At 65.3% G+C, this 230,686-nt stretch carries 199 protein-coding genes, 1 tRNA gene and 2 pseudogenes (2 of these 202 running past the window's edge); 101 read left to right on the top strand and 101 right to left on the bottom strand.

Going from position 1 to position 230,686, the window contains the following annotated elements:
• Together QW861_RS25690 and QW861_RS25685 are read left to right on the top strand one after the other, a co-directional pair.
• On the top strand, positions 1-1,173 hold the 3' portion of the coding sequence (locus tag QW861_RS25690) for an EAL domain-containing protein (protein ID WP_316193633.1). The gene continues 366 nt to the left of window position 1, outside the view; only the last 1,173 of its 1,539 coding nucleotides appear in the window; its start codon lies beyond the left edge, outside the window; its stop codon occupies positions 1,171-1,173.
• Positions 1,174-1,188: 15 nt separating this feature from the next.
• Positions 1,189-2,043, top strand: coding sequence for a TIGR01459 family HAD-type hydrolase (locus QW861_RS25685; RefSeq protein WP_315713614.1), 855 nt, complete (start codon positions 1,189-1,191; stop codon positions 2,041-2,043).
• Between the two features lie 69 nt (positions 2,044-2,112).
• On the opposite strand, the gene QW861_RS25680 is transcribed toward QW861_RS25685, so the two are convergent.
• On the bottom strand, positions 2,113-2,508 hold the full coding sequence (locus QW861_RS25680; RefSeq protein WP_006613531.1) for a response regulator: 396 nt from the start codon (positions 2,506-2,508) through the stop codon (positions 2,113-2,115).
• 267 nt (positions 2,509-2,775) lie between these two features.
• Between QW861_RS25680 and QW861_RS25675 the strand changes: the two genes are divergently transcribed.
• The 11 genes from QW861_RS25675 (at position 2,776) to QW861_RS25625 (ending at position 16,326) form a co-directional block, all read left to right on the top strand.
• Positions 2,776-3,756, top strand: a complete 981-nt coding sequence (locus tag QW861_RS25675; protein ID WP_315754469.1) for a bifunctional riboflavin kinase/FAD synthetase — start codon at positions 2,776-2,778, stop codon at positions 3,754-3,756.
• Between the two features lie 328 nt (positions 3,757-4,084).
• Complete coding sequence (ileS, locus tag QW861_RS25670; RefSeq protein ID WP_315754471.1) at positions 4,085-7,099, top strand: isoleucine--tRNA ligase; 3,015 nt, start codon at positions 4,085-4,087, stop codon at positions 7,097-7,099.
• 192 nt (positions 7,100-7,291) lie between these two features.
• A complete protein-coding gene (gene lspA, locus QW861_RS25665) occupies positions 7,292-7,789 on the top strand; it encodes a signal peptidase II (protein ID WP_315713617.1) in 498 nt (165 codons plus the stop codon).
• A 201-nt stretch (positions 7,790-7,990) separates the two neighbouring features.
• Positions 7,991-8,656, top strand: a complete 666-nt coding sequence (locus QW861_RS25660; protein WP_315713662.1) for a hypothetical protein — start codon at positions 7,991-7,993, stop codon at positions 8,654-8,656.
• A gap of 167 nt (positions 8,657-8,823) precedes the next feature.
• Positions 8,824-10,209 (top strand): pitrilysin family protein, encoded by a 1,386-nt coding sequence (locus QW861_RS25655; protein ID WP_315754473.1) that lies wholly within the window; start codon positions 8,824-8,826, stop codon positions 10,207-10,209.
• Positions 10,209-11,588, top strand: a complete 1,380-nt coding sequence (locus QW861_RS25650) for a pitrilysin family protein (RefSeq protein ID WP_315754475.1) — start codon at positions 10,209-10,211, stop codon at positions 11,586-11,588. Before QW861_RS25655 ends, QW861_RS25650 begins: the two co-directional genes overlap by 1 nt.
• 1,179 nt (positions 11,589-12,767) lie before the next feature.
• Positions 12,768-13,187: an alternative ribosome rescue aminoacyl-tRNA hydrolase ArfB gene (gene arfB, locus QW861_RS25645; RefSeq protein WP_315716703.1), complete on the top strand. Its 420-nt coding sequence runs from the start codon at positions 12,768-12,770 to the stop codon at positions 13,185-13,187.
• 221 nt (positions 13,188-13,408) lie between these two features.
• Positions 13,409-13,726: a c-type cytochrome gene (locus QW861_RS25640; RefSeq protein ID WP_315716717.1), complete on the top strand. Its 318-nt coding sequence runs from the start codon at positions 13,409-13,411 to the stop codon at positions 13,724-13,726.
• 1 nt (position 13,727) lies between these two features.
• A complete protein-coding gene (locus QW861_RS25635; protein WP_315753454.1) occupies positions 13,728-14,123 on the top strand; it encodes a VOC family protein in 396 nt (131 codons plus the stop codon).
• A gap of 49 nt (positions 14,124-14,172) precedes the next feature.
• Positions 14,173-14,721 carry a gluconate 2-dehydrogenase subunit 3 family protein gene (locus QW861_RS25630; protein ID WP_315716701.1) on the top strand — a complete coding sequence of 183 codons (549 nt, stop codon included), beginning with the start codon at positions 14,173-14,175 and terminating at the stop codon, positions 14,719-14,721.
• 36 nt (positions 14,722-14,757) lie between these two features.
• Positions 14,758-16,326 (top strand): GMC family oxidoreductase, encoded by a 1,569-nt coding sequence (locus QW861_RS25625; RefSeq protein ID WP_315753452.1) that lies wholly within the window; start codon positions 14,758-14,760, stop codon positions 16,324-16,326.
• Positions 16,327-16,517: 191 nt separating this feature from the next.
• Here QW861_RS25625 and QW861_RS25620 read toward each other — a convergent pair whose 3' ends face one another.
• Entirely contained in the window at positions 16,518-16,829 is a 312-nt protein-coding gene (locus QW861_RS25620; RefSeq protein ID WP_315716699.1) for a ribbon-helix-helix domain-containing protein, read from the bottom strand.
• A 197-nt stretch (positions 16,830-17,026) separates the two neighbouring features.
• Between QW861_RS25620 and mutL the strand changes: the two genes are divergently transcribed.
• Positions 17,027-18,880: a DNA mismatch repair endonuclease MutL gene (mutL, locus tag QW861_RS25615; RefSeq protein WP_315753450.1), complete on the top strand. Its 1,854-nt coding sequence runs from the start codon at positions 17,027-17,029 to the stop codon at positions 18,878-18,880.
• A gap of 35 nt (positions 18,881-18,915) precedes the next feature.
• Here the strand turns inward: mutL and rsmD are convergent, their stop codons facing one another.
• Positions 18,916-19,470, bottom strand: coding sequence for a 16S rRNA (guanine(966)-N(2))-methyltransferase RsmD (rsmD, locus tag QW861_RS25610; protein ID WP_315753448.1), 555 nt, complete (start codon positions 19,468-19,470; stop codon positions 18,916-18,918).
• Positions 19,471-19,479: 9 nt separating this feature from the next.
• Positions 19,480-21,600, bottom strand: coding sequence for a pseudouridine synthase (locus QW861_RS25605; RefSeq protein WP_315753446.1), 2,121 nt, complete (start codon positions 21,598-21,600; stop codon positions 19,480-19,482).
• A gap of 131 nt (positions 21,601-21,731) precedes the next feature.
• Here QW861_RS25605 and QW861_RS25600 point away from each other — a divergent pair, with 131 nt between their 5' ends.
• On the top strand, positions 21,732-22,178 hold the full coding sequence (locus QW861_RS25600; protein ID WP_315753444.1) for a nucleoside deaminase: 447 nt from the start codon (positions 21,732-21,734) through the stop codon (positions 22,176-22,178).
• A 21-nt stretch (positions 22,179-22,199) separates the two neighbouring features.
• On the opposite strand, the gene QW861_RS25595 is transcribed toward QW861_RS25600, so the two are convergent.
• From QW861_RS25595 to QW861_RS25560, 8 genes are all read right to left on the bottom strand, one after another.
• Positions 22,200-23,492 (bottom strand): cytochrome P450, encoded by a 1,293-nt coding sequence (locus tag QW861_RS25595; protein ID WP_315753442.1) that lies wholly within the window; start codon positions 23,490-23,492, stop codon positions 22,200-22,202.
• On the bottom strand, positions 23,492-24,208 hold the full coding sequence (locus tag QW861_RS25590) for a class I SAM-dependent methyltransferase (protein WP_315753440.1): 717 nt from the start codon (positions 24,206-24,208) through the stop codon (positions 23,492-23,494). Before QW861_RS25590 ends, QW861_RS25595 begins: the two co-directional genes overlap by 1 nt.
• Positions 24,205-24,699, bottom strand: a complete 495-nt coding sequence (locus QW861_RS25585; RefSeq protein ID WP_315753438.1) for a hypothetical protein — start codon at positions 24,697-24,699, stop codon at positions 24,205-24,207. Before QW861_RS25585 ends, QW861_RS25590 begins: the two co-directional genes overlap by 4 nt.
• Positions 24,700-24,749: 50 nt before the next feature.
• Complete coding sequence (locus QW861_RS25580) at positions 24,750-27,980, bottom strand: AAA family ATPase (RefSeq protein WP_316193632.1); 3,231 nt, start codon at positions 27,978-27,980, stop codon at positions 24,750-24,752.
• Positions 27,981-28,096: 116 nt separating this feature from the next.
• Entirely contained in the window at positions 28,097-29,380 is a 1,284-nt protein-coding gene (gene purD / locus QW861_RS25575; RefSeq protein ID WP_316193631.1) for a phosphoribosylamine--glycine ligase, read from the bottom strand.
• Positions 29,381-29,449: 69 nt separating this feature from the next.
• Complete coding sequence (locus QW861_RS25570; protein WP_315716689.1) at positions 29,450-29,764, bottom strand: transcriptional regulator; 315 nt, start codon at positions 29,762-29,764, stop codon at positions 29,450-29,452.
• 4 nt (positions 29,765-29,768) lie between these two features.
• Positions 29,769-30,317, bottom strand: coding sequence for a hypothetical protein (locus tag QW861_RS25565; protein ID WP_315753434.1), 549 nt, complete (start codon positions 30,315-30,317; stop codon positions 29,769-29,771).
• Positions 30,318-30,330: 13 nt separating this feature from the next.
• On the bottom strand, positions 30,331-31,257 hold the full coding sequence (locus QW861_RS25560; RefSeq protein WP_315825474.1) for an alpha/beta hydrolase: 927 nt from the start codon (positions 31,255-31,257) through the stop codon (positions 30,331-30,333).
• Positions 31,258-31,450: 193 nt separating this feature from the next.
• Here QW861_RS25560 and xseA point away from each other — a divergent pair, with 193 nt between their 5' ends.
• A complete protein-coding gene (xseA, locus tag QW861_RS25555) occupies positions 31,451-33,067 on the top strand; it encodes an exodeoxyribonuclease VII large subunit (protein ID WP_316193629.1) in 1,617 nt (538 codons plus the stop codon).
• A gap of 7 nt (positions 33,068-33,074) precedes the next feature.
• On the opposite strand, the gene QW861_RS25550 is transcribed toward xseA, so the two are convergent.
• On the bottom strand, positions 33,075-33,905 hold the full coding sequence (locus QW861_RS25550; RefSeq protein WP_315716686.1) for a dienelactone hydrolase family protein: 831 nt from the start codon (positions 33,903-33,905) through the stop codon (positions 33,075-33,077).
• Positions 33,906-34,106: 201 nt separating this feature from the next.
• On the opposite strand from QW861_RS25550, the gene QW861_RS25545 reads away from it, so the two are divergent.
• A complete protein-coding gene (locus QW861_RS25545; RefSeq protein WP_315716685.1) occupies positions 34,107-34,334 on the top strand; it encodes a DUF2093 domain-containing protein in 228 nt (75 codons plus the stop codon).
• Here QW861_RS25545 and lpxK read toward each other — a convergent pair.
• The 6 genes from lpxK to QW861_RS25515 are packed head-to-tail and all read right to left on the bottom strand — an operon-like array spanning position 34,304 to position 39,871.
• On the bottom strand, positions 34,304-35,329 hold the full coding sequence (gene lpxK / locus QW861_RS25540; RefSeq protein WP_315753430.1) for a tetraacyldisaccharide 4'-kinase: 1,026 nt from the start codon (positions 35,327-35,329) through the stop codon (positions 34,304-34,306). The genes QW861_RS25545 and lpxK overlap by 31 nt on opposite strands.
• Positions 35,322-36,629, bottom strand: coding sequence for a 3-deoxy-D-manno-octulosonic acid transferase (locus tag QW861_RS25535; RefSeq protein ID WP_315753428.1), 1,308 nt, complete (start codon positions 36,627-36,629; stop codon positions 35,322-35,324). The genes lpxK and QW861_RS25535 overlap by 8 nt, the downstream gene beginning before the upstream one ends.
• Positions 36,622-37,362: a lysophospholipid acyltransferase family protein gene (locus tag QW861_RS25530; RefSeq protein ID WP_315716682.1), complete on the bottom strand. Its 741-nt coding sequence runs from the start codon at positions 37,360-37,362 to the stop codon at positions 36,622-36,624. The genes QW861_RS25535 and QW861_RS25530 overlap by 8 nt, the downstream gene beginning before the upstream one ends.
• A 17-nt stretch (positions 37,363-37,379) precedes the next feature.
• Positions 37,380-37,619 (bottom strand): DUF4170 domain-containing protein, encoded by a 240-nt coding sequence (locus QW861_RS25525; RefSeq protein ID WP_009031572.1) that lies wholly within the window; start codon positions 37,617-37,619, stop codon positions 37,380-37,382.
• 58 nt (positions 37,620-37,677) lie between these two features.
• Positions 37,678-38,481 (bottom strand): 3'(2'),5'-bisphosphate nucleotidase CysQ, encoded by an 804-nt coding sequence (locus QW861_RS25520; protein WP_315753464.1) that lies wholly within the window; start codon positions 38,479-38,481, stop codon positions 37,678-37,680.
• Position 38,482: 1 nt separating this feature from the next.
• Complete coding sequence (locus tag QW861_RS25515) at positions 38,483-39,871, bottom strand: TldD/PmbA family protein (RefSeq protein ID WP_409998678.1); 1,389 nt, start codon at positions 39,869-39,871, stop codon at positions 38,483-38,485.
• 284 nt (positions 39,872-40,155) lie between these two features.
• Between QW861_RS25515 and QW861_RS25510 the strand changes: the two genes are divergently transcribed.
• Positions 40,156-40,680, top strand: a complete 525-nt coding sequence (locus tag QW861_RS25510; protein ID WP_315753424.1) for a DUF6101 family protein — start codon at positions 40,156-40,158, stop codon at positions 40,678-40,680.
• Here the strand turns inward: QW861_RS25510 and ubiA are convergent, their stop codons facing one another.
• From ubiA to QW861_RS25495, 3 genes are all read right to left on the bottom strand, one after another.
• A complete protein-coding gene (gene ubiA, locus QW861_RS25505) occupies positions 40,681-41,613 on the bottom strand; it encodes a 4-hydroxybenzoate octaprenyltransferase (protein WP_315753422.1) in 933 nt (310 codons plus the stop codon).
• Positions 41,610-42,287, bottom strand: coding sequence for a hypothetical protein (locus tag QW861_RS25500; RefSeq protein WP_409998679.1), 678 nt, complete (start codon positions 42,285-42,287; stop codon positions 41,610-41,612). The genes ubiA and QW861_RS25500 overlap by 4 nt, the downstream gene beginning before the upstream one ends.
• Before the next feature lie 266 nt (positions 42,288-42,553).
• Complete coding sequence (locus QW861_RS25495; RefSeq protein WP_315716677.1) at positions 42,554-42,988, bottom strand: hypothetical protein; 435 nt, start codon at positions 42,986-42,988, stop codon at positions 42,554-42,556.
• Positions 42,989-43,196: 208 nt separating this feature from the next.
• Between QW861_RS25495 and QW861_RS25490 the strand changes: the two genes are divergently transcribed.
• The 6 genes from QW861_RS25490 to QW861_RS25465 all read left to right on the top strand — a co-directional run bounded on the left by QW861_RS25490 (position 43,197) and on the right by QW861_RS25465 (position 49,171).
• On the top strand, positions 43,197-43,949 hold the full coding sequence (locus tag QW861_RS25490; protein ID WP_315753460.1) for a 16S rRNA (uracil(1498)-N(3))-methyltransferase: 753 nt from the start codon (positions 43,197-43,199) through the stop codon (positions 43,947-43,949).
• A 119-nt stretch (positions 43,950-44,068) separates the two neighbouring features.
• On the top strand, positions 44,069-45,229 hold the full coding sequence (locus QW861_RS25485) for an ATP phosphoribosyltransferase regulatory subunit (protein ID WP_316193628.1): 1,161 nt from the start codon (positions 44,069-44,071) through the stop codon (positions 45,227-45,229).
• Positions 45,226-46,203: an ATP phosphoribosyltransferase gene (gene hisG / locus QW861_RS25480; RefSeq protein ID WP_315753420.1), complete on the top strand. Its 978-nt coding sequence runs from the start codon at positions 45,226-45,228 to the stop codon at positions 46,201-46,203. Before QW861_RS25485 ends, hisG begins: the two co-directional genes overlap by 4 nt.
• Positions 46,204-46,273: 70 nt before the next feature.
• Positions 46,274-47,317 (top strand): glycosyltransferase family 2 protein, encoded by a 1,044-nt coding sequence (locus QW861_RS25475; RefSeq protein ID WP_315716673.1) that lies wholly within the window; start codon positions 46,274-46,276, stop codon positions 47,315-47,317.
• Positions 47,314-48,156 (top strand): ChbG/HpnK family deacetylase, encoded by an 843-nt coding sequence (locus QW861_RS25470; RefSeq protein ID WP_316193627.1) that lies wholly within the window; start codon positions 47,314-47,316, stop codon positions 48,154-48,156. Before QW861_RS25475 ends, QW861_RS25470 begins: the two co-directional genes overlap by 4 nt.
• 211 nt (positions 48,157-48,367) lie before the next feature.
• A complete protein-coding gene (locus QW861_RS25465) occupies positions 48,368-49,171 on the top strand; it encodes a DUF2076 domain-containing protein (RefSeq protein ID WP_315716671.1) in 804 nt (267 codons plus the stop codon).
• A gap of 89 nt (positions 49,172-49,260) precedes the next feature.
• Here QW861_RS25465 and QW861_RS25460 read toward each other — a convergent pair whose 3' ends face one another.
• Entirely contained in the window at positions 49,261-50,052 is a 792-nt protein-coding gene (locus QW861_RS25460) for a L,D-transpeptidase (RefSeq protein WP_316193626.1), read from the bottom strand.
• A gap of 307 nt (positions 50,053-50,359) precedes the next feature.
• On the opposite strand from QW861_RS25460, the gene QW861_RS25455 reads away from it, so the two are divergent.
• Positions 50,360-51,139, top strand: coding sequence for a protein phosphatase CheZ (locus QW861_RS25455; RefSeq protein WP_315716668.1), 780 nt, complete (start codon positions 50,360-50,362; stop codon positions 51,137-51,139).
• A gap of 112 nt (positions 51,140-51,251) precedes the next feature.
• Here the strand turns inward: QW861_RS25455 and QW861_RS25450 are convergent, their stop codons facing one another.
• Positions 51,252-51,761, bottom strand: a complete 510-nt coding sequence (locus tag QW861_RS25450; RefSeq protein WP_315716667.1) for a hypothetical protein — start codon at positions 51,759-51,761, stop codon at positions 51,252-51,254.
• Between the two features lie 330 nt (positions 51,762-52,091).
• On the opposite strand from QW861_RS25450, the gene groES reads away from it, so the two are divergent.
• The 3 genes from groES to QW861_RS25435 all read left to right on the top strand — a co-directional run bounded on the left by groES (position 52,092) and on the right by QW861_RS25435 (position 55,484).
• Positions 52,092-52,388 (top strand): co-chaperone GroES, encoded by a 297-nt coding sequence (gene groES, locus QW861_RS25445; RefSeq protein ID WP_008961387.1) that lies wholly within the window; start codon positions 52,092-52,094, stop codon positions 52,386-52,388.
• Positions 52,389-52,509: 121 nt separating this feature from the next.
• Positions 52,510-54,153: a chaperonin GroEL gene (gene groL / locus QW861_RS25440; protein ID WP_315716666.1), complete on the top strand. Its 1,644-nt coding sequence runs from the start codon at positions 52,510-52,512 to the stop codon at positions 54,151-54,153.
• 140 nt (positions 54,154-54,293) lie between these two features.
• Complete coding sequence (locus QW861_RS25435) at positions 54,294-55,484, top strand: hypothetical protein (RefSeq protein ID WP_315825399.1); 1,191 nt, start codon at positions 54,294-54,296, stop codon at positions 55,482-55,484.
• Between the two features lie 345 nt (positions 55,485-55,829).
• Here the strand turns inward: QW861_RS25435 and QW861_RS25430 are convergent, their stop codons facing one another.
• Entirely contained in the window at positions 55,830-56,189 is a 360-nt protein-coding gene (locus QW861_RS25430; RefSeq protein ID WP_316193625.1) for an META domain-containing protein, read from the bottom strand.
• Between the two features lie 198 nt (positions 56,190-56,387).
• On the bottom strand, positions 56,388-58,052 hold the full coding sequence (locus QW861_RS25425; protein ID WP_316193624.1) for an L-lactate permease: 1,665 nt from the start codon (positions 58,050-58,052) through the stop codon (positions 56,388-56,390).
• A 322-nt stretch (positions 58,053-58,374) separates the two neighbouring features.
• Between QW861_RS25425 and QW861_RS25420 the strand changes: the two genes are divergently transcribed.
• Positions 58,375-60,135: an ABC transporter ATP-binding protein/permease gene (locus tag QW861_RS25420; RefSeq protein WP_316193623.1), complete on the top strand. Its 1,761-nt coding sequence runs from the start codon at positions 58,375-58,377 to the stop codon at positions 60,133-60,135.
• An 85-nt stretch (positions 60,136-60,220) separates the two neighbouring features.
• On the opposite strand, the gene QW861_RS25415 is transcribed toward QW861_RS25420, so the two are convergent.
• The 4 genes from QW861_RS25415 to QW861_RS25400 all read right to left on the bottom strand — a co-directional run bounded on the left by QW861_RS25415 (position 60,221) and on the right by QW861_RS25400 (position 64,790).
• Positions 60,221-61,216, bottom strand: coding sequence for a TorF family putative porin (locus QW861_RS25415; protein WP_315810766.1), 996 nt, complete (start codon positions 61,214-61,216; stop codon positions 60,221-60,223).
• A gap of 485 nt (positions 61,217-61,701) precedes the next feature.
• The gene (locus tag QW861_RS25410) at positions 61,702-62,157 is read right to left on the bottom strand and encodes a hypothetical protein (protein ID WP_315753410.1); all 456 of its coding nucleotides are present in this window, start codon (positions 62,155-62,157) and stop codon (positions 61,702-61,704) included.
• Positions 62,158-62,232: 75 nt separating this feature from the next.
• The gene (gene glcF, locus QW861_RS25405) at positions 62,233-63,555 is read right to left on the bottom strand and encodes a glycolate oxidase subunit GlcF (RefSeq protein WP_316187089.1); all 1,323 of its coding nucleotides are present in this window, start codon (positions 63,553-63,555) and stop codon (positions 62,233-62,235) included.
• A complete protein-coding gene (locus QW861_RS25400) occupies positions 63,552-64,790 on the bottom strand; it encodes an FAD-binding protein (RefSeq protein WP_316187088.1) in 1,239 nt (412 codons plus the stop codon). Before QW861_RS25400 ends, glcF begins: the two co-directional genes overlap by 4 nt.
• Before the next feature lie 489 nt (positions 64,791-65,279).
• On the opposite strand from QW861_RS25400, the gene QW861_RS25395 reads away from it, so the two are divergent.
• Complete coding sequence (locus QW861_RS25395; protein ID WP_316187087.1) at positions 65,280-65,618, top strand: putative quinol monooxygenase; 339 nt, start codon at positions 65,280-65,282, stop codon at positions 65,616-65,618.
• 192 nt (positions 65,619-65,810) lie between these two features.
• Positions 65,811-66,377 (top strand): hypothetical protein, encoded by a 567-nt coding sequence (locus tag QW861_RS25390; protein WP_316187086.1) that lies wholly within the window; start codon positions 65,811-65,813, stop codon positions 66,375-66,377.
• Between the two features lie 242 nt (positions 66,378-66,619).
• Here the strand turns inward: QW861_RS25390 and QW861_RS25385 are convergent, their stop codons facing one another.
• Complete coding sequence (locus tag QW861_RS25385) at positions 66,620-66,934, bottom strand: hypothetical protein (protein ID WP_316187085.1); 315 nt, start codon at positions 66,932-66,934, stop codon at positions 66,620-66,622.
• A gap of 139 nt (positions 66,935-67,073) precedes the next feature.
• Here QW861_RS25385 and QW861_RS25380 point away from each other — a divergent pair, with 139 nt between their 5' ends.
• Complete coding sequence (locus QW861_RS25380; protein WP_316187084.1) at positions 67,074-67,433, top strand: hypothetical protein; 360 nt, start codon at positions 67,074-67,076, stop codon at positions 67,431-67,433.
• Positions 67,434-67,451: 18 nt separating this feature from the next.
• On the opposite strand, the gene QW861_RS25375 is transcribed toward QW861_RS25380, so the two are convergent.
• Entirely contained in the window at positions 67,452-67,589 is a 138-nt protein-coding gene (locus QW861_RS25375) for a hypothetical protein (RefSeq protein ID WP_316187083.1), read from the bottom strand.
• A 1,010-nt stretch (positions 67,590-68,599) separates the two neighbouring features.
• Positions 68,600-70,093: an FAD-linked oxidase C-terminal domain-containing protein gene (locus tag QW861_RS25370; protein ID WP_316193622.1), complete on the bottom strand. Its 1,494-nt coding sequence runs from the start codon at positions 70,091-70,093 to the stop codon at positions 68,600-68,602.
• Positions 70,094-70,301: 208 nt separating this feature from the next.
• Here QW861_RS25370 and cycA point away from each other — a divergent pair, with 208 nt between their 5' ends.
• Positions 70,302-70,697 (top strand): cytochrome c-550 CycA, encoded by a 396-nt coding sequence (gene cycA, locus QW861_RS25365; protein WP_315716648.1) that lies wholly within the window; start codon positions 70,302-70,304, stop codon positions 70,695-70,697.
• A 65-nt stretch (positions 70,698-70,762) separates the two neighbouring features.
• On the opposite strand, the gene QW861_RS25360 is transcribed toward cycA, so the two are convergent.
• Positions 70,763-71,722, bottom strand: coding sequence for an alpha/beta hydrolase (locus tag QW861_RS25360; protein ID WP_316193621.1), 960 nt, complete (start codon positions 71,720-71,722; stop codon positions 70,763-70,765).
• 251 nt (positions 71,723-71,973) lie between these two features.
• Between QW861_RS25360 and QW861_RS25355 the strand changes: the two genes are divergently transcribed.
• Positions 71,974-72,156, top strand: coding sequence for a hypothetical protein (locus QW861_RS25355; protein WP_315716646.1), 183 nt, complete (start codon positions 71,974-71,976; stop codon positions 72,154-72,156).
• A 28-nt stretch (positions 72,157-72,184) separates the two neighbouring features.
• Here the strand turns inward: QW861_RS25355 and QW861_RS25350 are convergent, their stop codons facing one another.
• The 3 genes from QW861_RS25350 to ykgO form a co-directional block, all read right to left on the bottom strand.
• The gene (locus QW861_RS25350) at positions 72,185-72,442 is read right to left on the bottom strand and encodes a hypothetical protein (RefSeq protein ID WP_315716645.1); all 258 of its coding nucleotides are present in this window, start codon (positions 72,440-72,442) and stop codon (positions 72,185-72,187) included.
• 103 nt (positions 72,443-72,545) lie between these two features.
• Positions 72,546-73,175, bottom strand: a complete 630-nt coding sequence (locus tag QW861_RS25345) for a tetratricopeptide repeat protein (protein WP_315716644.1) — start codon at positions 73,173-73,175, stop codon at positions 72,546-72,548.
• A gap of 96 nt (positions 73,176-73,271) precedes the next feature.
• Entirely contained in the window at positions 73,272-73,397 is a 126-nt protein-coding gene (ykgO, locus tag QW861_RS25340; RefSeq protein ID WP_006611362.1) for a type B 50S ribosomal protein L36, read from the bottom strand.
• Between the two features lie 254 nt (positions 73,398-73,651).
• On the opposite strand from ykgO, the gene QW861_RS25335 reads away from it, so the two are divergent.
• The 3 genes from QW861_RS25335 (at position 73,652) to QW861_RS25325 (ending at position 75,837) form a co-directional block, all read left to right on the top strand.
• On the top strand, positions 73,652-74,536 hold the full coding sequence (locus QW861_RS25335) for an amidohydrolase family protein (RefSeq protein WP_315716643.1): 885 nt from the start codon (positions 73,652-73,654) through the stop codon (positions 74,534-74,536).
• 97 nt (positions 74,537-74,633) lie between these two features.
• Positions 74,634-75,380 carry a haloacid dehalogenase type II gene (locus QW861_RS25330; protein ID WP_316193620.1) on the top strand — a complete coding sequence of 249 codons (747 nt, stop codon included), beginning with the start codon at positions 74,634-74,636 and terminating at the stop codon, positions 75,378-75,380.
• Positions 75,370-75,837: a YbaK/EbsC family protein gene (locus QW861_RS25325; protein WP_315716641.1), complete on the top strand. Its 468-nt coding sequence runs from the start codon at positions 75,370-75,372 to the stop codon at positions 75,835-75,837. The genes QW861_RS25330 and QW861_RS25325 overlap by 11 nt, the downstream gene beginning before the upstream one ends.
• A gap of 23 nt (positions 75,838-75,860) precedes the next feature.
• Here the strand turns inward: QW861_RS25325 and QW861_RS25320 are convergent, their stop codons facing one another.
• Positions 75,861-76,769, bottom strand: a complete 909-nt coding sequence (locus tag QW861_RS25320; protein WP_315716640.1) for a LysR family transcriptional regulator — start codon at positions 76,767-76,769, stop codon at positions 75,861-75,863.
• Between the two features lie 130 nt (positions 76,770-76,899).
• Here QW861_RS25320 and QW861_RS25315 point away from each other — a divergent pair, with 130 nt between their 5' ends.
• The 3 genes from QW861_RS25315 (at position 76,900) to QW861_RS25305 (ending at position 78,500) form a co-directional block, all read left to right on the top strand.
• Complete coding sequence (locus QW861_RS25315) at positions 76,900-77,598, top strand: pirin family protein (protein ID WP_316193619.1); 699 nt, start codon at positions 76,900-76,902, stop codon at positions 77,596-77,598.
• Between the two features lie 75 nt (positions 77,599-77,673).
• Positions 77,674-78,273, top strand: coding sequence for an NAD(P)H:quinone oxidoreductase (gene wrbA, locus QW861_RS25310; protein WP_316193618.1), 600 nt, complete (start codon positions 77,674-77,676; stop codon positions 78,271-78,273).
• Positions 78,274-78,350: 77 nt separating this feature from the next.
• Positions 78,351-78,500, top strand: coding sequence for a hypothetical protein (locus QW861_RS25305; protein ID WP_315753383.1), 150 nt, complete (start codon positions 78,351-78,353; stop codon positions 78,498-78,500).
• On the opposite strand, the gene QW861_RS25300 is transcribed toward QW861_RS25305, so the two are convergent.
• From QW861_RS25300 to QW861_RS25260, 9 genes are all read right to left on the bottom strand, one after another.
• Positions 78,487-79,080 (bottom strand): DUF1080 domain-containing protein, encoded by a 594-nt coding sequence (locus QW861_RS25300; RefSeq protein WP_316193617.1) that lies wholly within the window; start codon positions 79,078-79,080, stop codon positions 78,487-78,489. The genes QW861_RS25305 and QW861_RS25300 overlap by 14 nt on opposite strands.
• A 103-nt stretch (positions 79,081-79,183) precedes the next feature.
• Positions 79,184-80,044, bottom strand: coding sequence for a D-amino-acid transaminase (locus QW861_RS25295; protein ID WP_315753379.1), 861 nt, complete (start codon positions 80,042-80,044; stop codon positions 79,184-79,186).
• Between the two features lie 151 nt (positions 80,045-80,195).
• A complete protein-coding gene (locus QW861_RS25290) occupies positions 80,196-80,927 on the bottom strand; it encodes an amino acid ABC transporter ATP-binding protein (protein ID WP_315753377.1) in 732 nt (243 codons plus the stop codon).
• A 9-nt stretch (positions 80,928-80,936) separates the two neighbouring features.
• Positions 80,937-81,629 carry an amino acid ABC transporter permease gene (locus tag QW861_RS25285; protein WP_315736525.1) on the bottom strand — a complete coding sequence of 231 codons (693 nt, stop codon included), beginning with the start codon at positions 81,627-81,629 and terminating at the stop codon, positions 80,937-80,939.
• Between the two features lies 1 nt (position 81,630).
• Complete coding sequence (locus QW861_RS25280) at positions 81,631-82,362, bottom strand: amino acid ABC transporter permease (protein ID WP_315736524.1); 732 nt, start codon at positions 82,360-82,362, stop codon at positions 81,631-81,633.
• 203 nt (positions 82,363-82,565) lie between these two features.
• Positions 82,566-83,480 carry an amino acid ABC transporter substrate-binding protein gene (locus QW861_RS25275; RefSeq protein ID WP_315753374.1) on the bottom strand — a complete coding sequence of 305 codons (915 nt, stop codon included), beginning with the start codon at positions 83,478-83,480 and terminating at the stop codon, positions 82,566-82,568.
• Positions 83,481-83,888: 408 nt separating this feature from the next.
• Positions 83,889-85,271, bottom strand: a complete 1,383-nt coding sequence (locus QW861_RS25270; protein WP_316193616.1) for a M20 family metallopeptidase — start codon at positions 85,269-85,271, stop codon at positions 83,889-83,891.
• Between the two features lie 861 nt (positions 85,272-86,132).
• Positions 86,133-87,797, bottom strand: a complete 1,665-nt coding sequence (locus tag QW861_RS25265; protein ID WP_316193614.1) for a thiamine pyrophosphate-binding protein — start codon at positions 87,795-87,797, stop codon at positions 86,133-86,135.
• Between the two features lie 149 nt (positions 87,798-87,946).
• Complete coding sequence (locus QW861_RS25260) at positions 87,947-89,071, bottom strand: alkene reductase (protein ID WP_316193613.1); 1,125 nt, start codon at positions 89,069-89,071, stop codon at positions 87,947-87,949.
• A gap of 100 nt (positions 89,072-89,171) precedes the next feature.
• On the opposite strand from QW861_RS25260, the gene QW861_RS25255 reads away from it, so the two are divergent.
• The 3 genes from QW861_RS25255 to QW861_RS25245 all read left to right on the top strand — a co-directional run bounded on the left by QW861_RS25255 (position 89,172) and on the right by QW861_RS25245 (position 92,528).
• Complete coding sequence (locus tag QW861_RS25255; protein WP_316193611.1) at positions 89,172-89,561, top strand: winged helix-turn-helix domain-containing protein; 390 nt, start codon at positions 89,172-89,174, stop codon at positions 89,559-89,561.
• A gap of 110 nt (positions 89,562-89,671) precedes the next feature.
• Positions 89,672-90,523, top strand: a complete 852-nt coding sequence (locus tag QW861_RS25250) for an SDR family NAD(P)-dependent oxidoreductase (RefSeq protein WP_316193610.1) — start codon at positions 89,672-89,674, stop codon at positions 90,521-90,523.
• Between the two features lie 409 nt (positions 90,524-90,932).
• Positions 90,933-92,528, top strand: coding sequence for a hypothetical protein (locus QW861_RS25245; protein ID WP_315716625.1), 1,596 nt, complete (start codon positions 90,933-90,935; stop codon positions 92,526-92,528).
• Here QW861_RS25245 and QW861_RS25240 read toward each other — a convergent pair.
• The 4 genes from QW861_RS25240 to QW861_RS25225 all read right to left on the bottom strand — a co-directional run bounded on the left by QW861_RS25240 (position 92,455) and on the right by QW861_RS25225 (position 96,095).
• On the bottom strand, positions 92,455-93,729 hold the full coding sequence (locus QW861_RS25240) for a hypothetical protein (RefSeq protein ID WP_315753362.1): 1,275 nt from the start codon (positions 93,727-93,729) through the stop codon (positions 92,455-92,457). The two genes, QW861_RS25245 and QW861_RS25240, sit on opposite strands and share 74 nt — an antisense overlap.
• Complete coding sequence (locus QW861_RS25235) at positions 93,726-94,730, bottom strand: hypothetical protein (RefSeq protein WP_315716623.1); 1,005 nt, start codon at positions 94,728-94,730, stop codon at positions 93,726-93,728. Before QW861_RS25235 ends, QW861_RS25240 begins: the two co-directional genes overlap by 4 nt.
• Before the next feature lie 335 nt (positions 94,731-95,065).
• Positions 95,066-95,341: a YiaA/YiaB family inner membrane protein gene (locus tag QW861_RS25230; protein WP_315716622.1), complete on the bottom strand. Its 276-nt coding sequence runs from the start codon at positions 95,339-95,341 to the stop codon at positions 95,066-95,068.
• Between the two features lie 55 nt (positions 95,342-95,396).
• Positions 95,397-96,095, bottom strand: coding sequence for a PspA/IM30 family protein (locus QW861_RS25225; RefSeq protein ID WP_315716621.1), 699 nt, complete (start codon positions 96,093-96,095; stop codon positions 95,397-95,399).
• 103 nt (positions 96,096-96,198) lie between these two features.
• Between QW861_RS25225 and QW861_RS25220 the strand changes: the two genes are divergently transcribed.
• The 5 genes from QW861_RS25220 to QW861_RS25200 all read left to right on the top strand — a co-directional run bounded on the left by QW861_RS25220 (position 96,199) and on the right by QW861_RS25200 (position 101,084).
• Complete coding sequence (locus QW861_RS25220) at positions 96,199-96,816, top strand: TetR/AcrR family transcriptional regulator (RefSeq protein ID WP_315716620.1); 618 nt, start codon at positions 96,199-96,201, stop codon at positions 96,814-96,816.
• A gap of 387 nt (positions 96,817-97,203) precedes the next feature.
• The gene (locus QW861_RS25215) at positions 97,204-98,838 is read left to right on the top strand and encodes an ABC transporter substrate-binding protein (protein ID WP_315716619.1); all 1,635 of its coding nucleotides are present in this window, start codon (positions 97,204-97,206) and stop codon (positions 98,836-98,838) included.
• Positions 98,839-98,843: 5 nt separating this feature from the next.
• Positions 98,844-98,978: a hypothetical protein gene (locus QW861_RS25210; protein WP_315716618.1), complete on the top strand. Its 135-nt coding sequence runs from the start codon at positions 98,844-98,846 to the stop codon at positions 98,976-98,978.
• A gap of 124 nt (positions 98,979-99,102) precedes the next feature.
• Positions 99,103-100,143, top strand: coding sequence for a tryptophan--tRNA ligase (trpS, locus tag QW861_RS25205; RefSeq protein ID WP_315716617.1), 1,041 nt, complete (start codon positions 99,103-99,105; stop codon positions 100,141-100,143).
• 191 nt (positions 100,144-100,334) lie between these two features.
• Positions 100,335-101,084, top strand: a complete 750-nt coding sequence (locus QW861_RS25200) for a Crp/Fnr family transcriptional regulator (RefSeq protein ID WP_315716616.1) — start codon at positions 100,335-100,337, stop codon at positions 101,082-101,084.
• 78 nt (positions 101,085-101,162) lie between these two features.
• Here the strand turns inward: QW861_RS25200 and QW861_RS25195 are convergent, their stop codons facing one another.
• The gene (locus QW861_RS25195) at positions 101,163-101,717 is read right to left on the bottom strand and encodes a Crp/Fnr family transcriptional regulator (protein WP_316175098.1); all 555 of its coding nucleotides are present in this window, start codon (positions 101,715-101,717) and stop codon (positions 101,163-101,165) included.
• Between the two features lie 39 nt (positions 101,718-101,756).
• Here QW861_RS25195 and QW861_RS25190 point away from each other — a divergent pair, with 39 nt between their 5' ends.
• The 3 genes from QW861_RS25190 (at position 101,757) to QW861_RS25180 (ending at position 104,543) form a co-directional block, all read left to right on the top strand.
• Positions 101,757-101,933 carry a hypothetical protein gene (locus QW861_RS25190; protein ID WP_315716614.1) on the top strand — a complete coding sequence of 59 codons (177 nt, stop codon included), beginning with the start codon at positions 101,757-101,759 and terminating at the stop codon, positions 101,931-101,933.
• An 857-nt stretch (positions 101,934-102,790) separates the two neighbouring features.
• A complete protein-coding gene (locus tag QW861_RS25185) occupies positions 102,791-104,059 on the top strand; it encodes a sensor histidine kinase (protein WP_316193609.1) in 1,269 nt (422 codons plus the stop codon).
• A 226-nt stretch (positions 104,060-104,285) separates the two neighbouring features.
• Positions 104,286-104,543: a hypothetical protein gene (locus QW861_RS25180; protein ID WP_316193608.1), complete on the top strand. Its 258-nt coding sequence runs from the start codon at positions 104,286-104,288 to the stop codon at positions 104,541-104,543.
• A 38-nt stretch (positions 104,544-104,581) separates the two neighbouring features.
• Here QW861_RS25180 and galE read toward each other — a convergent pair whose 3' ends face one another.
• The gene (gene galE, locus QW861_RS25175) at positions 104,582-105,577 is read right to left on the bottom strand and encodes a UDP-glucose 4-epimerase GalE (RefSeq protein WP_316193607.1); all 996 of its coding nucleotides are present in this window, start codon (positions 105,575-105,577) and stop codon (positions 104,582-104,584) included.
• A 602-nt stretch (positions 105,578-106,179) separates the two neighbouring features.
• Here galE and QW861_RS25170 point away from each other — a divergent pair.
• Positions 106,180-107,304 carry an HlyD family secretion protein gene (locus tag QW861_RS25170; RefSeq protein WP_315810741.1) on the top strand — a complete coding sequence of 375 codons (1,125 nt, stop codon included), beginning with the start codon at positions 106,180-106,182 and terminating at the stop codon, positions 107,302-107,304.
• Entirely contained in the window at positions 107,291-108,916 is a 1,626-nt protein-coding gene (locus QW861_RS25165) for an MFS transporter (RefSeq protein WP_316193605.1), read from the top strand. The genes QW861_RS25170 and QW861_RS25165 overlap by 14 nt, the downstream gene beginning before the upstream one ends.
• A 259-nt stretch (positions 108,917-109,175) precedes the next feature.
• Here QW861_RS25165 and QW861_RS25160 read toward each other — a convergent pair whose 3' ends face one another.
• Both QW861_RS25160 and QW861_RS25155 read right to left on the bottom strand, forming a co-directional pair.
• On the bottom strand, positions 109,176-110,651 hold the full coding sequence (locus tag QW861_RS25160) for a M81 family metallopeptidase (protein WP_316193603.1): 1,476 nt from the start codon (positions 110,649-110,651) through the stop codon (positions 109,176-109,178).
• A 118-nt stretch (positions 110,652-110,769) separates the two neighbouring features.
• On the bottom strand, positions 110,770-111,387 hold the full coding sequence (locus QW861_RS25155; RefSeq protein ID WP_315716607.1) for a TetR/AcrR family transcriptional regulator: 618 nt from the start codon (positions 111,385-111,387) through the stop codon (positions 110,770-110,772).
• A gap of 190 nt (positions 111,388-111,577) precedes the next feature.
• Here QW861_RS25155 and QW861_RS25150 point away from each other — a divergent pair, with 190 nt between their 5' ends.
• The 7 genes from QW861_RS25150 (at position 111,578) to QW861_RS25120 (ending at position 121,241) form a co-directional block, all read left to right on the top strand.
• Positions 111,578-112,816 carry an efflux RND transporter periplasmic adaptor subunit gene (locus QW861_RS25150; RefSeq protein WP_315753346.1) on the top strand — a complete coding sequence of 413 codons (1,239 nt, stop codon included), beginning with the start codon at positions 111,578-111,580 and terminating at the stop codon, positions 112,814-112,816.
• Between the two features lie 324 nt (positions 112,817-113,140).
• Complete coding sequence (locus QW861_RS25145) at positions 113,141-116,323, top strand: multidrug efflux RND transporter permease subunit (RefSeq protein WP_315825428.1); 3,183 nt, start codon at positions 113,141-113,143, stop codon at positions 116,321-116,323.
• A gap of 252 nt (positions 116,324-116,575) precedes the next feature.
• Positions 116,576-116,797 carry a hypothetical protein gene (locus QW861_RS25140; RefSeq protein WP_315769322.1) on the top strand — a complete coding sequence of 74 codons (222 nt, stop codon included), beginning with the start codon at positions 116,576-116,578 and terminating at the stop codon, positions 116,795-116,797.
• Between the two features lie 318 nt (positions 116,798-117,115).
• On the top strand, positions 117,116-118,117 hold the full coding sequence (locus tag QW861_RS25135; protein ID WP_315716713.1) for an ABC transporter substrate-binding protein: 1,002 nt from the start codon (positions 117,116-117,118) through the stop codon (positions 118,115-118,117).
• A 105-nt stretch (positions 118,118-118,222) separates the two neighbouring features.
• Positions 118,223-119,317, top strand: coding sequence for an ABC transporter ATP-binding protein (locus QW861_RS25130; protein WP_316184247.1), 1,095 nt, complete (start codon positions 118,223-118,225; stop codon positions 119,315-119,317).
• 35 nt (positions 119,318-119,352) lie between these two features.
• Positions 119,353-120,465 carry an ABC transporter permease gene (locus tag QW861_RS25125; protein WP_315753456.1) on the top strand — a complete coding sequence of 371 codons (1,113 nt, stop codon included), beginning with the start codon at positions 119,353-119,355 and terminating at the stop codon, positions 120,463-120,465.
• Positions 120,462-121,241 carry an ABC transporter permease gene (locus QW861_RS25120; RefSeq protein WP_315753338.1) on the top strand — a complete coding sequence of 260 codons (780 nt, stop codon included), beginning with the start codon at positions 120,462-120,464 and terminating at the stop codon, positions 121,239-121,241. Before QW861_RS25125 ends, QW861_RS25120 begins: the two co-directional genes overlap by 4 nt.
• A 54-nt stretch (positions 121,242-121,295) precedes the next feature.
• Here QW861_RS25120 and QW861_RS25115 read toward each other — a convergent pair whose 3' ends face one another.
• The 3 genes from QW861_RS25115 to QW861_RS25105 all read right to left on the bottom strand — a co-directional run bounded on the left by QW861_RS25115 (position 121,296) and on the right by QW861_RS25105 (position 123,601).
• The gene (locus QW861_RS25115; protein ID WP_315753336.1) at positions 121,296-121,925 is read right to left on the bottom strand and encodes a hypothetical protein; all 630 of its coding nucleotides are present in this window, start codon (positions 121,923-121,925) and stop codon (positions 121,296-121,298) included.
• Positions 121,926-121,978: 53 nt separating this feature from the next.
• On the bottom strand, positions 121,979-122,878 hold the full coding sequence (locus QW861_RS25110) for an NAD(P)-dependent oxidoreductase (protein ID WP_315753334.1): 900 nt from the start codon (positions 122,876-122,878) through the stop codon (positions 121,979-121,981).
• 357 nt (positions 122,879-123,235) lie between these two features.
• Complete coding sequence (locus QW861_RS25105) at positions 123,236-123,601, bottom strand: hypothetical protein (RefSeq protein WP_315716599.1); 366 nt, start codon at positions 123,599-123,601, stop codon at positions 123,236-123,238.
• 31 nt (positions 123,602-123,632) lie between these two features.
• On the opposite strand from QW861_RS25105, the gene QW861_RS25100 reads away from it, so the two are divergent.
• The 4 genes from QW861_RS25100 (at position 123,633) to QW861_RS25085 (ending at position 126,803) form a co-directional block, all read left to right on the top strand.
• Complete coding sequence (locus QW861_RS25100) at positions 123,633-123,827, top strand: hypothetical protein (RefSeq protein WP_315716598.1); 195 nt, start codon at positions 123,633-123,635, stop codon at positions 123,825-123,827.
• A gap of 104 nt (positions 123,828-123,931) precedes the next feature.
• Positions 123,932-124,573 (top strand): GNAT family N-acetyltransferase, encoded by a 642-nt coding sequence (locus tag QW861_RS25095; RefSeq protein ID WP_315753332.1) that lies wholly within the window; start codon positions 123,932-123,934, stop codon positions 124,571-124,573.
• Positions 124,574-124,867: 294 nt separating this feature from the next.
• Positions 124,868-126,319 carry a hypothetical protein gene (locus QW861_RS25090; RefSeq protein ID WP_315753330.1) on the top strand — a complete coding sequence of 484 codons (1,452 nt, stop codon included), beginning with the start codon at positions 124,868-124,870 and terminating at the stop codon, positions 126,317-126,319.
• 322 nt (positions 126,320-126,641) lie between these two features.
• Positions 126,642-126,803, top strand: coding sequence for a hypothetical protein (locus QW861_RS25085; protein ID WP_315753328.1), 162 nt, complete (start codon positions 126,642-126,644; stop codon positions 126,801-126,803).
• 259 nt (positions 126,804-127,062) lie between these two features.
• On the opposite strand, the pseudogene QW861_RS25080 reads toward QW861_RS25085, so the two are convergent.
• Positions 127,063-127,344: pseudogene (locus QW861_RS25080) on the bottom strand (SRPBCC domain-containing protein); the annotation flags it as partial.
• Between the two features lie 159 nt (positions 127,345-127,503).
• On the opposite strand from QW861_RS25080, the gene QW861_RS25075 reads away from it, so the two are divergent.
• Entirely contained in the window at positions 127,504-128,697 is a 1,194-nt protein-coding gene (locus QW861_RS25075) for a LanC-like protein (RefSeq protein ID WP_315753326.1), read from the top strand.
• Positions 128,698-128,775: 78 nt separating this feature from the next.
• Positions 128,776-129,072, top strand: coding sequence for a hypothetical protein (locus tag QW861_RS25070; RefSeq protein ID WP_316173110.1), 297 nt, complete (start codon positions 128,776-128,778; stop codon positions 129,070-129,072).
• A 1,678-nt stretch (positions 129,073-130,750) separates the two neighbouring features.
• Here the strand turns inward: QW861_RS25070 and QW861_RS25065 are convergent.
• From QW861_RS25065 to QW861_RS25035, 7 genes are all read right to left on the bottom strand, one after another.
• A complete protein-coding gene (locus tag QW861_RS25065; protein ID WP_316171320.1) occupies positions 130,751-132,559 on the bottom strand; it encodes a hypothetical protein in 1,809 nt (602 codons plus the stop codon).
• A gap of 199 nt (positions 132,560-132,758) precedes the next feature.
• Positions 132,759-133,757 carry a phosphatase PAP2 family protein gene (locus QW861_RS25060; RefSeq protein WP_315753320.1) on the bottom strand — a complete coding sequence of 333 codons (999 nt, stop codon included), beginning with the start codon at positions 133,755-133,757 and terminating at the stop codon, positions 132,759-132,761.
• 572 nt (positions 133,758-134,329) lie between these two features.
• Positions 134,330-135,865 carry a hypothetical protein gene (locus tag QW861_RS25055; RefSeq protein WP_315753318.1) on the bottom strand — a complete coding sequence of 512 codons (1,536 nt, stop codon included), beginning with the start codon at positions 135,863-135,865 and terminating at the stop codon, positions 134,330-134,332.
• Between the two features lie 450 nt (positions 135,866-136,315).
• Positions 136,316-146,011 (bottom strand): calcium-binding protein, encoded by a 9,696-nt coding sequence (locus tag QW861_RS25050; protein ID WP_316193601.1) that lies wholly within the window; start codon positions 146,009-146,011, stop codon positions 136,316-136,318.
• Positions 146,012-146,034: 23 nt separating this feature from the next.
• Positions 146,035-146,520 (bottom strand): hypothetical protein, encoded by a 486-nt coding sequence (locus tag QW861_RS25045; protein ID WP_315753314.1) that lies wholly within the window; start codon positions 146,518-146,520, stop codon positions 146,035-146,037.
• Positions 146,521-146,597: 77 nt separating this feature from the next.
• Complete coding sequence (locus QW861_RS25040) at positions 146,598-148,052, bottom strand: HlyD family type I secretion periplasmic adaptor subunit (protein WP_315801838.1); 1,455 nt, start codon at positions 148,050-148,052, stop codon at positions 146,598-146,600.
• Complete coding sequence (locus tag QW861_RS25035; RefSeq protein WP_316193600.1) at positions 148,039-150,165, bottom strand: type I secretion system permease/ATPase; 2,127 nt, start codon at positions 150,163-150,165, stop codon at positions 148,039-148,041. The genes QW861_RS25040 and QW861_RS25035 overlap by 14 nt, the downstream gene beginning before the upstream one ends.
• 897 nt (positions 150,166-151,062) lie before the next feature.
• On the opposite strand from QW861_RS25035, the gene QW861_RS25030 reads away from it, so the two are divergent.
• From QW861_RS25030 to QW861_RS25020, 3 genes are all read left to right on the top strand, one after another.
• Entirely contained in the window at positions 151,063-152,043 is a 981-nt protein-coding gene (locus QW861_RS25030) for a phosphatase PAP2 family protein (protein ID WP_316171319.1), read from the top strand.
• Positions 152,044-152,268: 225 nt separating this feature from the next.
• Positions 152,269-152,433 (top strand): Flp family type IVb pilin, encoded by a 165-nt coding sequence (locus tag QW861_RS25025; protein WP_315753307.1) that lies wholly within the window; start codon positions 152,269-152,271, stop codon positions 152,431-152,433.
• Positions 152,434-153,426: 993 nt separating this feature from the next.
• Positions 153,427-154,560, top strand: a complete 1,134-nt coding sequence (locus QW861_RS25020) for an acyltransferase (RefSeq protein ID WP_315753305.1) — start codon at positions 153,427-153,429, stop codon at positions 154,558-154,560.
• A gap of 180 nt (positions 154,561-154,740) precedes the next feature.
• On the opposite strand, the gene QW861_RS25015 is transcribed toward QW861_RS25020, so the two are convergent.
• The gene (locus tag QW861_RS25015) at positions 154,741-155,013 is read right to left on the bottom strand and encodes a conjugal transfer protein TraD (RefSeq protein ID WP_315753303.1); all 273 of its coding nucleotides are present in this window, start codon (positions 155,011-155,013) and stop codon (positions 154,741-154,743) included.
• Between the two features lies 1 nt (position 155,014).
• Positions 155,015-155,341: a conjugal transfer protein TraD gene (locus QW861_RS25010; protein WP_315753301.1), complete on the bottom strand. Its 327-nt coding sequence runs from the start codon at positions 155,339-155,341 to the stop codon at positions 155,015-155,017.
• Positions 155,342-155,512: 171 nt separating this feature from the next.
• Between QW861_RS25010 and traA the strand changes: the two genes are divergently transcribed.
• The 4 genes and pseudogenes from traA to QW861_RS34060 form a co-directional block, all read left to right on the top strand.
• Positions 155,513-158,524 (top strand): Ti-type conjugative transfer relaxase TraA, encoded by a 3,012-nt coding sequence (traA, locus tag QW861_RS25005; RefSeq protein WP_316171318.1) that lies wholly within the window; start codon positions 155,513-155,515, stop codon positions 158,522-158,524.
• Positions 158,525-158,650: 126 nt separating this feature from the next.
• Positions 158,651-158,866, top strand: a complete 216-nt coding sequence (locus QW861_RS25000; protein WP_315716577.1) for an AlpA family transcriptional regulator — start codon at positions 158,651-158,653, stop codon at positions 158,864-158,866.
• Between the two features lie 187 nt (positions 158,867-159,053).
• Positions 159,054-159,239, top strand: a complete 186-nt coding sequence (locus QW861_RS24995; RefSeq protein WP_315753634.1) for a hypothetical protein — start codon at positions 159,054-159,056, stop codon at positions 159,237-159,239.
• 8 nt (positions 159,240-159,247) lie between these two features.
• A pseudogene (locus QW861_RS34060) lies at positions 159,248-160,300 on the top strand (tyrosine-type recombinase/integrase); the annotation flags it as partial.
• Between the two features lie 161 nt (positions 160,301-160,461).
• Here QW861_RS34060 and QW861_RS24990 read toward each other — a convergent pair.
• A tRNA-Val gene (locus QW861_RS24990) sits at positions 160,462-160,536 on the bottom strand.
• A gap of 117 nt (positions 160,537-160,653) precedes the next feature.
• Positions 160,654-161,013 (bottom strand): cell cycle two-component system response regulator CpdR, encoded by a 360-nt coding sequence (gene cpdR, locus QW861_RS24985; protein ID WP_006610087.1) that lies wholly within the window; start codon positions 161,011-161,013, stop codon positions 160,654-160,656.
• Positions 161,014-161,357: 344 nt separating this feature from the next.
• On the opposite strand from cpdR, the gene QW861_RS24980 reads away from it, so the two are divergent.
• On the top strand, positions 161,358-162,242 hold the full coding sequence (locus QW861_RS24980) for an N-formylglutamate amidohydrolase (protein ID WP_315716574.1): 885 nt from the start codon (positions 161,358-161,360) through the stop codon (positions 162,240-162,242).
• Between the two features lie 483 nt (positions 162,243-162,725).
• Positions 162,726-163,511, top strand: a complete 786-nt coding sequence (hisN, locus tag QW861_RS24975) for a histidinol-phosphatase (RefSeq protein ID WP_315716573.1) — start codon at positions 162,726-162,728, stop codon at positions 163,509-163,511.
• A 70-nt stretch (positions 163,512-163,581) separates the two neighbouring features.
• Here the strand turns inward: hisN and QW861_RS24970 are convergent, their stop codons facing one another.
• A complete protein-coding gene (locus tag QW861_RS24970; RefSeq protein ID WP_316171344.1) occupies positions 163,582-164,472 on the bottom strand; it encodes a LysR substrate-binding domain-containing protein in 891 nt (296 codons plus the stop codon).
• A gap of 85 nt (positions 164,473-164,557) precedes the next feature.
• On the opposite strand from QW861_RS24970, the gene QW861_RS24965 reads away from it, so the two are divergent.
• On the top strand, positions 164,558-165,310 hold the full coding sequence (locus QW861_RS24965; RefSeq protein ID WP_316193599.1) for a sulfite exporter TauE/SafE family protein: 753 nt from the start codon (positions 164,558-164,560) through the stop codon (positions 165,308-165,310).
• A gap of 1 nt (position 165,311) precedes the next feature.
• Here QW861_RS24965 and QW861_RS24960 read toward each other — a convergent pair whose 3' ends face one another.
• The gene (locus QW861_RS24960) at positions 165,312-165,953 is read right to left on the bottom strand and encodes a LysE family translocator (protein ID WP_316193598.1); all 642 of its coding nucleotides are present in this window, start codon (positions 165,951-165,953) and stop codon (positions 165,312-165,314) included.
• A 171-nt stretch (positions 165,954-166,124) separates the two neighbouring features.
• Here QW861_RS24960 and QW861_RS24955 point away from each other — a divergent pair, with 171 nt between their 5' ends.
• The 3 genes from QW861_RS24955 (at position 166,125) to QW861_RS24945 (ending at position 172,751) form a co-directional block, all read left to right on the top strand.
• Positions 166,125-167,870, top strand: a complete 1,746-nt coding sequence (locus tag QW861_RS24955; protein WP_316184283.1) for an adenylate/guanylate cyclase domain-containing protein — start codon at positions 166,125-166,127, stop codon at positions 167,868-167,870.
• A 114-nt stretch (positions 167,871-167,984) separates the two neighbouring features.
• Positions 167,985-169,778: an adenylate/guanylate cyclase domain-containing protein gene (locus QW861_RS24950; protein ID WP_316193597.1), complete on the top strand. Its 1,794-nt coding sequence runs from the start codon at positions 167,985-167,987 to the stop codon at positions 169,776-169,778.
• Positions 169,779-169,952: 174 nt separating this feature from the next.
• Positions 169,953-172,751: a di-heme-cytochrome C peroxidase gene (locus QW861_RS24945; protein WP_316193596.1), complete on the top strand. Its 2,799-nt coding sequence runs from the start codon at positions 169,953-169,955 to the stop codon at positions 172,749-172,751.
• A gap of 47 nt (positions 172,752-172,798) precedes the next feature.
• Here the strand turns inward: QW861_RS24945 and QW861_RS24940 are convergent, their stop codons facing one another.
• On the bottom strand, positions 172,799-175,324 hold the full coding sequence (locus QW861_RS24940; RefSeq protein ID WP_316193595.1) for a DUF2309 domain-containing protein: 2,526 nt from the start codon (positions 175,322-175,324) through the stop codon (positions 172,799-172,801).
• A 13-nt stretch (positions 175,325-175,337) separates the two neighbouring features.
• Positions 175,338-176,927 (bottom strand): NADH-quinone oxidoreductase subunit L, encoded by a 1,590-nt coding sequence (locus tag QW861_RS24935; protein WP_316174970.1) that lies wholly within the window; start codon positions 176,925-176,927, stop codon positions 175,338-175,340.
• Positions 176,928-177,043: 116 nt separating this feature from the next.
• Between QW861_RS24935 and QW861_RS24930 the strand changes: the two genes are divergently transcribed.
• Entirely contained in the window at positions 177,044-177,943 is a 900-nt protein-coding gene (locus QW861_RS24930; RefSeq protein ID WP_316193594.1) for a LysR family transcriptional regulator, read from the top strand.
• Between the two features lie 129 nt (positions 177,944-178,072).
• On the opposite strand, the gene QW861_RS24925 is transcribed toward QW861_RS24930, so the two are convergent.
• Entirely contained in the window at positions 178,073-178,219 is a 147-nt protein-coding gene (locus tag QW861_RS24925; RefSeq protein ID WP_315716719.1) for a hypothetical protein, read from the bottom strand.
• 471 nt (positions 178,220-178,690) lie between these two features.
• A complete protein-coding gene (locus QW861_RS24920) occupies positions 178,691-179,365 on the bottom strand; it encodes a GntR family transcriptional regulator (RefSeq protein ID WP_316193593.1) in 675 nt (224 codons plus the stop codon).
• A 150-nt stretch (positions 179,366-179,515) separates the two neighbouring features.
• Here QW861_RS24920 and QW861_RS24915 point away from each other — a divergent pair, with 150 nt between their 5' ends.
• The 3 genes from QW861_RS24915 (at position 179,516) to QW861_RS24905 (ending at position 183,448) form a co-directional block, all read left to right on the top strand.
• Positions 179,516-180,718 carry an ABC transporter substrate-binding protein gene (locus QW861_RS24915; RefSeq protein WP_316193592.1) on the top strand — a complete coding sequence of 401 codons (1,203 nt, stop codon included), beginning with the start codon at positions 179,516-179,518 and terminating at the stop codon, positions 180,716-180,718.
• A 368-nt stretch (positions 180,719-181,086) separates the two neighbouring features.
• Positions 181,087-182,649 carry a TadE/TadG family type IV pilus assembly protein gene (locus QW861_RS24910; RefSeq protein ID WP_315753763.1) on the top strand — a complete coding sequence of 521 codons (1,563 nt, stop codon included), beginning with the start codon at positions 181,087-181,089 and terminating at the stop codon, positions 182,647-182,649.
• Between the two features lie 88 nt (positions 182,650-182,737).
• Positions 182,738-183,448 carry a hypothetical protein gene (locus QW861_RS24905; RefSeq protein ID WP_315753652.1) on the top strand — a complete coding sequence of 237 codons (711 nt, stop codon included), beginning with the start codon at positions 182,738-182,740 and terminating at the stop codon, positions 183,446-183,448.
• Here QW861_RS24905 and QW861_RS24900 read toward each other — a convergent pair.
• Positions 183,438-184,286 (bottom strand): tetratricopeptide repeat protein, encoded by an 849-nt coding sequence (locus QW861_RS24900; protein WP_315753654.1) that lies wholly within the window; start codon positions 184,284-184,286, stop codon positions 183,438-183,440. The genes QW861_RS24905 and QW861_RS24900 overlap by 11 nt on opposite strands.
• A 77-nt stretch (positions 184,287-184,363) precedes the next feature.
• Positions 184,364-185,311: an alpha/beta hydrolase gene (locus tag QW861_RS24895; protein WP_315716559.1), complete on the bottom strand. Its 948-nt coding sequence runs from the start codon at positions 185,309-185,311 to the stop codon at positions 184,364-184,366.
• 193 nt (positions 185,312-185,504) lie between these two features.
• On the opposite strand from QW861_RS24895, the gene QW861_RS24890 reads away from it, so the two are divergent.
• Together QW861_RS24890 and QW861_RS24885 are read left to right on the top strand one after the other, a co-directional pair.
• Complete coding sequence (locus QW861_RS24890) at positions 185,505-185,984, top strand: Hsp20 family protein (protein WP_315716558.1); 480 nt, start codon at positions 185,505-185,507, stop codon at positions 185,982-185,984.
• Between the two features lie 163 nt (positions 185,985-186,147).
• On the top strand, positions 186,148-186,912 hold the full coding sequence (locus QW861_RS24885; RefSeq protein WP_315753656.1) for an alpha/beta hydrolase: 765 nt from the start codon (positions 186,148-186,150) through the stop codon (positions 186,910-186,912).
• A 188-nt stretch (positions 186,913-187,100) separates the two neighbouring features.
• Here the strand turns inward: QW861_RS24885 and QW861_RS24880 are convergent, their stop codons facing one another.
• Entirely contained in the window at positions 187,101-188,069 is a 969-nt protein-coding gene (locus QW861_RS24880; RefSeq protein WP_315753658.1) for a hypothetical protein, read from the bottom strand.
• A 549-nt stretch (positions 188,070-188,618) separates the two neighbouring features.
• Between QW861_RS24880 and gltB the strand changes: the two genes are divergently transcribed.
• Both gltB and QW861_RS24870 read left to right on the top strand, forming a co-directional pair.
• Positions 188,619-193,355, top strand: coding sequence for a glutamate synthase large subunit (gltB, locus tag QW861_RS24875; RefSeq protein WP_315753660.1), 4,737 nt, complete (start codon positions 188,619-188,621; stop codon positions 193,353-193,355).
• A gap of 275 nt (positions 193,356-193,630) precedes the next feature.
• Complete coding sequence (locus QW861_RS24870; protein ID WP_315716554.1) at positions 193,631-195,079, top strand: glutamate synthase subunit beta; 1,449 nt, start codon at positions 193,631-193,633, stop codon at positions 195,077-195,079.
• Between the two features lie 557 nt (positions 195,080-195,636).
• Here the strand turns inward: QW861_RS24870 and QW861_RS24865 are convergent.
• From QW861_RS24865 to QW861_RS24855, 3 genes are all read right to left on the bottom strand, one after another.
• Positions 195,637-196,452 carry an arylamine N-acetyltransferase gene (locus QW861_RS24865; RefSeq protein WP_316171313.1) on the bottom strand — a complete coding sequence of 272 codons (816 nt, stop codon included), beginning with the start codon at positions 196,450-196,452 and terminating at the stop codon, positions 195,637-195,639.
• Positions 196,453-196,467: 15 nt separating this feature from the next.
• On the bottom strand, positions 196,468-197,283 hold the full coding sequence (locus tag QW861_RS24860; RefSeq protein ID WP_315716552.1) for an arylamine N-acetyltransferase: 816 nt from the start codon (positions 197,281-197,283) through the stop codon (positions 196,468-196,470).
• An 87-nt stretch (positions 197,284-197,370) separates the two neighbouring features.
• On the bottom strand, positions 197,371-197,640 hold the full coding sequence (locus QW861_RS24855) for a winged helix-turn-helix transcriptional regulator (RefSeq protein WP_315716709.1): 270 nt from the start codon (positions 197,638-197,640) through the stop codon (positions 197,371-197,373).
• A gap of 142 nt (positions 197,641-197,782) precedes the next feature.
• Between QW861_RS24855 and QW861_RS24850 the strand changes: the two genes are divergently transcribed.
• Complete coding sequence (locus QW861_RS24850; protein ID WP_315769287.1) at positions 197,783-198,325, top strand: carboxymuconolactone decarboxylase family protein; 543 nt, start codon at positions 197,783-197,785, stop codon at positions 198,323-198,325.
• Positions 198,326-198,376: 51 nt separating this feature from the next.
• On the opposite strand, the gene QW861_RS24845 is transcribed toward QW861_RS24850, so the two are convergent.
• Entirely contained in the window at positions 198,377-199,378 is a 1,002-nt protein-coding gene (locus QW861_RS24845; protein WP_316174985.1) for a KpsF/GutQ family sugar-phosphate isomerase, read from the bottom strand.
• Positions 199,379-199,548: 170 nt separating this feature from the next.
• On the opposite strand from QW861_RS24845, the gene QW861_RS24840 reads away from it, so the two are divergent.
• A complete protein-coding gene (locus QW861_RS24840) occupies positions 199,549-201,267 on the top strand; it encodes an outer membrane beta-barrel protein (RefSeq protein WP_316193590.1) in 1,719 nt (572 codons plus the stop codon).
• A 138-nt stretch (positions 201,268-201,405) separates the two neighbouring features.
• On the opposite strand, the gene QW861_RS24835 is transcribed toward QW861_RS24840, so the two are convergent.
• From QW861_RS24835 to hemH, 3 genes are all read right to left on the bottom strand, one after another.
• Positions 201,406-201,852, bottom strand: coding sequence for an NfeD family protein (locus QW861_RS24835; RefSeq protein ID WP_315716548.1), 447 nt, complete (start codon positions 201,850-201,852; stop codon positions 201,406-201,408).
• 17 nt (positions 201,853-201,869) lie between these two features.
• Positions 201,870-202,874, bottom strand: a complete 1,005-nt coding sequence (locus QW861_RS24830; RefSeq protein WP_315716547.1) for an SPFH domain-containing protein — start codon at positions 202,872-202,874, stop codon at positions 201,870-201,872.
• A gap of 203 nt (positions 202,875-203,077) precedes the next feature.
• Positions 203,078-204,130: a ferrochelatase gene (gene hemH / locus QW861_RS24825; protein ID WP_315716546.1), complete on the bottom strand. Its 1,053-nt coding sequence runs from the start codon at positions 204,128-204,130 to the stop codon at positions 203,078-203,080.
• A gap of 95 nt (positions 204,131-204,225) precedes the next feature.
• Between hemH and QW861_RS24820 the strand changes: the two genes are divergently transcribed.
• Both QW861_RS24820 and shc read left to right on the top strand, forming a co-directional pair.
• A complete protein-coding gene (locus QW861_RS24820; RefSeq protein WP_315716545.1) occupies positions 204,226-204,633 on the top strand; it encodes an MAPEG family protein in 408 nt (135 codons plus the stop codon).
• Between the two features lie 214 nt (positions 204,634-204,847).
• Entirely contained in the window at positions 204,848-206,899 is a 2,052-nt protein-coding gene (gene shc / locus QW861_RS24815) for a squalene--hopene cyclase (RefSeq protein WP_316187071.1), read from the top strand.
• A 141-nt stretch (positions 206,900-207,040) separates the two neighbouring features.
• Here shc and QW861_RS24810 read toward each other — a convergent pair whose 3' ends face one another.
• From QW861_RS24810 to QW861_RS24800, 3 genes are read right to left on the bottom strand one after another with little or no spacing between them, the layout of a single operon-like run.
• Entirely contained in the window at positions 207,041-208,234 is a 1,194-nt protein-coding gene (locus QW861_RS24810) for a nickel/cobalt transporter (protein WP_316193589.1), read from the bottom strand.
• Positions 208,231-208,866: a DUF1007 family protein gene (locus tag QW861_RS24805; protein ID WP_315716708.1), complete on the bottom strand. Its 636-nt coding sequence runs from the start codon at positions 208,864-208,866 to the stop codon at positions 208,231-208,233. The genes QW861_RS24810 and QW861_RS24805 overlap by 4 nt, the downstream gene beginning before the upstream one ends.
• 10 nt (positions 208,867-208,876) lie before the next feature.
• Positions 208,877-210,958, bottom strand: a complete 2,082-nt coding sequence (locus tag QW861_RS24800) for a M3 family metallopeptidase (protein WP_316193588.1) — start codon at positions 210,956-210,958, stop codon at positions 208,877-208,879.
• A 132-nt stretch (positions 210,959-211,090) separates the two neighbouring features.
• Here QW861_RS24800 and QW861_RS24795 point away from each other — a divergent pair, with 132 nt between their 5' ends.
• From QW861_RS24795 to QW861_RS24770, 6 genes are all read left to right on the top strand, one after another.
• The gene (locus QW861_RS24795; RefSeq protein ID WP_315716541.1) at positions 211,091-211,351 is read left to right on the top strand and encodes a hypothetical protein; all 261 of its coding nucleotides are present in this window, start codon (positions 211,091-211,093) and stop codon (positions 211,349-211,351) included.
• Between the two features lie 674 nt (positions 211,352-212,025).
• Entirely contained in the window at positions 212,026-213,168 is a 1,143-nt protein-coding gene (locus tag QW861_RS24790; protein WP_315716540.1) for a type III PLP-dependent enzyme, read from the top strand.
• Positions 213,169-213,347: 179 nt separating this feature from the next.
• Positions 213,348-213,941, top strand: coding sequence for an N-acetyltransferase (locus tag QW861_RS24785; protein ID WP_315769277.1), 594 nt, complete (start codon positions 213,348-213,350; stop codon positions 213,939-213,941).
• Positions 213,929-214,090, top strand: coding sequence for a hypothetical protein (locus QW861_RS24780; protein ID WP_315753684.1), 162 nt, complete (start codon positions 213,929-213,931; stop codon positions 214,088-214,090). The genes QW861_RS24785 and QW861_RS24780 overlap by 13 nt, the downstream gene beginning before the upstream one ends.
• Before the next feature lie 96 nt (positions 214,091-214,186).
• Complete coding sequence (locus QW861_RS24775) at positions 214,187-214,576, top strand: RidA family protein (protein WP_315716538.1); 390 nt, start codon at positions 214,187-214,189, stop codon at positions 214,574-214,576.
• 73 nt (positions 214,577-214,649) lie between these two features.
• Positions 214,650-216,074, top strand: a complete 1,425-nt coding sequence (locus tag QW861_RS24770; RefSeq protein ID WP_315716537.1) for a homospermidine synthase — start codon at positions 214,650-214,652, stop codon at positions 216,072-216,074.
• Between the two features lie 158 nt (positions 216,075-216,232).
• Here QW861_RS24770 and QW861_RS24765 read toward each other — a convergent pair whose 3' ends face one another.
• From QW861_RS24765 to QW861_RS24725, 9 genes are all read right to left on the bottom strand, one after another.
• Entirely contained in the window at positions 216,233-216,553 is a 321-nt protein-coding gene (locus QW861_RS24765; protein WP_315716536.1) for a hypothetical protein, read from the bottom strand.
• Between the two features lie 83 nt (positions 216,554-216,636).
• Positions 216,637-217,656, bottom strand: a complete 1,020-nt coding sequence (locus QW861_RS24760) for a WD40 repeat domain-containing protein (RefSeq protein WP_315716535.1) — start codon at positions 217,654-217,656, stop codon at positions 216,637-216,639.
• Positions 217,656-218,696 carry a CobW family GTP-binding protein gene (locus QW861_RS24755; protein ID WP_409997649.1) on the bottom strand — a complete coding sequence of 347 codons (1,041 nt, stop codon included), beginning with the start codon at positions 218,694-218,696 and terminating at the stop codon, positions 217,656-217,658. Before QW861_RS24755 ends, QW861_RS24760 begins: the two co-directional genes overlap by 1 nt.
• 70 nt (positions 218,697-218,766) lie before the next feature.
• Positions 218,767-219,642, bottom strand: coding sequence for a metal ABC transporter substrate-binding protein (locus tag QW861_RS24750; protein WP_316193587.1), 876 nt, complete (start codon positions 219,640-219,642; stop codon positions 218,767-218,769).
• Between the two features lie 11 nt (positions 219,643-219,653).
• The gene (locus QW861_RS24745; RefSeq protein ID WP_409977973.1) at positions 219,654-220,526 is read right to left on the bottom strand and encodes a metal ABC transporter permease; all 873 of its coding nucleotides are present in this window, start codon (positions 220,524-220,526) and stop codon (positions 219,654-219,656) included.
• Positions 220,523-221,284 (bottom strand): ABC transporter ATP-binding protein, encoded by a 762-nt coding sequence (locus QW861_RS24740; RefSeq protein WP_315753694.1) that lies wholly within the window; start codon positions 221,282-221,284, stop codon positions 220,523-220,525. The genes QW861_RS24745 and QW861_RS24740 overlap by 4 nt, the downstream gene beginning before the upstream one ends.
• The gene (locus QW861_RS24735; RefSeq protein WP_315753695.1) at positions 221,284-221,496 is read right to left on the bottom strand and encodes a hypothetical protein; all 213 of its coding nucleotides are present in this window, start codon (positions 221,494-221,496) and stop codon (positions 221,284-221,286) included. The genes QW861_RS24740 and QW861_RS24735 overlap by 1 nt, the downstream gene beginning before the upstream one ends.
• 195 nt (positions 221,497-221,691) lie before the next feature.
• Positions 221,692-222,078 (bottom strand): fluoride efflux transporter CrcB, encoded by a 387-nt coding sequence (gene crcB, locus QW861_RS24730; RefSeq protein ID WP_315753697.1) that lies wholly within the window; start codon positions 222,076-222,078, stop codon positions 221,692-221,694.
• A gap of 176 nt (positions 222,079-222,254) precedes the next feature.
• On the bottom strand, positions 222,255-222,854 hold the full coding sequence (locus QW861_RS24725; protein WP_315753699.1) for a superoxide dismutase: 600 nt from the start codon (positions 222,852-222,854) through the stop codon (positions 222,255-222,257).
• 106 nt (positions 222,855-222,960) lie between these two features.
• On the opposite strand from QW861_RS24725, the gene QW861_RS24720 reads away from it, so the two are divergent.
• Positions 222,961-223,494, top strand: coding sequence for a GNAT family N-acetyltransferase (locus QW861_RS24720; RefSeq protein ID WP_315753701.1), 534 nt, complete (start codon positions 222,961-222,963; stop codon positions 223,492-223,494).
• 1,035 nt (positions 223,495-224,529) lie between these two features.
• Positions 224,530-224,964, top strand: a complete 435-nt coding sequence (locus QW861_RS24715) for a DUF2147 domain-containing protein (RefSeq protein WP_315716527.1) — start codon at positions 224,530-224,532, stop codon at positions 224,962-224,964.
• A 6-nt stretch (positions 224,965-224,970) separates the two neighbouring features.
• On the opposite strand, the gene QW861_RS24710 is transcribed toward QW861_RS24715, so the two are convergent.
• The gene (locus QW861_RS24710; RefSeq protein WP_315716526.1) at positions 224,971-226,119 is read right to left on the bottom strand and encodes a DUF3095 domain-containing protein; all 1,149 of its coding nucleotides are present in this window, start codon (positions 226,117-226,119) and stop codon (positions 224,971-224,973) included.
• A gap of 152 nt (positions 226,120-226,271) precedes the next feature.
• On the opposite strand from QW861_RS24710, the gene QW861_RS24705 reads away from it, so the two are divergent.
• Positions 226,272-227,072, top strand: coding sequence for an RMD1 family protein (locus QW861_RS24705; protein WP_409977997.1), 801 nt, complete (start codon positions 226,272-226,274; stop codon positions 227,070-227,072).
• A gap of 213 nt (positions 227,073-227,285) precedes the next feature.
• On the opposite strand, the gene QW861_RS24700 is transcribed toward QW861_RS24705, so the two are convergent.
• Positions 227,286-228,002: an MgtC/SapB family protein gene (locus QW861_RS24700; protein ID WP_315716525.1), complete on the bottom strand. Its 717-nt coding sequence runs from the start codon at positions 228,000-228,002 to the stop codon at positions 227,286-227,288.
• A 189-nt stretch (positions 228,003-228,191) separates the two neighbouring features.
• On the opposite strand from QW861_RS24700, the gene QW861_RS24695 reads away from it, so the two are divergent.
• Positions 228,192-228,566 carry a hypothetical protein gene (locus QW861_RS24695; protein ID WP_316193586.1) on the top strand — a complete coding sequence of 125 codons (375 nt, stop codon included), beginning with the start codon at positions 228,192-228,194 and terminating at the stop codon, positions 228,564-228,566.
• A 10-nt stretch (positions 228,567-228,576) separates the two neighbouring features.
• On the opposite strand, the gene QW861_RS24690 is transcribed toward QW861_RS24695, so the two are convergent.
• A protein-coding gene (locus QW861_RS24690; RefSeq protein ID WP_315753705.1) for a heavy metal translocating P-type ATPase crosses the window boundary here: on the bottom strand, positions 228,577-230,686 show its 3' portion. It continues 185 nt past the right edge of the window; only the last 2,110 of its 2,295 coding nucleotides appear in the window; its start codon lies beyond the right edge, outside the window; its stop codon occupies positions 228,577-228,579.

Below are 230,686 nucleotides of genomic sequence, written 5' to 3'. Positions count from 1 at the left end.
GCCGTCACCGTGGCCCAGCACGAGGACCTGATCGCGGCCATCCCGCCGGCAACACCGCCGGGAGCTGGGGCCGGCACGGTTCGCGACGCCGATCGCCCGCTCCCGGCGACCGCTTCCTCCAGCGGCGCGCTCGAGATGAACGCGCTGCCGTCGCGCGGCGTCGAGCAGAAGGTGGCCGAGACCTCCGGCACGTTCAGCGCGGCACCGGCTGCCGCCCCCCTGCCGCCCAAACCGCAGGCCCCGGCGGTCACGGCCGTGCCGCGCAGCCAGCCGCAGATCCTCGCCGCCGTCAAAGGCGCGATCGAGGACAACCGCCTCGACATCTATCTGCAGCCGCTGGTGACGCTGCCACAGCGCAAGGTGCGCTTCTACGAGGCGGTGACCAGGCTTCGCGACGAGCGCGACCAGGTGGTCGCGGCCGAGGACTTCATCGGCATCGCGGAAGCCGCCGGCCTGGTCGGGCGCATCGACCACATGGTTCTGCTTCGCTGCGTCCAGGTGCTGCGCCGCCTGATGGTTCGCAACAAGGACGTCGGCATCTTCTGCAACATCTCCTCGGCGACGCTCAGCAGCCCTGCAAACTTTTCGCAATGCCTCGATTTCCTCGAAGCGAATCGCGCCCTGGCGCCGTCCTTCGTGCTCGAATTCAAGCAGTCGACCTTGCGCAGCCTCGGTCCGACCGGGACCGAGCATCTCGCGGCCCTGGCACAGCGCGGCTACCGCTTCTCGATCGACCATGTCACCGACCTCCGGTTCGAGCCGCGCGAGCTCGCCGATCGCGGAGTCCGCTTCATCAAGGTCCCGGCCGCGCTGCTGCTCGACCCGAAGCAGAGCTCGGCCTCCGACATTCACCCGACCGATCTCTCCGATCTGCTGGGCCGCTTCGGCATCGACCTGATCGCCGAGCGGATCGAAGGTGAGAACAGCGTCGTCGACCTGCTCGACTACGACGTCCGCTTCGGCCAGGGCTTCCTGTTCGCGCCGCCCCGCCCATTGCGACCCGAGGGCGCATCTGCTACCGGCGAGGCCGCCGCCGGCCCATCGGGCGGGCAGGACATCAAGATTCAGGACCCCAATGCCGCCGGCACCACCTCTCTCGACGCGTCACACACCAATGCTCCGACGCGCAGCGGCAATGCCGCCCTCGCCCGCCGTGCCGCCGGGACCCTCTGAGATCAGCCGGCTGCCATGACCGTTCTCCGCTTCGAAGAGCGGCTGCGCGATCTGGTCGGCCGCAAGCAGGTGCTGCTGAGCGACATCTGGGGCGTGGTCCATAACGGGCTCGAGTCCTTTCCCGACGCCTGCGACGCGCTGCACCACTTTCGCCGCCAGGGCGGTACGGTGATCCTGATCACCAACGCACCCCGGCCGGCCGATTCGGTCCAGCGCCAGTTGCGCAAGCTCGGCGTCGCCGACGAGGTCTACAGCGCCATCGTCTCCTCCGGCGACCTGACCCGCCACTACGTGGCCGATCATCCCGGCGGCAAGGTGTTCTGGCTCGGCCCCGAGCGCGACAATTCCATTCATCGCGGTCTCGACCTGGCGCTGTCGCCGCTCGAAGAAGCGTCCTACATCATCTGCACCGGCCTCTACGACGACGAGACCGAGACCGCCGAGGACTACCGGCCGATGCTGCTGCGCGCCCGCGAGCGCAAGCTGCCGCTGATCTGCGCCAATCCGGACATCGTGGTCGAGCGCGGCGACCGGCTGATCTACTGCGCCGGCGCCATCGCCGAGCTCTACCGCGAACTCGGCGGCGAGGTGATCTTCTACGGTAAGCCGCACCGGCCAATCTACGAGCGGGCCATGATGCTGGCCGAGCAGCACGCCGGCCGGCCGGTCGCGCGCGAGGAGGTGCTGGCGATCGGCGATTCCGTCCGAACCGATCTCGCCGGCGCGCACGGCTTCGGCATCGACTGCCTGTTCGTGACCCGCGGCATCCATTCCGAGGAGTTCGCCGGCGTCGAGCAGCTCGACCCGGCCTCTATCAAGGAGCTGTTCGGCCATCCGCCGCGCGCCCTGATGCGCGAATTGAAGTGGTGAACGGATCCTGAAACGCAAAACGCCCGGCCGAGTGCCGGGCGTCTTTCGTTGGAGTGGATCAGGCGGGCGTCAGGCCGTCGCCATGTCCGGGAACACCGCGTCGATCTTGGTCTTCAAGGTCGCGGCATTGAACGGCTTGACGATGTAGTTGTTCACGCCGGCCTTCTTGGCCGCGATCACGTTCTCGGTCTTGGATTCCGCCGTGATCATGATGAACGGCGTGGTCGCCAGGTTCGGATCGGCGCGGACCTCGCGGAGCAGGTCGTAGCCGGTCATCGGCTCCATGTTCCAGTCGGAGATCACGAGGCCGTATTTCTTGGCGCGCATCTTGTTGAGGGCCATCGAGCCGTCGCTGGCATCGTCGATGTCCTCGAAACCGATCTGCTTGAGAAGATTCCTGATGATACGGATCATGGTGCTGTAATCGTCGACGACGAGCACCGGCATCGTCAAATCAACCGCCATCTTGACTCCCCCAGACGCGAACACAACGCGCAGACTGTTACAAAAAAGCTCATGCGGCACGGGTCGTAACCGACCCCGCCATCCGCTTTCAGCAGTAGCATCAGCCGTTAAACAGCGCGTTAACTGCGCTGCGGCTGCATGTCGCTATTGCTGCGCTGCATGAGCGGAGGAACCCCTTCGGCTTGACTTCGCGGGGCCGGCCGCCCACCGTCACGGCAACCACCGTCCGCCGGTAGCCCACCGAAATCCGCGAGATATTTCCGTCACATGCCCGATTTCAAGATCATCCGCGATTCCACCCCGCCGTCGGACATCCTCAAGGGCGCGGTGGTGGCGATGGGCAATTTCGACGGCGTCCATCTCGGTCACCGGGCCGTGATCGAGGCGGCGATCGAGATGGGCAAGGCCAAGGGGCGCCCAGCGCTGGCGCTGACCTTCGAGCCGCATCCGCGGCGCTTCTTCAGCCCCAACACCCCGCAGTTCCGCCTGACCGACGAGACCGCCAAGCTGCGACTCCTGGCCGGAACCGGCCTTGCCGGCGCCGTGGTCATGGCCTTCGACAAGGCCCGCGCCCAGACCTCGGCGCAGGATTTCATTCACCATGACCTGATCGGGCGGCTCGGGATCGCCGGAATCGCGGTCGGCTACGACTTTCATTTCGGCAAGGGCCGCGTCGGCTCGCCCAGCCTGCTCGCCAACGAGGCCCCCAAGCTCGGCATCGAGGTCGACATCCAGGCCCATGTCGACATCGACGAGCGGCCGGTGTCCTCCACCGCGATCCGCGAAGCGCTGGCGGAGGGCCAGGTCAGCGAGGCGACCGCGATGCTCGGCGGCCCCTGGTTCGTGAGCTCCGAGGTCATCCACGGCGAGAAGCGCGGCCGCGATCTCGGCTACCCCACCGCCAACATGCGGCTCGATCGCGATTGCGGGCTGCGCCACGGCATCTATGCCGTCCGGGTCGGCCGCGGCCGCGGCGCTGAGCGGGTGCTGATCGACGGCGTCGCCAATTTCGGCCGCCGGCCGACCTTCGACAACGGCGCGCCGCTGCTCGAGACCTTCCTGTTCGACTTCAAGGACAGCCTCTATGGCGAGGTCCTGGACGTCGCCTTCATCGGCTTCATCCGCGAGGAGGCCAAATTCGGCTCGATCGAGGCCCTGATCCGGCAGATGGACGACGACAGCGCCAGGGCCCGCGCTTTGCTGGCGGCCCATCCCGGCCTTTTCCCCCGGCTCGGCGAGATCGGCTGATCCTCCTGCTCCATCGGTGACGTCATTCCGGGGCAGCCCGCCAGGGCTGAACCCGGAATCTCGAGATTCCGGGTTCGATGCTGGCGCATCGCCCCGGAATGACGCTGAACGACGATCCCGCAGCGCTGCTGCCGCAGGATCGCTTTGCGATTCCGCAGTCCGGCTGCTATGAGGAGGCCCCATGTTGATACGGCGCATCATCGGCATTAGCGGCCCGGCTTCCGCCTGAGCTTTGAGCTCGGCGCAAGACCGGGATGTCTCTGCTCGTTCCGCCGCCCGCGATCGAAATCGCGTCTCAGCGCCTCATCTCTCAGCCAGCCAGATCACGATGTCCGAAAAGCCGCAAAAGCCCGACGCCCAAAAATCCGACGCCAAGGACTATTCCAAGACCCTCTATCTGCCGCAGACGGAATTCCCGATGCGCGCCGGCCTGCCGCAGCGCGAGCCGGAGATCCTGAAATATTGGAGCGACATCGACCTCTACGGCAAGCTGCGCGACACCGCCAAGAACAGGCCGAAATTCGTCCTGCACGACGGCCCGCCCTATGCCAACGGCAACATCCACATCGGGCACGCGCTGAACAAGATCCTCAAGGACGTCGTGACCAAGAGCCAGCAGATGCTCGGCCACGATTCCAACTACGTGCCCGGCTGGGATTGCCACGGCCTGCCGATCGAATGGAAGATCGAGGAGGAGAACTACCGCAAGAAGGGCAAGACCAAGCCCGACTTCCGCGACTCCGCCGCCATGGTCGCGTTCCGCAAGGAATGCCGCGCCTATGCCGACCACTGGCTCAACGTGCAGCGCGAGGAGTTCAAGCGGCTCGGCGTGATCGGCGACTGGGATCATCCTTACGCCACCATGACCTATCCGGCCGAGGCGCAGATCGCCCGCGAGCTGATGAAGTTCGCCGCCAACGGCACGCTGTATCGCGGCTCCAAGCCGGTGATGTGGAGCGTGGTCGAGAAGACCGCGCTCGCCGAGGCCGAGGTCGAGTACGAGGACTATCAGTCCGACACGGTGTGGGTGAAGTTTCCGGTGACGTCGCCGGCGCATGGCGCGCTCGCGGGCGCCTCGGTGGTGATCTGGACCACCACGCCCTGGACCCTGCCCGGCAACCGCGCCATCTCGTTCTCGCCGAAGATCGCCTACGGCCTCTATGAGGTCGCGGACGCGCCGGCAGACAATTGGGCCAAGACCGGTGACAAGCTGATCATGGCCGACGCGCTGGCCGACAGCGTGTTCAAGCAGGCGCGCGTCACGAGCTACACCAAGCTGCGCGACATCCCCGGCGACACGCTCGACGCCGTCGAATGCGCCCATCCGCTGAAAGGTCTCGCCGGCGGCTATAATTTCGTCGTCCCGCTGCTGCCCGGCGACCACGTCACCGACGACACCGGCACCGGCTTCGTGCACACCGCGCCCGGCCACGGCCGCGAGGACTTCGACGTCTGGATGGCGCATGCCCGCGAGCTCGACGGCCGGGGCATCGCAACCACCATCCCCTACACCGTCGACGAGAACGGCGCGCTGACCGACCACGCGCCGGGCTTCACAGGAAAACGCGTCATCAACGACAAGGGCGAGAAGGGCGACGCCAACGAGGCCGTCATCAAGGCGCTGACGGATGCCGGCATGCTGCTCGCGCGCGGCCGGCTCAAGCACCAGTACCCGCATTCCTGGCGCTCCAAGAAGCCGGTGATCTTTCGCAACACGCCGCAATGGTTCATCGCGATGGACAAGGACATCGCGGACCAAGGTCAGGCGAAGTCCGGGGATACGCTGCGTGCCCGCGCGCTGCGCGCGATCTCGGTCACGCAATGGGTGCCGGCCGCCGGCCAGAACCGCATCACCGGCATGATCGCCAACCGTCCGGATTGGGTGATCTCGCGCCAGCGCGCCTGGGGCGTGCCGATCGCCGTGTTCGTGCGCGAGACCGGCGACGGCTCCGCCGAGATCCTGCAGGACGAGACCGTCAACACCCGCATCACTGAGGCCTTCGCCAAGGAAGGCGCCGACGCCTGGTACGCCGACGGCGCACGCGAGCGCTTCCTCGGGTCCCGCGCCAACGAGGACTGGAACAAGGTCGACGACATCTGCGACGTCTGGTTCGATTCCGGCTCGACCCACGCCTTCGTGCTCGAAGACCCCGTGCACTTCCCCGGCCTCGCCGGCATCAGGCGCAAGGTCGATGGCGGCCAGGACACGGTGATGTATCTCGAAGGCAGTGACCAGCACCGCGGCTGGTTCCACTCGTCGCTGCTGGAGAGCTGCGGCACCCGCGGCCGCGCGCCTTACGACGTCGTGCTGACGCACGGCTTCACGCTCGACGAGAACGGCCGCAAGATGTCAAAGTCGCTCGGCAACACCGTCGAGCCGCAGAAGGTGATCAAGGAGTCCGGCGCCGACATCCTGCGCCTCTGGGTCTGCGCCACCGACTATGCCGACGACCAGCGCATCGGCCCGGAGATCCTCAAGAACACCATCGAGACCTACCGCAAGCTGCGCAACAGCATCCGCTGGATGCTCGGCACCCTGCATCACTACAAGCGCAGCGACGCCGTGGCGTTTGCCGACATGCCGGAGCTGGAGCGCTTGATGCTGCATCAGCTCTCGCAGCAGGCCGAGGTCATCAGCCGCGCCTACGCCGCGTTCGACTACAAGACCGTGATCGCGAGCCTGGCTGCGTTCATGAACACGGAGCTGTCGGCGTTCTATTTCGACATCCGCAAGGACACGCTGTATTGCGACCCGCCGTCGTCGGTGGCGCGCAAGGCGGCGCTGACCGCGATCGACCTGATCTGCGATGCCGTCCTGAAATGGCTGGCGCCGGTGCTGTCCTTCACCACCGACGAGGCCTGGCGGATGTACAGGCCCGACGCAGAGCCGTCGGTGCATCTGACGCTGTTCCCGGAGGCGATGGACCAATACCGCGACGATGCGCTTGCCGCGAAGTGGGAGACGATCCGTAACGTCAGGCGCGTCGTCACCGGCGCGTTGGAGCTCGCCCGCGCCGCCAAGACCATCGGCTCCTCGCTCGAAGCCTCGCCGGTCATCTACGTCGCCGACCGCGCGCTGCTCGGCACCTTGTTCGACACCGATCTCGCCGAGGTCTGCATCACCTCGAACTACGAGGTCCGCGAAGGTGACGCCCCGGCCGATGCGTTCCGGCTCGATGCGGTGCCGGGCGTGGCGGTCGTCGTCGAGAAGGCCGTGGGCAAGAAATGCGCCCGCTCCTGGAAGATCCTGGAGAGCGTCGGCGACGACCCTGAGTACCCGGACGTTTCCCCGCGCGACGCGCAGGCGCTGCGCGAGTGGAAGGCGCTCGGGGTCGGTATGTGACGCATGATCGCGCGACACCCACAACTGTCGTCCCGGCGAACGCCGGGACCCATCACCACCGGCGTTCATGTTGACGAAGGACGATGACCCAGACTTTCTCCGCCAACACACATCACGCGGTATGGGTCCCGGCGTTCGCCGGGACGACAGCGGTATTTGCCGCGAGTTGCTTGGCATGATCGCGCTCACCCCATGACCCCCCGCCTCCGCCTCGGCCTCATCGCCGGCTTCGCCACCCTGGTCATCGACCAGGCCTCCAAGCTGTGGCTGCTGTACGTGTTCGACCTGCCCAACCGCGGCACCGTCAAGATCACCCCGTTCTTCGACCTCTACCTCGCCTGGAACATCGGCATCAGCTTCGGCTGGCTGCAGAGTGAGAGCACGCTGGCGCAATATGGACTGATGGCGGTGAAGGCCGTCGCGGTGATCGCCCTCGCCATCTGGATGGCGCGTGCGGAAAGCAAGCTGGCGACGGCGTCGCTCGGCCTGATCATCGGCGGCGCCATCGGCAACGGCATCGACCGGCTGGCCTATGGCGCGGTGGTCGATTTCGCGTTGTTCCACATCCAGATCGGCGGCACGGTTTACAACTGGTACATCTTCAACATGGCCGACGTGGCGATCGTTGCCGGGGTGGCGGGCCTGCTATATGACTCCTTCTTCGGGGCCCCCGCCGCAAAAGCGCCCTGATCCGGGTCGATACCGGCCGGTGCCGATCCTGGGTCAAGAGCCTGATGATCTTCACGTTTTCGAGATCGGCGCGATGCCTGGACGGCCCCCGTCGAATCGAGGATCGCAATCGGTGGGTCGCGGCCGGTTCGTCGGAGCACGAGCACTGGACAAGCGAGGACAGGGAAAGCCATGCGCAAGACCGAAGTCAGCGGCCGGATCATGACCCACGCGGCCATTCGCGTCCTGCGGCTGTCCGCCGTTGCGCTCGGCATTGGCCTCGTCATGGCCGCCGGCGCCGCCCGTGCCCAGGACGACGAGGAAGACGACAAGACCTTCGAAGAGAAGATCATCGACAATCTGATGCGCGGTCTCGGCGGCACCAACATGGAGACGCCCTCCATCGAATACCGCGAGCGGTCGCCCCTGGTGGTGCCGCCCAAGCTCGATCTGCCGCCGCCCGCCGCCGCGGCGCAGGCGACCGCGCCAAACTGGCCGAAGGACCCCGACGAGCAGCAACGCCGGGCCGCGGCCGCCGCGCGCAAGAAGGAAAACAGGGATCCGGTCAATGCGGCCCGTCCGCTGACCCCGGCCGAGATGAAGATGGGGCGGACGGCCGCCGCCAAGCCGACTGAGCCGATTCAGCCCGGCGTGGCCAACAACCCGATGATGAGCCCGTCGCAGCTCGGCTTCAAAGGCGGCCTGTTCGGCATGTTCAAGGGCAGCGACAGCGAAACCAAGCCGTTCACCAGCGAGCCGCAGCGCGAGAGCCTGACCCAGCCGCCGCCGGGCTATCAGACGCCGTCGCCGAGCTATGCCTATGGCACCGGCAAGCAGGAGCCGATCGGCGGCAAGCAGCTGGACATCATGACCGGCAAGGAACGGTGACGGCGGCAGCCGTTCGCCCGGAGATGCCGGCTTCGCTGGCGTTAGCGAAATTTAATGTCTCGCGGCGGCACGATGTCGCCGTTTTGTGACGTCGGGCGCCGTCCGGCGCGATGTAGCATGCTGCGCTCAAACCCGATCGCCCCGCCCCGCGGGCCTTCAGAAGGATCATGATGTCCTCGCACCGGTTCATTCCCGTCGCCGCCGCGCTCGTCTCCCTCATCGCGTTCACGGCGGGCGCTTCGGCGCAAACGACGTTCGCCTCCGAGCCCCCCGCCAGCTTCACCCTCCCCAACGGCCTGCAGGTCGTCGTGATCCAGGATCACCGCACGCCGGTGGTGACGCAGATGATCTGGTACAAGGTCGGCTCCGCCGACGAGACGCCCGGCAAGTCGGGCCTGGCGCACTTCCTCGAACATCTGATGTTCAAGGGCACCGAGAAGCATCCCGCCGGCGAGTTCTCCAAGACGGTGCTGAAGATCGGCGGCAATGAGAACGCCTTCACCTCGGTCGACTACACCGGCTATTTCCAGCGCGTGCCGCGCGATCAATTGCCGAAGATGATGGAGTTCGAGGCCGACCGCATGACCGGCCTCGTGCTGAAGGACGAGAACGTGCTGCCCGAGCGCGACGTGGTGCTCGAAGAGTACAACATGCGCGTCGCCAACTCGCCGGAAGCCCGTCTCAACGAGCAGATCATGGCGGCGCTGTACGTCAACCACCCCTATGGCCGCCCGGTGATCGGCTGGCGGCCGGAGATCGAGAAGCTCGGCCGTGAGGATGCGCTGGCGTTCTATCGCCGCTTCTACGCGCCCAACAATGCCATCCTGGTGATCGCCGGCGACACCGACGCCAAGGAAGTGCGCCCGCTCGTGGAGCAGACCTTCGCCAAGATTCCCGCGCAACCCGACATCCCCGCGCGCCGGTTGCGGCCGCAGGAGCCCGAGCCGGTGGCGCCGCGCACGGTCACGCTGGCCGACCCGCATGTCGAGCAGCCCTCGATGCGCCGCTTCTATCTGGTGCCCTCGGCCACCACCGCGGCCCCCGGGCAGTCGGCCGCGCTGGATGTGTTGGCGCAACTGATGGGTAGCGGCAGCAACTCCTATCTCTACCGTGCGCTCGTCGTCGACAAGCCGCTCGCGGTCAACGCCAGCGCGTCCTATCAGGGCACGTCGCTCGATCCGAGCCAGTTCTCGATCGCGGTCGCGCCGCGTCCGGGCGTCGATTTCGCCCAGGTCGAGGCTGTCGTCGACAGCGTCATCGCCGAGATCGCGCAGAACCCGGTGCGCGCGGAGGATCTCGAGCGCGTCAAGACGCAGCTCATCGCCGAGGCGATCTACGCCAATGACAACCAGGCCACCATGGCACGCTGGTATGGCGGCGGCCTCACCACCGGATTGAGCATCGAGGACATCCGGAGCTGGCCCGACCGCATCCGTGCCGTCACCGCCGAGCAGGTGCGCGCCGCCGCGCAGACCTGGCTGCAGAAGAAGCGCTCGGTCACCGGCTATCTGATCAAGGACAATGCGGCCAAGCGCGAGGAGAAGCGGTCGTGATGAACACAATGACCTTCGCCCGCCGCTTCGCCTGCGTTCTCGCCGTCGGCGCCGCCGCGCTCACGATCGTTCCCGCCGCCCACGCGGCGACCAAGATCCAGCACCTGGTGTCGCCCGGCGGCATCGAAGCCTGGTTCGTACAGGACGCCACCGTGCCGCTGATCGCGATGGAATATGCGTTCCAGGGCGGCGCCTCGCAGGACCCCGCCGGCAAGCCCGGCGTCGGCAATCTCGTGGCCGACCTGCTCGACGAAGGCTCCGGCGATCTCGACTCCAAGACCTTCCACGAGCGGCTCGACCGCCGCGCCATCGAGCTGAGCTTCCAGATCTCGCGCGATCAATTCCGCGGCTCGCTGCGCATGCTGCGCGACAACAAGGACGAGGCGTTCGAGCTGCTGCGCACCGCGCTGACCTCGCCGCATTTCGACAGCGCCGACGTCGAGCGCATCCGCTCGCAGGTGATCTCCGGCCTGCGCCGCGAGACCACCAATCCGAGCTCGCTGGCGGGCCGCAAGTTCCTCGAGCTTGCCTTCCCCAACCACCCCTACGGCCGTCCGGCCAACGGCACGCTGGACAGCGTGCCGACGATCACCGTCGACGATCTCAAGGCCTATGTCGGCCGCGTGCTCGCCAAGGACACGCTGAAGGTCGCGGTTGTCGGCGACGTCGACCCGGCCACGCTCGGCAAGCTCCTCGATCAGACCTTCGGCAACCTGCCGGCCAAGGCCACCTTGACGCCGGTGCCCGACGTCGTCGCCACCATGCCGCCGCAGCGCGCGCTCGTGCCGCTCGACGTGCCGCAGACCGTGATCACCTTCGGCGGTCCCGGCATCCGCCGCCACGACCCGAACTTCATGGCGGCCTATGTGGTCAACCACATCCTCGGCGGCGGCGGCCTGTCGTCGCGGCTCTACAAGGAGGTGCGCGAGAAGCGCGGCCTCGCCTACTCCGTCTACGACGCGCTGCTGTGGATGGATCATTCGGCGCTGTTCATCGGCAACACCGCCACCCGCTTCGACCGCGCCGGCGAGACCATCGCGGCCGTCGAGCAGGAGATCCGCCGCATGGCCGAGGAAGGCCCGACCCAGCAGGAGCTCGACGAGGCCAAGTCCTACATCAACGGCTCGCAGATGCTGGCGCTCGACACCTCCTCCAAGCTGGCGCAGGCGATGCTGCAATATCAGCTCGACAAGATGCCGATCGACTACATCGAGAAGCGCAGCGAGATCGTCAACGCCGTCACCCTGGACGACGCGAAGAAGGCGGCGAAGCAGCTCTGGAGCCAGGGCCTGCTCACGGCCGTCGTCGGCCGCACCCCGCAGGCCGCCGCCGAACCGGCCCAGGCGCCGGCCACGGCCCCGGTGACCAAGACGAACTGAGCGGGGCGCGGAGCTTCTCTCCTACGAGCACGTTGTTAGTTGCTCGGCATGCCCGGGCTTGTCCCGGGCATCTACGTCGTTCCGAGGACGCTGGGCCACGTGGATAGCCGGGCCTTCGCCGCGCCCAAGCGGCTTCGGCCGCGCAGGCGGGACAAGCCCGGCCATGACGAACGATCGTGGCCAACCACCGCTGGCGCCACAAAAACAGTGTCGTCCCGGCCTTGAGCCGGGACCCATACCCCCAGGGCGATGTTTGAGGCAGCTTGGTCATTGGCATCTGCCGCCCCACCTCGGCTGCGGCGAATGGGTCCCGAGTCGGCGCCGTCAGCCAGGCTTCGCGTCGCTGACGGCTTGCCCGGGACGAGCGCGGGAGGACCGCGCGTTGATTTCCGATAAAAATAATACTCTTGCTATTTTTCGGAATTCATGATTTGATCCGCCCATCCCGCCTCACTGCGGAGGGGCGTTGCGCGCGATCGTCACGACACGCGAGGCGGGGAGCGGCGGCCGCGAGAGATCGCAGCGTCTTCTCACGAGGACGCGGACGAACGATGTCTTGCGGACGTGAAGTCGCAGCGTCCTGATACCCCGATGCTGGTATCACGCGCTGATGCGCAAGCATCATGCGCAATGGTGGCCAACACGCCCGGCGCACCAGGGAGACTGCGTATAAGCGTGAAGACCATCGCGCGGGGAATGCCGGGATGCCTCGGCTGAACCTGTGGTACCTGCCGCCTGCATTTTTTTCGCAGGCGGGCCATGGGTGCGGCCAGCGCCCGGCATTCCCCGCGCCCTCTGCATGCTCGCGAGGGACGAACTGATCGCAGACCTCGGGCATCAGATGCCGCGAGAACGCGCTGACATGTCGTCGCCTGCGGCCGCTGTTTGAACCGTGAATCCGCCTCGCACACCGCTGTCGTCCCGGACAAGCTGCGACGCGCGCCAGCGCGGCGCGGATCCGGCACCCATACGCCGCAGCCGACGTGAGGCGGGAGGTGTCAGCGGCCAGCCTGCCCCAAACTGCTCCCTGGGGTTATGGATCCCGGCGTTCGCCGCGATGACAGTGGAGATTCTGGCGGCGGTCTCGGGCCGCCAACCGCGCCTCGCCATGACGCCCCGCGCACACCTCCCCTAAACCCGCTATGGTGGGCGCGAAAACCTCGATTCCACTGGTGCCCCATGCTGCGGATCTCCCGCGACCTCGCCATCAACGAAGACGACATCGAGATCTCGTTCGTCCGCGCCTCCGGCCCCGGCGGCCAGAACGTCAACAAGCTGTCGACCTCGGCGCAGCTGCGCTTCGACACGACCCGGATCACCCTGCCCGAGGACGCCGCCGCACGGCTGGCGCGGCTCGCTGGACAGCGCATGACCAAGAACGGCGTCATCGTCATCCAGGCCGAACGCTTCCGCACCCAGGAGCGCAACAAGGCCGATGCGATCGAGCGTCTCGTCACGCTGTTGAAGGAGGCGATGATCCGGCCGAAGGTGCGGCGCCCGACCAAGCCGACCTTCGGCTCCAAGCAGCGCCGGCTCGAAGGCAAGAAGATCCGCAGCGACGTCAAGGCGGGACGCGGTGGGCGCCGCTTCGACGATTAGTCCGCAACGCTGACATATCCTGCGGCTGGACGAGTCCTGCGCACGCTTTGTTCCGGCCGAAACAGCCCGCTACTACCACGGCGCTCTCGCTGCGACCTAGTCTCATCAAAAATGATGAGAGAGGATCGATGTCGGGACGGCGTACGGCGCAAGAGCTGCTGCTTGTTTTAGGACTAGGATGGTGCGGCGCAGTCCTGAGCACCACGATCGCATCGGCGCAGATGGCCTTGCCGTCGCCCAAGCCTGCCGACGGCGCGACCTTGTTCAAGCAGCAATGCGGCGTCTGCCATACGCTGAGCAGCGCCGAGCCGATGCGCCAGGGGCCGCCGCTGTCGAAGGTCGTCGGCCGCCGCGCCGGCTCCGTCGAAGGCTTCCGCTATTCGGCCGGCTTCGCGAAAGCTGATTTCACCTGGGACGAGACCAAGCTCGATGCCTGGCTGACCAACCCGCAAGAGCTGATCCCCGGCGCCGTGATGGCGTATCGCCAGGCCAAGCCCGACGTGCGCGCCGCGATCATCAACTACCTGAAGGACAATTGAGATGGCCAAACCCGTTCATTCCATGATCCGCGTGCTCGACGAGGCCAAGGCGCTCGACTTCTACAAGCGCGCCTTCGGCTTGGAGATCGCCGACAATCTGCGCTTCGACGGCTTCGCGCTGATCTATCTGCGCCATCCGTCGTCGCCCTTCGAGGTCGAGCTCACCGTCAACTACGACCGCAAGGAGCCGTATACGCTCGGTGACGGCTACGGCCATCTCGCTGTCGTGGTCGACGATCTCGATGCCGAGCATGCCCGTTTCGAGCGCGAGAACCTGGCACCAGGCCCGTTGCGCGATTTCAAGCACAATGGTGCGACACTCGCGCGCTTCTTCTTCGTCACCGATCCCGACGGCTACAAGATCGAGGTCATCCAGCGCGGCGGCCGCTTCGGATGAGCCGCTGACCACGAAAATACACCAAACAAAAACCCAACGGAGGATACCCATGAGAGAAGTCGATCGCCGCAACAAATACGACCGCCGCGTCTTTCTCAAGGGCGCGGCCTCGACCGTGCCGGCCGCAGCCGTGGCTTCCGCGACCGGCCTCGGCATTGCCGATGCCTGGGCGGAGGATGCCAAGGCGCTGACGCCGGCGACGCTGAAGACGCTGGTGAAGGTCGCGCGCGACATCTATCCGCACGACTTCCTCGCCGACCGCTACTACATCACCGCGGTCAAGCCGTGGGACGGCAAGGCCGCGGAGGATGCCGCCGTGAAGGCAATGATCAATGACGGCGTCGCCCGGCTCGACCAGGACGCGCGTGACCGCCACAAGGTGCCTTACGCCCAGGTGCCGTGGGAGGCCGACCGCGTCGCGCTGCTCCAGGGCATCGAGCAGACGACCTTCTTCAAGACGCTCCGCGGCGACCTCGTGGTGTCGCTCTACAATCAGAAGGAGCTCTGGCCGAAGTTCGGCTACGAGGGCTCCTCCGCCGAGCATGGCGGCTACATCAACCGTGGCTTCTCCGACATCGACTGGCTGCCGAAAGCCTGACGCCGGCGAACAACAGAAAACACGGAGGAAACCACCATGGCAAAATTCGACCAGAACGATTCAAGCGTCGTCGTCATCATCGGCTCGGGAGCCGGCGGCGGCACCCTCGGCAACGAGCTCGCGCAGAAGGGCATCAAGGTCGTCATTCTCGAGGCGGGCAATCGCTACGAGATTCCCGACTTCATCAACGACGAGTGGGAGAGCTTCACCCAGCTCGCCTGGACCGACATGCGCACGACATCCGGGACCTGGCGCGTGGCGAAGGACTTCGCCAACCTGCCGGCCTGGATCGTCAAGGCGGTCGGCGGCTCGACCGTGCACTGGGCGGGCGCCTCGCTGCGCTTCGACGAGCACGAGTTCAAGGCCCGCACCACCTATGGCGGCGTGCCCGGCACGAGCCTGTTGGACTGGCCGGTGACCTTGGCCGAAATGGAGCCGTGGTACGCCAAGGCCGAGTTCAAGATGGGCGTCACCCGCACCAACGACATTCCGGGCCTACCCGGCAACAACAATTTCAAGGTGCTCGAAGCCGGCGCCCGGAAGATCGGCTACAAGACCGTGCACACCGGCAACATGGCGATCAACTCGCAGCCGCGCGACGGCCGCGGCGCCTGCCAGCAGATCGGCTTCTGCTTCCAGGGCTGCAAGTCTGGTGCGAAATGGTCGACCCTGTACACCGAGATCCCGAAGGGCGAGGCCACCGGCAATCTCGAGGTGCGGCCCAACAGCATGGCGATCAAAATCGAGCATGACGCCTCGGGCAAGGTCACCGGCGTGGTCTATGCCGACAGCCAGGGCAAGATGCAGTTGCAGAAGGCCCGTATCGTCGCCGTCGCCGGCAACTCGATCGAGAGCCCGCGGCTTCTGCTCAACAGCGCCTCGAACATGTTCCCGGATGGACTTGCCAACTCCTCCGGCCAGGTGGGGCGCAACTACATGCGGCACATGACCGGCAGCGTCTATGCGACGTTCGAGAACCCGGTGCACATGTATCGCGGGACCACCATGGCCGGCATCGTCCGCGACGAGGCGGCGTTCAATCCGAAGCGCGGCTTCGTCGGCGGCTACGAGATGGAGACGCTCTCGCTCGGCCTGCCGTTCATGGCCGCGTTCCTCAATCCCGGCGCCTGGGGCCGCAGCTTCACGGCGGCGATGGAGACCTATCCGCGCATGGCCGGCATGTGGCTGGTCGGCGAGGACATGCCGCAGGAGACCAACCGCATCACGCTCGATCCTGTCGCCAAGGACAAGTTCGGCATGCCGGTCGCCTCAGTGCATTTCGACGATCATCCCAACGACGTCGCGATGCGCGCCCACGCCTACAAGCAGGGCTCGGCGATCTACGAGGCGGTCGGCGCAACCGTGACCTACCCGACCACGCCCTACCCCTCGACGCACAATCTCGGCACCAACCGGATGAGCGAGAAGGCCAAGGACGGCGTCGTCAACAAGTTTGGCCAGACCCACGACGTCAAGAACCTGTTCGTCTCAGACGGCAGCCAGTTCACTACGGGGGCTGCGTGCAATCCGACACTCACCATCGTGGCGCTGGCGATCCGCCAGGCGGACTACATTGCTGGCGCGATGCAGAAGAAGGAGATTTGATTACGATCGGTATGGTGACGCAAAACTCTTGCGGCGATCTCGGTCAGCGCCTCCCCCGCTTGCGGGGGAGGTCGTATCGCATCGAAGATGCGATACGGGTGGGGGAACGCTCAGGAAAGACCGCCGATGTGGCGCCCCCACCCCGCCCTCCCCCGCAAGCGGGGGAGGGAGACGAGAGACCGCCCGAGTGGCTACTCGGCCGCGTCCATGATCGCCGCCGCGGTAAATTCCGGCAGCGTCGCAGTCGCCTTTGCCCGATAGATCAGACAGGAGCAGCGCAGCAGCGACGCAAAATTCTTCACCTCGCCGTGATGGTCGAGCACCTCGGCGTACAGCGTGGTCACGAACTTGGCGAGGCTCATGCCTTCCTTGGCGGCGATCTCCTCGAGCGTGTCCCAGAACGCCATTTCGAGCCGGATCGACGTGCTATGGCCGCCGATCCGCAACGAGCGGGTCTGCGACTCATAATCGCGCTGAGGCTGGTGTGCGAACAGATGGCACATGGGCTTCCTCCGGCTGATCGTTATTTTTGCGAAACGATATACTGGCCCCGCCCGCCTCACAATCCCGTTGGAGAAGGTTGCTTTTCTCTGCCGCAGCGCATGAAAAAAGCTATTCTCGCCGAGATTTGCAGCGTGACCGCCGCAGCGCCGCGCGCCTTCAATATCCAAGCCAGCCAGCTTTCAAGTTCGTTCGCACCATGCCCGTCCGCCAGCTTCCCGAACAGATCGTCAACCGCATCGCCGCCGGCGAGGTGGTCGAGCGGCCGGCGAGCGTCGTCAAGGAGCTGGTCGAGAACGCGATCGATGCCGGCGCGAGCCGCATCGACATCTTCACCGACGGTGGCGGCCGGCGAAAGATCGCGATCACCGACGACGGTGGCGGCATGACGGCGGCCGATCTTGCGCTCGCGGTCGAGCGCCACGCGACATCGAAGCTCGACGACGAGGACCTGCTGCAGATCCGCACCCTCGGGTTCCGCGGCGAGGCGCTGCCCTCGATCGGCTCGGTGGCGCGGCTGTCGATCACGACGCGGCACAAGAGCGAGCCGCATGCCTGGGCGCTCGCGGTCGATTGCGGCGACAAATCGCCGATCGTGCCGGCCGCGCTGAACCAGGGCACCCGCGTCGAGGTCGCCGATCTCTTCCACGCCACGCCGGCCCGGCTGAAGTTCCTCAAGACCGACCGCACCGAGGCCGAGGCGATCCGCGAGGTGGTGCGGCGGCTGGCGATGGCGCGGCCCGATATCGCCTTCACGCTGGCCGGCGAGGAGCGCGCGCCGGTGACCTGGGCGGCCGCGCTGCCCGGCGCGCCGGGCCAGCTGACGCGGCTCGGCGACATCCTCGGCGCCGACTTCCGCAGCCATGCGATCGCCGTGCGCAGCGAGCGCGATCATGTCTTGGTCGAAGGCTTCGCCGCGGCACCGGCGCTGACGCGCGCCAATGCGCTTGGGCAGTATCTGTTCGTCAACGGCCGCCCGGTGCGCGACAAGCTGATCCTCGGCGCCGTGCGCGCAGCCTACGCCGACTATCTGCCGCGCGACCGCCATCCTGTCGTGGCGCTGTTCGTCACACTCGATCCGCGCGAGGTCGACGCCAACGTGCATCCGGCCAAGACCGAGGTGCGCTTCCGCAATGCCGGCCTGGTGCGCGCGCTGATCATCCATGCGTTGAAAGAAGGTCTCGCCCGCGAAGGCCGCCGCACCGCGGCCAATGACGGCGGCGCGACCATCGCCGCGTTCCGCCCGGCCTTCGCGCCGCCGCGGCCCAACGTCGGTCCGATGAATTGGGACTGGCAGCGCTCGCCGTCGGCGCCGGCGATGCCGCATTTCGGCGGCTCCGTCCCTGCGGCGGCGCCCTCACCAGATCTCGGGTCGTTCGGGGTTGCGGAATCCTCTCAAGCGGCCTTCGACGTCGGCACGCCCCGCGCCGATCTTCGGCTGCACGAGCAGCCGGCCGCGCCCGATCTGCTCGACCGTCCGCTCGGCGCTGCGCGCACCCAGATCCACGACACCTACATCGTGGCGCAGACCCGCGACGGCCTCGTCATCGTCGACCAGCACGCCGCCCATGAGCGCATCGTCTATGAGCGGCTCAAGGCCTCGCTCGCGGCGCATGGTGTGCAGCGGCAGATCCTGCTGATCCCGGACATCGTCGAGCTCGATGAAGCCACCGTCGAGACGCTGCTCGCGCGGACTGATGAGCTTGCCTCATTCGGCCTCGTGATCGAATCGTTCGGTCCCGGCGCGGTCGCGGTGCGCGAGACGCCGTCGCTGCTCGGCAAGATCAATGCGGCGGGGCTGCTGCGCGATCTCGCCGAGCACATGGAGGAATGGGGCGAGGCGCTGCCGCTGGAGCGCCGCCTGATGCACGTCGCCGCTACCATGGCCTGCCACGGCTCGGTGCGCGCCGGCCGCCGCCTCAAGCCGGAAGAGATGAATGCGCTGCTGCGCGAGATGGAGGACACGCCCAACTCCGGCCAGTGCAATCACGGCCGCCCGACCTATGTCGAGCTCAAGCTCGCCGATGTCGAGAAGCTGTTCGGGAGGAGATAGCGCCGACGACTTCCGCAACGAGCCATTCGCAAGGATCAAGAGCCACGCAAGAACACGAACTCGGTGTCGTCATAGGCGCGGCGCTCGAGCTCTTCGAACCCCTCGGGCGCCTTGAACGCGGCGGCCTTGGACTCTTCCACCACGAGCAGCGCCGATGGCACCAGCCAGCCGCCGTCGCGCAACGAGGCCAACGCCTTCTCGGCCAGGCCCTTGCCATAGGGCGGATCGAGAAACACCAGCGAGAACGGCTCGACCGGGCGCGCCGGACCGAGATTGGTGGCATCGCGGCGGTAGACCTTGGTGACACCGCCGAGGCCGAGCGCCTCGACATTGTTGCGCAGCAGCGCCCTTGCCTCGGCGCCGTTGTCGACGAACAGCGTGAACGCCGCGCCGCGCGAGGTCGCCTCGATGCCGAGCGCACCGGTGCCGGCAAACAGATCGAGGACGCGTGCGCCCTCGATCGGATCCTCGTAGGCGTGCACGAGGATGTTGAACAGCGCCTCGCGCAGCCGGTCCTGCGTCGGCCGTATGTCGCGCGAGGAGGGCGAGGCGATGTTGCGGCCCTTCAGCCGTCCACCGACGACACGCATCGCACCACCCTACTCGTCCTGCGGCGTGATATCGCGCTTGCCGTGATAGCCGCGCTTCGGCCGCCGCGGCGGCCCGGGAAAGCGCGCCTCGGCCTCGTGGCGCTCGCGTGCCTCCTCGCTGCCTGTGCGCTGAACCAGCACGCGCCGGCCCTTGCGGTCGGCAACCACCTCGCGCTTCGGCTTGGGCTTCGGATCCGGCAACGGCTCGCGATTACCCTTGCCGGCCGGACCGAGATCGGCGCCCGACTGCGCGATGACCTTCTCGCCGAGCTGCTCGCGCAGCACCCGCGTCTTGACCTCCTGCACCTCGCCCTCGGGCAGCTCCAGGAGCTGGAACGGACCGTAGGAGACGCGGATCAGGCGGTTCACCTCGAGGCCGAGATGGGCGAGCACGTTGCGCACCTCGCGGTTCTTCCCTTCGCGGATCGCAACGACCAGCCAGACATTGGCGCCCTGGTCGCGCTCCAGCGTCGCTTCGATCGGGCCGTACTTCACGCCGTCGACCTCGACGCCTGCAGCGAGCTGGTCGAGCTGCGCCTGCGTAATCTCGCCATGGGCGCGGACACGATAGCGGCGTGTCCAGCCGGTGTCCGGCAGTTCGAGCACGCGCGCCAGCCCGCCGTCATTGGTGAGCAGCAGCAGCCCCTCGGTATTGAAATCGAGCCGGCCGATCGAGATCAGGCGCGGCAGCCCTTCCGGCAGATTGTCGAACACGGTCGGGCGCCCCTCGGGGTCGCTGTGCGTCGTCATCAGCCCGCGCGGCTTGTGGTACAAAAACAGCCGTGTGCGCTCACGCTCCGGCAACGGCGCGCCGTCGACCTGGATCACGTCGTTCTCGGTGACGTCGAGCGCCGGTGAGTTGATGATGCGGCCGTTCACGGTGACGCGGCCCTGCGTCACCATCTCCTCGGCATCACGGCGCGAGGCTAGGCCGGCACGCGCCAGCACCTTGGCGATGCGCTCGCCAGCCTTGCCGGGCTTCGGCGCCTCGTCGGGCACGACGCGCTTGGTACGCTTGTCGGTCTCGGGCTTGCGCTCGCGATACGGACCGCGGCCGCCGAACGCCGGGCGCTTGGCGAAGACCCGGCTCTCGTCCTCATTGTCGCGGCGCGGCCGGTCGGCGAAATCACCACCCCGACCTTCGCCACGCGGATGCTCCTGCCACTCGCTGCGGCCTTCGGGGCGTTGACGCGGGCGATCGAACTTGCGGTCGTCGCCGCGATCGCGCGGCCGGTCGAATTTCGGACGGTCGGATGTGGGCCGGTCGAACTTGGGACGGTCCCCCCGTGGCCGATCGGAGGCGGAACGGTCGAACTTCGGACGATCGAAGCTGCGCGCACCATCGCGGGGCGGGCGGGCGCTGCGCTCCGGACGATCGCCGCCCTCACGCTTCTGCCACGGCTTGGACTCGCCGCGGGCCGGACGGTCGCCGAATTCCTTGCGCGGACCGCGCGGGCCGGCGCCGAATTTGCGCTCGCCGCGATCACCGTCGGCGCCGCGGGAAAATGTCTTCTCGCCGCCAAACTTCCGCTCCGGCCGATCGCCACGCGGCGGCCGGTCACCGAAGCTGCGCTCGGTGCGCGGACGGTCGCCGCGATCGCGGGCGCCCCCGCTGCGCGGCGTATAGGGGCGCTTCTCACCGTCACGCTCGCGTGGCGCGTAGGGCTTGCGTTCGCCGAACTTGCGCTCGGAGGATCGCGTCGCCGGACGGGCCTCGTCGCGATCGGCGCGCGGCGTGTAGGGACGCTTGCTGCCGCCACCCGCGTCACGGTCGAATTTCGGCCGGTCGCCGCGCGGCTTGAAGGCGCGCTTCTCGCCGTTCTCACCCCGCGGCGGACGCGCGGCAAACGGACGGTCGCCGCGCGGACGCTCATCGCGGTTAAAGCGCGGCTTTTCGCCAAAGGATTTGCGCGGCGCATCGCCGTCGTCGCGGCGGCGCGGTGCACGGCCCTCGTCGAACGAGCGCTTGCCCTTGGCCCCCGCCGCCTTGTCGCCGAAGCCGCGTTTGGCGAACTTCTTCTCCGGGCCCCGCGCGGCGCCCGAGCGTCCCTTAGTCCCTTCGGAACGCCCCCGCGGGGCGCCGCCGCGGCGGCCGCGGGAATCGTTGTCTTTGTCGGTGTCGCGGGGCATGAAAGTCTCACTTTGAGGTGCGGGACGTCGCGTGGTACGCGCGCTCTGAGCAGCGCCTGTCACGCGGGAAATCGAGGTCCGGTTTTGCTGAAGGGCGATGCAGTACCAGACTTATCCGGGCATTACGAGCCATGAACGCTCCTTCTTTCATGGATCTGGCGTTGAAAGCGGCCGAATCGGCCGCAATTTCCGGCGAGGTGCCGATCGGCTGCGTCGTGGTGCGGGACAATGTGGTCATCGCCACCGCCGCCAACCGCACTCTGACCGACCGCGACCCCACCGCCCATGCCGAGGTCCTGGCGCTGCGCCAGGCCGCGCAGGCGATCGGCAGCGAGCGGCTGGTCGATTGCGACCTCTACGTCACGCTGGAACCGTGCACGATGTGCGCCGGCGCCATCTCCTTCGCCCGCATCCGCCGGCTGTATTATGGGGCCGCCGATCCCAAGGGCGGCGCCGTCGAATCCGGCGTCCGCTTCTTCGCCTCACCGACCTGTCACCACGCGCCGGAGGTCTATTCGGCCGTCGGCGAGCAGCAGGCGTCCCAGATGCTGAAGGAGTTCTTCAAGGCGCGGCGCTGACGAGACCTCGCCCCGGCCGCATCATTCGCGAAAGCGGATGTGGATGGGAAGGCCGCTGACCCCGCTCATGAACGGCGACTCGACCCGGCGCACCCGTCCGGCGAGCGCGATATGCGACGTACGACGGAGCAGCTCCGCGAACATCGCGCGCATCTGCATCCGCGCCAGCTGCAGCCCCATGCAGACATGCGGGCCGCGGCCGAAGGCGATATGCGGATTCGGACTGCGATCGATCCGGAACGTGCCGGCGTCGTCGAACATGGCTTCGTCGCGGTTGCCGGAATGGAAGAACAAGGCCAGCGCCTCGCCCTCGCGAATGACCTGGCCGGCGACCTCGGTGTCGCCGACTGCCGTCCGCATGAAATGGCGCACCGGCGTGGTCCAGCGCAGCATCTCCTCGATCGCCGGATCGAGCAGCTCCGGCTCGGCGCGCAACCGCTCGAGCTGGCCCGGGTCCGCGAGCAGCGCCTCGAGCCCGCCGGCCAAAGCGAGCGAGGTGGTGTCGTGGCCGGCCGTAACCAGCAGGATGAAATAGGAGATCAGCTCGTAATGCGGCATTGCGGCGCCATGCGGCGCGCTCTCCGCGATGAGGCTGGCGAGATCGTCGCGCGGGCTGGCGCGGCGGTCGGCGACCACGGCTTCGAAGTAGTCGCGCAGCGCCAGCATGGCCATGCGCATGGTGTCGCCGGGCGCCTCGGCAAAACGCCGCTGCGGATCCTCGGCGGCCACGAACGCCTGGGCGAGCCGGGCAAGCCGTGCGTCATCGGCTTCGGGCGTGCCCAGCATGCGACCGATGACGCGGAAGGTGAAAGGCAGCGCGACGTCGCGTGCGAAATCGCAAGCATCACCACGCGCAGCAACCCGGTCGAGGATCTCGGCGGCCCATTGCGTCAGCCAGCTCTCCATCGCGCGCAGAGCCGGCGGCGCGAAGGCGCCCTGGATGACCGCGCGATAGGCAGCGTGATCCGGGGCATCCATCTCGGTGAGGCTGCGGACGGCCTGCGGCTTGCCGGTGACCCGCTGCAGCACGGCCTCCGAGGCTTCGCTGGCAAGATAGGTGCGGGGTCCCGCAGCGAAATCCCTGCTCCGCGTCTCGATCGCGACGATGTCGGCGTAGCGCGTGACGGCCCAGAACGGACGCACGCCCGGGCGCTCGACCCAGTGCAGCGGCGCGTGCTGGCGCAACAGTGCGCAGGCCCGTTCAAGCCGCAAGGGGCTGGCGTGACCTTTCGAGGAGATCAGCACATCCACCGCGCGCGCGATCGCGGCAGCGTGTCGACCGGGCTTGGACGAGAGCAACGGAGCTGCGGACATCAGTGCGACGGATCGCCGTCCGAGACGGCCGGCTCGGGTCTGCGGCGCACCAGCAGGGTGAACTCCTTCATGCCGTAACCGCCGATGACCTCGACCGGCGCGGCAAACTCGCGCTCACAATGGGCCGCCCAGATCTCCGGCGTGGTCCAGTACAGCCGCGCCGTCGCGGCATCGGAGGCCTCGTCGTCGTCACCGTGGGCCCGCATGAAGTTGACGCCGAAGCCGCGGCGGCTGGTGGCGAACATCTGCCGCAACAGGCACTTGATGTAACTCTCCCAGGCCTGGCGCGGATAGCCGACATTGACGTTCATGATGCCGGACGCGACCGAGTAGTCGGCGATGCGCGGGCTCTCCGCGGCAACGACGAAACGCCGCTGCGGGCCGGCAAAGCGCCGACGGGCGCGGCTGATCATGGCGCGCGACAGATCGATGCCGAGATAGTCGATCTCGCAGGTCGGATAGCGCGCGGCCAGAAACGGCACCAGCGCGCCATAGCCGCAGCCGATGTCGTTGAGGCTGAACGGCGCCGACCCATCGCACAGCTTCATCAGCTGCACGAAGCGCAGGCCCTGCGTCGCCTCGCATGACCAGTCGACGCCCCGCGGCGTCGCGCCATGACGCGCGACGCATGCGGTGTAGTAGGCATCGACGTCGGAGCAAATGGCCTGAATAGAAGGAGCCTTTTGTCCGGCGCCGTCGCCTGCGGTCAGGCTCATTTTTTGCCGCGCTTCTGAACACGCCTGGTGCGAGCAACTTCGGCCAGGTTCTGACGCGCCTCTCGTCCGGGAGTGGTCGGTATCGAAACGATCACATGCGTTTCGAGCGAGAACACGACCGGACGGCCTTGCGTAACCGTCACCCGAGGATCGTCCGCTGCCGAATGGCAGACAATTGAAACAGGAAGCGGCTTCTCGGATTCCAGGTCGTCCTTGAACGCCCGGATGACACGGTCGTGACCATTCACGCCATCAAGATCGGAGGGATAGGTCCTGAGGTGTTCCAAGAAACGGTACCACCGGCGACGCTCAGTCCAATCCTGCGGCACGATCCCCAGCAAAGCGAACGATTGCTGCAAGCCATGCAGCAGTGAAAAAACTCCAAACTCGCGCTGCAGCTCGACCATTTCCGGCAAAGCTTCAGCCTCGAAACGCCTGTTCAACTGCACAAGAATATCGAGCGTAGTACTGTCTTTAATCATCATCCCCATGTGCCCAGCCTCCTAATAATGCTTCATGGAAAGCGGGCATACTGCACGGGTCATCTAGTACCTTCAAGAGAGGATCGGCACGCTATCAACATGGGTTTGTAGACCTCGGCACCCGAGACTTCCAGCAGGCGCTCGGCGTCGAGCAGCGATCCGACAGCTTCTGCGTCGTTCCGAAAATCGGAGTCGGACGAACTGATCAAACATCGCAGCAGCACCGCGTGGAGTTCACCGATCCTATCCGTCCTGCGTCGGGCGATGACGCTGGCTTCCTCAGCAACGTCGAGTGCACTACGGAGGTCTCCTGCGCGATAAAGGACGTCAGCCAGATCGCTCATCATGCGCGCTTCGAACTCGAGACCTGCCCTGGCGCGCCTCGAGTACTCGATCGCTTCCCTGAGATCATACGCGGCGTGAGTGAAATCGCCTGCAGCCGCCCGAGCAAGACCAGCCCCTGCCAACGCCTGCACCCGAATGTACGGCATGCCCGACGCTTCAGCGATCTGAAGCAGCTCGGCCGAGTGCAGAGCTGCGGCCTCAGCACGACCTTGCCATCGAGCAAATTCAACAGCGGCAAAGTGCGGGATAAAACGGACCACCGGAGCCAACTGTTCGGGAGGGGTATTCAACAATTCGAAAAGCTGAATTTCGAGCTCAGCGAAACAGCCGAGCTGGACCAGGATTCGCGTCCTGAGGCACTTGATCCAATATTCAACATCGAATCCCAGGATCTGATTTGGCGTCAGCCCCAGAGTCACACTACTGTCAAAACCACCTTGGTTAGCGATCGTCGCCTGCGCCGTGTTCGCCGCTGCTAGCGCGTCTCGTGCTCTCCCCGACAGCAGAAGCGCCTGCGCCAGCATGGCGTTGACGGTCGCATAGCGGCCGACATCGCCCTCCTCCGAGGTCAGCTTGACCGCATTCTGCACGAGGTTGACGTAGTCGTCGGCTGCGCCGGTCGAGGCGAGGACGCGGCCGTAAGCGCCGAGCAGGATCGGCTCGTGCATCTTGTCCGAGGAGCGCGCATAGCGCAGCGCCTCCTCGGCGAAAGGCCTCACCTCCTCGGCCGAGATGCCCTCCCGCCATCCGCAATTGAGGATCTGGCCGCTGGCAAGCGCCCTGAGGCGATCGACGTGCTCGGATGGCGGCACCGTCTGCAGCATGGAGCGGATCTTTTTCCAAAGCCGCAGTGCCTCGGCCGTATTGGTGCGGCCGATCCAGCGCGCCGCGCGCTGCAGATGCTCGACGGCCTGCATGGTCTGGCCGGCGAATTCGTAGTGCGAGGCGATCAGGGCGGCGAACTCGTCCTGCGTGCCCCAATCCAGCGCCTCGATCGCCTTGGCCACGGCCACGTGCACGCCGCTCAGGCGCGAGCGCAGCTGCATGGCATAGGCCACCTCCTGGATCAGCGGATGGCGGAAGGCGAGCACGCCCATGTCGAACGGCGGCAGATCATAGAGAAGATCGGCATGCCTCAGTTGTGCGAGCGCGTCGAACAGGTCCGCCTCGCTGAGCCCCACGACAGGCTTGAGCACGGCGAGCGCGACCGAGCGGCCGATCACAGCCGCTGTTTCCAGGACGCTCTTGGCGGTCTCGCTCAGACGGTCGATGCGGGCCGCTACCACGGCATGCACCGTCGGCGGCAGCGGAATCGGGCCGATCCCGCCCTTCAGCCGATAGGCGCCGCGCTCACCCTCGAACCCGCCGCTCTCGGAGACCGCGCTCGCCAGCTCCTCGAGGAAGAAGGGATTGCCCTGCGCGCGCTCGATGATGTCGCCGACCAGCGCCTCGAGCGATGCGTCGTCGCCGAAGACGCCGCGCAGCAGTTTGCGCGCCTCGGCGGATGCGAGCGGCACGATGTGCAGCTCGTGAAACGGAGCCCGCTGCATGAAGGACGCGGCAAAACCAGGCCTGTAGTTCACGACCAGCAGCGTCTTGGTGCCGATCGAGGCCTCCGCGAGCGCCTCGACGAACTCCTCGCTGGCCTCGTCGAGCCAATGCAGGTCCTCGATCATGATCACCACGGCGCCATCCGCCGGCGCCGAGCGGAACAACGTCTTGAACACGTTGAGGAGACGCGTCTTGAACACGCCCGGATCGAGCCGAAGCGCAGGACGAGACGGATCGGCAAGGCTCATGAAGTCCAGCAGCAGCACCAGCGCCGTATCGGGAATGCCGAGGGCCTCGAGTCTGTCGACCACGCGCTGTCGCGACACCTCGACGGGCTCCTTCGCCCGGATGCCGAAGAAGTCGCGCAACAATTCGAGCACCGGCTGGAACGGGGTGGCGCGGCCATGTGCCAGCACGCGCGCCTCGTAGACGCGAATGCCCTGGCGGCGACAGTGCTCGGCGAACTCGAAGCACAGCCGGCTCTTGCCGATGCCGGCCTCGCCGACGATGCCGACCACAGCGCCACGCGCCGCCAGGACGTCGTCGAGCTCGCGTTCGAGCACCGCAAGCTGAGCGTTGCGCCCGATCAGCGGCAACAGGCGTTGGCCGCTGCGGAAGACGTCGCTCGCCGGCGCGTTCAGGCGGCCGATCAGCTTGTAGATCGACACCGGCGAGGCAATGCCGCGCAGCGTGCGGGTGCCGAGCGGCTCGGCTTCGACGAACTGCCTGGCGCCGGTGTAGGTCTCCTTGCTGATGAGGATGGTCCCTGGCTCGGCCATGTGCTCCAGACGATTGGCCAGATGCACGTTGGCGCCGGCCGCATCGTAGGTCTGGTACATGCTGTTCTCGACGACCTGGACGATCACCTCGCCGGTGTGCAGTCCGACGCGGACCTGCAGATGCGGATCCGCCAGGCGGGCGATCGAGTCCTGCATCGCGAGCGCACCGAGGCAGCCACGCACGGCGTGATCCTCGTGCGGCACCGGCGCGCCGAACAGGGCCATGACGCCGTCGCCCTGTGTCTTGTTGACGACGCCGTCATAGCGGTGGACGGCCTCTTTCATGAGGTTGAGGACCGGATCGAGCCGTTGCATCGCGAGTTCGGGATCGCCGAGACTATCGATCAGCTGGGTCGAGTCACGAATGTCGGCAAACAGGATGGTGAGTCGCTTGCGCTCACCGCCCTTGCTGCTCAGGGTCCGTAGCACCCGCTGGGCGTTCTGATCCGGCTGAGCCAGCCGGCCCGGCAACGGCGCGCCGCATTGGCCGCAGAAGCGATTCGACGGGCTGTTGGTCTGGTTGCACGCCTCACATCTGAGGCTGAGCGGCTCGCCGCACCGGTCGCACGAGGCTCTCCCGGGCTGATTCTGCCTGCCGCACCGCGCGCATTCCATGGCCCCTCCGTTCCACGGCGGAACTGATTCATCCCATCACGGCATGAGTCTATGGAACTGCCACAATTCTCGCGGGAAAAATAGCCTTGCGGGGCCGAGTGCGGCGATCACGATGCTCAGCCCCGGCCGCTTTCCTGCGCCACCGCCTGCCAGGCAATGTCGCGCCGGCAGAAGCCGTCAGCCCATTTGATGCGGTCGACGGCCTGATAGGCCCGCGCCTGAGCCTCGGCGACGCTCTTTCCCGACGCGCAGACATTGAGGACGCGCCCACCATTGGCGAGAATGGCGCCGTCCTTCGCCACCGTGCCGGCGTGGAAGATCTCCACGCCCTCGATCCTCGCGGCATCGTCGAGTCCCTCGATGACACCACCCTTCGCGTAGTCGCCGGGATAGCCCTTCGCGGCCATGACCACGGTGACGGCGGCGTCGGGAAACCAGCGCAGGTCGAAATTCTTCAACTGCCCATCGCAGGCGGCCAGCATGGCGGGCACGAGATCCGACATCATCCGCAGCATCAGCACCTGACATTCCGGATCGCCGAAGCGCACGTTGTATTCGAACAGCTTCGGCCCCTGAGCCGTCAGCATCAGGCCGGCATAGAGAATGCCCTTGAAGGGTGTGCCCCGGGCGCTCATCCCGGCAATGGTCGGCTGAATGATCTGATTCATGATCTCGTCATGAATCTCCTGCGTCACGAACGGCGTCGGCGAATACGCTCCCATGCCGCCGGTGTTCGGTCCCTGGTCGTGATCGAACACCCGCTTGTGGTCCTGGGCAGACGCCAGCGGTATCGCGGTCTCACCGTCGCACAGCGCGAAGAACGACACCTCCCGCCCTTCGAGAAACTCCTCGATGACGACCTCGGCGCCAGCGACGCCAAAGCCGCCCTCGAACATCATCTTGATGGCGTCCTCGGCCTCGGCAACCGTCTTGGCCACGACGACACCCTTGCCGGCCGCGAGCCCGTCCGCCTTGACGACGATCGGCGCCCCGTGCTCGCGGACATAAGCGAGCGCCTCGGGGGCATTGTCGAAGCGGCAGTAGGCGCCGGTCGGGATGTCGTATTCGGCGCAGAGATCCTTGGTGTATCCCTTGGAGCCCTCGAGCTTGGCGGCGAGCCTGGATGGGCCGAACGCCTTGATGCCGGCAGCCTCGAGATCATCGATGATGCCGGCGGCGAGCGGCGTCTCGGGGCCGACCACCACCAGATCCACCTTGTTCGCCCGGCAGAAGGCGATCACCGCCGCATGATCGGCGACGTCGAGCGCGACACATTCGGCCTCCTTGGCGATCCCGGCATTGCCGGGTGCGCACCACAGCTTGGTGAGCAGCGGCGAGCCGGCAATCTTCCAGGCGAGCGCGTGCTCACGGCCGCCGGAACCAAGGAGCAGAATGTTCATCGTCGATGCCGTCGCAGGGGTGGGCCAATTTGGACGCCCCAATTGCCCGGCCCTCGCAACGGAGTCAAATCATGGCTCCGGCGGCTTCGCGGCAGCGCCGGCAATGATGCCCTGCAGGTTCGCGACATAGCGGGCGAAGGCCGCACGGCCGGCCGCGGTCGCCGTGACCGTGGTCTGCGGCTTCTTGCCGACGAAGGCCTTGTCCACGGCGACGTAGCCGGCGCGCGCCAGCGTGTCGATATGCGCGCCGAGATTGCCGTCGGTGGCGCCGGTCAGCTTCTTCAGCCGGACGAATTCCAGCCCGGCCACGGCAGGCAGGGCATTCAGCGCCGCCATGATCTTCAGCCGCAGCGGTTGGTGGATGATCTCGTCGAGCTCCGCCAAACCGTCAGCTCCGCCGCATCCACAAGCCGCCGAGAACCAGGCCACCGCCATTGACGAACGCCATCCACAACGGGAAAGCCTTGCCGATGAAGAGGTAGCCGACCAGGGTCAACGCGGTGACGCAAAGGCCGAACACCGTGAACGCCGCGCCGAACCACAAGCCGGCGAGGCCGTAGAACAGCATGAAATAGATCGGCCAGAATGCGCCCATCTCGCGCGGTCCGAAATGGCCGATCGCTTCGACGAAGAAGCCGAACGCAAAGAACATGACGAAGGCGAGCAGCGCCCGGAGATCGAAGCTGCGTACGCCGGAACGCGCCTTCTCCGTCGCGCCCAACCCCAGCGACCCGGCCAGACCGAGGACATAGACCGATAGCCAGGCCTTGTCCGCGTAATTGGGCGCGAGATAGGTCACGAGATTGCCGGCGAAGACGAGAACGCCCCAGAGGATCATCAGCAGGCTCGACAGCCGATAGATCTGCGACTGCCGCACGCGCTTCGTCACATCCTCGATGTCGCTGAGCGCCCGCGCGGCTTCCAGGCTGTCGATCATGCGGTTTGGACCTCTAGTGCGTCGCCACGTCCTCGGCGATCGCGCTCACCGCCTGCGGCGCCGACACGATCTCCATGTGATTGACGCCAGCGATCAGCTTCACGTCAACGCCCGGCACGACGGCGTGCACCGCATCTGCATATTTGTCGGCGAGCATCAGCTCGTCATCGGCGCCGGCGATGACGGTCACCGGGTGCTTCGCCGCAGTGAAATCGGCCTTGTAGCCACGGGTCGCGAAATTGCGGAACAGCCGGTAGCTGTAGGTCGGCGCCAGGAATTTCTCCGAGTTCGGCCTGACAGCAAAGGCCAGCACAGGCAGTGCCTCGCAACACGGCATGCCGATGCGCCTGAGCACGCCGAGCGCCAGGATGCGCGGAATGTCGGGACCGGCCCAGCCGCCCGAATTCTCCCGGTTGGTCGGCGCGTCGTAACCCAGATAGGGCGCGAGCAGCACGGTGCGCGTGAACAGATCCTGGATCGGGGCGCTCGCCGCGCGCAGCGCGAAGCCGCCGCCAGCCGAATGGCCGAGCAACACGATCGGTTGGGCCGGAATCGACCTCCTGACCTCGGCGACGAGGTCGGCGAGATCGTCTTCGAGCTGTCCGAGATGGCCGATGTCGCCGCGGGTGCCGGAACCGCCATGGCCGCGAATGTCGGGCGCGAAGGTATCGATGCCGCGCGCCGCCAACGCATCGGCAAGGGCATGCACGGCGACGCTGGAGCCGGAGGAGCCGTGGACCACGATGGCGACCTTGCCGACAGCCGTTCCGCGCGCCGGGTAGTGGCGATAGGCGAGCTCGGTGCCATCGCGGGCACTGAAGCGCTGCAGGCCGGGCATGGTGCTGCGGTCGACCTGGCCGGCCGTCTCCGAGATCGACTTGAGCTCGGGCGGGCGCACCAGTGGCGTCGCGATCATCGCAGCCAGGGCCAAAGCGAGCATGCCCAAGAGGCAGAGCCCCCATCCTAGGACCCGAAACAGGAACTTCGCGCCGCGTCGCACGCTGTCCTCCAGCTTTCTGCATTTTACAGAGTACTCTGTATTATAGAGTTATCGAAAGGGCAATGGCTTGATTGGCGGCGGACGCGGAAAGCCCCTACCTTGGCTGCTGCTCCCTGAACCGAATCAAACAGCGATGCCGCCTGCGGAAGCCTTGCCCAACGCGCCCGAATTCACCGTCACCGAGCTGTCCTCGGCGCTGAAGCGCACGGTCGAGGACCAGTTCGGCCATGTCCGGGTGCGCGGCGAAATCACCGGCTTTCGCGGGCCGCATTCCTCGGGGCATTGCTATTTCGCGCTCAAGGACGAGAGCGCCAAGATCGAGGCGGTGATCTGGAAGGGCGTGCATGGCCGCATGCGCTTCAAGCCCCAGGAGGGGCTCGAGGTGATCGCCACCGGCAAGCTCACCACCTATCCGAACTCGTCGAAATACCAGATCGTCATCGAGGCGCTGGAGCCGGCCGGGATCGGCGCGCTGATGGCGCTGATGGAGGAGCGCAAGCGGAAGCTCGGGGCCGAAGGACTGTTCGATCCCGCACGCAAGCAACTGCTGCCATGGCTGCCCGAGGTGATCGGCGTGGTCACCTCGCCGACCGGGGCCGTCATCCGCGACATCCTGCACCGGCTCGAGGACCGCTTTCCTCGCCGCGTGCTGGTCTGGCCCGTGAAGGTGCAGGGCGAAGGCTCGGCCGAGCAGGTTGCCGCCGCGATTCGTGGCTTCAACGATTTGCCGCAGGATGGCCCGATCCCGCGGCCCGACGTGCTGATCGTCGCGCGCGGCGGCGGCTCGCTGGAGGACCTGTGGTCGTTCAACGAGGAGATCGTGGTCCGCGCCGCGGCCGAGAGCATGATCCCGCTGATCTCGGCGGTCGGCCACGAGACCGACGTGACCTTGATCGATTTCGCCGCCGACAAACGTGCGCCAACGCCGACCGCAGCCGCGGAAATGGCGGTGCCGGTGCGCAGCGAGCTGATGCAGGAGGTCGCAAGCCTCGCGCGCCGCGTCGGCGTCTGCTGGCAGCGCAGCCAGGAGAGCCGGCGCAACGAGCTGCGCGCCGCCGCGCGCGCCCTGCCCGGCCCTAGCGATCTGCTCGCCATTCCCAGGCAGCGGCTGGATTCGGCGGCCGCCAACCTGCCACGCGCGCTGAAGACCAACACGCATGTACACTTTCGCCAATTCGCGGCGGCGAGCGCCAAGCTCACTCTGCGCGTGCTGCACGCGCAGATCGCGCAATCACGCCATCGTCTCATCGCGTCGTCCGAGCGGCTGTCGCTGTCGTCGCGCGGCCAGTTGCACCGGCGGCGCGAGCGATTCGAGGCGCTCGACGCCCGCTTCAAGGCCTCGCGCCAAGCCTACGCCCAGGCCAAGCGCCAGGCCATCGGTCGCGAGCGCGACCGAACCGAACGTCTTGCCGAGCGGGCCCGGCGCGCGTTGCTGACCCAGCTTCAGCGCCTGTCGGCCCGCGTCGGCCAGAACGAGAAGCTCCTCACCGCGCTGTCCTATCGCAGCGTGCTGGCCCGTGGATTTGCCCTGGTGCGTGACGAGGCCGGCCACCCGCTGCACCATGCCGCGAGCATCGGTCCGGGCGCCGCGCTCTCGATCGAATTTGCGGACGGCAAGGTCGCGGCCACGGCGGGCGCGGACCGCCCGCTTCCGCCGGCAGCGCCGTCATCGCCGAAACCTGCGCGCGAGGCCAAGCCTTCGGCACCGAAGCGCACGCCCGATCCCGCCGACCAAGGCAGCCTGTTCTGAGTAGCCTTCAGCGCGCCAGCCAATCGGCCACGAGCTTCTGCGCATCGGCGCGCGCCTCGGGATCCGAGCCGACATGGCCGCGCTCGGGCGCCCCGGCGTCGGATCCCGCGACCTGATGCAGCGGCAGGTTCACACGATCGAAATCGTGATAGGCGCCGGGATAGATGACGATGCGGGTCAGCGCGCTGCGGCCGCGCGCGCCATCGATCATCTGCCGGCACGCGGGCGGCGAATAGACGTCGTCCAGGCCGCCGATCAGCACCAATGTCGGAACGCGCGTGCTCCAGCCGAGGCCGGACGAGGCGCGGCAATCCGGATAGAACGCCACCGCCGAGCGAAAATCCGGCGAGACATGCTCGGGCAATTGCGGGCGCACCGCCCACAACAGCGCGCTCGCGCCGGCCGCCCAGCCGACCAGGCTGACCCGGTCGGGCATCGCCCAGGCTTGCTCGGCCAACCATTTCTGCGCGATCACGATGTCGGCGACACGCTCGCGCCGGCCGCTGATACGACGCTCCTTGACGCGGCATTGCGGGCCCAACCCGCGCGAGCCGTAGCTGTCCGGCAGCAGGACGGCCTTGCCGTCCCTGACGAGTTCCTCGGCCCAGTCGCGATAGCGCGGCAGCACCGGCTCCGAGCGGCCGGAAAGCCCGCCGCAGCCGTGGAGCGCGACGACGACCGGAAATGGGCCGGCCCCCTTCGGCCGGTAGAGCTGGGCGTGCAGCACATAGCTTCCCGAGGGGATCTCGACCGCGACGGGCGCTGGCAACGGCTCTGCCAAGGCTGGAAACGCCGTGGCGCAGAGCAGTGAGACGACGATGGCGACGAGGGAGCGCATCAAACCAGCCGGGCGGGACAAGCGGCGGATATCGCAATCTAGCTAGCACGGAGTTTCGAGCAGAAGCATCACAAATCAGTGGGTTTGCGCGGGGGGACAGCGTCCCCCATCTATGCTAGGAAATCATCGAAATTCGGCCTGTCGTGTGCGCGCGGCGCCCGCGTAGGGGGACTTCACGTCAAGGAATTGGAGATCGCGGACGTGCTCAACAAGTTTGGTCCCTCGGGCCAGGGCGAGGCGCAGGTGCAGTATCTGGATGGCGATTTCCGGGTGATCTCACCGGGAAGCTATGTGCGCTGCGCGGTCACCGATGTGCGGATTCCGCTGGACGAGCTGAAGTATTGGAGTGTCGATCTGCAGGAAGCCTACGCCCTGCCGAGCGCCGTGCTGCAGCGGCATTATCCTGGCGCATTGAAGGCCAACGGCTGATCTTTGCGCTTCGCTGACAGCCGTTGCACAACCAGCGCGCGCAACGCGGCGAGATCGTCGAACTGCAGTGTGACCGGGAATGCCATGACATCGGGCGCGGCCTCGTGGCCGCGGAACCGCACGAGATCCTTTTCCGTGGTCACCAGGGCAAATCCATCACGTCTGGCTTCATTGGCGAGGGCTACGACGTCGCCCGCCGTGAACGGGTGGTGATCCGGAAAGGTACGCTCGCGCCTGACGTCGAGACCAGCGCCGCGAAGGGTGCGGAAGAAGCGGGCGGGGTCGCCGATCCCGGCAAACGCCAGCAACGGCCTGCCCCGCAGCGCCGCAACGATCTGCGGATCTGGCTGCAACGCGGCTGAAAACACCGGCTTGCCGGCCGACAACACATGTGAGGCGACCGCCTCGCTGGCTCGGCCGCTGCCGATCACGACCAATGCGTCGGTGCGCGCCAGTTGCGGCGGCAGCGGCGCGCGCAATGGTCCGGCGGGAAACACCTCGGCATTGCCGAGGCCGCGCGCGCCGTCGATCACGATCAGCGCGAGATCCTTCGTGATCGACGGATTCTGGAAGCCATCGTCCATCAGGACGACGGTGGCGCCTTGCGCCTTGACGAGACCGATGCCGTCGGCGCGATTGCGCGCCACGACGACCGGCACCCGCGCGGCCATCATCAGCGGCTCGTCGCCGACATCGGCAGCCTCATGGACCGCAGGATCGACGACGGCGGGACCGCCCAGCCGGCCGCCATAGCCACGGCTCAGCACCACCGGCCGCTCGCCGAGGTCACGCAGAATATCCGTCAGCGCCAGCACGGTCGGCGTCTTGCCGGCTCCGCCGACGTGGAAATTACCGACGCAGATCACCGGCAGGCCGGCATCGACGCCGCCTTGCGCCATCCGACGTGCGGCAACGGCGCCGTAGAGTGTCGAGAGCGGAGACAGCAGACGCGATTGCCAGGAGGCCGGCCGATGCCAGAAGGCCGGCTCACGCATCGCCGGCGGCCCCCATCTCGAGCCTGACCTGCAACAGATACGGCTCGAGCGCCGACAGCGTCCGCTCCAGCGCGCCACCGAGCTGATCGACCACCCGCGTTCCTGCCGCAACCAGGCTGTTGCCGGCTGCGGGATCAGCGAGCAGTTGCCGGAGTTGGCGGATCAGCGCCTCCTGATCGTGGGCGAGCCTGGCTCCCCCGGCTTTGTCCAGCGACTCATAGACGTCGGTGAAGTTGAACACGTGCGGCCCGTGCACGATGGCCGCACCCAGCTTGACGGCCTCGATCGGATTCTGGCCGCCATGCTCGACCAGCGAGCCGCCCATGAACACGACCGGCGCCAGCCGGTAGAACAGGCCGAGCTCACCCATCGTGTCGGCGACGTAGATGTCGGTGCCGGCGAGCGGCTGTTCCTCCCGCGACCGCAAGGCGCCCCGCAGGCCGGCACTTGCGACGAGCTCGGCGACCGCCGGGCCACGATGCGGATGGCGCGGCACGATCACGGTGAGCAGCGACGGATAGGACACCGACAAGGCCCTGTGGGCCGCAATCAGGATCTCGTCCTCGCCGGGATGCGTGGAGGCGGCGACGACGACCGGACGGCCGCGCGTCATCGCCGTGAGCCGATCGAGCTTCGCCGGATCGGCGGGCGGCGCCGGCACGTCGAGCTTGAGATTGCCGGTGGTGATGACGTTGCGCGCGCCGAGCGCGGCGAACCGGTCGGCATCCGCCTGCGACTGCGTCAGGAAGAGATCAAAGCGTCCGAGCAAGGCGGAGATGGTGCCGGACATGCGGCGCCAGCGCGGGAACGAGCGCGGCGACATGCGGCCGTTGATCACCACCATCGGCACCCGCCGCGAGGCGCCAGCGAGGATGAGATTCGGCCAGAGGTCCGACTCGATGAACAGCCCGAGCGAGGGACGCCAATGATCGAGAAACCGCTCCACGAAGCGCGGCGTGTCATAGGGCACGTATTGGTGGATCACGTCGGGCGGGAAGCGCTTGGCCACGATGGCGGCCGACGTCACGGTGCCGGACGTGATGAGGATGCGGATGTTGAGCTCACGCAGCCGCTCGATCAGCGCCGCCGCCGCCAGCACCTCGCCGACGCTGGCACCGTGAATCCAGACCAGCGGACCCAGCGGGCGCGTGTCATGGCTCAGGCCGCGCCGCTCGTCGGTCCGCTCGGGATCCTCCTTGCCGTGCTTGAGCCGCTGTCTGATCAGTGCCGGCGCAAGCGGCACCGCCGCCGAGGACAACCCGCGGTAGACACGCAGGGCCATCGGCAGCGGGCTAGGCACTCGATGCTCCCGACGCGACCGGCGGAGGACAGGCCTCGGGACGGCCGACGATCTCATAGGCGCGGCGCATGCATTCGTTCAGCGTCGCCTCGAGGTCGAGACGCGCCTCTTCCATCATCGCGGCGTCGGCATCGCGCGGCACGTTGATTTCCTTGATTCCCACCAATGCGCCGCGGCCGAATGGCAAATTGATGGTGGTGCTGTCCCAGTTCTTCAGGCGGATGAAGCGGCTCGTGACCATTGCGAACGGCATGATCGGACGTCCTGATTCGCGCGCGAGCATGATGATGCCGAGCCCCGCAATCCGCGCCCGCTTCGGCACATCGGCGGTCGATGCAACATTATAGTTGTCTTCGAGCGCCCGCACCATCTCCTTGAACGCCCCCACCCCGCCTTTCCGGTGGAAGGAGGAGCCATGATCGCCGGAGCCGCGGATGGTTCCGATGCCGAGCCGCTCGGCGGCGATCGCGTTGAACTCGCCGTCGCGATGCCGGGAGATCAGCACCTTGGCGCGATAGCTCGGCTTGTTCTTGATGAAGGGGGTCAGCAGATGCTGGCCGTGCCAGAACGCGAAGATCGCCGGCATCTGCGGCTCGACGATGTCGTAGACCTCCGGCGGCTCATAGGTGAAGCGGTTGGTCAGCCACACCAACCGCAGGTACTCGGCCGCGAGGAACCCGACGGCACGCTGGAACCAGCCGCTACGCAGCGTATTACGGATCAGATGTTTCAAGTCGCGAGCTTTGCGTCTTACTTCGCATCCTGACCGGGATCGAGCAGCCGGTGCAGGTGAACGATGAAATAGCGCATGTGGGCGTTGTCGACCGTCATCTGCGCCTTGGCTCGCCAGGCGGCGTGGGCCGCCGCGTAGTTCGGATAGACGCCGACGATATCGACCTTGTCGAGATCCTTGAATTCGTTCTTGTCGAGATTGATGAGCTCGCCGCCGATCACGAGGTGAAGGAGCTGCTGCGAGGCGCTATCTGTCATCGGTATCGTTTCCTAGTCAACGCCTTGCAGGCGACGTGGAGGGGGCGATCCAGGGCGATCAGTCCGGCGGTAACCTGCGATACTGCGCGACGATGTCGGCATGTCGGTCGCGGCCCGCTGCCACCAGCACCCCGTGCACCACCTCCGGACGATTATAGAGGATCGCCTCGCCGGACAACGCGGTCATTTTACCCCCCGCTTCCTGCACGATCAAATGAGCCGCCGCAAGATCCCAATCGCGGCTTTGCCCGCCTGCAAAAGCGGCATCGAGCCCGCCATGCGCGACACGGCAAAGGCGCAGCGCCAATGATCCGATTCGCGGATGGAGTTCAATCCGCGCAGAATCCGGAGCCAGCCGCTCAACCAACGGTTTTGGACCGGCCACGCGCGAGAATTCGAGCTCTCGTCCGGGCGCCACCCGAACCGGCTGTTCGTTCAACGTGGTGCCGCTACCGCGGGCGGCGAAGAAGAACTCCTCGCTGACCGGGACATGCACGGCGGCGAGTATCGGCGCACCGTGCTCGACCAGCGCAACGCTCACGCACCAATCGTTGCGGCCGCCGAGATAGGACCGCGTGCCGTCGATCGGATCGACGATCCAGACCCGTGACCGGCCGAGTCTTTCCCGATCATCCGCGCTTTCCTCGGACAGCCAGCCGTAATCCGGCGTTGCGGATCGCAGCCTGCGTTCGAGCAGTGCATTGACCGCCATGTCGGCTTCGGAGACGGGCGACGACGCCCCCTTGGTCCATTTGCGCAGCTCCGTTCCGAACATCGAACGTGCGAGCTCGCCGGCTTCGCGGACCGCCTCCTTCAGGAGCCTGGCGTCTGCCGCGAGGCTGGTCTCGTTCGGTTTCTCGATCTCATCGTCCGCCAAGCGTCAATCCTTCGATGCGCACCGTCGGCGCATTGACGCCATAGCGGAATTCCAGATCGCTGGCGGGCGTCATCGACTTGAATATCTCGAACAGATGCCCGGCGATCGTCACCTCGCTCACGGCATAGCCGATCTCGCCATTCTCGATCCAGAAGCCGGACGCGCCGCGGCTGTAGTCCCCGGTGACGCCGTTGACGCCCGAGCCGATCAGGTCGGTGACGTAGAAGCCCTGCTTGATGTCCGAGATCAGCTCCTTGGCTGTCACGACGCCGGCTTCGAGATGCAGATTGAACGGACCGGGCGAAGGCGACGACGACACGCCGCGATGGGCGTGGCCGGTCGTCACCATGCCGAGCTCGCGCGCGGTGCCCGAGTCCAGCAGCCACGTCGTCAGCACGCCGTCGTCGACCAGCGCGGTCTGCTTCACCTTCACGCCCTCGGCGTCGAACGGTTGCGACCGCAGTCCGCGCTTGCGCAGCGGATCATCGATGATGCGGATGCCCTTGGCGAAGAGCTGCGCGCCGAGCTTGTCCTTGAGGAAGCTGGTCTTGCGCGCGATCGAGGCGCCGTTGATGGCGCCGACCAGATGTCCGACCAGCGAGCCGGACACGCGGGGATCGAACACCACCGGCACCTGGCACGTCGCAACCTTGCGCGGATTGGCGCGCGCCACCGCGCGTTCGCCAGCGCTGCGCCCGACGGCCGCGGGCGCCAGCAGGTCGGCGCCGTGCGGAGCCGCCGTGTAGTCGTAGTCGCGCTCCATCCCGGTGCCTTCGCCGGAAATGGCGGTCGTCGAGATGCTCTGGCTCGAACGCAGATAGGCGCCGTGAAAACCGTCGCTCGTGACCAGCACCATGCCGCCGATGCCGGTCGAGGCCGACGCACCACCGGACTTCGTCACGCCCTTCACGCCGAGCGCGGCGGCCTCCGCCTCCTGGGCACGGCGCTCCAGCTCTGCGGTCGAGGGAATCTGCGGATCGAGCAGGTCGAGCTCGGGAATATCGCGCGCCAGCAGCGCCGGATCGGCGAGGCCGACATATTGGTCGTCAGGCGCCACCCGCGCCATCGCCACGGCCCGCTCGGCCAGCCGCGCCACACCGTCGCCGCTGACGTCGTTGGTCGACACCACGGCCTGGCGCTTGCCGACGAGAACGCGCAGGCCGACATCGTCGCCTTCCGAGCGCTCGGATTCCTCGACTCGCCCGTCACGGACCTCGACGCCTTGCGAGATGCCGCGCACCGCGATGGCATCGGCGGCATCGGCGCCGGCCTTCCTCGCGGCTTCCACCAGCCGCTCGGCGAGCGTTCGCAGGGCGGACTGGTCGAGCAGATCTGATTGGGCTGATGTCGACGATGAGGCTGGGGAAGAGGTCACGAACACGATCCGATCGATGTCAGGTGGGCGGCGAAGACGGCTCAATCCAAACGAAATGTGGCCTGTTCACGCCGACTTCAAGCAGGACGGCAGACGGCACATCGGATTGTCGGCAAATCGGCAAGGTCTCGTCAATCATGCGGGGCAAGCGCTTGTCAATCATGACGGTGAGAGGATCATGCGTGAGATCTGATTAACCAGGCTTGTTAAGCCGATACGGGCGATCCGCGTGGCAAGGTCACACGCATCGACCGGGAGCATAATCCCGGCGGGGAGACCAAGCCGTGAGGCGTCAAACAGCAACAGGCGGAAGCAATTCCGCTGGGTCGGGCCGCGTCCTGCGGCTCGACCCTCTTTCCCTACCCGTCTCGTACAGCGCGCACGATACCCGTGCCGATGGCGGGATCCGGCAGATCGAATTGCACCGGGAGCGCGTGGTCCTGCGGCGTGCCGTCAGCGGCATGCGCATGGCCCTGAACCTCCGCGTCAGCGACTTCCTCGGCATCGGCGTGCGCGAAATCGACGCCACGCAGGTGATGCTGGTGCTCGTCCACCGCGACCCCTCCCTGACCATCCCGCTCTGCGTCAGCGACGACCAGAACGAGATCGTTGCTGCGTGGGCGATGTGGAGCGAGACGTTCGCGCTGCCGCAGTTGCAGGACGCGCGCCGCGAGGCGACGCCGCGCCGCCGCCGCCGCAACGCGATCCGCTCGCGCCGCCCGCGCTTCCTGATGCGCCGCCGTGTCGGCTACCAGCTCAATCCGGCCTCGGTCCATCGCGGCGAGCGCGAGATCATCGCGCGCAACTGATCAGGTTGCGCGCAGCACGGCATCGACCAGCAGCGCTGCGAACAGCAGCAGCCCAGCATCGCGGTTCGACTTGAACACCCGCAGGCACAGCGCCGGATCGGCGATATCCAGACGCCAGATCTGCCAGCCGAGATGCGCGGCAAAACCCGCGAGCCCGAGCCACGCCGCGACATGCACATGGGCGGTCGCGAAGGCGGCCCCTATCAGCATCACGGCCAAACTGTAGAAGACGACCAGCGCCAGATGGGTGCGCTCGGCAAACAGGCGCGCGGTCGACTTGATGCCGATCAGCGCGTCATCCTCGGCGTCCTGATGCGCGTAGATCGTGTCATAGGCGATCACCCACGAGATCGACCCGGCGTAGAGCAGCAGCGCGGTTGCATCGATGCGGCCGAACGCAACCGCAAATCCCATCAGCGCGCCCCACGAGAAGGCGAGACCCAGCACGACCTGCGGCCACCAGGTGACACGCTTCATGAACGGATAGATCGCGACGATCAGCAACGAGGCGATGCCGGTGGCGATCGCGAACCGGTTGAACTGTAGCAGCACCACCAAGCCGATCAGGGCCTGCGCCACCAGGAAGGCGAGCGCCTGCTTCACGCCGACCTGTCCGGCCGGAATCGGTCGCGAACGGGTGCGCTCCACCTTGGCGTCGAGATCGCGGTCGGTGATGTCGTTCCAGGTGCAGCCGGCGCCACGCATGACGAACGCGCCGACGAAATAGAGCCCGATCCACGCCGGCAGCATGGACAGGTCCCCGCCGATCCCGGCCGCCAGAGCGGCCGACCACCAGCACGGCATCAGCAGCAGCCAGGATCCGATCGGGCGATCGAAGCGGGCGAGCCGCAGGTAAGGCCGGCTCCACACCGGCGCCAGCGTGTCGACCCAGTTGCCGGTCGCGTCAGCAACGCGGACGGCGGTCGTGCTCATCGGGTGAGAACGTTGCCAGTCATGGTGTCGAAGGCGGAACCGCCCTTCTTCGTCGTGTTGGCCTCAGGCAGCGCAGCCGACGAGCCCAGCACGTCGCTCAGGCTCGGAGCCGCGGGCCTTCCGGCCCCCGACTGCATCTGCGCCGCCACGGCACAGACCTTCTTTTCCAGCGCGTCGGTGTTCTTGTGACCGGCCTTCAGCTGATCGGAGATCTGCTGGGGGATGCCGCAGCTCGCCGCATGCGCCTCGACATATTTGATCATCTTCACTTCGGCCTTGCCGAAATTGGCGATCAGCTTGCAGGCCTCGTCAGGCGAGGCCTTGCGGTCGCTCGCGGCCTTGATCAGCTTGCCGCGACGCTCGGCTTCCTCGCGCAGCGGCATGAACTCCTTCATGCAGCTCTCCGGCGGGCCACCCTGCGGCGCGGCTCCCATCGGGGCCGGCTGGAAGCCGCCACCGCCACCGCCGCCGAACGCCGAGGCGCCTGGACTGGGGAACGGACTTGCCGGGGCTGCAGCCCGGGTCGGCGCCGCACCGTTGATGGGTGGAAACGGCGAATTGCTGGTCTGGGCCTGGCCAGGCATCGGCGCGGGAAACGAGCTCTGCGCGAAGACCTGCCCTGTGGAGAGCACCAGCGCGGCAATGGCGAGCGGCATGAAAGACTGGCGGACGATCAAGGCTGGTTCTCCGGCAAGACCAAGAATCCTCAACACTTCCGGATGAAAGCACGATCCGATCCGGGGCTTTTACGATTCTCGCCCGTCCAGCACAACCGCGGATTTGATCACATCCGCGGCGCAGAGACGCAGCCGGGTTCCAACCGGCGCGGAGGCCCAAAACGAGGCCCTTCCCGAACGTCGGAGCCCAAAAATCCGTTCACTCCGCGCCCTCGCCCACCTGGTCAAGCCGGAGTCGCCAGTTCAGCGGCCGGCGGGACGGTTCACGTCGCCGTGCACACCTTGCGCATCACGGCCAGGGTGTTTTCGTGATTCGCCTTCAGCTGATCGGTGATCTTGGCGGGGATTCCACATAGCGAGGCATGCGCGACCGCGTAGTCGATCATCTTGGTCTGGGCGAGCTCGTAGTCATGCACCAGCTGACAGGCCTCGCCGGGCGCAAAGCGCCGCTCGGTCGCCGCCTTGAGCAGCTTGGCCCGGCGGGCGGTCTCGTCCCGCAGCGGGGTAAACTCCTTCAGGCAGGTCTCGGGCGGGCGGAAGCCAGCCACGCCGGCACCGCCCGGAACCGCGGGGGCCGCCCGTTGCGGCGGCGCGGCGACCGCCTTGTCATCGGCCCGGGACGGCGCGGCGACCATCACCGCGATGATCGCGACCAGCGCCCAGATCGCAAGCGCCGAAGTCGAATGTCTCAAGATCAAGGCCGTTCTCCGCATCGAGGCTTACGGAATCGTCGGATGTCCGTCCCGGGGGACGACCGGCGGGATCGAAACGGTAAAATCTGTCGACAGCACGGCCGAAAGGCGCCATCGCCGATATCCGATACAACACCACGTGACGGCCCTTCCGGCTTTGCGGCTGGCGCGTGGGTCCGGTAAGCAACGTCCATCATCGGCTCCGCTTCGCTCCATGCCCGCATACGACTTCAACGCCCCGCGCCTGTTCGTCGACGCGCCCCTGCAGGAGGGAGGCTCGGTCGCGCTCGACCGCAACCAGGGAAATTATCTCGGCAACGTCCTGCGCCTTGGCGCCGGCGATCACGTGCTGGCCTTCAACGGCCGCGACGGCGAATGGCTGGCCGTGATCGAGGGCCGCAAGCGGCCGGATGGCCTGACGATCCAGCAGCAGAGCCGGCCGCAGGATCAGCTGCCGGACATCGCCTACGTCTTCGCACCGCTCAAGCACGCGCGGCTGGACTACATGGTGCAGAAGGCGGTCGAGATGGGCGCCGCGCGGCTGGAGCCGGTGATCACCCGTCGCACCCAGGTGTCGCGCGTGAATAGCGAGCGCATGCGCGCCAACGTGGTCGAGGCCGCCGAACAATGCGGCATCCTCAGCCTCGCCGACGTCAAGGACCCGGTGCCGCTGGAGCGCTTCCTCGCGCAGCGGCAACCCGAGCGGCTGCTGGTGTTCTGCGACGAGGCGGCCGAACTGGCCGATCCGCTGCAGGCCCTGCGCGGCGGCCAGAATGCGGCCGGCATCGACCTGCTGATCGGACCGGAGGGCGGTTTCGCCGACGATGAACGGACGCTGCTGCTGCGCCAGCCGCATGTGATCAGGTTGCCCCTGGGCCCACGCATCCTGCGCGCGGATACGGCCGGCGTTGCCGCCCTCGCCGTAATTCAGGCGACGCTCGGAGACTGGGCCGGAGCCCGCGGTTAAGGCATCCGACCAATTGTGGCGCGCCGCGGCCATTCCCAGTCGAAACCGTCAAACGGCCATGCTAAGGGGCAGCCGCCGCTTCCAGCGGGCGCCCAAGCCATTTTGGAACTCGAATCGACATGACCGGACCCGCTCCGACCGGACCCGCCGCGTGGGCGGACACGCTGCTGCAATCCTTCGCCCAGGCCGGCTATGAGCGGGCCGAGCCGGCGATCCTGCAGCCGGCCGAGCCGTTCCTCGACCTCTCCGGGGAGGACATCCGCAAGAGCCTCTATCTGACCAGCGACGCCGCTGGCGAAGAGCTGTGCCTGCGCCCCGACCTGACCATTCCCGTCGCCCGTGACTACCTCGCCTCGGCCCGCGCCGGGCAGCCGGCCGGCTTCAGCTACCTTGGTCCAGTATTTCGCTACCGCGAGGGCCGCCCGAGCGAGTTCCTGCAGGCCGGGATCGAATCGTTCGGCCGCCAGGACCGGCCCGCTGCCGATGCCGAGATGCTGGCGCTGGCGATCGAGGCGACCGCCGCCGCCGGCCTTGCCGCGGTGGATATCCGTACCGGCGACGTCGCGCTGTTCACGGCCTTGATCGACGCCCTCGATCTCTATCCGGTCTGGCGGCGGCGGCTGATCAAGGACTTCAACCGCAAGCGCACCCTGGCGCAGGACCTCGAGCGGCTGGCGATCGCCTCGGTGGCGCCGCGCAACGAGTATGAGGGCGTGCTCGCCGCTCTGGCCGGCTCCGACCGCAAGGCGGCGCTCGCTTTGGTCACCGACCTGATGTCGATTGCCGGCGCAACCGCCGTCGGCGGCCGCACGGTGGCGGAGATCGCCGACCGCTTCCTCGAGCAGTCCACCCTCAAGAGCGGGGCGCTGCCGCGTGACGCGCTGGACCGCATCAAGCGCTTCCTGGCCATCAGCGGCAGCCCGACCGAAGCCGTCCAGCAGCTTCGCGCCCTCGCCGCCGATGCCAAGCTCGACATCTCGGCCGCGATCGACGCGCTGGAGGCCCGCGCCCGCTTCATGGCCCAGCGTGGCATCGACATCGCCAAGGTGCGCTTCGCCACGTCGTTCGGCCGCGGCCTCGACTACTACACCGGTTTCGAGTTCGAGCTGCATCATCCTGACAATGGCGACGAGCCGCTGGTCGCCGGCGGCCGTTATGACGGCCTGCTGAGCCAGCTCGGCGCCGCCGAGTCGATTCCGGCCGTCGGCTTCTCGATCTGGATCGAGCGCCTGGCCCAGAGCAGCGCCGTGGGCAAGTCCCCGGTCGGGAGAGCATCATGAGCGGCCCCCTCGTCCTCGCCGTTCCCTCCAAGGGACGTCTGCAGGAGAATGCCGAAGCCTTCTTCGGCCGCGCCGGGCTGAACCTGTCCAAGCCCGGCGGCGCGCGCGACTATCGCGGCACCATCGCAGGTCTCGACAATGTCGAGATCGCCTATCTCTCTGCGAGTGAGATCGCCTCGCAACTGGCGCGCGGCAGCGTGCATCTCGGCGTCACCGGCGAGGATCTCGTGCGCGAGAGCATCACCGATGCCGACAAGCGCGTGCTGCTGATCGACACGCTCGGCTTCGGCGGCGCCAACGTCGTCGTCGCGGTGCCGCAGGCCTGGATCGACGTCCGGACCATGGCCGATCTCGATGACGTCACCACCGGTTTTCGCGCTCAGCACAATCGCCGGATGCGCGTCGCCACCAAGTACATCAACCTGACGCGCAGCTTCTTCGCCGCCCACGGCATCGTCGATTACCGCATCGTCGAGAGCGCCGGCGCCACCGAGGGCGCGCCCGCGGTCGGCACGGCCGAGCTGATCGTCGACATCACCAGCACCGGCTCGACGCTCGCCGCCAACGGGCTGAAGGTGCTGGACGACGGCGTGATCCTGCGCAGCCAGGCCAACCTGGTCGCCTCGCGCGACGCCGACTGGTCGGAGGGTCCGCGCGAGAGCGCCCGGATCATTCTCGACCACATCCATGCCCGCGCCCGCGCCAGCAAATACCGCGAGGTCCGCACCCGCTTCAAAGGGTGCGACGCAGCAATGCTGACCGAGGCGCACAACCGTTTCGGCGTCGTGGCGCCGTTCGGCGGCCCGACCTCGTCCGGCATGCTCACCCTGCACTGCCCGCCGGCGCAGATCTACGCGCTCGGCAGCTTTCTGCGCACGCATGGTGCCGAGACCGTCTCGGTCGCCTCGCTCGACTACGTGCTCGACCGCGAGAATCCGCTGTTTGCCCGCCTCGAGGCCTTCCTGCGATCATAAATCGCCGTTCATCGTAGCGACAGGTGAGCGCGACTACCATATGTTGGTAGGAGAACGAGGACTCTGAGCGATGCTGGGAACTGACGTGTCCGACCTGACCACGACCGCGGCCGACGCCGCGTCGCAGGGACTGTCGATCGTTATCCCCGTCTATAACGAGGGCGCGGGACTGACGGCGCTGCACGAGCGGCTGAACAATCTCGCACGCACCCTGCGTCAGCGCTTCGGTCTCGCCTGTGAGCTCGTTTATGTCGACGATGGCAGCCGCGACAACACGCTCGCGATTGCCCGGACCCTGCAGGCCGATGCGCTCGATGTGCAGGTCGTGTCGCTGTCGCGCAATTTCGGCAAGGAGGCCGCGCTGATGGCCGGCCTCGATCATGCCCGGCGCGGCGCGGTGCTGTTCATGGACGGCGACGGCCAGCATCCGCCGGCCCTGGTCGAGCAACTCGTCACGCACTGGATCAAGGACGGCTACGACGTCGTCTATACCGCCAAGGCGCATCGCGACAACGAGCCGTTCCTGCGCCGGGTCGCCGTTCACGGCTTCTACGCGCTCATCAACTGGGGGGCGCGGCAGAAGATTCCGGAGGATGCCGGCGACTTCCGCCTGCTCTCGCCGCGCGCGGTGGCCGCGCTACGGCAGCTGCCCGAGCGCAACCGCTTCTTCAAGGGCCTGGCGAGCTGGATCGGCTTCCGTCAGATCCGCGTCGACTATGAGCCAGCGGCCCGCGCCCATGGCGTCACAACCTTCAACCTGACCGGCCTGCTAGGCCTGTCGATCGAAGGTCTCACCTCGTTCTCGGTCGCGCCCTTGCGCTTCGCCAGTCTGCTCGGAATCCTGCTGGCCTCGGCCGCGTTCCTGTTCGGCCTCTCGATCCTCTGGGAGACCTTCACAACCGGCAAATCGGTGCCTGGCTATCCCTCGCTGATGGTCGGCCTGATGACGATCGGCGGCGTGCAGCTGATCATGATCGGCATCATGGGCGAGTATATCGGCAAGATCCTGTCCGAGCTGAAAGCGCGTCCGATCTACTTCGTCGCCGAGCACAGCGAGAAGCGTGCAGCGCTCGATGCGCGGAGCGACGGCGCCGAGAGGAACGCCGCCGAATGAACGCGACGCCGCACCGGCGCATCTGGCTGTGCGCCGATGACTATGGCATCAGCCCCGGGGTCAACAGCGCCATCCGCGACCTGATCGCGCGCGGTCGGCTGAACGCCACCTCGGTGATGACCGTGGGCGCCGCGATCGGGCGCGACGAGGTGACGGAGCTGACCAAGGTCGCGTCCGACAGCCCGCGCTGCGCCATCGGCCTGCATGTCACGCTGACCGCGCCGTTCCGGCCCCTCACCATGCACTTCCGCCCGTCGGAGGGCGGCATGTTCCTGCCCTTTCCCAAGCTGCTGCGCGCCGGATTGTCCCGCCGGCTCGATCCCGAGCTGATCCGCGCCGAGGTGCTGGTGCAGCTTGCGGCGTTCGGCGAGCTGTTCGGCCGCGCCCCGGATTTCGTCGACGGCCATCAGCATGCCCAGCTCTATCCGCAGGTGCGCGAGGGCTTCCTCGCCGCGGTCAAGGAAGCCGCGCCGGCGGCCTGGGTGCGTCAGGGGGGGCGGAACGTGCCGCTGATGCAGCGGCTGACGGCACCGAAGGCGCTGCTGCTGGACGTCCTGAGCGCCCAATTCCGCCGTCATGCCAAGCGGGCCGAGATCGCCTTCAATCCTGCCTTCGCCGGCGCCTACGACTTCAGCAAGACCTCGGATTTCGCCACGTTGATGGACGGCTTCCTGGACGAGCTGCCCGAGGACGGGCTGGTGATGTGCCACCCCGGCTTCGTCGACGACGTCCTGATCGAGCTCGATCCTTTGACCGTCCAGCGCGTGCACGAGCACGCCTATCTCGCCGGCGAGCATTTTCCAGCGCTGCTCGACCGCCGGCGGATGACGCTGGCCTGAACGGATCTTGCGGGTCTGCGACGAACAAAAGGCCGCCCGGCTGCGTTCCTCCTGTAGTGCGGGCAACATCGAGGTCCAAAACGCTGCGCAAGCCCGAGAGACGCTGTGTCGCATACGGAAATTTAATCCGCGCCCCGGCTGGCCGGGCCACAAAGTCCCCCTAAATCTTGCCCGCGCTTGGCCGGAACAAGGCAAGCGGCAGGAGAACGACATGACACCGCAAGAACGCCAACTCATCGACGATCTGTTCGACCGGCTTGCCAAGTTGGAGAGTGCACCGCGTGATCCGGAGGCCGCCGCCGCCATCGCCCAGGCGCTGCAGCGGGCTCCCAATGCCGTCTACGCGCTGGTGCAGACGGTGCTGGTGCAGGACGAAGCCTTGAAGCGCGCCAATGCCCGCATCGAGGAGCTGCAGCACGCCCAGGCCCCGCAGCAGGCCCAGTCCGGCGGCTTCCTCGATTCGATGCGCGACAGCATCTTCGGCTCGGGCAGCCGCGGTTCGGTCCCCAACGTGCCGCCGCCGTCGCAGAGCCGACCGGTCTGGAACAGCGGTCAGGCGATGCCCCCGGGCTACCAGGGCCAGCCCGGCTATCCCGGTCAGCCCGGCCCTTACGATCAGGGCGGCTTCGGCCAGCCGCGTGGCGGCATGTTCGGCGGTGGAGGCGGCTCGTTCCTCGGAACGGCGGCGGCCGCTGCGGCGGGCATGGTCGGCGGCTCGCTGCTGCTCGGCGGCATCCGCTCGATGATGGGCGGCGGGTCGCATCAGGCGTTCGGTGACACCACGATCATCGAGGAGCGCGGCGGTGGTGCCGGCCCGTGGAGCGGCGACCAGTCCAGCGGCTCGCTGGCGCGCGACGCCGGTCTCGACGACATCGGCCGCTCGGGCGGCGACGGCGGGCGTGCCGGCCTGTTCGACCAGGCGAACTATGACGACAGCGGCAATGACAACGACGCAGCCGACTTCGATGCCGATGACGGCTATGGCGACGACGACGGTGGCAGCGACTACGCTTGATGCTCCCGGGTCGCAGCGAACTGAAGAATGCGAAAGGCCGCCCCCACGGGCGGCCTTTTTCAGTTGCGGATGTCGTGCAGCGGCGGTCGTCAGAGCACGATGACCCGAGCCCCGACGTTCACGCGGCCATAGAGGTCGATGACATCCTCGTTGCGCATCCGGATACAGCCTGACGAAACGTTGGTGCCGATCGTCCATGGCTCGTTCGAACCGTGGATCCGATACAGCGACGAGCCGAGATACATCGCGCGTGCGCCGAGCGGGTTCTGCGGTCCGCCCTCCATGTGCCGCGGCAGGTCGGGCCGGCGCGCGAGCATTTCCGGCGGCGGCGTCCAGTCCGGCCATTCGCGCTTGGCCGAGATCGTCTTCACGCCCGACCAGGTGAAGCCGGGGCGGCCGACGCCGATGCCATAGCGGAGCGCCCTGCCCTCGCCCTGAACCAGATAGAGGAACTTGTTCGGCGTATCGATGACGATCGTGCCCGGCCGTTCTTTGCCGTCGTAGTCAACGATCTGTTTCTCGTATTTCGGATCGAGCGGCCGCTGCGTCTGCTCATAGGCCTCCTCATCCGGTACTCCCTGCTGCGGGACCATGCCCGGCGCCAGCCGCTGCGGCTCGTAGTAGGACGGCTGCTGCTGGTACATCGGCTGTCCCGGCCGAGGCATGCCGCGGCCGCCTTGCGGATCGCCGAACAGGAATTCGATGAAGCCACCACCCATGCGCGAGCGTTCGACATAAGCGGCGCGCACCGGCGCGGACTGCTGCGGCGGCCCGCTGTAAATCACGGTCGGCTGCTGAAATCCCTGGGCCGCAGCCCGATCCAGACCTGAATGGAATGCGCATGCGCCGGCCAGCAGCGCTATGGAGAATGATTTGAACATCGACGTACTCTGTACTGTTTCGTCTGGAGACTGTTCGTCGCGCGAGGCGGCAACGCCGCCGCGTATCGTCAATAAAGAGCAAAACCCGATCGCTTTGGTAAACGCGGGAGGCGCCGGGATTCACCATCGCTGCATACGTCGGCGGTTTTGATCGCTAGCGTTTATTTTGCGTGAAGGCCGGCGGAGCATGGTTAATAGTTGACGCACGATGCACGCCAGCGTTGCCCAACGGCGGTTCCTGGCGTGAACGCGATGTTAAATAGCCTCTGCGTAGAACTGATCCGAGCAAAAGGTCAGGGATACTATCATGGCTGTTCGCAAGCGTTTCCGTATCGAAGAAGCAATCGTCGGCCATATGCCGGAGCCTGAATTCGTGGGCGGCGAGATCGGCCCCAACCACAAGGAAATCATGGACGAGCTGCGCGCGATCCGCTCCCAGATGGCCAATGCGATCCGAAGCGGCGGCAGCAACACGGCGAACGCCGCCATCGAAGAGTCCGCCGCACGCGAGGTCGCCGAAGCGCGCGCGCTGCTCGAGACCTATCGCGCCCAGATCGAGCAGTGCGAAAAGCTCAAGGTCGAGCTCGACCTGATCCACGACGCGATCAACCGCACCAAGGGCGAGATCGCGACCCTCCATGCCAAGAGCTTCAACGGCGAGGAGATGGCCAAGGTCAACGGCGAGCTCGGCGCGGTCGTCGGCGGCACCGAGCAGGCGACGCAGCAGATCCTGGAAGCCGCGGAGGCGATCGACCAGGCCGCCAGCGCGCTGTCCAAGGTGGACTCGGCCGACCAGCAGAAGATCCTGAGCGAAGAGATCCAGGAGCGCGTGGTCTCGATCTTCGAGGCCTGCAACTTCCAGGACCTGACCGGCCAGCGCATCAACAAGGTCATGACCACGATGAAGTTCATCGAGCACCACATCGTGGTGATGATGGACATCTGGGGCGGCGTCGACGCCATCAAGGCGCATACGCCGCCGATCGTCGACCACCGCGAGGGCGACGCCCGGCTGCTGAACGGCCCGAAGGCGGAAGGCGACGTCGGCCACGCTTCGCAGGACGACATCGACGCGATGTTCAACTGACCTCGGCCAGTCCCAGCGACCGCTCCAGGCAACGTCACCATACAGGAACGCCGGCGCTATCGCCGGCGTTTTTCGTTCGACTCTCGACCTTTGCGGGATGTTCGCCCGGATCTCAGGCGCGCGGTCCGCAGCGGACGTAGACCATCGTCTGGTAACGGGTCGCCGCATCCTTGTCGACGAAGCGGGTGATCAGCACACGGCCGTCGAAGGAGACGACCTCGCGGTCCTGCTCGCCGCCGGGCGGTCCGGCCGGGCCGATGTAGTTCTTGCCGCTGGCCGATCCCTTCAAGCGCAGTTCCTGAGGAGTCGCCTGGTCGGCCAGGTGCATCACGACACCACCGGACGTGCCTGCCCCGATGACGTAGGGCTGTTTGCACTGCGCCAAAGCCATCTTTTCGGTGCGCGGGCGGTCATTCGGGTTGTTGTAGGCGGCAAGCCCCCATTTGCCCACGAGATCCTCGGCGCGAATCGTGGCCGGCACCTCGGGCTCGACCGGCGCCTCGGTCTGCTGCATGGGGGTCGACGGCGACAGGCTGAAGCCCGTGCACGCTCCCAGAAGCATCGTGAGCGCCGACGCGATCGCGAGATTGGCAACCGGCCGCGCGCACCGTGAACTCGTCATGGCATCCCCTTAGGAACAAGATCATGGCTGCCCCGTCCGGCAACCAAGCGCAAAACGCTCGTCAGAGCAATGACGTCGGATGACGACGCCGCTCCACTAACATGTCTGGCCCGGGACAACATCCCCTAACAGCCTCAAGAACGGCTTAACGGCTGGCCGTTGCTTGACAGGAACAGCCGCAAGCCATATTTCCCCGAGCGGTCTTTAGCACTCGGAGGGCGGGATTGCTAAGGCTGCGAGCCAGTTGGCGCCAAGTGGGCGTTCAATGTGGCCGCATTCAGATTTCCTCCGACAGCAACACTTATCCAAGCACCCCAAAAGGGATCCGTCATGGCCAAATCGAAGTTTCGTCCCCTGCACGACCGCGTCGTGGTTAAGCGCATCGACGCCGAAGAGAAGACCAAGGGCGGCATCATCATTCCCGACAGCGCCAAGGAAAAGCCCTCGCAGGGCGAAGTCGTCGCCGTCGGCCCGGGCGGCCGCGACGAGAGCGGCAAGCTGATCCCGATCGACGTCAAGGTCGGCGACCGCGTGCTGTTCGGCAAGTGGTCCGGCACCGAGGTCAAGCTGGACGGCGAGGAACTCCTGATCATGAAGGAGTCCGACATCATGGGCGTCGTCGCCTGATCCCGACCTGTCGGGGGCGGCGATCAGCCGCCCCGGGCGAAAATGCTCTGCAACCTCGTTCCGGCGACAGACGGGCGATCACGCCCCTCGCCGTCGAGGTCTACTCCAGGAGAATTCTGAAATGGCAGCCAAGGACGTCAAATTCGCCGGCGACGCACGCGACCGCATGCTGCGCGGCGTCGACATTCTCGCCAACGCCGTCAAGGTGACGCTCGGCCCGAAGGGCCGCAATGTCGTCATCGAGAAGAGCTTCGGCGCTCCGCGCATCACCAAGGACGGCGTCACCGTCGCCAAGGAGATCGAGCTGGAGGACAAGTTCGAGAACATGGGCGCGCAGATGCTGCGCGAGGTCGCCTCCAAGACCAACGACACCGCCGGTGACGGCACCACCACCGCGACCGTGCTGGCCCAGGCCATCGTGCGCGAGGGCGCCAAGGCGGTTGCCGCCGGCATGAACCCGATGGACCTCAAGCGCGGCATCGACATCGCGGTGGCCGCCGTGATCAAGGACATCGAGAAGCGCGCCAAGCCGGTCGCCTCGTCCTCCGAGGTCGCCCAGGTCGGCACCATCTCCGCCAACGGCGACGCCGCGATCGGCAAGATGATCGCCCAGGCGATGCAGAAGGTCGGCAACGAGGGCGTCATCACGGTCGAGGAGAACAAGTCGCTCGATACCGAGGTCGACATCGTCGAAGGCATGAAGTTCGACCGGGGCTATCTCTCGCCCTACTTCGTCACCAATGCCGAGAAGATGACCGCCGAGCTGGACGACGTCTACGTGCTCCTGCACGAGAAGAAGCTGTCGGGCCTGCAGGCCATGCTGCCGGTGCTCGAAGCCGTGGTGCAGTCGGGCCGCCCGCTGCTGATCATCGCCGAGGACGTCGAGGGCGAAGCGCTGGCGACGCTGGTCGTCAACCGCCTGCGCGGCGGACTCAAGGTCGCCGCCGTCAAGGCGCCGGGCTTCGGTGATCGCCGCAAGGCCATGCTCGAGGACATCGCGATCCTGACCGGTGGTCAGCTGATCTCGGAAGATCTCGGCATGAAGCTCGAGAACGTCACGATCAAGATGCTCGGCCGCGCCAAGAAGGTCGTGATCGACAAGGAGAACACCACGATCGTCAACGGCGCCGGCAAGAAGGCCGACATCGAGTCGCGCGTCGGCCAGATCAAGGCGCAGATCGAGGAGACCACCTCGGACTACGACCGTGAGAAGCTGCAGGAGCGTCTGGCCAAGCTCGCCGGCGGCGTCGCGGTGATCCGCGTCGGCGGCGCGACCGAGATCGAGGTCAAGGAGAAGAAGGACCGCGTCGAGGACGCCCTCAACGCGACCCGCGCTGCGGTGCAGGAGGGCATCGTCCCTGGTGGCGGCGTGGCGCTGCTGCGCGCCAAGAAGGCCGTCGGCCGCATCACCAACGCCAATTCGGACGTCCAGGCCGGCATCAACATCGTGCTGAAGGCGCTCGAGGCTCCGATTCGCCAGATCTCCGAGAACGCCGGCGTCGAAGGCTCGATCGTGGTCGGCAAGATCCTGGACGAGAAGTCCGAGACGTTCGGCTTCGACGCGCAGACCGAGGATTATGTCGATATGGTCGCCAAGGGCATCATCGACCCGGCCAAGGTGGTCCGCACCGCGCTGCAGGACGCCTCGTCGGTCGCAGGCCTCCTGGTCACCACCGAGGCCATGGTCGCCGAGCTGCCGAAGGATGCTGCTCCGGCGATGCCGGCCGGCGGCGGCATGGGTGGCATGGGCGGCATGGGCTTCTGAGCCCTGCTTTCGACATCTCACATTCAGGAAGGCCGCCTCCGGGCGGCCTTCTTTTTGGCCGAGTGTCCGCACCGGGGGTGCAGCGACCGCAAATCGGCGCTACAGCTTAAGGCCGATTCTGCCCCCACAAGGATTTTCAGATGCGCGCGATTTTGCTTGCGCTGGCCGTGATTGCAGCGGCCGCGCCGGAACTCGGTTGGGCCCAGAGCAAGAGCGGGACCAAGGCCCCCGCCAACGAGACTCGGTATTTCACCGCGATCGACGGCCTGATGGACGGCAATGCCGACGTGATCCTGAAGGAGACGCGCCAGGGCAAAACCGTCACCGCCGCCACGCTCGACGTCTGCTATCCCGTCGCAAAGAATTCGGATCGCAAGGACCGCTTCGTGGTCAGCCTCACCGTCAATGGCCAGACCTTGACCGGTGCGACCCAGAGCAACGGCGCCAAGGAGCCGGTCACGGTGAAGCTGAATCGCAAGCCGACCGGCGACACGTTCGAGTTCCGCGGACAGATCGCGATCGGCAAGACCGTCACCGAGGTGGCGTCGACCGACAATTCCGACGTCAGCGAGAAGGAGTTCCAGGAGAGCCAGTCGAGCGACGACGGCATCAGCGCCCAGCCGAAGGACTTCACTGACGTCTCGCCCGAGGCGATCTCGGTCCGGCTCAAGCTAGACGCGGTGACCGACTTCCTCAAGAGCCTGAAGGGCGAGAACGTCGAAGTTTCGCTGTCGAGCCTCATCGTGAGCTGCGACGCACTGCGCGCGGGCGAGCAGACCATCAGCATGACCGTCGACCCCGAACGAGCCGGCGCGCTGATCGCGAAGGCGCGGACCATGAACGGCGTCGTCACTGCCGGCTGGACCGCCGGCACGGTCGAGATGGACCGCACCATCCGCTTTGCGGCGGCCGACTGGCGCGACGGTGACAAGATCAACAAGGACAAGCTGGCGGGCGCCATCTCCGACGTGCTGGCCAAGACCTACAATGCCAAGCCGACGAGTGCGGCGTGGAATCCGGTCAGCGGCAAGCTGAAGCTGACGTTGAAGCGGCCGAGCCAGCTGATGCCGGCGCTCGAGCTGACCGACGTCATCGAGGTCACCGGCCTCGTCTCGGCGGACAAGCCGGGCGGCGCCGACGCGCTGATGCTCTGGATCAGCAGCCCGACGACGACCACCATCGATGAGGCCTCGAGCGCCAAGCTGATCCTGTCGGACGAATCCTCGGGCGACGAGGAAGGCGACACGCGGGATGATGGCGGCGCCATCGACGAGCTGGCGAAGGCCTTCAAGGCCAAGCGCTGGGATGCGGACAACTCGGTCTGGAAGTAAGGCGAGCCATGACGGCATGGCGCCGCGATCTCAGATGCCACCCTCCCCTGGAGGGGGAGGGTCGATCGCGCGCGAAGCGGGCGAGCGGGGTGGGGTGACGCCGCGGGCACCGGTGCACGTGGAGAGATCACCCCACTCCGCCTCCCATTCGCTGCGCTCATGAGAGGCGACCCTCCCCCTCCAGGGGAGGGTGGCCGCGGGGCAGACCTCAAGGGTGCACACTGCGGAAGCGCGAGCGTGCGCAAGGCTGTTTGCTCGAATCATGATGCGGAAAGTGGAACGCATCATGCTCGAGCTTGAGCCCTCGACAGTCCCCACCAGGACTTTGGAAACGGCCGTCTCGGCTCAATTGGTGTTGAGCCGGAAGCGCAGCGTCTTCGGTCCGATGAAGATGATCAGGTCGCCCTGACGCTTCCAGTTCGTCACCGCGCTCAGCGCCGCGATCAGTTCGTCGTCGGCCTGCGCGCGCGCCGCCGGGCAGTTGCGGTCCTCGATCTTGCCGGCGATGAACACGATGGTGTTGCCGGCGACCGAGAACTGCCCCTTGCCGCCCTTGCACCAGAGCTCCAGCACGGTCTCGCCGTTATCGCCGATGTCGAGATCCGGCACCCGCTTCGAGCCGGGTTGCGGCATCGCATCGAGCGTCATCTCCATGCCGAAGGGAAATTCCTCCGCCGAGGCGCCGGCAAGGGGCACGGCCGACATCAACAGGGCCGCAGCCAGTTTGGCGCAAGCTCGCTTCACTACTCGCATCGTTCCTCTCGACACATCATCACGTGCAGGGCTCGCCTCTTAAGCGATCGGCCCAGCGACCGCCAGCACGGCTCCCGCACAAATGTGTTCCAAACATAGCAAGCCCCGCGCCGCAGCTACGGCGCGGGGCGTTTGTCGCTGCCGGTGTTGCTACTTCAGCACCATCGCCGTGAACGGATAGACATAGGCCTGCAAGGTGACGAACAGGCCGACCAGACAGGCCAGCACGATCGAATGCAGGAAGACGTAGCGCAGGATCGAGCTCTCGTGGCCGTACCAGTTGGTGGCGGTCGAGGCGACGACGATCGACTGCGCATCGATCATCTTGCCCATGACACCGCCGGAGGAGTTGGCGGCCGCCATCAGGACAGGGGACAGGCCGAGCTGCTCGGAGGTGATCTTCTGCAGGTTTCCGAACAGCACGTTCGAGGCCGTATCCGATCCCGTCAGCGCCACGCCCAACCAGCCGAGCAAGGTGCCGAAGAACGGATAGAGCACGCCTGTCGCGGCGAAGGCCAAGCCGAGCGTGGCATCGACGCCGGACAGCCGGGTCAGCGTGCCGATCGCGAGCATCGCCGAGATCGTGATCAGCGAGATCGCGCAGAGACGGATGGTGCGGCCGTATTCCGCGATCAGCTTGCCCGGTCCGACACCCATCAGGAAGCCGGAGATGATCGCGGCGATCAGCATGCCGGTGCCGGTGAAGGTCAGGTAGGTGAACGAGAACACCGCGCCTTCCGGCGTCGGCTTCGCAGCCACCGGCGGCATCTTGTTGATCAGCTTGTCGAGCTCGGGCACCGGATAGTTCCACGTGAAGATCGAGTTCGCCCAGGCCTTGAAGGCGCCGTTGCCCCAGATCAGCATGATGACGCAGACGATGATCCAGGGCAGCAGCGCGCCCCAGAGCTCGGCTTGCGTCAGCGGCGCGCGGTCCAGCGGCTTCGCCGCCGTCATCGTGGCGGCCGATTCGTCACGCCCGCGCAACGCCGGCGACAGCCACAGCTGCTTGGGCTGCCAGACCTTCAGGAACAGGATCAGCGCGCCCATCGAGATCAGCGAGGCGCCGATGTCGACGATCCACGGATTGATGTAGTTCGAGATCAGGAATTGCGGCACCGCGAAGGAGACGCCGGTGACCAGGATCGCCGGCCAGATGTCCTTCATGCCCTTCCAGCCCGCGAACGCCCAGATCACCCAGAACGGCACGATCAGCGAGAACACCGGCAGCTGCCGGCCGACCATCGCGCCGAGGATGTAAGGGTCGAGACCGGTGACCGAGGCGAGGCCCTGGATCGGCGTGCCCAGCGCGCCATAGGCGACCGGGGCGGTGTTGGCGATCAGCGACAGGCCGGAGGCCGCGAGCGGCGAGAAGCCGAGACCGATCAGCACGGCACCGGTGATCGCCACCGGGGTGCCGAAGCCGGACGCGCCCTCGAAGAACGCGCCGAAGGAGAAGGCGACCAGCAACAGTTGCAGCCGCCGGTCCTCCGTGACGCCACCGATGGCGCGCTTCAGTAGCTCGAACCGTCCGGTGGAAACCGTGACCTGGTAGAGGAAGATGACGTTCAGGACGATCCAGCCGATCGGAAAGAACCCGGTGATGACGCCCAGAAACGTCGCGCGCAGCGACATGTTGGCCGGCATCGTAAAGACGAAGATCGTGATCAGGTTGGTCAGGATCACGGCGATGATCGCCGCGATGTGTGCCTTGACCTTGCCACTGGCGATCAGCACCAGCAGCGTCACCACCGGGACGGCGGCGGCCAGCGTCGACAGCGCCGGGCTCCCCAACGGGTCGTAGATTTGATTCCACATCGTGACTTCTCCCCCCACGTTCTTGTTGTTGGACCTGAGGCCGGCGGGACGGATCAGGTCTGCTCGCCCAGGCCCCCAAGCCTGGCACAGGTCGGAAAAGCAGATCACAAAACCGGCAACGCCCAACTCTGCTCAAATTCTCGCGAAATCTGGCGGCGGTCGCAGTCCCTCTCCCCTGCCCCATGCTACGGTTTGTCACACGCGACCGACAAGCCGGCGGCCACCCGCCAGATTACGACTTTAGTCTAGGCAGGCGGTGCCAACCGCGATTTTCTCGTTTTTCGCCAGCCTGTTAAGACCTTTTCTCAGGAGCAGCCCCTCTGTGAACAATCTGCGCTCGACCGTCGCCACCGTCTGGCGGATCGCCATTCCCTACTTCCGCTCCGAGGACAAGGTCGCCGGCCGCATCCTCCTCGCCGCCGTCATCGCTATCGAACTGGCGCGGGTCGCGATCGACGTGATGGTGAACCAGTGGCAGAACCGGTTCTACAACGCGTTGCAGGAATACAATTGGGAGAGCTTCATCTGGGAGATCGGCGTCTTCGTGGTGCTCGCCACGAGCTTCATCGTCCTGTCGATCTATCAGCTTTATCTCAACCAGTGGCTGCAGATCCGTTGGCGGCAGTGGATGACCGAGACCTATCTCCGCCGCTGGCTCAGCGGCGCCAATCACTACCGCATGCAGCTCAAGGGCGACGCCGCAGACAATCCCGACCAGCGCATCGCCGAGGACGTCAAGCAGTTCATCGAGCAGACGCTCGCCATCACCGTCGGACTATTGAGCTCGGTCGTGACGCTGGCCTCGTTCGTGGTCATTCTCTGGGGCCTGTCCGAAGCGGCCCCGCTCACGCTGTTCGGCATCGAATATCCGGTTCCCGGCTATCTGGTCTGGGCCGCCCTGCTCTATGCGACCCTCGGCACTGTGCTGACGCACTGGATCGGCTCGCCGCTCGTCAATCTCAATTTCGAACAGCAGCGCTTCGAAGCCGATTTCCGTTTCAGCCTAGTCCGGGTTCGAGAGAACTCCGAGCAGATCGCAGTGCTGCGCGGTGAAGGCGCCGAGCAGAGCCTGCTGTTGAACCGGTTCGGCAGCGTGGTCGGCAACTGGTATCAAATCATGAGCCGGACAAAACGGCTGACGGCGTTCACGAGCAGCTATTCGCAGGCCGCCGTGATCTTTCCCTATCTCCTGGTCGCACCGGCCTATTTCAGCAAGAAGGTCCAGCTGGGCAGCCTGATGCAGACGGCCTCGGCCTTCTCGAGCGTGCAAGGTGCACTATCGTTCTTCGTCACGGCCTATCGGACGCTCGCCGACTGGCGCTCGACGGTTGCCCGGCTCGACGGATTCGACATGTCGATCGACAGTGCAACGTCGCTCTCGGCCGAGCCGCAGACGATCGACGTCGTCAGCCATGCCGGCGACAGCATCGATCTCGCCCAGCTGCTGCTGAAGCTGCCCAATGGCCTGCCGCTGGTCGCGGCCGACGGGTTCAGCATCGGCAACAACGAGCGCACGCTGCTGACCGGGCCCTCCGGCGCCGGCAAGTCGACGCTGTTCCGCGCCATCGCCGGCGTCTGGCCGTTCGGCAGCGGCGCCATCAGCGTGCCCTCGCGTGCCAAGCTGATGATGCTGCCGCAACGGCCCTACTTCCCGATCGGCGCGCTCAAGGCGGCGATCGTCTATCCCGCGGCGGCGGACGCTTTCAGCGTCGAGCAGGTCAGGGAGGCGCTGGTGGCCGTCGGTCTGCCGCAACTGGCGGACCGCCTGGACGAGGACTCGCACTGGAACCGGATGCTGTCGCTCGGCGAGCAGCAGCGGCTCGGAATTGCCCGCGCGCTGCTGCATGCGCCCCAATATCTCTTCCTCGATGAGGCCACGGCCTCGCTCGACGAGCCGAGCGAAGCCAGGCTCTATCGGGTCATCGCCGAACGGCTGCCGCAGACCACCGTCGTCTCGATCGGCCACCGCTCGACCCTGCACGAGTTCCATGATCGGAAGGTCGAGCTGATTCGGGATGGCGACCGGTTCGCGCTGCGGCCGGCCGGACAGGCGGCCGACGCGACCGCGGATGGAAGCAGCTGAAGCGAGCGCCGCTGCGCCAGCAAAGCAGAAGGGCGGCAGATTGCTCCGCCGCCCTTCGTGACAAGTTCGATCCGCCTTGCGGTGATTACTTCAGGTTGGTCATCGCCGTCAGGTCGACCGAGAGCTTGGCGATGCCGGTGGCGCCGCACCACTTCGAGCCCAGGCCACCCGGGTTGATCGGGGTGACGTTGGTGGTGCCGCTGGCGGTGAAGTCGCCGGTGAAGGCGTTGCAATTGCCCTTCGACAGGTTGGTGTCGGAGTAGCGCAGATCCAGCGTGAACACCTTGTAGGTGAAGCCGACGCCGAGGTTCCAGGTGTTGTAGTCGGCGTACTTGATGCCGTTCGGGAAGGCCGCGGTGCCGTAGAAGCTGTCGGTGGTGCCGAACCACTGGCGGCCGAACTCACCCGACACATACATGCCGACGCCGCTGGAGCCGAAGGTGGTGCTGGGCGCGGTCCACTTGCCGGTGACCGAGGTATAGTTGCCCCAGGCGCCGGAGTTCAGGAAGCTCGGGGTGTAGAATTCGGTGACGCCGAACGTCCAGTTGTCGTTCACCGTGTAGTTCATCTTGCCGTAGACTTCGAAGAAGCTGACGTCCTTCTTCATGGTGTTGAAGTTCGTCAAGGTGTTGGCCTGACACTCGGCGCTCAGGGCGCGGCCGGCGAAGTCCGTCGTGGCGCCACCGCCGTAGTAGCAGGTCCCGCCCGGATACAAATAGCCCCAGACGCCGATGTCGAAGGCGAAGGCGCCGAAGGTCGGGCGGACACCGCCGTAGATGTCGATCTCGGCAGCAGCGCGGTTCGGGAAGGAAATGCTCTCGCCGGCGACGCCGACGTAGAACTGCAGGTCCTTGTTGACGTTGAAGCGCGGCTCGAAATAGGCGGCCACCGACGGCTTGTGGTTCGACTGGGTGACGCCGCGGAACACGTAGTCGTTCATGATCGCCGCGCCGAACGCGATATCCCAGGGATCGAACGCGACCGGAGGCGGAGCCTTGTAGGCCTTGACCGCCATGTCCGCCGCCGAAGCCGATCCCGAAACCATTGCCAGCGCCGTTGCCAGCAAAGCCCACTTCTTCATGACGATCCCCATTACCTATTTCGAAAAGCCTGCCCCACCTTGCCCCCCAGGGCGCAAACAAGACCGGCTGCGTCATCCAGACACAATTTGTGCCAGGGTCTCGCCGCACGTGAAGCAAAAAAGCGCGGCATCTGCCGCCTTTTTGGGCGTTTTGACAATTCTACGGCAGGTAGTCAGCGCGTGTTGCATTTGAACAACAAATCCCCGTGTCCGAACGCACGCCAGGACGCACATTCGGTTGTGCCGACGCGCTGGAATCGTGGTGTCCCAAGCAAAACGACACGGCGTAGCGAGGTCGGATTCGCCCGGCCGTAGATCTGCGGGGCGACGGCTCCGACGAACAGATCCATCGGCAATTAGGAGCCGACGCAGGCGCCAGAAGCCAGACGACAGGCACCGGCAACAAACGAGAAGGCCGCAGCGTTGCCGCCGCGGCCTCCCGATGTGAATTCGTCTGGTGGTGAGAACGATCCGGACCGGAAAGATCAGTTTCCGGAGGCGGTCCCCTCGCCGTCTTCGTGCTCCTCGGGGGCCGCGCTCGGCATCGCCCAGCTGGTCTCGGCAGCCGATTCGGTCTCGTTCACTGCCGGGGTCTCGACCAGCGGAGCCATCTTGGGAGCCCGCTTCTTGGCGGCCTTCTTCTTCGGCGCGGCAGGAGCCTTTGCGGCCGACGTCTTGGCCTTCTTGGCGGGAGCCTTCTTCGCAGCAGCCTTCTTGGCAGGCGCCTTGGCCGCCTTCTTCGCCGCGGCCTTCACGGTCTTCTTCGCCTTCTTGGCGGGCGCCTTGGCAGCCTTCTTGGCGGCCTTTTTCGCGGACTTCGGTGCAGACTTCTTTGCAGCCTTCTTGGCGGACTTCTTCGTCGCCTTCTTCGCTGACTTGGCCTGCGCCATCAGCTTCTTCTTTTCTTTCTTGTCCTTCTTCGCCTTCTTGTCCTTCGCCATCAGAAACCCTCCAGTTGCCGCCGTTCGATCAGCTCGTCCGGCGGGACGGGCCGGCAGTCAGCACGCGCCCATCCGTCAAATCATTCCTGGCCGCGGACCGCCCGTCGCCCAGTCGAGAAGCTCAACGGTGTGCACGACGGGGACAGAGGTGCCGCTGGCAATCTGCATCATGCAGCCGATATTGCCCGCCGCGATCACATTCGGCTTGACGGTCGCGATGTTGGCGACCTTGCGATCGCGCAGCTTCATCGCGATGTCAGGCTGGAGAATGTTGTAGGTCCCCGCCGAACCGCAACACAAATGACTCTCCGGTATATCTTTCACCACGAATCCGGACTTGGAAAGCAATTCTTTCGGAATGCTCGTGATTTTCTGCCCATGTTGCAGTGAGCAGGCCGAGTGATAGGCGACGACGATGTCGTCGCGCCGAGAGGCGGAGGCCAGTTCGAGACCGGCGAGATACTCGGTGATGTCCTTCGCCATCGCCGACACGGCGGCCGCGGCCGCCGCATATTGCGGGTCTTCGCGCAGCATGTGTCCGTAGTCCTTGATGACGGTGCCGCAGCCCGAGGTCGTCACCAGGATGGCGTCGAGACCGCCGCGTTTCATCTCCGCGGTCCACGCGTCGACATTGGCGCGCGCCCGCGCCAGCGCGTCGGCATCCTGCCCCATGTGGTGAGTCAGCGCACCGCAGCATTGCTCGTCCCTGACCAGCACGACCTCGACGCCGTGCCGTGTCAGGACGCTGATCGCGGCCTGGTTGATGCGCGGCGCCAGCGCCGCTTGCGCACAGCCCTGCAGCAGCGCCACGCGGCCGCGCCGCGCGCCCTGCGCCGCGAACACGCTGCCGCCCGCCGGCCCCGGCGGCGGCAGCGCCGCGGCAGGCGCCAGGTCGAGCATCGCCCTGACGCGCCGCAGCAGGCCCGGCGCAGGTGTTCGCGTCGCGGAGGACGCCGGCAGCAGCGCCTTCAACGGCCGGCCGAGCCGCGCCAGGGTCATCGCCAGCCGAAACTCGCGCGGCCGCGGCAGCACATAGGCGAGCACGGCGCGGAGCCACCGGTCGGTCAGCGGGCGCTGGTAGCGCTGCTCGATTCGCACCCGCGCCTGATCGACGAGGTGCATGTAGTGGACGCCCGACGGGCAGGTCGTCATGCAGGACAGGCACGACAGGCAGCGGTCGATATGCTTGACCACGTCGGCGGTCGGTGCCTGGTCCTTCTCGAGCATCTGCTTGATCAGGTAGATGCGCCCGCGCGGGCTGTCGAGCTCGTCGCCGAGCAGCACGTAGGTCGGACAGGTCGCGGTGCAGAAGCCGCAATGCACGCAGGCGCGCAGGATCTTGTCGGCGACCGCGATGTCGGGATCGGCGAGCTGCGCCAAGGTGAATTCGGTCTTCATGACGCAACGCTCCGACGCATCCTGCCGCGGTTGAGAATGGTCTTGGGATCGAAGGAGACGCGAACCCGCTCTTCCAGCGCGGCGACACCCGGCGGCTGCGGGTGGAAGACGTCGACCGCCAGACGCATCTCGTCCCACGCGCGCAGCAGGGTGGCGTGACCGCCGACGGCCTCCACCAGCTTGCGCACCAGCCCCGCGGACGCATCGGGCTGCGGCGGCAGCGCGGCCCAGATCAGCCCCCCGCCCCAGTCATAGATCACCTCGCCGCCGGTCTGGCGCGTCAAGGCCTGCCCGATGGCGCCGCCCGACACCGGCGGGCAGACGATCCGCCACACCGTCCAGGCGCCGAGCGGCCCATCGGCCGCGAACGGCAGCACGTCGCGGACGGCGCTCCAGACATCGGCGGAGGCGTCGTCCGCGATGATCTCGGCCGCGCCGAAGGTCGCGAGCTGCTTGGCGAGCGACGCCGCCCGATGCGCCGCGGACGCCGTGATGCCCTCCAGCCTGATCACCGTGACCGCCTCGCGCGGCGAGCCGGTCGGGCTCAACCCGGCGACCTCCGGCCGCAAGGTCGAGGCCGGCAGATGCGCGGCTCCGGACACATCGAACGGCGAGCCGAGCGCCGCCGTCATGGCCCGGTTGGCCTTGAGGTCGTCGAGCCCGCGCAGCACCAGACTGCGCTCCGACTCCGGCCGCGGCATCACCTTCAGGGTCGCCTCGGTCATGACCGCCAGCGTGCCCCAGGAGCCCGCCAGCAGCTTGCAGAGATCGTAGCCGGTGACGTTCTTGACCACCTTGCCGCCGGTCTTGAAGCTCTCGCCGAACCCGGAGACGGCATGCGCCCCGAGCAGATGGTCGCGCACCCCGCCGGCGCGGATGCGCCGCGGACCAGCCAGCCCCGCCGCGATCATGCCGCCCAGCGTGCCGCGCCCGGCCGTGCCGAGCAGTGGCCCCGTATACATCGGCTCGAACGCGAATTGCTGGCTCTTCGAATCGATCAGCGACAAGAGGTCGGCGAGCGGTGCGCCCGCCTGCGCCGTGATGATGAGCTCGTTCGGCTCGTAGGCGACGACCGCGCTCAGCGCCGAAAGGTCGAGCACGGCATTGGTCGCGGTGACCTGCCCGATTCCGCGCTTCGAGCCATGGCCGATCACATCGAGCGGCTGCTCATTGGCGATGGCCGAGCGGACCACCTCCTCCACGTCGGCTGCGTTGCGTACCTTGAGAGCGTCCACCGCTGCTCGCCTCGCTTGTTGATGATGACGATGGTCGAGCGCAACGCGCGGCCACCCCTGTTGGGGCCTTTCTAAAGCGTTGCGGCCCGGACACAAGGGCGGGCGGGATGGAACGTTCCAAGCGGTCTGCAGGGCTCGCCGCGAGCCCCGAAAGACGGCGCGCCCCCTCTCCCCGTTCTTCACGGGGCCGCGACGAGCTTCGCTCGCGCTGAGAGGGTCGGGGTGAGGGGCAACTGCACGGCACGTGCGCGTGGTGAGACCTGCCACCCACCCGGCTTGCATGCTCGATGCAATCCGATCTCCCAGCCCGTAGGGCGGGTTAGCGAAGCGTAACCCGCCGACTTCTCCAGACCATGGCGGGTTACGCCTTCGGCTCATCCGCCCGACGCCCTCATGCGCGCATCCATCCTTCGTCCGCCATCGAAGGATCGATACCACGAACCGGACTATCAATCCCCTCGCACACCATCAACGAGAGGACCAATCCCCATGACCGGATACGCCATCGCAACGAAAACCGTGAACGAGGCCGTCAGCGGCGGCGGCCTGCTGGTGGTGGCGCAATGGGAGGCCAGGGACGGCGAGGCCGACCGCGTCGCCGAGATCCTGTCGCGCTTCCTGCCCGAGGCGCAGCGCGAGCCCGGCGCAAAACTGTTCCTGATCTCCCGCGCCAAGGACAACCCGGCGCAGTTCCTGTTCTACGAGCTGTTCCGCGACGAAGCCGCGTTCAAGGCCCACCAGGAGAGCGACCACTTCAAGACCTACATCGCCGGCCAAGCCCTGCCGTTGCTGGCCCGGCGCGAGCGGATGCAGTACGGGCTGCTCTAGCGCCGGGAACCCGTCAAGATCAGAACTGGGTGGAGAGCGGCCTGTCCCTTTCCGCGATGAAAGGGGTGGGCGCCTTCAGAGGCCGCTTTTTTCAGTGGCAACGCCCGCTGAGCCAATTAATAAATTGCACTGTCACCGTAATCCCGACTTGTCTTGCGTCCCTCCGGGGTACGAGCCGGGACGACACCGTCCATGTCCCACGGCCTCTCTGGACAAAACCGCGACGACGATGAACGGTGCGACGATGCGGATCACGCAAGACGATCGGATTTGATGCGACTGGACGGGATGCAGATGAAGCTTGTGATGGGGATACTGGTCGCCGCGCTCGTCCTGGCCGGCATGGCCACCGGCCGGGCGACGGTGCGCATTGCCGACGACCCGGGCGGACGTATCGGGACTTATGTCGACAAATTCAAACTCCTGCGCGACTCCGGCGAGCACGTCATCATCGACGGACTCTGCGGGGGCGCCTGCACGATCGTGCTGGGGACCCTTCCACGCGACAGGATCTGCGTCACCCCGAGAGCCGTGTTCACGTTCAGGGAAACTGACGATCTGGGCCCCTTTTTTCGCACTGTCCCGAACCCGGAAGCAACGCGGATGCTATTTGACCTCTACCCGGCGCCGATCAAACGATGGATCACGCGCCATGGCGGCCTGACCGCACATCCGATCTTCCTTCGCGGCAAGGAGCTCCAAGCGCTTTATCGGCCCTGCACGATCAACGTCCCGGCCTCCGGCAGCGGGCGGCGGTAGATGGCTTGTTGAGCTAACTAGGTGCAGCGCCATCGTACCCCCTGATATCCCGCGCCAACCAAGCCCGGCGCAGTTCCTGTTCTATGAACTGCTTCGCGACGAAGCCGCGCTCAAGACTCATCAGCGCGCCAGTCCGTAGGGCGGGTTAGCGCAGCGTAACCCGCCGACTTTTCCAGCCGCCACGCGGCGGATTACGCCTTCGGCTAATCCGCCCTACGCGCTGCACCCTTTTGATCTTTTGGTCAGTGTTTGCTCAAGAAGTACCAAGCAACTAAGAAAAAGCTAACGATACCGAATACGGCAAGAAAGTAGGCTTGCGATTGGTACTGAGCTAGCACAAGGGCGTCGGCAGGATCATAGCCAAAACGGTCCACCCATATTGTCTTCGCTCGCCGCTCGACTCCAGTGAGAGAGACCGTTCTCCAAAACCAGACTGAAGTGCCTGCTTTCCAGACCGGCACGCGCTTTTTAGCCATCATTGCGCTGCCATGGAATGAGGCCATGACGATGCAGGCCATCAGCAGAGGGATCAAGATGGATTGTAGCTCGGGTGACATCTCGCCCTCAGTTGCTGGACTCCAAATTTGACGCCTCGAAATCTCTAGCTCATTAGCTGAATGCGAACTCTTCCATTCGGATATTCAACCGTTAGAGTAGTCGATCAGTTCGTTTCTTATAGAAACAATGGGGTTCGTTATGGCCGAAGAAGAAACACCAACATACGCCATCCACATAAAGACCGGCCGCCCGGCGGCTGATTCGACTGACAAATCGACGGAGCGCTGGCAGGAACTTGTAGAGCGAAGAACACTTCGATCTCGCGAGGAGCTGATGCCTGTGGCACTCCAGCTTGTCCAGGATCAAGCGGTGGTGCACCAGTTCCGGGCAGTGCATGGATCTGACAACGAGGAGTTGGCGAGCCAATTCATCGATGAAATAGCACGAAGCGCGCGGGCGATCGATCCAGATATAACGCAGGCAGACGCTGCAAGGATAACCGTGATTCTTATGGAAATGCTAACGAACTCGGGTGAGGATTCAGGCGGCACGCGCTAGCATTGGGAACGCGGCCTCCTATCCTGACATCGAAAGCACCGGAAGTGGTGCTCCCGCATAGCGGCCGGCGCGCTTGATCAGTTCGTCATGGGTGCCGTCCTCGACCAGGCGACCGTTCTCGATGGTGATGATGCGGTCTGCGTTGACAACGCACATGATGCCTATCGTCGTTGCGAACATTCTCATGAAGGCGCAGAATATCATGGCGCCCATGCCGGCGAGTGAAAAACAATTCGTTTGCGGCGGTGGCGCGCGTTAAACTTCTGCTTGCGCGTAACAGACCATCACATCGGAAAGAGTGCGTCGGGCAGATCACCTCGGCGATATTGCGCGATCTTACTGCCTCATGCCGCCTGGCTTAGCCAATTCGCCCGGGGCAGAAGAACTTGTTTCGCGAGCGGTTTCAAAGTCCAACGGCCCGCTCGTCCGATGCGCCAAATTTCCTCTTTCGTTTTTATCGAAATCATATATACTCCCCCTCAGCTCACCCCTCCGAGAGGGACGTACGCGCGGTCGTCACGATACGTGGGGTGGGGATGCGGTGGCCGTGTCGGGTCGCAGCGTGGCTTCCCGCCATGCCGACGAACGACTGTGATGCGGACGTGAAATCGTGTGGTCCTGGCCTCCCGGTGCTGAGGCCAAGCGGGCGATGCCCTTTGCGGGGCGCGCAGGCGACGGGGGCAAGAACGCCGGTCCCCGAGGAGATCACGTATAAGCGTTAAGACCGCCGCGCAGGGAATGCCGGATGTTCGGCTGAACCTGTGGTACCTGCCGCCTGCATTTTTTTCGCAGGCGGGCCATGGGTGAGGCCTTCACCCGGCATTCCCTGCGCCCTCTCGATGGTTTTTGAGGGCGATGTCGATGGCATCACTCGGGCGGAGCACGCCGCGGGAATGTGGACGTGTGCCTGCGGATGGAGGTGGATGCGATGAGGACGACTCTCTCCCCGTCATTCCGGGGCATCGCGCAGCGATGAACTACGATGCGCAATTGCGCATCGGAGAATCCATAACCACAGGCGGATGTTGGTCGAGCGGGATGGAGCTGCCCGCGTGCCTCACGTATCGGCCCGTGGCTATGGATTCCGGGCTCGCCCTGCGGGCGCCCCGGAATGACGCGGGGAGAGAGCGGGGCGCCACATGACGGTGCCCTGCCCTCCGCCCGCCTCAGAATCTCGGCAGATCGGGAAACGCCAGCTTGCCACCGTGGACGTGCATGCGCCCGAGCTCGGCGCAGCGGTGCAAGGTGGGGAAGACCTTGCCGGGATTGAGCAGTCCCAAATGATCGAAGGCGCACTTCACCCGCTGCTGCTGGTTGAGATCGATCTCGGTGAACATCTCCGGCATCAGGTCGCGCTTCTCGATTCCCACCCCATGCTCGCCGGTCAGGACGCCGCCGAGCTCGACGCAGCAGCGCAGGATGTCGGCGCCGAACGCCTCGGCGCGCTCCATCTCGCCCGGCTTGTTGGCGTCGTAGAGGATCAGCGGATGCAGGTTGCCGTCGCCGGCATGGAACACGTTGGCGCAGCCGAGCTGGTACTTCTCCGAGAGCTCGCGGATGCGGGCCAGCGCCTTCGGCAGCGCGCCGCGCGGGATGGTGCCGTCCATGCAGAGATAGTCCGGCGAGATGCGCCCGACGGCCGGGAACGCCGCCTTGCGCCCGGCCCAGAACAGGTTGCGCTCGGCCTCCGACGTCGAGATGCGGCAGGTGGTCGAGCCGCAGGCGTTTGCAATGGCCTCGACGCGGCCGATCAGCTCGTCGACCTCGACGCCCGGGCCGTCGAGCTCGATGATCAAGAGCGCCTCGACGTCGAGCGGATAGCCGGCATGGACGAAGGCCTCGGCGGCGTGGATCGCCGGCTTGTCCATCATCTCCATGCCGCCGGGGATGATGCCGGCGCCGATGATGCGCGCGACGCATTCGCCGGCCGCCTCGACCTCGGCGAAGCCGACCATCAGCGCGCGCGCCGTCTCCGGCTTCTGCAGGATGCGCACCGTCACCTCGGTGACCACGCCGAGCAGCCCTTCCGAGCCGGTGATCAGGCCCATCAGGTCATAGCCCGCGTTCTCGGCGCACTTGCCGCCGATGCGCAGGACCTCGCCGGTCATCAGCACGAGCTCGCAGCCGAGCACATTGTTGGTGGTCATGCCGTATTTCAGGCAGTGCACGCCGCCGGAATTCTCCGCGACGTTGCCGCCGATCGAGCAGGCGATCTGCGACGACGGGTCCGGCGCATAGTAGAAGCCGGCATGCGCCACCGCCTGGCTGATGGCGAGATTGGTGACCCCTGGCTCGGTGACGACGACGCGGTTGTCGAAATCGATCTCGCGGATGCGCTTGAACTTGCCGAGCCCGAGCAGCACCCCGTCGGCCAGCGGCAGCGCGCCGCCGGACAGCGAGGTGCCCGAGCCGCGCGGAACCACCTTGATGCCCTGCCCGTGGCAATATTTCAGGACCTGCGAGACCTGCGCGGTGGTCTCCGGCAGCACCACGACCATCGGCGGCTGGCGGTAGGCCATCAACCCGTCGGACTCGTAAGGCAGCATCTCGGCGGCGCTGTCGATGACGCCTTCGCCCGGCACGATCGCGCGCAGTGCAGCAACGATCTCGTCGCGGCGCGCCAGCACCGCCCGATCAGCTTCCGGCATCATGATCGCCATCGCGTTCCTCCGGCCCTCGATTTGTGCTGGCATATCAATCACAACGGAAACGGTTTGGATAGGCAGCGGATCCGCATCGAAGTTTGCGGCAGAGCAACAAGCTCCGCCATTATGCTGATTTGCCTCAGTGCTTCCCCGCTTGTGCGTCGCCTGAGGCCATGCCACAACCTGCGCGCAAACTCGTCTCGTAACCCACAGAGCCTGATCCATGAAGAAAATGACTTTGAGCGCGCTCGTCGTCCTCGCCTCGTCGTCGCTGGCATCTGCCGCGCTGGCGCAGGATGCCGCCGCCGGCAAGACGTCCTTCAACAAGTGCCTGCCCTGCCACGCGATCGGCGAGGGCGCGAAGAACAAGGTCGGCCCGGAACTCAACGGCCTCGACGGCCGCAAGTCGGGCAGCGCGCCGGACTACAACTATTCGGAAGCCAACAAGAACTCGGGCATCACCTGGAACGAGGCGGTCTTCAAGGAATACATCAAGGACCCGAAGGCCAAGATCCCCGGCACCAAGATGACCTTCGCCGGCATCAAGAACGAGACCGAGATCAACAACCTCTGGGCCTATGTCTCGTCGTTCGACAAGGACGGCAAGCAGAAGCAGTAAGCGGCCGCCGGCCGACACGTCACCTCGACTGCAAAGCCCCGGCGGACCGCCGGGGCTTTTTCACATCACGGCGCCACGGCGTCGGCCAGGGTCACCGCTGCGACGATCCGGTCGACCTCGCCGGCCACCAGCTCCGGCACCGCGTTCTGGACCATGTGCCCGAGGTCGGGCAGGACGATCAGGCGGCTCTGCGGCACGACCCGCGCGAGCGGGCGGGAATGGATGTCGGTATAGACCGTCCGGTCGACCCCGCCCGCCACGATCGTGACCGGGACCTTGATCTCGCCATAGCGCGGCGCCTGCTCGATCACGGCCTGCTTCAGGGTGACGAGATCGCGGGCATTGGCCATGAACTCGCGCGGGCGCAGCAGCAGCGGCGTCGCGGTCCGGTCGACGAAATCCTCCGGCATCGCCTGCGGCGCGAACACGCCGCGGGCGCCGGGCGCCATCAGCGCCAGGCCGAGCGGCAGCGTGATCGTGTGCGCCAGCAACGGCCCGACCACCGGCGTCGTGACGGCCTCGTTGTAGCGCCCGACCCCGCCCCGCCAGGGATAGGCGACCGGCGCCAGCATCACGAGGCCCGCAATCCGGTCGGGGAAGTCGAGCGCCATGCGCAGGCCGAGCGCGCCGCTCCAGGAATGCACCACCAGGACGACCTGGCCGACGCCGAGCCGCGCCAGCACCTCGTCCAGCATCCGGGCCTGGGCCGCGGGCGTGGAATCCTCAGGCCGCGCGCGCGGGCTCCAGCCATGGCCGGGGCGGTCGACCAGCAGCACCCGGTGGCGCTGCGCCAGGAGATCACCCAGCGGACGGCGCATGGCTTCGAGGTTCGAGCTCGCCCCATGGAGCAGCAAGAGCGGCGGTCCGGACGCGTTGCGCGGCCCGATATCCACAAGATTGATGGTCGCACCGGCGACCGGGATCGCCTGCCCCTGCTGCGGATAGCGCTTTTCGACGATCGCGATACCGGCCCGCGTGGCCAGCGCGAGCCCACCGAGGACGACAGCAATAGTGATTGAAATCATTGATATTTTTCTACGTGTCACGCTGACAGATACGGAGCAGAACGAAGGCGGTTGCGCGGGAAAGCGCGCAATTCCACGTCCCGTCAAGCCAATCCTGTCATCATGGCGTCGTCGGCCATTTTATAACCATGGTCGGGACATTTCCTCGCAATCGGCTGATGGCCGTGAATTACTTGCGGTCAGATCATTGCGTCGTTTGAACACGATGACCGGCCCTGCGTTTTGTTTGGTGTTTTGGGAGGGGGTTACCGATGAGTTTTCGTTCGAGCGAGGCTGCGATCGACGAGATCGTCGCAAGTTGCAATGGCGATCTCCGCGGCGCGCTGAAGGCCCTGCTGCTGGTCAACGAGCATCTCGAGGCCGAGATCGCGCAGCTGTATGCCGCAGCCGCGCAGTACGGCATGCCGGACCGCCGCAGCACCGCATTTCACTGAGTCGGCTGACCGGGCCGGATTGCGCCGATCAGTCCTCGGACGTGATGTCCTTGTTCGGGCACGCGTTGATCGTCGATCGCGCCAGCTTGGCGTCGTCTTTCGACTTGAACGGCCCGGACGCGAACCAGATGTCGCCCATGGTGGGGGTGACGATCGGATTGCTGGTCACGATCTCGCAGCGATTGGTGGCGCGGTTGCCGACCACCCAGAACAGATCCGGATCCTCGGCCCAGGCGGCCGTCGCCGTCATTCCGATGAGCGCTGCCGTCAGCACTGCACGCCTCATTGCGCCACCTCCTCGCCGGATGTCCTCCGATCAACGGCAGGTGGGATGGCGCAGATCGGCCGGCAAGGACGGCCGTCCTGACATGGTTAATCGACCGCCAAGGCTAGATGTCGCGGCCTTCGACCTTCTCGGTCAGCGTCTTGACCAGCTCCGGCACCTTGTCCAGGTGCGGATTGACCTCGAGCGCCTTGCGGAACGCGTCCAGGGCCCGCTTCTCCTCGCCGAGGTCCTGCATGATCATGCCGAGACCCGCGAGCGCGCCGAAGTGCCGCGGCTCACGCAGCAGGACCTGCTGGATGTCGGCAAGCGAGCGACCGTAATCGTTCTGGAGGTAATAGATCGTCGCGCGACGGTTCCAGGCCTCGACGTAGTCGGGCCGGAGCTTGATGACCGAATCGAGCAGCTTGAGCGCAACCTCGTTCTGCTTCGCGTCCATCGCCGCCTTGGACCGCGCCATCAGCAGGGCGACGGTGTCACTGGGGGTCTGCAGCCAGATCGCCCAGATCCGCGCCTCGACGTGCTTGGCGCTGATCTCGTCGGGCGCCGCCTTCAGGGCGCCGAACAGGAAATCGAGGCCCTTGGTCTTGTCGGCGCCGACCTTGGGCAGCTTGGCCGGAGCCTCGGGCGGCTTTGGCTTGACGCCGGCCCGCGGCTCCCCCTGCGCAAAGGCAAGGTGCGGTACCGAAATGACGACAACGGCGAGAAGAATCGCCCGCAAGGATCGCTTGGCCATGCCCCAAGTCTAAACGCAGTCGGCGCGTCCTGCAAAGCAGCACGCGCCTCAAAGACCTGTGAGAAGGCCCCTCTTCTCGAGGGGAGATCTACGGGATCAGCCCTGGCGCGCCTTGAAGCGGCGCTGGACCTTGTTGATCACGTAGACGCGGCCCTTGCGGCGGACCAGACGGTTGGCGCGATGGCGGCCACGCAGCGACTTCAGCGAGTTACGGACCTTCATGGGACATCCTGATACGTTGAAAGGCCGTGTTGGACAGGCCGGAAGTGGCAAATATAAAGGGAGTTCCGCAAGCGACCAGGTCGCCCGGATTGGCCGGTTTCTAACCACCAGCCCGCCGGATGTCAATCATGGCGGGCCCCGGCTTCAACAGGACCGGCCGGCGACGGGCCCCTCGATCCAACTTGGCGATTGCCAAATTTGTTATATCCTATAATCAATTTTCCAAAGCCAAGAACCAACCGCCGGGAACGCCCATGCCCAAGCTCGCTCTGCCCAAGATCGACGACGTCGTCGCCATCGACATCCACACCCATGCCGAGGAGCCCTGCGGCATGCATGCGGATGACGGCTACGACGATTTCCAGGCCCAGATGGCCGACTACTTCAAGTCGCCGCACAAGCACCCGCCGACGGTGCCGGAGACGGCGGCCTATTACCGCTCCAAGAACATCGCCGCCGTGATCTTCCCGGTCGACGCCGAGCGCGAGACCGGCTTCCGCCGCTACAACAATTACGAGATGCTCGAGGTCGCCTCCGACCATCTCGATGTGCTGATCCCCTTCGTCAGCATCGATCCGCACAAGGGCAAGCTCGGCGTCCGCGAGGCGCGCAAGCTGATCGAGGAGTATGGCGTCCGCGGCTTCAAGTTCCACCCGACGATGCAAGGCTTCTACGCCAACGACCGGCTGGCCTATCCGCTGTATGAGGCGATCAACGACGGCGGCGCGATCGCGCTGTTCCACACCGGCCAGACCGGCGTCGGCTCGGGCATGCCGGGCGGCATGGGGATGCGGCTGAAGTACTCGAACCCGATGTACATGGACGACGTCGCGGCCGACTTCCCCGACCTCAAGATCATCCTCGCCCACCCCTCCTTCCCCTGGCAGGAGGAGGCGCTGTCGGTCGCGACCCACAAGCCGAACGTCTACATCGACCTGTCGGGATGGTCGCCAAAGTACTTCCCGCCGATCCTGGTGCGCTACATCAACTCGATCCTGCAGGACAAGATGCTGTTCGGCTCCGACTGGCCGGTGATCACGCCCGACCGCTGGCTCGCCGATTTCGCCAAGCTCGACATCCGCGAGGAGATCCGGCCGAAAGTGTTGAAGGCCAACGCGCGCAGGCTGCTCGGGATCTGAGGCCGTCCGACGGCTCGTATCGTCGAGGATCGTGCTATCATCCGCGGGCGCGGTGGCCATCGGCCATCGCGCCTGCCTCTCTGATGAGGTGAGCGCCGTGCCCTTCAAAGCCGTGGTCTTCGATGCCTATGGCACGCTGTACGACATCCAGTCGGTAGCGGCGGTCACCGAGCAGGCCTTTCCCGGCCACGGCGACATCATCACCCAGATCTGGCGCATCAAGCAGCTCGAATACACCTGGCTGCGCTCGCTGATGCAGCGCTACGAGGATTTTTCGGTCGTTACCCGCGAGTCGCTGCTCTATACGCTGCGTGTTCTCGGCCTGCAGGCGGATGCGATCACACGCGATCGCATCATCGCCAAATATCTCGATCTCGATCCCTACCCTGATGCACGTGCCGCGCTCGCCGCGATGAAGGACCGCCGGCTCGCGATCCTCTCCAACGGCAGCCCCGCGATGCTCGACGGCCTGGTGAGAGCCAGCGCCTTCGACACGCTGCTCGATGCCGTCATCAGCGTCGATGCCCACAAGATCTTCAAGCCGAGCTCGCAAGCCTATGCGTTGATCCAGGAGACACTCGGGCTTGCGCCTGACGAGGTGCTGTTCGTGTCCTCCAATCCCTGGGACGTCTGCGGCGCCAAGGCCTTCGGCCTCAACGTTGCCTGGATCGAGCGCGTCACTCCCGAAGCCATGGCGGCCGCCTGCATCGAGACCGATCTCGTATCCCCGCTCACGATGTTCAAGGCGCTGCGGACCCAGATGGACGAGTTGGGTTTTGCGCCCGATCATCGTATTGCTGCGCTCTCCGAATTGCCTGAGATCGTCAACACGCATGAGCCTTGAATCCGTCCGCGCCTTCTTCGCCGAAAAAGCCCCCGACATCGACGTTCTCGTCTCCAGCCAGAGCTCCGCAACCGTGGCGCTCGCGGCGGAAGCCTATGGCGTGGAGCCGGCCCGCATCGCCAAGACGCTGTCGTTGCGCGTCGGCGAGCGCGTCATCCTGATCGTCGCCGCAGGCCACGCGCGCATGGACAACAAGAAGGTGAAGGCGCTGTTCGGCGGCAAGCCGAAGATGCTCGGCCTCGACGAGGTCGCCGACATCACCGGACACGAGGTCGGCGGCGTCTGCCCGTTCGGCTTGAAGTCGCCGCTACCGGTGTATTGCGACGTCTCGCTGAAGGCCTTCGACATCGTGGTGCCCGCCGCGGGCTCGACCCACAGCGCGGTGAAGATCACGCCGGATCGCTTGGCCGAGCTGACGGGAGCCGCATGGGTCGATGTATGCGAGGTGCAGTCCTGATCGGCTGGGATCGGCGGCCGCGATCATCGCTTCTTCCCCTTCGCGAGTTCCTTCACCAGAAACTCCGTCAGCACCTCGACCCGCGCGGGGCGCGGGCCGCCGGGCGGCATCACCAGATGCATTGCGCCTTCGGGCTGGCTCCAGCCCTTCAGCACCACCTCGACCTCGCCAGACGCGATCGCGTCGCCAACGATGAAATCCGGCAGGTCCGCGATGCCGAGCCCCGCGAGCACCGCCGGCAACAGCGCCTCGCCATTGTTGACGCGCAGCTGTCCCGCCGGCCGTACGCTGGCCTGCTCGCCGGCCGCATTGGTGTAGTGCCAGACGCCGGCGGTGGAGAGATAGGCGTAGCCGAAGCATTTGTGCTCGGCGAGATGCATCGGATGCGTCGGCCGTCCGTGGCGCTTCAGATAGGACGGCGCCGCCACCGTGTAGCGCGGCATGGGGCAAAGGCGGCGCGCGACCAGCGACGAGTCCGGAAGCCGCGCGATCCGCAGCGCGAGGTCGAACCCTTCGCCGATGAGATCGACGGTGGCATCGCTCATGTGCAGATCAATCGAGACCTCCGGATATTGCTCCAGAAACGCCGGCAGCAGCGGCGCGATCTTCTTGACGCCGAACGTCATCGGCACCGCGAAGCGCACCAGGCCGCGCGGCGTCAGCGACTGCGCGAGCGCCTCGGTCTCGGCAGCCTCGCCATCGGCGAGCAGCTGCGCGGCGCGCTCGGACAGGCGCTGGCCGGCGTCCGTCAGCGCCAAGCGCCGCGAGGTGCGGTTGAACAGCCGCGTACCCAGACGCTCCTCCAGCCGGCTCACCGCCTTGGAGACGGAGGCCTTGGAGAGGCCCAGCTCCTGCGCGGCGCCCGCGAAGGAGCGCAGCTCGACGACCTTGGCGAAGATCGCCATCGCCTCGAAATCCGGAAGTCGCGCCATCGCCTCAAATCTCGTTTTTGGAAACAATAGGTTTCAATAGTTTCTATTTCTATACTCCGGTCGCTTCCTTATTCCAATGCCCAACAGCACGGCGGCCCCGGCCGGCCGTTGCAACCACAGGAGCAGACCCATGATCGAATTGAAGCCCTTTGCGGCGCTGGGCGGCGCCGACCACGGCTGGCTGAAGGCCAAGCACCATTTCTCGTTCGCGAGCTACTACGACCCCAGCAACATGGGCCACGGCGCCCTGCGCGTCTGGAACGACGACGAGATCGCGCCGAACACCGGCTTCCCGGCGCATCCGCACCGGAACATGGAGATCATCACCTATGTCCGCGAGGGAGCGATCACCCATCAGGACAGCCTCGGTAACAAGGGCCGCACCGAGGCCGGCGACGTCCAGGTGATGAGCGCGGGCAGCGGCATCCGCCACTCCGAGTACAATCTGGAGCCGACCACGACACGGATCTTCCAGATCTGGATCGAGCCTGCCACCGATGGCGGCCAGCCGACCTGGGGCGCCAAGCCGTTCCCGAAGTCCGACCGCTCCGGCAAGCTGGTCACGCTGGCGAGCGGCTTCGCAGACGACGGCGACGCGTTGCCGATCCGCGCCAAGGCGCGCGTACTCGGCACCACGCTGAAGGCCGGCGAGACCGCCGAGTACAGCGCCGACAAGGCCCGGCACATCTATCTGGTGCCCGCAGCCGGCAGCGTCGAAGTCAACGGCGTCCGAGTCAACGCTCGCGACGGCGCCGCCATCCGCGACGAGGCCACGCTGAAGATCACCGCGCTCGAAGATTCCGAGCTGGTGCTCGTCGACGCCGCCTAATCCTCTCACGCGATCCCGGCCGGGCATCCGGCCGGGACGCTCTTCCCGATCATCCTCGTCCCCACGGAGACTGCCATGACCAAGGTTCTCGTTCTCTACTACTCCGCCTACGGCCACATCGAAGCGATGGCCAACGCGGTGGCCGAAGGCGCCCGCGAGGCCGGCGCCACCGTGGACGTCAAGCGCGTGCCCGAGCTGGTGCCGGCCGACGTTGCCAAGGCCTCCTACTACAAGCTCGACCAGACTGCCCCGATCGCCAAGGTCGAGGAGCTCGCCGATTACGACGCGATCATCGTCGGCACCGGCACCCGCTTCGGCCGCATGGCCTCGCAGATGGCCAACTTCCTCGATCAGGCCGGCGGCCTGTGGGCCAAGGGCGCGCTGAACGGCAAGGTCGGCGGCGCCTTCACCTCGACCGCGACCCAGCACGGCGGCCAGGAAACCACCCTGTTCTCGATCATCACCAACCTGCTGCACTTCGGCATGACCATCGTCGGCCTCAACTACGGCTTCGCCGGCCAGATGAAGCTCGACGAGGTGACCGGCGGCTCGCCCTATGGCGCCACCACCATCACCGGCGGTGACGGCAGCCGGCAGCCGAGCGCGAACGAGCTGGCGGGGGCGCGCTATCAGGGCCGCGTCATCGCCGAGACCGCAAAGAAGCTGCATGGCTGATGCGACTGGGGCGGCACTTCCGTAAACGAAGTGCCGCCCCATCTCGCAAAAGTCGGAAGGATGCCAAGGAGTCTGCAATGCCCGCCATGCTCGAACTGGTGACGCTGGCCCGGTTGGCCCGCCATCCCCTGCAGATGATAGCGCGCCGCTGGTACTGCAAGAGCCTCTACCGCGCCAGCCGCGGCCAGCGCCGCTGCCCGGAATGCACGGCCGCTACAGCGGCTTGATCTGCACCTTCCTGAACTTCACGACGCCCGAGCCGTACTGCAGGGCGATCGGTCCCGCCGCGTGCTTGCTGTCGTCGACATCGGCGGTCTTCTCGCCGTTGAGGATCACGGTCAGCCGCGTGCCCTTGGCGGTGATCTCATAGGTATTCCACTTGCCGCCGGCCTTCGGCATCGGATCGACCTTGGACACGTCGACGATCGCGCCGGTGCCGTATTTCGGATCGGGCCGCTTGTCGAAGATGTTGACCTCGTAGCAGATGTTGGAGTCGATCTTCGCCGACTGGTCGCAGCGGATGAAGATGCCGCTGTTGGCGGCGTCATCGACCCAGAACTCGGCCTTGATCTGGAAGTCCTTGTAGCTCTCCTTGGTCACCAGATACGATGGATCCTTGCCATCGAGCTTGTCGGCCGACAGCGCGCCGTCCTTCATCTCCCAATTGGCCTTGCCGACCTCGGTGAAGTCGGCCTTGGTCGTGGCGTCGACCAGGGTCACCCAGCCGTCATCGGCCAATGCCGCTCCCGTCATGCCTGCGCCCGCAATCAATAGTCCGGCCGCGAGCCCTCTCAAGCGATACCGCATCGAAACTCCTCCCTGATTTCTGTTTCGTTCGTCGCCACGATAGCAAAGCGCCGGACAATGCAAACGGGTTTCGATGCTGCACCTGCTCTATCGTCTCCTCCAACTACACCGCCGTGGCGCGCGCAAAATCGACATAGATCTCGCGCAGCCGCGCCGCCACCGGTCCCGGCTTGCCGTCGCCGACGGGCTTGCCGTCGATCGTGACCACCGGCTGCACGAACGAGCTCGCGCTGGTGATGAAGGCTTCCTTCGCCGCGAGCGCCTCCTCCACCGTGAACAGCCGCTCCTCGACCTTGAGCTGGCGCTCCTCGGCGAGCTTCACCACGGCCTTGCGGGTGCAGCCCGGCAGGATCGCGTTCGAGTTCGGCCGCGTCACGATGACGTCGTCCTTGGTCAGGATGAAGGCCGAGGACGAGCCGCCCTCGGTGACATGACCGTCCTCGACCATCCACGCCTCGCCGGCCCCGGCCGCGGCGGCCGCCTGCTTCGCGAGCACCTGCGCCAGCAGCGCCACGCTCTTGATGTCGCGGCGCGCCCAGCGGATGTCGGGCACGGTGATGACGCCAATTCCCGTCTTCGCCGAGGGCGCATTGATGATGTCCTTGGCGGTGACGAACATCACCAAGGTCGGCTTGACGTCGCCCTTGGGAAACGGGAAGTCGCGGCCCTTGTCGGCGCCGCGCGTCACCTGCAGATAGACCATACCCTGGTCGAGCCGGTTGCGTGCGACCAGCTCCTTCTGCAACTCCTCGATCCGCGCCACGCTCTCCGGCAGCGCCAGCCCGATCTCGCCGACCGAGCGCTCCAGGCGGGCAAGATGCGGGGCACTGTCGACCAGCTTGCCATCGAGCACCGCCGCCACTTCGTAGATGCCGTCGGCAAACAGGAAGCCGCGATCGAGGACCGAGACCTTGGCCTCGGACAGGGGCACGAAGGCGCCGTTGACGTAAGCGATCGGGTCCAAGGACGTGTCTCCATTCTCATCTGCGCACGCAAAGCCATCTGCGTACACCAATTGTTACTCTCGCCGTCATTCGGGGGCGATGCGCAGCATCGAACCCGGAATCTCGAGATTCCGGGTTCGCCCTGCGGGCGCCCCGGAATTACTCACCGGACTAATGCGACAGGATTTTCGACAGGAACTGCTGCGCGCGCTCGCTGCGCGGCTGGCCGAAGAACTCCTCCTTCTTGGCGTCCTCGACGATCTCGCCGCGGTCCATGAAGATGACGCGGTGGGCGACCTTCCTGGCGAAGCCCATCTCGTGGGTCACGACCATCATGGTCATGCCCTCGCGGGCGAGATCAACCATGACATCGAGCACCTCGCTGATCATCTCCGGATCGAGCGCCGAAGTCGGCTCGTCGAACAGCATCGCGATCGGATCCATGGCGAGCGCACGTGCGATCGCCACGCGCTGCTGCTGGCCGCCGGAGAGCTGCGCCGGAAACTTCTGCGCCTGCTCCTTGAGACCGACGCGATCCAGGAGCTTCATGCCCTTCGCGGTCGCTTCCTCATGGCCACGCCCCAGCACCTTCTGCTGGGCGAGGCAGAGGTTGTCGATGATCTTGAGATGCGGAAACAGCTCGAAGTGCTGGAACACCATGCCGACCCGCGAGCGCAGCTTCGGCAGGTTGGTCTTGGAATCATTGACCTTGAGGCCGTCGATCGTGATCACGCCGTCTTGGAACGGCTCCAGCGCGTTGACGCATTTGATCAGGGTCGACTTGCCGGAGCCGGAGGGGCCGCAGACCACCACCACCTCGCCCTTGGCGACCGAGGTCGTGCAGTCCTTCAGCACCTGGAAGCTCGGGCTGTACCATTTGTTGACGTGGCTGATTTCGATCATGGGAGCCGACTATCTGATGATGGAGATGCGCGACTGCAGGCGGCGGACGCCGTAGGACGCGACACAGGAGATGGTGAAGTAGACCAGGGCCGCGAACAGGTACATCTCGACCAGGCGGCCGTCGCGCTGGGCGACTTTCGAAGCAGCGCCGAGGAAGTCCGGAATCGAGAGCACGTAGACCAGCGACGTGTCCTGGAACAGCACGATGGTCTGGGTCAGCAGCACCGGCAGCATGTTGCGGAACGCCTGCGGCAACACGACGTAGCGCATGGTCTGCGCATAGGTCAGGCCGAGCGCCGAGGCCGCGGCCGGCTGGCCGCGCGAGATCGACTGGATGCCGGCGCGCATGATCTCGGAGAAATAGGCCGCCTCGAACAGGATGAAGGTGATCAGGGAGGACGCGAACGCGCCGACCTTGATCGGCCGCGACGAGCCGGTGATCCACTGCCCGATATAGGGCACCAAGAAGTAGAACCAGAAGATCACCAGAACCAGCGGCAGCGAGCGCATGAAGTCGACATAGAGCCCGGCGATAAAGCCCATCACCCGATAGCCGGACAGCCGCATCAGCGCGATCAGGGTGCCGAACACAAGACCGCCCGTCGCCGACAGCGCCGTCAAGGTCAGCGTGAAGGTCATGCCGTCGATGAAAAGATAGCTCAGCGAGCGGCGGATGACGTCGAAATCGAAATTGGCCAGCATCTCATTTGCCCGTGATGTAGCCAGGGACCGCCACCGCGCGCTCCAGGAGCCGCATGCCGATCACGACGATGACGTTGATGACGAGATACATCAAGGTGGCGGCGCTGAAGGCCTCGAACACCTGGAACGAGAATTCCTGCATGGCGCGCGCAGCGCCCGTCAGTTCGATCAGACCGATCGTGATTGCGACGGCGCTGTTCTTGACCGTGTTGAGAAATTCGGACGTCAGCGGCGGCAGGATGATGCGGAAAGCCATCGGCAGCAGCACGTAGCGGTAGGCCTGCAAGGTGGTGAGGCCGAGCGCGGTCGCCGCCAGCTTCTGGCCGCGCGGCAGCGAGCCGATGCCGGCCGCCAATTGCACGGCGACACGCGCCGACATGAACAGGCCGATGCCGACGGCCGCCGTATAGAATGGCGCATTGGGCATCTGCTTCAGCCACAGGCCGATCGTGGGCGGCAACAGCTCCGGCAGCACGAAGAACCACAGGAACAGCTGCACCAAAAGCGGCATGTTGCGGAAGAACTCGACATAGGCGAAGGCGATCCAGGTCGCCAGCTTGGACGGCAAGCTGCGCAGGATGCCGACGATCGTGCCGCAGATCAGCGCGATCACCCAGGCCGACAGCGAGGTCACGATGGTGACCTTCAGCCCCGCCAGCAGCATGTCGAAATAGGTGCCGGCCCCGGTCGGGTTCGGCTCCAGGAAGATGTGCCAGTTCCAGGTGTAGTTCACGGGGACATCCTGAGAGGGAATTAGCTCGCAAGTCGCATTACACAGTCTTTGCCAAAAACTCGCTGCGCTCCCTCCCCCCTTGCGGGGGAGGGTCGGGGTGGGGGGTCCACACGGGCAGTCTTTCCTGAGACCCCCACCCCCGACCCCTCCCCGCAAGGGGGAGGGGGGCGCATCGAATTCGGCGCGAGAGCTGCGGCCTCACGTTACGGCTTGTACGAATCCGGATCCGGCGAGTCCGACGGCTTGGCGAACTCGGCCTTCAGTTCGGCCGACAGCGGGGTGTTGAGGTTCAGGCCCTTCGGCGGGATCTTCTGCATGAACCATTTGTCATACAGCTTGGCGCCCTCGCCGCTGGTGTAGATCTTGGCGGTCGCCGCATCGACCACCTTCTTGAACTGCGGATCGTCCTTGCGCAGCATGATGCCGTAGGGCTCGGGCTTCGAGAACGCGTCCTTGGAGACGACATAGGCGGCCGGATCCTTGGAGCCGGCGACGAGGCTCGCCAGAAGAATGTCGTCCATCACGAAGGCGACGGCGCGATCGGTCTCCACCATCAGGAAGGCCTCGGCATGATCCTTGGCCGGAATAATGTTGATGCCGAGGTTGCGCGCGGCATTGGCCTCGGTCAACTGCTTGATGTTGGTGGTGCCGGCGGTCGACACGACCGATTTCCCCTTCAGATCGTCGATCGAGTTGATCTTGCTCGCCTTCTTCGAGACGTAGCGGCTCGCCGTCAGGAAGTGGGTGTTGGTGAAGGAGATCTGCTTCTGGCGCTCGGCATTGTTGGTGGTCGAGCCGCATTCCAGATCGATGGTGCCGTTGGCGAGCAGCGGGATGCGGGTCGACGACGTCACCGGGTTGAGCTTCACATCGAGCTTGTCGAGCTTGAGCTCCTTCTTCACGGCATCGACGATGCCCATGCAGATGTCGATGGCAAAGCCGATCGGCTTCTGATTGTCGTCGAGATAGGAGAACGGGATCGAGGAGTCGCGGACGCCGAGCGTAATGGTGCCGGTCTCCTTGATGTTCTTCAGGGTCCCCGTCAGGTCCTCGGCCTGCACCTGGCCGGCGCAGAGCGCGGCGGCGACGGCAAGACCGAATAGGCGAAGCTGCTTCATAACTGATCTCCTCAATCCGGCTGATCGCCGGATGCTTGCATAAACCACAGCGAACTCAAAATGGCCCCCGCCCCCGGACGATCTCCGGCCGGACGAGCGCGGGCACCATAGACCGCCCCGCGGCGGGACGTCCTCGGACGATTGCGACAAATTGCCTGTCCCGCGTCCCCTTCGACAAGACGTCCGGGCTGAAACGGCAGCGCCGAACGTTGGGATGGTAAACTACGAGGGGCTCGCAGGCCCCGCGACCAGACGAAAGTTGCAGGCGGGTTCCCGCACGCGGCAATGCAACCGCACGGCACACGGACCTCATGGTTCGAGACGCGCCGCGCCCACCTTCCGTCTTCCTGGCCGGCGCGCGCTCCTCACCAGACGCCAGGCGATGTGTGCTCATGCCTCCTTCTCGGCTCACAGCGGCTTCCGCAATTCACCAAGATCCCAGAACAGCCCGGCCATCAGGCCGAGCGCCTCGTCCGTGACATCCAGCAGGATGTGCTCATCCGGCGCGTGCTGCGAGCAGCCCGGGTAGGAATGCGGCACCCACATGGTCGGCATCTTCAACACGTCGGCAAACACGTCATTGGGCAGCGAGCCGCCGAAGTTCGGCAGCACCGCGGGCGCCTTGCCGGTGCTCATCTTGATGGACTCCGCGGCCCATTTGATCCAGGGGCTGTCGATGTCGGCGCGCGAGGCCGCGAAGCCTTGCGTCATGCTGACCTCGACCATCGGGAAGCCGTGCGCGACGAGATGGCTCCTCACGTCCTCCACGATGCTGTCGACCTTGGTGCCGACCACGAAGCGCAGCTGCAGCACGGCGCGGGCGCGGCCGGGGATCGCATTCGCCGGCTTGTCGATATTGCCGGAGGAGATCGCGAGCACCTCGAGCGTATTCCAGGCATAGAGCCGCTCCGCCGGCGTCAGCCCCTCCTCGCCCCAATGGTCCGACAGCGCCGGCTCGTCGGCGGTCGGCTCCACCTTCACGTCGGCGAGGATGGCGCGGATGGCATTGGTGAGGCGCGGCGGCTTCAAGGTATCGAGCTTGATACGGCCATGGCCGTCGACCAGCGTGGAAATGGCATTGGCAAGGATGGTCGCGGGATTGGCGAGCACGCCGCCCCAATTGCCGGAATGGTTGCCGCCCTCGCGCAGGTTGACGTCGAGATGCAACCGGATGCCGCCACGGCAGCCGAGAAAGATGGTGGGGCGTGCGGTCGATAGCCGCGGGCCGTCCGAGCCGATGAAGACGTCGGCCTTCAAGGCGTCGCGATGCAGATCGGCCACCCTGGCGAGATCGGGCGAGCCGATCTCCTCGCCCATCTCCATGATGAACTTGGCATTGAAGCCGAGCTTGCCGCCGCGGGCCTCGCGCACCGCGCGCAGCGCCGCCATGTTGATGCTGTGCTGGCCCTTGTTGTCGGCGGTGCCGCGGCCATAGAGACGATTGCCCGCTGGCGTCACCGCCCAGGGATCGCGGCCGTCGCGCCATTCGCCGGCCATGCCGTCGACGGTGTCGCCGTGGCCATAGCTGAGCATCGTCGGGGCGCTGTCGCTCTCGTGGTAGGTCGCGATCAGGAACGGCGACTTGCCGCTCGGCGAGGGCACGATCTCGGAGGAAAAGCCGAGCGCAGCAAAGGACGGCGTCAGCTCGTTGGTCAGATACGCCGCGAGGTCGTCCTTGCGCTCGGGATTGAGGCTCTCGGTGCGATAGGCGACCCGGCGGCCGAGCTCGACCAAGAAGTCACCGCTCGTCAGGCTCTGACGGGCACGGGCGATTGCATCAATCCTGGTCATGGCGCTTTTCCAGTCACGACGAAGGCGGCGTCATATCGGGATCGCGCGACGAGCGGAAGGGGCTGGGTTTGAATTCAGTGGGCAAGCGCACGCGTCTCGGATTTTGGAACTGCATGCCCGGGACCTGCCCCGACCGGCTGCATTGTCCCGACCTACGCGCTCTCGTTCTCGCGGTGCGGTCGCGCACCCGAGCTATTGGCGTGAACACCCTCGAAAGACGGAGGGCGCGGGGAATGCCGGGTGAAGGCCTCACCCATGGCCCGCCTGCAGAAAGAAAAGCAGGCGGCAGTCACCACAGGTTCAGCCGAGCATCCGGCATTCCCCGCGCGACGGTTTTCACGTGTATAGCGTGCTCTCCCCGGTGTCCGGCTTGATAGCCACCGTCATCGGCGGGATCATCACCCGCGACTTGGCACCAGCGTCGGGGTGCTAGGACCACACGCCTTTGCGTCCGCCAGATGCCGTTCGTCGGCGCGGGCTTCCCCACGCTGCGGCATGCCGACAGCCGTCGCCCCCACCTCGCGTGTCGTGACGATCGCGATGCGCCCCTCCGTATGAGGCGGGATTTCGGAAATAAAGCATATCTTCGGGTATTCGTAAAGCGATTTCTTTAGCGGCTGCTCATGAAGTCGTCATTCCGGGGCATCCGAGTGCGGGGTGGCGCAGCCGCCCTGCAACTCGGATGAGCCCGGAATCCATAACCACAAGCTATTGTGAGGAGAAACGGATGGTCATGACCAGTTCGCGTCACAACATCCGCCTGTGGCTATGGATTCCGGGCTCACGCGGGTCGTAGACCCGCGTGCCCCGGAATGACGACTGTGGTCGTGGATGGACCGCCCCTCTGAGCTTGACGCCTGCTCAGTTCACCGCGTTGCTCACCATCACCTCGATCAGCTTCGCGCCCGGCCGCCGGAAGGCCTCCGATAACACCGACTTCAGCTCGCGCGGATCACTGACACGCAGCGACTCACAGCCGAGCGACTTGGCCAATCCCGCAAAATCCACCTGCGGATCGACAAAATCCATGCCGATATAGTTGTCGTCACCGTGGAACGACAGCAGCCGCTGCTTGATGATGCGGTAGCCGCCATTGTTGACGATGACGACCGACAGCGGCAGCTTGTGATGCGCCGCGGTCCACAGCGCCTGGATCGAATACATCGCGCTGCCGTCACCGGAGTAGCAGACCACGGGGCGATCGGGATTGGCGAGGCTGACGCCGACCGAGGCCGGCAGGCCCCAGCCGATGCCCCCCGAGGCGAGCGCGTGATAGTTGTAGCGGTCGCGATACGGCCACAGCGCCGTCATGTAGCGCGCCGAGGTCAGGCCCTCGTCGACCATGATGCCGTGCTCCGGCATGGCCTCGGCGACCTGCAGCGCCAGGTAGTCCGGATCGATCGGCGTCCGCTCGCGCGCCGCTTCGATCTGCGCGGCCAGCTTGCGCCGCCGCGCGCTCCAGTTCTTCGAGGACAATTCGGCCACGCGCTCCTGCGCACGCGCCTGCAGGGCCGCGCCGCCGAGCTCGCGCAAGAGCGGCGTGAGCTGAAGCAGCGTCTCGCGAACGTCGGCCTTCAGCGCGATCTCGGCACCGAAATTCTTTCCCAGCTCCCAATCGACGAGGCCGATCTGCACGATCGGCAAGCCCTCGGGCAGCGGCTCGATCTCGCTGTGCACGGACATCCGCAAGGGATCGGCGCCGAGCACGATGAGAAGATCGTGTGGCGCGAGCAGGTCGCGGACCTGCTGCTGCGCGCGCGACAATGAGCCGATGTAGCAGGGATGCTCGGACAGAAAATGCGCGCCATAGGGCGCGGACTGCTGATGCACGGGAGCGCCGATCGCCGACGCGAACTCGGCCGCCTCCCGCAGCGCATCGCTCTTGACGACCTCGTCGCCGGTGATGACCACCGGCCGCTGCGCCTTGAGAATGCGCTGCGCCAGCCCCTGCAAAGCGTCCGCGGCCGGCAACACGCGCGCATCGACCCGGGTGGAACGGCCGAGCTCGATGCCGGCTTCGGCATTGAGGATATCGCCGGGCAGCGAGATGAAGACGGGACCGGTCGGCGGCGTGGTCGCCACCTTGGCGGCGCGCCTGATGATGCGCGGCAGGTCCTCCAGCCTCGTCGCCTCGACCGCCCATTTCACCAGCGGCTCGGCCATCCGCACCAGCGGGCCGTAGAGCAATGGCTCCATCAGGCCGTGGCCCTGCTCCTGCTGGCCGGCGGTGAGGATCATCGGCGTCCCGGTGAACTGCGCATTGTAGAGCGCGCCCATGGCGTTGCCGAGACCCGGCGCGACGTGGACGTTGCAGGCGACGAGGCGTCCCGAGGCGCGACTGAAGCCGTCGGCGATCGCCACCACCAGGCTCTCCTGCATCGCCATGACGTAGGTGAGATCGGGATGATCCTTCAGCGCATGCATGATCGGTAATTCGGTGGTGCCGGGATTGCCGAACAGATGAGTGATGCCCTCGTCCTTGAGCAGCGTGAGGAAGGCCGAGCGTCCGGTGATGCGGTTCTTCATTCAGGTTTCCTCCGAGCAACGCGGCCTCAGTATGCGGGCGAGCTCTCTCTCCGTCATTGCGAGCGAAGCGAAGCAATCCAGGGCGGCGTACGCGACTCTGGATTGCTTCGTCGCTGCGCTCCTCGCAATGACGGTGGAGAGAGCGCGGACTACACCTTCGCCATCTCCTGATACACCGGATAGTCCGTGTAGCCCTTCTCCTCGCCGCCGTAGAAGGTCGGGCGGTGATAGGGCGTCAGCGGCCAGCCGTGCTGCAGCCGGGCGGGCAGGTCCGGGTTGGAGATGAAGGTGCGGCCGAAGGCGATGGCGTCGGCGAGGCCGGCCCGGATCGCCGCGTCGGCCGGCTCGCCCGTGAAGCCGCCGGCGCCGATCAGGACGCCCCTCCACACCGGCCGGAACAGAGCGATGGCCGACGGCACGTTCTGCCAGTTGACGTCGGCGCGGCCGGCGCCGGAGGAGCGCGGCTCGATCAGGTGCAGATAGGCGATGCCGAGCTTGTCGAGCGCCTCGATCGCATAGGTATAGAGCGGCATCGGCTCGGCTTCGCCGGAGCCGTTGGCGATGCCATAGGGCGACAGCCGCACGCCGACCTTGTCGGCGCCGCAGGCATCGATCACCGCCTGCGTGACCTCGAGCAGGAAGCGGCAGCGGTTCGCGATTCCGCCGCCATAGCGGTCGGTGCGCTGGTTGCTGCGGGTCTGCAGGAACTGCTCGATCAGATAGCCGTTCGCGCCATGCACCTCGACGCCGTCGAAGCCGGCGGCCATCGCATTGCGCGCGGCTTGGCCATAGGCGGCGACAAGCGCGGGGATCTCGTCGGTGTCGAGCGCACGCGGCGTCTCGTAAGCTGCGCCTTTGCCTTCCGCCGTCATCGCCTTGAGATCGTCGCCGATCGCGATCGCCGACGGCGCCACCGGCAGCACGCCGCCCGGCTGGAACGAGGAGTGCGAGACGCGGCCGACGTGCCAGAGCTGCAGGAAGATGAATCCGCCCTTGGCATGCACCGCATCGACGACCTGCTTCCAGCCGGCGATCTGCGCCGCGCTGTAGATGCCCGGCACGTTCGGGCTGCCGGTGCCGGTCGGCAGCACCGGCGAGGCCTCGGCGATGATCAGCCCGCCCGGCGTCGCGCGCTGCGCGTAATAATCGACGTTGAGCTGGCGCGGCGCGAGCGTCTCCTTTGCGGCGCGCATGCGCGTCAACGGCGCCATCACGACGCGATGCTTGAGGTGGTACGGACCGATCGTGAGCGGTGAAAACAGCGCAGGCAGCATTTCGTCCCCAGATGTCGTTGCGATTGTCGATTGGGATCATCTTGTTCGCAAAACATGATGGTGGCAATGTCCGCCCCACCTCCGCACGAGCAAACCCTCCATGCCGAAAGCGAACGCCCTGCCCTCGCTCAGCCTGCGCATCGATCTCGATGACGGCAGCCGGATCGGGCCGGGCAAGATCGCGCTGCTGGAGAACATCGAGCGGCACGGCTCGATCTCTGCGGCCGGGCGCGCGATGGACATGTCCTACAAGCGGGCCTGGGACCTCGTCGACGAGATCAACCGGGTGTGCCGGCAGCCGGCGGTGGCGCGCCAGACCGGCGGCCGCAATGGCGGTGGCGCGGCGCTGACGGCGTTCGGCGCGCAGTTGGTCGAACGTTACCGGCGCATGGAGCGCGACGCGGCGAATGCCGTGAAGAAGGATCTGGCGGCGCTGCGCAGCGACATCGAGAAGCCGAAGAAGGCGCGCGGCGCGAAGGCCGCGCCGTAACCGGCTCCGGCGGGATCGCGAAGACCTGTCATGCCGTCGGCCGGATGATCTTGCGGCCGCGCCCGGACGTCATACACCACCATCTCACCGTCCTGCCGGAGAACCTGCCCGTGTCACACCCTGCTCTATCCGCCGATCACACCGCCGTCGTCACCGGAGGCGCCTCCGGCATCGGGCTCGCCGCCGCCATGCGCTTCGCAGAGCGCGGCATGAACGTCTGCATCGCCGATGTCGACGAGGCCCGGCTGTGCCACGCCGCCGCCAGGCTCGCGGCTGCGGCCAGGCGTGGCGAGGCTGCGGTCATGACCGCCACGGTCGATGTGAGCAACCGGGACAGCGTGGTCGCGCTCGAAACGGCGGTGCGGCAGCGCTTCGGCGCGATCGACGTGCTGATGAACAATGCCGGCATCCAGCCGGGCAGCAAGATGCTCACTGAGGCCAATTGGCAGCGCATCCTCGGCGTCAATCTGTGGGGCATCATCCATGGCGCGCAGGTGTTCGCCCCCGGCATGATCGCGCAAGGCAGGCCGGCGCTGATCATCAATACCGGCTCCAAGCAGGGCATCACCACGCCGCCCGGCGATCCCGCCTACAACGTCTCGAAGGCCGGCGTGAAGGCGTTCACCGAGGCGCTGCAGCACGAGCTGCGCAACACGCCCGGCTGCCAGGTGACGGCGCATCTGTTCATTCCGGGCTTCGTGTTCACGCCGCTGACGGCGAATGGCCGCGTCGAGAAGCCGGCCGCCGCCTGGACGCCGGAGCAGACGGTCGACTTCATGCTGGAGCGCGTCGCGGCCGGCGACTTCTACGTGCTGTGCCCAGACAACGACGTGCCGCGCGCGCTGGACGAGCGGCGCATCCTGTGGGCGGCCGGCGACATCGTCGAGAACCGGCCGCCACTGTCGCGCTGGCATGCCGACTACGCCGACGCATTCGCCGCGTTCGTAAAGAAATCGCCATGATCCGGCCACATCGGAGCGGCGGCGCGTAGCTGCTCCCGGTCTCATCACAAGTTACCGGACGCGTCGGATCGTCGCAAGGCGGTCCGCGTGCGCTCGGAACGTCTACCATCGACCGAATCGCTACGGTCGAACGCTCTTGCAACTCACTGATTTGCCGCGGGCGCGACATCGTCGCTGAGAGCCGGCTCCCGAAGCGCGCCTCGACCGTCAAGCGGTGAGATGTCGCAGCTCTGCGGGAGCGCCACCCGTACGCCGCACGACAATCTGACGCAGACGCATTCCACAATCCCTGCGCGAAGCAGCCACGAAGCAGGCAGCAGATGGCCCTCATCATCCGCACCCGCGTCAGCCGCGCCGCATTGCTTCGGCTCATCCGCAGTGGTGCGCAGCTTTGGGGAGTACGTCGGACATGTCGCGCCATCACCGTCACCATCACGACAGTCACCACGGTCACCATCATCACAGCGACCACCACCACCACCACCATCATCATCACGATCATCACTGCCAGCCGGCGCCTGCGCCGATGCCTCCGACGCCGCCCGCACCCACGCCGCCGACGCCCGCGCTCGGCTTTGCCGACCTCGGCGTCGTCTTCAACGACGCGACGCGCTTTCTCGAAGGCGGGCTGTGGCGCAACGTGGTCGAGGAAGGCGGCCAGGGCCTTGGCAGCGTCTACAACTACACCGGCGATCTCACCGTGATTCAGGATGGTCTGAAGGCGATGGTTGCCGCCGGCCAGTTCACCGGGCAGACGCTCACCAACATCAACAAGATCCTCGCCGACATCACGGTCGCGCAGGATGCCGCGATGGCTTCGGTGACCGGCGGCGGCGCGTTCGGCAGCATCGCCGCCGCGGAGACCGCGCTGCGCAACGCGCACCTCGACATCCTCAACGTCGTCAACAACGATCCGAACCTTGCGGGCAATGCGACCAACGCCGACGGCGTCACCGGCTTCCTGCAGGCGCCGGCGCTGCTGCCCGAAGGCGTGACGGCCGCAACCGCCGCCAAGGGCACGCTGGCCGAGCTCGGCCTGATCTTCAACGACGCCGCCAACCGGCTGATCGGCGGTGTCAACGAGAGCAACGTCGACGTCATCCAGGACGATGTCGACGCGCTGATCGCCGGCCTCAATGCGCTGGTCGCCGCCAATCCGCTGCAGTTCGGCGGCCTGACCGGCGTGCACGCGCTCGCCATCATCGACCAGCTCGCGCTCGTCAACACCCACATCAACGGCGCGGCCGGCAATGTCGACATCGGCCGCGCGCTGAACGACGACTTCCTCGACATCATCGACATCGTCGCCGGCGACACCAATCTCGCCAACATGGCGCAGCAGAACGGCCTGAACGGCTGGAGCGGCTTCGGCGACTTCCTCAACCCGACGCCGGCCTATCAGGACAACCAGGCACAGACCGATTTCTGGGCCATGTTCATCGCCCAGTCGAACGCGCTCGGCAAGGCTGCGATCGCGGCCGTCAATTCCGGCGACGCCGCCGCGATGGCGCAGGTCACCGCCGACCTGATGACCTTCAAGAAGGACGTCACCGATTTCGACGCGGCGCAGGGCGGCATCTTCCAGGCCCGCTTCGACAACGAGCTGCTCGGCGACCAGAGCACGCTCGGCGCCGAGATCGCCAAGATCCTCGAGGGCTTCCAGGCCGGCAACAAGGCGCTGGTCGCCGCGGCCGCCGACCAGATGCACCAGAACGCAGCCGATGTCGGCGGCAACAACATCCCGGTCAATGGCGGCGCCTACAATGTCGACGGCACCACGATCGGCCAGGTGCTGGCGACCACCGGCGGCGGCAACAGTGCCGACACCGCCGCGCTGCTGGCCGCGGTCACCAGCGCGCCGGCCTCGAACGTGATCATGCTTCCCAGCGCCGCGCCGGCAGCACACGCCAGCGCCGCTCCGCCAACCCTGGTCATGGACGGTCCGATGATGGAGGGGCCGATGATGGAGATGTCACAGCATCAGCATCATCACATGTGGGCGTGATCACCTGTCGCTCAGGCGCCTGCACCAGCAGGCGCCTGACGAGCGCGAGCGCGGTTTCCGTGGCCGGATCGGCCGAGATCACGGAGACCGCGAGCACGATGAGGTCGACCGGCTGGTGCGACAGCACGATCACATGCGTCGCATGCCGCGCATCCATCAGCGCCACCATGCGCTCGACGGCGGGGTCGGTGACCGCCCGCCGCCACGGCGCATCGGCCCGGCGCAGCACGGGGCTTGACGCGAGAAAGTCGCGCAGCAGCGGCGGATCATAGGCGGTCAGCTCAGCCTCGCGACAGCGGCGTGCGCTTTCGAAGACCGGCTGGCGCGTGAGCTCGGCGATCAGTTCGTCGGGCGTCGCCGCGATCGACGCCCCGATCGAGTCGAGTACGCCCGGCTCGCGCGCTTGCAGCATCGCGCGCAAGGCATCGCCGATCAGCCCGATCGTGAGCACGCCGGCCACCGCGACCGCGCAGAAGCGCATCAGTTGCGCCGCATCGACGTCCGGCGACAGCGCGGCCGCGGCAGCGCCGAGCAGGGCGGCGCCGAGGATCCGCAACAATGTCAGCAGCCCGCCCTGACGCTGCGTCTCCGCGCTGGCGCCGGCGATCAGGATCGCGGTCACCGCCAGCAGCGCGCCCAATGCGCCGAGCCGCACCGGCATGCTCGGCGCCAGTACGCGAAAATCGGTGATGATGAAGGGGATGACGATGATGGCGCCGAACGCGACGCGATCGATGGCGCGGTTCTCCCAGGCCAGCAGGCGCGCGCGGTCGCGGCGAAGCAGCAGCCAGGCGCAGGTCGCAAAGCCCGCGAGCTGAAAGGCCGACAGCATGACCGTGTGGTGGCTTTCGAACTCGGCCGGACCGAGCGCGCCGGCGAGCGCGAGCACCACGCCGCCGGCCAGCGCGATCGCCTTGAGCGCGCGATGCGCGTGTCGGCGCAGCAGACCTTCCGTCACCACCAGCGCGCCGAGCGGGATCAGCGCCGCCGGAACCAGCGAGATGCGGTCGAGAAAAGCATTGTCCGTCCACCAGGCGACGCCGCGCAGCAGGAACAGCGAGGCGACGGTCCCGAGCAGAACGACGAGCCGCGCCGTCAGCGGTCCCCTCGGGTCGCGCCGGTGCAGCATGGCGGCGGCCACCGCGAGGCCGATCGCGCCGCAGAGGTTGACGACGGAGTCCGCAACGATGCCGGCCGTCATGGCGCGGGCTCGCCGGGCGGCAGGCGCGGACGCAGCGTGCCGAACGTCCTGGTGTCGTCGAGCCAATGTACCAGCGGCAGGATCATCCGCTGCAGCGCCAGCACGCCCGAGGTCGCCAGCAGCGCCGGCAGCGAGCCCGAGGGGATTTCGCGCAGCAGATAGCGCCGGGCGGCGGCGAGATCGATCCGGCCGAGCTGCAGCAGGTCGTCGCCCCTGGTGTAGTCCAGCTCGCGCGCGCAGAAGCCGTTGTAGACGGCGTCGCGATGCTTCGGCGCATCGTCATACGTCTTCTTGAGCGCGTCGGAGCCGCCGGTATAGGCGTTGGTGATGACAAAGCGCTGTTCGTCGAACCCGGCCTCGTCGCCGACACCGAACACCGCGCGATGCGCCCGCATGATGCCGCGCGCGAGCTGAAGATGCGCAAAGCTCTGTCGGGCCTGCGGCAGCGGCGACGGATAGACGTCGGAGAAGGTCTCGCAGACCATGCCGGCCACCGCCGGCACCTGCGTGACGTTGGAGATCCATTTCGGCCGCAGCCCGTCGCGGACGAACAGCAGCAGCGTCGTGAGGCCGTAGAGCACGCCGGACAGGCCTTTGCCGCGCGCTTCCGGATCGACCATGACCAATCCGAGATGGATCACCTGCTGGCTGTCGCCATCGCGCTCGACCTGCATCACCGCGAGCGCATTGAAGGCGATCGGCCGGCCGCCCGCCTCCTCCGACACCACCGTGATGATGGCGCGCGCGAGCGGCTCGCGCGCTCCGGAGAAGATGCCGTAGGTGAGCTCGCCGGCGGGCAGCGTCTTGCCGGCAATGGTGCGGAGATCGGCCACGAGCGCCGCCAGCGCCGCATCGTCCAGGGTCGTGCCCGGGCTCTCGACGATGCGCGTGCGCAACTCCGCATGGGTGCGTAGCGACAGGTCCATCGCCTCCTGGCCGAGCGCGGTCAGCCAGAAGCCGATGCTGCGTCGGATACGCCCCACTGCTGCGACGATGTTCATGCCTCAACCTAGCACGGCGTGATCAGGAAGCGGCGCAGCCGAGATCACGGCCGCCCTGGCCGCCTTATGCCCTGGTGCTGTTAATTCACGATAACGACGCGGGACGGAGCGTGAGCGAGGGTAAACGCAGGTTGAACGACGTGAGCGGCGGACGCCTTCGCGCCCACCGCCTGCCGGCGCTGTCTCGCCGAAGTCGGAGCTTGCCCCGCAAACTTCCCCTCACCCGGATTGCATCTTCGATGCAATCCGGCCTCTCCCCGCATCCGCCTTCGCTCGTCGAGCTACGGTGGACAAGAGCGGGGAGAGGCCAAGAGAGCGAGACGACTGCGGCCGCCCTAAGCTGCCTTCGACACCTCCATCAGCAGGCGCTCGGCGCGAGCGTCTTCGATGCGATTGACGAGCTTGCCGCTCTCGTGGCGGTCGCGCAGCGTCTTGGTCAGGGTGACGCAGGTCTGCACCAGCATGACAATGCCCATCGTCAGATAGCCCTTCATCCAGAGATCGATCGGCATGAAGAAGACGCCGAGAGCGACGAGGAAGGCGGAGGCGGCGAACGAGGCGTAGGAGAAGGTGATGAAGGCGCTGCTGTGCGGCTGGGTGTTCTGGTTCATGGTCGGCTCCTATGATGACGTGGTTGTTGATGCGTTCGATCGGTCGTGACGAAAATCAGTTGGCCGGTGCGGCGCGGCCGGCCTTCAGCCGCGCCAGCACGTCGTCGGCAGTGGTCTTGATGCGTGGGCCAAAGCCCTGCTCGGCGAGCTTCTCGGCCGTGGTGATCGGCCCCGTCGCGGCATCGAGCTCCATGAGCGCCTCGTCGGCGGCCTGCGCCTCGATCTGCCGCTCCCGCAGCCGTTTCAGCGTCGCTTCGGCCTCGGGCAGCGTGCACTCGTAAGGACGCGCCGCCTCGATGCCGCCGCGGCGCAGATTGCGCACGGCCTCGGAGGCGCGCGCAATCCGCCGGCCGCGATCGAGCTCGGCAATGCGCGCCTCGGCGTTGGCGACATGTTTCTTCAGCCTGGTGATCTCGGTCGCGAACAGCGCCCGCGCCGTCCGCGCCGCGTCACACTCGGCCTCGAGGCCGGCGATCGCCTGCGCCGCCTCGCGGGCCAGATCCTCGCGGCCGCCGTCGAGCGCTGCGGTGGCGCGCACCTCGAGATCGGTGATCCGTGCCAAGGTCGCCTCGAGCCGCTTGCCCTCCTGCTGGTCCTGCGCAATGGCCAGCGCCAGCGCGCGCTTGCTGCGATCGACGGCGGCGGCGGCGTCACGCAGCTGCTGATCCAGGATCACCAGCGCGGTCCGGTCCTGCAGCTCCTCCTCCGCGACGGCCACGGTGCCCCGAAACAGCGTGAGAACGGTCTTGAACATTGTGAACTCCCTGTTATGAGCATCGCTCATGACGTTTCTTCTAGCGCAGCCATGAGCGACGCTCAAGAATTATTTTGAGCGCCGCTCAATATTTTGGTTAACAATGTCCAAGACACTGGAAAGACGTGCGAAACAGCGCGAAGCCTTGATCGAGGCCGCCGAGCGGATGATCCGGACGCGGGGTCTCGCGGGTCTGAAGACGCGCGATCTCGCCCAGGAGATCGGCGTCGCCAATGGCGCGGTCTACAATCTCGTCGCCGACGTCGACGAACTGGTGCTGATGGTCGGATCACGCACCTTGGCGCGGCTCGACGCCGACCTGTCCGCAGCCGAGAGCGCGGGCCCTCCCGGCCCCGAGGCTGCGCTGGTGCGCATCGCGATCGCCTATTGCGACTTCGCCGCCCACAATCTCGAGCTCTGGCGCGCGCTGTTCGAGCACCGCATGCCGCCCGAGAAGCCGCTGCCCGACTGGGCGATCGCCGACCAGATGCACCTGTTCCGTCACATCCACCAGCCACTGGCGGCGTTGTTTCCACGGCGCTCTTTCGACGACATCAGCGTCACCGCGCGCAGCCTGTTCTCGGCCGTCCACGGCATGGTCGCGCTCGGCTTGGAGCAGAAGCTGATCGCTGTGCCGCTCGCGGCCTTGCGCGCGCAGATCGCGACCATGGTGAAGGCGATGGTGACGGGACTGGTGGCGGAGGAGACGACCGGCCGGTGACGAGGAGCTCGGCGTCGGGGGCGCAGCGTCATCGGATGCTGATGCCAACAACAAGTCCGACTGCTTCACGGCACTTCTCTCCTGCTTGCTGTCAGAGCCAATTTGCTGCCATGGCGGCGCGGCTCCCTCCTTGTTCAGCTGGAATTGACGGCGAGAACAAACAACCGCCCCATTGCTTCGCAGTATCATGCCGACGTTCGGACTTGTTCCAGACAACATGTCTGGAACTGCCGTTCCACCGACGCTCGACGACGAGTGTTAGTTCGTGTGACATGTGCAGATCTCGGCGCATGGCCACGCTCATCCGGCCGGCAGAACCTGCAGCGTATGCCGCGCGATCCAGAAAAAACTCCAACGAGTCCATGACGCGCGAGCCAAGGGGAAATCGTGAGACATCTGCGTGCGCCCAATGACGACCGCGATCCGCCATTCCCGTCCGGCTACGACGACGGCCGGCGTCCGCTGTATGAACAACCGTGGCGCGACGAGCACGATCGGCCTACCCCTGCTGAATTCGCGTCCCGTTACGGCGTGCAGGAGGTTCCTCCGCCGCCACGGGAACGGCGTCTCCTCGGCGCGTTGAGCGTGATGGGGCTCGTGGCTGTTGCCGCGGGCGTGGCCGGCTTTGCAGCGACGAGACTTCCGACGCGGTGGACCGCTGCGCTCTCCGCCAAGAGCAGCGCGGCGGCGACAACGACGGCAACAGTCCCATCGCCGCCGGTCCAAGCCGCGCAGACCGTTGCGCCAGTCCAGGATACTCTCCGGACCGGAGCGCTCGCGAGCGCCGCTCCGGCGGTCGCGCCGGACCAGAACATGCCGCTGAGGGAGGACGACCGTGTGCCGAAGTTCGACACGCGAGTGGCCAATGCCGCGTCGGCGCAGCCGACCAGCACGCGCGCCCCGGTCCAGGGCGTGACCGATACCGAAATCAGCTTCGGAATGGCGGCGCCGTTTTCCGGGCCGGCCAGGGAGATGGGCCATCAGCTCAAGCTCGGCATCGACCTCGCATTCACTCAGGTCAACGAGGAAGGCGGTGTGCATGGCCGGCAGCTCAAGCTCTACACGGCCGATGATGCCTATGAGCCGACGCGGACGCTGAACGCGATGAAGGACCTTTACGAGCAGCACAAGGTGTTCGGATTCGTCGAGAACTACGGCAGTCCGACGGCCCTGATCTCGGTGCCGTACGCGCTCGAGCATCATGCGCTGTATTTCGGCGCCTTCACCGGGGCTCCTTCGCTTCGCCGCGATCCGCCGGACCGCTACGTCTTCAACTACCGCGCCGGCTACGCCGAGGAAGCCCATGCGCTCGTGAACTATCTCGTCAAGAGCCGCAAGCTGCGTCCGCAGGAGATCGGAGTTCTCACCCAGCAGGATGCCTATGGCGACGCGGGGTGGGAGGGCGTCAGCAGGGCGATGCACGGGCTGCGCGGCGGCGCGGGCGACGCCTTCCGCATGAGCTACAGCCGCAACACCGTCAATGTCGACGAGGCCGTCGCGCAACTGCGCCGGCAGAAGCATGCGATCAAGGCGGTGGTGCTGGTCGCCACCTTTCGCGCCGCGGCCAAGTTCATCGAGAAGACTCGCGATCTCTATCCGGACATGACCTACGCGACGATCTCCGGCGTCGGCAGCACCGGCCTCGCCAGTGAGCTGATGGTGCTCGGCCCGCGCTATGCGGACGGCGTCATCTGCACCCAGGTCACGCCGGCGGTCGACGGCTACGCCTCCGTCACCCTGAACTACAAGAAGGCGCTCGACAGATATTTTCCGGGAGAGCCGGCGGATTACTCGTCCCTGGAAGCCTATCTCACCGCCAACATCCTGATCGAAGGGCTGCGCCGCGCCGGTCCCGCGGTGGACACGGAAACGCTGGTCGATGTCCTCGAATCGATGCAGAACTACGAGCTGGGCGTCGGATCGAAGGTGAGCTTCGGCCCCTCCGACCACCAGGCGCTGCACAAGGTCTGGGGCACGCAGCTCGACAAGTCCGGCCAGTATCACGCGATTGATCTCGAATAGGCGGAATGGCTGAACTGGCCTGGGGCCGCGCTCTGCGCAGCGTGCCTGAGCGGGTTGCATTCATCGGCGGTTTCGGCCATATCGGTCGCATGATCAAGACTGAGACCTTGCACGCGAACACGTGGTGGCGCTCCATCTAGGAGCGGCACGGCCTCGTCATTCATTCGCCCGTCGCCGCCGTTCATCGGCCTGCGACGCGGTTCTTGTCATCAACAGCATCGAAGAGCTCGATCGAGCGGCGGTTCTCACTCCTGGAGAACCACGATGCCTCTCTCAATGCCAGAACGTCCCGTCATCCTGACCGGCGACAGAACCACCGGCCCCCTGCACCTCGGCCACTATGTCGGCTCGCTGCAAAACCGCATCGCGCTGCAATCGACGCATCGGCAATTCCTGCTGCTGGCCGATGCCCAGGCGCTCACGGACCACGCCCACGATCCGGCCAAGGTGAGCCGGAACGTCCTGGAGATCGCGACCGACTATCTCGCCGTCGGCATCGATCCGGAGATGACGACCATCTGCCTGCAATCGCACCTGCCGGCGCTGGCCGATCTCACGCTGCTCTACATGAACTTCGTCACGGTGGCGCGGCTCGAGCGCAACCCGACCATCAAGGACGAGATCCAGGCGCGCGGCTTCGGCCGCGATATTCCGGCCGGCTTCCTGTGCTATCCCGTTGCGCAGGCCGCCGACATCACCGCCTTCAAGGCGACCATCGTGCCGGTCGGAGACGACCAGGCGCCGCTGATCGAGCAGACCAACGAGATCGTCCGCCGCATCAACCGCCAGGCGGGCACGGAAGTGCTCCCCGAGGCACGCGCACTGATCCCGAGCGTCGGACGCCTGCCTGGCGTGGACGGCAAGGCCAAGATGAGCAAATCACAGGGCAACACGATTCCGCTCTCCGCCACCGCGGACCAGATTCGCGATGCCGTCCGCCGCATGTTCACCGATCCCGGCCACGTCAGGGCCGCCGATCCGGGCCGCGTCGAAGGCAATGTCGTCTTCACCTATCTCGACGCGTTCGACGACGATCCTGCGGCGGTCGCGGACCTGAAGGCGCGCTACGTCCGCGGCGGCCTCGGCGACAGCGTCGTGAAGCAGCGACTTGATGACGTGCTGCAGGCCGTGGTCGCGCCGATCCGCGACCGGCGGGCGGCGTTTGCGCGTGATCCCGGCCACGTTCTCGAGATCGTCAGGCGCGGCACCCAACTGGCGCGCACCGTCACCGATGCGACCTTGCGTGACGTCCGCGAGGCCCTGGGCCTGTTCGCGCTGCATGAGCGGTGCGATGCTAATGCTTGATAACATGAATTAACTAATTCTCGCTCCGCTGCGTTACTGGAACACGAAGCGGCTGTGCGTGTCCCGTTGAAATAGACGCCGCGCTGTCAAGCGTCCGCGAAAGGCGCTATGCTGTGTTAGCGCCTGCCCAACCGTGATGCCGAGATCCGGCTTCGAAGTATCCAGCACTCGCGTTTCACCCGGGAGAACACATGGCGAAGCGACCCATCGTAAAGCCGCAGACGGCCGCAAAGCCGCCGCCAAGGAAGCAGGCTTTCGATCCGGCGGTGTTCCTCAAGACCGAAGGCCCAGGCCGGACGATCGGGAAATACCGAAAGGACCAGCAGATCTTTTCTCAGGGCGGCCCCGCCGATGTGCTGTTCTATATCATCACCGGCACGGTCAAGATCGTCGTCCATTCCGAGCAGGGCAAGGAGGCGGTCATCGCGCTGCTCGGGCAGGACGACTTTTTCGGCGAAGGCTGCCTGGCCGGCCAGTCTCATCGGCTGTCGGCGGCGTCGGCCATCACGGACAGCGAAATCCTGCGGATCACCAAATCGGCCGCGCTGAGCGCCCTGCGTGAGCAGCCGGCGTTCTCCGAGATCTTCGTTTCGCACATTCTCGCCCGCACGATCCGCGTCGAGGCCGATCTCATCGATCAGCTGTTCAATTCGAGCGAGAAGCGCCCTGCGCGGGCGCTACTGCTGCTGGCCAATTTCGGCAATGACGGCAAGCCGCAGCGGGTCATCGCGAAGGTCAGCCAGGAGATGCTGGCCGACATGATCGGCACCACCCGCTCGCGCGTCAGTCACTTCATGAACAAGTTCCGCAAGCTGGGCTTCATCGACTACAACGGTCACCTCGAGATCAACAGCTCCCTGCTGAACGTCGTCCTGCACGATCAGCCGCATATCGCAGGCGACAAGTCGGTCGGAGGCAAAGGTCCGCTGAAGAGCTTGTGACCGGGCATCGCGAGATCGAGCTGGGGCCGCCCTGCTCGGCTCGATCCACGCCACCATCACATCATTGCCACCATCATATCACTGCAGCTGACTGCGCACCGCCGTCGTAGGCGGCTGGAGAAACGCATCGAACCGCTGCTTGACGATGGCGTAGCATTCGCACGAGGCTTTCTCGAGGCCGGGCCGGTCGAGTACCTGGATGGTGCCGCGACGATAGCTGATCAGGCCGGCCGCCTGCATGGATTGCGCGGCAAGCGTCACCGACTTGCGATTGGCCCCGAGAATCTGCGACAGGAACTCGTGCGTATACGGAAGCACCGCCCCTTCGGCCCGGTCGTGCATCATCAGCAGCCATCGGCAGATGCGCTCTTCCGTCGAATGCATCGCATTGCAGGCCACCGTCTGCTGAACCTGGGACAGCAGCGTCTCGGAGTAGCTGACGAGAAGATTGCGCACATGTTCGCTGGAATCGAACTCGTGCTGCAGCAGCTCGATCGGACACCGGACGGTATGCCCTTCGAGTTGAACGATGCAACGGTTGAAGGAGGCCCGGCTGTACATGGCGGCGAAGAGGCCGAAGGCGCCCTCGCGACCGATATTGGCCGTCTCGATGGCGTCGCCGTTCTCCAGCACGGTCAACAGCGACAACACCGATCCTCTCGGGAAATAGGCATGCCGGAGATGGCCGCCCGCCTCGCAGACCACGGCGCCGAGCTTGAAATCAACGGGCTCGAGGTGCGGCTCGATCCGGCCGCGGCTGTCCGGCGCCAGGGCATCGAGCAGCTGATTGCTCCGCAGATCGCGATCGGTTTGCGCCTTGATCATTCCAAAACTGACAAGCCACGATGAGGGACGGAGGCCACGGCGCAGAGGCGGCTGTCCGCGCCGTCGCCCCCGTTTCTTGGGCGCTCTCGACCGGCAAGTCCGAGCAAAATTGCTCACGAGCTCCCGCACGCAAGGCTCCCCCGCCGCGCCGCAACAACGGCCCTGCTCGCTCATCGCGCATCCGGCGATTTCACTGACTCGGATCGTCCGATTCCGCGCCGGGATTTCCGGCGGCCCGATCGGTCCAGAAGGCGGCCATCCGCAGACAATGCGCCTGCAGGTCCGGATCGACGGCATCGCGCGCAAGTTGCGTGAAATCCGCCGCCAGACGCAGGCATTCACGGATGAAATTGAGGTCGTTGACGGATTCGGACAGGACACACCCCTTCGACGGGATCCATCTGTCACACGCCCCACGGCTCGCTGTCGGTGGGCCACACCACCGAGCGGCCCAAAAGAATGGCCGCCGAATGAGCGGATCTGGCCGGCGCGCCAACCCGGCCTGCCGCCCGGCTCAAGGCTGGCCGATCGCGCATATGGCGGTTTCCGTGAGGATGGTGCCGCCCACCCTCTGACGGGCTGCAAGAGCGCGCGTCGCGCCGCGGCGCCGGTGCCCGCTCTCCGTGGAAGGTCCTCTGGATGAGCGCGCGGGCACGGCAAGCGTCAGGTGCAACTGCCAAGCGCCCCCTCGACGCGAGCCGGGGCGCCTTTCGCCTCGATCCGGCTCGCGACGAATTGCGCTGCGGCAAACTGGACCATGTCCGCTTTTGCTCAGACTCCGGCCGGTGAACGGCAACACAATAGCCCTACAATATCAAATCGTAAGGAAGAGAGCCGCGGGGAATTTGTAGTCGGGGTGCGTTCTGTTTTGGAGAATCCGCGTGTTGGGACATCAGAGCCAAGATACCGCTTTTCCGATCCTTCTCGAGCGCGCGGGCGTCCGGAATGACATGCGCAGCTACAGGCTCATCCAACAATCTGCGCTCGCCGAATTCAGTCGTGCTGCATTGCAGACCCGCGACATCCACGTCGCTCTTCAGCGCGCCGCCGCGCTCGGTGCCAAGGGCCTCAATGCACCGTTCGCGATGGTGATGGAATTCGTGGCGGACGGAAAGAGACAGCTGGTCCGCGCGGGGTACGGATGGCCGAGCTCGGTCGAACAATCATCGTTCGTCGTGGACAGTACCTCGCCTGCCGGACGCGCCTTCCAGACGGGTCAAGCCATCATCACCGGTCGCGCCCCCCCGGATGGTCGCTTCGAGATACCGGGGCTTCCAGTAGACCGCGGCATCAAGACGTCGATCAGCGTCCGGATCGAACGCGGCGGACGAGGCGGCGGCTATTTCGGCGTGCTCCAGGTCGACAGTCCGGCCCCCCGCCGCTTCGACGAGGCGGACGCTGCCTTCCTCACCGAATTCGCCGACATCGTCGGGATTGCAATCGAGCGCCTGCATGAGGAGACGCGGCTCCGGGACGCCTTGGACCATCAAGCCATGCTGACGCGCGAAATGGGTCACCGCGTCAAGAACAGCCTGTCTTCCGTCGTGGCCATGCTCCGGGTGCAGGCATTCGGGACGGATTCCGTTGAGGCCAAGCTTGCCCTCGGCGAGGCCGGATCGCGCGTAGCAGCCATTGCCCAGGTTCATGATCATCTCTCGCGGGCATCACAGATCGGCTTCATCGACGTCGACGTCTTCCTCATAGACTTCTGCAAGAGGCTGCAACGCGTCGCGGGAGCGCATATCCTGAACTGCGATGCCCATCCGATGCGGCTGTCGGCCGATCACGCCGTGCCTCTCGGTCTCCTGCTCAATGAGTTGGTCAGCAACGCCGTGAAACATTCCTATCCTGGCCAGGACGGACCGATCGACATCTCCGCCCGCGACATCGACGGTTGCCTGCAGCTCAGCGTGTCCGATCAGGGCGTCGGTCTGCCCGATGGTTTCGACATCGATCAACCGCGCACAAGCCTGGGGTTCCGGATGATCAAGGGGATGGTCCAGCAGCTTCGCGGCCGTCTCACCCTGAGCGCCAACCAGCCGACTGGCACGCGTGTCCTGTTCGAACTGCCGATCCTCCCCCGCAATGAAGCGGTTGTCCCGGCAGCCCTCGTCACCACAGAGCGCCCGGTGCTGGAGAAGGCCCGGTGATCCCTTGCGCGATCATCCCAACGGCCACCGCGGCCGATGCGATCCGCTGCTGACAAGGCTGGCCGCTTGCTCGAACGGCGCCTCTTGTCAGAGCACCTCGTCCACGCTTCGCTGATGGCGACCAGCGCGCTACGCGCTCCATGGTGAGACCACCTGCGCCGGCGCGGCGGCATTTACCGGGCGGAAACCGTTGCTGTCGTTGAATGCGAGCATGGCACAGTTGCGCATGGAAGTTCGCGATTCGGCCGGCACCATCCTGCCGGGCTATGGCGACGCATTCTTCGACCTCAGGCTCCCCGGCGATCACCGCCGCGTGGCGCAGACCCTGCTCCGGATCATTCGCGGCGACGACTTCCGCTCACCGGTCCACAGCGTCCACTTCTTCCGGGGCGCTTCCGAGATCGGCTGCTGGTCGGTCGACGACGAGCGCGCGGAGATGAGCTTCGCGGACGAGTTCGCCCACACGCCGCCGGCCGCGGCGTAACAGCTTCCCCGACGAGCCCCCGGCACGCGGCATCGGCCTCATGCGATCCGGGGGTGCGCGGTCTGGTGCCAGGTCCAGGCCGAGCGGATGATCGTGCCGAGATCGGACCGATGCGCCGCGAAGCCGAGCTCCTGCTGGGCAAGATGGGGATCTGCGACCAGGACCGGAGGATCGCCGGCGCGGCGCGCGCGCACCACCAGCGGGACCCGCTCGCCGGTCTCCCTGCCGATTGCATCGACGATCTCGCGCACCGAATGGCCGCGGCCGGTCCCGAGATTGTAGGTGCCACCCGAACCGGTCTGCAGCAGACGCTCCATCGCCGCGATGTGGGCTGCCGCGAGATCGTCGACGTGAACGTAATCGCGCACGGCGGTCCCGTCGGGTGTGTCATAGTCGGTGCCGAAGATCGCAAAGTCCGGCACGTGGCCGAGGATCGCCATCAGCGCTCGCGGGATCAGGTGCGTCTCGGGATCGCGCAACTCACCGATCAGGCCTGACGCGTCGGCGCCGCCGGCGTTGAAGTAGCGCAGCACGATGGCCGACAGGCCGTAGGCTGCCTGATAGTCCGCCAGGATCTGCTCGATCATGTATTTCGAGCGGCCGTATGGATTCAGGGCCGATCCCGCGGCGCTCTCGGGAATCGGATCCCGCCCGGCGTCGCCATAGACCGCGCCGGTCGAGGAGAACACCAGCCGCGCGCAGCCGGCCTCGCGCATGCCCTGCAGCAGGCCCAACGTGCCGACGACGTTGTTCAGATAATATTTGTGCGGATCGGCGACGGATTCGCCGATCGTGCTCGGCCCGGCCAGGTGCATCACCGCGTCGACCGCGTGGGCGCGGATGGTGTCAGCCACCCTGGCGCTGTCGGCGATGTCGCCGACCACGAGCGGTCCCCATCGCACGAAGCGGCGATGGCCGGTGGACAGATTGTCGTAACAGATCGGCACGTAGCCAGCCCCGGCGACAGCCTTGCAGCAATGAGCCCCGATGTAGCCGGCGCCGCCGGCAACCAGGATCGCTCCCTTGTGACCCATGCATGAAAGCCTTCTGATCAGCAAACGGCTGGACCCAAGTCGCGGATGAGAAATGTGACCCAGCGAGGCGACCGCTGCAACCGGGCAGCGCGCGCCGGCCGGCGTCACCGACAACCGCTGGGCGGCAGGCCGCTCCGTGCTCTTAACGCTCTCGCACCCAGCCGGTCGTCCAAATTGCGGTCAAGTGACGCCGAATAGCTGATGTCACGCGATGACGGCACGACATCTAGCCGTGAACAGACCTCGTACCGGGCTGCGCCGCTGATTCGGACGCGGTTCGTTCAAGTCACGTTCTGAACGTTAACGTGAGCGCGCGCGACGTCGCATTCTGGGACATCAGGCGCGGGCTGGTCGCGGCAGCGAATCCGGCGCCGATGTCGTTGGCGCGATCCCGGCGCGGCGATCGCGGGCTGTGCCTGTGCTCAACCTGCTGGCCTGTTAGCTGGTTCATCACGGTCCGATCGCCCGCGGGTTCCGTTCGGCGCGCAGATGTCCATGCCCCGCGACGCATGGCTCACAACCCAGAGTCCAGGTGGCACGCGGCGCAGAATGGGATACGAGTCGTCGGACTGATCAGCGTCGGCCGATGCAGGAGGCGTCCCTTGAGTGAAACACCGAGCAACGTCGACGCGGCGGCGCGCGCTGCATCGACGCCGCCCGCCGCGGCGCCCGGGCTCTGGGCGCGTCTCGGCATTCCGCTGCTTGCGGTGATCGCAGCGCTCGCCTTCGTGGCGCTCGCGACCACGCGCTGGAACGCCTGGACCGGCAACGCAACGACCCAATCGACCAACGATGCCTATGTGCGCGCCGACCTGACGCAGCTCTCGAGCCGCGTGGCCGGCGAGGTGACGAAGGTTGCGGTCAGCGATTTCCAGCAGGTCAAGGCCGGCGACCTGCTGGTCCAGATCGATCCGGCCGACTACGAGGCACAGGTGTCGCAGGCCGAGGCCAATGTCGAAGCGGCGCAGGCGGCGCTCGACAACCTCAGCAATCAGGTCGAGCTGCAATACGCGACCATCGCCCAGGCCGAGGCGCAGCAGGTCTCGGCCGGCGCGGCCGAGGTGCAGGCCAGGCAGGAGGAAGAGCGCCAGCAGTCGCTGTCGCAGAGCGAGGCAGGTACCAAGCAGCGGCTGGAACAGGCAACGGCCGCTTATGCCAAGGCACAGGCGGACGTGCGCGCGAGCCGCGCCGTGATCGCCGCGCAGCGTCATCAGCTCGAGGTGCTCACCGGCACCAAGAAGCAGCGCGGCGCCGATCTCGCCGGCGCCAAGGCCGCGCTCGCCGCCGCGCGGCTCAAGCTCGGCTACACCAGGATCACCGCGCCATTCGACGGCGTCGTCGGACAGCGCCAGGTGCAGGTCGGCGACTACGTCAATATCGGCAGCAGCCTGATCGCGGTGGTGCCGCTGCCGCATGTCTTCGTCATCGCCAACTACAAGGAAACGCAGCTCACCCATGTCGCCCCCGGCCAGCCGGTCGAGATCACCGTGGATTCGTTCCCGGGCCAGAGGCTGCATGGCCGCGTCGAGCGGATCGCGCCGGCCTCCGGCTCGCAATTCGCGCTGCTGCCGCCCGACAATGCCACCGGCAACTTCACCAAGGTCGTGCAGCGCATTCCGGTCCGCATCGCCCTCGACGGCGACCAGCCGCTGCTCGCGCGGCTGCTGCCGGGCATGTCGGTCGTGACCCACATCCGCACCACCGGCCAGGCCGATGGCGCCAAGTGAGACCGATCGCGGACCGCTGTCGCGCGGCGGCCAGGCGGCGCATCCGCTGTTTGCCGTCGGCGCCGTCCTGCTCGGCTCGTTCCTGGCGAATTTCGACAGCCGGCTGACCTCGGTCGGCCTGCCCGATCTGCGCGGCGCGTTCTCGCTCGGTTTTGACGAGGGCGCCTGGCTGTCCACCGCGGCGATCGGCTCGCAGATCGTCATCGCGCCGGCCGTGGCGTGGCTCGCGACCGTGTTCGGTCTGCGCCGTGTGCTGGGTATTCCCAGCCTGATCTATGCGGTGCTGTCCCTGATCATTCCGTTCGTGCGCGACTATCCGACCTTGATCGCGCTCGCGATCCTGCACGGCATGCTGCTCGGCACCTTCGTGCCGGCCACGCTCATGATCATCTTCCGCAACCTGCCGATCCGCTGGTGGCTGCCGGCGATCTCGATCTATGCGATCCGGGTCGGCTTCGCGCTGGATACCTCGACCTCGCTGGTCGGCTTCTATGTCGAGCATCTCGGCTGGCAGTGGCTGTACTGGCAGGGCGTCGTGCTGGCGCCGCTGATGGCGCTGATGGTCTATCTCGGCACCCCGGCCGAGCCCGTCAACCGCGCGCTGCTCGAGAACGCCGACTGGGGCGGGATGCTGCTGCTCGGCAGCGCCGTGGCGATGATCTATGCCGGTCTCGACCAGGGCAACCGACTCGACTGGCTGCAATCGGGCACGGTGATGGCGCTGCTGTGCGGCGGCGCCGCGCTGTTCGTCCTGTTCCTCGTCAACGAGGCGCTCGCCCCGCAGCCATGGGCGCATTTCAACGTGCTGTTCTCGCGCAACATCGGGCTGTCGCTGGTCGTGATCCTGCTCTACACGCTGACCAGCCTCTCGAATGCGTCGCTGGTGCCGAACTTCCTCGTCACCATCACGCAGTTGCGGCCGGAGCAGAGCGGCTCGCTGCTGTTGTTCTACGGCGCGCTGCCGATGGTCGTGCTGGTGCCGCTGTCGATCGTCCTGCTTCGCCATCTCGATCCCCGCATCGTCGTCGTGCTCGGTCTCAGTGCCTTCGCGGCGGCCAATCTGCTCGGCACTCAGATCACCCATGCCTGGGCGCGCGAGGATTTCATCGTCATCGTCGTGCTGCAGTCGATCGGACAGGCCCTGACCTTGCTTCCGATCATCATCGTCGCGCTGTCGAATTCCGATCCGGCGCGGGCGACGTCCTTTGCGGCCTATATCCAGGTGATGCGGCTCGGCGGCGCCGAAATCGGCGTCGCCCTGATGGGAACGTGGCTGCGGGTGCGCGAGCAGGTGCATTCGGCCTATCTCGGCCTCAATATCCAGAGCGGCGATCTCGACGTCGCGCGCGCGCTGCAACGACTGACCGGCTATTTCGCCGCGCATGGCGGCGGCCAGGCCAAGGCCCGCGCCGTCGGGACCTTGGCCGCGCAGGTGCAGCGCGAGGCCAACGTGCTCGCTTATCTCGATGCGTTCTGGCTGTGCTTCTGGCTCGCGATCGCCGCGCTCCTGCTGGTCGCCCTGATCACGCGCGCGCCTTCGGGCCCGTTCTCGCCAGCACCGATCGGTCTGAGGGCGGCGTGGATGCGACGGTTCGGAACGTCGACGACGTGAGCGGGCCCGCCCGCAGCATGCGGGGTCGTCGCCTTCTCTCCAACAACGCCGGCGCGCCTCTGCGTCTTTAACCTTCTGACGAAAGCCGAGCCGCACGATCAGAATCGCCAGCGCTGCATGTTGCGCGCCATCTCCGAGAGCTACGACATCTAGCCGTGAACAGATCTCAAACCGTGATTCGCAAGCGATTCGGACGCGGTTCGTTCCAGCCGCGTTCCGAACGTTAACGGCGGTGCGATGATCGTCGCATTCTGGGACATCATGCTCGCGATGATTGCGGCAACTCGTCGAGCGGCCATTTCGGACGCTTGATCTTCTTGTAGGGCAACGTCGTGACGTCGCGCGCGACCACGCCGGGCGCATCGACCATGATGATGTCGGCCGCGATCGGCGCAAATGCCGCGCGGAAATGCTGGGCGGATTTCACCACGACGAGCTTGCGCGCGGCAGGATCGCAGCCGAGCTGCGTGAAGAAGTCGGTGCCGAACGCCTGGCAGCGGAACGTGGTGATCACGACCTCGACGCCATTGCTCCCGATCAACGCGCAATCGCCGAGCTTGGCGGGCGTGCCGGCAAGGCCCGTCATCACCATATTCTCCTTCAGCGCCTTGATCTCCCAGGTCGCATCGACGGGATCACCCGACAGCGGCCCGATCTTGCCGCCGATCCGCAGCGGCAGCTTGGCGCCGACGCCGGCATCGAAGGCGATGCGCACCGCGATCGGATCCCAGAGCGGACCGAGGCAGGCATTGCCGATGTTGCGGTCGAGCAGCCGGCGCAGGATGAACGTGGAATCGCCGGGCGCACCGCCGCCGGGATTGTCGCTGGCATCGCCGAGCACGATGGTGCCGTCCTTCGCCAAGGCCTGGTCGAGCGCAGCATCGACGCCGGGCATGCGTTCGGTCACCGCCTCGCGCATGCCGATCAGCTCGTCCGCGAGCTTGCGCGCCAGCGCCTGCGCCTTGGCGCCATCGGGATCGACGGCGGCATCGCTATAGACCAGCACCTTGGTGCCCATGGACGGCGTGTCGCCCCAGCCGAAGCCGTGAACGATCGAGGCCGAGACGATGCCGTCCTTGCCTTCCAGCGCGGTGACGCGGTCGACGAAGCTGCGCACCGGCTCGCGCGTGGTGTGCAGGGTCACGATCATGTCGGTGTCGACCAGGGCCTTCTGCAGCTTCAGCCGCTTCTCGGCGAGCTCGGTGCAATGTTTCACCAGATCCTGGGCCCGCTCGAGAATGTCGGTGTGCGGATATTCCTTCCAGCAGATCAGAAGATCGGCGCTTCTGACCATCAGCTCGCTCATGTGAACGTGGGGGTCGAGCGTCGCACCGATGACCACATCGGGTCCGACGATGTCGCGGATGCGCGCGAGCAGCTCGCCCTCGCAATCATCATAGCCGTCGGCGATCATCGCGCCGTGCAGGCCGATCAACGCCATGTCGACCGGCAGCGCGGCTTCGAGGTCGGCGAGGATCTGGTCGCGCAGGGTTTCGAACGCGGCGCGGGTGACGAGCCCGTTCGGCACCGCTGCGGCGACCAGCCCCTCGATCAAGGTCCAACCTTTCGATGGCCCGACCTGCCGCGCCGCCCATAGTGGCCCGCCATGCATCTGCATCTTGTCCGGATGCGTTCCGGCCGGGAAGTAGGCGCGCTCGTGGAAGGTCGCGAGCCCCGTCGGCATCGGCGCAAAAGTGTTGGTCTCGGTGGCAAGGGCGGCGGAGAAGACACGCATGGAGGAATTGCTCTTGGTTCGCGCGATGACAATGAGGCGGCCGCAGGGGATCGCATCGCGCCCACGAGCACAAGACTTTGCGACGGCAGAGCACCCGTCGCGCAGCGCATGATGTCGATCAGTTCGCCGCCGCCGGCGCCCTCACCGACTGATCCTCGATCGCCTTGATCGCGACGACGGCGACCTGGGATAATGCCTCGCGGTCGGCGCCTGACGACGCCATCACGCTCATGCCGGTGATCACGGCGGAAACATAGCGCGCGAGCGCAGCGGGGTCGGCGGCTTCAGCCAGATCGCCTTCGCGCTTGGCGCGCTCGAAACGGTGCCGGAGCTGCTCCTCGGTCTGCGCGCGGCGGGCCGCGAGCTCGAACGGCACGTTGGAAGAGCCGGAGCCGCAGGCGAGACCGCCCTGCACCAGCAGGCAGCCGGGCGGATTGGAAGGATCGGTCTGTTTCTCGGCGACGCCCATCAGCATCCGCGCGGTGACCTCGTGGGCGGTCGGCGCGCTCAGCACCTCGTCCATCCAGGCCTCCCGTCGCGCCGTGTAGCGGTCGAGCGCGGCCCTGAGCAGGGCCTCCTTGCTGCCGAACGCGGCATAGAGGCTGGGCGGGTTGATGCCCATGGCATCGGTGAGCTGGGCGATGGTGGCGCCCTCATAGCCATGGCGCCAAAACACCTCCATCGCCTGGTCCAGCGCGGTGTCGCGATCGAAAGTCCGGGGCCGTCCGATGCCCATCTGCAAAACTCCTGTTCCGTCTCCGCCCCGTCTGATTCTTATCTAGTTGTTCTTGAACGCGATTTCTTTGATCTGGCGCAGTCCGCCGAAAGTCGGGCTACTATTTTCGTAGTATCCGTTACATAAGTCTCTTGCGAACGGGTTGCCAGCGCCACATTTGTAGCGAGCACTACAAATCTGGAGCGCGCCAATGCCTTCGTCCGAAATTCGTTCTTCCGGCCGCCTGAAGCGGTGGCTGAGCACCGTCGCCGCCGCCGGCTTGGTGATTGCCGCCGGCTCCTACGCCGGCTCCCAATATTTCCACTTCAGTTCCGCGCCGAATGCGGCCCGCGCTGCGGCCCCCGAACAGGCCGTCCCCGTTACGGTTGCCGTCGTCGAGCCGCGCCAGGCGAGCCTGTGGGACGAGTTCTCCGGCCGGCTTGAAGCCGTCGAGCGGGTCGAGATCCGGCCGCGGGTGGCCGGTGCCATTCTCGGCACCAATTTCACCGAGGGCTCGCTGGTCAAGGCTGGCGACGTCCTGTTCAAGATCGACCCGGCGCCCTACGCCGCCGAGGTCGACCGGGCGCAGGCGCAACTGGAAGCGGCGCGCGCCCGCGCCGCCTTCGCCGCCAACGAACTGGAGCGCGGCGCGCAGCTGGTTGGCAATTCCATCGTGACCAAGCGCGATTACGACCAGCGCGACAACGGCAATCGCGAAGCCATCGCCAACGTCAAGGCCGCCGAAGCGACCTTGCAGACAGCCAAGCTCAATCTCGACTACACGCAGGTGCGCGCGCCGGTCGACGGCCGGGTCGGCCGGATCGAGGTCACGGTCGGCAACCTCGTCGCCGCCGGGTCGGCCTCGCCGGTGCTGACCTCGCTGGTGTCCGTCAACCCGATCTATGCGAGCTTCGACGCCACCGAAGAGCTGGTGTTGCGCGCATTGTCGGCGATTGCCGACGGCTCGGGCAAACGCGGCAATCTCGACCGCATCCCGGTCGAGATGACGACCTCGGGCGGCATCACGGCATCCGGCCATATCCAGTTGATCGACAATCAGGTCAACGGGCAGAGCGGCACGATCCGCGTCCGCGCCGTGTTCAAGAACGAGGACGGCCGGCTGATCCCCGGCCAGTTCGCGCGCGTGCGCATGGGCCAGCCGCAGCAGCAATCGCTGGTGCTGCTCGACGAGCGCGCCATCGGCACCGACCAGGACAAGAAATTCGTGATGGTGGTCGGCGACGACGAGCGCGCTGTCTATCGCCCGGTCAGCCTCGGCGGCAGCGTCGATGGCCTGCGCATCATCTCCGCCGGCCTCAAGCCCGGCGAGCGCGTGGTCGTCAACGGCCTCCAGCGGGTGCGGCCAGGTGCGTTGTTGAAGACGCAGGTGGCCGCGATGGGCGCACGCGATGGGGCGGCCACTGACAACAAGCGACTGGCGCAGCGCTGATCATGATCGACAATGGCGGTCACCACACACGCGATGCCCACCCTCCCCTGGAGGGGGAGGGTCGACGCGCGCACAGCGCGCGGCGGGGTGGGGTGACGGTCTCAGTTGGTGAAAACCTGCTCGCACCTCCTCAGCCATCCGTGCGTCGCGGGTTCGTCTCAGTCGAGCACCGCACGCGCGGAGGGGCCGCCACCCCACCCCGTCTCGCATGTCGCTGCGCTCATGCGAGCCGACCCTCCCCCTCCAGGGGAGGGTGGGCACCGCGCCAGCCCTTAGACCAAGTCAGATAACGACGACCGACCTCTCCCGACCACGGGGCCTCCCATGAACCTCTCCAAATTCTTCATCGATCGGCCGATCTTCGCAGGCGTGCTGTCGACGCTGATCTTCCTCGGCGGCTTGATCGCGCTGTTCTCCATGCCGATCTCCGAATACCCCGACGTCGTGCCGCCCTCCGTGGTGGTGCGTGCGACCTATCCCGGCGCCAATCCGAAGGTGATCGCCGAGACGGTGGCGACGCCGATCGAGGAGCAGATCAACGGCGTCGAGAACATGCTCTATATGAGCAGCCAGGCGACCACCGACGGCGCGATGACGCTCACGGTCACCTTCAAGCTCGGCACCGATCCGGACAAGGCCACGCAGCTGGTGCAGAACCGGGTGCAGCAGGCCGAGCCGCGGCTGCCCGCCGTGGTGCGCCAGCTCGGGGTGATCACCAAGAAGAGCTCGCCCGACCTCACCATGGTCGTGCATCTGATCTCGCCCAACGGCCGCTATGACACCACCTATTTGCGCAACTACGCGGTGCTCAACGTCAAGGACCGGCTGGCGCGCATCGACGGCGTCGGCGACGTCCAGCTGTTCGGCGCCGGCGACTATTCGATGCGGGTCTGGGTCGATCCGCAGAAGGCGGCCGAGCACGGTCTCTCCGCTAGCGACATCGTCAAGGCGATCCAGGCGCAGAACGTCGAGGCCGCTGCCGGCGTGGTCGGCGCCTCGCCGAGCGTGAAGGGGCTGGACCTGCAGCTCTCGGTCAATGCCGAGGGCCGGCTGTCGAACGAGGACCAGTTCGCCGACATCGTGGTGAAGACCGGCGCTCACGGCGAGATCACGCGGCTGCGCGACGTCGCCCGCATCGAGCTCGGCGCCTCCGAATACGGCCTGCGCTCGCTGCTCGACAACAAGCAGGCGGTGGCGATTCCGATCTTCCAGGCGCCGGGCTCCAACGCGCTGCAGATCTCCGACAACGTCCGCGCCACCATGGCGGAGATCGCGAAGACGATGCCGGAGGGCGTCGAGTATCACATCGTCTACGACCCGACCCAGTTCGTGCGCTCCTCGATCGAGGCCGTCGTGCACACGCTGTTCGAGGCGATCGTGCTGGTCGTGATCGTGGTGATCCTGTTCCTGCAGACCTGGCGCGCCTCGATCATCCCGCTGCTGGCGGTGCCCGTCTCCATCGTCGGCACCTTCGCCGTGATGCATCTGTTCGGCTTCTCGATCAACGCGCTCAGCCTGTTCGGCCTGGTGCTCGCGATCGGCATCGTCGTCGACGACGCCATCGTCGTGGTCGAGAATGTCGAGCGCAACATCGAGAGCGGGCTGTCGCCGCGTGACGCCACCTACCAAGCGATGCGCGAGGTGTCGGGGCCGATCATCGCGATCGCGCTGGTGCTGGTCGCCGTGTTCGTGCCGCTCGCCTTCATCTCCGGCCTCACGGGCCAGTTCTACAAGCAGTTCGCGCTGACGATCGCGATCTCCACCGTGATCTCGGCGGTGAACTCGCTGACCTTGTCGCCGGCCCTGTCGGCGCTGCTGCTCAAGGGCCACCACGAGCCGAAGGATCGCCTCACCCGCATCCTCGACCAGAGTCTCGGCTGGTTCTTCCGCGGCTTCAACCGCGCCTTCGTCCGCGCCTCCAACAATTACAGCGGCAGCGTGTCCAAGGTGATCACCGGCAAGGCCGCGGTGATGATCCTCTATGTCCTGCTGGTCGGCGCCACCGCCGTGCTGTTCAAGCAGGTGCCGGGCGGCTTCGTGCCGGGCCAGGACAAGCAGTATCTGGTCGGCTTCGCGCGGCTGCCGGACGGCGCCACGCTCGACCGCTCCGAGGAGGTGATCCGCAAGATGAGCGACATCGCGCTGACGCAGCCCGGGATCGAGAGCTCGGTCGCCTTCCCCGGCCTGTCGATCTCCGGCTTCACCAACTCCTCCAATGCCGGCATCGTGTTCTCGACCTTGAAGCCGTTCGACGAGCGTAAGGATCCATCGCTGTCCGGCGGCGCGCTGGCGATGGAGCTCAACAAGAAATATGCGGGCATCCAGGACGCCTTCATCGCGATGTTCCCGCCGCCACCGGTCAACGGCTTGGGCACCATCGGCGGCTTCAAGCTGCAGATCGAGGACCGCGCCGGCCTCGGCTACGAGGCTCTGAACGACGTCACCAAGGCGTTCATGGCCGGCCTGCAGAAGTCGCCGGAGATCGCCGGCGTGTTCTCGAGCTTCCAGGTCAACGTCCCGCAACTGTTCGCCGACATCGACCGCACCAAGGCGTTGCAGCTCGGCGTCCCCGTGACGGAGGTGTTCAACACCCTGCAGATCTACCTCGGCTCCTACTACGTGAACGACTTCAACAAGTTCGGCCGCACCTATTCGGTGCGCGTGCAGGCCGACGCGCCGTTCCGCGCCCGTGCCGACGATATCCGCCAGCTCAAGGTGCGCTCCGCCTCCGGCGACATGGTGCCGCTGTCGGCGCTGCTCAACGTGCGACAGAGCGCAGGTCCCGAACGCGCCATCCGCTACAACGGCTTCCTGTCGTCGGATATCAACGCGGCAGCGGCGCCCGGCTTCTCCTCCGGCCAGGCGCAGGCGGCCGCCGAGCGGGTCGCGGCCGAGGTGCTGCCGCCCGGCTTCGCCTTCGAATGGACCGACCTGACCTACCAGGAGTTCATCGCCGGCAACTCCGGCCTGTGGGTGTTTCCGCTCGCGATCCTGCTGGTGTTCCTGGTGCTGGCCGCGCTGTATGAGAGCCTGACCCTGCCGCTGGCGATCCTGATGATCGTGCCGATGGCCCTGCTGGCGGCGATGTTCGGTGTCTACCTCTCGAAGGGCGACAACAACATCTTCACCCAGATCGGCCTGATCGTGCTCGTCGGCCTCTCCGCCAAGAACGCGATCCTGATCGTCGAATTCGCGCGCGAGCTCGAATTCGCCGGGCGGACGCCGTTGCGCGCCGCGATCGAGGCCAGCCGCCTGCGGCTGCGGCCGATCCTGATGACGTCGATGGCGTTCATCATGGGCGTGCTGCCGCTGGTGCTCTCGACCGGCGCCGGCTCGGAGATGCGGCGCGCGATGGGCGTCGCGGTGTTCTCCGGCATGATCGGCGTCACCGTGTTCGGCCTGTTCCTGACGCCCGTGTTCTACGTGCTGCTGCGGACGCTGACCGGCATGAAGCCCCTCACCCAGCATGGCGGCCACGGCACGGTGGCGGCTCAACCCGCGGAGTAAACAAGAATGTGAACGCGCGTGATGTCGAGCGCCCGGAAACGCGATCGTCTCTTGATTCGTAGAGACAAATGGCAGCCGGCGTCCCGATCACGCTCCACGGATGATCCGATTCACGATCAATTCTACACGACTGTGAAACGGATCACAGACCAGCGCAGCGAGATGGAGGACGCCAACTCCAGCACGTTGCGCCGACCCGGCGGCCTGTCCCGCACCAGGCCGCCGGGTCATTTGACCACACGGAGTTGCAACATGGATTTTTTGAATCATCTTGTCGCCGCCAGACTGATGAAGACAGCAGAGGGTTTTGAACGCATCGGCGCCCACGGTGCATCGCGGCGGCTGCCGGCTCCGACCCGTGCGCGGGCGACGAGCACACCGGCGCTCGGTCTCGTCGTCGACAATTCGGCGGGGAGCGAACCGGTGCCGGCGCTTGCCTGCCCGGACGATCAAGGTTGCAGCGCCGGATTGTAGGACCGCAACGCTCCAAACACGTCCCCGGGGGCGTGACCCCCGCCGGACCAGACCATGCGCCGGCAGCGGACGATCTCAACACGCCCTGCCGCAACGCGGCCGGCGCGGCGCCTAGCGCCAAAATGGCATCATCTCACGATCAAAACTCGCGCTTGCCACGGCTGGGAACAGCCGATAGCTTTTTTGAACCTTTCAAAGCGCGACGGATCATCGAGCATGTTTTCACGGCGGACCAGCCCCACGGGTGTGAAGGTGTCGAACGGGACGCCACGCGCGGCCCTCCCCGTCTCGAAGACGGTGCTGGTGGCGGCGGCAGCCATGCTGAGCGTCGCCGCGGCGGCGCAGGCGCGCGATCTCACGGTGGTGTCTTGGGGCGGCAACTATCAGGACGCGCAGCGCAAGATCTACTTCCAGCCGTTCGCCGCCAAGCTCGGCGCCACCGTGCTCGACGAGAGCTGGGACGGCGGCTATGGCGTGCTGCAGGCCAAGGTGAAGGCCGGGGTGCCGAACTGGGATGCGGTGCAGGTCGAGGCCGAGGAGCTCGAGCTCGGCTGCAGCGACGGCATCTATGAGAAGATCGACTGGAGCAAGATCGGCGACAAGAAAGGCTTCATCCCGGCCGGCGTGAGCGATTGCGGCGTCGGCGCCATCGTGTGGTCGACGGGCATGTCCTATGACGGCGACAAGATCAAGGATGGGCCAAAGACCTGGGCGGACTTCTGGGACACGGCGAAGTTTCCGGGCAAGCGCGGCCTGCGCAAGGGCGCCAAATACACGCTCGAATTCGCGCTGATGGCCGACGGCGTGCCGGCGACCGACGTCTACAAGGTGCTGAAGACCAAGGAGGGCGTCGAGCGCGCCTTCAAGAAGCTCGACGCGCTCAAGGCCGACATCGTGTGGTGGGAGGCCGGCGCGCAGCCGCTGCAGCTCCTGTCATCCGGCCAGGTCGCGATGACCTCGGTCTATAACGGCCGCATCAGCGCCATCAACCGCACCGAGGGCAAGCATTTCGGCTTCGTGTTTCCGGGCAGCATCTACGCTGTCGACAGCTGGGTGGTGCTGAAGGGCTCGCCAAACAAGGACGCCGCGATGAACTTCATCGCGTTTGCGAGCCAGGCCGAGAACCAGGCCAAGCTGCCGGAATACATCGCCTATGGCCTGCCGAACATCGCCGCCGCCAAGCTGGTGCCGGAAAAATTCGCCGCCGAGCTGCCGACCACGCCGGACAATCTGAAGCAGGCGATCGCGCTCGACGTCGGCTTCTGGACCGACAATTCGGAAGAGCTGTCGAAGCGCTTCAACGCCTGGCTCGCGCGCTGAGGCTCGCCGCTTCAGCAAACCGGGCGCGCGATGATCGTCGTCGCGACGCGCGCCTGCCCTCCTCGTGCATGAGTCCCGGCGAGGTCCGCGCCGAAAGCCTCCGTCATGGATACCCCCTTCATCTCGTTCCGGCATGTGGTCAAGCGCTTCGCTGCGCTGACCGTGGTCGACGATCTCGATCTCGATATCGCGCGCGGTGAGTTCGTCGCCCTGCTCGGGCCCTCCGGCTCCGGCAAGACCACGCTCCTGATGATGCTCGCAGGCTTCGAGCAGCCGACCAGCGGCACGATCGAGGTCGGCGGCGCCAGGGTCGACGGGCTGCCGCCGCACAAGCGCAACATGGGCGTGGTGTTCCAGAACTACGCGCTGTTCCCGCATATGAGCGTGCGCGACAACATCGCCTTTCCGCTCAGGATGCGCGGCACGTCCAAGCCCGAGATCGCGCAGCGCGTCGCCCGCGTGCTCGACATGGTCAAGCTGTCGGCCATGGCCGAGCGCAAACCGGCGCAGCTCTCCGGCGGCCAGCAGCAGCGCGTCGCACTCGCCCGCGCCCTGGTGTTCGAGCCGCAAGTGGTGCTGATGGACGAGCCGCTCGGTGCGCTCGACAAGAAGCTGCGCGAGCAGATGCAACTCGACATCCGCGACCTGCACCGCCGGCTCGGCCTCACCATCGTCTTCGTCACCCACGACCAGGACGAGGCGCTGACGATGTCCGACCGCATCGCCGTGTTCAACCACGGCAGGATCGAGCAGATCGGCACGCCGCGCGAGATCTACGAGCTGCCGCGCACGTCATTCGTCGCCGAGTTCATCGGCGAGACCAACCTGCTGGCGTGCAAGCTCGACGAGCACGCGGGCGAGGTGATGCGGCTGACGACAGACTCGGGCCTCACGCTGTCGGCGCATGCCGGCGCCGCCCGCATCGATGGCGGCAAGGTGCAGGTTTCGATCCGTCCCGAGGCCATCCGGATCAACGATCATGCAGCGGCGACCGCGAACCGCCTGACCGCGCGCATCCTGGATGCGGTGTATTTCGGCGATCACATGCGTCTGGTCGCCACGGCCGGCGCGCAGCGGCTGATCATCAAGGGCGATCGTGCCGGTCAGGCCGCGGAGGTCGGCAGCGAGGTCGCGCTGTCGTTCGCGGCGTCGGATGTCTGGGTGGTGGGATCATGCGACCAGACCTCCGCCAACGGTTGACGGCAGTTCTGCTGCTGGCGCCGCTTCTGGCGTTCATGCTGTCGTTCTTCGTCGTGCCGCTGGTGACGATGATGAAGTCTGCTGTATCCGATCCAGTCGCGACCGAGTCCCTGCCCCGCACCCACAAGGCGCTGGCGCGCTGGGACCGCACGAGCGTGCCTCCTGCAACCGCACAGGCCGCGTTCATCGACGACATCCGCAAGCTGACCAATGACGAGCAGTTCGGCGATCTCGTTCGCCGCCTCAACAGCGCGCAGTCCGGATTCCGCAGCCTGCTCGGCAAGACCCGCCGCGCGCTCGACGGCACCGGCGCGGTCGACCTCGCCGCAATCGACTCGCGTTGGAGCGAGACCTCCTATTGGACGACCATCGCCGAGGCCGTCGCCTCGCCCTGGACCGACAAGAACCTGCTCGCTGCTGTCGACCTCGAGCGCAACGCCGCCGGCAATATCGCTGCGATGCCGGAGGGCGCCTCGGCCAACCGCCTGATCATGATCCGGACCTTCGTGACCTCGGCGCTGGTGACGCTGGCCTGCATCCTCATCGGCCTGCCGTTCGCGATGGTGGCCGCCTCGGTCGACGGCTGGCGCCGGCAGATCCTGCTCGGCGCGGTGCTGCTGCCGCTGTGGACCTCCCTCCTGGTACGCACCGCGGCCTGGTATGTCGTGCTGCAGGACAACGGCCTGATCAACGCCACCTTGAAGGGGCTCGGCCTGACGTCAGCGCCGGTGCCGCTGATGTTCAACCGGCTCGGCGTCGTCATCGCCATGACACATGTGCTGCTGCCGTTCATGGTGCTGCCGATCTTCAGCGTGCTGATCGCGATCCCGCGCAATCTGATGCCGGCGGCGGCCTCGCTCGGCGCGCATCCGCTGCGCGCCTTCGTCCACGTCCTGCTGCCGCTGTCGATGCGCGGCGTCGTCTCCGGCGCCCTGCTCGTGTTCATGGCCGCGCTCGGCTACTACATCACGCCGGCGCTGATCGGCGGCGCCAACGATCAGATGATCAGCTCGGTGATCGCCTACTACGCCACGGGAGCCGCAAACTGGGGCATGGCCGGCGCGCTTGGCCTCGTCCTGCTCGCGATGACGATCCTGCTCTACGCCCTCTACATCCGGCTGACCTCGACCGAGGAGCAGCGCGCATGAAATGGCTGCCGCTCGTCAAGCTGCTGTTCGCGATCGCCGTCATCGTGTTCCTGCTCGGGCCGTTGATCGCGGTGCTGCCGCTATCGCTGACCGACAGCGTGTTCCTGAACTATCCCATTCCCGGCTATTCGACGCGCTGGTTTCGCGAGCTGGTCACCGCCGACTCCTGGCGGCTCTCGATCGTCAACAGCCTGCTGATCGGCGCGGGGACCACAGCCCTTGCAACGTTGCTCGGCACGCTCGCCGCGCTCGGCCTGCGCGGCAAGCCCGCCTCGCTGCTGTTCGCGACGCTTCGCACCGTGTTCCTACTGCCGATGGTCGTGCCGGCGGTGGTGCTCGGCGTCGGCATGCAGCTGATGTTCTCGCGCTACGGGCTCACCAACACCTATCTCGGCGTCATCATCGCGCACACCGTCGTCGCCGTGCCGTTCGTGCTGGTCAACGTCTCCTCGGCCTTGCAGGGCGTCGATATCCAGCTCGAGCGGGCCGCCGCGAGCCTCGGCGCTTCGCCCGCCGTGGTGCTGCGCTCGGTGACGTTTCCCATCGCGCTGCCCGGCATGATCTCCGGCGCATTGTTCGCTTTCGCGACGTCGCTGGACGAGGTGGTGCTGACGCTGTTCGTCGCCGGCCCCAATCAGCGCACCCTGGCGCGGCAGATGTTCGCCACCATCCGCGAGAACATCAGTCCGGCGATCGTCTCGGCGGCGGCCGTGTTCATCGTCGGGACGATCGTGCTGTCGCTCGCGATGCTCGCGCTCCGGCGGCGGATGACGTGAGCGAGAGCTTATCGTAGATGATTGCCCTCTACATCAAGGTCCTTCCAAAGCGGTTCAACCAGGATGCTTCTCCACCTTCGCGGCTTTATTGCGCAACTCCTTAAAGACCTCCGACCGCCGGGTGGGATCGAGAATAATCTGTAGCCGACCGACGAAATGCCTTTTGCAGCCGGTCAATTCATCTCGACGAGCCTGGTTGTTCTGTTTGTTCTGGCAATCGACTCTACCCAAGCTCTTGTAGGCACTCACAAGTCCATCAAGCACCTCATGCCGAAATCCTTGGTACCCAGGCTCCTTATCCATTCCATGATCTTCAACCCGAGTATTGGGGAAGAACCATCGTCCACGATCAATCATCGATGAAATCGCGACTAGGAGTCTATGACGTCGCTCGAAGAAGGACTCTCCCTTGAATCCACTTACCGGATCCAATCGCTTTGGATCGAGATCACAGAGATGAACCGCCTCAGATAGAGCATCGACGACTTCCTCCCCCCACTCTCGAATGTCCTCGAAATAATTGAGCTCGGTGGTCATCACATCAAGCTTCTGCTTAAAGTACGCAAGCCCCAATGTTCGTGTTGAAAACCATACACTCGTAACCGCAGCAAACAGAGCAATCACCGCGCTCAGCACAGGAAGCGCTTGCAGCGTCTCAGCGCGTGAAAGTGGCCACCAATACATCTTTACATTCCAAACAAGTCGGTGAGACCAATTTCGCCGATGCACCCTAACCCTTATCCCACCTTCACATATTTCCGCCAATCATGCGCTTCCTTGAACCCGAGCACCTCGCGCGTCTTGCGGTTCGACAGCGGCGCCTCGTCGTCACCCATCTCGCGGGTCACCGGCACATTCGGGCAATAGCGCCGCAGCAACTCGCGCGTCGGCATCGTTGCGGTGACGGTGTCGTTGACGGCATTGAAGACCTGGAAGCCGAGCCCGTCCTTCTGGATCGCCAGATGCACGATCTCGCCGAGGTCGCGAGCGTCGATATAGGACCAGGCATTGCGCTTGCGCGACGGCGGGTCGGCGAGGAAACGCGGGAACATGTCGTATTCATGCGGCTCGATGACGTTGCCGATGCGCAAGCAGTAGATGTCGATGCCATAGCGCATCGCAAAGGCGCGCGCGGTCTTCTCGTTCACGACCTTGGACAACCCGTAGGAATCCATCGGGTCGGTGTCGTAGTCCTCCTCGAGCGGAAAGCTCCTGAAGTCCTTGTCGCCCTCCGCGAAGCATACGCCATAGGTGGTCTCGCTGGAGGCGATGATGATCTTGCGCACGCCGAGCTTCGCCGCGGCCTCGATGACGTTGTAGGTGCTGATCGTATTCACGCGAAAGGTCTCATTGTCGGGCTCGATCAGCACCCGCGGGATCGCGGCGAAATGCACCACCGCATCCGGCGCCCGTGGCGGCCGGCCGGCGTTGAAGCCGCCGAAGCCATGATGCGTGGTCAGCGCGTTGAAGGCCTGGCCGCTGTCCGTCAGATCCGCGATCAGGGTGTTGATCCCGGGGTGATCGAACGGCTTGAGATCGACGTTGAGGAGCGCGTAGCCCTTGTTCTGCAGATGCGGCAGTACATGCCTGCCCGCCTTGCCTGTTCCCCCGGTGAACACCACGCGCTTGGCTGTCATTGAGCTCGTCATCCCCTGTGAGTGCGTGATCGCTTCTAGCAGTTTCCAGCGAAGCTGCTCCACAAGGAACTTGCAGCCTGCCGCGCGGGACGCGGCCTGCTTTCAATGCCGCGTGGAAGCCTATTGCCGCACTGCGTTGATAGCTCCGCCTCCCGGCGGGTGACATCAGGCCAACCGCCCCGGCCCAGCCTGCGCGCATTTCTGTCGATCCGAAAATCGCGTCCCATCGCGACACGGCAGTCTCTGGATGCGTCGTCGGCACATCACCCGATCGCGATGCAAACGACGATCATTCGCAAAATTTTTTCGGCGCTGAGTAGCCAAGTTTCCCATTTTCGGATAGGTAATATAGTGCGGTCACAATGTATTGGGACGGCAGGTTCGTCCCTGAAGGGATATTGTCATGAGATTGTCGTCGAGTGTCGTCGTGTCCTCGGCTGCCGCCGTGCTGGCAACCGTCCTGCTGTGCGGTCCTGCCGCATCGCAAATCACACCAGGCTCCGCCCCCTCGCTTCCGGGCGTAACGGTCGACGCACCGAAGCAGGCGACAAAGCTCCACAGGTCGAAGACCACGGCCGACACCGGGATCTCGCGCCGCACGCGGTCGACGGCGTCGTCGACGGCGCGCGCGCCGTCAGTTGCGTCGGACTCCGTGGAAGCCAGGATCGCCAAGCTGGAGAGAGCCGCCAGCAGCTGCAACGGCGGCTGCGAGACCAGCTTCAAGTCGGGCAATGCGCCTTGGGTCGGATGCGCCTTGTCTGGTCAAGAATTTTCGCATTTCGATACGACCTGCTCCGACACGCTCAGGTACAAGCACTACGCGGACTGTGCGGAGACCAAGGCGTTCCTGGGCTGGGATCGCAACAAGGTCTGGCTGCATTGCAGCAGCCTGCTGGCCGGCGGCAAGTTTCAGGTCGCCGAGATCAAGCGGTTGAAGCGCGCCCAGTAGTTTGATGGCTTCACCTCTCGGCCTCATCTGAGGTCAGGTCCTGTGAGGTGACGTCCCGGCGGCCTGCGCTTGCGGCAGGCCGCATTGTTTGCAGGCCGGCCGGCATGTCGGCCTGTGAAGGCCCACTGGCCGAGGGAGTCGAGCACGGGCATGCGGCGAAGCGCCCGCCCAAGGGCGGCGCTTTCACGCGAAGATGTTTTCACGCGAGGACGATGGAAAGCCGGTCCATGAGCCCTGCTGCAACGATCCGGCGCCTGCGGGCCGACGATGCGGCATGCTTCAAGGCCCTTCGTCTGGAGGCGCTGACGATCAACCCGGAATCGATGGGCAGCACCTTCGAGCTGGAGAACGGGCTTGGCGTCGAATGGTTCGCCAGGCGGCTCGAGGACACCCACACCCTCGGCGCCTTTCGAGACGGCGAGCTTGTCGGCACGCTGGGCTTCGTCGTCCAGCAGGGGCCGAAGCACGCCCATAAGGGCCGGCTGTTCGGCATGTACGTTAAGCCAGCCTTTCGACGGAGCGGGCTCGCGCGCCTGTTGGCGAATGACATCCTGGATGTCGCGCGCGAGCAGGTCGAGATCGTTCAGCTGATCGTCGTCCAGGACAATGTGCCGGCGCGACGGCTCTACGAAAGCATCGGCTTCGTGGAATTTGGCCTGGAGCTGAAAGCCGCGAAGGACGGCGGCCGATACTACGACGAGGCGCACATGGCGCTCGACTTCAGTCGTGCGGCTGACAGCACCTGACAACCGAGCTGCTGGGATCGATCGGTTCTCCCATTCAAGGCGATGGCGGCATGGGCCGCAGTCACGAGCTGATGAGATGCGCGCAGCACAGGGGAGCCCGACATCACGATCACCTTCGGACGCCACCGGCCGCTGATCCAGACCCCCTGGGACGAAGCGGCCGTTCGGGTCGCGATCGACGACATTGCAGCCGACACGATCGCCCAGTTCGATCCCGACAATTTCTGGCCGGCCCATCCCAGCGACGACGGGACGGCAGACGGTGACCCCAGCTTCTACAAGGGCGCGGCGGGGGTGATCTGGGGGCTGGACTACTTGCACCGTATCGGTGCGACAGGCCGTGCGAAGGACTTCCGCCCCGTGCTGTCGAGGCTAATGGAGCGGACGGTCATCGATCACGCAGCCAACTCGCCTGCCGACTACGAGAAACACGGCTCGCTGCTCCGTGGCGAGGTGGGGGCCGCCCTTCTCGCCATGCGGCTCACGCCACTGTCGAGCCTCGCCGACCTCATTCATTGGCACGCCGAGAAGAACGACGAACTGCCGATCCGGGCAGCTGATGAATTCGTTCCTTTGCACTTGCTCGCCTCAAGACGCCTGACGGCGGGGCTGCCGGCAGAGATTGCGACGCGTTTTGATATTGCTTTGGCTGTTGGCAAGGCGCAATCTGACGACACTGGATGGCCGACTTTTCGTTGGCCTCACGATTTCACCAAAACATTCTTTTCTGGCCCCTTCAATCTCATTCGAAAAGGGAGAATTGTCGTGAGACTTGCGATTTTTGTTGTCGTGGCCCTGTTGGGATCTTCGGGCGCGGCTTTCAGTGAGGCGAGCGATTGCAATATCGAAGCTTTCAAGGCGATGCGCATCGAGGATTCTTCCCTTGCAGTCATGCTCGCCCAACTCAAGTTGATCAATGAGGCGAACTATGAAGAGGCAAAGAAGTCTGCCTCCGCAATCATCCCCGAATATTTCGCTGGAGATTTCAAGAGCTTCGCGGCAAAGCGCGCCAGCATGTACCAAGAGACGCGGTTCAACTATAGCGTTGACGAAGCGAAGCATCTGGTGACGTCTGGCGTCGATGAAAATGGCCTTGCCGCCTACACGGCCTGCCTTCAGTCGAGATCGCCCCTGACCGCTGTGGTGACCAAGAGCCCCAGCCAGCAGATCGTCAGCTTACGAATCCGCTTCGAGCCTAAGAGCGCGATCCCGAACCCCAATCCCCTCATCATTCAGGTCATTGGCGGAGAGTCGTTTGGCGTTGTCGGCGACCAGAAAGACAAGATCGTCGAGGCTAGCGTCGGTCCCGGAGAGCGGATCTACGTCTTCAAGCGAGTACCAAACTCGGAATTTGTCGCCGTCGTACAGATGCCGTCGCTCAGTCTCGCTGCAAATGACGTTTCGTTACCTCCACCACCGGTCTTGAAGGAGATCGTGCAGACAAAAGGCATATCGGTCAATGGCGGACCTATGCATCTCGATCATCCTACAGGCGCGCCGGTCGGCAAATCAGCAGGCCCGGTGCAAACATGCGCTGCGGCGGACGCAGGTTGGGAGCTGATACCCGATACCGCTGCTCTTTCCTTTTCCGAAACACGTCCGGGGTGCTTTACCGGAAAGAGCGCGGTCGCCGACGAAAGCAAGGTCTGCTTCAACGTGACGCTCAGCATCAACGCGGGTGACTCCTGCGACGTCAATTGGACCGTCTCCACCAAACAGCGTCGCACCGTGAAGGTGTTTCAATAAGCGTGCGGCTCCGGATCTCGCAAGAAGGCGGTTGGATGGCGATCAAGCACTGAGCGACCGTCCCACCGTCGGCCTGGCGCTTGGCACGGCGCTCATTGCCGCGGCAGGAGCGACCGTCCTGCGCCACCGCGATTTCCAGCATTTGCCGCCGATCGGCGGTTTCGTCGTCCTGCTCGGGCTTGCCGCCGCCGCGCCTGAGGAGACCGGGCGGCCTTCGTACAGCCGGGACTTCCGCGTCCAATGCCGGTCAGCATCTGTGCCGAGTTGAACCTTCTGCCTGCTGCCTTGACCTACTCAAGGGCGGGAGGAGATCGAGGTCGCAATGACGGCTCTGACCAAGGCATTTCATAAAGCATTTTCCGAAGCATCCGACAGTCCGAAACACGAACTGCTCAAACAGTTCCTTCTGCTCTGTGCCGCCATATTGCTGGTGTCGGCGATGGCGCTGACCTACGGGACGGATCTGAGCCACGGCTTTTTCTGATCGGTCTTTTCTTCCTCCGCGTCGGTGAACAGCGGCCGGTGATCGGCATACCCATGTTTGCCGCGGGCATGAGCGGAAGGCCCGGCCTATCGCGCCTCGACGAGCGCCGCGAGCTTCGCGAGCGCCATCCGCCAGCCGGCCTCGTTGTCGGCGGGCGATACGCCACGGGGCAGTCCATCATGCGTGGCAAGGAGTTTGGTTCCGCATCGGCGAGCGTGATCGTGATCGTCATCTCGCCGCGTAGCGCCGGATCCGTGGTCTCGAACTCGTCCACTTCGACAACCTGCTCATTCGGGACGAGCTTCACAAAGCGACCGCGATACGTATCCGTGTGCGCCGTCGTCTTGCCGGTCCCGGTCGGCACGTCATAGGTAAGCGAAATCCGCAACGCGCCGCCTTCACGGGCGTCGAACGCATGCACGTCGCAGGTCATCCCGTCCGGCACCTTCCATTTTGCGATCGCGCGCGGATCGAGCAGCGCTCGATAGACCGCCGGCCGAGGCGCGGCGATGTAGCACCGTATCGAAAGGGTCTCGCGCATGTTCATTCCCCGCGGACCTTGGGCATCGTCTCGAGCCATCATCCGATAGGACCGATGGTGTACCGACGGCAGGCTTTTGGATAGGCTGGTTGCCAATCATGCGCCCCGCGGCCTGCCTGCTTGACGCGACCGACGGACAGCACCCGAGAGCCCGACACGATGATCACCCTGGGACGACATCGGCCGCTGGTCCAGACTCCCTGGGACGAAGCGATTGCCCTGGCCGCGATCGAAGACATCGCGGCCGATGCGATCGCCCAATTCGATCCCGATCATTTCTGGCCGGCCCACCCCAGCGACGACGGGACCGCCGACGGCGATCCCAGCTTCTACAAGGGCGCCGCGGGTGTGATCTGGGCCCTCGACTACCTGCATCGTGTCGGCGCAACCCGAGCGACCAAGGATTTCCGCCCCGTGCTGTCCAGGCTGATGGAGCGGACGGTCATCGACCACGCAGCCAATTCGCCTGCCGACTACGAGAAACATGGCTCGCTGCTCCGTGGCGAGATGGGGGCCGCCCTGCTCGCCATGCGGCTCACGCCACTGTCGAGCCTCGCCGACCTCATTCATTGGCACGCCGAGAAGAACAACGAGCTGCCGATCCGGGAGCTGATGTGGGGCCTGCCGGGGTCGATGGTCGCGGCGGTCCACATGGCGGGGATGACCGGGGAAGCGCGCTGGCGCCGCCTGTTCGAGGGGCAGGCGGCACGGCTGTTGGCCGAGCTGGAGGACACACCGCAGGGCCCGCTCTGGACCCAGGATCTATATGGCGCCAAGGACCGCTTTCTCGGACCCGTTCATGGCTTTGCCGGCAACGTCATCCCGCTGTTGCTCGGATGGGACTGGCTGACGGCGGCCCAGCGGGCTCATGTGGCCGCCTTCGTCCCGAAGGCGCTCGCGGCCAACGCATGGCGCTATGACATCGGAACCACATGGGGACCGCGAAGCAAGCGTGAGAAGCGGCTGTTCCTCTGTCAGCACTGTCATGGTGCCCCGGGCATGGTGACGACCTTTGCCGACGCGCCGTTCGCGACGCCGGACTTCGACGCGCTGCTGCTGGACGGCGGACGCTTCACCTGGGCCGCCGGACCACTGACCAAGGGCTCGAACCTCTGCCACGGCACCGGCGGAAACGGCTACGCCTTCCTCAAGCTCTATCGCCGCACCCACGACCCGGTCTGGCTCGACCGCGCGCGCCAGTTCGCGATGACCGCCATCGTGCAGGTTCGCGGCGGCCAGATGGTCGCCGGCCGCGGACGCTATTCGTTATGGACCGGCGACGTCGGCCTCGCCGCCTACCTCTGGGATTGCATCACCGGAGAGCCACGGTTTCCGACGATCGACGTGTTCTGAAGCAAGTTGGGGACTGCTATCAATGTCTGTTTCGAGCAAGGAAGAGACAAGCACGATATCATGATGTAGGTCTTCCTGATGTTCAGCTTTCGTGTGAACGAGACCTTCGCCCTTGAAAGTCGCCGGTTGTTTGTTCTGGCTGGCGAGATGGCAGGTGGGCAGATTCAGGCCGGCATGATCGTCAGCGTGCCGCTAAACTCTTCGCTATCTATCTCTGCCCCCATTCACAGCATCGAATTTGCCCGTAGAACCGGTGGGCGAGACGATGTCTGCCTCTGCATTGCCTATGAAGACTCTGATGAACTCGAAATATGGAAGGGACTTGATCTCAAAAACGAGATGGTAAAAGTCGTACCTGCGGCACACTCCGTCTAACCCTCTTGCTGGAGGTCGTTTGCATGACAACGGCGACCTTCCAATAGAGTGCGCCAAGTGCTTTCGTCCGGTTCAGATCGGGGAGCCGGTCTTGTCGGCATTGGCGCGCGGTCGTCTCTTTGCCCCTCATCCGCATCCAGATCGCCTACGCCAGAAAAACTCGTTTTGACTGCGGCCTCAAACACATGTCTCTGTCCAGTCTCCCGAGCATGAAGATTCTTGTTTCTTTTTTCCAGAATTCATGCTTCTATCTCCCCGTCCCGTCTCACAAGAGGGGCGCTTCGCGGTCGTCACGAACGTCGAGGCGGGATGCGGTGGGCGTGTCGATGTTGCAGCGTGGCTGAGCCGCGCCGACGAACGACGTCGATGCGCACGGTCAAGTCGCGTGGTCCTGGCATCCCGATGCTGATGCCCAGCGCAATGTGCGCAAGCACGTTGTGCGATACGGTGGCCAGAAAGCCCGGCGCACCGGGGAGATCGCGAAGCAGCCGTCAAAACCATCGCGCGGGGAATGCCGGGTGTTCTCGGCTGAACCTGTGGTGACTGCCGCCTGCTTTTTTTCTGCAGGCGGGCCATGGGTGCGGCCAGCGCCCGGCATTCCCCGTGCCCTCTTCGACGAAGAGGGTGGTCGATCAGAACAGCTCGGACGCAAAGCGCGCCGCGAGACAGCGAAGCCATGTCTGAAATCCAGACCGCAGCATCCACCCGACACACCCGTCCGACGATCAGCAGGCCGCCGATGAAGCGAAAGAGCGGCACCGCGAAGCGCCCGGGCATCCCACCCTTGTCTGGGCAAGCCCCGCGATGTGGATGGCCGGGCCTTTGCCGCGCCGAAGCGACCGCGCAAGCGGGACGAGCCCGGCCGGGACGACGCGGCGACAGAAGGACAGATGCATGAATTCACGACTATGGTCGCCCTGCCCTGGGGCTGGCGGACCCGCGACGCGAGCCACGGCTGATGTTTGGCTTCGACGTCAGAGGATCTTCAATGATCGTGAGATCGAACGAGGCTGGGTCACCGGCCTGATCGGCCGATGGTGGGCACGACAGGGGCGAAAACACGGATCAAGATCAATGATTTAGGCACCCGCACCAGCGTTCCAGGGCTCTTGGTTTCAAAAGGGAATTTCTGGCGATGCCCGCACCATCCAAGGGGTAGGTTGGAAGCCAGAATCGCCTGAAAGTTGCCAAGACTTCAGAAAGGTTGATTGCCTGCCCTTTCGGCTCGGCGCCCAAAGGTGAAGTTCGGATCCCTCGTTCGCCCAACCTCTCCTGTGTTTCGATGGTTGCGGGGAGGCGCAAGACTCGCGCACGCGCCAGATCCACCCATGCGTCGTGCCGACACCCCGCTGCCAGCTGGCACTGCAATGCCCCGCGATCGCGTTCTCTTCATATACCCAGGGCCGCTCAAGGTCCTTGGTCCGCGCCCCAGTACCGCGCGCAGGCGCGCGGACCGAAGCTTCATTGTGCGAGTTGGTGCTCAACCTTCCTGAGTCCTCTCGCTTCAAGAGGATACCCAATAGCAACCGAGTTCGCGCCGATGCGGCCGCGAGATCGAGAGCGCGCACCCACGGACCGGGTAGTGGACGCAGTATTGACGGGACGGATCAGAATACGGGCAGTTGCGTGAGCAACTTGACTTCATCTGCGCCAAACCAAAGCCGCCGGAGTTGGGCCATCATCCCCGAACACGCCAAACCGCGATTTTGGACGAGGATGCGAGTCCCAATGGCTCGAGAAATTCAGGAACTTCGCCTCGAGCCAACAATGATTCTAAGCCATCCGGAGCGCGCTCAATAACGTTACGATTTGGAGATGTCCGACACGTGACCACATAATCGACGTGGTAGTCTCGTAGCATCTGATGCGCGACCGGCGCTGGCGCAAGCATGAGCTTGAGCATCGCGAGATTGCCATCGTTGTTCCGGTGGTATGGGGCCGCAAACACGGCGTGTTTCGTCGCAGCCAATATGGCCGGGCCGAGATCGATCGGCGCCATGACGCTTCCTCTTGCCAATAGCCCCATAGGCTCGGCATCCGAAACACTTTGGCATCGGGACTCGTCAGGTTCAAATACCATTTCAGTCGGCTCTACCATCGAATCGATCAGTGGTTTCGCGCATTTTCCAAGCACTGCGAACATGACCGGAGAGACGACGAACGCCACCAGAACGAGGCTGCTTGTCTGGGCAAGCGATGGCCAGATGAAGACGGCGGCTGCGGCGAATATTGGCGCTGCCGCCATGGCAGCCCCGCCTGTTCCGCGCATTTCCCACACGCTGATCACAATCAACGTCGCGAGGGCAGCGACACCAACACCCCACCGAAATCGATCAACCGGGTTGGCTCGCAAAAATGCCGCTGCCGCGATTGCCATTGTTATAAGAGGAAACGCGTAAAAGCCGAGTACTTCCTCTGGACCGATCCGGATCATCTCCGCCAGGGATACGGTCTCCTGAACATGATCGAGCCATAGAGAAACGACCAGCGGATCAAGCTGCGAATACGGCAACACCAGCGATCGCGCAAAAAGCAGGACGAACGCACCGAGCAAGGCGATCACGGTTCCGGTCGCAGTACCAACACGCAGCCATAGCGAGGATCGGTAACGCTCAATTCCAACCATTAGCACCAGGCCAACGCTCCCGCCCACGGTCAACAAAAGCAACGGGCCCCCGAGCGCGTCAAGCACGGGCAACGTTAGTTCTTCTGCCGGAACCAGCGCAAATCCGAGAGCCGCCGATGACGCGGCTAGCGCGAGAGCAAAGGCCGAGACTTCGCGCGCTACCTCTCCACCACGCCAGACGAAAAGACCCGCCATGGCACCGCCTATCGTGACGATCATCGGCAAGATCTCAACCCCGATTGCGAGCGACACAGATCCGGTCAGCCCTGCGAGCGCAGCCCTGGTCGCGCTTCGATCGGCCTGGATCGCAAAGAGAAGCATCAGGAGCAAGAGGTCGATTTGCACGTTGTGATGATCGATCGAGCCAGGCTTGAAGTGAATCAATGCTGGCGCTGCCAGCATAGCCAGCACAGCTGCGCCAAGCGATGAGGCCACGACGCCTTTGCTCATACGGTAGGCAATCGTCCCGACGAGCAAGAGAGCCACAGCAAGCAGAAGTATTGGCCAGACGAACAGCGTTACCGCTTCCGCATGGAGCGGACCGACCAAAGGTTTCAGTGTCAGGATCGATATAGCTAGTGGCAGATCGACAATGCGCGACCAATGCATGAGCACGCCGGATGGACCCAGACGGTATTGCCGGAGATCCCACCAGGCCTGGCCGTCGAGAAAATCCCGGATTTCGACAAGACGCATCGCATCATCGGTCGACATGGCGTCGAAAACGCCGCCCCTGATCGAGAGCAGCTTGAACGCCATCGCCGCAGTAAGCCCCAGCACCAGGATCAGGATCAGAACGCCGACCGCTCTTACTCTGCCTTGGCTCGGAACCGAGTTCAAACTCGAAACGGCGTCTGACATGATGAGCCCACTGGTTCCCGCAGCATCAACAACCGAAATTAACTGGAGCAGCACGCACCGCGTCGAACTGCCCAACGTCTGCACGGCACTGAGCCCATCGGGTTCAAGTGCTCCGCAAGCCTGCAGATATCGAGCCGATTCGTTGCTCGCCGGACCCAACTCGGCCCGTCTGGCAGCGCCACCAAGATGTGACCGGGGTCTACTCCGACGAAGATCCGGCGTTTGGCATAGCGGACGGCCAATAAGCGTGCGATTGCGCGCGGCGCTGTGAACTGACAAATACAGATCTCAAAAAGTGCTTGACCATCACGATAGACCCGCCAGCCACAGCGGCGCCTCCGATGAGGTCGATGATGTAGTGCGCACCGATCAGGGGCGTCGCGGCAACCATCCAGGTATTGAGCGCGATCGACGCCGGCCGCAAAACTCGGATCGGCCACAAAGCCCAGATATAAAGAACTGCCGACGCCGTGTGGAAGCTTGGGAATGATACAATGCCCGCTAGCCTGAGCACGTCGAGCTGTCGTAACGACCCATCTCGTAGCGCGAAAATATCCCGGAGCTGCGCCGCGTAATTTGCTGAGTCAACCTTCGGGAACTGCTCGCCCGGCGACAATCCCAGACCATAATAAGTCCCTATGGCCGGAATGAAGGCGGACAAGACAATCGTTACAGCGAGTGCAACGCTCAATGTCAGCACGAATTGCTGAAGTCGCAAGAACCGCGATCCCATCGCCAAAATGATCGGGATCGCGAGCAGGGGCCACTTGATGAAGCCGTATCCAACTTTCAAGTAGTGTACGATCCAGCTGTGGGCATTAAAAAACGCTGCAATCCCCTGGGGATCAAACCCAATTGCGCGGTCGATCCACAATAGGCTCCGATCCTGTAGGGGCCAATTCATCGCGTTTGCGACATAACTAAGAGGGCCAGCGATCGCCGTGAGCAATATGATCTGAGCTGTGACACCAAACCAGAAGACAAGTTTAGGATCCGCGGAAGCCTGCCTGATGTGGGCATAAACATAGGCAATACTCGCAAGCGAAATCGCAATAGCAACGAGAACTCCGAAACCCACTGGCTCCAAGGAAAAGTCGGAGTACGTCAAGGCACTCAATAGCGCCGCGCCTAACAGAGCGATTGGCAGCCAGTTGAGATTGAGTGTTTGCCACGCGAGGTTTTCTTCGTCGGTTTTCATGCCTGCAGGCCATCGTTTCCTTCAACGAAGCTCTTTTGACGATCGCGAGCGCAACATCTGACGAAAGCACGGAACATTGGATCGCATTCCCAGGGAGCTGGTCGCGGCACATCTCTCAAGCAGGGCTCTTAAGCCCGGCCAGTAGCCCGCAGATCACCCGATCTCTCACCCCGCAAAATTACGGGACAAAACTTAAGGTAGTGTGAAAAAGGAGATCCTGAGATTCACGATTCACAAACGAGGCATGTTCTGAAGTCATTTTGCAGAGCGGCCGGATTCATGAGAGGGCATTTTGGTAGATCTGGCTGGACACAATTCTCTCACCGGTTGCGCACCATTGTGGAACCTGTGCCGCGGCATTTGCGCGGGGATATAACGCAGCGCGATCTCTAGGCTACGGCAGCAACGAAACCACGCTTTACAATCGTTTGGCCAGTGAGCGAGAGCCTGGAGTAGATCGGTGAAGCAGAGCGGGCGTTGGTGGAAACCTCGCCGTCAACTTTCTACGCAAATGCGTATGAGCTTCTGCTGCTCCGGGGACGCAGTACCTGGCGATATCCCTTGGCGCCACGTCAGCGCGCGACAGCGGGCCTGACATAGACACTTTCGTACTTCCCGATATGGTCCTCAGTCCAGCCTCGCTTTCCTACGAGGAACTGCCTCAATTCATCATGCCCCTTAAGCCACAAGACTGCATCGATATGGTACTTCTCGAGCACCTCATCCCAGGCGGCTTCATCGACCTCCCAATGCACGAGCTTGAAGTAGTCGCGGAGCAACTCATCAGGATAAGCCGTGGCCGCTCGGCCGTCGACAAAGAGCCGGACTGATCCATGGGTAAGGAAGATCAGATATCCTCCGACGTTCCAGTGGTTGAGCACTCGCGCATGCGCAAGATGCGTCTGCAGGTATTCGGCGTCCTGCTCCGACAACATGTTTGGCAATGCCATCGCCGGCTTTACTCGGATTAAAGTAACCGGAAGGACACATGCGCCAACGAGCGCTGCAGTCAGAAGCGCCCGCTGAATTTGTGGCTTGGGCAGCCGAGTGGGAAGAAGCCGATCGAGATGATGAGCCACCGGCACCGTCGAAAAGATAAAAAAGAATGACATGTATCGAAACTGGTAAAGTCCCAGCGCGAGAAATGCCCAACACAGAATGCGGTGCTCAGCGCGGATTTTCGCCGTTACGGCGTACCGCAGTTCCAGCGCGATGAACGCAATAATGTAGGCCATTCCGGGAAGGCTGCCCGGAATTTCGACATTGTGAGAATAGGGAAGCCACTCTCCAATATGTCCCTGAACAAAGTGTCCCAAGGTAGCCGCCACACCTTTGTAGATTTTCCAGCCGAGCGGATTGACCAAGGTAGCCGCTAGGCAGCCGCAACCAGCCACTACGATGGCTTTTAAGTCGTGCCAGTCACCTCGGAGAATGGCCCCGCCACCGAAGACAGCGAGGATCATGAAGCCAAGCACGAATCCACCGTGCAAATTCACCCAGAGCACCATCAGCAAGGGTAGCAACGACAGTTTGGTCGGCCGCAAACACTCCCGGTAGAAGACCACGCTGAATACCATGGTCGCGATGTTGGGAGATGCCGCGAGATAGCTGTTAGGCGCCGTATCGTAGGAGGGATACAGCAAGCAAGCCGCAAATGTCCCGATGCAGGCGGCGAACGCGGAAGCGCCACTTCGCAAGCAAGCCGACGTGAGATATCCAGCGATCAGGATTCCGCACACCAAGACGAGGACAACAAGACCTGCGTATCCGCTGAACTTGAAGATTGTGCTGGCAACCACGTCCCATAGCCACGAGAGGTTGAACCACTGTTGGATCCCGAGGGTGAACGACCAGGGATCCTGGAAGGGGATGCGCTCTTCCGTTCGAATCAGGTCGCCAGCGGCAAGGTGCCAGCCAAGGTCGTAATGACTTAGGACGAGTGATGCGTTGGAAAGATAGAAAACGCTCAAAAGAGAGATCAGGAACGCGTAAGTTCCCAAGTGGTGCGACGGCGGCTGATCGGTCGCAGCCGACGTGGCCAGCACCTCACGCCCGGGTATCGTCTGCTCGCACATGTTGTACTTCTGCCTTCCCAGCAGCGCGCGCAACCCACTTCGTTACCGATATTTTTGCGCTACCTGTACCTGAATACGGGAGGGCGTCTAAGGCGGAGTAAAAAACACGTTCGCATCCATCTCCTCGCACGGACAAATGGACGCTAGTTAACAACCTATGAATGACAGATGTGCCCGGGCCGGCTGATGGGAACGGCATTTTGGACGGGCGTCCCCAGAGGCGAGGAAGTGCCGCCGTCATCGCGATGAAAGGTGAGTCTTGTCAACGATCGTAGCTGGCTTGCCGCACCAGTCGACGAGGGACTTACTTCCCCCTCGTCTGGCGCCGAGATTGAGGTGTTCGCAATCCTGCAGAATCACTAGTTGCTGGCGTGGCGGCGGCAGAGGAAGCGGAGGCACGTCGGCAATCAGGCCGAAATGAGATTGAACTGGCGCGCCCGACGAATCGAGCGAGCCAGCTTTCGTCTCCGTGTACCTCACCCTCTACGCGTGCCAAGCGGCCGCAATCGATGCCTGCAAGCTCGGGTCGCTGGACGCTGCCTGGCTCCCTGCGCTGGTCGGATCGAAGCCCGCATGGCTAGACGAATAGCTCGCCATGGCCTGGACCAGCTGCGAGATCTGGCTGTCAATCTTGAGACCGCCGGCGGTGATCTCCTGCAGCTGGTTCGATGGCGCCGAAAACCAGTTCTTGATCGTGACGTTCTGAGTCGTGCCGAGCAGATCGATCTGCAGATCGTTGCCGGACTGCAGGAACCAGAGATCGTTGTCCGTCACGCCCGTTCCGAAAGCTAGCTGTCCGCTGGCGGTAGAGCTGCTCGCAGTTCCGTTCACGATCGTCTCCTGGCCCGCGCTGAACAGGTACCGATCGTTTCCTCCGCCACCGATAAACGTATCATTGCCGGCGCCGCCAACAAAAACTTCAGAGCTAGCTGTTCCTGCCAGCGTAGCCGAACCTGCTGTGCCGGTAGAGCCGGTCCCGACCACGAGCTGCACCTGCTGGTCGGCAAATCCGAGCGAAGCAATGCCGGACAACGTGTCGGTTCCGTCCGGACTGCCGCTGCGCAGGTCGCTGACCACGACCTGATTAGCCGAATTCAAAGATACCGTGTAGTTCGCAAAGTTGCCGGTGAATGCGACCGTATCAACCCCGCCCCCACCGACGATCACATCGTTGCCTCCGGATCCGACGAATATCTCGTTGGCCGCGGAGCTGCTCAGCGCATCGACGCCCGCCGTTCCCGAGACGACCCCGATCGCTGCGTCAGCGAAGATCAGCTGCGTCAGGCCTACCGCGGAATTGGCGCCCGATGCGCCTGCACGAGTGTCTAGGATCAAGACATCGCCGAAGGCATCGGCGGCAAATCGATAGCTGCCGTAGCTTCCGGCAAAGATCAGGCTACCGGTCGCAGCCGCAAAACTGTTTGCTCCTGCCGGCGCCGTCAGCGTCACGACCTCGCCGCCTCCATTCTGGAAGTAGCGAACCTCGACCGCATGCGACCCGATCCCCAGTGTCACCTGGCCGGAGACCGTGTTATTGCCGTGCAGCCCGTCATTGTTCACGACCCGCACGCCATCGATGTAGAGCGCGGAGCCGTCGTCGGAAGCCAGGCTGAAGGTATAGGTTCCAGCCGTCGTGATGGTGAGGTTGGCCTGGTAGGCCGTCGCGAAATTGACGTGCGACGAGGCTGGCCAGGCGGCGTCTGCGGTGCCCGAGATTTGGGACACTGTCGTCACGAAGCTCGGCGCCGCCCCCCAGTTGACGTCCGACAGCTGCGACGGTCCGGACGTCAGGGCAAAGAAGTTCGCGACAAAGCCCGCTTGACCGTGCCACGCACCCGCCATCGCGCTCTGCAAGGCGAGGTCGCCGGGGACCTGCGAGACCGACGCCGGATCAAAGCCCGGGTGGGCCGCCGTATAGGCTGACATCGCCTGAACCAGCGTCCCGATTGCGCCGCCATCCAGCACCGTCGTTCCTGCAGTGATAGTCTGCAACTGGCTGGCGGAGCCCGCAAACCAGTTTGCGACCGTCACCCGCGTCGCTGTGCCGACCACGGCGACCACCAGATCGTTGCCCGATTGCGTGAACCACAGCTTCTGCGCTGTGGCCCCGCTGCCGAAATCGATCTGGTTCTTCGCGCCGGCCGTCGCCGACAGATTGATGGTGGCTTGCCCCGTGCCGGACGACACCCGGAACAGGTTGGAGCGTGTGCCGCCGAACGCCGTCTCGGCCCCATCACCGAGCACAAAGATGTTGGAGCCCGTCGCGTTGCCGACCAGGGTCGGATTGCTGCCGCTTCCGGTCCAGGTGAAGGTCAGCGACGCGTCCCTGACTGCGGCCCGGTCCCAGACCGTGCCGTCGGCAAACCGGACCTGCTGGACGCCGCTGGTGCTCGACTGCACCATGTTGTCGATCCTGATCACATCGCCGTTGTTGCCGATCGTGAGGATCCAGTCGTTGCCGTTTGAGGCGACGGCCACCCCCACGTCGGACGGCCGGATTCCGGCTCCGAGCGACAGCACATTGGCCGCGGTGCTCGAGCTGTCGATCTCGTCGATCTCGAGCTGGCCGTATCCGGTGTTGAACACGAACGTGTCGTTGCCGCCGCGTCCATGCGCGATATCATTTCCTCCCTTGCCGTCGAATGTGTCGGCTCCGAGCGAGCCCCAGAGGACGTCGTTGACGGTGGTGCCCGTTGTCTCCAGCGCGAGCAGCTGTTGCCGCGACAACACTGTACCGTCGGCGAACGCCACCGACTGGATGCCGCCTGTGCTCGTCAGGTCGCCGTGAATGTCGACTTTGTCGGTGTCGTCGTTCCGGATCCGAAGGATCAGATCGGCGCCATTCTCGACCTGCACATAGATGTCCTGGGCAGAGATGCCGGCGCCCAATTTGATGGCGCCGGTCGCGCCGGCGTTCAGATTGACGTCCGTCCGCCCGACGCCGCGGCTGTAAAGCAGGGTGTTGGTGCCCCCCACTGCTGCCGCATTTGCAAAATTGACCGAGACGTTGCTGGCGGTGATTTCATAGACGTTCGAGCCGTAGCCTGAGCCCGATAGTCCAGCCGACGACGTGTTGCCGAGCCAAGTGAAGGTGATCGGCACCGACGCTGAGCCGCCCAGCGCGATTGAGCTGCCGTCGCTGAACACCAGTCTATTGATTGAACTGGTGGCGACACCACCGCTGATCGTCAGATCGTTGTGTACCAGAATGTTGTCGAGCGCGTTATTGCGGAACTTGACGATCATGTCGCTGCCGCTGGACTGCAGCAGCACGTCCTGCGCCGAGATGCCGGTGCCGAACTGCAACGTGCCCTTGCTCGCGCCGGGCCATACCGATAGGGCACCAGATCCTGCCGCATACTTGACCGTGTTAATTCCGGCGACACCGTTGCTGTAATCGCCGAACCCGAGATTTCCGGATGCCGACACCTCGAACACGTTCGAGCCGAAATTCGAGTTGCCAAGATTGAAGCCGTTGGTGTTACCGACCCAGGTGAAGGTAATCGGCACCGAGGCCGAACCTCCCAGCGCGATCGAACTACCGTCGCTGAACACCAGCTGATTGATCGAGCTAGAGGCAACACCGCCACTGACCGTCAGGTCGTTGTGAACGAGGATGTTGTCGCCTGCATTGTTGCGGAACTTGACGATCAGGTCGCCACCACCGGCTTGCAGCAGCACGTCCTGCGCACTGATACCCGCGCCGAACTCCAGGGATCCCTTGCTCGCGCCAGGCCAGGCCGTCAGGCTGCCGGATCCTTGCGCATATTTGATCCGGTTCGTTCCAGCGACCCCGTTGCTATAATCCGCAAAGCCCAGATTTCCGGCTGCCGACACCTCGAATACGTTGGAGCCGAAATTGCTGTTGCCGAGGTTGAAGCCGTTGGTGTTGCCGACCCAGGTGAAAGTCAACGGTGTGCCTAGGCCCGCAGCCGGCTGTCCGACCGGTAGCACCGCGCCGTCACTGAATGCGATGCGAATGATCGCGCTGGAGACGCCCCAGGGCTGTACGGTAAGATCCCGCGGCACGGTGATGACGTCGGTGCTGTTTCTGAACCTGATCGTCAGGTCGCCATTGCCATTCGCCTGGAAGTAGAGATCGGACGACGAGATCCCCGCTCCCATCCGGATCGTCGTGACCGTATTAGCAACGGTCACCTGGCCGCTTCCGGCGGTGAAGGGATACGCGTTGGCGTCGCTCGATCCCGCCAGGATGTCCAGGATCTGCGCTTGGCTCCAGCTGGCGCCATCACTGAAGCTGACGGTGGATAGCGTCCCGTTGCTGAACTGCGCCTTCACCGTGACGGTCTTTCCCGTCGCCGTATTCGCGATGACGAGGTCGGAGCCGTTGCGGCTGAGCGTTACCGCGGTCGAGGCAATATCTTGCATCACCAGGATGTTGCCGCTCGTACTGTCCTCGATGACGTCGTTGCCGCCCGTCGAAGTGTAGATGTAGGTGTCGGTTCCCCCCTGGCCGTTCAGATAGCGGTCACCGGCTCCTGCCAGGATCGTGTCGGCCGCGTTGAAGCCGTAGATCGACGTCGCGCTGGAGCTCGCTGCCTGCTGCAGCACGAGGGCCCGCAGGTCCGCCTGCTTCCAGACCGTGCCATCGTCGAACACGACCTGCTCGACGCCCTGGCTGAACCAATCGTCGAGTGTCTGCTTGATCAGGACCGAACCACCGTCACCGGCGCCCGGCGCGCTCTCGGCAATCACCAGGGTCAGGTCGTTGCCGTTGCGGACGAAGCTGATGTCGGAAGGCCGGATCCCCTTGAACTTCAGATTATCGTAACTCGAGGCGTTGCCCACCGTTCCCTCGATGATGGTGTCGTTGCCATCACCGCGGTTGTAGATATAGGTGTCGTCGCCGCTCCCGCCCGACATCACATCGTCGCCGCGTCCACCGGTGATGACGTCGCTGGTGTTGAAGCCGTCGATGACGTCGTTGCCGGCGGTCGAGTATTGCGTCAGCACCTTGAGGCGTAAATCGTTCTGCGTCCAGACGGTCCCGTTGTCGAACACGACCCGCTCGATGCCCTGGCTGAACCAGTCGTCCAGAGTCTGCTTGATCAGGATCAAGCCACCATCCCCGGCGCCCGCCACGGTTTCGGCGATGACGAGCGTCAGATCGTTGCCGTTGCGGACGAAGCTGATCGCGGCGGGGTCGATACCTTGAAGGCGCAACGTATCGAACGTCGAGAAGTTGCCGGCCGGCCCGTCGATGATGGTGTCATTGCCGTCGCCGCGGGCGTAGATATAGGTATCATCTCCGGCGCCGCCGTTCAGCGTGTCGTTGCCACGCCCGCCGATTAGGATGTCGTTGGTGTTGAAGCCGTTGATGACGTCGTCGCCCGGCGTGAACGCCTGCGACAGCGCCGTCGTGCGCAGATAATTCTGGTCCCAGGTCGTGCCGTCGTCGAACACGATGTTCTCGACGCCCTGGCTGAACCAGTCGCCTAGCTCGTCCTTGAGCACAATTGAGCCGCCGTCATTGGCGCCGGTCACGCTTTCGTTGATGATGAGCGTAAGGTCGTTGCCGTTGCGGCTGAACGAGATGCTGGCCGGGCTGATCCCTTTCAGCCGCAGCGTATCGATCGTGCTGTAGTTACCGGAGGTGACCTCGGTGATGACGTCGTTGCCGTCGCCACGGTTATAGATATAGGTGTCGTCGCCGGCGCCGCCGGCGAGGGTATCGTCGCCCTTGCCGCCTTCGATCACATCATTGGTGTTGTAGCCGACGATGACGTCGTTGCCGTCGGTCGACGCCCGGGCCAGCAGCTTCAGCCGCAGATCGTTCTGGGTCCAGACGGTGCCGTCGTCGAACTTGACCTGCTCGATGCCGCGCGCGAACCAGTCGTCGAGCTCGTCCTTGAGCAGGACCGAGCCGGCATCGCCGGCCCCGTCGGCGCTCTCGGCGAACACCAAGCGCAGATCGTTGCCGTCACGGACGAGCGTCACGTCGGCCGGATCGATGCCCTTGAGCACCAGCGTGTCGAAGGCAGAGGTCTGCGCATCCGGACCGTCGATGATGGTGTCGTTGCCGTCGCCGCGGGCATAGACGTAGGTATCGTCCTCGCGGCCGCCATCGATGACGTCATCGCCCTTGCCGCCTTGAAGCGTGTCGGCATAGGAGAAGCCGTAGATCACGTCGTTGCCGTCGGTCCCGGCGCTGGCATCCATGCTCTGGATCACCTCCTCCCAGCTGACATAGGAGCCATCAGCAAAGGTGAAGTACTCTATGCGGTCGATGGTGGTGTTGAGCAGACCGTAATCGACCCGGAACTGCCCCTTGACGGTCACGGCATCATCGGTGCCGTTGATCGCGATTGTGACATCGTTGGAATTGCCGTCGCGGTGGAACGACAGGTCATCCAGCGTGATGCCCTGACCGAAGCGCAGGAAGTCCGGCCGCTCGCCCCAGATCCAGGCCTGATTGTCCTCGATCGTGTCATGACCGTCGCCGCGGCCGAACATGTAGGTGTCACCGCCGTCGCCGCCTGACATGGTATCTGTGCCGAGACCGCCGTTGAGAACGTCGGCGTCCGGCGTGCCGACCAGATTATCGTCGGTCGCGTAGGATGGCATTCCGACCGCTTTGGCGAGGTCGAGCTTGCTCCAGGTGGTGCCGTCAGCGAACTTGATCACCTCGATCGACTTGTCGAAATCCTGATAGGCCGTCACAAGGCCCGGCCGGCGGCCGGCGAACTCGTCGATCACCCGGATCTGGTTGTCGGTGCCGTTCTGGGTGATGACGAGGTCGAGCCCGTCACGCACGAAGGTGAGATCGGAGACGTTGAGGTGGGCGAACCAGATCGCGTCCTCCTGGTTGTCGCCAAGCCCCTGCCAGACGTCCTGAATGACATCGTGGCCAAAATTGTAGCCGACCACGTAGGCGTCGTGGCCGCCCTGCCCTTGGACGACCTGATCGGAGCCATTGAGATAGAAGATGTCGTCGGTGGTGTCGCCGCCGGTCAGATTGCCGTTGCCGATCACGAGCTCCGAGGCCGGGATGTCGAACAGCTTGTCAGCGACCGCCTGCAGCGACAGGTTGACCGGAACGTTCTCGAACGCATTGACGATGTTGGCGAACAGATAGGCGTCGGTGATTTGCCTTCCCTGGTCGTCACGCTGGAAGTCCGGCAGCATCATGCCGATGATGCCCTTCCATTGCTCCAGATAGCTGCCAGCTGCGGTCGGGTCGCTCGGCGTGTGCTGGAAGATCTGCTCCAGCATCGGCGCGAACTGCTGGTCGGTGGTGGGCTTGAAGGTGTCGGTCGCGACATCGTAGGTGATGCCCGCGAAAAACGGCTTCAGCTCGCCTTGCATGGCAACGCGGATGGCGAGCCTGTTCAGCACGTTCCAGCCAGCGGTGACCGCGTCGGCGGCGCGCGAGATGGCGTCTGCGCTCGGATTCGTCGGAATACCGAGGCCGATCTGCTCGCCGGTGAAACGCTCGAGGAAGGCGATATCGGCGGCCGTCAGCGTCTGCCAACTGCCCTGCTCCGGCGTGCTGCCCAACACCTGCTGCAGCGTCGGCCGCTCGATGACCACCCCATTTGCATCGCGCACGGCCTGGCCACTGGCATAGGCGTAGAAAAGACCCTGGTCATCCGACTTGCTGATGATGAAGTCGTAGAGCACCGCCCCCTTCTCGTTGGTCGTGCCGACAAACTGAAACTCCGCCGTCGGCTCGGTGCCCGGCGTGCCTGAGGGCACGGGAACAGCGGCCTGCCAGGCGTAGAGAATCGGACGAACGGCCTCACGCAGAGCGGACAGCGAGAGGGAGGCCATCGACGGCAGCGCGGCGTCGACGACATTGATCAGGCTCGGCTTCAGCGTCATTGCGACGCGCAGGTCGGTCAGCGTGCCGAACCCTTTCAAATTTGGCCGGCTCGAAGCCGCCGCGCTGATGCTGGAATCCCCCAGCCACGTCGTATTGTAGTTGTCGGTCTCGAGCTGGACATCAGCGGCAAGCCCGGTCGAGCCATCGGCGCGCATGAAGGTTCCCGTCGCGGAGATCGTATCGGCGCCGTCCGTGTAGGTCGAAGGCGTCGATCCGGTCCCGATTGCGACGATATTGAGGTCAGCCAGCGACTTCAGCTCGCCGGCATCGGTGATGCCGTCCTCGTTGGCATCCACCCAGACTTTGAGCGACGCGAACGTATCGGACGTATCGATGACACCATCACCGTTGAAGTCGGCAAGCCCGTCGTCGAGCGCGCTGACCGCCCCGTCATGATTGACGTCGAGCTGGGCCAGCTGTGTAAAGCCGGACACGGTCTCGTTGCCGAACAGCTCGCCAACATCATCGACCACACCATTGCCATTCAGGTCCCGAACCAGGAAGCCGTCATTGCCACCGATCCAGCCGACCGGCTCGGCAAAACCGTCCTTGTCGATGTCGAAACGAACCCGCGAAGCCTCTTGAATCGTGAAGGCGATACCATTGCCATCGAGATCGAGCACCAGCGGATCCTTGCGCCCGTTCGGCTTTCTGCCGTAGAGCGCCTGACCAGCCTTATCGAGCGCAGTGAGCTCGGCCGCAGCCGTCTCGAACCCGCTCGTCCACATGTTGCTCCGGACGGTCTTGAATGTGATCTCGACGACGTAAAGGCCCGCTGTCTGGTTGCTGCCGGAAACCCCAAAGTTGAAATGAGGAATGTAGGTCTGATTTCCGTTAGAATCGGTAATAATCAGATCACCAGTTTTGTTTCGACCGTACTGATTGTCGAAGACGTCATAAGCATACGGGTCTTCCGAGCCACCCCAGCGAACCGCTCCAGTAAGAACATGATCATAATACGTGATCCTGTCATCAGAACTCGCGTCCTCAATCAGAAGTTCACCGTTATGGGACAACTCGATCTGATCTTGACCGTCGCCCGTCTTAACGATCGCACCGGGATTGTTCAACTTGAAGACGTCGCTCTTAGATGTACCAATTATCTTATCAAAATTGAGAAAGGACGGCTTAGAGCCGTCTAAATGTCCATCTATGAATCTCACGCCACCTTGAAGTTTGGAAAGATCCAAAACATCCGGCTCATCGGCGGGATTTCCTCCAGCATCAATCTCTTCCACCGAACTCAGAAGATCTAGACTGTCCGCTCCAATCACAACCGTGTCGGATTGCGATCCGAGCTTAAGCTTTTCTATAGAGACGAGACGGTCACGCCCGCCAAATCCATTGTCGGTTACAAGAATCGGCACGATACCGTCAACCATATCCGACGCCGAAACAGCGTTCTGGTCGATCAGGACCTTGATGCCTTTGCGTCCGGGCAGCCCAAGATCTCCGGAGTAGTCAGCAGTATCGATCCCATCCCCTGAAAGGGGCAACCCTCTGTCTCCACCATGCAGTAGATTAGCCCCTTGCCCTCCGACCAAGATATCGTCCTGCAATCCCCCATACAGGAAATTGTCTCCCGGACCACCGTAAATTCTATCCGATCCATCATAACCGAACGCTAGGTACACACCTTTGTTCGCGCGATGCGACATGTCGATAAGATCGACGATGTCAACTCCCCCCAAGACTGTAGAGCTCGAGAGGGGCAAATCGCCGACCCTGAGGACGGCCACATCGCGGCCTTCCGAGTATTGAATTCCAAGGGCCATCCGCGCGAGCCGCGTATCAGGTACGAGCATCCCAGCCGAATAAGAGACCATGTAATCATCGCTAAGCCCCATCTGAGCGGCAACGATGTTTGTATCAGCTGCAGTTTCTCCAAGATCGTCGAATGTCGAGCCATTTAAGTCCGAATTAGTTACATTGTTTTTGTAAGGCCCAGTACCTACTGGATCGTCTTCTCCCGCGATTGCATGAATCAACTCATGGATTATAACCAACTCCTGCCGAAACTTAACTAGCTCACCTGAGCTGTTCATAAAATATGAATTTTTTATTGCAGAAAGATTGAGTCCCACCGTCTCGCTGAAGCGGTCGGTGATTGCCGTGGTCGTGGGGGGCGTTTGGAAAAACTTGATAAGTTTTCCTCCGCTTACAGCACTCTCCAACAGCGAACGTGCATACGCAGAACTGTCGTATAGCTGCTTCAATGAATCGCGAATGGAATTTTGCTCATCCGGGGTGAATTCGATTTCTGAATTGTTCGGATTGCTCCAGGCGGCTTTATCCGACCAGAAGTCAACGGCCTTGCTTACTGCTTCCCAGCTCATTGGCGTTCCTTAAACGGCTATATTTATCTTCTTTGCTCGATGAGATCATAAAATGATCTCTGGATTGCAATCAGCTCAAGACCAATCAGGGCGTCGTGATCAATCACACCGGCAACGTAACCGTGCCCAACGCCAATTCGGGTACAGGTGCTGATGGATGTAACAACCTTCACTGCGTCACGGTCGAATGTTCCTTTGACAACCCTTTCGACCCGAGCGTTCATCACAGCGAGCCGGCCGTATTTTTGAGAGCTGATATCGGCCTCAATGCCGACGATCGTCACCTCTAATATGACGGGCGCATTGACCTGCGTAGGTATATGGTCAAAGAGCACTCCCGTTTGCACGCCGGCCACCGCGCACGCTGCTGCCTGATCGAACCAAGCAAAATAAAGAGCGGCAGAAAGAGCACAAATCCTCAACGTCATACAACTGACAGCGCGACCTACCCCGCTGATTTTCTGCGCTCGCCTCTCGAACATGCGCCGCTCACCATTTGCAACGTTCATGCAAGGCAAGCTCATAAGCTTCCGCTTTCCCTGATCGATCTGGCTAACCAGTCTTGCTGTTAACTCGCAGCTCATCCCTATCGCTCCCTCAAGCTCTCCTGCTTATACCGTAGCAACGGCGACATCACATATTCGATGATCCGCCGCGTCCCCGTCTTGATCTCCACGGTCACCGCCATGCCGGGCGCGAGCGCGACCATCTTGTCCTCGACCTGCATCTGCTTCTCGTCGAGCGACACCCGCGCCGAGTAGATGAACTCCTGCCCGGCCGGCTCGCTGGTCTCGGCCAATGCGCCGGAGGTCTTGCCGCCGTTCTGCTTGTCGGCCGGCTTCTCGCGGACGATCGAGTCCTGCGACACGCTCAGCACCTTACCGTGGACGAGGCCGTAGCGGGTGAAGTTGAAGGTATCAATCTTGATCTCGGCGGGCTGGCCGACATTGACGAAGCCGATGTCGCGGTTGGAGATCATGACCTCGGTCTCGAGCTGGCTGTCGGCAGGAACAATGAGCATCAGTTGTTGCGCCGGTGTGACGACGCCGCCGACGGTGTGCAGCGCGAGCTGCTGCACGGTGCCGTCGATCGGCGCGCGCAGCACCTGCTCGGCGATCTTGCGCTCGGCCTTGACGAGATCCTGGGTCAGCTCCTCGGCCTTCTTCTCAGCATCGGCGAGATCCGACAGCACCTGGCGCTCGAATCCGGAGCGGGTCTGCGCGAGCTGCTGTTCCAGCGCCAGCCGCGCAGCCTCGATCTCGACCAGGCGCCGCGTCTGCACGATGCGCTCGTTCTGTTGGTCGATCAGGCGCGACTGCGCATCGATATAGGCGATCTGGTTGCCGTACTGGATCTCCTTGGCGTTGCGGCGGATCTCGGCGGTCTCCTGCAGGAACGGCAGGGTGGCGTCGATCTTGGCGATCGCGGCCTCGATCGACTGCGCCTCGGCGCGCTTCTGCGCGACCTGCTGCAGGTTGGACGCAAGCTTCGCCAGCTGCTCGGCGGCCTGAGCTTGCAGCGCGGCGCGGGTGCGCGCGACATCGGTGGGTGCCGCGCCCTCGGGCACGTTGAGCGGCCGCAGCGCGGCGAGATTGGCAAAGCTATCGCGCAGCACGCTCAGCCGGGCCACATCGAGCCTCGCCTGCATCAGGCCCTGCGCGACGCGGCGGCGCTCGGCCTCGGTGACGGTGCGGTCGAGTTCGACCAGCACGTCGCCGGCACGGACATTGTCGCCGTCCTGGACGTGGATCGCGGCGACCATTCCGGCCTCCAGCGGCTGGATCGTCTTGGTGCGGCCGGTCGGCACGATCTTGCCCTGCGCCGAGGCGATGATGTCGACGTGGCCCAGGATCGACCAGCCGATCGCGATTGCGAAGAACAGCATGATGGTGGCGGCAACGGCGCGTCCGGCGGGCGAGGCCGGCGTCTCCACGATCTCCAGCGCAGCAGGCAGGAACTCGCGCGCATCGTTGCGGCGGCCCCGCCGCGCGTCGAGCGAGATCGGCGCGTTGTCCTGCTTGTGCGCCTCAGCCGACGACATGGAGCCCCGCCTGGATCTGGTGCAGGGTCGCATAGCGGCCGGGGCGCTTGATCAACTCGTCATGAGTGCCGTCCTCGACGAGACGGCCGTTCTCAATGGTGATGATGCGGTCGGCGTTGCGGACGGCCGACAGCCGGTGCGCGATGATGAAGACGGTGCGCCCGGCGCAGATCTTGCGCATGTTGCGCTGGATGATGTTCTCGCTCTCATAGTCGAGCGCCGAGGTCGCCTCGTCGAAGATGAGGATGCGTGGATTGGTGACCAGCGCGCGGGCGATCGCGATGCGCTGGCGCTGACCGCCGGACAGGCTGGCGCCGCGCTCGCCGACCACCGTGTCGTAGCCGTCGGGCAGGCCGAGGATGAACTCATGGGCGCCAGCGAGCTCGGCCGCCTGGATCACCCGCTCCATCGCCATGCCGGGATCGGCGAGCGCGATGTTGTCGCGGATCGAGCGGTTGAACAGCACGTTCTCCTGCAGCACCGCGCCGATCTGCCGCCGCAGCCAGGTGACGTCGGCGACGGTGAGATCGACGCCGTCGATCAGGATGCGGCCGCTCTCCGGCACATAGAGCCGCTGGATCAGTTTTGTAAGTGTCGACTTGCCGGAGCCGGAGGGACCGACGATGCCGACCACCTGGCCTACCGGCACCTTCAGGCAGACATCGTGCAGCGCCAGCGGACCATCGACACGGTAGCGGAAAGAGACGTGATCGAACACCACCTCGCCGCGCACCGGCGGCAGCGCGGCGCGGCCGGGATTGAAGGCGGGCTCCGGCGTGGTGTTGAGGATGTCGCCGAGCCGCGCCACCGACAGCCGCGCCTGGTGGAAATCCTGCCACAGCTGCGCCAGCCGCAGCACCGGCTGCGCCACCCGCCCCGCGAGCATGTTGAAGGCGATGAGCTCGCCGACGCTCAAATTGCCCTCGATCACCAGATGGGCGCCGAAATACAGGGTCAGCGCGGTGACGATCTTGCTGATGAACTGCACCGACTGGCTGGCCCAATTGCCGAGCGACAGCACGTCGAAGCTGGCGCCGACGTAACCTGCGAGCTGTTCCTCCCAGCGCCGCTGCATCTGCGGCTCGATCGCCATCGCCTTCAGGGTCTGAATCGCGGTGACGGTCTCGACCAGGAAGGCTTGGTTCTCGGCGCCACGGTTGAACTTGACGTCGAGACGCTTGCGGAAGAGCGGCGTCACGCCGGCCGAAAGCGCAATGTAGAACGGAAACGAGCCGACCACGATCCAGGACAGGAACGGCGAGTAATAGAACATCACCCCTAAGAAGACGAAGGTGAAGGCGAGGTCGATGACCAGCGTCAGCGCCGAGCTGGTGATGAAGTTCCTGATGTTCTCGAGCTCGCGCACCCGCGCCACCGAATCGCCGGCGCGCCGCGCCTCGAAATAGGCGATGGGCAACGCGACCAGATGGCGGAACAGCCGTGCGCCAAGCTCGACGTCGATGCGGTTGGTGGTGTGCGAGAACACATATGTTCGAAGACCGCCCAACACCGTCTCGAAGATGGTCACTGTGACCAGGCCGAACACCAGCACGTCGAGCGTGGTGTAGCCGCGATGGGTCAGCACCTTGTCGGTGACGACCTGGAAGAATAACGGCGTCACCAGCCCGAAGAGCTGCAGGAAGAATGACGCCAGCAGCACCTCGCCGAGCAGCCGGCGATATTTGTGCATCGCCTGTATAAACCAGGTAATGTCGAAGCGCCGCGCCAGATCGGAGAGCGAGACGCGGCGCGCCATCAGCACCACCGTGCCGGTCCAGCTAGCCTCGAACGCGGCGCGCTTGAGACTCTGCGGCCGATTCACCAAGGGATCCTGGATCAGCGCCGCCTCCGCCGTGACCTGTCCAAGGATCACGAACGAGCCATCCGACCGCGCCACGATGGCCGGCAGCGGCAGCTTGCGAAGCCCGTCCCAGCTCTGACTGACCGCACGCGCCTTCAGCTTCAGATGCTTGGCGCAGCGAAGCATCTCGGTCACGCCGACCGCCTCTCCTGCTAGCTGATGTGCAATCTGCGCCGGATCGACAGCGACCTGATGGAAACGCAGCAGCAATGTCAGGCAGTCAAGCCCCGTATCTCTCTGCCCCGCTTCCATTGCCCCTACACTACCCTAAGTCGTGCAGGAATAATGTACCACAAGAAACGATTGGACAAGATCTGCCACGTTCCCGCCGAGGATATTTTTACCTGCGAGGGATCGCACGTTACACGCATTGCATGCATTGAGTGCAGGCTTCGCGCGTCTGCTGGACCAACCCGACAGCACCTCGCAACGCCCCGGACAGCTGAGGAACGAAGGTTCTTGACTTACTCAGCTAGCTCCCTCACGGCAAACGCCTGAACTCGCGCGCGCCTGATGTTCCCCACCACAAACAAAGAACGATACAATCCCTGCGAATCATAAGCATCTGCGTGATGTTCGAGAGCTGGTGAATTCCGAATTGCCGAGGCGATAAACATCCGGCCGCCCGAACAACTGACAATTTTGACAGCAAGGTGAAATCCGCACTCAAAACATCGCCGCGCAACGAGCAAGCCTACATAAGGACCCCCGTTGACACCAAAGCTGCGATGTCAGGCGATCATAGGCTCATGGCCAGTAGCTCTTGGACAACGCAATCCCGGACCGATTCCCAACGCACGTCTCGCAGGGCGCTAGAGATCTGTTAAGCATCTCAGCACGGTATCATGTTAAAATACACGTTGAGATTGCTCAGGCTCACGGTTTTTGCGTATGTAGGTACCGACCGAAATAATCTGAAACAGACTGACACGGGAGCGGACATCCATGTTGGAGCCCGCCACAGACACCCTATTGCCCGCATTCTTTCGTCGCCTCCGCTTCCTGATATCCGCAAGGACACAGATCGGGGAGATACACAGACCTAACGGCACGCAATCGCAGGATGGAAATTCAAGTCCTCCTGCTTCCCAGACTTCGGGTCGCACGGCTTTCGCCTGGTCTTCTCAGGGAACCCATACGACCGGATATGTGGAAGCGAGCGTATGGGCCATTTGCTTTGTCGCGACCACTTTCGCGGCCTTCCTGCTCCAGCGGTCGGCTGTCATTGTCGATCTCGGCAGCCTCTTGGTTGCATTGACGATATTGGGCTTCCTCCTCACGGTTCACGTTGTCTATCGAAGTTGGCGACCATCGCCGGTGCTCAGCAACTTGTGCGGAGCGCTCCTAGCAATGTTACTATCGGGCGCAGTGGCTGGAATCATCAGCCTTGTCGGGCTTCGGAACAACGCCCCATTCATCGATGTAGATCTTGCGAGATGGGATCGAGCGGCAGGCTTCGACTTGCCTGCTGTCATTGCTTGGGCAGCCGACAACCCCGCCTGGTCCCAGCTCCTGTCGGTCACCTACGACAGCTCATTCCCCCTGCTCTTCGGCCTTTCAGTGCTGCTCGCAATCGTTCGCCGTTTCGATCATTTATGGATACTGACGTTCGTATTCGCCAGCACGATTGTCGCATGCGCGAGCATTTCCGTGATTTGGCCGGCGAAAGGTGCCTTCGCGTTCTTTGGGTACCCAGCCAGCTTGCTCGAGCATCTCCCGACAGGCGCGGGAACGTATCACTTGTCGAAGTTGGAATACTTCCGCAATGAGGCCTCGCCGTTGCTGTCATTCGCCAATCTGCAGGGAGTTGTGACGTTTCCCTCGTTCCATTGCTGCCTGGCGCTGATGATCATATCCGCGTCCTGGCACCTCAGGTGGCTATTTCCGATTTCATTGATCTGGAATTCCCTCGTGATCACATCGACCGTGCCGATCGGTGGACATTATGCGATCGATCTTCCATGCGGCGCGGTCGTGTGGCTGGTCGCAACCGGAACTGCTATCGCCTTGATGTCATTGTCCTCGCGACGGGCGCAGGGATCATCTGGATTGCGAGCCGACGCTTCACACGACCGACTCACGCACGGAATGTGCCAAATCATGACCAGAGCGCAAGTCAGCGAATCCTGACACCGGCCCTGTATGCCCTGGTCTGCGATTTCCCGCGATGGCGTACACGCGTCCGTTCCGACACTAAAACGCACAGCCACCTGCGCCCCCCACTAGATCATAAGCGCCAAGGATATTCACTCTATCTAAAACTGTATTCTTAATACTCATCTATTATAAGATGACGTCGGATATCCTTTTCTGGCGTGAAGGTGCGCCGATCTGGCCAACAGCAAAGAGGGTGTAATGCGGGTCAAAATGATGAGGTTCCTGCGTGACGAATCGGGAGCCACTGCAATCGAGTACGGATTGATTGCCGCCGGAATTTCACTTGCGATCATCGCAGCAGTCAACGGTCTGGGTAGCAAGATCAACACCTCGTTTGTCGACATCAATTCCTCCATCAACTAGTTCTGCGCAGTTCAGACGTTGGCGTTCTCAGGAAGCCCGAACCAATGCGTTCGGGTTTCTTGCTTCAAGGCCGCGGCGGCGCGGAATACTGGTCTAAGCTTCTGACGGAGGGTCCCCGGCCATTTGGTGTTAGGATTGTGGCTGTCGAGTTCTACGTCTCCGATCATCCCGTCGTCCCGCCCGCGCCCTGGAACGTGCCAGGCACCGTATTCACATCCCCGCTGTCGGGCATGCTCGATGGATTCGATGCATCCAAAAGCGACAGGCGGCGAGGTTCCGGACTACAATTACAGCTGGCAGGAGAGCCCGTCGGCGCGCCCGAGATGCTTCGCCGTGCCAAGCAGCTGTAGCCGAAAGCGCGTGCGGTTCGGGAACTTGGGAGCTATCAAAGCTCCCGCTAACTCGCTATCGTATCGCGAGCCGATGGCTCCTTCGTCATCCTCGGCAGCTCACATCATCGAGCAACTAAAGCGCCTCACCAGATTTGGATTTGAGTGACTGTAAAATAAACCCAGTTGTTGCGGGGCGCGGAACTGCACTTGGCGAGCGACTGCAATCTCGAGCTCGCGAGCGACTCTTCTGGCGATCAGAGCGTCAGATTGAGCAGCTCGGCAGCCACAGTTCTCGGTGCGGCGACTCTTGTTCTTGTCACCATTGGCGATCTGGCACCGCATATCTCGTTCGGCGTTGCCTCCCCTTTTCGTCGGCCTCGCAGCAGATTTTGAGTATCCACCTCCGTCGTCGCGGCTTTCACTAGAGCAAGGTCGAGGCGCTGGAGAGGAAACCGCGCGCAATGGTCACCGGGTCGGGATCGTGGCCTTTGATCCGCAAGATCTTAACGTAGACCGCGACGATCAGCGTTTCATTCCTTGGAGAGGGCAATCTAGTGTGGCGCCGAGATCGCCTGCGACGAACGCCTGGGATGCCTCCAAGCGAAAAGAATCCTTCACTTTGCTCGGACTAGAATTGACCAGCGCCCTCGTCAGGAGGTCGATGACCCCGATGATCATTCCCAAAGCGTCGACATGGCCTAAGGACCAGAAGCTCCTTGGATTGGAAGGGCTGCGCTTCCTCGCTACTGTCGCCGTGCTGCTGTGGCACTATCAGCACTTTGCCTTCGTCGGCGAGGAGCCGGTCGGTCTCGTGAGGAGCGAGCTGCCGTTCTACCGCGTTCTGTTCCCGTTTTATGAGAAGGGCACGATTGGGGTCGAGATATTCTGGTGCATCTCCGGCTTCATCTTCTTCTGGAAGTATAGCGCGGCCATCGCCGACCGCACGATCAACGGATGGACCTTCTTCGTCTATCGGCTGGCGCGACTTTACCCGCTCCATCTCGCGACGTTGCTGTTGGTCATGATGCTCCAGCTGATATATTTCGTTCAGCACAACTACTTCTTCGTCTTTCAGCAAAACGACATCCCTCAATTCGTCAAGCAGCTGTTCATGGCCAGCGACTGGCTTCCGCCGCATGGCGTCAGCTTCAACGCACCAATCTGGTCAGTCTCAATCGAGATCGTGGTCTATGCGGCGTTTTTCCTGTCGCTGCGCGTCGTGCGTCCGTCCCCGCTCTTCAATCTAGCGGTGATCGTGATCTCGATCGCGACCGGTACGCTGATGGCAAAATGCTTCGCTTTCTTCTACGCTGGCGGCCTTGCCGCGATGGCAAGACAGGCTGTCGCCGGGGCTCGGCATCGGCCGAAGGTGGAATCCTTGGCTGCGTGTGCGAGCATCGCGATGCCCGCGGCATTTTGGATGTCCGGCATGGGCCTTGAGGCGCTCACTGCACCGCTTCTGCTCATCTATACGCCGATCCTGTTGTTCTGCTGCTCGAAGCCCATAGTCTTGCCGCGGCGCCTGGAGACCCTGGTGGAGACAGCCGGCAATACAACCTATTCCTGCTATCTGCTGCACTTTCCAATTCAACTTGCGATCGCGCTTGCTTTTTCGTTTATGCAGCGGCCCATCCCCTACCTCGATCCTCTGTTCTCGGCGGCTTTCGTGCTGTCCACGCTCGTCACCGCGCGCCTCACCTATTGCTGGTTTGAAGCGCCTGCTCAGCGGCTAGTCCGGACCCTTCTGCTGCGAAGGCAAGAGACTCGGCAGGCGAGTCCGGTCCTGCTTCAATGAAGGCAATCATCATGAAGGCGGAGATCTCGATCTAGTGTGCCTTACCCAACGCCAGTGGCCAATTTGGAAAGTCACAGTGACCGCTTTATCAAGAGCGAATGGCTCGGAGCTGGAGTAAGGCGGCAACCAAATCGCAATTTGTATGCCGATTGATCAATAGGGCTGCTGTCGAAGCGGCAGCTACTGGCCAACGTGCGATTGTCGGACATGAACGATTGTGCGTGTTGGCATCCTAGGCTCCATCTCGAACGCTTGTTTTCCCTTCGCGGCCCAAAGCTTACGTGCCCGTTCGCCCTCACCGCTTTTAAGCTTGTCAGCCATCCAAAGTAGCGCGCCGAAGATCGTGGAACGGTCGTCACCGGTCAGGTCCACGATACCGGCTTTGATCACGAGGCCGCCGAGTTCGATGAGGTGCCGGGTGCGCTTACGGCGTTCGACCTGCCACGCGCGCATGTCATGTCGCGCTTTTGCGGCTTGATGCCGGGTGCGCGCCGCTCGGTTGCGTAGGAGCAACGTCAGCGTCGCGGTCAGTTGCTGGCGCAACTCGCCGCGACCGTCCTTGAAAGAACGCGACGCCGCGCTTGGCCCATGCCTCCCTCTTTCCGGCCTCTTTCGTCTCGGCCAGCACGATCAGCGCGCCCGCGAGTTCGTCGGCGCTGAGCGCGTCAGCTCCAGTAGCGATCACGAGCTCGCCGAGCTGGCGTACCTTGCGTGTTTTCAGCTTGCGCGCCTTGTCGTCGAGTGCCTTCAGGTCAGCATCAAAGTTCCTAGGTTTGCGCATCGTCGTCTCCATGAGTGGCAATGGAGAAATGATAGCTTGCGCACTGGCGCATTGCTGTAAGGTCATCAGGACGAGCTGAGACGGGATAGTCCCTCCCGAGATTTTTTCGAGGGAGGGCGCGCTTATACGTCGTGCCGACGTACGCTTCGCTGTGTAGATGCTCTGGTCGCGATGGCGATCTATCATCTTCACGTCAAGGTCATTGGCCGGAAGGCCGGAAGCAGTGCGGTGGCATCGGCGGCCTACCGCTCGGCATCGCGGCTGCGTGACGAGCGGCTCGGCCGTGATCAGGACTTTTCCGAAAAGCGCGGCGTCGTTCATTCCGAAGTGATGCTGCCGGAGAACGCGCCGGCCTCATGGGGCGATCGCGAGCGGCTTTGGAACGATGTCGAAGCGCGCGAAATCCGGAAGGATGCCCAGTTGGCCCGTGAGGTCGAGTTCGCCCTTCCGCGCGAGCTGAGTGAGGCGCAGGGTATCGAGCTCGCCCGGGACTTCGTTCGCGGCGAGTTCGTCGGTCTCGGCATGATCGCCGATCTGAATGTGCATTGGGACAGGGCAGAGGACGGACTGCCCAAACCTCATGCTCATGTCATGCTGACCATGCGCTCGGTCGACGAGAACGGCTTTGGCCAGAAGGTGCGGGACTGGAACCGCACCGAGATGGTCGAGCGCTGCCGCGAACGCTGGGCCGAGCTCGCCAATGAGCGGTTAGCCGAGCTCGATATCGACGCGCGGATTGATCACCGCAGCCTGGAAGACCAGGGCATCGCGCTGGAGCCGCAAAGCCAGATCGGCGCGCCCGCCAAACGGATCGAGTCTCGGGGCATCGCTGGCGAAGGCGGCGAGGCCGATCGCGCCGAGATGCACCGCGAGATCGCGCGCAACAACGGCGCGCGGATTGTCGCCGCCCCCACCATAGGGCTGGACGCCATCACCCAGCAGCAATCGACATTCACGCGCCGCGATATGGCGAGGTTCGCGCACCGGCATAGCGACGGGCTCGACCAGTTCAATGAGGTGGTGGGCGCAATGCAAGGAGCGCCCGGCCTGGTCGAACTCGGCAAGGATGCGCGCGGCGAGGATCGGTTCACCACCCGCGGAATGATCGAGGCAGAGCAGCGCCTGCACCGGGCCGCTGAACTGATGGCAAAACGGGAGCGCCACCAGGTGCGCGACGCGGATCGCCAGGCCGCTTTGGCGGGTGCGGAAGCGCGCGGCCTGGTGCTGTCGTCCGAGCAGGCTGAGGCGCTGGCGCACGTCACACATGGACGCGATCTCAGCATCGTGGTCGGCCATGCCGGGACGGGAAAGAGCGCGATGCTGGGGGTGGCACGGGAGGCGTGGGAAGCCGCCGGCTTCGAGGTCCGGGGCATTGCGCTGTCCGGCATTGCCGCAGAAAACCTCGAAAGCGGATCGGGCATTGCGTCGCGCACGATTGCCAGCCTGGAGCATGGCTGGGAACAAGGCCGTGACCTGCTCCAATCCAGTGATGTGCTGGTGATCGACGAGGCGGGGATGGTCGGCACGCGCCAGCTTGAGCGCGTGCTGTCCCACGCTGCCGATGCTGGTGCAAAGGTGGTGCTGGTCGGCGATCCGCAACAGCTGCAGGCCATCGAGGCGGGCGCGGCGTTTCGCTCGATCCATGAGCGTCACGGCGGAGCGGAAATCGGCGAGGTGCGCCGTCAGCGGGAGGGCTGGCAGCGGGACGCCACGCGTGATCTGGCAACCGGCAAAACGGGCAATGCGCTTGGAGCCTACCGCGCCCACGGCATGGTGCATGAGGCCCAGAGCCGCGAGCAGGCTCGCGGCGATCTAATCGAGCGCTGGAATCGCGATCGTCAGGCATCGCCGGACCGGAGCCGGATCATTCTCACCCACACCAATGACGAGGTCCGGGCGCTCAACGAGGCTGCGCGCGTGCGCATGCGCGCTGCCGGCGATCTGGGCGACGAAGTGCATGTGGCAGTCGAACGCGGCGCGAGAACCTTCGCCAACGGGGACCGGGTCATGTTCCTGCAGAACGAGCGCGGTCTTGGCGTCAAGAACGGCACGCTCGGGACCATCGAACAGATCAGCGCGCAAGCCATGACCGTACAGACCGACGATGGCCGGTCCGTGCACTTCGAGTTCAAAGATTACAACCGCATCGACCATGGATATGCCGCGACGATCCACAAGGCGCAGGGCATGACGGTTGACCGCGTCCATGTGCTGGCAACGCCGGGCATGGATGCCCACAGCAGCTATGTCGCCCTGTCGCGTCACCGCGACGAGGTGGACCTGCACTATGGTCGCGATGATTTTGCGGGTCAGGAGCGGCTCACCCACACCCTGTCGCGCGAACGTGCGAAGGACATGGCCTCGGATTACGACTGCGCCGATCCGGTCCAGAGCTACGCAGAAGGGCGTGGGATCACATTCCGCGAGCGCGTAGCTGAGATCGTGCGCAAGATTGTGCCCGAGAAGCTGCGAGACATCTTCGACGGCCTGCGCTCTCCGGCTGATGTGGCCGGACTGGATAGCGAAGGGAGGCGGGAGCGGGCAACACCGGAAAGGGAAGCCAGCGGTCCCGCAGCCGACTGGCGCGGAGCCGAAGTGCCGGCAAGCAACGTGGCGCAAGATCCCGAAGCGGACGCCCGTCGCGTCCGGACACGAGCGCTGGTGCGCCATGCCCGCGCGGTAGATGCGATCTTCGAGGCGCAGGAGACGGGCGGCAGAGCCAGTCCCGAGCAGGTGAAAGAGCTGCAGAAGGCCCGCCAAGCCTTCGAAGAGGTGCGCCCGTTTGGCTCGCACGATGCCGAGGCCGCCTACAAGAAGAACCCGGAGCTCGCCCGCGAAGCGGCGGACGGCCGGGTCAATCGCGCCATCCGCGCGCTCCAGCTCGAAACCGAACTCCGCAGCGATCCGGGCCGTCGCGCCGATCACTTCGTTGAGCGATGGCGGGAGCTCGACCAGACCAGCAGGCACCTATATCAGGCGGGCGACTTGTCCGGCTACAAGGCCACGCGCTCGGCGATGGGCGACATGGCGAAGAGCCTCCAGCGCGACCCGCAACTGGAATCCATCCTTGCCGGCCGCAAGAACGATCTCGGCATTGCATTCGAATCGGGCCGCCGACTCGGCCAGGATCTGGCCGTCGTCCATGGCATCGATCTCGGCAGAGGCCGAGGCCTTGGAATTTGACCCATCCCGTTTGCCGCCGGCTCTACGCCACAGCTGGCAACGCGCGAACTCCTATTGTCCGCCTGCACCTGTTTGGCCTCTGGTCTCGCCGGACGTCAGAAGCAACCAGCGAGGGGCATCACGGCCATGCGCGAGCCAGACCGTATCATCAGGTTGAAAACCGTCCTTGCCAGGACCGGGCTGTCCCGATCCACCATCTACCGCAAGATCGCCGAAGGTACGTTCCCTACCCCACTCAAGATCAGCAGCAACGGAACTGGTTGGCATGAATCCGACATCAACCGGTGGATCGCAGATCCCGTAAGATGGCGTCCGCGGCGCGACCTCGATGAAATCTTGTAAGCTCTATGGCACAACGATCAGGGACGACGTTTCTGGAGGCGCTCTCCTGAACTATCCGACCCCATCCTTTTCTACGCCACGGCATCCCGCTTCAGGGACGGTCCCGCGAGATGCAGACGACGAGTTCGGACCAAGCTACATTGGAAATGCGCTTACGGCAGAGCGCGATGTCAACCGAAGGCGTTCCATGAGCCGGCGCCCCGCTCGATTTACCCAAGGCGAAGTGGCACGAGCGATCCGCGCTGCAAAAGCGGCCGGTGCTTCATCCATACGAATTAAGCCGGACGGCACGATCATCGTCGACCTGGTCAAATACAAAGAAGAGCGGGGCATCGATGAGACGGTTGAGCCCGAAGAGCATTTCGTGCTTTGATTCGCTTCATGCCCCGTCCTCGCAAGCCCTACCTTCACAAGGAAATCAACCGTCATGGCAGGACGGTCTGGTACGTTCGCAACAAGGACGTCGGCGGCAAACGCACTCGCATTCGCGGCGAGTACGGGTCCATAGAATTCAACCGCAACTACGACATCGCTCTAGCCGACATGTTCAATCGGCCACGCCTCGCAATCGATCCCAGCGAGGCCAGGGCGATGGTCTTTGATGGTAGCCTCAAATGGCTATGGGAAGAATACAAGGCAAAGGCGCCTGATTGGCGCGAGATGAAGGCGAGCACGCACAAGCAGCGCAACAGCCTGATGATTCATGTTCTGGAGGCCAACGGCAACAAAAGAGCAGCCGCAATCCAGAAGCAGCACATCCTGGACGGGCTTGGGCGTCGCGCTCAAAACCCCTCCGCGGCCCGGCATTTCCTCACCACCATGAGACGGATGTTCGCGTGGGCTGTCGCGCAAAAGATTGTGCCGGCAGATCCCACCGAAGGAATCAAGACACCCAAGCCGGCAAAGACAGAAGGCTTCGTCACCTGGTCTGATGCCGACGTTCGGCGTTACTACAAGCGCTGGCCGCTCGGCACGCGAGAGCGCGTCATGATCGACGTCTACCTCTTCACCGGCTTTCGGCGGGGTGACGCAGCATCATTCGGCCCTGCCGACGTGACCGAACAGGTGCAAGAGCGGATCGGGCCTGACGGAAAACTCGAGCAGATTTCCGTTCCGATCATCACGAAGCGCCTCGAAAAGGGGAGCGAGACCATTGAGGTCACCTTCCCGATGCTCGATGTCCTGCGCCGGACGTTGGAGGCAGGTCCGGTCGGAACCGAGACCTACATCGCGACCCGGCAGGGCAAGCCGATGACCAAGGAGAGCTTAGGCAACCTGTTCAAGGAGAAATGCATCGCAGCTGGGTTGGCGAACCGATCAGCGCACGGCCTGCGCAAGGCGGCTGCAACTGTCGCCGCTGAAAACGGAGCAACGGAAGCCGAGCTGGATGCGATCTTCGGTTGGACCGATCGTCGGATGGCAAGCCATTACACGCGGAACGCCAATCGCAAGAAATTGGCGTATGGCGGCGTCGCCAAGCTCGAGCGAATGATCGGCTCCGTGGATCATAGAGCGAACGTCTATTCCCTCACCGACAAGCTAGGTGCGGGAAATCGAACAAAAAGCTCAATGAAATCAGCAGACGTCCGGATGGGTGGTGGGCACGACAGGGATCGAACCTGTGACCCCTACCATGTCAAGGTAGTGCTCTCCCGCTGAGCTACGTGCCCTAATCCAATATCCGTTCGGGTGGGCGTCCCTATATCGGCTCCCACGCAGGCAGGCAAGGACGCAAAATGCCGAAATTGGGAATAATCCGCCAGTTCCGGAGGTCTGTCCCTGGCGGCTCAGGCCGCCAGCATCTTGTTGACCTCGCTGACGAGTTCGCGCAGGTGCACCGGCTTGGACAGCACCTTGGCATTCTTGGGCGCCTCCGAATCGGAGTTCAAGGCGACCGCGGCGAAGCCGGTGATGAACATGATCTTGATGTCCGGGTCGAGCTCGGAGGCGCGGCGCGCCAGCTCGATGCCGTCCATCTCCGGCATCACGATGTCGGTCAAGAGCATCTCGAACGGCTCCTCGCGCAGCCGCTGGTAAGCCGACATGCCGTTGTCGTGGGGCGAGACCTGGAACCCGGCATTTTCCAATGCCTTGACCAGGAAGCGGCGCATGTCGTTGTCGTCTTCGGCGAGCAGGATTTTGTGCATGGCGAGGGGTTGTCTGGTCCGGGTGAGAGGCGGAGCGTTGCCGCCACTAAGCCTGACGGGCGGTAAATTTCGGGTGAAAGATTGCGCCTTTTGATCCGACATCGGCAAGGCATTTTGAGGGCTGAAGGTGCGGTCTTCGACCGAAGCAGCACGCCAGCTCAGAGTTGTTCCAAACGCGAGATGAACTTTTTCATTGCTTTTCGCTTGGCAGACCGGCTCGGATTATCGAAGATGCGCGTTGGCAAGAGCAGTGCCTGCGTTGTCCAGAACGAATCGGCCGGAGGATACCGGCGCATCAACGGACGTGACATCGACGCACGTGACCAAGGGGACGGCGCCCAGAGATGACGGACTTTGATGGCGAATTGCCGCCGTTCGAGATCATGGAGCCGACCGAATGGCGCGCGCCCATCATCTTCAATTCCCCTCACTCCGGATCGGCCTACCCCGACGATTTCCTGAGGGCGTCGCGAATCGATCTGCCGGCGCTGCGGCGCTCCGAAGATTCGTTCATGGACGAATTGATCGCCGATCTCCTGTTGCGCGGCTTTCCGGTCGTTCGCGTGCATTTCCCGCGCTGCTATGTCGACGTCAATCGCGAGCCCTATGAGCTCGATCCGCGGATGTTCACCGGGCGGCTGCCGAGCTTTGCCAACACCCGCTCGATGCGGGTGGCCGGCGGCCTCGGCACGATCCCGCGCGTGGTCGGCGACGGCCAGGAGATCTATCGCGACCGGCTGAGCGTCGACGAGGCGCTGCACCGGATCGAGACGCTGTACAAGCCGTATCACCGCGCGCTGCGCCGGCTGATCAACCGCGTGCACCAGCAGTTCGGCACCGTGGTGCTGGTCGACTGTCATTCGATGCCGTCGGTCGGCGTCTCGCGCGACGAGCCGCGCCGGCCCGACATGGTGATCGGCGACCGCTACGGCACGAGCTGCGCGTCGCTGCTGCCGGACCTGGTCGAGGACGTGCTCGGCCGGCTCGGCTATTCGGTCGGCCGCAACAAGCCCTATGCCGGCGGCTTCATCACCGAGCATTACGGCAATCCGGCCACGGGCTTGCATGCGATCCAGATCGAGCTCAACCGCGCGATCTACATGGACGAGCGCCGCAGGGAGCGCGGACCGCGCTTCGCCCAGGTCGCCTCCGATCTCGCCGTGCTCGCCGAGGTGCTGGCGACGGTGCCGCTCGGCGACCTCGGGCCGTTCCAGGCGGCGGCGGAATAGAGGACTGCGCGTTCGGTCCGAGCGATTTCGGCCGGTGGCGTCGGCGCAAAAAAAAGGGCCGCTTGAATGACAAGCGGCCCAAGTCTAGGGAGGAAACGCCCAAGGAGGGCAGCGATAACGCGAAGCGCTACCGCACCGCAACAATATGCAATCGCGCTGCACAAAGCGCAAGAGTTTTTCCGCCTTTCTCCATGCAAAAAAACATAGGCCGGGTTGCGTTCAGCGCGAAACAGATCTTCTTTTCATCATAGAAGTCAATGGCTTGATTGGAGATTCCAAACGATCGGAGGGGGACGCCGGTTTCGCTTTCAGTTTCACATCAGAGGCCCGCGACGGCTCAACCGCGCCCGGCCAGCGCGGCCGGACACCAAACGGTATCCATGATGCCACGCTGGTGTTCCATATCCGGATGCGCCCCCGACCGCTTTGAGCTAGGCATAACCGGGCTTAGAGCCACCCGATTCCCTCACCCAAGGACGCGTTGTGACGGTCATTGATTTCTCCGCCTTCATCGGTCGTCTGGCGACCGCGTCGGGCGAAACCATCCTGCCGTTCTTCCGGACCTCGCTGCTGGTCGACAACAAGAGCAGCCGGCACGATTTCGATCCGGTGACCGAGGCCGACCGGGCCGCCGAGGCCGTGATGCGCCGCCTGATCAAGGCGAACTTTCCTCAGCACGGCATCGTCGGCGAGGAGTTCGGCAATGAGCGCGAGGACGCCGACTACGTCTGGGTGCTCGATCCGATCGACGGCACCAAATCCTTCATTGCCGGTTTCCCGACCTGGGGCACGCTGATCGCGTTGCTGCACAAGGGCACGCCGGTGTTCGGCATGATGCACCAGCCCTTCATTGGCGAGCGCTTCGCCGGCGACAACGGCTCCGCCAACTACAAGAACGGCGGCGGCGAGCGCCGGCTCTCGGTCCGGCGCTGCGAGCGTCTCGGGGATGCGGTGTGCTATACGACGAGCCCGCTGCTGATGAACGAGGCCGATCGCGCCACCTTTGGCCGGGTCGAGGCCGAGACGCGGCTGTCGCGCTATGGCGGTGACTGCTACTCCTATTGCATGCTGGCCGCCGGCCATCTCGATCTCGTCATCGAGACCGAGCTCAAGCCCTATGACATCGCCGCCCTGATCCCGATCATCAACGGCGCCGGTGGCATCGTCACCGACTGGGAAGGCGGCCCGGCGCAGAACGGCGGCCGGATCGTCGCCGCCGGCGACAAGCGCGTCCACGAAGCGGCGCTGAAGCGGCTGGCAGCGGGCTGAGCCCGCCTCCACCGGCTTGGCTCCCCGCCTCTCGCGCGGAACGGAGACATCCGGCCGGTCGTCGGGCGCCTCACGCGGCGGCCCGGCGCAAATGCTCGACGAGCAGTTTCGCCGGACGCGGCAGCGCCTTGAAGCTGCGGGCGCAGATCACGAGCCGCCGATCGGCCCAGGCGTCGCGCAGCGCGACGAGGCTGATCGGCATCGACCGCGCGCAACGCCGCGCCGCCGCTTCCGGCACCACGGCAATGCCGATCCCGGCCGCCACCATCTGGCAGATCGCGTCGAAATCGCGCAGCCTGGCCCGCACGTGCTGGCGGATGCCGAGCCGCGCGGCGTGCCGGCCGATATGGACGTTGAGCGCCGTCCCCTGCGTGAGGCCGATGAAATCCTCCCCCGCAGTCTCGCTGAAGTCGATCTGTCGGCGCGCTGCGAGCGGGCTGCGCCGTCCGGCCACCAGGATCAGCCGGTCCTCGCCGAAGGCGAAGCGCTCGATCGTCTCGGGCAGCGCGTGCTCCGCCGCAAAGCCGAGATCCGCTCTGCCGGACACGATCGCCTCGGCGATCTCGGTGCTCTCGCGCTCCTCGACATCGACGTTGATGTCGGGATGCTCGCGCAGGAAGGCCGCCAGCGCCTTCGGCAGATGCTCGGCGAGGCCGACCGTGTTGGCGAGCAGCTGCACGTTGGCGCGACGGCCGGATGCGAAGCCCGAGAGCTCGCCCTGCATGGCCTCGACATTGGCCATGATGATGCGGGCGTGATCGAGCAGGCTCTCGCCCGCCGCGGTCAGCTCCACGCCGCGCCGGCCGCGCTTGAACAGCTCGACGCCAAACGCGTCCTCCAGACCCTTGATCCGCGCGCTCGCCGAGGCCAGCGCCAGATGCGCCCGGTCGGCGCCGCCGGTGATGCTGCGGGCCTCGGCCACGGCAATGAACAGCCTGAGATCGACCAGATCGAAACGCATGGTCATCCTGCCTCAGCCTTGGACGAAGGCTTGCTCCGTAACCTCCACATTGTGTCGTCGGCGCAGTCTGGTCAATGTGCCGACCATGATCGACCCCATCCTCATCTTCATCGCCTTCGCGCTCACTTTGGCCGGCTTCGTCAAGGGCGCGCTCGGCCTCGGCCTGCCGACCATCTCGGTCGGACTGCTCGCGGTCGCCATGCCGCCGGGCCGGGCGCTCGCCATCGTCATCGTACCGGCCGTGATCACCAACATCTGGCAGACCTTCGCCGGCCCCTATCTGCGTGATATCGCCAGGCGCCTGTGGCCGCTGATGCTGGGGACCGCGATCGGCATCTGCCTCAACGCCGGCGCGCTCAGCCATGCCCCGACCCGCTGGGGCAACGTCGCGCTCGGCGTCTTACTGATGCTCTATGCCCTGCTCGGTCTCACCAAGCTCGCCTTCAAGGTCGCGCCGCCGCACGAGAAATGGGTCGGCGGCATCGTCGGCCTCGTCACCGGGCTGATCTCGGCCGCCACCGGCGTGCAGGTCGTGCCCTCGGTACCGTACATGCAGGCGATCGGGCTCGAGAAGGACGAGCTGGTCCAGGCCCTCGGCGTGTTCTTCACGGTCGCCACGGTCACGCTGGCCTTCAACTTGACGAGCTCCGGCCTGCTCAGCACGGCCACCGCCCTGCCCGGCGCGGTCGCGATGGCCTGCGCCTTTGTCGGCATGTTCGCGGGCCAAGCGGCGCGATCCCGACTGCCGGCCGAGGCGTTCCGCCGTGTGTTCCTGATCGCCATGATCCTGCTCGGCCTGTATCTCGCCGGCACGGCGGTCGTCGAGCTGCTCCGGTAAGTCAGCGCGCCTCGAGCATCGCGATCCGGACGCCGAGATAGATCAGCAGCCCGCCGATCGTGCGGTTGAGCCAGAGCAGCGCGGCGGACGAGTCGCGCACGCGGCGCGCTGCACGGGCCGCGACGACGGCGACGCCGAGACACCAGATCGTGCTGTTGACGATGAAGATCGTGCCGAGCAGCAGGAAGGCGATCGCCTTGTGCGGCGCCTCGGCTGCGACGAATTGCGGCAGGAAGGCGAGGAAGAACATCGCGACCTTCGGATTGAGGATGTTGGTGAGCGCGCCCTGCCAGAACGCTTGGCGCAGCGTCACCACCGGCTTCGACGTCGCATCACTCGCCCTGGCGGCGTCCGGCCGCCGCGCCAGAAGCTGCGTGATGCCGAGATAGACCAGATAGGCCGCACCGGCCCATTTCACCGTCGCGAAGGCCGTCGCGGAGGCCGTGAGCAGCGCCGACAGCCCGATCGCACTTCCGAACACGTGAACCAGGCAGCCCGTGCTGATGCCGAAGGCGGCAGCGGCCCCGCCGCGCCAGCCCATCTGCGCGCTGCGGCCAACGATGTAGGCGGTGTCGGGACCCGGCGTGATGTTGAGCAGCAGCCCGGAGACGAGAAACAAAGGCAGATCGTGAATGCCGAGCATGATTGAACATTTCCTAACAATAACGGTCTAACCATACCTGGCCTCGGCATTGCCGTCTCGCGCCGCAGAGGCCGGCGCGGGGCCGCATGGCGAGGTGCCGCGATGGGTTCTGGAAAAGCGTTGGATTTGGCCGCCTCGGCCGTGGTATGCGCGAGGCGGGAGCACGATGTGATGGAAAGACGCCTCGCTGCCATCCTTTGCGCCGACGTCGCCGGCTATTCACGCATGATGGGGATTGACGAGGACGGCACGCACGCCGCCTTCAAGGCTCATCGCGGCGCCATCCATCCGATCATCCTCAACCACGCCGGCCGCATCGTCAAACACACCGGCGACGGCTTTCTGCTGGAATTCGCCAACGCCGCCAGCGCCATCCAGTTCGGGATCGAGATGCAGTCCCTGATGGCGGAGCGCAACGCCGATCTGCCGTCCGACCGCAACATGCGCTTCCGGCTGGGAATCCATCAGGGTGAGTTTACGGTCGATGACGGCGAGGCCTTCGGCGACGGCATCAATGTCGCCGTCAATCTGGAATCGATCGCCGTCCCGGGCGGTGTTGCCGTCTCGGCCAAGGCTTATGAGGAGGCCGGCCTGCAACTCCCCGTCAAGCTGACCAGCGCCGGAAGCTTTCAGTTCAAGAACCTGCGGGAGCCGGTGCAGGCGTGGACATGGGAGCCGGGTAGCGAGGCGGCGATCCGGGCCGGGACGAGCGTCACCGGCCTGCCGCCGCAATATCGCACCGCGATCGTCGGCGTGCTGCCATTCGTCAACCTCTCCGACGACGCCGACGCCTATCTCGCCGACGGGCTCGCGGACGACCTGATCCATGCGCTGTCGCTGCAATCGTTCTTTCGTGTCCTGAGCCGCACCTCGACGTTTCGCTTCAGGGACCGCGGCCTCAATCCCCGCCTGGTCGCACGCGAGATCGACGCGACCTACCTGATTCAGGGAACGGTGCGGCGCTCTCGTCACAAGCTCCGCGTGACGGCGGAGCTGATCGCGCCCGAGACCGGCGCTCAATTGTGGACCGGTCGCTATGACGGCGATGTCGGTGATCTCTTCGCGATGCAGGACGAGATCACCACCAGCCTATGCGCGGCGCTGATGCCGGAGATCTATCGTGTCGAAGCCTCGATTCCAGTCCGCGCGCCGGCGACCGACCCGACCGGATGGGACCGCTTCCTGCGCGGTCTGTCGCACTACTACCGACCGACCAAGGCCGACTACGAGATCTCCATCTCGCTGTTTCGGCAAGCCATTGCGCTCGATCCCACGCTCGGCCTCGCGCACGCTTATCTCGCGACCATTCTGATGCAGGGCATCAATTTCGGCTGGATCAAGGGCTCGCGCGAGCTCTGGCAGGAGGCGAAGAATCTGGCCTTGGACAGCGTGCGGCTCGACGGGCGCTCCTCGTTCGCCTATGCGATCCTGGCCTTCGTGCAGGCCATGCAGGGCGACCATGACGACGGCATGAAGGCGGCGCGCAAGGCGACCGAGCTCAATGCCTACGACATGGGCGCACGCGGCGTGCTCGGGCTCTGCCATATGGTCAACGGCGAGCACCAGCAGGCGATCGATCTGTTCTCGATCGCGGCCCAGCGCGGCAACAGCGATCCGCGCTACCAATGGCCGGCGCTGAATGCCTACAGCCACTACCTGCTCGGCCGCTATGAGGCGGCGTTGTCCTGGGCCCGCGAGGAGCTGTTTCTCTACCCGAACCATCTGCAGGCGCTGACGATCCGCGCGGCGACCCTGGCGCAGCTTGGTGCGATCGACCAGGCGGGCGACGCCGTCGACGTGCTGTACGCGCAATACCCCTGGCTCACGCTCGACCGCCACATCAAGAACATCCGATGGAAACGCCGGGACGACATCGACCACTACCGCGACGGACTGATCAAGGCCGGGCTGACCTGAGCCAATCGGGTCCAATGTCGCCGGCCCGCCACATGGCCTACACATTGCTTCCGCAAATTGATTGGATTCGACCGCTGTTGCCGTGGTATCGCCCTGAGTAGGAGCAAAGACGGAATGGAGAGACGGCTGGCCGCGATTGTCTGTGCCGATGTGGTCGGTTACTCGCGGATGATGGGCGCCGACGAGGCGGGAACCCATGCCGCGTTCAAGGCCCATCGCGGCGCCATCCACCCGATCATCCTCAATCACGGCGGCCGCATCGTGAAATACACAGGGGACGGGTTTCTCCTGGAATTTCCGAGCGTCGTCGGCGCCATCGCGGCCTCGGTCGAGGTGCAGAAGCTGATGGCCGAGCGCAATGCTCATTTGCCGGCCGACCGGGTGATGCAGTTTCGCCTCGGCCTCAACATGGGCGACGTCATCTTCGATGAGGACGAGGTGTTCGGCGACGGCGTCAACACCGCGGTGCGGCTTGAAGCCGCAGCACCGCCCGGCGGAATTGCCGTCTCCCACAAGGCCTACCAGGAAGCCAGCAAGCACCTCACGGTCACCTTCGTCGACCGCGGGCCGTTCCGCTTCAAGAACATCGAAGACACCATCAACGTCTGGACCTGGGATCCGTCCTCGCCGGAGAAGAGCCGCGAGCAGCGGTCCGCCACGACCCTGCCGGCGCAATACCGCACCGCCATCGTCGGCGTGCTGCCATTCGCCAATCTCAGCGGCGAGACCGACGAATACTTCTCGGACGGCCTGGCCGAAGACCTCATCCATGCGCTGTCGCTGCAGTCGTTCTTCCGGGTGCTCAGCCGCAACTCCACCTTCGCCTTCAAGCATGCCGGCATGAGTGCCCGCCTGATCGCGCGCGAGATCGATGCGACCTATCTCATCCAGGGCTCGGTGCGGCGCTCCGGCGACAAGATCAGAGTCACCGCCGAGCTGGTCGCGCCGGAGAACGGCGAGCAGCTCTGGGCCGGCCGCTACGACCGCGACATCGGCGACCTGTTTGCAGTGCAGGATGACATCACCGCCAACCTCTGCACCGCGCTGATCCCCGAGATCTATCGCGCGGAGGCGGCGGTGCCGGTGCGGTCCAAGACCACGGACCTCACGGCGTGGGATCGCTTCCTGCGCGGGCTGTCGCACTACTACCAGCCGACCAAGGCCGACTACGAGAGCTCGATCGCGCTGTTCCGCGAGGCGATCAGGATCGACCCAGGTCTTGCGATCGCCCACACCTATCTCGGCACCATCCTGCTGCAGGGCATCCATTTCGGCTGGATCAGGAACTCACGGGAGCTGTGGGACGAGGCAATGGCGCTGGCCGAGGCCGGCGTCCGGCTCGATTCCCGCTCGTCCTTCTCCTATTCGCTGCTGGCCTATGTCCATGCCATGCAGGGCCGGGTCGAGGCCGGGATGGAGGCGGCGCGCAAGTCGCTGCAGCTCAATCCCTATGACATGGGCGCGCGCGGCGTGCTCGGCGTCTGCCATCTCGTCGCCGGCGAGCACCGCCAGGCGATCGAGCTGTTCTCGGTGGCGGCCCAGCGCGGCAACAGCGATCCGCGCTATCAATGGTCGGTGCTGAGCGCGTTCAGCCATTACATGCTCGGCCAGTACGACGCCTCGCTGTCCTGGGCGCGAGAGTCGCACTATCAGAACCCGAACCATCTGCAGTGCCTCGCCATCCGCGCCGCCGCGCTGGCGCAGCTCGGACGCTCGGTCGAAGCGGGCGAGGCCGTCGCGGCACTTTTGAGCCAGCATCCGTGGATGACGATCGAGCGCCTCCTGAGCAACATCCGCTGGCGCAATCCCACCGACATCGCGCATTATCGCGACGGCCTCACCAAGGCCGGCATCCCGTTGACCAAGCTCACTCTGGTGGACACCAAGGCCAAGTTCGCGGGCGAATAGCGCGATCGCGACTTGAGGTTGACACTTGGGCGGGTTGCGCCAATCATTCACGATTGCATTGTAGCGTTCAGACGGCGGCCGATCCGCCCGTTCCTCGGCGCAATTCGGCGTCGTCCTCGTTTGTTTGCGTGATTTCGTTTTCATCACTCAGGTGCTTTCCAAGGATGTTCTTCGATGCAAGAAGACAGCGCCCGTGACGCCCTGCCCGGACAGCTTCCGGTCTCGTCCGACAACCCGTGTCCCTTCCTGCGCGCGCTCGTCGCCGGCGGCTTCGTCGACGGCCACAGCGTCCCCTTGAAGACCATCGGCGACCGGGTCGAGGCGGCGAGCGGCGAGACCGGCTTCAAGAAGCGGCTCGTCGGCATCGAGACCTTTGGCGTTGCGCTGATCGCCAACGGCCTGTCGCCGCTGCGGCTGCTGAAGAGCCTGTGGTCCGGCGCCGATCTCGACCAGTTGCGCAACGGCCCGCTCGACAAACATGGCGGCGGATCGCGCATTCTCGACGCCGAGGCCAAGGTTCATCCCGAGGAGATCGACCGGTTCGCGAGCTTCGGCAGCGACTATCCCGATCCCAACGGGGGCACCGAGCGCGGCCTCAACGAGGCGCAGATCCAGACTTTCATGAAGGCCAATCTGACGCGCGACGGCGACCGAGCGCGCTGGTACTTCCCCATTCTGATGCAGGGCGAATGGCCGGTGCTGCTCAACATCCTCGGCAAGGGCGAGGGCGACGGCCGCTATCTCTCCGTTGCCGAGGTCCGCACGCTGTTCGTCGACCGCCGCCTGCCGCAGCGTATCGCCGCGCGGCTGATGGCCAAGCCCAAGCCCGCGAACATCGTCTGGCGTATCGGCAAAGCGCTCGTCGGCACGGCAGTGCTGGCCGGCGCCGCCGTGTTGCTCGCCTGGGTGGCCGCGCCCGACGCCGTCAGCGACAAGCTCGGCAAGGTTCTGCCGAAGAAGGTCGCGGCGTTGATCCCGCCCGCTTTGCCCGAGACCGAGCCGACCAGGGCGGCCTATTGGCTCGATCAGGGCTGGACCACGCAGGACCGGCACTGGTTTCACCACGTGACGCAGGGCACCGCGACCTTCCCGATTCCCTACGCCTGGTTCATGGCGATGGAGCAGCCTTATCTTGCGCCGTTCGGCACGCCCGGCCTGATCTCCGACAGCGCCTATCTCGAACGTTTCGGCTTCATCCCGAGCCCGAAGAGCGTCGACGGCGACCCAAGCGTCCTCCGGCCGTTCGGCTACGCCGCGACGGCTGCCAAGACGGAGGTCGCAGCGCCGCTGCCCGCCGGCCTCAAGCCGACCCCGGCCGGCAACGAAGGCGGCCTGCCGGTCGGCTTTGCCCGGCTCACCGGCGCGACCGATCCCGCCACCGGCGCCGCCCAGTCCGACAAGATCGGCCTGACCTGCGCGGCCTGTCACTCCGGCAGCATCCACTACAAGGGTGTGAGCGTACGCTTCGACGGCGGCCCCGGCATGGTCGACCTGCGCAAGCTTGAAGAGGCCATGGGCTTTGCGATGATCTTCACGCAATACGTGCCCGGCCGCTTCACGCGCTTTGCCGATCGCGTGCTCGGGCCGAATGCGTCCGACGCCGATCGCGCGAGCCTGAAGAAGGGCCTGAAGGCCGCGATCGATTTCGCGCTCAACATGCAGGCCAACAACTACAAGACCACGATCGAAGCCAAGGGCCAGACCGAGACGGAGGAAGGCTTCGGCCGGCTCGACGCGCTGAACCGCATCGGCAACCAGGTATTCTACCTCGACATGGCCTCGAGCGGTCTGCCCAACATGCTCGACAACCAGGAGGCCATCGACGCGCCGGTGTCCTATCCGCCGATCTGGACCGTTCCGTGGTTCTCCTGGGCGCAATATGACGGATCGATCGCGCAGCCCCTGATCCGCAATGCCGGCGAGGCGCTCGGCGTCTCCGCACAGATCAACTTCTCGCCGAAGACCGCGAGCGACAGACTGTGGCGCTCGTCGATGGCGATCGATAACCTGCTCTACATCGAGAACATGCTGCGCGGTCCCGATCCGTTCGCGACCACGACGCCCGCGTTCGGCGGGCTGACCTCGCCGAAATGGCCGGAGAAGCTGTTCGCCGGCGACGACGCCTGGAAGATCGATCCGGTCCGCGTCGAACGCGGCCGTAAGCTCTATGCCGCTGTCTGTGTCGAGTGCCATCTCGGCCCGGTCGCCGACACCGTGTTCGACAAGACCTATCCGGACAAGAGCTTCTGGAAGATCAAGCCAGCCGATGACTGGGAGAGCAAGGGCTGGAACGCCAAGGGCCCGATCCTCGACCTCGTGCAGAAGCCCGTCGAGGCGATGCAGACCGACCCCGGACAGGCGAGCATTCTCGCCAACCGCAAGGTCAACGTGGCAGGCTTCCTCGAGGTCGATCCGGCCAAGGACCTGAAGGGCTGCAACCTGCCGCAGGGCTCGACCACGGAGATGCCCTATGCGCTGGCGCTGATGGCCGTCGTGCAGAAGGCCAGCGACAAATGGATGGAGGACCGCAAGATCTCCGAGGCGGAGCGGGCCGCATTGTGGGGCGATCGCAGAAACTGTCCCAACCCGGCCGGCAAGAGCTATCGCGCCCGCCCGCTCAACGGCGTGTGGGCGACCGCACCCTATCTGCACAACGGCTCGGTGCCGTCGCTGTACTGGCTGCTAACGCCGGCTGCCGAGCGGCCGACATCGTTCTGCCAGGGCGCGCGCGACTATGACCCGAAGTCGGTCGGCTTCGCCGTGCCGAAGGGCGGCGAGAGCACGTGCAAGGTCGGACAGACGCTGTTCGTGACCAGCGATTCCAGCGGCAAGCCGATCAAGGGCAACAGCACGCTCGGTCATTCCTTCGAAGGGCCGACGAAGCCCAACAAGGATTATCCGAACGGCATCATCGGCGGTGCCTTCTCGGAGGACGAGCGCTGGGACCTGATCGAGTACCTGAAGACGCTGTGAGGCCACGCGATGGTGCGACCTGCTGATCATGGGGCGCACCGCAGGCTTCACGCCGCGGTCCAGACGCCCGGACGCACGCAACGCCGGATCGCTCCCTGCTCTCCGAGGGAATGCAGGATCACCCAGCCGTTGACGACGAGATCGCGCACGCCCTGGTGACCCTGCAGGACCTCGTCCATGGCGCTCTCCGGCGCGGCGATGAAGACGTTGAGCCTGATGGGTTCGTGGATGAAGCGCGTGCCGTCATGCACCGACTGCCAGGGCAGCCCGACACGCAAGTCGCCGGCGTTGCCCTCGAGCACGCCGAGCTGGCCGACGATGTTGTGCAACACCTTGTTGCCGCTGCCGAAGGCAGCGTTGTTCACGGTCGAGCCGTAATATTGCAGATTGATCCAGCTCGCGACCACCATCGGCGCCGTCATGATCAGCTCGAGGGTGCGATAGCCGTCGTCACGGGCGGCCTCGTAGGAGTGCAGGAAGGCGCGGCCGCCGAGGTCGAGGCCGCGGGTGAAGGCGCGCGGCGCGGCGATGAAGGCGGCGTTGCCGGCGAGCCCCCATTCGGGCCGCACCTGCGACCAGTCGCGGCTCCGGGCGATCACCGCGTCATCGATGTCGGATACGTCCTTGATGCCGAGCAGCGCGCTGCGCTCCTGCCGCGCCAGCCGTGCAGCGTCCGCGAGCCGTGCCTTCAGCCGGGACAGATCCGGCGCGAGCACGGCCGGAACGTCGTCCTCGTCGAACAAGGTCACGGCATCGGTCGTGGTGTCGTGCAGCGCTCCGATGAACCAGCAATCGGCGGGGATGTCGATGCCCTTGGCGCGCAGACCTTCTCGCACACGCCAGTCGTTGAGAACGGCTGCGGCGACCCGCGCATTGGCCTCGCCGGTATGGCCCCCGCAGGCGCCGCAATCCAACCCCGACGCGTGCGGATTGTTGACGGTGGTGCTGCCGTGACCGGCCAGCAGCACGAGCCGCGCGAACGGCCCGGTCAGCGACATCGCCTTGAGCACCGCCTCGGCCATCGCGACGCGCTGCGGATCGGTGAAGCCGGTGGCCCGCCCGCCGAGCTCGCCCGGTGTCAGCCGCGGCTGGACGCGGGCCGCGATCTCGGGATCGAGACCATCAACGACGGGTGACGGCACGGGACGCGTGACACCTGCGCTGTCGGTTGCGATCTTGGCGGCGAAGCCGAGGCCGGCGGTCTCGACGAAGGAGAACGACGAGACGGCCGAGACCTTGAACGACTTCCAGGCCTTGGCCGCCCGCCGCCGCAGCAGCCGCAGACCCAGCACCTCGGCCGCCTCGACGTCATCGGCATGCTTGACGGCCTCGCAAACGATAAAGGCGGGCTTGAGCAGCACCGGGCATTGCGCGCCGCCCCTGGTATGGCCGATCGGGACGTATTCGATCGGGAAGCCGAAGAATCCGGCGAAGCCGATCGTCTCGGCTTCCGGATAAGCGGTCTCCAGCGCGCGACGGAAGATTTCCGAGCGCACGTCGATGCAGAACGCGGCCTGCAACGCCGGCCGCGCCGGCAGCCGCGGGATCGCCGCCTCTGCGCCATGCGCGGCAAGCTGCCCGACCAGCCGCGCCCGGAAGGCGATCTCATAGGCCTCGTGCAGCACGAGATCGATCGCAAGCTCCGGCGTCTCTTCGAGCCGCTGATCGGCCGGCAGCTTCGCCGCTTCCGCCATGGCCTCCGCCCAGGCCGCCTTGAAGGCGTCGTCGGTGCGCGCCTGATAGAGCGCATAACCCCAGGCGAGCCGGATCGCCAGCAGCTCCAGCAGCGTCTCGTCGCGCCGACCGTCGAGCTGCGCGTTCCAACCGATGTAGCGGGCATAGGCCGACCAGCCGCCGAGATCGAACAGTGCCCGCACCAGATAGTCCTCGATCGCGCGCGCGGGGATGCCGAGCCGGTCGACGATCAGACCGATCGCCTGCACCGGATCGGCCGGCAGCTCCGCGATCGCCTTGCGGAAGCCGGTGAGCCCCATCACCTCGGGATTGCGGTCATAGGCCGCGATCGTCCGCCACGCGGCATAGGGCTTCAGCTTGCGCACCGGGCTGGGCCAGCTCGCCTGGCCTTCGTCGAAATAGGTGGCGCAAAACGCCGAGATCTCGTCGATCATGAAGGCGACCAGCGAGACGTAGCGATCGCCCTCGGCGAGCCGGTCGAGCACCTCGGCGACCGTCGCCACGACGGCGGGCGGCGACGACAGCCTGGCCTCGGCGCGCGCCTTCTGCTTGAGCGCGTCGACATCGAGCCCGGTCGAGGGATGCAGCGCGAGCGCCTGCGCCAGCGCTTCATCGTCGATCCGGCCGTCGTCGAGCGCCTGCCGGTAGTAGCCGCGCGGCATCAGCATCCGCGTCCGCACCACGCGCTCGAACGTCGCGGCGGTCGCGGCGAAGCTCTGCGAGGTGAAGCCGAGGAACGGATTGACGGCGACGAAGTGCTTCAGCGGCCACAACGGCGCGACCCGCTGGCAGGCGCTGTCGATGCGGGCCATCAGCCCGGCATCGGCGGTGGTGTCGATCGGGTCGGTCATGGACATGGCAAGGGCAGCCTGGGTCATCTTCATCTCCGGCTTACGGCTTGGACGGAAGGTGCGAGCTCGCGCTTCGCGGCCAAACCGTCAGCACGAGGCGGTTGGCGAGCGTGTTGAGATAGAGGCCGTTGCGCAGGTGGACGTAAGCCGCGATCCAGAACGGCGCGTCGGCGCGGCGCATCATCTGGTTCTGGAACACGGTCACCGCCGCGAACGAGACCACCACGGCCGCCGCGATCAGCATCGGCACGACACCACCGACCGGCCGCGATGCGGGAATGCTGCCGCCGACCAGCCAGGCCGTGCCGGCCTGCAGCGCGAAGTAGACGATCGCGACGCCCGCTGCGGTCACCGCGGCGCGGGCGATGACGAAGGCGTTCGGCCGCTCGTCGATCGCGTTGGCCATCAGGTGCACCAGCCCCATCAGCAGCACCGAGCCGAGCGCGATCTGCGCCGGGTTGCTGCGGAGCGTCATGCCGAAGGCGAGCCCCGTGAGCAGCGCGAGGCCGATTACCGCGACCAAGGCCAGGATCAGTCGTGCCGCGTGCGGCTGGCCGCCGGGGCTCGGCGTCCATGACGCGCGGGCGAGATCGATGATGCTGCCCGACGACAGGAAGGCGTGCGCCTTGTAGAGCGAATGCGCCACGATGTGCAGCAGCGCCGCGGAGAAGGCGCCGAGCCCGCATTGCAGCAGCATGAAGCCCATCTGCGCCACCGTCGAATAAGCGAGCTGAACCTTGACCGAGGTCTGCGTCAGCATCACCAGCGAGCCGAACAGCGCGGTGGCGCCACCGACGACCGCGAGGACGTCGAGCGCGGGCGTGGCCAGCAGCAGCACGTCGCTGAGCCTGAGCACCAGGAAGCCACCGGCATTGATGATGCCGGCATGCAGCAGGGCCGACACCGGGGTCGGCGTCTCCATCACCTCGATAAGCCAGCCATGCAGCGGCAGCTGCGCGGATTTCAGCATCGCGGTCGCGACGATCAGCAGCGCGGCGATCGTGACAATCGCCGATCCCGCCCCTTCTCCGCCGCGGGCCTGCGCAGCGAGGCTGGCGAGCTCCAGCGTGCCGAAGCGGAGGTAGAGAAGCAGCGCCGCGACCGCGAGGAAGGCATCGCCGAGCCGGCTCGCCACGAACTTCTTGCGCGAGGCGCGGACCGCGGCCGGACGGGTGTCGTAGAACAGCAGCAGCTTGCCGAGCGCCAGGCTGGTGCCGATCCAGGCCGCCAGCAGCAGCACCAGGTTTCCGGAGATCAGCAAGGTCAGCACCGCGGCCAGGGTGAGCAGCAGCCAGCGCGTGAACCTGACCTGGCCGGGATCGCCGTCGAGATAGTTGCGGCTGTAGCGCACGACGACGAAGCCGATGAAGCTGACCAGCATGATGAGGATGGCGCCGAGCGTATCGAGCTGCAGCGACAGCCCTAGGCCGTAGCCGCCGAGCAGTGGCGTCCGCCCTGCCCCCATGACCGCTGCGCCGAGGCTCGCGAGAGTGGCAAGGGCGAATGCGAGCGCGGCGGTCGCGATCGCGTTACGTGCGACGGTTCTGGCGCTGCCGCCGGTGCCGGCGAGTGCGACGACCGCGAGCGTGAGCGGCGCAAGCGCCGCAAGACAGGGAAGGAGCTGGTTCATGGCGGCCCGGTCGTTTGATCACAGGGGACGATCTCTCCCTCTTGCTTTACGGGCTGCAGTTCATTCCTAAAATTTCAATCATTGAACCTGATCGTTATAAAATATAGAATGATTGCGTGCCGCATCTGAATTACCACCACCTGCGCTACTTCTGGATCATCGCCAGCGAAGGCAGCATGAGCCGCGCCGCGCAGCGCCTCAACGTCTCGCCCTCCTCGCTGTCGGTGCAGGTCAAGGCGCTGGAGGAGCAGCTCGGGCAGAAGCTGTTCGAGCGCATTGGACGCACCCTGCAGCTCACCGAGGCCGGGCGCATCGCGCTCGACTATGCCGGCAGCGTGTTCAAGTCCGGCCATGAGCTGATCGAGACCTTGTCGGGCCTGCGGCCGGGACGGCAGCTGCTGCGGGTCGGCGCCGCGGCGAACCTGTCGCGCAACTTCCAGATCGCGTTCCTGAAGCCCTTGATCGGGCGCGGCGACGTCGAGCTGATCATCCACACCGGTCAGTTCAGCGACCTGTTGGAACAGCTCGACGCCCACAAGCTCGATCTCGTGCTCGCCAACCATCCGGCGGCGCCAGACATGCGCAGCAATTTCGACAACACGCTGATCGATGAGCAGCGCGTCAGCCTCGTTAGCCGCAAGCCGGCCAAGCCCGCGCTATTCCGATTCCCGCAGGATCTGGCAACGACGCCGGTGATCCTGCCCGGCCGAGGCAGCGCGCTGCGCTCGGCTTTCGATGCGCTGGTCGGATCCAGCGGGATCCGTCCGGTCATCGCCGCCGAGGTCGACGACATGGCGATGCTGCGCCTGATGGCCCGCGAGAGCGGCACCGTCACGTTGGTGCCGTCGATCGTCGTGATCGACGAGCTGCGTACCGGCGTGCTGGTTGAACGCGCCCGCCTGAGCGCGCTGAAGGAGCAGTTCTTCGCCGTGAGCCAGCAGCGCCGCTATCCCAATCCGCTCGTCGCCGAGCTGATCGGATCACGCGACAGGAAGAGCGGTTCACGGCCTGAATGACCTGTCCGTGGCACTTCGTCTTGAAATAGGTTGCAGGCAGCCCGCAAGACATCGGGACGGACCGGTCTTGCGGACCAACTCCCAGTTCGTTCCGAACTGGGGCAAGGTCAGCAGTCGTGAGCCGTCCGATCAGAACATCGCGGGCGGACTGACATTCACCCCGTGCTGGACCAGCACGAGAGAAGCGACCACGCCCGTCAATGAGAACATGGTCACCAGACCAAATCCGGAATTGAGCGCATGGGGACCAACCAGCTTCCGCACAATCATCATCATCAATGTCTCCTCCTGAATGTCGTTAGTGGACTTAACTAGAGGGACAGTGCGTTACCGGGGCGTTTCCAAATTTGGAGAGATCGGCGCGTGGTGAATGCATCCTTGAATGCACAGCATGCCCGGCATGAAGGCCGCTTAACAATGACGGCGGATTTGCAGTTGCATCGAGACGGGGGAAGCGCCGACGCTCGAAGAAGTTGAATCGTCGTATTAGCTCGCCCTGAACGGAGCACGATGTCGACGACAAGGATGGACGACGGCCGCACGCGAGGCGCGGTGGTTCGCGTCGCGCTGAGCGATCGCATCTATACGCGGCGTGAGCAATTCGACGCTTCCCGTTTCCCAGCGGAAGTACATCGTCACCCCGAATGAAGTAGCCGCAGCCGTCAGGCGACCCTCGGTCATTCGGCTGGCGACATCCGGCTCGGAACGGATCGCGAAGACGTTCGCGGTCTGCGTCCTGATATGATCCTACTTCGCCTCATTCATCGCCGTCGCTGCGAGCAGCGCCGCCTCGATCGTGTCCCGGGTCTTGTCGAGATGCGCCATCATGAGCGTCACCGCGCGCTCGGTGTCGCGCGCCAGCGCCGCCTCCATCAGTTCGCGATGCTCACGCGCGGCATCGCGGTTGCCGCGATCGGTCTTGCGGGCGAGATCGAGATAACGCTCGTTGTGCGCAAACAGGAGATCGCGCACCCGCATCATCCAGGCGCTGCCACAGGCCTGGGCCAACGCGGCATGGAAATCGGCATGCGCCAGCATCCAGGCCGGCGAGAAGCTGCCGTCATGGGCCGCGATCGGCGTCGCGGCCAGACGGTGATGCGCGGCAACGACCGCGGACTCCCAGGCGAGATCACCGTTGGCGATGGCGCGGCGCAGGCACTTGGTCTCGATCTCGACGCGCATGTCGGTCAGATCGCGCAGATCGGCCACCGAGACCGGCGCCACGCGGAAGCCGCGCTGCGGCGTCGCCGTCACCAGCCCTTCCGCCGTGAGCCGCGCCAGCGCCTCGCGGATCGCCCCGGTGCTGACCGAGAAGGCTGATCCGAGCTCGCTGATCTTCAGCTTCTCCTCCGGACGATAGAGGCCGGCGAGCAGGCTGGCACGCAACTGCTCGTAGACGGTCTGGGTGGCGCTGCCGGACATCGACTCACTCTCGCGGGACAATCAATTCACACTAGCAAAGCCTAAAAGTATATTTTCATCAAAAAATATATTTTAATTGCACGGCCTCCGCCATGCCCCTATGCTCATCGCCAAAACGCCGCCGGCAGCGCGGCCATCAGGGAGGTATCCATGCGAAGCCCCATCGCAGCGGCAGGATTGTTGGTCGCCGCGTCCGTCCTCGCCGTACCCGCTCGGGCGGAGGATCAGCCGGGCGTCACCGCCAGCGAGATCCGCATTGGACAGACCATGCCCTACAGCGGGCCGGTGTCCGCCTTCGGCATCCTCGGCAAGGGCGAGGTGGCCTATTTCAAGATGATCAACGACCGCGGCGGCATCAACGGTCGCAAGGTCAACCTGATCTCGCTGGACGACAGCTACGTGCCGCCCAAGACCGTGGAGCAGACGCGACGTCTGGTCGAGAGCGACGAGGTGTCGTTCATCTTCTCGACCATGGGCACCGCGCACAACACCGCGATCGCCAAGTATCTCCAGGGCAAGAAGGTGCCGCAGCTGTTCGTGGCCTCGGGCGCCTCGAAGTTCGGCGACCCTGCGCAATTTCCGCTGGCCTTGATGGGCGTGATGGCGCCGTTCCGCAACGAAGCGCGGATGTATGCGCGCTACGCGCTGCAGACGAAGCCGGATTCGACCTTTGCCATTCTCGCGCAGAACGACGATTTCGGCCGCGACTATCTCGCCGGGCTGAAGGACGTGCTCGGCGAGCGCTTCGACAGCACGGTGACCGTCGCAAGCTACGAGTCGACCGAGCCGACCATCGACTCGCAGATCGTGAAGCTGAAATCGACCGGCGCCGATGCGCTGATCATCGCCGCGACGCCGAAATTCGCCGCGCAGGCGATCCGCAAGACCCATGAGATCAACTGGCGCCCGCTGACGTTCCTGACCAACGTCTCGGTGTGGATGTCATCGGTCATGGAGCCGGCGGGCCTCGAGGCCGGCACCGGAATCATCTCGACGGCCTACGTCAAGGATCCGTTGGATCCCGCCTGGGCCAACGATGCCGGCGTCAAGGGCTGGCGCGACTATATGGCGAAATACGTGCCCGACGGCGACATCCGCGATTCCAACTACGTCAACGGCTACAACAACGGCATGGTGCTGGAGCACGTGCTGAAGGCGGCCGGCAACGATCTGTCGCGCGAGAACATTTTGCGGCAGGCGCTGTCGATCAAGGATCTCGAACTGCCGATGCTGCTGCCGGGCATCAAGGTCAACACGTCAGAGACCGACCACCTCCCGGTCGAGCAGGTGCAGTTCATGCGTTTCACCGGCAAGCAGTGGGAGCGGTTCGGCGAGGTGCTGTCGACCAAGTAGCAGCGGCTGCTCCGGTGGATCGTCGGCGCGGCTCCGCGCTGACGACAGGCGCATGCATGGGCTGGCACGGTATTGGAGGACGGCGCCTCTCTCTCGCCACGTAAACAAAATCGCAACAGTCGCCTGCGATGTTTCGTCGCAGGTCAACCGAATTCGCAATCGGCGTCCGCATACATCCACATGTGGTCCCGCGCGCGACGGCGTGACCATCTGCTCACGGCCGGGGGAGCGGGCGGAGGGCGGGCTCGTGCCCGGTTCTCACCGCAGGTCTCCTTGAAGCAGTCGCGGAGACGATCGCCGCGGGGAACCGCCAACAAGGAAAAGAATACAGGTCCTCACCGCCCCAACGGGATCTTTTGAGGAAGAGCATGACGGATATCAGCCGACCAGCGAGCCGGGCGATCGCCGCCATCGCGCGCTTCTCCCGCGACAGCAAGGCCAATATCGCGGTCACATTCGCGCTGGCGCTGTTGCCGATTCTCACGGCGATCGGATGCGCGACCGACTACTCCATGGCCATGCGCATGAAGATCAGGCTCCAGTCTGCGGCCGATGCCGCGAGCATCGCCTCGATCTCGGTCAACTCGGCAGGCTATACAGCGGCGATGGCGATGACGTCGGACGGAACCGTTACCGCCGGGGTCTCGGAGGCGGACAACATCTTCAAGGGCAACGCCTCTACCTTTCAAGGCTACACATTGACGTCCGAGACCAGCACCGTCACCAAGAGCGGGTCCACACTGACGTCGCAGGTGCAATTCACCGCCAACGTGCCGGCCACGTTCCTGACGGTGATCGGCTATCAGAATCTGACGGTCAGCGGCCAATCGTCCTCCTCCGTCACGTTGCCACTCTATCTCGACTTCTATTTGACGCTGGACGTCTCGGGCTCGATGGGCCTCCCGTCGACATCGTCCGAAGCACAGCGCATGCAGGCCATCAGCCCGGACAACTACAGGCAATACCCCACGGGATGCACGCTGGCGTGCCATTTTTCGCCGCAGAATAGCGCTTGCACCGATTCAGGGACCCAGGGATATCCCACGAACAACTATTGCCTGGGCTATGCGATCTCGCGCGTCAGCCAGAGCGGTTACAAGAACCTGCTGACCGCCAACAAGAACTACCCCATGGGCGTTCAACTGCCGTCGTCGATCGTGTCCGGCCTGCCGAACTCACTGTACAAGAACCTGGCGACCGTTGCGAACTGCCCGACCGATGGGACGGATGCGTGCATCCAGCTGCGGCTGGATGCCGTGGGCTATGCCGTGAACCAGCTGTTTGTCACGGCGAACAACACCAAGAAGGTCAACAACCAGTTCCGGATCGGCCTCTACCCCTTCATCCGATATCTCTATTCCTACTTTCCGCTCACCAGCAGCATCAACGGCTCGACGACGGATTCGACCACCATCAACTATGCGGCGGCCAACCTTGCGACGCTGCTCGACACCAACACCAACGCATCTCTCGGCTCGGGCGGAACGCATATCGACACGGCCCTGTCCAGCGTCAACAACCTGATCGTCAATGTCGGGAACGGCAGCGCCTCGACCAATACCCTGCCCTACGTGTTCCTGGTCACCGACGGCGCGCAAGACCCGCAAGTGAAGGGCGTGCCCAATGGCTCATGGTCCGGCAGCAATCATGCCACCGTGATCGATCCGAACACCTCCTGCACACCGCTGAAGAACCGCGGCATCATCATCTCAGTTCTCTACATTCCCTATCAGGTGATCAATCCGGTGAACGCATCCTTCGCCGGTGACGAAGACGACTATGCCAACAGCAACATTCCTTCGATTCCGCCGAGCCTGAAGGCCTGCGCCTCGCCGGGATTCTTCTATACGGCGAACACGCCCGCCGACATCACGTCGGCGCTGAACGCGATGTTCAATCATGCGGTGTCCGAGGCGCATCTGACGAGATAGAGCAGAGACAAGCCCAGGCTCGGCCGTTGGACTTTCGGCGCCGAAGGCGTAGACCTCTACCGTCGACCACGAAAGAGCCGCGGCGCCCATGTCCGAGACTGATCCGCTCACGCTGAAATTTCGCTGTCCGAAGGAGCTGGAAGGCCTCATTCCGCAGCCGGTGCCGGCGCCGATGGGCGTTCCCGACTGGGTCAAGACGATGCCGGCCACCGCGTTCAGCGCGCTCAACCAGGCCGAGGAGCAGACCGTCAAGCGCTGCCCGCCCTTCATCGACGCGATGACGACGGGCTTCCTCATTCCGCTGATCTGCGATCTCACGGTCGAGGATGGCGGGATCAGCTGGGACAACGAGCTGCCGCCGGGCGGCGCGATCGATTTTCCGCGCTCGCCGATCAGCTTCCACGACGCCGCGCAGGTCACGGGCTCGCCGCTGTTCGAGGCCGACCGCTTCCTGCTCAAGTTTCACAATCTCTGGACGATCGAGGCGCCGGAGGGCTGGGCATTGCTGTTCACGCATCCCGTCAACCGCTTCGACCTGCCCTTCACCACCGTGACCGGACTGGTCGACAGCGACCGCTTTCACGACTCGTTCGTGCATTTTCCGGCGCATTGGCACGACACGGCGTTTCGCGGCGTGATCCCGAGAGGAACGCCGGTCGCGCAATGCATTCCGGTGAAGCGGCAGGCGTGGACGATGCAGACCTCGGCCTTCACCGAAGAGGAAATCGCAGAGATTCACGAGGTGCGCGAGGCGCTGAAGCGCGAGACCGGCGTCTATCGCAAGCGGTTCAGGGCTTGAGGGCGGCCGCGCCGTCGACCTGAAGGAACTTCGCCGCATCGCTCGGCCGGAAAAAGAAGCGGCCATGCGAGCTAACGACCATCGTATAGGCCGCGCGGCTCAACAGATGCGGCCGGCCGCGCACCACCGTGCGCAGCGCCGCCTCGGCCCCGGCGCGGTCGCCCATCTCCATCAGGCACATAGCGAGGTTGGCGCGGGTCTGCGTGTCCTCGGGCCGCAGGCCGAGCGCATGGCGGTAGGTGCCTGCGGCCTCGGCATAGTCGCCGTCGAGGAACTGCACCCAGGCGAGCTCGATCAGGATGTCGGGCCGTCCCGGCGCGGCCTCGCGCGCCGCCAGCAGGTGCGTGCGGGCACGAACGCGGTCATTGGCCTGGAGAGAGAGGCGTCCGAGATCGAGCTGGAGGTCGACGCTGTCGGGTGACAGCGTCAGCGCCTCCTCGATCACGGCGATGGCTTCACCGAGCTGTCCCGACTTGGCAAGCCGCCCCGCCAGCTCCTGGAACGCCGGCAGAAAAGCCGGCCGCCGCGCCGCGGTCTTGCGCAACTGCGCGATGCCGTCGGCGGCGCGTCTGGATTCGCATAAGGCAGCGCCGAGCAGTGTCTCGAGTTCCGGATCGCTGCCGCGCAGCGCCGCCTTCTCGAGCGCCGCGATCGCTTCGTTCGCGCGCTGCTGGCCGAGCAGCGCATGGGCCTGGACGAGCAGCGCGGCGCGGTCGGTCCTGGCCGTGCGCAGAATCGAGGCGGCGATCTGCTCGGCGCGCGCGAACTGCCGCGCGCGCAGCGCGTGGATCGCCTCCTGCAGCGCCTGCGCCTGCAATCTGTTCTGCGCCTTGCTCACGACCAGCCGTCACAACGCGAGGGGGTGGCCGGTAGCTCTAGCAGGACCCAGGGGTGTCCAGCGGACGGCAGGACGGCTCACCCGAACAGCGGCGTGCCCGGCACGAAGGCGTCGAACGCGGCCCAGAACTGCGAGCGGTAGCGGTCCTGCTCCTGCAGGATCTCGTGCTTGGCACCGGCGATGACGAGATGCGAGCCGGCGCGCAGATGATAGGCGAACTCCTCGATCGCCGCGGTCGACACCACGGTGTCGCTGGACGCCGCCAGCATCAGGATCGGCTGGCGGATCTGGGAGGGATAGGTCATGCCGCGGAAGGTCATCATCGCCGAGAAGGCGGAATCGGCCCAGGCCACCGTCGGCGAGGCGATGCCGAGCGTCGGATCCTCCTCGAGGATCGCGGCGTTGCGGGCATAGCGGACCGGATCGGAGGTCAGAGGATTGTTGACGAACGGCGCCAGCCCGCTGATCTCGTCGTTGCCGCCCGGCACGTAGCGGCCGCCCTGTCCGGCGATGCGCATCGCCCGCAGCAACAGCCGCGCCGGCAGCGCGGTGCGGCTGTCCGGAAGGTCGATCATCGGCGCCGACAGCACGACGCGATCGAACCAGCGCTTGCCGGCATGCGCGAGCCGCAGCAGCACCGTGCCGCCCATCGAATGCGCCAGCGCGAAATAAGGCGGCGGACAATCCGGCAGCACGACTTGCGTGACGAAGGTCTCCACGTCGGTCTCGTAGTCGGAGAACGAGCGCACATAGCCCTTGCGGGAATCGCGCAGGCGCCGCGACGAATGGCCCTGGCCGCGCCAGTCGATGATAGCGACCGCAAAGCCGCGATCGCGCAGATCGCGCACCGTCTCGAAATACTTCTCGATCATCTCGCTGCGGCCGGTGAACACGCACACCGTGCCCTTGCGCCCGGCCGGCGGCGCCCAGCGCGCAAAGCGCAGCTCGGCGCCATCAGGGGTCTTGATGGTGCCGGCAGTGACGTTTTCGGGAACGGGATTGGCGGGAATCGAGACGAGCGTCATGAGGCGCCCATCGAATAGGTGAAAGGCAGCGGGAATCAAGGGGTGGAACGGCAAAAAGAGCAGGTCTTGGGCGCCCTTGAAGGTCGAAACGTCCGGCCCATATCGAGATCGTGCAGGCCGCGTCAGGCTGCACGACAGCCCGGCCCGATGGCGGGCGGGTTAGCCAACAGTCGCTCAATGGAGGACTTTGACCATGCGTACCTACGACCTCACCCCCTTCTATCGTTCCACCGTCGGTTTCGACCGTCTGTTCTCGCTGCTCGACCAGGCCACCGCCGAGCCCACCCCCGGCTATCCGCCCTACAACATCGAGCGCACCGGTGAGAACGCTTACCGCATCACCGTCGCCGTCTCCGGCTTTGGCAAGGATGAGCTCTCCCTCGTCGCGAAGGAAAACACGCTGACGATCAAGGGCGAGAAGGCCGCCAACGAGAACGGCAAAAAGGCCGAGGTGCTGTATCGCGGCATCGCCGCCCGGGCCTTCGAGCGCTCGTTCCAGCTCGCCGACCACGTGGTGGTGAAGAACGCCAGCCTCGAAAACGGCCTGCTCCACGTCGACCTCGTACGCGAGATTCCGGAAGCGAAGAAGCCCCGCTCGATTCCGATCTCGACCGGCGCGCAGGCCGCCGAGCAGCCGGTGATCGAAGGCTCGGCCGAGAAGGCCGCCGCCTAACAGCACATCCTCATTCTGGAATAGGAGCGCCCCGGGCAACCGGGGCGTTTTTTCATGTCTCGCTGCAGTGCAGTCAAACGATCGTGACCACTGGTAACGGCCTGCTCTCAGCTCGCGAAGACGCCAATGATCGCCTCGCGTCAACCGGGCTTGGAGCCGTGACATGGACCTTCTTCGCACCCTCACCTGCGCCGCCGCGCTGCTGATCTCCGCAGGCCCCGCCCTCGCCGAGCCCGCGCAGCCGCCCAAGGTCCACAACGTCGTGCTGGTGCACGGCGCCTGGGCCGATGGCTCGAGCTGGGCCAAGGTCATCCCCTATCTGCAGGCGGCCGGCCTCAAGGTCACGGCCGTGCAGAATCCGCTGACCTCCCTGGCGGACTCCGCGGCCGCCACCCGCCGCGCCCTGGCCGAGCAGGATGGGCCGGCCGTGCTGGTCGGCCATTCCTGGGGCGGCACGGTCGTGAGCGAGGTCGGCACCGATCCAAAGGTCAGCGCGCTGGTCTATGTCGCGGCCCGGGCCCCCGCTGCGGGCGAGGATTTCGTCAAGCTCGCCGGGCAATATCCGACACCGCCGGCACGCGCCGGCATCGTCGACCACGACGGCGAGACCAAGCTCAACGAGGACGCCTTCCTGAAGGACTTCGCCAATGGTGTCGATGCGACGACGGCGAAGGAGCTCTATGCGGTGCAATGGCCGACCGCGGCGACGATCTTCGGCAACCGCACCACCCAGGCGGCGTGGCACGACAAGCCGTCATTCTATGCGGTGTCGAAGCAGGACAAGACGATCGATCCGGATTTCGAGCGCTTCCTGGCCCACCGCATGAAGGCGACCACGATCGAGCTCGACGCCGGGCACCTGTCGCTGGTGTCGCATCCGAAGGAGATCGCTGATCTGATCCTGAAGGCCGCCGGTCAGCACGAGTAGTGCGACCGATCGCGCTGGGATCTCATCGGCTGCTCCAAACGACCTGTCGTGCCCGCGAAAGCGGGCATCCAGGTCGCCGCGGCAGTCGTGACTGACCGAGATGCCGGTGTTTACGAAATCGCCCGGTCGAGGCCGGGCGATGACAGCTTTGGTGGTGGCAAGCGGCCGGGCAGACCGTCTGACTGCCTCTATTCCAAACCCTGTACAGCCGGCATCTTTGCCGTCGGCAGGATCTGGGGCACCGGCTTCGCCGTGGGCGCTGCGACGGAGCCCGTCGTCTGCGGCGCGGCCGCGGCCGATTGCACCGGCTTCGGCTCAGAGGGTTTTGCGTCTGAAGCCTTTGCGTCTGAAGCCTTGGCTTCTGAAGCCTTGGCTTCTGAAGCCTTGGCTTCTGAAGGCTTGGCCTCTGAAGCCTTGGCCTCGGCCGGCTTGATGTCCGCGGGGCTGGGCGCGACCGGCTTGACCGCCTCGGCCGGCTTCGGATTGAGCGCGGCGGTCTGCGGTGCCGGAGCACTCGGCCGTGCGGCAGGCGTCGGCACCTTCGGCTGGACCGGCACCGCGGTGGCAACGCGCGGCGCAGCCGGCATCGGCGGCACCAGGCGCGGATCGGCCCGGATCACGCTCGGCGGCGACAGGCGGTCGAGGCCGCCGCGCGGGCTCGGCTCATAGCGCATCCGCTCGTACTCCTCGCCCCATTGGAACGCCGGCACGAAGCGGAGGATGCGGCCGGAGCGCGCATCGACCACGAGCTTGCCGTCCTCGCCCTGCCGATCGAGCACCGCCACGACCCAGACATTGCCGCGCTGGCGCGGTGCGCCGAGCGGCGAGAAACCGTTGTCGCGCAGAATCGCATAGACCTCATGCACCGGCAGGAACGCCGGTGCATAGCCATACTCCTGCTGGTAACCGTCCTGACGGTAGACCGGCGCCGGCGGCACATAGCGCTCGTCGCGGTAGCCGTAGTCAGGGCCCGGCCGATAGCCGTAACGCGGCGGCGGTGCGGGCACGACGGCCGGCGGCGGCAGGTCCGAATAAGGCGTATCGAAATCGGAGACCACCGTGTAGGGCGCACGGACGCCCTGTGGCGGCAACGGCTCGGCCTGCGCGGCAAACGGCGCGATCAACGCGGCCGAGACGACTCCAACTAGCAACTTCATGGCTCAAAGCTCCTGCATGCCCCCGCACGTGAAGCTGTTCGCTTCTTCTCAAGTGCCGCGGAAGTTCTGCCGTGATTCCGGCGGTCCTGGGTCGGCGAGAGGGCGGGATCGGGGCGTTAGGTTTCAAAATCGAGCGCGGCGCGTGATCGCCGGCCCGGCCGGATCGATCGGTCAGTGGCAGAAGCGGAAGATTTGCCGGGGAATGAGCGTGTGCGGCGCCCGGACCTCAGGACTCCGCAGTGCTTGTGTGATAGGTTAAAGTTTGGCATCTTGCGGTTTAGGACAGAAATGCTGTCTAAAATTTCGTTGCAAAGGTGACCGAGACTTTGCAATGATGTTACGGCGCCTGAGGGCGCTGCGACATGAACAGGCCGCGGTCGTCCAGCGGGGACATGGTCCCCCGGACACTGGCCTGAATTCTGCAAATGCGGCTCGCTGAGAAGGACGAGCGTTGGCTCCGGAGAGGGGCCCGCGCAGCGCCCGGGGTGCGCCGGACGGACTGTACCGGACTGTGGTGAAGGCCCTGACCAATAATTTATGGGGACGGATATGAGCGGATCGAAGGTCGAGCACGGAATTTTGGGCGGCGCGGTGCTGGCTGTGGATTCGCATGAGAAACCGGCCGAAATCACCCGCGAGCTGCATACGTGGCGTCCTGAAGCCGAAGGTCTGTACGACCCGAGCCAGGAGAAGGATTCCTGCGGCGTCGGCTTCATCGCCAACATCAAGGGCCAGAAGTCGCATCAGATCGTCGCGGACGCGCTCAGCATCCTCTGCAATCTGGAGCACCGCGGCGCCGTCGGCGCCGACCCGCGCTTCGGCGACGGCGCCGGCATCCTGGTGCAGATCCCGCACGCCTTCTTCTCGCGCAAGGCGAAGGAGCTCGGCTTCACGCTGCCGGCTCCGGGCGAATACGCCATCGGCGCGCTGTTCATGCCGCGCGACGAAGCGTGGCGGAACGTCATCAAGAGCATCATCGCCGACCAGATCGAGGACGAAGGCCTGGTGCTGCTCGGCTGGCGCGACGTGCCGACCGACAACTCCTCGCTGGGGGTGACCGTCAAGCCGACCGAGCCGCGCAGCATGCAGGTGTTCATCGGCCGCAACGGCGCCGCCAAGACCGAGGACGAGTTCGAGCGCAAGCTCTACATCCTCCGCAAGTCGATCTCGCAGGCGATCTATCAGCGCCGTGACCGCGGCATGTCGGGCTATTACCCCTGCTCGATGTCGTGCCGGACCGTGATCTACAAGGGCATGTTCCTGGCCGACCAGCTCGGCAAGTACTACGCCGACCTGCACGAGCCGGACTTCGAGAGCGCGCTGGCGCTGGTGCATCAGCGCTTCTCGACCAACACCTTCCCGACCTGGTCGCTGGCTCACCCGTACCGGATGATCGCGCATAATGGCGAGATCAACACGCTGCGCGGCAACGTCAACTGGATGGCGGCGCGGCAGGCGTCGGTGTCTTCGGAGCTGTTCGGCAAGGACATCAGCCGGCTCTGGCCGATCTCCTATGAAGGCCAGTCCGACACCGCCTGCTTCGACAACGCGCTGGAGTTCCTGGTGCAGGGCGGCTACTCGCTGCCGCACGCGGTCATGATGATGATCCCGGAAGCCTGGGCCGGCAATCCGTTGATGAGCGAGGAGCGCCGCTCGTTCTACGAATATCACGCCGCGCTGATGGAGCCGTGGGACGGCCCGGCCGCGATCGCCTTCACCGACGGCCGCCAGATCGGCGCCACGCTCGACCGCAACGGCCTGCGGCCGGCGCGCTACCTCGTCACCAAGGACGACCGCATCGTGATGGCGTCCGAAATGGGCGTCTTGAAGATTCCGGAGGAGCAGATCGTCACCAAGTGGCGGCTGCAACCGGGCAAGATGCTGCTCGTCGATCTCGAGGAGGGTCGCCTGATCCCGGACGACGAGATCAAGGCGCAGCTCGCCGCCAGCCATCCCTACACCGAGTGGCTCGCGCGCACACAGATCCAGGTCGAGAAGCTGCCGGATGCGCCGACCACGGGCGCGCGCACCAACCTGCCGCTCTTGGACCGGCAGCAGGCGTTCGGCTACAGCCAGGAAGACATCGCGATCCTGATGACGCCGATGGCGGCGACCGGCGAGGAGGCCACGGGCTCGATGGGCAACGACACGCCGATCTCGGCGCTGTCGGACAAGCCGAAGCTGCTTTTCACCTACTTCAAGCAGAACTTCGCCCAGGTCACCAACCCGCCGATCGACCCGATCCGCGAGGAGCTGGTGATGAGCCTGGTCTCGATCATCGGTCCGCGGCCGAACCTGTTCGACCTTGAAGGCGTCGCTTCGACCAAGCGGCTCGAGGTGCATCAGCCGATCCTGACCGATGCGGACCTCGAGAAGATCCGCTCGATCTCGCAAGTGTCCGACAGCCACTTCGTCTCGCGCACGCTCGACACCACCTTCGATGCGAGCCTGGGCGCGGCCGGCTTCGAGCAGGTGCTCGACGATCTCTGCGGCCGCGCCGAAGCCGCGGTGCGCGAGGGCGTCAACATCATCATCCTGTCCGACCGCATGGTCTCGGCCGACCGGATTCCGATCCCGTCGCTGCTCGCCTGCGCCGCCGTGCATCATCACCTGATCCGCACCGGCCTGCGCACGTCGGTGGGTCTCGTGGTGGAGTCGGGCGAGCCGCGCGAGGTGCATCACTTCGCCTGTCTGGCCGGCTACGGCGCAGAGGCGATCAATCCTTATCTCGCCTTCGAGACCATCATCGCGCTCAAGGACAAGCTGCCGGGCGCGCTGAGCGACTACGAGGTCGTCAAGCGCTACATCAAGTCGATCGGCAAGGGCCTGCTCAAGGTCATGTCGAAGATGGGCATCTCGACCTACCAGTCCTATTGCGGCGCGCAGATCTTCGACGCGGTCGGCCTGAAGGCCGAGTTCGTGCAGAAGTTCTTCTACGGCACCCACACCCGCATCGAAGGCGTCGGTCTGGCCGAGATCGCCGAGGAGACCACGCGCCGCCACCGCGACGCGTTCGGCGACGCGCTGGTCTACAAGACCGCGCTCGATGTCGGCGGCGAATATGCCTTCCGCACCCGCGGCGAGGACCATGCGTGGACCGCGGAGTCGGTCGCGACGCTGCAGCACGCCGTGCGCGGCAATTCCAGGGAGCGCTACCAGGCGTTCGCGAGGCTGCTCAACGAGCAGTCCGAGCGGCTTCTGACCCTGCGCGGTCTGTTCCGGATCAAGTCGGCCGAGGACGACAAGCGCAAGCCGGTCCCGCTCGACGAGGTCGAGCCGGCCAAGGAGATCGTCAAGCGCTTCGCCACCGGCGCGATGAGCTTCGGCTCGATCTCGCGCGAGGCGCACACCACGCTCGCGATCGCCATGAACCGGATCGGCGGCAAGTCGAACACCGGCGAGGGCGGCGAGGAAGCCGACCGTTTCAAGCCGATGCCGAACGGCGATTCCATGCGCTCGGCGATCAAGCAGGTCGCCTCGGGCCGGTTCGGCGTGACGACGGAGTATCTCGTCAACTCCGACATGATGCAGATCAAGATGGCGCAGGGTGCGAAGCCCGGCGAAGGCGGCCAGCTGCCCGGCCACAAGGTCGACGCCACCATCGCCAAGGTGCGTCACTCGACGCCGGGTGTCGGCCTGATCTCGCCGCCGCCACATCACGACATCTACTCGATCGAGGATCTCGCGCAGCTGATCTACGACCTGAAGAACGTCAATCCCGACGGCCAGGTCTCGGTCAAGCTCGTCTCCGAAGTCGGCGTCGGCACGGTTGCCGCCGGCGTTGCCAAGGCGCGCGCCGACCATGTCACGATCGCGGGCTTCGAGGGCGGCACCGGTGCCTCTCCCCTCACCTCGATCAAGCATGCCGGCTCGCCGTGGGAGATCGGTCTCGCCGAAACGCACCAAACTTTGGTGCGCGAGCGGCTGCGCAGCCGCATCGTGGTCCAGGTCGACGGCGGCTTCCGCACCGGACGTGACGTCGTCATCGGCGCTCTGCTCGGCGCCGACGAATTTGGCTTCGCCACCGCTCCCTTGATCGCCGCCGGCTGCATCATGATGCGCAAGTGCCATCTCAACACCTGCCCGGTCGGCGTCGCCACCCAGGATCCGGTGCTGCGCAAGCGCTTCACCGGCCAGCCCGAGCACGTGATCAACTTCTTCTTCTTCGTCGCCGAGGAAGTCCGCGAGATCATGGCGAGCCTCGGCTATCGCTCCTTCAACGAGATGGTCGGCCAGACCCAGATGCTCGACCAGTCCAAGCTGGTCGCGCATTGGAAGGCCAAGGGCCTCGATTTCTCCAAGCTGTTCGTGAAGCAGAAGGAGGCGCCGGGCCAGAAGATCCATCACGCCGAGAAGCAGGACCATCATCTGGAAGCCGTGCTCGACCGCAAGCTGATCGAGCAGGCCAAACCCGCGCTCGACCGCGGCGCGCCCGTCAAGATCGAGGCCGAGATCAACAACACGGACCGTTCGGCGGGCGCGATGCTCTCGGGCGCGGTGGCCAAGATCTACGGCCATGCCGGCCTGCCGCAGGACACCATCCATGTCAGCCTGAAGGGCACCGCCGGTCAGGCCTTCGGTGCCTGGCTCGCCAACGGCGTCACCTTCGAGCTCGAAGGCGAAGGCAACGACTACGTCGGCAAAGGCCTGTCGGGCGGCCGCATCATCGTCAAGCCGCCGCGCAACTCCGGCATCGTGCCGGAGGAATCGATCATCGTCGGCAACACCGTGATGTACGGCGCGATCTCCGGCGAGTGCTTCTTCCGCGGCATCGCCGGCGAGCGCTTCGCGGTCCGTAACTCGGGGGCGGTCGCCGTGGTCGAAGGCGCGGGCGATCATTGCTGCGAATACATGACCGGCGGCATCGTCGTCGTGCTCGGCAAGACCGGGCGCAACTTCGCGGCCGGCATGTCGGGCGGCGTCGCCTATGTGCTCGACGAGGCCGGTGACTTCGACAAGCACTGCAACATGGCGATGGTCGAGCTCGAGCCGGTGCTGTCCGAGGAGATGATCGCAGAGGACACCTATCACCAGATGGGCGATCTCGAGGCGCATGGCCGGGTCGACGTGTTCAAGAACCTGCTGGCGTCCGACGTCGAGCGGCTGCACGTGCTGATCTCGCGCCACGCCAAGGCGACCGGCTCCAAGCGCGCCGCCGACATCCTGGCGAACTGGAAGGACTTCGCGCCGAAGTTCCGCAAGGTGATGCCGGTCGAATACCGCCGTGCCCTGAAGGAGCTCGCCGCCAACGCCGACGCCGAGCCCAAGATCGCGATCGGGGCCTGAGGCGCAGGCCACAACCAAGGCGTCATTGCGAGCGCAGCGACTTGTCCGCCGGAGCCCCTTGGGGCGTAGGCGGAAGCAATCCAGGGCCCAGGAGAAAGTCTGGATTGCTTCGTCGCTGACACTCCTCGCAATGACGGAGCGAATGAGAGACGGCGTCATTTCGGGGCGCGCGAAGCGCGAACCCGGAATCTCGCCCCACAACTTCGAGATTCCGGGTCCGGCGCTAACGCGCCGTCCCGGAATGACGGAAACGATGACAAGGGACGTCGTAGGTCATGGGCAAGGTCACAGGTTTTCTCGAAATCGAGCGGCACGATCGCAAGTACGCGCCGGTTGCCGAGCGTCTGAAGAACTTCAACGAGTTCGTGGTACCGCTCTCCGAGAAGGAGCTGCGCGACCAGGCGGCGCGCTGCATGAATTGCGGCATTCCCTATTGCCACGGCACCGGCTCGGCCGCACCGGGCACCACCGGCTGTCCAGTCAACAACCAGATCCCGGACTGGAACGACCTCGTCTACAACGGCAATTGGGAAGAGGCGTCGCGAAATCTGCACTCGACCAACAACTTCCCCGAGTTCACGGGCCGCATCTGCCCGGCCCCGTGCGAGGCGTCGTGCACGCTGAACATCGACGACAATCCGGTGACCATCAAGACGATCGAATGCGCCATCGTCGACAAGGCCTGGGAGAACGGCTGGCTGAAGCCGGAGCCGGCCGCTGTGAAAACCGGCAAGAAGATTGCGGTCGTCGGCGCCGGCCCCGCCGGCATGGCCTGCGCCCAGCAACTGGCGCGCGCCGGTCACGACGTCCATGTCTTTGAGAAGCACGCCAAGGCCGGCGGCCTGCTGCGCTATGGCATTCCCGACTTCAAGATGGAGAAGGGCATCATCGACCGCCGCATCACCCAGATGGAAGGCGAAGGCGTTACCTTCCACTATGGCGTCAATGTCGGCGGCAAGGACGGCCTCGATGCGACGTCGCTGCTGAAGGATTACGACGCGGTGGCGCTGACCGGCGGTGCGGAAGCCCCGCGCGACCTGCCGATTCCCGGCCGCGATCTCACCGGTATCCATTACGCGATGGACTTCCTGCCGCAGCAGAACCGCCGAGTCGGCAACGAGCCCGTGAACGCGACCGACATCCTGGCCGGCGGCAAGCATGTCGTCGTGATCGGCGGCGGCGACACCGGCAGCGACTGCATCGGCACCTCGCTGCGCCAGGGCGCGCTGTCGGTGACCCAGCTCGAGATCATGCCGGCACCGCCGGAGCGTGAGAACAAGGCGCTGACCTGGCCGAACTGGCCGCTGAAGATGCGGACGTCGTCGAGCCAGGCCGAAGGCGCGGCGCGCGAGTTCGCGGTGCTGACCCAGAAGTTCGAAGGCGAGAACGGCGCGGTCAAGAAGCTGCATTGCGTCCGCGTCGACGCGCAGTTCAAGCCGATTCCCGGCACCGAGTTCGTGCTCGCGGCCGATCTGGTGCTGCTGGCGATGGGCTTCGTCCATCCGGTGCATGAGGGCCTGCTCAAGAGCCTCGGCGTCGATCTCGACCCGCGCGGCAACGTCAAGGCCAACCTGACGGACTACCAGACCTCGCTGCCGAAGGTCTTCTCCGCCGGCGACATGCGCCGCGGCCAGTCCCTGGTGGTGTGGGCGATCCGCGAGGGCCGCCTGTGCGCCCAGGCCGTCGACAAGTTCCTGATGGGCAAGACCGAGCTGCCGCGCTGAGCCGTGGCGTGAACACCCTGTTTCGCTAACTGGACGGGCTTGCACCGACTGTTGGGTCAAGATCGCGTCCAGTCAGCAGAACGTGAAACAAAAAAGGGGTGGGGGCTTCCTCGACATGAATCTCCGCACGGCCTGAAGTGGCAGGTCAGGTCGACGGTCCATGATCGATCGGATGAGCGTCGAAGCGTCAGGGTCGACGTGTCACCGTGAAGCCCCCACCCGTCCTGGCCATCGGGCCAGCTCGGATGAGCCGCGCCTCGCGCGGCTCCGGTGTCAGGCGGGATGAGGCCGCGTGCAGCGACAGCGGCCCGGCTCGGCAGCAGGCGTGCCTTCGAGGATTGCGCGCACCGCGAGCATCACGATGTCAGCCATGTGGACGGTCCCCACTGTTCGACGGCAGGACGCCGCGAGCCCCCTTGGTTCCCGCAACCTAAAGCTGCGACTCTTAAGATAAGCACAATGGCCGCGGCGGCATTCCATTCAAATGCAGTTCGCGCGTGATCATGTCCGCGCTGATCACGCGAATACGCGTTTTGACTCGCGTCATCGGAGAGTGATCAGGCCTTGGTCCTTGCCCAGATGTCTTCGACCGGCACCGGCGGCGTCACCCGGAAGATCTCGTCGATGACGCGGCCGAGTTCGGCAGCGCTCTCGATCACACGCTCCTCGACGACTTCGCCATCGCGCGCCTGCCGCTGATAGCGGCGGGTGACCAGCTTGTGACGTATGCCGGGCTCGACACGCTCCATCATCAGCGTATGCGTGGCCGGCACGTTCGGGCTGGTCGAGGTGTACCAGCTGCCGAGCACATAATCGGCATGGATCTGCGGCGCGAGGTCGAACGCATACATCATGCGCCAGCCCGTCGGCTGCTTCGCGCTGACTGTATAGAGCCCGTCCCACGTGCCGACGCGGAACGTTCCCATCGGCGTCTGCTGCTCGGGTCCGAGCTCGAGACGAATGGGCGCATCCATCATGCAGATGCCGAAGCCGACATCGACGAGATACGGGCGGCCATCGACCTCGACCAGCAGCATCATGTGCTGGCGCGGCCCGAGCGGATCGGTCGGCGCCGAGCGCCAGCGCACCCGGCCGGCCAGGCCGGTGGTCTTGAATCCGATCGCCTCAAGCACCGCCTGGAACAGCACGTTCTGCTCGAAGCAGTAGCCGCCGCGGCGGCCGAGCACGAGCTTCTGTTGCACGGACCGCAGGTCGACATGGACGGGACGGCCCATCAGCGGATCGAGCGCCTCGAACGGCAGCGCGTCGACATGCGCGGCCTGCAGCGCTGCGAGCGTCGACAGGTCGGGCGCGAGCGGCCCGCGATAGTCGATGCGGGCGAGATAGGAATCCAGCTGAAGCTCACCGGCCATCGCAACGCTTTCCCGTCAGCTCTCGATGCGCTTCCAGATCACATCGACGGGCACCGGCAGCGTGAGCCCGAACACCTCCTCGATGACGCTGCGCAGCGTCTCGGGCGTCTCGATGATCTGTTCGCTCCTCACCTCGCCATCGCGCGCTTCGATGACCAGGCGGCGATTGACCAGCTTGTAGCGCGCCTCACGCGTCAACCGCTCCAGGATCAGCATCGAGGTGAACGGCGTCAACGGGCTGGTCGAGGTGAACCAGTTGCCGAGCACATAGTCGGCATGAATCTGCGGCACCAGATCAAACACATACATCGTGCGCCAGCCGGCCGGCTGCTTCGCCGCGAGCCAATACAGCCCATCAGACAGCGTCAGACGGAACGTACCCATCGCGGTCGGCTGCTCGATGTCGGCAACCATCTGAAGCGGCGTATCGAGCAGGCAGGAGCCGAAACCGACATCGGCGAGATGAGGCCCCTCCGGCAGGTCCACCTTCAGCATCATGTGCGTGCGCGGCGTCAGCGGCGCATCGGCATCGAGCCGCCACCGCACCCGCGCCGAGAGCGGCGTCACCGCAAAGCCGATCGCCTCCAGCGCCGCTTTCAGCAGCGCATTCTGCTCGAAGCAATAGCCGCCGCGGCGGCCGTCGACGATCTTGGCCTGGACCGAGGCGAGATCGATGTTCACGGGCCGGCCGAGCAGCGGATCGATGCCTTCGAAGGCGATCGCATCGACATGGGCGGCCTGCAATCCGGCCAGCGTCTCGAGCGTCGGCGCCAGCGGCCCGCGATAGCCGATGCGCACGAGATATTTATCCAGATCGAATGCGCCCGGCATCGGCTCTGCTCCCTGTCTCGGACGAGCCCATAGCACGACGCCGCCGTGCCCGGCCAGAACGGGACCGCGCACGTGCCCAAGCTCGGCTCATCCCGTCTGCCGGCTCCAGCGCTCGGCAAAGCGATGCAGCGGCAGGAAGGTCTCCAACAGCTCGCGCCCCAATGGCGTCAGCTCGTAGCCGCTGTCGCCCAGCACGATGAAGCCCGCCTCGCGCAGCTCGTCCAGCCGCGCCTGCAACACGGTCGGCGAGGCCTCGTCGCAGGCCGCGCGCAGCGCCCGGGAGGTCAGGGCGTCGTCGCGCAGCTCCCAGACGATGCGCAGGCACCAGCGCCGGCCCAACAGATCGAGCAGCGCCATGACCGGCCGGCCCGAGCGCGAGCCGCGCACCCGGCGCGGTTGAACGTCTTTCGGCACGAAAACTCTCCAACAGCTTGCCAAGCGCTACGGAAAGCGTAGCATACTGCTACAGTAAATGTAGCACCGCACAGGAGGAACCGCCATGCCCCGGATCGCCCCGCTGCAGCCGCCCTACCCGGCCGACATCCAGGCGCAATTCGACCAGATCATGCGCGGGGCGCCGCCCTTGATGCTGTTCCGGGTGATGGCCGGCCATGCGCGCGCCTGGACCAAATTTCGCGGCGGCAGCCTGCTCGACCGCGGCCCGCTGTCCCTGCGTCAGCGCGAGATCGTCATCGATCGGACCTGCGCGCTGAATGCGTGCGAGTACGAATGGGGCGTGCACGTCCGCATCTTTGGCTCAGACGCCGGCCTGACGGCGCAACAGATCGACGCCACCGTGAATGCACCGGCCGACGCGGCGTGCTGGTCGGCCCCCGAACAGGCCCTGATCGCTGCGGTCGATGCCTTGCACCAACGGTCGACCTTGAGCGACGACGAATTCGCCCGCCTCCGCCTGCATCATGATGAGGATCAGGTGCTGGAAATCATCCTGCTGTGCGGCTTCTATCGCACCGTGTCGTATGTCGCGAACGCACTGCAGCTGCCGCTGGAGGCCGATGCGGCACGATTCAACGCAGGCTGACCGGTCTTCCCAAGCGCGCGGCAGCCGGGCGCCCGCAAACGACGCTTCGAGCTAGGCCACCCCGGCCCGCAACAGATCGTGCATGTGCAGGATGCCGACCGGCCTGGCGCCGTCGGTGACGATCAGCGTGGTGATCTTGGCGGAGTTCAGGATCTCCAGCGCCTCGGAGGCCAGCGCCTCGCGGCGCACGGTGCGCGGGTTCGCCGTCATGATCTCCTCGACCGATGCGGACAACAGATCGGCGCGCATCTTCCGGCGGAGGTCGCCGTCGGTGATGATGCCGGCGACGTGACCACGAGCATCGACGATGACCACGCAGCCGAGCCCCTTGGCCGACATCTCGGCCAGCGCATCCGGCATGCCGGTGCCGAGCGGCTTCAGCGGCACCGCGTCGCCCGAGCGCATCAGGTCCGAGATGTGCTTGAGCATGGCGCCGAGCTTGCCGCCCGGATGGAAATTGGCGAACTCCAGCGCGGTGAAGCCGCGGCCTTCGAGCAGCGCGATCGCGAGCGCATCGCCGATCGCGGCCTGCATCAGGGTCGAGGTGGTCGGCGCCAGATTGTGCGGGCAGGCCTCGCGCGCCTTCGGCAGCTCCAGCACGATGCGCGCCGCCTGCCCCAGCGACGATTGCGCATTCGAGGTGACCGCGATCAGCGGGATGGCGAAGCGCTTGGTATAGTTGACCAGCGTCTTCATCTCCGGCTGCTCGCCGGACCACGACAGCGCGATGACGACGTCGTCGGAGGTGATCATGCCGAGATCGCCATGGCCGGCCTCGGCGGAATGCACGAAGAACGCGGGCGTTCCGGTCGAGGCGAGCGTAGCGGCCATCTTGCGGGCGACGTGGCCGGACTTGCCGAGACCGGTGAGGATCGCCCGGCCCTTCGCCTGGCGGATCAGTTCGACGGCGGCGGCGAAGGCCGCTCCCAGAGGTCCCGACAGCGCCGCGGAGATCGCGGCAATGCCGTTGCTGCCGGCATCGAGCGTGCGCAGTGCCGACTGGATATCTGCGTTGGCGGGAGCGGTGTCGGGCAACGGCTTCGATCTCGGCATGCGGACTTCCAAGGCTGAACAGTCAGGCGCCGCTCTTTAGCATGGGTAAGGCAGCAAGGCGCCATCAACAGCCCATTAACCATATTTGTTTTTACTCCCTTAACGACGCGGTTTGCCGGGCGGCGCGGGTGTCCCGACGACGCAATTGATTTTGTTGGAGTATTTTTATCGTGGGGTGGAGGCCTGACAGCGGCCGCGCGAGGCGCGCGCGAAGGCGCGCGGTGTGGCGCGGCGCCTCCGCCGCATGCCTGCTGCTCGGCGCGCTCGGCCCCGATGCGGCCCACCCCCAGACCATCGACGTGTTCCGGCCGGTGCGCGACGGCTTCCTCGCTCCGCAGGATTCCCCGTTGCGGCGGACCGTAGTCAGCGGCCTGACCGATGCCGTCCCGACGCCAGGGCTGCCCGCGACGCCTGCGCCGACCAGCTCGGCCGCACGACGAAATCTGGTCCCCCTGCCCGGTGTACCCGCGGCCAGCGGCGCATCCGATGTCGGCTATGATTCGCTGAATCGCACCCGCAAGAAGCCGAGATACTATCCCGCCCAGGCGCGGCCCAAGCCGGCGCCGGGCCCCGGCACGCGGCCGTCCGGCGAGCTCACCGGCCAGTTGCGCCCGACCCTGCCGCCCTCGGCCTCCGCCAACCGGCAGCCGCTCCCGCCTGCCATGGCCGGCACCGTGCCCGGCCAGCCGCCGCGCAAGCGCCTCAGAATCGACGACGACCCGTTCGGCGCGGTCGGCGACTACGCCGGGCCGTTCCTGATCAAGGGCGCGGTGGAGCTCTCGGCCGGCTATGACAGCAACCCGGCCCGCCTCGCCAAGCCGCGCGGCATGCCGGCCTGGGTGATCGCGCCGGAATTCCTGGCGGTGTCGAACTGGGAGCGTCACGCCCTCGTCGCCGACCTGCGGGGCTCCTTCACCGGCTATGGCAGCACCCTGCCGGCTATCATGGATGGCGGCATCAATTCGGCGCCGACCACGCTCGACCGCCCCGACTTCACCGGCCATGTCGACGGCCGCCTCGACGTCAGCCGCGACACCTCGGTCGGCGCCCAGCTCCGGCTGCGTGCCGCGACCGACAATCCCGGCAGTCCCAGCGTGCAAGCTGGATTGGCGCGCTATCCGGTCTACACCACGCTCGGCACCACCGTCGGCATCGACCAGCGCTTCAACCGGCTGCAGATTTCGGCGGGCGCCACCGCCGATCGCACCAGCTATCAGCAGAGCAAGCTGACCGACGGCACGATGACGTCGAACGACGACCGCAACTACAACCAGTTCGGCGGCATCGGCCGGGTGTCCTACGAGGTCATGCCCGGCCTGAAGCCGTTCGCCGAGATCCAGGGCGACAGCCGCGTGCACGACCAGCGGGTCGATCGTTCGGGCTATCAGCGCGACTCCTCGGGCGGCTATGCCAAGGCCGGCACCTCGTTCGAGTTCACCCGGCTCCTCACCGGCGAGGTCTCGATGGGCTATGCCACGCGCAGCTATGTCGACCCGCGGCTCAACCGGCTGCAGGGCTTCCTCACCACGGCCTCGCTGGTGTGGTCGGCGACGCCGCTGACCACCGCGCGGTTTCTCTCCGACACGCAGCTCGCAGAAACCACGGTGGCCGGCGCCTCCGGCGTGCTGGTGCGCACCTACACGGTGCAGGTCGACCACGATTTCCGCCGCTGGCTGACCGGTATCGGCAAGTTCAGCTTCGGCACGCTCGACTATCAGGGCTACGGCCGCAGCGACCGCACCTATTCGGCCGAAGGCAACCTCGTCTACAAGATGTCGCGCAACGTCTGGGTCAAGGGCACGCTGCGCTACGACAAGCTGGATTCGAACATCACCGGCGCCGGTTCTTCCGGCACGGTGGTGATGCTCGGCGTGAGGCTGCAGAATTGAACCCAGCTCTCGCCCCGTCATTGCGAGGAGCGCAGCGACGAAGCAATCCAGGGTTTTGGAAACGACTCTGGATTGCTTCGCTGCGCTCGCAATGACGCGGTGGGGCTGTCGCTCAAAGCGGTCAACTCGCCCGCAGGACTACGCGGCGGCCACCGTGAGCTGCGCGCCGTCCGCTTGCACGATGCGGACGCGGCTGCCGGCCGGCGTGTCCGGGCCCGCCACGCGCCACACCGTGTCGTCGATACGCACGGTGCCGTTGCCACCGACGATCGGCTTCTCCAGGGTGAACTCGCGACCGACCAGGGCCGCCGAGCGGCGGTTGAGGAACGGATTGTCCTGCGACGGCGCCGCGCTCGCCCGCGCGAGGCGCCGCCACAGCGGCACGGCGGCGAGCGCGAACAGCGCGAACAGCAGGATCTGCAGTTGCCATCCCGGCGCAAACGCAAACGACAGCAGCCCGACCAGCAGCGCCGCGAGTCCCAGCCAGAACAGGAAGATGCCCGGCGCGAGCAGCTCCAACGCCATCAGGATGATGCCGAAGATCAGCCAGTTCCAGGTGCCGAGCGTCACGAACATGTCGCTCATCAGTGTCCTCCCCTGCGTCAAGCCTGCGGCGGCGTCGGCGGTTTCGGCGCCGTCCCCGCTGACGGCACCGAGCCGCCGCGGCGCGCGGCTGCCACGGCCGAAGCCGCGCTCTCGCCGAACGTCGCCTTGGCGATCTCGCCGATGCCGGCGAGCGAGGCCAGCATGCCCGTTGCCTCCAGCGGCAGCATGATCACCTTCTGGTTCGGCGAGTCGGCGAGCTGGCCGAACGCCTTGATGTACTTGTCGGCGATGAAGTAGTTGAGCGCGGCGACGTCGCCCTTGGAGATCGCGTCCGACACCATCTGCGTCGCCTTGGCCTCGGCCTCCGCGGCGCGCTCGCGCGCCTGGGCATCGAGAAAGGCCGATTCGCGGCGGCCCTCGGCCTGCAGGATCTGGCTCTGCTTGGCGCCTTCCGCGCGCAGGATCTCCGACTGCCGCTGGCCCTCGGCCTGCAGGATGTCGGCGCGCTTGACGCGCTCGGCCTTCATCTGCCGGCCCATCGCCTCGACCAGATCGGCTGGCGGCACGATGTCCTTGATCTCGATGCGGTTGACCTTGAGGCCCCATGGCGACACCGCGGCGTCGACGACGCGCAGCAGCCGCTCGTTGATCTCGTCGCGATGCGACAGCACCTGGTCGAGATCCATCGCGCCCATCACCGAGCGGATGTTGGTCATGGTCAGCGTGACGATCGCCTGGTTGAGGTTCGACACCTCGTAGCTCGCCTTGGCGGCGTCGAACACCTGGTAGAAGGCGACGCCGTCGACCGTCACGGTGGCGTTGTCCTTGGTGATGACCTCCTGCTCGGGGATGTCGATCACCTGCTCCATCATGTTGATCTTGCGCCCGATGCGATCGAAGAAGGGCACGATGATGTTGAGGCCCGGCGACAAGGTGCGGGTGTATTTGCCGAACCGTTCGACGGTCCAGTCGAACCCCTGTGGCACGGTCTTCACGCCGGAATACAGCGTGAAGATGACCAGCAGCACCAGCGCTATGGCGAAAATGTCGAAACCGCTCATGGATCCTCCAAGGGAGGAGACGATCGTCCCCTCACCAGCCTCTGCAGCCATCACAATCTAGGGATTACTGCATGATTTGGTCGGGGGTCCGCTAGGCGCGGTTCAGGAAAGTATTTTCGACGGGCGGACGGTCGTCCGCCTTGCGCCGGCGGGCGGCTCACCTAGCGGGCCGGCAATACCGCCGGCGGCTCAGAGCCAGCCTTTTACACCCAGCCCTGCAGCTCGCGCAGCACGAGCTGCCGCAGCACCTCCATGCCGGGCGCGCTATCGTTCAGGCACGGCACGGCGGAGAATTCCTCGCCGCCATTGTGCTTGAAGATCTCGCAATTCTCGCCGGAGATCTCCTCCAGCGTCTCCAGGCAGTCGGCGGCAAAGCCCGGCATCACCACGGCGATGCGCTTGACGCCGTCCTTGGCGAGCTTCTCGATGGTCTTGTCGGTATAGGGCTGCAGCCACTCCGAGAAGCCGAAGCGCGACTGGAAGGTCAGCAGCAGCTTGGTGTCGTCCATCCCGAGCCGCTTGCGCAGCAGCTCGGTGGTGGCGATGCACTGCTCGCGATAGGGATCGCCCTTGTCGACATATTCCTTGGGCATGCCGTGGAACGAGGCCACGATCAGCTCGGGCTTGTACGCCAGCGTCTTCAGATGATCCTCGATCGAGACGGCCAGCGCCTCGATGTAGAAGTCGTCGTTGTAATAAGGCGGCGTCACCCGCAGCGTCGGCTGCGCGCGCAGCTCGGTCAGCACGCGGAACGCCTCGTCGCACACGGTCGCCGAGGTCGCGGCTGAATATTGCGGATAGAGCGGCACCACCAGGATGCGGTCGCAGCCCTGGGCCATGAGACCATCGACGCCAGCCTTGATCGACGGATTGCCGTAGCGCATCGCCCAGTCGACGATGACGTGGCTGCGGTCGGCCAGGCTCGCGGCCAGCTTCTCGCTCTGCGCGCGGGTGATCGTCTTCAGCGGCGATTCGTTCCTCTCGGTGTTCCAGATCGACTGGTAGTCTTTCGCCTTCTTGCGCGGCCGGACATTGAGGATGATCCCGTTGAGGATGATCTTCCACAACAGGCCCTGGTCCTCGATGACGCGGCGGTCGGACAGGAACTCCTTCAGGTACACCCGCACGCCGGCGGCGTCGGCCGTATCCGGCGTCCCGAGATTGACCAGCAGCACGCCGACGCGGGACGTGCTCGCGGCCGGCAACGGCCTGACGTCGACAGGCCTGGCATTGTCCAGAGAGATGGCGGCGGTCATGATGCCCGTGACTGCTGAAGGGCGTGGCTTGGCGGCTTGTTTCGACATTGTCAAGATAAGGGCCATTTCACTGTTGTCATCGGGCTGGAGGAGCCATGACGATTGCCGAATTGTGCATTTTCGCCAGCGTAATGCTCTATCTCTTAACGATCGTGCCGGCGAAATGGATCAGCGTCGACGGTGGCGGGCGCTATGACAACGCCCGGCCGCGAGATCCCGCCTTCTACGCCGGCGGCATCCGCGAGCGGGCGCTGGGCGCCCATCAGAACGGCATCGAGGCGTTCCCGTTCTTTGCCGCGGCGGTGCTGCTGGCCGAGTTCCGCGGCGCGCCGCAGAACCTGATCAACGAGCTGTCGGTGCTGTTCGTGATCGTGCGCACCGCCTATGTGCTGACCTACGTCGGCAACCGGCCGTCGCTGCGCTCGATCCTGTGGGCGATCGGGTTTCTGATCACCGTCGCGATCTTCTTCCTGCCCCTGCTGCGCCAATACCTGCCGGTTTGAGCGGGCCCAGTTTCCGGGCGTGAGAAGCGTCACATCTCCATGCCCATCCGGATGCTAACCAAAACGGCCATGCGGCGTCCGTCTGTACGCTTTTTGTTTCTCCTTTGATCCGGTCTGCTGCGGCCAGTTGATTGGATTTAACGGCGAAATTCCCTATAGGGCGGAGTGAATTCGACTGCCGCAGCGGCGCTGTGAGGCCGCCAGAGGGATCGTGATGACTTTGACCAGCTCGGCCCCCGCGCGCGCGCCGCGCGACCCGGGAAATTACCAGACCGCCCTGCAATCGACGGTGCGGGCGGCCGCGGACTGGCTGATCGCCAACCAGAAGCCCGACGGTCATTGGGTCGGCCGCGCCGAATCCAACGCCTGCATGGAGGCGCAATGGTGCCTGGCGCTGTGGTTCATGGGGCTCGAGGAGCATCCGCTGCGCAAGCGCCTGGGCCAGTCGCTGCTCGACAGCCAGCGCCCGGACGGCGCCTGGCAGGTCTATTTCGGCGCCCCCAATGGCGACATCAACGCGACCGTCGAGGCCTATGCCGCGCTGCGCTCGCTCGGCTTCCGCGACGACGAGCCGCCGGTGCGCCGCGCCCGCGAATGGATCGAAGCCAAGGGGGGCCTGCGCAACATTCGCGTGTTCACGCGCTATTGGCTGGCGCTGATCGGCGAATGGCCGTGGGAGAAGACCCCCAACATCCCGCCCGAGGTGATCTGGTTTCCGCTCTGGTTTCCGTTCTCGATCTACAATTTCGCGCAATGGGCACGCGCAACCCTGATGCCGATCGCGGTGCTGTCGGCGCGGCGGCCGAGCCGGCCGCTGCCGCCCGAGAACCGGCTGGACGCGTTGTTTCCGCATGGGCGCAACGCGTTCGACTACGAGCTGCCGGTCAAGGCCAATGCCGGCGGCTGGGACAAGTTCTTCCGCGGCGCCGACAAGGTGCTGCATGCCCTGCAGAACCTCGGCAACAAGCTCAATCTCGGCCTGTTCCGCCCGGCGGCGACCAGCCGCGTGCTGGAATGGATGATCCGCCACCAGGATTTCGACGGCGCCTGGGGCGGCATCCAGCCGCCCTGGATCTACGGCCTGATGGCGCTCTACGCCGAGGGCTATCCGCTCAATCATCCCGTTCTCGCCAAGGGCCTCGATGCCCTGAACGATCCCGGCTGGCGAGTCGATGTCGGCGACGCCACCTACATCCAGGCGACCAACAGTCCAGTGTGGGACACGATCCTGACCCTGCTCGCCTTCGACGATGCCGGCGTGCTCGGCGATTATCCCGAAGCCGTCGACAAGGCGGTCAATTGGGTGCTCGACCGCCAGGTGCGCGTGCCCGGCGACTGGTCGATGAAGCTGCCGCACGTCAAGCCGGGCGGCTGGGCATTCGAATACGCCAACAACTATTATCCCGACACGGACGACACCGCCGTGGCGCTGATCGCGCTGGCGCCGCTGCGCCGTGATCCGAAGTGGCAGGCCAAGGGCATCGACGAGGCGATTCAGCTCGGCGTCGACTGGCTGATCGGCATGCAGAGCGAGGGCGGCGGCTGGGGCGCGTTCGACAAGGACAACAACCAGAAGATCCTGACCAGGATCCCGTTCTGCGACTACGGCGAGGCGCTCGATCCGCCGTCGGTCGACGTCACCGCCCACATCGTCGAGGCGTTCGGCAAGCTCGGCATCTCGCGCAATCATCCGGCCATGGTGCGCGCGCTCGACTACATCCGACGGGAGCAGGAGCCGAGCGGCCCGTGGTTCGGCCGCTGGGGCGTCAACTACGTCTACGGCACCGGCGCGGTGCTGCCGGCGCTGGCCGCGATCGGCGAGGACATGACGCAACCCTATATCGGCCGCGCCTGCGACTGGCTCGTCGCGCATCAGCAGCCGGACGGCGGCTGGGGCGAGAGCTGCGCCTCCTACATGGATGTCAGCGCGGTCGGCCGCGGCACCACCACGGCGTCACAGACGGCGTGGGCGCTGATGGCCCTGCTCGCCGCCAACCGGCCGCAGGACAAGGAGGCGATCGAGCGCGGCTGCATGTGGCTGGTCGAGCGCCAGTCGGCCGGCACCTGGGACGAGCCGGAATTCACCGGCACCGGCTTCCCCGGCTATGGCGTCGGCCAGACCATCAAGCTGACCGATCCCTCTTTGCAGGAGCGGCTGATGCAGGGCCCGGAGCTGTCCCGCGCCTTCATGCTCCGCTACGGCATGTACCGCCACTACTTCCCGCTGATGGCCTTGGGCCGCGCGCTGCGGCCGCAGGGGCACTAACAACTCATCGCCTCCGCGCGTGCCCGTGAATGCGCCCTCCCCCCTTGTGGGAGAGGGCATGTAGGACAGCGCGCTGCAGGGACTGGCCGCGGCATCGGGGTAAACATAGGGGACGGAAGCGAACAGCTCAGCCGCGCCCGCTCAGAAGCAGGTCGTGCGTTCCGCCGCGATGTAGCCCAGCAACAAGCCCGCGCCGAACAGCAGCACCAGACCGGCGGCGCCGAATTCCAGGCCGCGCATGATCAGGGCGCCGCCGCCCTCGCGGCCGGCGCTGAGCCGGCGGGCGACGTCCTTGGCGGCGACGGCGAGCACCGCGATGGTCGCGACGGTCACCGCCGTGCCCATGCCCATCACGAAGGTCGCGGCGACGCCGGCCCAGAACATGCCCTGGGCCAAGGCGAACACCAGCACAAGGATTGCGCCCGAGCACGGGCGGATGCCGGCGGCGAAGATCGCCTGAAAGCCGCGCTGCCAGCCGCCGGGACCGGCGAGCTCGCTCGGCGCGGGCCCGTGGGAATGGCCGCAACCGCAGTCATCGCCGTGAACGTGATCGTGGTGGACGTGATCGTGAGCGGCGGAACCATGCGCCGCCGCAGCATGGGCGTGCGCATGATCGTGGTGATGATGATCGTGGCCGTGGTGGTCGTGACCATGATGGTCATGACCGTGATGATCATGATGAGGCGCGCGATGCTGGTGATCATGCGCATGGCTATGATCATGGGTCGACGGCGCCACCGCGGCCGCGGGCGCACCGGCCAGCGCCAATGCCGGCGCCGCCGGCTGCCAGGTGCGCAGGAACGCCGCGCCCTTGACCCAGACCAGGCGCGCGCCGAGCAGCGCGATCAGCCCGTAGCTCGCGATCTCCACCACCTTCTCGGCGCTGCACATCGTGGCCGCGGTGGCATTGAGCACCACGGCGCCGATGCCGACGATGACGACCGCGACCAGCGCCTGCATCAGGCCCGAGGCGAACGACAGCACGATGCCGCGCTTCGCCGTCTCCTGGTTGGCGACGAGATAGGACGCGATCACCGCCTTGCCGTGGCCGGGGCCCGCAGCATGAAAGATGCCGTAGGCGAACGAGATCGCCAGCAGCCACCACACCGCCGAGCCATCTTGCTTGGCCGAGCGGATCGCCCCCGACATCTGCCGGTAGAACTCCGACTGCTTGGTGAGCAGCCAGCCGACGATGCCGCCGACCTGCGGCTCGGCCGGCGCGCCGAACGGCGATTTGGCGAGCAGCACATGCGAGGCGGCGTCGGCGGCAACGAGTGCTGCGAGGATCGCAACGCAGGTCAGGAGCGGTCGAGCGGAGCTGGGGCGAGGCGTCATGGACATTCCACTGAGATCTTGTTGGCGAAATTCATTCCGAAATTGGCGTTCGCCCCGCCGCTCAGGAATGTCTGTTCGTTCATGGTCTGCGCGACGGAGCCGCCGTCGCTCGGTCTCACCAGGCCGAACTTGCAGCCCGAGGGAGCGCTGACCAGCGTGACGGGATCCTTCTCCGCCATCTGGAAATCGATGAAATAGCTGGGATCGTACACCTCGACCTGGAGCTGCTTCGGCTTCACCGGCGCCTTCAGCGGCAAGGTGAAGTGCAGGGTCAGCTTGGTGTCCTTGTATTCGAGGTAATAGTCGACGGGGTCCTCGAGCTTCTGCTTGCGCCCGTCGGCCTTGAGGAAGGTGAAGTAGGCATATTCCTTCAGCGACTCGGCGTTGGTCTGCGCCAGCGGCGCCAGCTCCTCGCGGGTGTAGACGCCCTTCTGCTTGGTCTCGAGGCCCTGCAGCGCATAGGTCGCGAACATGTCGTCGAAGGTCCAGGCGTGACGCACGCCGGTCACCGAGCCATCGGCCGCATAGAGCAGCTCACTGGTCGCGGTGACCCAGACATGCGGATGGGCGCTCGCCGCGCTCGCGCCGAGCACGAGCGTCAGCGCAGCGAGGACGAACCGGACCAGCGCCATCCCCTTCATCTCAAGCCGCCTTGGCAACGTCGAGCAGGCCGCGCCGGCGCAGCAGCGCGTCGGGCTCGGGCTCGCGGCCGCGGAAGGCGATGTAGGCCGCTTCCGGATCGAGCGAGCCGCCGGAGGCGTAGACATTGTCGTGGAGCCGCTTGGCGACCGCCGGGTCGAAGATGTTGCCGGCTTCCTCGAAGGCGCCGAAGGCATCCGCATCCATCACCTCCGACCACATGTAGCTGTAATAGCCCGCCGCATAATGGTCTCCCGAGAAGATATGGCCGAATTGAGTCGGCCGGTGGCGCAGCGCGATCTCGGGCGGCATGCCGATCTTCTCCATCTCGGCCTTTTCGAAGGCGCGAACATCCTTGGAGGCCGCCGCCGGCTGGGTGTGGAACTCGAGGTCGATCAGCGCCGAGGAGACGAACTCGACGGTGGCAAAGCCCTGGTTGAAGCGGCGCGCGGCCAGGAAGCGGTCGAGCAGGTCCTGCGGCAGCGGCTCGCCCGTCTGGTAGTGGCGCGCGAAGGTTTGCAGCACCTCGGGACGCTCCTGCCAGTGCTCGTAGAGCTGCGACGGCAGCTCGACGAAGTCGGTGAACACCGCAGTGCCCGACAGCGACGGATAGGTCACGTTGGACAGGATGCCGTGCAGGCCGTGGCCGAACTCGTGGAACAGCGTGCGGGCATCGTCCGGCGACAGCAGCGACGGCTGTCCGTCGGCCCCCTTGGCGAAGTTGCAGACGTTGATGATCAAGGGCGCGGTGTCGCCGTCGAGCTTCTGCTGGTCGCGCAGCGAGGTCATCCAGGCGCCGGAGCGCTTCGACGAGCGGGCAAAGTAGTCGCCATAGAACAGCGCCTTGTGGCGGCCTCCCGCGTCCTTGATCTCCCAGACCCGGACGTCCGGATGCCAGACCGGGATGTCCTTGCGCTCGGCGAAGGTGATGCCGAACAGCCGGGTGGCGCAATCGAAGGCGGCCGCGATCATGTTGTCGAGCGAGAGATACGGCTTGATCGCGGCGTCGTCGAAGTTGGCCTTCGCCTGGCGCAGCTTCTCGGCGTAATAGCGCCAGTCCCAGGCCTCGAGCTTGAAGTTGCCGCCCTCCGCCGTGATCATCTCCTGCAGTTGATCGCGATCGGCCAGCGCCTTGGCGCGCGCCGGCTTCCAGACGCGCTCCAGCAGCCCGCGCACGGCCTCCGGCGTCTTCGCCATGGAATCCTCGAGGCGATAGGCGGCGAAGTTGGGAAAGCCCATGATCCTGGCGGCCTGCTCGCGCAAGGACAGGATCTCGCCGATGACGGCGTTGTTGTCGTTGGAATTGCCATTGTCGCCCCGCGCGGTGAAGGCCTTGAACACCTTCTCGCGCAGGTCGCGGCGGGCAGAGCTCTGCAGGAACGGCTCGACCGACGAGCGCGACAGGGTCACGATCGCCTTACCGGGCATGCCGCGCTCATCCGCCGCAGCCTTGGCGGCAGCCACGAAGCTCTCGGACAGGCCGGCACGGTCGTCCTCGCCGAGCTCGAGGTACCAGTCCTGCTCGTCACCGAGCACGTGGTGGCTGAAGGTGGTGCCGAGCTGGGCGAGCTTCTCGTTGATCTCGGCCATCCGCACCTTGTCGTCGTCCGAGAGGCCGGCGCCGGCACGGCGGAAGCGGGTGTAGGTGCGCTCCAGCAGCCGCTGCTCCTCACCGGTGAGCTTGAGGTCCTTGCGGTTGTCGTAGAGCAGCGCGATGCGGCCAAACAGCACGGCATTCATCATGATCGGGTTCCAGTGCCGCGCCATCCGCAGCGACACGTCCTTGTCGATCTCCAGAATCGCCGGGTTCGAATGCGCCGACACCAGATCGTAGAAGACAGCCGCGACCTTCGACAGCAGCTTGCCCGAGCGCTCCAGCGCCGTGATGGTGTTGGCGAAGTCCGGCTCGGCCGGATCATGGGTAATCGCGGTGATTTCGGCAGCGTGGTCGGCGAAAGCGCGCTCGAAGGCCGGCAGGAAGTGCTCGGGTTTGATCGCGTCGAAGGGCGGTGTCTGGTGCGGGGTCTCCCAGGCCACGAGCAGCGGATTGGTCTGGGCGTCGATCACAGCGGTGGTGTCTGACATCGGCTGGGGTCCGTCCTCTCCCGGAAGTTCGATGCGCCCCTCATATCATGGAGCTGGCTCTTTTTGGGTCATTTCCCCTTGAAGGGCCGGGCCTTTTCGGAGAGATTGCGGCCCGCAACAGGACCCTGGACCATGAACGCAGAGACCACCTCCAAAGCCGGCCGCCAGATCGCCTGGCCGACCGTGATCACCGTCATCTCGGCGGCGATCCTGATCGGTGCCGAAGTGTTCGGTGCGGCCTTCGCCGGCGGCTGGGCGCTCGCGATTCTGTTCGGGCTCGGCGACGGCGGCGCGCACATCGTTCAGGCCGTGCTGTTCGCGATCGGCGTGTTCGTGATGATCGGCTTCATCCGCGGCGCGCAGCGCATCGAGCCGTTCACCAGGCGCGCGTAAACAGCGTAAAAACACTGTCCTGCAAGCGTGAGCGCGTTACGAAAGTTTAAGCTCGCTTAACGTTCGTTCAGAGATCAGCGCAGCATGTGTGTCGCGTAAGCACAGATTAGGGAAATCTTTCCCGGCGCCCAAAAATTCCTTGCGAACGAAATTCAAAACGCTTATTTCCGCTTCTGCCCAATTTCGCACGTGCCTGTGGTCGTGTGTCAGTCGGTAGGTATCCGGACAAGAGGCCGGACAGCCGCCAAGGGATGAGGAACCGAGGGGCCCTCGGATCGTTGCGATCAAGATCACCATGATCGAGATCGTCATGCTCCAGAGCCCAGCATCTCTCTCAAGAGATGCCGCTGAAGGTCACCTCGTCTTTTGCAACCGTGACTGGCAGCCGGAGGCGAACCGGCGCACCCCGCTCTCAACGGGGGACGCGACTTAAAGCAACGACGGATCGGGCTTTTTTGGTCTCTACCGGCAGTCCAAAGCCGGCGCGGGCTACTGAAAAGGCTTGTCCTTCATTGCCAGGTGTGCGGGCGGGAAATTCCCAACCAATCCACGGCAGCACAATTCGGCTACGGGTTCGAGGTTTTGTCGCCTTTCCATCGGGCGGCAACGCCAAGGCACCCGTGTCGGGATCATTTTGAACGGGTCTCCGTCGCTGGGGCCGTTTGGAGGGTGCTATGACCGAACGTATCCGGGAATTCCTGCGCAACCGCCGCGAGGAAGGTCTGGACCACGAGCCCTGTCTCGTCGTCGACCTCGAGATCGTGCGCGACAACTACATGAGCTTCGCCCGGGCGCTGCCGGACAGCCGCGTGTTCTATGCGGTCAAGGCCAACCCGGCGCCGGAAGTGCTGTCGCTGCTCGCCTCGCTCGGCTCGTCCTTCGACACGGCGACGGTCGCCGAGATCGAGATGGCGCTGGCCGCCGGCGCGACGCCGGACCGCATCTCCTATGGCAACACGATCAAGAAGGAGCGGGACATCGCGCGCGCCTATGCGCTCGGCATCCGCCTGTTCGCGGTCGACTGCGCCGCCGAGGTCGAGAAGATCGCGCGCGCAGCGCCCGGCGCCAAGGTGTTCTGCCGCATCCTGTACGATTGCGCCGGCGCCGAATGGCCGCTGTCGCGCAAGTTCGGCTGCGATCCGGAGATGGCTGTGGAAGTGCTGGACCTGGCCAAGCGGCTGGGCCTGGAGCCGTGCGGCATCTCGTTCCATGTCGGCTCGCAGCAGCGCAAGGTGAAGGCGTGGGACCGCGCGCTGGCGATGGCCTCGACGGTGTTCCGCGACTGCGCCGAGCGCGGCATCAACCTGACCATGGTCAACATGGGCGGGGGCTTCCCGACCAAGTACCTGAAGGACGTGCCGCCGGTCGTGCAGTACGGCCGCTCGATCTTCCGCGCGCTGCGCAAGCATTTCGGCAACCAGATCCCGGAGACGATCATCGAGCCGGGCCGTGGCATGGTCGGCAACGCGGGGATCATCGAGTCGGAAGTGGTGCTGATCTCGAAGAAGAGCGACGAGGACGAGCTGCGCTGGGTCTATCTCGACATCGGCAAGTTCGGCGGCCTCGCCGAGACGATGGACGAGTCGATCCGCTACGCGATCCGCACCCCGCATGAGGGCGCGGAGATGACCCCGTGCGTGCTCGCCGGCCCGACCTGCGATTCGGCCGACGTGATGTACGAGAAGCTGCCGTATCCGCTGCCGGTGACGCTCTCGATCGGCGACAAGGTGCTGATCGAGGGGACCGGGGCCTATACGTCGACCTACGCGTCGGTGGCCTTCAACGGCATCCCCCCGCTGAAGACCTATCACATCTGACCTGGCTGCCCTCGCCACCCGAGCGCGGGTGAGACCGGCAAGAGCCTCGGGTGGGGCTTTCCCCACCCCGACCCTCCCCCGCAAGCGGGGGAGGGAGCGATAGACCGTCATCATCAACCTGACATCACGTGTTTGCGCGCGGGCAACACCCGGCGGCGCAGGCCGGGGACTGACGTGCCATGACCGCTTTTCGCATCCCCTCGACTGCGCCCTCTCGGACTGCCGCTCCGTTCGTGATCCGCAGCGAACGGGCCTCCGACGTCGCGGCGCGCGAGACGCTGCTCGACCTGTGCTTTGGCGAGAATCGCCATGAGCGCACCTGCCAGCGCCTGCGCGACGGACGCGCGCCCGCCGCGGGCCTCGCTTTGTCGGCGGTGCGCGGCGGCGCGCTGGTGGGAACGCTGCGGTTGTGGCACGTCAGCGCCGGCGGACGCGACGCGCTGATGCTGGGGCCGCTGGCGGTCGCGGCCGAGGCGCGCAGCCTCGGCGTTGGCGCTGCGCTGATGAATGCCGCGCTGATGATCGCGGCGTCGCGCGGCCATGGCGCGGTGATCCTGCTCGGCGATGCGCCCTATTACGCCCGCTTCGGCTTCTCGGTCGCGCAGACCGCCGCGCTGGAGCTGCCCGGCGCGTTCGCGCGCGAGCGCCTGCTCGGGCTCGAACTGGTCGAAGGCGCGCTGGACGGCGCGTCGGGCATGATCGTCGCGACCGGCGCTGCCGAACGCAAGGCCCGCCGCTCGCGTCGCGAGCGGCCGATGCGATGCGCAGCGTGAAGGCCAGGGCGGCGACAGCGCCGCAGCGGCGGACACTGCTACCGACGCTCCTGCTGATCCTGCTCGGGATCATGATCGTCCGCGACATCGTGGTCAGGCGCTGGTCCAGCACGCCGCCCGCCGGACCTGACGTCACCCGCCCGCGTTAGGCATGCCGGCAGGCCGCGTCCTGCCCGCCCCGCCAGGGGTTGCGCAGGTGCAGCAAAAGCTCTTTAACCCCCGAAAATCCCCCCACGAGGTCCGCCATGTCCCGCCGCCTGATCTCTACCGGATCACCGTTCGAGAAGACCGCCGGCTACAGCCGCGCCGTCATCGATGGCGACTTCGCCTTCGTCGCCGGCACCACCGGCTATGACTACACCACCATGACGATGCCGGCCGATGTCACGAGCCAGTCACGCAACTGCTTCAAGACCATCGCCGCTGCCCTGCAGGAGGGCGGCTTCGAGATGGCCGATATCGTCCGCGCGACCTACTACCTCACCGACGTCAACGACGCCGATGCCCATTTTGCGGTCTGCGGCGAAGTCCTCGGCGACATCCGCCCCGCCGCAACGCTGCTGGTCGTCGCGGCGCTGCTCAAGCCGGAGATGAAGGTGGAAATCGAAGTCACCGCCAAGCGCCGCAGCCGCTAACGCGGCGCGGCATCCGAGGGCGGCGCGCCGCCTGAATCCATCCATCCCACGCACCTTTCGCGGAGAACCATTCATGAGCTCGCAGATCCACGCGAAGATCACCGGCCCCATCGTGATGATCGGCTTCGGCTCGATCGGCAAGGGCACCCTGCCCCTGATCGAACGCCATTTCGACTACGACAAGAGCCGCTTCGTCATCATCGATCCGCATGACGACGGCGCGCTGGCGAAGAAGCATGGCGTCCGCTTCATCCAGCAGGGCGTGACCCGCGACAATTACCGCGAGCTGCTGGTGCCGTTGCTGACCGCGGGCGGCGGCCAGGGCTTCTGCGTGAACCTGTCGGTCGACACCTCCTCGGTCGACCTCATGACCATGTGCCGCGAGATCGGCGCGCTCTACATCGACACCGTCGTCGAGCCGTGGGCCGGCTTCTATTTCGACAAGCAGATGGGCGTCGAGCAGCGCTCCAACTACGCGCTGCGCGAGACGCTGCTCGCCGCCCGCCGCAAGAGCCCCGGCGGCACCACCGCCGTCTCGACCTGCGGCGCCAATCCCGGCATGGTGTCCTGGTTCGTCAAGCAGGCGCTGCTCGACATCGCCAAGGACACCAAGACCGAGATCGTCGAGCCGAAGAGCCGCGAGGGCTGGGCGCAGCTGATGCAGAAGCTCGGCGTCAAGGGCGTCCACATCGCGGAGCGTGACACGCAGCGCTCCAGGAATCCGAAGCCGATGGACGTGTTCGTCAACACCTGGTCGGTCGAGGGCTTCGTCTCCGAGGGCATGCAGCCGGCCGAGCTCGGCTGGGGCACGCACGAGACATGGATGCCGGAGAACGGCCGCCGCCACAGCGAAGGCTGCGGTGCCGCGATCTATCTGCTGCAGCCGGGCGCCAACACCCGCGTGCGCTCGTGGTGTCCGACGCCGGGCGCGCAATACGGCTTCCTGGTGACCCACAATGAGTCGATCTCGATCGCCGACTACTACACCGTGCGCGACGGCGACAAGGTGGTGTACCGCCCGACCTGCCACTACGCCTATCACCCGGCCAATGACGCGGTGCTGTCGCTGCACGAGATCTTCGGCGCCACCGGCAAGATGCAGGGGAAGTGGCACATTCTCGACGAGAACGAGATCGTCGACGGCATCGACGAGCTCGGCGTGCTGCTCTACGGCCACGGCAAGAACGCCTATTGGTACGGCTCGCAGCTCTCGATCGAGGAGACCCGCCGCATCGCGCCGTACCAGAACGCGACCGGCATGCAGGTGTCATCCGCCGTGCTCGCCGGCATGGTGTGGGCGCTGGAAAACCCGACCGCCGGCATCGTCGAGGCCGACGAGATGGACTTCCGCCGCTGCCTCGAGATCCAGTCGCCCTATCTCGGCCCGGTGAAGGGCTATTACACGGATTGGACCCCGCTGAACGACCGCCCGGGGCTTTTCCCGGAGGATATCGACACGTCCGATCCGTGGCAGTTCCGCAACATCCTGGTGCGATGACTGGCTGGGCCGCACTCGCTCCTCAGTCATGGCCGGGCTTGACCCGGCCATCCACGAAGCCGCGCAGTTGAACGACGTGGATGCCCGGGACAAGCCCGGGCATGACGACGTGGAAGCAGCACGCGAACTCTCTCGCGCTCTGCCGTTGCTACAGCGAGCTACTTCCGCTCCATCGTCGGCGCGATCTTCTCGGCCGGGGCCGGCGGCAGCGCCGGCTTGGCGCCTTCCTTTTGAGCTTCCACGTCAGGGCGCGCGGGCTCTGGCGCCGGCGTCGTCGGGCGCGTGCCGCCGGGCTTGGACTCGGCCGGGGTCGCTGACGGTTCAGGCGAGGCCGAGGGCGTCGCCTGCGCAACCTGGTCGAGGTGATTGGCCTTGATCTCGGTCAGCGAGACCACGGCCACGAGCACGCCAAGGACGAACAGGCCCGCCGCCAGCAGCATGTCCCGGCGCAACGTCTGTTTGCTGTTGATCGAGGCCATGGCTTATCATCCGCATCCTATGTGTGCGGAACAACGGTCACGCGCCTGCGAGGTTCCATCGGGGTCTGCGCCCCAGTGCCTCATCAGAGCCGCAGCAGCCCGGCCTCGCCGCTTTCATCGGAGAAAGCGAGCCACGTTCCCGCGGCATTCCAGCCCAGCGCCACGATCGGCGGCGTCTCGTTCCGCCGCACCAGGATCTCGGCGCCGTCCTGCATCCGCACCATCAGCACGGTGCCGTCCTCGTAGCCGCAGGCCAGGATGTCCTGCTTGGGATGGCAGGCGACCGCGGTGACCTTGGCCTTCATCGGCGCCAGCATCGCCGGCTCCTTGCCCATCGGGCCGTCCTTGCCGACGAACGGCCAGAGGATGACCATGTCGGCACCCGAGGTCGCCAGGAAACGGCCGCCGCTGCCCCAGGACATCGACTTCACCCGCGAGGGGTAGCCGGTCATCCGCATGTGCCTGCTATCAGCGAGCCGCCAGCCATGCAGCGCCGGCTCGTGCATCGCGGTGACCAGGAACTTGTTGTCCGGGCTGAAGGTGACGGCGTGATGCGAGCCGGCCCAGCCTAAAAATTCCGGCTCGCCCGCCATGTTGGGAAACCACAAGGTGGCGCCGTTGTAGTGCGCGATCGCGAGCCGCAGGCCCTTCGGCGCGAACGCAAGTCCGCCCGCAGTCGACGGCACCTCGAGCGACTTCTCCTCGCCCTTGGGCTGACGCACGAACGCGGTCTTGCCCACCGACCAGGCGATCGCACCATCCGGATGAAGGGCGACGTTGTCGATCCAGCGCCGCTTCGGATCGGTCACGAGCACGCTGACGCTGCCCGCCTTGTCGAGCGACGAGACCTTGCCGTCATCGCCGCCGATCAGGATGCGCGATCCGTCCGACACCGCCGACAGGATGCCGCCGCCGGTGACATCCACCTTGCTGATCTCGCCGTCGCCGTCGACGACAGCGACACTCTCCTCGGTGCCGACGAAGGCGGCGCGATCGCCGAGATAGTGCACGGCCGTGACGGCCATGCCGAGCGAGACCGGCTTCACCTTGTCGGTGACGGAGACGATCGATGCGGCCTCGCCGCCCTGGTCGAACGACGTCATCAGGTCACGATGCAGCGTTCGAAGCCTTCGCGGATGGCGTCTTCCGGCAGCTCGCGGCCGATGAAGACGACGCGGCTCTGGCGCGCCTCGTCGGGCTTCCACTTCCGCTGATGATCGCCTTCGAGCATCATGTGCACGCCCTGGAAGACGTAGCGGTCGTCATCGTCCTGGAACGACAGGATGCCCTTGGAGCGCAGGATCTTGCCGCCCTCGGTCTGCACCAGGTTCTGCAGCCACGGCATGAATTTCGACGGATCGAGCGGCTTGTCGGAGCGCAGCGACAGCGACTGCATCTCCTCGTCGTGATAGTGCTTCAGGCCGTGATCGTGATGATGATGGTGATCATGGCCGTGGTCGTGATCATGGTGGTGATGATCGTGATCGTCGCCCGCTTCGAGGAATTGCGGCTCGATCTCCAGAATGCGGTCGAGATCGAACGCGCCGCGCTCCAGCACATCCGAGATCGCGATCTGGCAGCGCTCGGTGCGATGCAGCTTTGCGTAGGGGTTGATGGCGCGGATGCGCGCCTCGACCTCGGCGAGCTCCGGCTTGGTGACGAGGTCTGTCTTGTTGAGCACGATGACGTCGGCAAACGCGATCTGGTTCTTCGCCTCCGGCGCATCCTTGAGCCGGTCCGAGAGCCACTTCGCGTCGGCCACCGTCACGACCGCGTCGAGCCGCGCGTTCTTCTGCACGTCCTCGTCGACGAAGAAGGTCTGCGCCACCGGCGCCGGATCGGCGAGCCCCGTGGTCTCGACGATGATCGCGTCGAACTTGCCCTTGCGGCGCATCAGGCCGGAGATGATGCGCACGAGATCGCCGCGCACGGTGCAGCAGATGCAGCCATTGTTCATCTCGAACACTTCCTCATCGGCGCCGACGATGAGGTCGTTGTCGATGCCGATCTCGCCGAATTCGTTGACGATGACGGCGTACTTCTTGCCGTGGTCTTCCGAGAGGATGCGGTTCAGAAGCGTGGTCTTGCCGGCCCCGAGATAGCCGGTCAGGACCGTCACTGGTGTCTTGCTCGCGTCGGACATGCTCACTCCGAAAACCTCAGATCGCGTCGAAAATGGCTCAAAAGCGCACTACCGCGAGGGCTCGAGAACCCTAACGGACCAGCGCGCTCGTCAGAGCCCTTATATTGTGCCGGACCATGGCAATGTAAGTGGGAACGGGGCCCTTTTCCTCGCTCAGGGCATCGGAATACAGCGTGCCGCCGATCTTCGCGCCGGTCTCGGCGGCGATCCGGCCGACCAGCCGGTCGTCGTTGAAATTCTCCAGGAAGACGGCCGGAATCCCCGCTTTTTTCACTTGGCGGATGATCTCGGCGACGTCGCGGGCCGACGGCTCGGTCTCGGTGGAGACGCCGAGCGGGGCGATGAAGGCGACGCCATAGGCATCGGCGAAATAACCGAAGGCGTCATGGGTCGAGATCACCTTGCGCCGCTCGACCGGGATCTTGTCGATCTCGGCGCGGACCTCGCGGTCGAGTGCATCGAGCTCGCCGAGATAGCGCTCCGCATTGGCCTTGAAGACCTCCGCGTCTGCGGGGGCGGCCGCGACCAGCGCATCGCGGATGTTCTTCACATAGACCTTGGCATTGCCGACCGACTGCCAGGCATGCGGATCGGCATCCGAGCCGCGCTTGCGTGGGGTAATGCCCTGAGTGGCGACGACGATCGGCGCCTTGCTGCCGGAGGCCTGCTGCAGCCGCGGCAGCCAGCCCTCCAGCCCGAGGCCGTTGACGATCAGGAGCTGCGCGGCGCCGACATCCTTCGCATCGTGCGGCGTCGGCGTGTAGACGTGCACGTCGCTGTCCGGCCCGACCAGCGAGGCGACATTGACCTTGTCGCCGCCGACCTGGCGGACGAAGTCAGCGAGGATCGAGAAGCTGGTGACGACGTTCAGCCGGGTCTCGGCCGATGCGGGGACGATCAGAACAAGGCCAAACAGCAGGCTCAGGGTGGGCAACAGGCGTTTCATGGGCATCGACTTCAGGCTTCGAGGTGACGTCCCGGAAACAGTTGCGGAAGCACGCCGCCCACGCGTCCGAACAGCACCGAGGCGAGATAGAGCAAGGACGCGACCAGGATGATCGCAGGCCCCGAGGGAATGCGGGTCTGGAACGACAGCACCAGCCCGACATAGCCGGAGACGATCGCAGAGGCGACCGCGATGCAGATCATCGGCGTGACGTCGCGCGACCAGAACCGGGCGATCCCCGCCGGCAGGATCATCAGGCCGACCGCAAGCAAGGTGCCGAGCGCCTGGAAGCCGTTGACGAGGTTGACGACGATCAGGGCGAGGAAGATCAGATGCGCCGGCGCACCGGCGCGGCTCACGGTGCGCAGGAACAAGGGATCGACGCTCTCGACGACCAGCGGGCGGTAGATCACGGCGAGCACGACGAGCGTGATGGTGGCGTTGGTCGCGACCATCAGCAAGGTCGGGTCGTCCATCGCCAGGATGTTGCCGAACAGCACGTGCAAGAGATCGACGTTGGTGCCCTTGACCGAGACGATGGTGACGCCGATCGCCAGTGACGCCAGATAGAAGGTCGCGAGCGACGCGTCCTCCTTCAACCCGGTCGAGCGCGAGACGAGGCCCGATAGCAGCGCCACGGCAAAGCCGGCGATCAGGCCGCCGGTCGTCATCGCAAACAAATTGAGACCCGACAGCAGGAAACCGATCGCCGCGCCGGGAAGAATCGCATGTGCCATGGCGTCGCCGACCAGGCTCATGCGCCTGAGCATCAGGAAGACGCCGATCGGTCCGGAGCCGAGCGACAGCGCGATGACCGCGGCGAGCGCGCGGCGCATGAACTCGAAATCCGAGAACGGAGCGAACAGCACCTCGCGCAGCATCATGCCGCCTTGGAGGCTTGCGCCGGCACGCAGGGCGCGGCGGCATCGTCGAACGCCTCGCACATCCGACGCGCCTGCGACAGATTGTCGGCGGTCAGCACCTCCGCCGTCGGTCCCCAGGCCACGGCCTCGCGCGCCAGCAGCAGGGTCTGCGGGAAATGCGCGCGCACCATGTCCATGTCGTGCAGCGCCGCCAGCACGGTGCGCCGCTCGCCATGCCAGTGCTCGATCAGTTGCAGAAGGTCGGCCGAGGTCTTCGTGTCCATCGCATTGAACGGCTCGTCGAGCACGATCACGCGGGCATCCTGCAGCAGCACGCGCGCGAACAGCATGCGCTGCATCTGGCCGCCCGAGAGCGTGCCAATGCCGCGACCCTCGAAGCCGGTGAGGCCGACGGCCGCGATCGCCTGCGCGATCTTCTCGCGCGCGGCCGCGCCGATGCCGCCGAACATGCCGGTGCTGCGCCACAGTCCGGTGCTGACGAAATCGAACACCGAGATCGGGAAGGAGCGGTCGATATCGGCGATCTGCGGCAGATAGGCGATTTCGCGCGGCTTCAGGCCGGCCGCGGCGATGGTGCCGGCGAGCGGCTTCAACAGGCCGACGATGCCGCGAAACAGCGTCGACTTGCCGGCGCCGTTGGGGCCGACCACGGCGAGCAGCGCCCCTGTCGCGACCTCACCGGTAAGGTGATGCACGGCGGGGTGGCGGTCGTAGCCCAGGGTCACGTCGCGGAATTGCAGCTGGACCATGGCCGTCATCATCGCATCGCCAGCCAGACGATCAGCCAGAGCACCGCGCTCGCCGCCAGCGCCGCGCCGAGCCGCGTCGTCACCGGCATGCGCAGGATCGACCACGGCGCCGGCTGCGCCGGATGCGGCGCCGCGGGACCGTGGCTGTGGGCATGACCGTGACCATGGCTGTGCCCGTGCGCATGCGAATGGCCGTGGCTATCGAGGGCAGACTGCGTCATTTCGTCATGATGTTACATTATAACATCACCGCTGTCCACCGCAGGCGGGGCGTTTGTGGCATCGGAGGTCGTGGTCTCACCCCGTCATTGCGAGCGCAGCGAAGCAATCCAGGCTGCCCAAGCGGAGGGATTCTGGATTGCTTCGCTGCGCTCGCAATGACGGCGGAGAGAGACCGCCTCCCGTCAACCAGCGCGTCAGCTGAAATACCGCACCAGCGCCAGGCCGGCGAACAGGCCGGCGATCGAGATCCCCACCGACCCCAGCACGTAGACCGCAGCCAGTCCCAACGCGCCCCGCTCATACAGCAGCGCGGTGTCGAGCGAGAACGCCGAGAACGTGGTGTAGCCGCCAAGAATGCCGGTCATCAGGAACAGCCGCCAATGCTGGGGCGCGCCGCCCTTGAAGGCGAGATACCCGGCGATCAGACCCATCACGGTGGAGCCGGTGATGTTGATGATGAAGGTGCCGTACGGGAAGTCCGTCCCGAATGCCTTGGCGCTGGCCATGTTGATCGCGTGCCGTAGCGAGGCGCCGCAGCCGCCGCCGAAGAAGACGAGAAGAAATCCGACCAGTTGATTCACGGGACCTTACCTGCAGACCGCATCGAGAGACGGAATGCCCTGCCCTCGTCGCGAATGGAGCAAAACTCTTGCCGCAAGGGCGCCGCTCTTGCAAGGATCGCCCTCGTCAAAAGCCTTGCCATGAAAAAGGGCGGCGAGCCGAAGCCGCCGCCCTGGTCACTTGCTTGCGTCAGCGATCAGATCGCCTTGCCGTAGAGCTCGTCGACGTAATCCCAGTTGATCAGGTTCTCGACGAACGCCTTCAGATAGTCGGGACGGCGGTTGCGATAGTCGATGTAGTAGGAGTGCTCCCAGACGTCGCAGCCGAGGATCGGGGTCGCGCCGTGCACCAGCGGGTTCTCGCCGTTCGGGGTCTTGGAGATTTCGAGCTTGCCGTTCTTGACCGAGAGCCAGCACCAGCCCGAGCCGAACTGGCCGACGCCGGCGGCCGCGAAGTCGGCCTTGAACTTCTCGAAGCCGCCGAGATCCTCGTCGATCTTCTTCTCGAGCCGGCCGGGCAGCTTGGAGCCGCCGCCGTTCGGCTTCATCCAGGACCAGAAATGGATGTGGTTGAAATGCTGGCCGGCATTGTTGAACACGGCGGGGTTCTTGCCGAACGAGCCCTTGACGATCTCCTCGAGGGACTTGCCTTCGAATTCGGTCCCCTTGATCGCATTGTTGCCGTTGGTCACATAGGCCTGGTGATGCTTGTCGTGGTGGTACTCGAGCGTCTCCTTGGACATGTAGGGGCCGAGGGCTTCATAGGCGTAGGGCAGAGGGGGGAGCGTAAAGGTCATGGGGTCGGTTCCGCAACTTGTGAGAAGACGGGATTTAACGGGACCTCCTTATAGAAGGTTCCGACGCCGTAAAACACCGTGATTCTGGAAAAAGCGAGCCGATTTGATGAGCATCGAGATCGAGGTCCTGAATGGAGACACGTCCTGGCCGCTGGCGAAGCCGCTGTATGACGCGATCTGGCCGCCCGAGGTGGTCGCGAGCCTACCCTGGGCAGGTATCACTTTTGCGCATGCCGATCTGCGCGTGCTGGTGCAAGACGAGAGCGGCGACCTGCTCTGCCACGTCGGCATCTATCGCCGCCTGGTGAAATGGAACGGGCAGAACGTCAACATCGGCGGCATCGGCGGCGTTTTGACGCGCGCGGACGTGCGCAATCGTGGCCTGGCCACCGTGGGACTCAACGCCGCGATCCAGACCCTGCGGCACGAAGACTCGATCAACTACGCCGTGCTGTTCTGCGCGCCGGATCGCATCGCCTTCTACGGCGCAAGGGGCTTCATCCCGTTCGACGGCGACGTCTACGCCGAGCAGCCCGACCAGGGCCGCATCCGCTTCGACACGCTGTCTGCGCTCGTGCACGACGTCAAGCGCACTGCGCCGACCCGCGGCACCATCGACCTCTGCGGATTGCCGTGGTGAGGCCGCTCTCCCCTGTCGTCCCGGACAAGCGCGCGGTACGCGCGCGCAGATCCGGGACGACCTACCCCCAGGCAGACGTTTGAGGCACGCTGGTCATGGCACTTTGCCCATGATGTCCGCTGCGGAGGATGGGTCCCCGCTCGAGGCCGGGACGACAGCGGATCACATGGCCCGTATTCCGAAAAAAATAATTCTCTTGCGTTTTTCAAGAAATCATGCTTGTATCCCGGCATCCCGCCTCACCGCAGAGGGGCGTAGCGCGCGATCGTCACGACACGCGAGGTGGGGATGCGATGGCCGCGTTGCTGCCGCAGCATGCTTATCGGCGTGCGGACGAACGGTAGCACGCGGACGTGAAGTCGCAGCGTCCTGACACCCCGAAGCTGGTGTCAACCTGGCGCAATGCTCACGCATGGCGCTGGGGATGGTGGCCAACAAGCCCGGCGCACCAGGGAGACTGCGTATAAGCGTGAAGACCGTCGCGCAGGGAATGCCGGTTGAATCGGCTTTGCCTGTGGTACCTGCCGCCTGCATTCTTTTCGCAGGCGGGCCATGGGTGAGGCCTTCACCCGGCATTCCCTGCGCCCTCTGCATTTCGAGAGGGACGGACTGATCGCAGACCTCGGGCGCGATGCGCCGCGAGACTGCAAAGCCATGTCCATCGCTGTTTGAACCGTGAAACCGCCTCACCCGCCGTCGTCGTCCCGGACAAGCCGTGACGCGCGCCAGCGCGGCATGGCGCCGATCCAGGACCCATACGCGGCGGCGACGCGAGATGCGAAAAGCCAATCGCCGGCGCGTTTCGAACCGCTCCCTGGGGGTATGGATCCCGGTTCAAGGGCCGGGACGACAGCCGAGTTTGTTGCCGCAATCAAAACCATTTCCCGGCACATGCATGAGACAACCGAACAAGGAATTGAGACGGCTCGGCAGCCATGCACCTGATCGTGATGATCCCGCTTTGGACAACCGCTCCTCTGCGATTGCAACTGCGCCGTTTGCTGTTATGGAAACGCGGCTTCAACGGGGGGTAAGATGATTTGGAAATTGCGTTTGGCTGGTCTTGCGCTGGCGACCGTCGTGATGGCGCAGCCCGCTTTGGCCGCCGATGATCCGACCGGCACCTGGCTGACCCAGGCGGGCGACGCCAGGATCAAGGTCGCCAAATGCGGCGCCAATCTCTGCGGCACCGTCGTGTGGCTGAAGGAGCCGATGGACACCGACACCGGCAAGCCGGCCGTCGACAACAAGAATCCCAATCGCGCGCTGGCCAACCGCCCGATCATCGGCCTGCAATTGTTCGAAGGCGTTCACTCGGAGGGGCCGAATAAATGGTCCGGCAAGATCTACAACGCCGATGACGGCCAGAGCTACACCAGCCACATCTCCGTCTCCGGCCCGGATACGCTGAAGGTGGAAGGCTGCGTCGGATCGCTGTGCGGCGGCGAGACCTGGACCCGCGCGCGCTGATCACTCTCAGGCGACCGCGGCCTTCAACGCGGTCGCAGCCGATGCGTAGCCGCCTCGCGCGCCGTCGATGAAGTGGACGTGATCCGGCCGGATCGCGGACGGCGTGAAGCAGGTCATCATCGCGGCATCTTGCCGATGCAGCCCGTAGCGGACGATGCCGCGCGAAGCCGCCGCGCCGAGCCGGCGCTCCAGCTCCTGCGCGAGCTCGTCGGTGCAGTCGAGGATCATGCGCAGCGCATCGTCATATTTGCGGAAGTCGGAATTCTCGACCACCTGCTGCTTGTAGAGATCCGGCACGAAGCCGCCGATGCTGATGTTGAACCGCATCACGGCATAGACGAACAGCGTACGTCCGAGCACGCGGGCCCAGCGCGACAACAGCGGTCCGCGCGCGGCGCGGACCTCGTAGCCAAATCCCTGCGGCGGCCATCGCAACGCCGGCGCGCCGGCCGGCACCGGCCGCCCGGCATCGGGGCTGCGCTCGGTGAGGGTGATGATCTCCTCGATCACCTTGCGATAGGCCTGCGCATCCGCGCCGGGAGCCGGCAGCACCAGCACCGACAGGATGACCCCGCGCGCCGCCGGAATCTCCTCGAAGCGGCACGAGAGTCCGGACAGATCGGGCTGCGCACCGGACGGCGCCGGGGGAATCGCGAACTCGCCCCGCTTCATCGCGGCCTCGGCCCAGCCCACTCCGCCGCCCGCGAACATCGCATAGGACAGATTGGCCGACGGACCGTAGCGCGCCACGCGGACATCGAGCCCCTGCGCGCGGATCGCCGTCACGGGCACCAGCGCGACGCGCATCGCGAGAGCGAGATCCTCCCTGACCCAGGTCGCGGTGGCGGCAAGGGCTTCGCGCGCGGCCGCTTCGTCATCCGGGCTGACGGCGAAGCTGGCGCCGTCACCGCCGAACACGAACGGGAATTCGCGCCCCTCCAAGGCATTGGTGACCGCGGCGATGACCGCCGCCCCGGCCATGTTGACCGCCTTGTAGCGCCTGTCGGCGATCGCCTTGGTCGACTCGACGATGTCGGCCGTGCCGATCAGCCAGTCGTCCGGCACCGGCTGGTAGAGCTGCGGCTCCATCAGGCGCGCGAAGCCGCGAAACACCGGGATCGAGGCATAGTAGTCCGCAGCACTGGTCTTCGACATCGAGAGGCATCCATCCGGGGTGCGCGTCCAATGAGGAGCTACGTTCCTTCCTGTCAAGCGGGTTCAGGCAGCGATATTCGGCAACGGACGTGTCGCCAGGCTTGCGCCGCGTTATCGTTCTGTCGGGCTCGACGTGCTAGCCTTTCACCATCATGGCCGACTCCTCCCCCGTTCCACAACTCGCCGCCCGCGCGCTCCAGATCGCGGACCGCATCAATACCGCCGGCTTCGAAGGCCAGGTGCTGTCGGCGACGCCGCTCGCGGTCCGCATCGGCGAGACGGGAGTCGCCGTGGTCTTCCGCTACGGCGTCGTCGTCTTCATCGGCCTGTCGGTGGCCGAGGAGATCAACTTCCTCGACCGGCTGAGCGCGCGGCTGTTCGGCCCGATCGCCCCCCACGAGGAAGAGACGGCCAAGGTCCAGGTCGCGCGCGAATCCGACGAGCCGATCCCGGTCGGCGGCCCGGTCCTGGTCAAGGAATTGTCGCTGGAGCGGCTGCTCATCGTCGCCGATGCGCTGGCGAAGAGCGTCGTGCTCGGCCGCAGCGAGCGCGAGATCGCCAACGTGTTCGACACCATCGAACCGTTCGCGCGCGAGCTGGCGATGCTGGGACGAACATCGAAGAGCCGGGTGGCGATGCTCAAGCTGCTCGGCGAGGCGCTGCTGGTGCAGCACCGCGTCTCCGGCCGCGTGGCCGTCGGCGAAAAGCCGGACGTGTTGTGGGACCGGCCAGATCTGGAGCGGCTCTATGCGCGGCTCGAGGACGAGTATGAGCTGAAAGAGCGCGAGGACACCCTCAACCGCAAGCTCGCGGTGATCGCCGAGACGGCGACCACGCTCGCCGACATCATCGACACCAAGCGCTCGCTGCGGCTCGAGGTCATCGTCGTCATCCTGATCGCCTGCGAGATCGTGCTCGGCTTCTACGAGATCTTCGCCCGCGGCGGGCACTGACGATGGAGCTGCCGCACGCCTGACGACTGACGGCGCTGCATTCAGCGATGGTTCAGGCGCGACATGGAACTTTCGCATGGGCGCGATGAGCGATGCAGGGGATATCGAACCATGACGTGGGTGGGGAGCTTGCCACGGCCGCCGGCGGCCGGCAGCCACGAGGTGTGGCGAGCGCCCCGCCGCCGGTGCGGCGATGCTGGTCCGGCAATGCCGTCACACCAGCGCCCTGACGTTCCAGGTCGCATGACGGACCCCGGCGAGCTTCGCCAGCTCGGACACGACGCGGTCGAGATCGACCGTATCGACCGCGAGCGGCACCAGCGTCGCGACGATCTCGACGATGTCCTCGGAGCGATAGACGACCTCGGTCTCCCGCACCGGGTATTTGGCCGCCTCCAGCCGCTCGTCGAGCGCCTCGCGCAGCTCGGCGGCGCGCAGCCCGTCGGTGGTCAGGACGATCTCGTAGTGCGCCTCCGACGTCTGCGCATTGAGCGGGATGCGATCGATCGCGTTGACCAGCGGCCGCAGCAGCGTGTTGCCGGCCAGCACGAACACGGTCAGCGCCACCGATTGCGCGATCAGGTCGGCGCCGGCGCAGGCGCCGACCGCGGCGGACGCCCACAGCGTCGCCGCGGTGTTGAGCCCGCGGACGTTCATGCCCTCCTTCATGATCGTGCCGGCGCCGAGGAAGCCGATGCCCGACACCACATAGGCGATGATCCGCACCGCGCCGTCGGCGCCGGTCAGGCGGTTGCCGAGATCGACGAAGGCGGCCGCGCCGACGGCGACCAGCACGTTGGTGCGCAGGCCGGCGCTGCGCTGCCGGTATTGCCGCTCGGCGCCGATCAGCGTGGCCAGCACGAAAGCTGCGAACAGGCTGACGAGCGTATCGAGGAAATCATAGACTTGGAAAGTGTGGAGGAATCGCATGGGCTTGCTGACTGTCTGCAGTATTAAGCTCCGTGGCCTGCCTGGCAGCAGCGACACGCGTGGCATCCGGCGGCGGAACCGCCGCGAGAGGCCGCTTTCTTAGGACGTCCTTGATCGAAATCAAATCCCAGTCCCTCCCGCATACTTTAGGCTGATATCATCAACAGGCAGATGACGTCCGGCAAACACATGACGCCATTCTCCGACGTCCGCAGGGATCACAGCCCGGCCGTCCGGCTGGGACATGATGCGGTGAGTGCGGTGAAGCTGTCCCAGGAGCTCACCGCCGAGATCGACGCCTGGGCGGAGGCTCACCAGATGACACGCTCCGACGCCATCGGCCAGTTGCTCACGATCGGCCTGCATGCATCGCGGCCGGCAGCAGCCGGGCAGCCCTCGTCGCGGGATCCCGTCGCCATCGAGCAGAATGCGATCCGGCTGATCGATCGGATGCTCGATCCGAGTCTGTCGGCCGAGGAGCGCCAGCGGCGGATCCGCCGCCTGATCGAAGGTCCTGCGGAATTCGCCAACGAACGGATCGACCTGCCGCGGCATCCGGGCTGACGCGAACGGTTCAGGCGGCCGAGCGCGCCACCACGGCCTCATAGATGTCGTCCTCCTGCGCCGTGTGCATGCGCACCAGCGTCTCGATCGCCTCGATCACCCGTTGCGCATCGCGAATCAGATAGCGGTCCACATGCTCGGACGGCAGATCCTCGACCAGCCGGCCGAGCAGGCGCGCCAGATGCAGGATCTCGCGATGCGCCCGGCTCATCGCCGACAGGCCATGGCTCTCCTGCAGGAGCCGCGCGAGCTTCGGATAGACCGATCCTTCGTCGTCGCGCTCATGCGCCACGACCTTGTCCTGCACCAAGCCGTTTGCCTCCATGATCAGCGCCACGGCGCCGTCCGGCGAGGCTTCGTCGAGCGCATCGACGATCGAGCGCAGGCGGTCGAGGCCGCGCAGCAGCGCCTGGTGATCATGCCTGAGCCCTCGGCCGTCTTCGGCCGTGATCCGGCCGGCCTTGCCGCGCCTGGCCGGGAACAGAGCGCGGAGCGCGTTCAGGATGACGGCGACGTCGATGGCCTCCTGGACCAGGGCCGCAGGCACCGGCTGCAGCAGGCCGAAGGCCGCTGCGCCCATCGCCACGAACGACAGGCCCATGCCGACGAAGATGCTCTCCAGGGCGATGCGTCGGGCGCGCTGCGCGATCACGATCGCCTCGCCGACGCGATCGAGCCGATCGGCGAGAATAACCACGTCGGCGGCTTCCGACGAGGCGCTGGCACCACGGGCGCCGAGCGCGATGCCGACGTCGGCAGAGGCCAGCGCCGGGGCATCGTTGATGCCGTCGCCGACCATGATGGTGGGATGCAGCCGCTGCTCGCTCTTGACCGCCTCCACCTTGTCGGAGGGGACACGGTCCGCCAGCACGGCGTCGAGGTCGAGCGCCGCGCCGATCGCCTGGGCGGCCGCGGCGCGATCCCCGGTCACCATGACCATGCGCGCGATGCCGGCCTCGCGCAGCCAGCGGATCGCCCGCGGCGTATCCGCGCGCAACTCGTCGGCCAGCAGCAGCGCCCCGATCGGGCGCCCCTCGACGGCAACGAAGACGATCAGGGCCGAACGCCACGACGCCCGGCGGATCGCGCGCGCCGCCCAAGCCGGCGGCGTGCGGCTGCCGAGCACGAGGTCGCGCGAGCCGGCCATCACAGGGCGGCCATCGATCAGACCTTCGAGGCCCGAGCCCATGGTTTCCCTGACCTGTTCGGGCACCTTCAGCTTCAGCCCGCGGGCCTGGCCGGCCTGAACGATCGCGTGCGCCACCACGTGGTGCGAGGCCTGCTCGAGCGATGCGCAGAGCAGCAGGACCGCATCGGCGTCCTCGCCCGGTGCGGCGTCGACCGAGAGCAGCCGCGCGCCGCCGACGGTCAGCGTGCCCGTCTTGTCGAACAGCACGGTATGGGCACGCGCGAGCGCCTCGAGCTTGCCGCCGCCTTTGACCAGAATGCCGCTTCGGGCCGCCTGCGCCACGCCCGCAATGAAAGCGACGGGTGCGGCGAGAATCAGCGGGCACGGCGTTGCCGCCACCAGCACGGCAAGACTCCGGATCAGATCGCCCGAGGCCAAATAGGCGGCCCCCGCAATAGCGAGGCTTACGGGCAGGAAGATCAGCGCGTAGCGGTCGGCAAGCCGCACGAACGGCGCTTTCGCGGTCTGGGCCGTCGTCACCAGCTTGACGATGCCGGCATAGGTGCTTTCGCCCGCGGTCGCCGTGACCGCCATTTCGAACGTGTCGCCGGCGTTCACCGATCCCGACAGGATCGCCATCCCGCGCGTCTTCATCACCGGGATGGGCTCGCCCGTGAGCGCCGACTCGTCGACGACGGCGATGGTTGTTTCGACCATGCCGTCGACCGGGACGATCTCGCCGGCGCGGACCATCAGGCGATCACCGACCGCGACGCTGGCGATCGGAACGTTGTCGATCTCGTCGCCACGGCGGCGATGCGCCTCACGCGGCGCGCGATCGACCAACGCGCGCAGATCGTGCTCGGCGCGGGCGACGGCAATGTCCTCCAGCACGTTGCCTCCGGAATACATCAGCGCCACGACAGCGCCGGCCAGCGGCTCGCCGAGGATGATCGCCGCGCTCATCGACACCAGCGCGATCGCGTCGACG

This window comes from Bradyrhizobium sp. SZCCHNRI1029, from assembly GCF_032487555.1.
GTDB lineage: Bacteria > Pseudomonadota > Alphaproteobacteria > Rhizobiales > Xanthobacteraceae > Bradyrhizobium.
This window is presented reverse-complemented; position numbering and strand designations above follow the sequence as displayed.

What these genes read in the sequence shown, in the direction of transcription:
- QW861_RS24940 (WP_316193595.1), bottom strand. Translation starts at nt 175,324, where the DNA reads ATGACCCAGGCTGCCCTTGCCATGTCCATGACCGACCCGATCGACACC.
- QW861_RS24955 (WP_316184283.1), top strand. Translation starts at nt 166,125, where the DNA reads ATGGAAAGACGCCTCGCTGCCATCCTTTGCGCCGACGTCGCCGGCTAT.
- QW861_RS25095 (WP_315753332.1), top strand. Translation starts at nt 123,932, where the DNA reads ATGTCGGCCTGTGAAGGCCCACTGGCCGAGGGAGTCGAGCACGGGCAT.
- QW861_RS25470 (WP_316193627.1), top strand. Translation starts at nt 47,314, where the DNA reads ATGAACGCGACGCCGCACCGGCGCATCTGGCTGTGCGCCGATGACTAT.
- QW861_RS25450 (WP_315716667.1), bottom strand. Translation starts at nt 51,761, where the DNA reads ATGACGAGTTCACGGTGCGCGCGGCCGGTTGCCAATCTCGCGATCGCG.
- QW861_RS25165 (WP_316193605.1), top strand. Translation starts at nt 107,291, where the DNA reads ATGGCGCCAAGTGAGACCGATCGCGGACCGCTGTCGCGCGGCGGCCAG.
- QW861_RS25160 (WP_316193603.1), bottom strand. Translation starts at nt 110,651, where the DNA reads ATGCGTGTCTTCTCCGCCGCCCTTGCCACCGAGACCAACACTTTTGCG.
- QW861_RS25300 (WP_316193617.1), bottom strand. Translation starts at nt 79,080, where the DNA reads ATGCGGTATCGCTTGAGAGGGCTCGCGGCCGGACTATTGATTGCGGGC.
- gltB (WP_315753660.1), top strand. Translation starts at nt 188,619, where the DNA reads ATGAGCGGATCGAAGGTCGAGCACGGAATTTTGGGCGGCGCGGTGCTG.
- QW861_RS24785 (WP_315769277.1), top strand. Translation starts at nt 213,348, where the DNA reads ATGACCGCTTTTCGCATCCCCTCGACTGCGCCCTCTCGGACTGCCGCT.
- QW861_RS25455 (WP_315716668.1), top strand. Translation starts at nt 50,360, where the DNA reads ATGGCTGTTCGCAAGCGTTTCCGTATCGAAGAAGCAATCGTCGGCCAT.
- lpxK (WP_315753430.1), bottom strand. Translation starts at nt 35,329, where the DNA reads ATGCGTGAGCCGGCCTTCTGGCATCGGCCGGCCTCCTGGCAATCGCGT.
- groES (WP_008961387.1), top strand. Translation starts at nt 52,092, where the DNA reads ATGGCCAAATCGAAGTTTCGTCCCCTGCACGACCGCGTCGTGGTTAAG.
- QW861_RS24780 (WP_315753684.1), top strand. Translation starts at nt 213,929, where the DNA reads ATGCGCAGCGTGAAGGCCAGGGCGGCGACAGCGCCGCAGCGGCGGACA.
- QW861_RS25620 (WP_315716699.1), bottom strand. Translation starts at nt 16,829, where the DNA reads ATGTGCCATCTGTTCGCACACCAGCCTCAGCGCGATTATGAGTCGCAG.
- QW861_RS24740 (WP_315753694.1), bottom strand. Translation starts at nt 221,284, where the DNA reads ATGACGGCCATGGTCCAGCTGCAATTCCGCGACGTGACCCTGGGCTAC.
- QW861_RS25485 (WP_316193628.1), top strand. Translation starts at nt 44,069, where the DNA reads ATGACCGGACCCGCTCCGACCGGACCCGCCGCGTGGGCGGACACGCTG.
- traA (WP_316171318.1), top strand. Translation starts at nt 155,513, where the DNA reads ATGGCGATCTATCATCTTCACGTCAAGGTCATTGGCCGGAAGGCCGGA.
- QW861_RS25490 (WP_315753460.1), top strand. Translation starts at nt 43,197, where the DNA reads ATGCCCGCATACGACTTCAACGCCCCGCGCCTGTTCGTCGACGCGCCC.
- QW861_RS24880 (WP_315753658.1), bottom strand. Translation starts at nt 188,069, where the DNA reads ATGAAGTTGCTAGTTGGAGTCGTCTCGGCCGCGTTGATCGCGCCGTTT.
- QW861_RS24865 (WP_316171313.1), bottom strand. Translation starts at nt 196,452, where the DNA reads ATGGCCGGTGAGCTTCAGCTGGATTCCTATCTCGCCCGCATCGACTAT.
- QW861_RS25285 (WP_315736525.1), bottom strand. Translation starts at nt 81,629, where the DNA reads ATGCTGGCCAATTTCGATTTCGACGTCATCCGCCGCTCGCTGAGCTAT.
- QW861_RS25625 (WP_315753452.1), top strand. Translation starts at nt 14,758, where the DNA reads ATGGCAAAATTCGACCAGAACGATTCAAGCGTCGTCGTCATCATCGGC.
- QW861_RS25125 (WP_315753456.1), top strand. Translation starts at nt 119,353, where the DNA reads ATGCTGTCGTTCTTCGTCGTGCCGCTGGTGACGATGATGAAGTCTGCT.
- QW861_RS25115 (WP_315753336.1), bottom strand. Translation starts at nt 121,925, where the DNA reads ATGTATTGGTGGCCACTTTCACGCGCTGAGACGCTGCAAGCGCTTCCT.
- QW861_RS24830 (WP_315716547.1), bottom strand. Translation starts at nt 202,874, where the DNA reads ATGAGCGGTTTCGACATTTTCGCCATAGCGCTGGTGCTGCTGGTCATC.
- QW861_RS25120 (WP_315753338.1), top strand. Translation starts at nt 120,462, where the DNA reads ATGAAATGGCTGCCGCTCGTCAAGCTGCTGTTCGCGATCGCCGTCATC.
- QW861_RS25410 (WP_315753410.1), bottom strand. Translation starts at nt 62,157, where the DNA reads ATGGCGAAGGACAAGAAGGCGAAGAAGGACAAGAAAGAAAAGAAGAAG.
- QW861_RS25245 (WP_315716625.1), top strand. Translation starts at nt 90,933, where the DNA reads ATGTCGCGCCATCACCGTCACCATCACGACAGTCACCACGGTCACCAT.
- QW861_RS25015 (WP_315753303.1), bottom strand. Translation starts at nt 155,013, where the DNA reads ATGCGCGCGTGGCAGGTCGAACGCCGTAAGCGCACCCGGCACCTCATC.
- QW861_RS24905 (WP_315753652.1), top strand. Translation starts at nt 182,738, where the DNA reads ATGTCCGAGACTGATCCGCTCACGCTGAAATTTCGCTGTCCGAAGGAG.
- QW861_RS24925 (WP_315716719.1), bottom strand. Translation starts at nt 178,219, where the DNA reads ATGATGATGATTGTGCGGAAGCTGGTTGGTCCCCATGCGCTCAATTCC.
- QW861_RS25065 (WP_316171320.1), bottom strand. Translation starts at nt 132,559, where the DNA reads ATGTCAGACGCCGTTTCGAGTTTGAACTCGGTTCCGAGCCAAGGCAGA.
- QW861_RS25240 (WP_315753362.1), bottom strand. Translation starts at nt 93,729, where the DNA reads ATGACGGCCGGCATCGTTGCGGACTCCGTCGTCAACCTCTGCGGCGCG.
- QW861_RS25635 (WP_315753454.1), top strand. Translation starts at nt 13,728, where the DNA reads ATGGCCAAACCCGTTCATTCCATGATCCGCGTGCTCGACGAGGCCAAG.
- groL (WP_315716666.1), top strand. Translation starts at nt 52,510, where the DNA reads ATGGCAGCCAAGGACGTCAAATTCGCCGGCGACGCACGCGACCGCATG.
- ileS (WP_315754471.1), top strand. Translation starts at nt 4,085, where the DNA reads ATGTCCGAAAAGCCGCAAAAGCCCGACGCCCAAAAATCCGACGCCAAG.
- QW861_RS25210 (WP_315716618.1), top strand. Translation starts at nt 98,844, where the DNA reads ATGGCTGAACTGGCCTGGGGCCGCGCTCTGCGCAGCGTGCCTGAGCGG.
- QW861_RS25390 (WP_316187086.1), top strand. Translation starts at nt 65,811, where the DNA reads ATGTCCCACGGCCTCTCTGGACAAAACCGCGACGACGATGAACGGTGC.
- QW861_RS24760 (WP_315716535.1), bottom strand. Translation starts at nt 217,656, where the DNA reads ATGACGTCGTTCGACCAGGGCGGCGAGGCCGCATCGATCGTCTCCGTC.
- QW861_RS24970 (WP_316171344.1), bottom strand. Translation starts at nt 164,472, where the DNA reads ATGCGTTTCGATCTGGTCGATCTCAGGCTGTTCATTGCCGTGGCCGAG.
- QW861_RS25475 (WP_315716673.1), top strand. Translation starts at nt 46,274, where the DNA reads ATGCTGGGAACTGACGTGTCCGACCTGACCACGACCGCGGCCGACGCC.
- QW861_RS24700 (WP_315716525.1), bottom strand. Translation starts at nt 228,002, where the DNA reads ATGCGATTCCTCCACACTTTCCAAGTCTATGATTTCCTCGATACGCTC.
- QW861_RS25375 (WP_316187083.1), bottom strand. Translation starts at nt 67,589, where the DNA reads ATGTGCGTTGTCAACGCAGACCGCATCATCACCATCGAGAACGGTCGC.
- QW861_RS25020 (WP_315753305.1), top strand. Translation starts at nt 153,427, where the DNA reads ATGACCCCGATGATCATTCCCAAAGCGTCGACATGGCCTAAGGACCAG.
- QW861_RS24770 (WP_315716537.1), top strand. Translation starts at nt 214,650, where the DNA reads ATGAGCTCGCAGATCCACGCGAAGATCACCGGCCCCATCGTGATGATC.
- QW861_RS24750 (WP_316193587.1), bottom strand. Translation starts at nt 219,642, where the DNA reads ATGAAACGCCTGTTGCCCACCCTGAGCCTGCTGTTTGGCCTTGTTCTG.
- QW861_RS25580 (WP_316193632.1), bottom strand. Translation starts at nt 27,980, where the DNA reads ATGGAATGCGCGCGGTGCGGCAGGCAGAATCAGCCCGGGAGAGCCTCG.
- QW861_RS25395 (WP_316187087.1), top strand. Translation starts at nt 65,280, where the DNA reads ATGACCGGATACGCCATCGCAACGAAAACCGTGAACGAGGCCGTCAGC.
- QW861_RS24920 (WP_316193593.1), bottom strand. Translation starts at nt 179,365, where the DNA reads ATGTCCGGCAGCGCCACCCAGACCGTCTACGAGCAGTTGCGTGCCAGC.
- QW861_RS24895 (WP_315716559.1), bottom strand. Translation starts at nt 185,311, where the DNA reads ATGACGCTCGTCTCGATTCCCGCCAATCCCGTTCCCGAAAACGTCACT.
- QW861_RS25315 (WP_316193619.1), top strand. Translation starts at nt 76,900, where the DNA reads ATGATCGAATTGAAGCCCTTTGCGGCGCTGGGCGGCGCCGACCACGGC.
- QW861_RS24910 (WP_315753763.1), top strand. Translation starts at nt 181,087, where the DNA reads ATGACGGATATCAGCCGACCAGCGAGCCGGGCGATCGCCGCCATCGCG.
- QW861_RS24845 (WP_316174985.1), bottom strand. Translation starts at nt 199,378, where the DNA reads ATGCCGAGATCGAAGCCGTTGCCCGACACCGCTCCCGCCAACGCAGAT.
- QW861_RS25265 (WP_316193614.1), bottom strand. Translation starts at nt 87,797, where the DNA reads ATGAAGAACCGCATCACCGGACGCTCGGCCTTCCTCACGCTGCTCAAG.
- QW861_RS25465 (WP_315716671.1), top strand. Translation starts at nt 48,368, where the DNA reads ATGACACCGCAAGAACGCCAACTCATCGACGATCTGTTCGACCGGCTT.
- QW861_RS24935 (WP_316174970.1), bottom strand. Translation starts at nt 176,927, where the DNA reads ATGAACCAGCTCCTTCCCTGTCTTGCGGCGCTTGCGCCGCTCACGCTC.
- QW861_RS24860 (WP_315716552.1), bottom strand. Translation starts at nt 197,283, where the DNA reads ATGCCGGGCGCATTCGATCTGGATAAATATCTCGTGCGCATCGGCTAT.
- QW861_RS24765 (WP_315716536.1), bottom strand. Translation starts at nt 216,553, where the DNA reads ATGGCCTCGATCAACAGCAAACAGACGTTGCGCCGGGACATGCTGCTG.
- QW861_RS24850 (WP_315769287.1), top strand. Translation starts at nt 197,783, where the DNA reads ATGCCCCGGATCGCCCCGCTGCAGCCGCCCTACCCGGCCGACATCCAG.
- QW861_RS25650 (WP_315754475.1), top strand. Translation starts at nt 10,209, where the DNA reads ATGAACACAATGACCTTCGCCCGCCGCTTCGCCTGCGTTCTCGCCGTC.
- QW861_RS25680 (WP_006613531.1), bottom strand. Translation starts at nt 2,508, where the DNA reads ATGGCGGTTGATTTGACGATGCCGGTGCTCGTCGTCGACGATTACAGC.
- QW861_RS24745 (WP_409977973.1), bottom strand. Translation starts at nt 220,526, where the DNA reads ATGATGCTGCGCGAGGTGCTGTTCGCTCCGTTCTCGGATTTCGAGTTC.
- QW861_RS25590 (WP_315753440.1), bottom strand. Translation starts at nt 24,208, where the DNA reads ATGAGCCTGACCGCAGGCGACGGCGCCGGACAAAAGGCTCCTTCTATT.
- QW861_RS25460 (WP_316193626.1), bottom strand. Translation starts at nt 50,052, where the DNA reads ATGTTCAAATCATTCTCCATAGCGCTGCTGGCCGGCGCATGCGCATTC.
- QW861_RS25675 (WP_315754469.1), top strand. Translation starts at nt 2,776, where the DNA reads ATGCCCGATTTCAAGATCATCCGCGATTCCACCCCGCCGTCGGACATC.
- QW861_RS25230 (WP_315716622.1), bottom strand. Translation starts at nt 95,341, where the DNA reads ATGAACCAGAACACCCAGCCGCACAGCAGCGCCTTCATCACCTTCTCC.
- QW861_RS25325 (WP_315716641.1), top strand. Translation starts at nt 75,370, where the DNA reads ATGAGCCTTGAATCCGTCCGCGCCTTCTTCGCCGAAAAAGCCCCCGAC.
- QW861_RS25320 (WP_315716640.1), bottom strand. Translation starts at nt 76,769, where the DNA reads ATGGCGCGACTTCCGGATTTCGAGGCGATGGCGATCTTCGCCAAGGTC.
- QW861_RS24720 (WP_315753701.1), top strand. Translation starts at nt 222,961, where the DNA reads ATGAGCATCGAGATCGAGGTCCTGAATGGAGACACGTCCTGGCCGCTG.
- shc (WP_316187071.1), top strand. Translation starts at nt 204,848, where the DNA reads ATGACTTTGACCAGCTCGGCCCCCGCGCGCGCGCCGCGCGACCCGGGA.
- QW861_RS25605 (WP_315753446.1), bottom strand. Translation starts at nt 21,600, where the DNA reads ATGCCCCGCGACACCGACAAAGACAACGATTCCCGCGGCCGCCGCGGC.
- QW861_RS25415 (WP_315810766.1), bottom strand. Translation starts at nt 61,216, where the DNA reads ATGAAGAAGTGGGCTTTGCTGGCAACGGCGCTGGCAATGGTTTCGGGA.
- QW861_RS25010 (WP_315753301.1), bottom strand. Translation starts at nt 155,341, where the DNA reads ATGCGCAAACCTAGGAACTTTGATGCTGACCTGAAGGCACTCGACGAC.
- QW861_RS25025 (WP_315753307.1), top strand. Translation starts at nt 152,269, where the DNA reads ATGCGGGTCAAAATGATGAGGTTCCTGCGTGACGAATCGGGAGCCACT.
- QW861_RS25525 (WP_009031572.1), bottom strand. Translation starts at nt 37,619, where the DNA reads ATGACAGATAGCGCCTCGCAGCAGCTCCTTCACCTCGTGATCGGCGGC.
- QW861_RS24960 (WP_316193598.1), bottom strand. Translation starts at nt 165,953, where the DNA reads ATGCTCGGCATTCACGATCTGCCTTTGTTTCTCGTCTCCGGGCTGCTG.
- hemH (WP_315716546.1), bottom strand. Translation starts at nt 204,130, where the DNA reads ATGACCGCCGCCATCTCTCTGGACAATGCCAGGCCTGTCGACGTCAGG.
- QW861_RS25335 (WP_315716643.1), top strand. Translation starts at nt 73,652, where the DNA reads ATGCCCAAGCTCGCTCTGCCCAAGATCGACGACGTCGTCGCCATCGAC.
- QW861_RS25255 (WP_316193611.1), top strand. Translation starts at nt 89,172, where the DNA reads ATGCCGAAAGCGAACGCCCTGCCCTCGCTCAGCCTGCGCATCGATCTC.
- QW861_RS24775 (WP_315716538.1), top strand. Translation starts at nt 214,187, where the DNA reads ATGTCCCGCCGCCTGATCTCTACCGGATCACCGTTCGAGAAGACCGCC.
- QW861_RS25345 (WP_315716644.1), bottom strand. Translation starts at nt 73,175, where the DNA reads ATGGCCAAGCGATCCTTGCGGGCGATTCTTCTCGCCGTTGTCGTCATT.
- trpS (WP_315716617.1), top strand. Translation starts at nt 99,103, where the DNA reads ATGCCTCTCTCAATGCCAGAACGTCCCGTCATCCTGACCGGCGACAGA.
- QW861_RS25385 (WP_316187085.1), bottom strand. Translation starts at nt 66,934, where the DNA reads ATGTCACCCGAGCTACAATCCATCTTGATCCCTCTGCTGATGGCCTGC.
- QW861_RS25225 (WP_315716621.1), bottom strand. Translation starts at nt 96,095, where the DNA reads ATGTTCAAGACCGTTCTCACGCTGTTTCGGGGCACCGTGGCCGTCGCG.
- QW861_RS24855 (WP_315716709.1), bottom strand. Translation starts at nt 197,640, where the DNA reads ATGGCGCTGCTCGATCTGTTGGGCCGGCGCTGGTGCCTGCGCATCGTC.
- QW861_RS25290 (WP_315753377.1), bottom strand. Translation starts at nt 80,927, where the DNA reads ATGATCGAAATCAGCCACGTCAACAAATGGTACAGCCCGAGCTTCCAG.
- QW861_RS25660 (WP_315713662.1), top strand. Translation starts at nt 7,991, where the DNA reads ATGACCCACGCGGCCATTCGCGTCCTGCGGCTGTCCGCCGTTGCGCTC.
- QW861_RS25190 (WP_315716614.1), top strand. Translation starts at nt 101,757, where the DNA reads ATGCCGGAGATGGCCGCCCGCCTCGCAGACCACGGCGCCGAGCTTGAA.
- QW861_RS25180 (WP_316193608.1), top strand. Translation starts at nt 104,286, where the DNA reads ATGGAAGTTCGCGATTCGGCCGGCACCATCCTGCCGGGCTATGGCGAC.
- QW861_RS25655 (WP_315754473.1), top strand. Translation starts at nt 8,824, where the DNA reads ATGATGTCCTCGCACCGGTTCATTCCCGTCGCCGCCGCGCTCGTCTCC.
- QW861_RS25350 (WP_315716645.1), bottom strand. Translation starts at nt 72,442, where the DNA reads ATGAGGCGTGCAGTGCTGACGGCAGCGCTCATCGGAATGACGGCGACG.
- QW861_RS24965 (WP_316193599.1), top strand. Translation starts at nt 164,558, where the DNA reads ATGATCGACCCCATCCTCATCTTCATCGCCTTCGCGCTCACTTTGGCC.
- xseA (WP_316193629.1), top strand. Translation starts at nt 31,451, where the DNA reads ATGCCGCCTGCGGAAGCCTTGCCCAACGCGCCCGAATTCACCGTCACC.
- QW861_RS24755 (WP_409997649.1), bottom strand. Translation starts at nt 218,696, where the DNA reads ATGTCCGACGCGAGCAAGACACCAGTGACGGTCCTGACCGGCTATCTC.
- QW861_RS25630 (WP_315716701.1), top strand. Translation starts at nt 14,173, where the DNA reads ATGAGAGAAGTCGATCGCCGCAACAAATACGACCGCCGCGTCTTTCTC.
- QW861_RS24820 (WP_315716545.1), top strand. Translation starts at nt 204,226, where the DNA reads ATGACGATTGCCGAATTGTGCATTTTCGCCAGCGTAATGCTCTATCTC.
- QW861_RS24995 (WP_315753634.1), top strand. Translation starts at nt 159,054, where the DNA reads ATGAGCCGGCGCCCCGCTCGATTTACCCAAGGCGAAGTGGCACGAGCG.
- QW861_RS25135 (WP_315716713.1), top strand. Translation starts at nt 117,116, where the DNA reads ATGCTGAGCGTCGCCGCGGCGGCGCAGGCGCGCGATCTCACGGTGGTG.
- QW861_RS25155 (WP_315716607.1), bottom strand. Translation starts at nt 111,387, where the DNA reads ATGGGCATCGGACGGCCCCGGACTTTCGATCGCGACACCGCGCTGGAC.
- QW861_RS25560 (WP_315825474.1), bottom strand. Translation starts at nt 31,257, where the DNA reads ATGCTCGCTTTGGCCCTGGCTGCGATGATCGCGACGCCACTGGTGCGC.
- QW861_RS24800 (WP_316193588.1), bottom strand. Translation starts at nt 210,958, where the DNA reads ATGTCAGACACCACCGCTGTGATCGACGCCCAGACCAATCCGCTGCTC.
- QW861_RS25600 (WP_315753444.1), top strand. Translation starts at nt 21,732, where the DNA reads ATGAACGCTCCTTCTTTCATGGATCTGGCGTTGAAAGCGGCCGAATCG.
- QW861_RS25150 (WP_315753346.1), top strand. Translation starts at nt 111,578, where the DNA reads ATGCCTTCGTCCGAAATTCGTTCTTCCGGCCGCCTGAAGCGGTGGCTG.
- QW861_RS25585 (WP_315753438.1), bottom strand. Translation starts at nt 24,699, where the DNA reads ATGGGGATGATGATTAAAGACAGTACTACGCTCGATATTCTTGTGCAG.
- QW861_RS24790 (WP_315716540.1), top strand. Translation starts at nt 212,026, where the DNA reads ATGACCGAACGTATCCGGGAATTCCTGCGCAACCGCCGCGAGGAAGGT.
- QW861_RS25270 (WP_316193616.1), bottom strand. Translation starts at nt 85,271, where the DNA reads ATGACCAGGATTGATGCAATCGCCCGTGCCCGTCAGAGCCTGACGAGC.
- QW861_RS25140 (WP_315769322.1), top strand. Translation starts at nt 116,576, where the DNA reads ATGGATTTTTTGAATCATCTTGTCGCCGCCAGACTGATGAAGACAGCA.
- QW861_RS25035 (WP_316193600.1), bottom strand. Translation starts at nt 150,165, where the DNA reads ATGGAAGCGGGGCAGAGAGATACGGGGCTTGACTGCCTGACATTGCTG.
- QW861_RS25260 (WP_316193613.1), bottom strand. Translation starts at nt 89,071, where the DNA reads ATGCTGCCTGCGCTGTTTTCACCGCTCACGATCGGTCCGTACCACCTC.
- QW861_RS25130 (WP_316184247.1), top strand. Translation starts at nt 118,223, where the DNA reads ATGGATACCCCCTTCATCTCGTTCCGGCATGTGGTCAAGCGCTTCGCT.
- lspA (WP_315713617.1), top strand. Translation starts at nt 7,292, where the DNA reads ATGACCCCCCGCCTCCGCCTCGGCCTCATCGCCGGCTTCGCCACCCTG.
- ubiA (WP_315753422.1), bottom strand. Translation starts at nt 41,613, where the DNA reads ATGAGCACGACCGCCGTCCGCGTTGCTGACGCGACCGGCAACTGGGTC.
- QW861_RS24725 (WP_315753699.1), bottom strand. Translation starts at nt 222,854, where the DNA reads ATGACCTTTACGCTCCCCCCTCTGCCCTACGCCTATGAAGCCCTCGGC.
- QW861_RS24915 (WP_316193592.1), top strand. Translation starts at nt 179,516, where the DNA reads ATGCGAAGCCCCATCGCAGCGGCAGGATTGTTGGTCGCCGCGTCCGTC.
- arfB (WP_315716703.1), top strand. Translation starts at nt 12,768, where the DNA reads ATGCTGCGGATCTCCCGCGACCTCGCCATCAACGAAGACGACATCGAG.
- glcF (WP_316187089.1), bottom strand. Translation starts at nt 63,555, where the DNA reads ATGAAGACCGAATTCACCTTGGCGCAGCTCGCCGATCCCGACATCGCG.
- cpdR (WP_006610087.1), bottom strand. Translation starts at nt 161,013, where the DNA reads ATGCACAAAATCCTGCTCGCCGAAGACGACAACGACATGCGCCGCTTC.
- QW861_RS25370 (WP_316193622.1), bottom strand. Translation starts at nt 70,093, where the DNA reads ATGGCGATCATGATGCCGGAAGCTGATCGGGCGGTGCTGGCGCGCCGC.
- QW861_RS25000 (WP_315716577.1), top strand. Translation starts at nt 158,651, where the DNA reads ATGCGCGAGCCAGACCGTATCATCAGGTTGAAAACCGTCCTTGCCAGG.
- QW861_RS24735 (WP_315753695.1), bottom strand. Translation starts at nt 221,496, where the DNA reads ATGACGCAGTCTGCCCTCGATAGCCACGGCCATTCGCATGCGCACGGG.
- QW861_RS25045 (WP_315753314.1), bottom strand. Translation starts at nt 146,520, where the DNA reads ATGAACGTTGCAAATGGTGAGCGGCGCATGTTCGAGAGGCGAGCGCAG.
- QW861_RS24705 (WP_409977997.1), top strand. Translation starts at nt 226,272, where the DNA reads ATGGCCGACTCCTCCCCCGTTCCACAACTCGCCGCCCGCGCGCTCCAG.
- QW861_RS25070 (WP_316173110.1), top strand. Translation starts at nt 128,776, where the DNA reads ATGTTCAGCTTTCGTGTGAACGAGACCTTCGCCCTTGAAAGTCGCCGG.
- QW861_RS25380 (WP_316187084.1), top strand. Translation starts at nt 67,074, where the DNA reads ATGGCCGAAGAAGAAACACCAACATACGCCATCCACATAAAGACCGGC.
- rsmD (WP_315753448.1), bottom strand. Translation starts at nt 19,470, where the DNA reads ATGCGTGTCGTCGGTGGACGGCTGAAGGGCCGCAACATCGCCTCGCCC.
- QW861_RS24795 (WP_315716541.1), top strand. Translation starts at nt 211,091, where the DNA reads ATGAACGCAGAGACCACCTCCAAAGCCGGCCGCCAGATCGCCTGGCCG.
- QW861_RS24710 (WP_315716526.1), bottom strand. Translation starts at nt 226,119, where the DNA reads ATGTCGAAGACCAGTGCTGCGGACTACTATGCCTCGATCCCGGTGTTT.
- QW861_RS24950 (WP_316193597.1), top strand. Translation starts at nt 167,985, where the DNA reads ATGGAGAGACGGCTGGCCGCGATTGTCTGTGCCGATGTGGTCGGTTAC.
- QW861_RS25425 (WP_316193624.1), bottom strand. Translation starts at nt 58,052, where the DNA reads ATGTGGAATCAAATCTACGACCCGTTGGGGAGCCCGGCGCTGTCGACG.
- QW861_RS25640 (WP_315716717.1), top strand. Translation starts at nt 13,409, where the DNA reads ATGGCCTTGCCGTCGCCCAAGCCTGCCGACGGCGCGACCTTGTTCAAG.
- QW861_RS24980 (WP_315716574.1), top strand. Translation starts at nt 161,358, where the DNA reads ATGACGGACTTTGATGGCGAATTGCCGCCGTTCGAGATCATGGAGCCG.
- QW861_RS25430 (WP_316193625.1), bottom strand. Translation starts at nt 56,189, where the DNA reads ATGTCGGCCGTGCCCCTTGCCGGCGCCTCGGCGGAGGAATTTCCCTTC.
- QW861_RS25110 (WP_315753334.1), bottom strand. Translation starts at nt 122,878, where the DNA reads ATGACAGCCAAGCGCGTGGTGTTCACCGGGGGAACAGGCAAGGCGGGC.
- hisG (WP_315753420.1), top strand. Translation starts at nt 45,226, where the DNA reads ATGAGCGGCCCCCTCGTCCTCGCCGTTCCCTCCAAGGGACGTCTGCAG.
- QW861_RS25060 (WP_315753320.1), bottom strand. Translation starts at nt 133,757, where the DNA reads ATGAAAACCGACGAAGAAAACCTCGCGTGGCAAACACTCAATCTCAAC.
- QW861_RS25220 (WP_315716620.1), top strand. Translation starts at nt 96,199, where the DNA reads ATGTCCAAGACACTGGAAAGACGTGCGAAACAGCGCGAAGCCTTGATC.
- QW861_RS25200 (WP_315716616.1), top strand. Translation starts at nt 100,335, where the DNA reads ATGGCGAAGCGACCCATCGTAAAGCCGCAGACGGCCGCAAAGCCGCCG.
- QW861_RS25435 (WP_315825399.1), top strand. Translation starts at nt 54,294, where the DNA reads ATGCGCGCGATTTTGCTTGCGCTGGCCGTGATTGCAGCGGCCGCGCCG.
- QW861_RS25355 (WP_315716646.1), top strand. Translation starts at nt 71,974, where the DNA reads ATGAGTTTTCGTTCGAGCGAGGCTGCGATCGACGAGATCGTCGCAAGT.
- QW861_RS25085 (WP_315753328.1), top strand. Translation starts at nt 126,642, where the DNA reads ATGACGGCTCTGACCAAGGCATTTCATAAAGCATTTTCCGAAGCATCC.
- QW861_RS25550 (WP_315716686.1), bottom strand. Translation starts at nt 33,905, where the DNA reads ATGCGCTCCCTCGTCGCCATCGTCGTCTCACTGCTCTGCGCCACGGCG.
- QW861_RS24885 (WP_315753656.1), top strand. Translation starts at nt 186,148, where the DNA reads ATGGACCTTCTTCGCACCCTCACCTGCGCCGCCGCGCTGCTGATCTCC.
- QW861_RS24715 (WP_315716527.1), top strand. Translation starts at nt 224,530, where the DNA reads ATGATTTGGAAATTGCGTTTGGCTGGTCTTGCGCTGGCGACCGTCGTG.
- ykgO (WP_006611362.1), bottom strand. Translation starts at nt 73,397, where the DNA reads ATGAAGGTCCGTAACTCGCTGAAGTCGCTGCGTGGCCGCCATCGCGCC.
- QW861_RS24810 (WP_316193589.1), bottom strand. Translation starts at nt 208,234, where the DNA reads ATGACGCCTCGCCCCAGCTCCGCTCGACCGCTCCTGACCTGCGTTGCG.
- QW861_RS25595 (WP_315753442.1), bottom strand. Translation starts at nt 23,492, where the DNA reads ATGTCCGCAGCTCCGTTGCTCTCGTCCAAGCCCGGTCGACACGCTGCC.
- QW861_RS24835 (WP_315716548.1), bottom strand. Translation starts at nt 201,852, where the DNA reads ATGAGCGACATGTTCGTGACGCTCGGCACCTGGAACTGGCTGATCTTC.
- QW861_RS25075 (WP_315753326.1), top strand. Translation starts at nt 127,504, where the DNA reads ATGATCACCCTGGGACGACATCGGCCGCTGGTCCAGACTCCCTGGGAC.
- QW861_RS24695 (WP_316193586.1), top strand. Translation starts at nt 228,192, where the DNA reads ATGACGCCATTCTCCGACGTCCGCAGGGATCACAGCCCGGCCGTCCGG.
- QW861_RS25050 (WP_316193601.1), bottom strand. Translation starts at nt 146,011, where the DNA reads ATGAGCTGGGAAGCAGTAAGCAAGGCCGTTGACTTCTGGTCGGATAAA.
- QW861_RS25305 (WP_315753383.1), top strand. Translation starts at nt 78,351, where the DNA reads ATGCCCGCCATGCTCGAACTGGTGACGCTGGCCCGGTTGGCCCGCCAT.
- QW861_RS25275 (WP_315753374.1), bottom strand. Translation starts at nt 83,480, where the DNA reads ATGAAGCAGCTTCGCCTATTCGGTCTTGCCGTCGCCGCCGCGCTCTGC.
- mutL (WP_315753450.1), top strand. Translation starts at nt 17,027, where the DNA reads ATGCCCGTCCGCCAGCTTCCCGAACAGATCGTCAACCGCATCGCCGCC.
- QW861_RS25145 (WP_315825428.1), top strand. Translation starts at nt 113,141, where the DNA reads ATGAACCTCTCCAAATTCTTCATCGATCGGCCGATCTTCGCAGGCGTG.
- QW861_RS24870 (WP_315716554.1), top strand. Translation starts at nt 193,631, where the DNA reads ATGGGCAAGGTCACAGGTTTTCTCGAAATCGAGCGGCACGATCGCAAG.
- QW861_RS25040 (WP_315801838.1), bottom strand. Translation starts at nt 148,052, where the DNA reads ATGTCGTCGGCTGAGGCGCACAAGCAGGACAACGCGCCGATCTCGCTC.
- galE (WP_316193607.1), bottom strand. Translation starts at nt 105,577, where the DNA reads ATGGGTCACAAGGGAGCGATCCTGGTTGCCGGCGGCGCCGGCTACATC.
- QW861_RS24805 (WP_315716708.1), bottom strand. Translation starts at nt 208,866, where the DNA reads ATGGCGCTGGTCCGGTTCGTCCTCGCTGCGCTGACGCTCGTGCTCGGC.
- QW861_RS24945 (WP_316193596.1), top strand. Translation starts at nt 169,953, where the DNA reads ATGCAAGAAGACAGCGCCCGTGACGCCCTGCCCGGACAGCTTCCGGTC.
- cycA (WP_315716648.1), top strand. Translation starts at nt 70,302, where the DNA reads ATGAAGAAAATGACTTTGAGCGCGCTCGTCGTCCTCGCCTCGTCGTCG.
- QW861_RS25235 (WP_315716623.1), bottom strand. Translation starts at nt 94,730, where the DNA reads ATGAACATCGTCGCAGCAGTGGGGCGTATCCGACGCAGCATCGGCTTC.
- QW861_RS24890 (WP_315716558.1), top strand. Translation starts at nt 185,505, where the DNA reads ATGCGTACCTACGACCTCACCCCCTTCTATCGTTCCACCGTCGGTTTC.
- QW861_RS25565 (WP_315753434.1), bottom strand. Translation starts at nt 30,317, where the DNA reads ATGATCGACAGCCTGGAAGCCGCGCGGGCGCTCAGCGACATCGAGGAT.
- QW861_RS25360 (WP_316193621.1), bottom strand. Translation starts at nt 71,722, where the DNA reads ATGATTTCAATCACTATTGCTGTCGTCCTCGGTGGGCTCGCGCTGGCC.
- QW861_RS25685 (WP_315713614.1), top strand. Translation starts at nt 1,189, where the DNA reads ATGACCGTTCTCCGCTTCGAAGAGCGGCTGCGCGATCTGGTCGGCCGC.
- wrbA (WP_316193618.1), top strand. Translation starts at nt 77,674, where the DNA reads ATGACCAAGGTTCTCGTTCTCTACTACTCCGCCTACGGCCACATCGAA.
- purD (WP_316193631.1), bottom strand. Translation starts at nt 29,380, where the DNA reads ATGAACATTCTGCTCCTTGGTTCCGGCGGCCGTGAGCACGCGCTCGCC.